213 protein-coding genes, 2 tRNA genes and 1 pseudogene (1 of these 216 only partly in view) are annotated in these 203,559 nt (G+C 64.3%); 128 read left to right on the top strand and 88 right to left on the bottom strand.

What is annotated here, in order from left to right; all coding sequences use genetic code 11:
• Positions 1-446: 446 nt before the first annotated feature.
• A complete protein-coding gene (locus tag JQ604_RS11450; RefSeq protein WP_212356902.1) occupies positions 447-1,319 on the top strand; it encodes a DMT family transporter in 873 nt (290 codons plus the stop codon).
• Between the two features lie 2 nt (positions 1,320-1,321).
• Here JQ604_RS11450 and JQ604_RS11445 read toward each other — a convergent pair whose 3' ends face one another.
• Entirely contained in the window at positions 1,322-2,788 is a 1,467-nt protein-coding gene (locus tag JQ604_RS11445; RefSeq protein ID WP_212356885.1) for a cryptochrome/photolyase family protein, read from the bottom strand.
• A 111-nt stretch (positions 2,789-2,899) separates the two neighbouring features.
• On the opposite strand from JQ604_RS11445, the gene JQ604_RS11440 reads away from it, so the two are divergent.
• On the top strand, positions 2,900-4,636 hold the full coding sequence (locus JQ604_RS11440; RefSeq protein ID WP_212356882.1) for a methyl-accepting chemotaxis protein: 1,737 nt from the start codon (positions 2,900-2,902) through the stop codon (positions 4,634-4,636).
• A 76-nt stretch (positions 4,637-4,712) separates the two neighbouring features.
• A complete protein-coding gene (locus JQ604_RS11435) occupies positions 4,713-5,114 on the top strand; it encodes a DUF2177 family protein (RefSeq protein ID WP_212356879.1) in 402 nt (133 codons plus the stop codon).
• A 2-nt stretch (positions 5,115-5,116) separates the two neighbouring features.
• Here the strand turns inward: JQ604_RS11435 and JQ604_RS11430 are convergent, their stop codons facing one another.
• Complete coding sequence (locus JQ604_RS11430) at positions 5,117-5,776, bottom strand: peroxiredoxin (protein ID WP_212356876.1); 660 nt, start codon at positions 5,774-5,776, stop codon at positions 5,117-5,119.
• Between the two features lie 390 nt (positions 5,777-6,166).
• Here JQ604_RS11430 and JQ604_RS11425 point away from each other — a divergent pair, with 390 nt between their 5' ends.
• Complete coding sequence (locus JQ604_RS11425) at positions 6,167-6,748, top strand: hypothetical protein (RefSeq protein WP_212356873.1); 582 nt, start codon at positions 6,167-6,169, stop codon at positions 6,746-6,748.
• Positions 6,749-6,789: 41 nt separating this feature from the next.
• Here JQ604_RS11425 and JQ604_RS11420 read toward each other — a convergent pair whose 3' ends face one another.
• The 5 genes from JQ604_RS11420 to JQ604_RS11400 form a co-directional block, all read right to left on the bottom strand.
• Positions 6,790-8,622: an alkaline phosphatase family protein gene (locus tag JQ604_RS11420; RefSeq protein WP_212356870.1), complete on the bottom strand. Its 1,833-nt coding sequence runs from the start codon at positions 8,620-8,622 to the stop codon at positions 6,790-6,792.
• A gap of 136 nt (positions 8,623-8,758) precedes the next feature.
• Complete coding sequence (locus tag JQ604_RS11415) at positions 8,759-11,983, bottom strand: efflux RND transporter permease subunit (RefSeq protein WP_212356867.1); 3,225 nt, start codon at positions 11,981-11,983, stop codon at positions 8,759-8,761.
• Entirely contained in the window at positions 11,976-13,199 is a 1,224-nt protein-coding gene (locus JQ604_RS11410) for an efflux RND transporter periplasmic adaptor subunit (RefSeq protein ID WP_212356865.1), read from the bottom strand. Before JQ604_RS11410 ends, JQ604_RS11415 begins: the two co-directional genes overlap by 8 nt.
• Before the next feature lie 117 nt (positions 13,200-13,316).
• Entirely contained in the window at positions 13,317-13,682 is a 366-nt protein-coding gene (locus JQ604_RS11405; RefSeq protein WP_212356862.1) for a hypothetical protein, read from the bottom strand.
• A gap of 76 nt (positions 13,683-13,758) precedes the next feature.
• A complete protein-coding gene (locus tag JQ604_RS11400; protein WP_212356859.1) occupies positions 13,759-13,986 on the bottom strand; it encodes a hypothetical protein in 228 nt (75 codons plus the stop codon).
• 200 nt (positions 13,987-14,186) lie between these two features.
• On the opposite strand from JQ604_RS11400, the gene JQ604_RS11395 reads away from it, so the two are divergent.
• The 4 genes from JQ604_RS11395 to JQ604_RS11380 all read left to right on the top strand — a co-directional run bounded on the left by JQ604_RS11395 (position 14,187) and on the right by JQ604_RS11380 (position 18,280).
• Positions 14,187-14,441, top strand: a complete 255-nt coding sequence (locus JQ604_RS11395) for a DUF2798 domain-containing protein (protein WP_212356856.1) — start codon at positions 14,187-14,189, stop codon at positions 14,439-14,441.
• A gap of 114 nt (positions 14,442-14,555) precedes the next feature.
• The gene (locus JQ604_RS11390; protein WP_212356853.1) at positions 14,556-15,095 is read left to right on the top strand and encodes a hypothetical protein; all 540 of its coding nucleotides are present in this window, start codon (positions 14,556-14,558) and stop codon (positions 15,093-15,095) included.
• Between the two features lie 92 nt (positions 15,096-15,187).
• Positions 15,188-17,902 (top strand): bifunctional diguanylate cyclase/phosphodiesterase, encoded by a 2,715-nt coding sequence (locus tag JQ604_RS11385; protein WP_212356850.1) that lies wholly within the window; start codon positions 15,188-15,190, stop codon positions 17,900-17,902.
• Between the two features lie 81 nt (positions 17,903-17,983).
• The gene (locus tag JQ604_RS11380; protein ID WP_212356847.1) at positions 17,984-18,280 is read left to right on the top strand and encodes a septal ring lytic transglycosylase RlpA family protein; all 297 of its coding nucleotides are present in this window, start codon (positions 17,984-17,986) and stop codon (positions 18,278-18,280) included.
• 16 nt (positions 18,281-18,296) lie between these two features.
• Here JQ604_RS11380 and JQ604_RS11375 read toward each other — a convergent pair whose 3' ends face one another.
• Both JQ604_RS11375 and JQ604_RS11370 read right to left on the bottom strand, forming a co-directional pair.
• The gene (locus tag JQ604_RS11375) at positions 18,297-20,756 is read right to left on the bottom strand and encodes a PAS domain-containing protein (RefSeq protein ID WP_212356844.1); all 2,460 of its coding nucleotides are present in this window, start codon (positions 20,754-20,756) and stop codon (positions 18,297-18,299) included.
• Between the two features lie 111 nt (positions 20,757-20,867).
• Complete coding sequence (locus tag JQ604_RS11370; protein ID WP_212356842.1) at positions 20,868-21,629, bottom strand: thermonuclease family protein; 762 nt, start codon at positions 21,627-21,629, stop codon at positions 20,868-20,870.
• Between the two features lie 161 nt (positions 21,630-21,790).
• Between JQ604_RS11370 and JQ604_RS41850 the strand changes: the two genes are divergently transcribed.
• The 5 genes from JQ604_RS41850 to JQ604_RS11350 all read left to right on the top strand — a co-directional run bounded on the left by JQ604_RS41850 (position 21,791) and on the right by JQ604_RS11350 (position 25,622).
• Complete coding sequence (locus JQ604_RS41850; protein WP_283817977.1) at positions 21,791-21,916, top strand: hypothetical protein; 126 nt, start codon at positions 21,791-21,793, stop codon at positions 21,914-21,916.
• 56 nt (positions 21,917-21,972) lie between these two features.
• Entirely contained in the window at positions 21,973-22,182 is a 210-nt protein-coding gene (locus JQ604_RS11365) for a hypothetical protein (protein ID WP_212356840.1), read from the top strand.
• Between the two features lie 147 nt (positions 22,183-22,329).
• On the top strand, positions 22,330-24,345 hold the full coding sequence (locus JQ604_RS11360; RefSeq protein ID WP_212356837.1) for an acetyl-CoA carboxylase biotin carboxylase subunit: 2,016 nt from the start codon (positions 22,330-22,332) through the stop codon (positions 24,343-24,345).
• Between the two features lie 114 nt (positions 24,346-24,459).
• Entirely contained in the window at positions 24,460-25,326 is an 867-nt protein-coding gene (locus tag JQ604_RS11355) for an isocitrate lyase/PEP mutase family protein (protein WP_212356835.1), read from the top strand.
• On the top strand, positions 25,323-25,622 hold the full coding sequence (locus JQ604_RS11350) for an acylphosphatase (RefSeq protein WP_212356832.1): 300 nt from the start codon (positions 25,323-25,325) through the stop codon (positions 25,620-25,622). The genes JQ604_RS11355 and JQ604_RS11350 overlap by 4 nt, the downstream gene beginning before the upstream one ends.
• 1 nt (position 25,623) lies before the next feature.
• On the opposite strand, the gene JQ604_RS11345 is transcribed toward JQ604_RS11350, so the two are convergent.
• Positions 25,624-26,439 carry a class I SAM-dependent methyltransferase gene (locus tag JQ604_RS11345; protein ID WP_212356830.1) on the bottom strand — a complete coding sequence of 272 codons (816 nt, stop codon included), beginning with the start codon at positions 26,437-26,439 and terminating at the stop codon, positions 25,624-25,626.
• Positions 26,440-26,612: 173 nt separating this feature from the next.
• Here JQ604_RS11345 and JQ604_RS11340 point away from each other — a divergent pair, with 173 nt between their 5' ends.
• The 3 genes and pseudogenes from JQ604_RS11340 to JQ604_RS11330 all read left to right on the top strand — a co-directional run bounded on the left by JQ604_RS11340 (position 26,613) and on the right by JQ604_RS11330 (position 29,291).
• Complete coding sequence (locus JQ604_RS11340; RefSeq protein WP_212356827.1) at positions 26,613-27,170, top strand: GbsR/MarR family transcriptional regulator; 558 nt, start codon at positions 26,613-26,615, stop codon at positions 27,168-27,170.
• A gap of 24 nt (positions 27,171-27,194) precedes the next feature.
• Positions 27,195-27,857 (top strand): DUF4166 domain-containing protein, encoded by a 663-nt coding sequence (locus JQ604_RS11335; protein ID WP_212356824.1) that lies wholly within the window; start codon positions 27,195-27,197, stop codon positions 27,855-27,857.
• Positions 27,854-29,291, top strand: a pseudogene (locus tag JQ604_RS11330) (TIGR01777 family oxidoreductase). The gene JQ604_RS11335 and the pseudogene JQ604_RS11330 overlap by 4 nt, the downstream one beginning before the upstream one ends.
• A 451-nt stretch (positions 29,292-29,742) precedes the next feature.
• Here the strand turns inward: JQ604_RS11330 and JQ604_RS11325 are convergent.
• Positions 29,743-30,600 (bottom strand): LysR family transcriptional regulator, encoded by an 858-nt coding sequence (locus JQ604_RS11325; protein ID WP_212356973.1) that lies wholly within the window; start codon positions 30,598-30,600, stop codon positions 29,743-29,745.
• A 110-nt stretch (positions 30,601-30,710) separates the two neighbouring features.
• Between JQ604_RS11325 and JQ604_RS11320 the strand changes: the two genes are divergently transcribed.
• Positions 30,711-31,139, top strand: a complete 429-nt coding sequence (locus JQ604_RS11320) for a tautomerase family protein (RefSeq protein WP_212356821.1) — start codon at positions 30,711-30,713, stop codon at positions 31,137-31,139.
• Between the two features lie 5 nt (positions 31,140-31,144).
• Here JQ604_RS11320 and JQ604_RS11315 read toward each other — a convergent pair whose 3' ends face one another.
• Positions 31,145-31,501, bottom strand: a complete 357-nt coding sequence (locus JQ604_RS11315) for a hypothetical protein (protein WP_212356818.1) — start codon at positions 31,499-31,501, stop codon at positions 31,145-31,147.
• A 76-nt stretch (positions 31,502-31,577) separates the two neighbouring features.
• Positions 31,578-32,312, bottom strand: coding sequence for a lipoyl(octanoyl) transferase LipB (gene lipB, locus JQ604_RS11310; protein WP_212356815.1), 735 nt, complete (start codon positions 32,310-32,312; stop codon positions 31,578-31,580).
• 60 nt (positions 32,313-32,372) lie between these two features.
• On the opposite strand from lipB, the gene JQ604_RS11305 reads away from it, so the two are divergent.
• From JQ604_RS11305 to JQ604_RS11295, 3 genes are all read left to right on the top strand, one after another.
• On the top strand, positions 32,373-32,615 hold the full coding sequence (locus tag JQ604_RS11305; protein ID WP_212356812.1) for a FliM/FliN family flagellar motor switch protein: 243 nt from the start codon (positions 32,373-32,375) through the stop codon (positions 32,613-32,615).
• Positions 32,616-32,713: 98 nt separating this feature from the next.
• Positions 32,714-32,798, top strand: a tRNA-Leu gene (locus JQ604_RS11300).
• 219 nt (positions 32,799-33,017) lie between these two features.
• Positions 33,018-33,392 (top strand): hypothetical protein, encoded by a 375-nt coding sequence (locus JQ604_RS11295; RefSeq protein ID WP_212356809.1) that lies wholly within the window; start codon positions 33,018-33,020, stop codon positions 33,390-33,392.
• Here JQ604_RS11295 and JQ604_RS11290 read toward each other — a convergent pair.
• Positions 33,389-34,669, bottom strand: a complete 1,281-nt coding sequence (locus tag JQ604_RS11290; RefSeq protein WP_212356806.1) for a polysaccharide deacetylase family protein — start codon at positions 34,667-34,669, stop codon at positions 33,389-33,391. The two genes, JQ604_RS11295 and JQ604_RS11290, sit on opposite strands and share 4 nt — an antisense overlap.
• Positions 34,670-34,762: 93 nt before the next feature.
• Positions 34,763-35,566 carry a polysaccharide deacetylase family protein gene (locus tag JQ604_RS11285; RefSeq protein WP_212356803.1) on the bottom strand — a complete coding sequence of 268 codons (804 nt, stop codon included), beginning with the start codon at positions 35,564-35,566 and terminating at the stop codon, positions 34,763-34,765.
• Positions 35,567-35,644: 78 nt separating this feature from the next.
• Here JQ604_RS11285 and mgtE point away from each other — a divergent pair, with 78 nt between their 5' ends.
• The 3 genes from mgtE (at position 35,645) to JQ604_RS11270 (ending at position 38,220) form a co-directional block, all read left to right on the top strand.
• Positions 35,645-37,066, top strand: a complete 1,422-nt coding sequence (mgtE, locus tag JQ604_RS11280; protein ID WP_212356800.1) for a magnesium transporter — start codon at positions 35,645-35,647, stop codon at positions 37,064-37,066.
• A gap of 154 nt (positions 37,067-37,220) precedes the next feature.
• Positions 37,221-37,535, top strand: coding sequence for a helix-turn-helix domain-containing protein (locus JQ604_RS11275; RefSeq protein WP_212356970.1), 315 nt, complete (start codon positions 37,221-37,223; stop codon positions 37,533-37,535).
• Positions 37,536-38,016: 481 nt separating this feature from the next.
• Positions 38,017-38,220 carry a hypothetical protein gene (locus JQ604_RS11270; protein WP_212356797.1) on the top strand — a complete coding sequence of 68 codons (204 nt, stop codon included), beginning with the start codon at positions 38,017-38,019 and terminating at the stop codon, positions 38,218-38,220.
• 119 nt (positions 38,221-38,339) lie between these two features.
• Here the strand turns inward: JQ604_RS11270 and JQ604_RS11265 are convergent, their stop codons facing one another.
• Positions 38,340-38,576 carry a hypothetical protein gene (locus JQ604_RS11265; protein WP_212356793.1) on the bottom strand — a complete coding sequence of 79 codons (237 nt, stop codon included), beginning with the start codon at positions 38,574-38,576 and terminating at the stop codon, positions 38,340-38,342.
• A gap of 211 nt (positions 38,577-38,787) precedes the next feature.
• Between JQ604_RS11265 and JQ604_RS11260 the strand changes: the two genes are divergently transcribed.
• Positions 38,788-40,164: a tetratricopeptide repeat protein gene (locus tag JQ604_RS11260; RefSeq protein ID WP_249158184.1), complete on the top strand. Its 1,377-nt coding sequence runs from the start codon at positions 38,788-38,790 to the stop codon at positions 40,162-40,164.
• 21 nt (positions 40,165-40,185) lie between these two features.
• On the opposite strand, the gene JQ604_RS11255 is transcribed toward JQ604_RS11260, so the two are convergent.
• The 3 genes from JQ604_RS11255 to JQ604_RS11245 form a co-directional block, all read right to left on the bottom strand.
• Positions 40,186-40,500 (bottom strand): hypothetical protein, encoded by a 315-nt coding sequence (locus JQ604_RS11255; RefSeq protein ID WP_212356788.1) that lies wholly within the window; start codon positions 40,498-40,500, stop codon positions 40,186-40,188.
• A 128-nt stretch (positions 40,501-40,628) separates the two neighbouring features.
• Positions 40,629-41,024, bottom strand: coding sequence for a HigA family addiction module antitoxin (locus tag JQ604_RS11250; RefSeq protein ID WP_433996243.1), 396 nt, complete (start codon positions 41,022-41,024; stop codon positions 40,629-40,631).
• A gap of 25 nt (positions 41,025-41,049) precedes the next feature.
• Complete coding sequence (locus JQ604_RS11245; protein ID WP_212356785.1) at positions 41,050-41,286, bottom strand: hypothetical protein; 237 nt, start codon at positions 41,284-41,286, stop codon at positions 41,050-41,052.
• Positions 41,287-41,391: 105 nt separating this feature from the next.
• Here JQ604_RS11245 and JQ604_RS11240 point away from each other — a divergent pair, with 105 nt between their 5' ends.
• Positions 41,392-42,210: an aldo/keto reductase gene (locus JQ604_RS11240; RefSeq protein ID WP_212356782.1), complete on the top strand. Its 819-nt coding sequence runs from the start codon at positions 41,392-41,394 to the stop codon at positions 42,208-42,210.
• Between the two features lie 19 nt (positions 42,211-42,229).
• Here JQ604_RS11240 and JQ604_RS11235 read toward each other — a convergent pair whose 3' ends face one another.
• Positions 42,230-42,940: a DUF599 domain-containing protein gene (locus JQ604_RS11235; RefSeq protein ID WP_212356779.1), complete on the bottom strand. Its 711-nt coding sequence runs from the start codon at positions 42,938-42,940 to the stop codon at positions 42,230-42,232.
• Between the two features lie 125 nt (positions 42,941-43,065).
• Between JQ604_RS11235 and JQ604_RS11230 the strand changes: the two genes are divergently transcribed.
• From JQ604_RS11230 to JQ604_RS11210, 5 genes are all read left to right on the top strand, one after another.
• Positions 43,066-43,713, top strand: a complete 648-nt coding sequence (locus JQ604_RS11230; RefSeq protein ID WP_212356776.1) for a glutathione S-transferase family protein — start codon at positions 43,066-43,068, stop codon at positions 43,711-43,713.
• The gene (locus JQ604_RS11225) at positions 43,656-44,195 is read left to right on the top strand and encodes a YidB family protein (RefSeq protein ID WP_433996238.1); all 540 of its coding nucleotides are present in this window, start codon (positions 43,656-43,658) and stop codon (positions 44,193-44,195) included. The genes JQ604_RS11230 and JQ604_RS11225 overlap by 58 nt, the downstream gene beginning before the upstream one ends.
• A 239-nt stretch (positions 44,196-44,434) precedes the next feature.
• Positions 44,435-44,638, top strand: coding sequence for a hypothetical protein (locus tag JQ604_RS11220; protein WP_212356952.1), 204 nt, complete (start codon positions 44,435-44,437; stop codon positions 44,636-44,638).
• Positions 44,639-44,783: 145 nt separating this feature from the next.
• A complete protein-coding gene (locus JQ604_RS11215) occupies positions 44,784-45,761 on the top strand; it encodes a hypothetical protein (RefSeq protein WP_212356770.1) in 978 nt (325 codons plus the stop codon).
• Between the two features lie 111 nt (positions 45,762-45,872).
• A complete protein-coding gene (locus JQ604_RS11210; RefSeq protein WP_212356767.1) occupies positions 45,873-46,313 on the top strand; it encodes a DUF1489 family protein in 441 nt (146 codons plus the stop codon).
• A 79-nt stretch (positions 46,314-46,392) separates the two neighbouring features.
• Here JQ604_RS11210 and JQ604_RS11205 read toward each other — a convergent pair whose 3' ends face one another.
• Together JQ604_RS11205 and panC are read right to left on the bottom strand one after the other, a co-directional pair.
• On the bottom strand, positions 46,393-47,154 hold the full coding sequence (locus JQ604_RS11205) for a hypothetical protein (RefSeq protein ID WP_212356764.1): 762 nt from the start codon (positions 47,152-47,154) through the stop codon (positions 46,393-46,395).
• A gap of 58 nt (positions 47,155-47,212) precedes the next feature.
• A complete protein-coding gene (panC, locus tag JQ604_RS11200) occupies positions 47,213-48,064 on the bottom strand; it encodes a pantoate--beta-alanine ligase (RefSeq protein WP_212356761.1) in 852 nt (283 codons plus the stop codon).
• Positions 48,065-48,316: 252 nt separating this feature from the next.
• Here panC and JQ604_RS11195 point away from each other — a divergent pair, with 252 nt between their 5' ends.
• From JQ604_RS11195 to JQ604_RS11170, 6 genes are all read left to right on the top strand, one after another.
• Positions 48,317-49,240, top strand: coding sequence for a division plane positioning ATPase MipZ (locus tag JQ604_RS11195; RefSeq protein WP_212356744.1), 924 nt, complete (start codon positions 48,317-48,319; stop codon positions 49,238-49,240).
• 114 nt (positions 49,241-49,354) lie between these two features.
• Positions 49,355-49,735 carry a type II toxin-antitoxin system RelE/ParE family toxin gene (locus tag JQ604_RS11190; RefSeq protein WP_212356742.1) on the top strand — a complete coding sequence of 127 codons (381 nt, stop codon included), beginning with the start codon at positions 49,355-49,357 and terminating at the stop codon, positions 49,733-49,735.
• Positions 49,719-50,057, top strand: a complete 339-nt coding sequence (locus tag JQ604_RS11185) for a helix-turn-helix domain-containing protein (RefSeq protein WP_212356739.1) — start codon at positions 49,719-49,721, stop codon at positions 50,055-50,057. The genes JQ604_RS11190 and JQ604_RS11185 overlap by 17 nt, the downstream gene beginning before the upstream one ends.
• 457 nt (positions 50,058-50,514) lie before the next feature.
• Positions 50,515-51,435, top strand: coding sequence for an alpha/beta fold hydrolase (locus tag JQ604_RS11180; RefSeq protein ID WP_212356736.1), 921 nt, complete (start codon positions 50,515-50,517; stop codon positions 51,433-51,435).
• Positions 51,436-51,541: 106 nt separating this feature from the next.
• The gene (locus JQ604_RS11175; RefSeq protein WP_212356733.1) at positions 51,542-52,270 is read left to right on the top strand and encodes a VWA domain-containing protein; all 729 of its coding nucleotides are present in this window, start codon (positions 51,542-51,544) and stop codon (positions 52,268-52,270) included.
• Between the two features lie 62 nt (positions 52,271-52,332).
• The gene (locus JQ604_RS11170; RefSeq protein WP_212356730.1) at positions 52,333-53,055 is read left to right on the top strand and encodes a DnaJ domain-containing protein; all 723 of its coding nucleotides are present in this window, start codon (positions 52,333-52,335) and stop codon (positions 53,053-53,055) included.
• A gap of 278 nt (positions 53,056-53,333) precedes the next feature.
• On the opposite strand, the gene JQ604_RS11165 is transcribed toward JQ604_RS11170, so the two are convergent.
• Positions 53,334-55,127, bottom strand: coding sequence for a serine hydrolase (locus tag JQ604_RS11165; protein WP_212356727.1), 1,794 nt, complete (start codon positions 55,125-55,127; stop codon positions 53,334-53,336).
• Between the two features lie 411 nt (positions 55,128-55,538).
• Between JQ604_RS11165 and JQ604_RS11160 the strand changes: the two genes are divergently transcribed.
• Positions 55,539-55,874: a phasin family protein gene (locus JQ604_RS11160; protein ID WP_212356724.1), complete on the top strand. Its 336-nt coding sequence runs from the start codon at positions 55,539-55,541 to the stop codon at positions 55,872-55,874.
• A gap of 85 nt (positions 55,875-55,959) precedes the next feature.
• On the opposite strand, the gene JQ604_RS11155 is transcribed toward JQ604_RS11160, so the two are convergent.
• Positions 55,960-57,357, bottom strand: coding sequence for a TadE/TadG family type IV pilus assembly protein (locus JQ604_RS11155; RefSeq protein ID WP_212356721.1), 1,398 nt, complete (start codon positions 57,355-57,357; stop codon positions 55,960-55,962).
• A gap of 499 nt (positions 57,358-57,856) precedes the next feature.
• On the opposite strand from JQ604_RS11155, the gene clpS reads away from it, so the two are divergent.
• The 3 genes from clpS to JQ604_RS11140 all read left to right on the top strand — a co-directional run bounded on the left by clpS (position 57,857) and on the right by JQ604_RS11140 (position 61,631).
• Entirely contained in the window at positions 57,857-58,192 is a 336-nt protein-coding gene (gene clpS / locus JQ604_RS11150; RefSeq protein WP_212356718.1) for an ATP-dependent Clp protease adapter ClpS, read from the top strand.
• A 411-nt stretch (positions 58,193-58,603) separates the two neighbouring features.
• Entirely contained in the window at positions 58,604-61,009 is a 2,406-nt protein-coding gene (gene clpA / locus JQ604_RS11145; protein WP_212356715.1) for an ATP-dependent Clp protease ATP-binding subunit ClpA, read from the top strand.
• A gap of 205 nt (positions 61,010-61,214) precedes the next feature.
• Positions 61,215-61,631 (top strand): DUF1330 domain-containing protein, encoded by a 417-nt coding sequence (locus tag JQ604_RS11140; protein WP_212356712.1) that lies wholly within the window; start codon positions 61,215-61,217, stop codon positions 61,629-61,631.
• 22 nt (positions 61,632-61,653) lie between these two features.
• On the opposite strand, the gene JQ604_RS11135 is transcribed toward JQ604_RS11140, so the two are convergent.
• Both JQ604_RS11135 and JQ604_RS11130 read right to left on the bottom strand, forming a co-directional pair.
• On the bottom strand, positions 61,654-62,538 hold the full coding sequence (locus tag JQ604_RS11135; RefSeq protein ID WP_212356709.1) for a LysR family transcriptional regulator: 885 nt from the start codon (positions 62,536-62,538) through the stop codon (positions 61,654-61,656).
• A 90-nt stretch (positions 62,539-62,628) separates the two neighbouring features.
• Positions 62,629-64,050: an MFS transporter gene (locus JQ604_RS11130; protein ID WP_212356706.1), complete on the bottom strand. Its 1,422-nt coding sequence runs from the start codon at positions 64,048-64,050 to the stop codon at positions 62,629-62,631.
• Positions 64,051-64,253: 203 nt separating this feature from the next.
• Here JQ604_RS11130 and JQ604_RS11125 point away from each other — a divergent pair, with 203 nt between their 5' ends.
• The 3 genes from JQ604_RS11125 (at position 64,254) to JQ604_RS11115 (ending at position 67,123) form a co-directional block, all read left to right on the top strand.
• Entirely contained in the window at positions 64,254-65,861 is a 1,608-nt protein-coding gene (locus JQ604_RS11125) for a sensor domain-containing diguanylate cyclase (RefSeq protein WP_249158182.1), read from the top strand.
• 6 nt (positions 65,862-65,867) lie between these two features.
• Complete coding sequence (locus JQ604_RS11120; RefSeq protein WP_212356703.1) at positions 65,868-66,614, top strand: hypothetical protein; 747 nt, start codon at positions 65,868-65,870, stop codon at positions 66,612-66,614.
• Between the two features lie 245 nt (positions 66,615-66,859).
• On the top strand, positions 66,860-67,123 hold the full coding sequence (locus tag JQ604_RS11115; RefSeq protein WP_212356700.1) for a hypothetical protein: 264 nt from the start codon (positions 66,860-66,862) through the stop codon (positions 67,121-67,123).
• A 77-nt stretch (positions 67,124-67,200) separates the two neighbouring features.
• Here JQ604_RS11115 and JQ604_RS11110 read toward each other — a convergent pair whose 3' ends face one another.
• Both JQ604_RS11110 and JQ604_RS11105 read right to left on the bottom strand, forming a co-directional pair.
• Complete coding sequence (locus JQ604_RS11110) at positions 67,201-67,554, bottom strand: PilZ domain-containing protein (RefSeq protein ID WP_212356697.1); 354 nt, start codon at positions 67,552-67,554, stop codon at positions 67,201-67,203.
• 293 nt (positions 67,555-67,847) lie between these two features.
• Positions 67,848-68,804: a helix-turn-helix domain-containing protein gene (locus tag JQ604_RS11105; RefSeq protein ID WP_212356681.1), complete on the bottom strand. Its 957-nt coding sequence runs from the start codon at positions 68,802-68,804 to the stop codon at positions 67,848-67,850.
• 217 nt (positions 68,805-69,021) lie between these two features.
• On the opposite strand from JQ604_RS11105, the gene JQ604_RS11100 reads away from it, so the two are divergent.
• Both JQ604_RS11100 and JQ604_RS11095 read left to right on the top strand, forming a co-directional pair.
• Positions 69,022-70,035 carry a carbon-nitrogen hydrolase family protein gene (locus tag JQ604_RS11100; protein ID WP_212356678.1) on the top strand — a complete coding sequence of 338 codons (1,014 nt, stop codon included), beginning with the start codon at positions 69,022-69,024 and terminating at the stop codon, positions 70,033-70,035.
• Between the two features lie 30 nt (positions 70,036-70,065).
• Positions 70,066-71,097 (top strand): phenylacetaldoxime dehydratase family protein, encoded by a 1,032-nt coding sequence (locus JQ604_RS11095; RefSeq protein ID WP_212356675.1) that lies wholly within the window; start codon positions 70,066-70,068, stop codon positions 71,095-71,097.
• A 204-nt stretch (positions 71,098-71,301) separates the two neighbouring features.
• On the opposite strand, the gene JQ604_RS11090 is transcribed toward JQ604_RS11095, so the two are convergent.
• The 6 genes from JQ604_RS11090 to JQ604_RS11065 all read right to left on the bottom strand — a co-directional run bounded on the left by JQ604_RS11090 (position 71,302) and on the right by JQ604_RS11065 (position 75,607).
• Positions 71,302-72,324: a hypothetical protein gene (locus tag JQ604_RS11090; RefSeq protein WP_212356672.1), complete on the bottom strand. Its 1,023-nt coding sequence runs from the start codon at positions 72,322-72,324 to the stop codon at positions 71,302-71,304.
• A gap of 55 nt (positions 72,325-72,379) precedes the next feature.
• Positions 72,380-72,700: a nucleotidyltransferase family protein gene (locus JQ604_RS11085; protein ID WP_212356668.1), complete on the bottom strand. Its 321-nt coding sequence runs from the start codon at positions 72,698-72,700 to the stop codon at positions 72,380-72,382.
• Entirely contained in the window at positions 72,697-73,434 is a 738-nt protein-coding gene (locus JQ604_RS11080) for a hypothetical protein (RefSeq protein WP_212356666.1), read from the bottom strand. The genes JQ604_RS11085 and JQ604_RS11080 overlap by 4 nt, the downstream gene beginning before the upstream one ends.
• Before the next feature lie 121 nt (positions 73,435-73,555).
• Entirely contained in the window at positions 73,556-73,963 is a 408-nt protein-coding gene (locus JQ604_RS11075) for a hypothetical protein (RefSeq protein WP_249158181.1), read from the bottom strand.
• A gap of 53 nt (positions 73,964-74,016) precedes the next feature.
• Positions 74,017-74,415, bottom strand: a complete 399-nt coding sequence (locus JQ604_RS11070; protein WP_212356663.1) for a hypothetical protein — start codon at positions 74,413-74,415, stop codon at positions 74,017-74,019.
• A gap of 256 nt (positions 74,416-74,671) precedes the next feature.
• The gene (locus JQ604_RS11065; RefSeq protein ID WP_212356660.1) at positions 74,672-75,607 is read right to left on the bottom strand and encodes a glycine/sarcosine/betaine reductase selenoprotein B family protein; all 936 of its coding nucleotides are present in this window, start codon (positions 75,605-75,607) and stop codon (positions 74,672-74,674) included.
• 120 nt (positions 75,608-75,727) lie between these two features.
• Here JQ604_RS11065 and JQ604_RS11060 point away from each other — a divergent pair, with 120 nt between their 5' ends.
• The 4 genes from JQ604_RS11060 (at position 75,728) to tsaA (ending at position 78,466) form a co-directional block, all read left to right on the top strand.
• On the top strand, positions 75,728-76,654 hold the full coding sequence (locus JQ604_RS11060) for a lytic transglycosylase domain-containing protein (RefSeq protein WP_249158180.1): 927 nt from the start codon (positions 75,728-75,730) through the stop codon (positions 76,652-76,654).
• A gap of 177 nt (positions 76,655-76,831) precedes the next feature.
• Positions 76,832-77,569, top strand: a complete 738-nt coding sequence (locus JQ604_RS11055) for an AzlC family ABC transporter permease (protein ID WP_212356654.1) — start codon at positions 76,832-76,834, stop codon at positions 77,567-77,569.
• Positions 77,566-77,910, top strand: a complete 345-nt coding sequence (locus JQ604_RS11050) for an AzlD domain-containing protein (protein WP_212356651.1) — start codon at positions 77,566-77,568, stop codon at positions 77,908-77,910. Before JQ604_RS11055 ends, JQ604_RS11050 begins: the two co-directional genes overlap by 4 nt.
• A 64-nt stretch (positions 77,911-77,974) precedes the next feature.
• A complete protein-coding gene (gene tsaA, locus JQ604_RS11045; protein WP_212356649.1) occupies positions 77,975-78,466 on the top strand; it encodes a tRNA (N6-threonylcarbamoyladenosine(37)-N6)-methyltransferase TrmO in 492 nt (163 codons plus the stop codon).
• A 100-nt stretch (positions 78,467-78,566) separates the two neighbouring features.
• On the opposite strand, the gene JQ604_RS11040 is transcribed toward tsaA, so the two are convergent.
• From JQ604_RS11040 to JQ604_RS11025, 4 genes are all read right to left on the bottom strand, one after another.
• Positions 78,567-78,992 (bottom strand): HIT domain-containing protein, encoded by a 426-nt coding sequence (locus tag JQ604_RS11040; protein ID WP_212356647.1) that lies wholly within the window; start codon positions 78,990-78,992, stop codon positions 78,567-78,569.
• Positions 78,993-79,037: 45 nt separating this feature from the next.
• A complete protein-coding gene (locus JQ604_RS11035) occupies positions 79,038-80,285 on the bottom strand; it encodes a GNAT family N-acetyltransferase (protein WP_212356633.1) in 1,248 nt (415 codons plus the stop codon).
• Between the two features lie 103 nt (positions 80,286-80,388).
• Positions 80,389-81,141: a glycerophosphodiester phosphodiesterase gene (locus JQ604_RS11030; RefSeq protein ID WP_212356630.1), complete on the bottom strand. Its 753-nt coding sequence runs from the start codon at positions 81,139-81,141 to the stop codon at positions 80,389-80,391.
• A gap of 5 nt (positions 81,142-81,146) precedes the next feature.
• Positions 81,147-81,614 (bottom strand): RidA family protein, encoded by a 468-nt coding sequence (locus JQ604_RS11025; RefSeq protein ID WP_212356627.1) that lies wholly within the window; start codon positions 81,612-81,614, stop codon positions 81,147-81,149.
• A 415-nt stretch (positions 81,615-82,029) separates the two neighbouring features.
• On the opposite strand from JQ604_RS11025, the gene JQ604_RS11020 reads away from it, so the two are divergent.
• From JQ604_RS11020 to JQ604_RS10990, 6 genes are all read left to right on the top strand, one after another.
• Positions 82,030-82,896 (top strand): cell envelope integrity EipB family protein, encoded by an 867-nt coding sequence (locus tag JQ604_RS11020; protein ID WP_212356624.1) that lies wholly within the window; start codon positions 82,030-82,032, stop codon positions 82,894-82,896.
• Between the two features lie 275 nt (positions 82,897-83,171).
• Complete coding sequence (locus JQ604_RS11015; RefSeq protein ID WP_212356621.1) at positions 83,172-83,573, top strand: RidA family protein; 402 nt, start codon at positions 83,172-83,174, stop codon at positions 83,571-83,573.
• Between the two features lie 112 nt (positions 83,574-83,685).
• Positions 83,686-84,069: a hypothetical protein gene (locus JQ604_RS11010; protein WP_212356618.1), complete on the top strand. Its 384-nt coding sequence runs from the start codon at positions 83,686-83,688 to the stop codon at positions 84,067-84,069.
• Positions 84,070-84,099: 30 nt separating this feature from the next.
• On the top strand, positions 84,100-84,399 hold the full coding sequence (locus JQ604_RS42135) for a DUF3027 domain-containing protein (RefSeq protein WP_212356615.1): 300 nt from the start codon (positions 84,100-84,102) through the stop codon (positions 84,397-84,399).
• Between the two features lie 347 nt (positions 84,400-84,746).
• Positions 84,747-84,938 carry a type II toxin-antitoxin system RelE/ParE family toxin gene (locus JQ604_RS10995; protein ID WP_212356612.1) on the top strand — a complete coding sequence of 64 codons (192 nt, stop codon included), beginning with the start codon at positions 84,747-84,749 and terminating at the stop codon, positions 84,936-84,938.
• Positions 84,935-85,276 (top strand): helix-turn-helix domain-containing protein, encoded by a 342-nt coding sequence (locus tag JQ604_RS10990; protein WP_212356609.1) that lies wholly within the window; start codon positions 84,935-84,937, stop codon positions 85,274-85,276. The genes JQ604_RS10995 and JQ604_RS10990 overlap by 4 nt, the downstream gene beginning before the upstream one ends.
• Positions 85,277-85,340: 64 nt before the next feature.
• Here the strand turns inward: JQ604_RS10990 and JQ604_RS10985 are convergent, their stop codons facing one another.
• From JQ604_RS10985 to JQ604_RS10960, 6 genes are all read right to left on the bottom strand, one after another.
• Positions 85,341-86,222 carry an AraC family transcriptional regulator gene (locus tag JQ604_RS10985; RefSeq protein ID WP_212356606.1) on the bottom strand — a complete coding sequence of 294 codons (882 nt, stop codon included), beginning with the start codon at positions 86,220-86,222 and terminating at the stop codon, positions 85,341-85,343.
• Between the two features lie 130 nt (positions 86,223-86,352).
• Positions 86,353-86,781 (bottom strand): NlpC/P60 family protein, encoded by a 429-nt coding sequence (locus JQ604_RS10980; protein ID WP_212356604.1) that lies wholly within the window; start codon positions 86,779-86,781, stop codon positions 86,353-86,355.
• A 480-nt stretch (positions 86,782-87,261) separates the two neighbouring features.
• The gene (locus JQ604_RS10975; RefSeq protein ID WP_212356601.1) at positions 87,262-88,215 is read right to left on the bottom strand and encodes a hypothetical protein; all 954 of its coding nucleotides are present in this window, start codon (positions 88,213-88,215) and stop codon (positions 87,262-87,264) included.
• A gap of 598 nt (positions 88,216-88,813) precedes the next feature.
• A complete protein-coding gene (locus tag JQ604_RS10970; protein WP_212356598.1) occupies positions 88,814-89,098 on the bottom strand; it encodes a hypothetical protein in 285 nt (94 codons plus the stop codon).
• Positions 89,099-89,112: 14 nt separating this feature from the next.
• Positions 89,113-90,429: a DNA polymerase IV gene (locus JQ604_RS10965; RefSeq protein ID WP_212356595.1), complete on the bottom strand. Its 1,317-nt coding sequence runs from the start codon at positions 90,427-90,429 to the stop codon at positions 89,113-89,115.
• Positions 90,408-90,707 (bottom strand): DUF3572 domain-containing protein, encoded by a 300-nt coding sequence (locus JQ604_RS10960; RefSeq protein WP_212356593.1) that lies wholly within the window; start codon positions 90,705-90,707, stop codon positions 90,408-90,410. The genes JQ604_RS10965 and JQ604_RS10960 overlap by 22 nt, the downstream gene beginning before the upstream one ends.
• Positions 90,708-90,936: 229 nt before the next feature.
• Between JQ604_RS10960 and JQ604_RS10955 the strand changes: the two genes are divergently transcribed.
• Positions 90,937-91,302, top strand: a complete 366-nt coding sequence (locus JQ604_RS10955) for a response regulator (RefSeq protein ID WP_027538546.1) — start codon at positions 90,937-90,939, stop codon at positions 91,300-91,302.
• 14 nt (positions 91,303-91,316) lie between these two features.
• Positions 91,317-92,690: a PleD family two-component system response regulator gene (locus JQ604_RS10950; protein ID WP_212356590.1), complete on the top strand. Its 1,374-nt coding sequence runs from the start codon at positions 91,317-91,319 to the stop codon at positions 92,688-92,690.
• On the opposite strand, the gene JQ604_RS10945 is transcribed toward JQ604_RS10950, so the two are convergent.
• Together JQ604_RS10945 and JQ604_RS10940 are read right to left on the bottom strand one after the other, a co-directional pair.
• A complete protein-coding gene (locus JQ604_RS10945; protein WP_249158179.1) occupies positions 92,687-93,892 on the bottom strand; it encodes a serine hydrolase domain-containing protein in 1,206 nt (401 codons plus the stop codon). The two genes, JQ604_RS10950 and JQ604_RS10945, sit on opposite strands and share 4 nt — an antisense overlap.
• 103 nt (positions 93,893-93,995) lie before the next feature.
• Positions 93,996-94,562, bottom strand: a complete 567-nt coding sequence (locus JQ604_RS10940; RefSeq protein ID WP_212356587.1) for a TetR/AcrR family transcriptional regulator — start codon at positions 94,560-94,562, stop codon at positions 93,996-93,998.
• Positions 94,563-94,695: 133 nt separating this feature from the next.
• Here JQ604_RS10940 and JQ604_RS10935 point away from each other — a divergent pair, with 133 nt between their 5' ends.
• Positions 94,696-95,928: an MFS transporter gene (locus JQ604_RS10935; protein ID WP_212356584.1), complete on the top strand. Its 1,233-nt coding sequence runs from the start codon at positions 94,696-94,698 to the stop codon at positions 95,926-95,928.
• A gap of 53 nt (positions 95,929-95,981) precedes the next feature.
• On the opposite strand, the gene rpmG is transcribed toward JQ604_RS10935, so the two are convergent.
• Positions 95,982-96,149 carry a 50S ribosomal protein L33 gene (rpmG, locus tag JQ604_RS10930; RefSeq protein WP_018271988.1) on the bottom strand — a complete coding sequence of 56 codons (168 nt, stop codon included), beginning with the start codon at positions 96,147-96,149 and terminating at the stop codon, positions 95,982-95,984.
• Positions 96,150-96,363: 214 nt separating this feature from the next.
• Here rpmG and JQ604_RS10925 point away from each other — a divergent pair, with 214 nt between their 5' ends.
• On the top strand, positions 96,364-96,912 hold the full coding sequence (locus tag JQ604_RS10925; protein ID WP_212356582.1) for a hypothetical protein: 549 nt from the start codon (positions 96,364-96,366) through the stop codon (positions 96,910-96,912).
• Positions 96,913-96,932: 20 nt separating this feature from the next.
• Here JQ604_RS10925 and JQ604_RS10920 read toward each other — a convergent pair whose 3' ends face one another.
• The 5 genes from JQ604_RS10920 to topA all read right to left on the bottom strand — a co-directional run bounded on the left by JQ604_RS10920 (position 96,933) and on the right by topA (position 104,668).
• Complete coding sequence (locus JQ604_RS10920) at positions 96,933-98,258, bottom strand: LLM class flavin-dependent oxidoreductase (RefSeq protein ID WP_212356579.1); 1,326 nt, start codon at positions 98,256-98,258, stop codon at positions 96,933-96,935.
• 122 nt (positions 98,259-98,380) lie between these two features.
• Positions 98,381-99,121 carry an NUDIX hydrolase gene (locus tag JQ604_RS10915; protein ID WP_212356576.1) on the bottom strand — a complete coding sequence of 247 codons (741 nt, stop codon included), beginning with the start codon at positions 99,119-99,121 and terminating at the stop codon, positions 98,381-98,383.
• Between the two features lie 34 nt (positions 99,122-99,155).
• Positions 99,156-99,599: a DUF983 domain-containing protein gene (locus tag JQ604_RS10910; protein ID WP_212356573.1), complete on the bottom strand. Its 444-nt coding sequence runs from the start codon at positions 99,597-99,599 to the stop codon at positions 99,156-99,158.
• Positions 99,587-101,920, bottom strand: coding sequence for a ribonuclease R (gene rnr / locus JQ604_RS10905; protein ID WP_212356570.1), 2,334 nt, complete (start codon positions 101,918-101,920; stop codon positions 99,587-99,589). Before rnr ends, JQ604_RS10910 begins: the two co-directional genes overlap by 13 nt.
• A complete protein-coding gene (gene topA / locus JQ604_RS10900; RefSeq protein WP_212356567.1) occupies positions 101,921-104,668 on the bottom strand; it encodes a type I DNA topoisomerase in 2,748 nt (915 codons plus the stop codon).
• Positions 104,669-104,892: 224 nt separating this feature from the next.
• Between topA and JQ604_RS10895 the strand changes: the two genes are divergently transcribed.
• Positions 104,893-105,132, top strand: a complete 240-nt coding sequence (locus JQ604_RS10895; RefSeq protein WP_212356979.1) for a hypothetical protein — start codon at positions 104,893-104,895, stop codon at positions 105,130-105,132.
• Between the two features lie 752 nt (positions 105,133-105,884).
• Here the strand turns inward: JQ604_RS10895 and JQ604_RS10890 are convergent.
• The gene (locus tag JQ604_RS10890; RefSeq protein WP_212356564.1) at positions 105,885-106,352 is read right to left on the bottom strand and encodes a winged helix-turn-helix transcriptional regulator; all 468 of its coding nucleotides are present in this window, start codon (positions 106,350-106,352) and stop codon (positions 105,885-105,887) included.
• Between the two features lie 106 nt (positions 106,353-106,458).
• Between JQ604_RS10890 and JQ604_RS10885 the strand changes: the two genes are divergently transcribed.
• Together JQ604_RS10885 and JQ604_RS10880 are read left to right on the top strand one after the other, a co-directional pair.
• Positions 106,459-107,232, top strand: a complete 774-nt coding sequence (locus JQ604_RS10885; protein ID WP_212356561.1) for an SDR family NAD(P)-dependent oxidoreductase — start codon at positions 106,459-106,461, stop codon at positions 107,230-107,232.
• Positions 107,233-107,451: 219 nt separating this feature from the next.
• Positions 107,452-107,610, top strand: a complete 159-nt coding sequence (locus tag JQ604_RS10880; protein ID WP_212356558.1) for a hypothetical protein — start codon at positions 107,452-107,454, stop codon at positions 107,608-107,610.
• Between the two features lie 197 nt (positions 107,611-107,807).
• Here the strand turns inward: JQ604_RS10880 and JQ604_RS10875 are convergent, their stop codons facing one another.
• Positions 107,808-108,416 (bottom strand): FMN-dependent NADH-azoreductase, encoded by a 609-nt coding sequence (locus JQ604_RS10875; RefSeq protein WP_212356555.1) that lies wholly within the window; start codon positions 108,414-108,416, stop codon positions 107,808-107,810.
• A 99-nt stretch (positions 108,417-108,515) separates the two neighbouring features.
• Between JQ604_RS10875 and JQ604_RS10870 the strand changes: the two genes are divergently transcribed.
• Positions 108,516-108,935 (top strand): winged helix-turn-helix transcriptional regulator, encoded by a 420-nt coding sequence (locus JQ604_RS10870; RefSeq protein ID WP_212356552.1) that lies wholly within the window; start codon positions 108,516-108,518, stop codon positions 108,933-108,935.
• Between the two features lie 115 nt (positions 108,936-109,050).
• Here JQ604_RS10870 and dprA read toward each other — a convergent pair whose 3' ends face one another.
• Entirely contained in the window at positions 109,051-110,160 is a 1,110-nt protein-coding gene (gene dprA, locus JQ604_RS10865) for a DNA-processing protein DprA (RefSeq protein ID WP_212356549.1), read from the bottom strand.
• A 107-nt stretch (positions 110,161-110,267) separates the two neighbouring features.
• On the opposite strand from dprA, the gene JQ604_RS10860 reads away from it, so the two are divergent.
• Entirely contained in the window at positions 110,268-111,503 is a 1,236-nt protein-coding gene (locus JQ604_RS10860; RefSeq protein WP_212356546.1) for an amidase, read from the top strand.
• A 3-nt stretch (positions 111,504-111,506) separates the two neighbouring features.
• On the opposite strand, the gene plsY is transcribed toward JQ604_RS10860, so the two are convergent.
• From plsY to JQ604_RS10845, 3 genes are all read right to left on the bottom strand, one after another.
• Entirely contained in the window at positions 111,507-112,100 is a 594-nt protein-coding gene (gene plsY, locus JQ604_RS10855; protein WP_212356543.1) for a glycerol-3-phosphate 1-O-acyltransferase PlsY, read from the bottom strand.
• 83 nt (positions 112,101-112,183) lie between these two features.
• Entirely contained in the window at positions 112,184-113,485 is a 1,302-nt protein-coding gene (locus JQ604_RS10850) for a dihydroorotase (protein WP_212356541.1), read from the bottom strand.
• A gap of 5 nt (positions 113,486-113,490) precedes the next feature.
• Positions 113,491-114,444, bottom strand: a complete 954-nt coding sequence (locus tag JQ604_RS10845) for an aspartate carbamoyltransferase catalytic subunit (protein ID WP_212356538.1) — start codon at positions 114,442-114,444, stop codon at positions 113,491-113,493.
• 166 nt (positions 114,445-114,610) lie between these two features.
• Here JQ604_RS10845 and JQ604_RS10840 point away from each other — a divergent pair, with 166 nt between their 5' ends.
• The 4 genes from JQ604_RS10840 to JQ604_RS10825 all read left to right on the top strand — a co-directional run bounded on the left by JQ604_RS10840 (position 114,611) and on the right by JQ604_RS10825 (position 118,640).
• Positions 114,611-115,354: a M15 family metallopeptidase gene (locus tag JQ604_RS10840; RefSeq protein WP_433996242.1), complete on the top strand. Its 744-nt coding sequence runs from the start codon at positions 114,611-114,613 to the stop codon at positions 115,352-115,354.
• 21 nt (positions 115,355-115,375) lie between these two features.
• A complete protein-coding gene (locus JQ604_RS10835) occupies positions 115,376-117,019 on the top strand; it encodes an acyl-CoA dehydrogenase family protein (protein WP_212356532.1) in 1,644 nt (547 codons plus the stop codon).
• Between the two features lie 88 nt (positions 117,020-117,107).
• Positions 117,108-117,875: a CPBP family intramembrane glutamic endopeptidase gene (locus JQ604_RS10830; RefSeq protein WP_212356529.1), complete on the top strand. Its 768-nt coding sequence runs from the start codon at positions 117,108-117,110 to the stop codon at positions 117,873-117,875.
• 42 nt (positions 117,876-117,917) lie between these two features.
• On the top strand, positions 117,918-118,640 hold the full coding sequence (locus tag JQ604_RS10825; protein ID WP_212356526.1) for a hypothetical protein: 723 nt from the start codon (positions 117,918-117,920) through the stop codon (positions 118,638-118,640).
• A 3-nt stretch (positions 118,641-118,643) separates the two neighbouring features.
• On the opposite strand, the gene JQ604_RS10820 is transcribed toward JQ604_RS10825, so the two are convergent.
• From JQ604_RS10820 to JQ604_RS10810, 3 genes are all read right to left on the bottom strand, one after another.
• Positions 118,644-119,570 carry an AEC family transporter gene (locus JQ604_RS10820; protein WP_212356523.1) on the bottom strand — a complete coding sequence of 309 codons (927 nt, stop codon included), beginning with the start codon at positions 119,568-119,570 and terminating at the stop codon, positions 118,644-118,646.
• Positions 119,571-119,572: 2 nt separating this feature from the next.
• Positions 119,573-120,055 (bottom strand): Holliday junction resolvase RuvX, encoded by a 483-nt coding sequence (gene ruvX, locus JQ604_RS10815; RefSeq protein WP_212356520.1) that lies wholly within the window; start codon positions 120,053-120,055, stop codon positions 119,573-119,575.
• A 72-nt stretch (positions 120,056-120,127) separates the two neighbouring features.
• A complete protein-coding gene (locus JQ604_RS10810) occupies positions 120,128-121,018 on the bottom strand; it encodes a LysR family transcriptional regulator (protein ID WP_212356517.1) in 891 nt (296 codons plus the stop codon).
• 104 nt (positions 121,019-121,122) lie between these two features.
• On the opposite strand from JQ604_RS10810, the gene JQ604_RS10805 reads away from it, so the two are divergent.
• The 10 genes from JQ604_RS10805 (at position 121,123) to JQ604_RS10760 (ending at position 131,032) form a co-directional block, all read left to right on the top strand.
• A complete protein-coding gene (locus JQ604_RS10805; RefSeq protein ID WP_212356514.1) occupies positions 121,123-122,103 on the top strand; it encodes an NAD(P)H-dependent flavin oxidoreductase in 981 nt (326 codons plus the stop codon).
• A gap of 29 nt (positions 122,104-122,132) precedes the next feature.
• Positions 122,133-123,212 (top strand): NAD(P)H-dependent flavin oxidoreductase, encoded by a 1,080-nt coding sequence (locus tag JQ604_RS10800; protein WP_212356511.1) that lies wholly within the window; start codon positions 122,133-122,135, stop codon positions 123,210-123,212.
• A gap of 344 nt (positions 123,213-123,556) precedes the next feature.
• Positions 123,557-123,844, top strand: coding sequence for an Asp-tRNA(Asn)/Glu-tRNA(Gln) amidotransferase subunit GatC (gene gatC / locus JQ604_RS10795; RefSeq protein WP_212356508.1), 288 nt, complete (start codon positions 123,557-123,559; stop codon positions 123,842-123,844).
• Between the two features lie 25 nt (positions 123,845-123,869).
• The gene (locus JQ604_RS10790; protein WP_212356505.1) at positions 123,870-124,109 is read left to right on the top strand and encodes a hypothetical protein; all 240 of its coding nucleotides are present in this window, start codon (positions 123,870-123,872) and stop codon (positions 124,107-124,109) included.
• The gene (gene gatA, locus JQ604_RS10785; protein ID WP_212356502.1) at positions 124,106-125,581 is read left to right on the top strand and encodes an Asp-tRNA(Asn)/Glu-tRNA(Gln) amidotransferase subunit GatA; all 1,476 of its coding nucleotides are present in this window, start codon (positions 124,106-124,108) and stop codon (positions 125,579-125,581) included. Before JQ604_RS10790 ends, gatA begins: the two co-directional genes overlap by 4 nt.
• Before the next feature lie 3 nt (positions 125,582-125,584).
• Positions 125,585-125,863 carry a hypothetical protein gene (locus tag JQ604_RS10780; protein WP_212356451.1) on the top strand — a complete coding sequence of 93 codons (279 nt, stop codon included), beginning with the start codon at positions 125,585-125,587 and terminating at the stop codon, positions 125,861-125,863.
• A gap of 147 nt (positions 125,864-126,010) precedes the next feature.
• Positions 126,011-127,363 (top strand): patatin-like phospholipase family protein, encoded by a 1,353-nt coding sequence (locus JQ604_RS10775; protein ID WP_212356940.1) that lies wholly within the window; start codon positions 126,011-126,013, stop codon positions 127,361-127,363.
• A 91-nt stretch (positions 127,364-127,454) separates the two neighbouring features.
• Positions 127,455-128,939, top strand: a complete 1,485-nt coding sequence (gene gatB / locus JQ604_RS10770; RefSeq protein WP_212356448.1) for an Asp-tRNA(Asn)/Glu-tRNA(Gln) amidotransferase subunit GatB — start codon at positions 127,455-127,457, stop codon at positions 128,937-128,939.
• A 1,478-nt stretch (positions 128,940-130,417) separates the two neighbouring features.
• Positions 130,418-130,684: a hypothetical protein gene (locus tag JQ604_RS10765; RefSeq protein WP_212356445.1), complete on the top strand. Its 267-nt coding sequence runs from the start codon at positions 130,418-130,420 to the stop codon at positions 130,682-130,684.
• A 111-nt stretch (positions 130,685-130,795) separates the two neighbouring features.
• Complete coding sequence (locus JQ604_RS10760) at positions 130,796-131,032, top strand: hypothetical protein (RefSeq protein ID WP_212356442.1); 237 nt, start codon at positions 130,796-130,798, stop codon at positions 131,030-131,032.
• A gap of 31 nt (positions 131,033-131,063) precedes the next feature.
• Here the strand turns inward: JQ604_RS10760 and JQ604_RS10755 are convergent, their stop codons facing one another.
• The 3 genes from JQ604_RS10755 to JQ604_RS10745 are packed head-to-tail and all read right to left on the bottom strand — an operon-like array spanning position 131,064 to position 131,673.
• Entirely contained in the window at positions 131,064-131,234 is a 171-nt protein-coding gene (locus JQ604_RS10755) for a hypothetical protein (RefSeq protein ID WP_212356439.1), read from the bottom strand.
• Between the two features lie 36 nt (positions 131,235-131,270).
• The gene (locus tag JQ604_RS10750; RefSeq protein WP_212356436.1) at positions 131,271-131,450 is read right to left on the bottom strand and encodes a hypothetical protein; all 180 of its coding nucleotides are present in this window, start codon (positions 131,448-131,450) and stop codon (positions 131,271-131,273) included.
• 34 nt (positions 131,451-131,484) lie between these two features.
• The gene (locus JQ604_RS10745) at positions 131,485-131,673 is read right to left on the bottom strand and encodes a hypothetical protein (RefSeq protein WP_212356433.1); all 189 of its coding nucleotides are present in this window, start codon (positions 131,671-131,673) and stop codon (positions 131,485-131,487) included.
• 246 nt (positions 131,674-131,919) lie between these two features.
• Between JQ604_RS10745 and JQ604_RS10740 the strand changes: the two genes are divergently transcribed.
• Positions 131,920-132,333 (top strand): hypothetical protein, encoded by a 414-nt coding sequence (locus JQ604_RS10740; protein ID WP_212356431.1) that lies wholly within the window; start codon positions 131,920-131,922, stop codon positions 132,331-132,333.
• A gap of 93 nt (positions 132,334-132,426) precedes the next feature.
• The gene (locus JQ604_RS41845; RefSeq protein ID WP_283817976.1) at positions 132,427-132,552 is read left to right on the top strand and encodes a hypothetical protein; all 126 of its coding nucleotides are present in this window, start codon (positions 132,427-132,429) and stop codon (positions 132,550-132,552) included.
• Positions 132,553-132,766: 214 nt separating this feature from the next.
• Here the strand turns inward: JQ604_RS41845 and JQ604_RS10735 are convergent.
• Together JQ604_RS10735 and JQ604_RS10730 are read right to left on the bottom strand one after the other, a co-directional pair.
• A tRNA-Ser gene (locus JQ604_RS10735) sits at positions 132,767-132,860 on the bottom strand.
• A gap of 296 nt (positions 132,861-133,156) precedes the next feature.
• The gene (locus tag JQ604_RS10730; RefSeq protein ID WP_212356428.1) at positions 133,157-135,361 is read right to left on the bottom strand and encodes a lytic transglycosylase domain-containing protein; all 2,205 of its coding nucleotides are present in this window, start codon (positions 135,359-135,361) and stop codon (positions 133,157-133,159) included.
• A gap of 294 nt (positions 135,362-135,655) precedes the next feature.
• On the opposite strand from JQ604_RS10730, the gene dapA reads away from it, so the two are divergent.
• The 4 genes from dapA to JQ604_RS10710 all read left to right on the top strand — a co-directional run bounded on the left by dapA (position 135,656) and on the right by JQ604_RS10710 (position 138,187).
• Complete coding sequence (dapA, locus tag JQ604_RS10725) at positions 135,656-136,546, top strand: 4-hydroxy-tetrahydrodipicolinate synthase (protein WP_212356425.1); 891 nt, start codon at positions 135,656-135,658, stop codon at positions 136,544-136,546.
• Between the two features lie 48 nt (positions 136,547-136,594).
• The gene (mscL, locus tag JQ604_RS10720; protein ID WP_212356422.1) at positions 136,595-137,008 is read left to right on the top strand and encodes a large conductance mechanosensitive channel protein MscL; all 414 of its coding nucleotides are present in this window, start codon (positions 136,595-136,597) and stop codon (positions 137,006-137,008) included.
• Between the two features lies 1 nt (position 137,009).
• Positions 137,010-137,483: an SsrA-binding protein SmpB gene (gene smpB / locus JQ604_RS10715; protein ID WP_212356419.1), complete on the top strand. Its 474-nt coding sequence runs from the start codon at positions 137,010-137,012 to the stop codon at positions 137,481-137,483.
• A 122-nt stretch (positions 137,484-137,605) separates the two neighbouring features.
• Positions 137,606-138,187 carry a peroxiredoxin gene (locus JQ604_RS10710; RefSeq protein WP_212356416.1) on the top strand — a complete coding sequence of 194 codons (582 nt, stop codon included), beginning with the start codon at positions 137,606-137,608 and terminating at the stop codon, positions 138,185-138,187.
• On the opposite strand, the gene JQ604_RS10705 is transcribed toward JQ604_RS10710, so the two are convergent.
• Together JQ604_RS10705 and JQ604_RS10700 are read right to left on the bottom strand one after the other, a co-directional pair.
• The gene (locus JQ604_RS10705; protein ID WP_212356412.1) at positions 138,184-138,843 is read right to left on the bottom strand and encodes a uracil-DNA glycosylase; all 660 of its coding nucleotides are present in this window, start codon (positions 138,841-138,843) and stop codon (positions 138,184-138,186) included. The genes JQ604_RS10710 and JQ604_RS10705 overlap by 4 nt on opposite strands.
• Positions 138,824-139,462, bottom strand: coding sequence for an NYN domain-containing protein (locus JQ604_RS10700; protein ID WP_212356409.1), 639 nt, complete (start codon positions 139,460-139,462; stop codon positions 138,824-138,826). The genes JQ604_RS10705 and JQ604_RS10700 overlap by 20 nt, the downstream gene beginning before the upstream one ends.
• 357 nt (positions 139,463-139,819) lie before the next feature.
• Here JQ604_RS10700 and rpoZ point away from each other — a divergent pair, with 357 nt between their 5' ends.
• The 8 genes from rpoZ to JQ604_RS10660 all read left to right on the top strand — a co-directional run bounded on the left by rpoZ (position 139,820) and on the right by JQ604_RS10660 (position 147,121).
• Complete coding sequence (gene rpoZ / locus JQ604_RS10695) at positions 139,820-140,212, top strand: DNA-directed RNA polymerase subunit omega (RefSeq protein WP_212356407.1); 393 nt, start codon at positions 139,820-139,822, stop codon at positions 140,210-140,212.
• A gap of 223 nt (positions 140,213-140,435) precedes the next feature.
• Entirely contained in the window at positions 140,436-142,724 is a 2,289-nt protein-coding gene (locus JQ604_RS10690; RefSeq protein WP_212356404.1) for a RelA/SpoT family protein, read from the top strand.
• A 26-nt stretch (positions 142,725-142,750) separates the two neighbouring features.
• The gene (locus tag JQ604_RS10685) at positions 142,751-143,524 is read left to right on the top strand and encodes a pyridoxine 5'-phosphate synthase (protein WP_212356401.1); all 774 of its coding nucleotides are present in this window, start codon (positions 142,751-142,753) and stop codon (positions 143,522-143,524) included.
• The gene (gene acpS, locus JQ604_RS10680) at positions 143,521-143,937 is read left to right on the top strand and encodes a holo-ACP synthase (protein ID WP_212356398.1); all 417 of its coding nucleotides are present in this window, start codon (positions 143,521-143,523) and stop codon (positions 143,935-143,937) included. Before JQ604_RS10685 ends, acpS begins: the two co-directional genes overlap by 4 nt.
• Before the next feature lie 289 nt (positions 143,938-144,226).
• Positions 144,227-144,985, top strand: a complete 759-nt coding sequence (gene lepB, locus JQ604_RS10675; protein ID WP_212356395.1) for a signal peptidase I — start codon at positions 144,227-144,229, stop codon at positions 144,983-144,985.
• Positions 144,982-145,803 carry a ribonuclease III gene (rnc, locus tag JQ604_RS10670; protein WP_212356937.1) on the top strand — a complete coding sequence of 274 codons (822 nt, stop codon included), beginning with the start codon at positions 144,982-144,984 and terminating at the stop codon, positions 145,801-145,803. The genes lepB and rnc overlap by 4 nt, the downstream gene beginning before the upstream one ends.
• Positions 145,796-146,719 (top strand): GTPase Era, encoded by a 924-nt coding sequence (gene era, locus JQ604_RS10665; RefSeq protein ID WP_212356393.1) that lies wholly within the window; start codon positions 145,796-145,798, stop codon positions 146,717-146,719. Before rnc ends, era begins: the two co-directional genes overlap by 8 nt.
• A gap of 18 nt (positions 146,720-146,737) precedes the next feature.
• The gene (locus JQ604_RS10660; RefSeq protein WP_212356390.1) at positions 146,738-147,121 is read left to right on the top strand and encodes a hypothetical protein; all 384 of its coding nucleotides are present in this window, start codon (positions 146,738-146,740) and stop codon (positions 147,119-147,121) included.
• Between the two features lie 13 nt (positions 147,122-147,134).
• On the opposite strand, the gene JQ604_RS10655 is transcribed toward JQ604_RS10660, so the two are convergent.
• Complete coding sequence (locus JQ604_RS10655; protein WP_212356387.1) at positions 147,135-147,440, bottom strand: hypothetical protein; 306 nt, start codon at positions 147,438-147,440, stop codon at positions 147,135-147,137.
• Positions 147,441-147,499: 59 nt separating this feature from the next.
• Here JQ604_RS10655 and recO point away from each other — a divergent pair, with 59 nt between their 5' ends.
• The 4 genes from recO (at position 147,500) to JQ604_RS10635 (ending at position 153,799) form a co-directional block, all read left to right on the top strand.
• On the top strand, positions 147,500-148,252 hold the full coding sequence (gene recO, locus JQ604_RS10650) for a DNA repair protein RecO (protein ID WP_212356384.1): 753 nt from the start codon (positions 147,500-147,502) through the stop codon (positions 148,250-148,252).
• Between the two features lie 129 nt (positions 148,253-148,381).
• Entirely contained in the window at positions 148,382-150,637 is a 2,256-nt protein-coding gene (gene parC, locus JQ604_RS10645; protein ID WP_212356381.1) for a DNA topoisomerase IV subunit A, read from the top strand.
• Between the two features lie 147 nt (positions 150,638-150,784).
• On the top strand, positions 150,785-152,773 hold the full coding sequence (locus tag JQ604_RS10640) for a pyrroloquinoline quinone-dependent dehydrogenase (RefSeq protein WP_212356378.1): 1,989 nt from the start codon (positions 150,785-150,787) through the stop codon (positions 152,771-152,773).
• A gap of 57 nt (positions 152,774-152,830) precedes the next feature.
• The gene (locus JQ604_RS10635) at positions 152,831-153,799 is read left to right on the top strand and encodes a cation diffusion facilitator family transporter (RefSeq protein ID WP_212356375.1); all 969 of its coding nucleotides are present in this window, start codon (positions 152,831-152,833) and stop codon (positions 153,797-153,799) included.
• A 6-nt stretch (positions 153,800-153,805) separates the two neighbouring features.
• Here the strand turns inward: JQ604_RS10635 and chrA are convergent, their stop codons facing one another.
• On the bottom strand, positions 153,806-155,182 hold the full coding sequence (gene chrA / locus JQ604_RS10630; protein WP_212356372.1) for a chromate efflux transporter: 1,377 nt from the start codon (positions 155,180-155,182) through the stop codon (positions 153,806-153,808).
• 11 nt (positions 155,183-155,193) lie between these two features.
• The gene (locus tag JQ604_RS10625; protein WP_212356369.1) at positions 155,194-156,012 is read right to left on the bottom strand and encodes a chromate resistance protein ChrB domain-containing protein; all 819 of its coding nucleotides are present in this window, start codon (positions 156,010-156,012) and stop codon (positions 155,194-155,196) included.
• A gap of 274 nt (positions 156,013-156,286) precedes the next feature.
• Here JQ604_RS10625 and JQ604_RS10620 point away from each other — a divergent pair, with 274 nt between their 5' ends.
• On the top strand, positions 156,287-157,513 hold the full coding sequence (locus tag JQ604_RS10620; protein ID WP_212356355.1) for an MFS transporter: 1,227 nt from the start codon (positions 156,287-156,289) through the stop codon (positions 157,511-157,513).
• A gap of 3 nt (positions 157,514-157,516) precedes the next feature.
• Here JQ604_RS10620 and JQ604_RS10615 read toward each other — a convergent pair whose 3' ends face one another.
• Positions 157,517-158,404 carry a DUF1259 domain-containing protein gene (locus JQ604_RS10615; protein WP_212356352.1) on the bottom strand — a complete coding sequence of 296 codons (888 nt, stop codon included), beginning with the start codon at positions 158,402-158,404 and terminating at the stop codon, positions 157,517-157,519.
• A gap of 319 nt (positions 158,405-158,723) precedes the next feature.
• On the opposite strand from JQ604_RS10615, the gene dmeF reads away from it, so the two are divergent.
• A complete protein-coding gene (dmeF, locus tag JQ604_RS10610; RefSeq protein ID WP_212356350.1) occupies positions 158,724-159,701 on the top strand; it encodes a CDF family Co(II)/Ni(II) efflux transporter DmeF in 978 nt (325 codons plus the stop codon).
• 19 nt (positions 159,702-159,720) lie between these two features.
• Here the strand turns inward: dmeF and JQ604_RS10605 are convergent, their stop codons facing one another.
• Complete coding sequence (locus tag JQ604_RS10605; RefSeq protein ID WP_212356335.1) at positions 159,721-160,524, bottom strand: helix-turn-helix domain-containing protein; 804 nt, start codon at positions 160,522-160,524, stop codon at positions 159,721-159,723.
• 81 nt (positions 160,525-160,605) lie between these two features.
• Between JQ604_RS10605 and JQ604_RS10600 the strand changes: the two genes are divergently transcribed.
• Complete coding sequence (locus JQ604_RS10600) at positions 160,606-161,475, top strand: DMT family transporter (protein WP_212356332.1); 870 nt, start codon at positions 160,606-160,608, stop codon at positions 161,473-161,475.
• A gap of 3 nt (positions 161,476-161,478) precedes the next feature.
• On the opposite strand, the gene JQ604_RS10595 is transcribed toward JQ604_RS10600, so the two are convergent.
• Complete coding sequence (locus JQ604_RS10595; RefSeq protein ID WP_212356329.1) at positions 161,479-161,664, bottom strand: hypothetical protein; 186 nt, start codon at positions 161,662-161,664, stop codon at positions 161,479-161,481.
• A gap of 51 nt (positions 161,665-161,715) precedes the next feature.
• Positions 161,716-162,876, bottom strand: a complete 1,161-nt coding sequence (locus tag JQ604_RS10590; RefSeq protein ID WP_212356326.1) for an MFS transporter — start codon at positions 162,874-162,876, stop codon at positions 161,716-161,718.
• 135 nt (positions 162,877-163,011) lie between these two features.
• Here JQ604_RS10590 and JQ604_RS10585 point away from each other — a divergent pair, with 135 nt between their 5' ends.
• Positions 163,012-164,271 (top strand): adenylate/guanylate cyclase domain-containing protein, encoded by a 1,260-nt coding sequence (locus JQ604_RS10585; protein ID WP_212356323.1) that lies wholly within the window; start codon positions 163,012-163,014, stop codon positions 164,269-164,271.
• Here the strand turns inward: JQ604_RS10585 and JQ604_RS10580 are convergent.
• Positions 164,268-165,506 carry an MFS transporter gene (locus JQ604_RS10580; protein WP_212356320.1) on the bottom strand — a complete coding sequence of 413 codons (1,239 nt, stop codon included), beginning with the start codon at positions 165,504-165,506 and terminating at the stop codon, positions 164,268-164,270. The two genes, JQ604_RS10585 and JQ604_RS10580, sit on opposite strands and share 4 nt — an antisense overlap.
• Before the next feature lie 548 nt (positions 165,507-166,054).
• Here JQ604_RS10580 and JQ604_RS10575 point away from each other — a divergent pair.
• The 4 genes from JQ604_RS10575 to JQ604_RS10560 all read left to right on the top strand — a co-directional run bounded on the left by JQ604_RS10575 (position 166,055) and on the right by JQ604_RS10560 (position 172,216).
• The gene (locus JQ604_RS10575) at positions 166,055-167,698 is read left to right on the top strand and encodes a hypothetical protein (protein WP_212356317.1); all 1,644 of its coding nucleotides are present in this window, start codon (positions 166,055-166,057) and stop codon (positions 167,696-167,698) included.
• A gap of 59 nt (positions 167,699-167,757) precedes the next feature.
• Entirely contained in the window at positions 167,758-169,959 is a 2,202-nt protein-coding gene (locus JQ604_RS10570; RefSeq protein WP_212356314.1) for an AAA family ATPase, read from the top strand.
• Complete coding sequence (locus JQ604_RS10565) at positions 169,940-170,740, top strand: hypothetical protein (RefSeq protein ID WP_212356311.1); 801 nt, start codon at positions 169,940-169,942, stop codon at positions 170,738-170,740. Before JQ604_RS10570 ends, JQ604_RS10565 begins: the two co-directional genes overlap by 20 nt.
• 99 nt (positions 170,741-170,839) lie before the next feature.
• Positions 170,840-172,216: an Nramp family divalent metal transporter gene (locus tag JQ604_RS10560; protein WP_212356308.1), complete on the top strand. Its 1,377-nt coding sequence runs from the start codon at positions 170,840-170,842 to the stop codon at positions 172,214-172,216.
• 8 nt (positions 172,217-172,224) lie between these two features.
• Here JQ604_RS10560 and JQ604_RS10555 read toward each other — a convergent pair whose 3' ends face one another.
• The 3 genes from JQ604_RS10555 to hemB all read right to left on the bottom strand — a co-directional run bounded on the left by JQ604_RS10555 (position 172,225) and on the right by hemB (position 174,855).
• On the bottom strand, positions 172,225-173,001 hold the full coding sequence (locus tag JQ604_RS10555; protein WP_212356305.1) for an arginyltransferase: 777 nt from the start codon (positions 172,999-173,001) through the stop codon (positions 172,225-172,227).
• 128 nt (positions 173,002-173,129) lie between these two features.
• The gene (locus JQ604_RS10550; RefSeq protein WP_212356303.1) at positions 173,130-173,678 is read right to left on the bottom strand and encodes an RDD family protein; all 549 of its coding nucleotides are present in this window, start codon (positions 173,676-173,678) and stop codon (positions 173,130-173,132) included.
• Positions 173,679-173,793: 115 nt separating this feature from the next.
• On the bottom strand, positions 173,794-174,855 hold the full coding sequence (gene hemB / locus JQ604_RS10545) for a porphobilinogen synthase (RefSeq protein ID WP_212356300.1): 1,062 nt from the start codon (positions 174,853-174,855) through the stop codon (positions 173,794-173,796).
• Positions 174,856-175,032: 177 nt separating this feature from the next.
• On the opposite strand from hemB, the gene JQ604_RS10540 reads away from it, so the two are divergent.
• From JQ604_RS10540 to JQ604_RS10520, 5 genes are all read left to right on the top strand, one after another.
• Positions 175,033-175,494: a DUF6163 family protein gene (locus tag JQ604_RS10540; protein ID WP_212356297.1), complete on the top strand. Its 462-nt coding sequence runs from the start codon at positions 175,033-175,035 to the stop codon at positions 175,492-175,494.
• Positions 175,495-176,123: 629 nt separating this feature from the next.
• On the top strand, positions 176,124-176,639 hold the full coding sequence (gene ldtR, locus JQ604_RS10535) for a transcriptional regulator LdtR (RefSeq protein WP_212356294.1): 516 nt from the start codon (positions 176,124-176,126) through the stop codon (positions 176,637-176,639).
• A gap of 196 nt (positions 176,640-176,835) precedes the next feature.
• Positions 176,836-177,066 (top strand): hypothetical protein, encoded by a 231-nt coding sequence (locus JQ604_RS10530; RefSeq protein WP_212356291.1) that lies wholly within the window; start codon positions 176,836-176,838, stop codon positions 177,064-177,066.
• 36 nt (positions 177,067-177,102) lie between these two features.
• Positions 177,103-177,324, top strand: coding sequence for a hypothetical protein (locus JQ604_RS10525; RefSeq protein ID WP_212356288.1), 222 nt, complete (start codon positions 177,103-177,105; stop codon positions 177,322-177,324).
• Positions 177,325-178,454: 1,130 nt separating this feature from the next.
• Complete coding sequence (locus tag JQ604_RS10520; RefSeq protein WP_249158195.1) at positions 178,455-179,261, top strand: ion transporter; 807 nt, start codon at positions 178,455-178,457, stop codon at positions 179,259-179,261.
• A gap of 42 nt (positions 179,262-179,303) precedes the next feature.
• Here the strand turns inward: JQ604_RS10520 and JQ604_RS10515 are convergent, their stop codons facing one another.
• Positions 179,304-180,572: a hypothetical protein gene (locus JQ604_RS10515; RefSeq protein WP_212356285.1), complete on the bottom strand. Its 1,269-nt coding sequence runs from the start codon at positions 180,570-180,572 to the stop codon at positions 179,304-179,306.
• A 398-nt stretch (positions 180,573-180,970) separates the two neighbouring features.
• On the opposite strand from JQ604_RS10515, the gene JQ604_RS10510 reads away from it, so the two are divergent.
• The 3 genes from JQ604_RS10510 to JQ604_RS10500 all read left to right on the top strand — a co-directional run bounded on the left by JQ604_RS10510 (position 180,971) and on the right by JQ604_RS10500 (position 183,459).
• Positions 180,971-181,327 carry a hypothetical protein gene (locus JQ604_RS10510; protein WP_212356282.1) on the top strand — a complete coding sequence of 119 codons (357 nt, stop codon included), beginning with the start codon at positions 180,971-180,973 and terminating at the stop codon, positions 181,325-181,327.
• A 57-nt stretch (positions 181,328-181,384) separates the two neighbouring features.
• The gene (locus tag JQ604_RS10505; protein WP_349631088.1) at positions 181,385-181,669 is read left to right on the top strand and encodes a ribbon-helix-helix domain-containing protein; all 285 of its coding nucleotides are present in this window, start codon (positions 181,385-181,387) and stop codon (positions 181,667-181,669) included.
• A gap of 236 nt (positions 181,670-181,905) precedes the next feature.
• Positions 181,906-183,459: an anti-phage dCTP deaminase gene (locus JQ604_RS10500; protein ID WP_212356279.1), complete on the top strand. Its 1,554-nt coding sequence runs from the start codon at positions 181,906-181,908 to the stop codon at positions 183,457-183,459.
• Positions 183,460-183,672: 213 nt separating this feature from the next.
• Here the strand turns inward: JQ604_RS10500 and socB are convergent, their stop codons facing one another.
• Both socB and socA read right to left on the bottom strand, forming a co-directional pair.
• Positions 183,673-184,383 carry a type VI toxin-antitoxin system SocB family DNA replication inhibitor toxin gene (socB, locus tag JQ604_RS10495; protein ID WP_212356276.1) on the bottom strand — a complete coding sequence of 237 codons (711 nt, stop codon included), beginning with the start codon at positions 184,381-184,383 and terminating at the stop codon, positions 183,673-183,675.
• Positions 184,355-184,909, bottom strand: a complete 555-nt coding sequence (gene socA / locus JQ604_RS10490) for a type VI toxin-antitoxin system SocA family antitoxin (protein ID WP_212356273.1) — start codon at positions 184,907-184,909, stop codon at positions 184,355-184,357. Before socA ends, socB begins: the two co-directional genes overlap by 29 nt.
• Positions 184,910-185,197: 288 nt before the next feature.
• Between socA and glyA the strand changes: the two genes are divergently transcribed.
• The 8 genes from glyA (at position 185,198) to JQ604_RS10450 (ending at position 193,335) form a co-directional block, all read left to right on the top strand.
• Positions 185,198-186,499 (top strand): serine hydroxymethyltransferase, encoded by a 1,302-nt coding sequence (gene glyA / locus JQ604_RS10485; RefSeq protein ID WP_212356270.1) that lies wholly within the window; start codon positions 185,198-185,200, stop codon positions 186,497-186,499.
• An 83-nt stretch (positions 186,500-186,582) separates the two neighbouring features.
• Positions 186,583-187,065, top strand: coding sequence for a transcriptional regulator NrdR (gene nrdR / locus JQ604_RS10480; protein WP_212356267.1), 483 nt, complete (start codon positions 186,583-186,585; stop codon positions 187,063-187,065).
• Positions 187,062-188,213 carry a bifunctional diaminohydroxyphosphoribosylaminopyrimidine deaminase/5-amino-6-(5-phosphoribosylamino)uracil reductase RibD gene (gene ribD, locus JQ604_RS10475; protein WP_212356264.1) on the top strand — a complete coding sequence of 384 codons (1,152 nt, stop codon included), beginning with the start codon at positions 187,062-187,064 and terminating at the stop codon, positions 188,211-188,213. The genes nrdR and ribD overlap by 4 nt, the downstream gene beginning before the upstream one ends.
• Positions 188,213-188,821 carry a riboflavin synthase gene (locus JQ604_RS10470; protein WP_212356261.1) on the top strand — a complete coding sequence of 203 codons (609 nt, stop codon included), beginning with the start codon at positions 188,213-188,215 and terminating at the stop codon, positions 188,819-188,821. The genes ribD and JQ604_RS10470 overlap by 1 nt, the downstream gene beginning before the upstream one ends.
• A gap of 97 nt (positions 188,822-188,918) precedes the next feature.
• Complete coding sequence (gene ribH / locus JQ604_RS10465; protein ID WP_212356258.1) at positions 188,919-189,410, top strand: 6,7-dimethyl-8-ribityllumazine synthase; 492 nt, start codon at positions 188,919-188,921, stop codon at positions 189,408-189,410.
• A 2-nt stretch (positions 189,411-189,412) separates the two neighbouring features.
• Entirely contained in the window at positions 189,413-189,907 is a 495-nt protein-coding gene (gene nusB / locus JQ604_RS10460) for a transcription antitermination factor NusB (RefSeq protein ID WP_212356255.1), read from the top strand.
• 98 nt (positions 189,908-190,005) lie between these two features.
• Positions 190,006-190,998 (top strand): thiamine-phosphate kinase, encoded by a 993-nt coding sequence (gene thiL, locus JQ604_RS10455; protein WP_212356252.1) that lies wholly within the window; start codon positions 190,006-190,008, stop codon positions 190,996-190,998.
• Between the two features lie 216 nt (positions 190,999-191,214).
• Complete coding sequence (locus JQ604_RS10450; protein WP_212356249.1) at positions 191,215-193,335, top strand: sodium-translocating pyrophosphatase; 2,121 nt, start codon at positions 191,215-191,217, stop codon at positions 193,333-193,335.
• 121 nt (positions 193,336-193,456) lie between these two features.
• On the opposite strand, the gene JQ604_RS10445 is transcribed toward JQ604_RS10450, so the two are convergent.
• The gene (locus JQ604_RS10445) at positions 193,457-193,876 is read right to left on the bottom strand and encodes a carboxymuconolactone decarboxylase family protein (protein WP_433996237.1); all 420 of its coding nucleotides are present in this window, start codon (positions 193,874-193,876) and stop codon (positions 193,457-193,459) included.
• On the bottom strand, positions 193,812-194,240 hold the full coding sequence (locus tag JQ604_RS10440) for a MerR family transcriptional regulator (RefSeq protein ID WP_212356245.1): 429 nt from the start codon (positions 194,238-194,240) through the stop codon (positions 193,812-193,814). The genes JQ604_RS10445 and JQ604_RS10440 overlap by 65 nt, the downstream gene beginning before the upstream one ends.
• Positions 194,241-194,469: 229 nt before the next feature.
• On the opposite strand from JQ604_RS10440, the gene JQ604_RS10435 reads away from it, so the two are divergent.
• Together JQ604_RS10435 and JQ604_RS10430 are read left to right on the top strand one after the other, a co-directional pair.
• Positions 194,470-196,017 (top strand): peroxidase family protein, encoded by a 1,548-nt coding sequence (locus tag JQ604_RS10435; protein WP_212356242.1) that lies wholly within the window; start codon positions 194,470-194,472, stop codon positions 196,015-196,017.
• A 155-nt stretch (positions 196,018-196,172) separates the two neighbouring features.
• Positions 196,173-196,328, top strand: a complete 156-nt coding sequence (locus JQ604_RS10430) for a hypothetical protein (RefSeq protein ID WP_212356239.1) — start codon at positions 196,173-196,175, stop codon at positions 196,326-196,328.
• 50 nt (positions 196,329-196,378) lie between these two features.
• Here JQ604_RS10430 and JQ604_RS10425 read toward each other — a convergent pair whose 3' ends face one another.
• From JQ604_RS10425 to JQ604_RS10410, 4 genes are all read right to left on the bottom strand, one after another.
• Positions 196,379-196,870 (bottom strand): hypothetical protein, encoded by a 492-nt coding sequence (locus JQ604_RS10425; protein ID WP_212356236.1) that lies wholly within the window; start codon positions 196,868-196,870, stop codon positions 196,379-196,381.
• 93 nt (positions 196,871-196,963) lie between these two features.
• Positions 196,964-197,971: a Bug family tripartite tricarboxylate transporter substrate binding protein gene (locus tag JQ604_RS10420; RefSeq protein WP_212356233.1), complete on the bottom strand. Its 1,008-nt coding sequence runs from the start codon at positions 197,969-197,971 to the stop codon at positions 196,964-196,966.
• A gap of 307 nt (positions 197,972-198,278) precedes the next feature.
• Positions 198,279-198,479: a hypothetical protein gene (locus tag JQ604_RS10415; protein WP_212356230.1), complete on the bottom strand. Its 201-nt coding sequence runs from the start codon at positions 198,477-198,479 to the stop codon at positions 198,279-198,281.
• Positions 198,480-198,604: 125 nt separating this feature from the next.
• Positions 198,605-199,078, bottom strand: a complete 474-nt coding sequence (locus tag JQ604_RS10410; RefSeq protein WP_349631087.1) for an outer membrane protein assembly factor BamE — start codon at positions 199,076-199,078, stop codon at positions 198,605-198,607.
• 131 nt (positions 199,079-199,209) lie between these two features.
• Between JQ604_RS10410 and JQ604_RS10405 the strand changes: the two genes are divergently transcribed.
• From JQ604_RS10405 to JQ604_RS10380, 6 genes are all read left to right on the top strand, one after another.
• Positions 199,210-199,761: a ubiquinol-cytochrome C chaperone family protein gene (locus JQ604_RS10405; protein WP_212356224.1), complete on the top strand. Its 552-nt coding sequence runs from the start codon at positions 199,210-199,212 to the stop codon at positions 199,759-199,761.
• Entirely contained in the window at positions 199,758-200,369 is a 612-nt protein-coding gene (locus JQ604_RS10400) for a YceD family protein (protein ID WP_212356221.1), read from the top strand. Before JQ604_RS10405 ends, JQ604_RS10400 begins: the two co-directional genes overlap by 4 nt.
• Before the next feature lie 307 nt (positions 200,370-200,676).
• Positions 200,677-201,738, top strand: a complete 1,062-nt coding sequence (gene plsX / locus JQ604_RS10395; RefSeq protein ID WP_212356218.1) for a phosphate acyltransferase PlsX — start codon at positions 200,677-200,679, stop codon at positions 201,736-201,738.
• Positions 201,735-202,712, top strand: coding sequence for a beta-ketoacyl-ACP synthase III (locus tag JQ604_RS10390; protein ID WP_212356215.1), 978 nt, complete (start codon positions 201,735-201,737; stop codon positions 202,710-202,712). Before plsX ends, JQ604_RS10390 begins: the two co-directional genes overlap by 4 nt.
• A gap of 131 nt (positions 202,713-202,843) precedes the next feature.
• Positions 202,844-203,179, top strand: a complete 336-nt coding sequence (locus tag JQ604_RS10385) for an integration host factor subunit alpha (RefSeq protein ID WP_212356212.1) — start codon at positions 202,844-202,846, stop codon at positions 203,177-203,179.
• Between the two features lie 101 nt (positions 203,180-203,280).
• Positions 203,281-203,559, top strand: partial view of a MerR family transcriptional regulator gene (locus JQ604_RS10380; protein ID WP_212356211.1) — the 5' portion only. The gene runs 363 nt beyond the window's last position; only the first 279 of its 642 coding nucleotides appear in the window; the start codon lies at positions 203,281-203,283; its stop codon lies beyond the right edge, outside the window.

The following is a 203,559-nucleotide window of genomic DNA, read 5'->3' as shown; positions in this document are numbered from 1 at the left end:
AGAGTCTCACCAGGGCGAGCACGTATAAGCCGTAAAGCCATCGCGCAGGGAAGGCCGGATGCCTCCGCCAAACCTGTATGCTCGTGCGCGCACTTCTTCTGTGCACATGGCGCGCGAGACCGCGGGTGCGGCGTGCACCCGGTCTTCCCTGCGCCCTCGCTATCGAGAGAGGGCGGAACGAGATGGACAACTCGGGCAAATCATGCCGCGAGAATGCGAAGCTGTGTCGAGTGCCGTAGGGTGGGCAAAGCGACCCCGTCACGCCGTAGCTCAGCGAGCGAAGGCGGAAGCGTGCCCACCATCACGAGCACGCCGGAAATGGTGGGCACGTCGCTGCGCTCCTTTGCCCACCCTACGGCACTGCACTATTTCGTCGGGCACCATTCGCAACGCTCATCAACTTCACCATTGCCCGCCGCCGCATCTTCAGGCAATGCATTCCCGCAATGAACAAGAGCTTCGAGGAAACGGCCGCACGCCTGGCGCCGGCGATATTTGTCGTGCTGTGGAGCACGGGATTCATCGGGACCAAATACGTCATCAACAACGCCGAGCCGCTGACCTATCTGTCGATCCGGATGGCGATCGTGGTCGTCGTGATGACGGTGATCGCGGCGATTGCGCGGCCGCGCTGGCCGGATGCGAGCGGCGTGTTCCACAGTGCGGTGGCCGGCATCCTCGTGCACGGCATCTATCTCGGCGGCACCGCGATTGCGATCGCGCATTCGATTCCGGCCGGGCTGTCGGCGCTGATCCCCGGCCTGCAGCCGATCCTGACCTCGACCATCGCCAACCGCTGGCTCGGCGAGCGCGTCACGCCGCTGCAATGGGGCGGGCTGGTGCTGGGCTTGGCCGGCGTCGCGCTGATCCTGCACGACCGGCCGATGACGGGGCAGGCGGGCTGGGGCTGGTTCGCCTCGGTGATCTCGCTGATCAGCATCACGCTCGGCACGCTCTATCAGCGCCGCTACTGCAACGCGATCGACTGGCGCGCCGGCAACGTCGTGCAGTACATCGCGGTGACGATCTTCTTCGGGATCGGCGCCTGGCTGTTCGAGACCAATGTCGTGCACTGGACCACCGAGTTCGTGCTGGCGCTGACCTGGCTGGTGTTCGCGCTGTCGATCGGCTCGATCGGGCTGTTGTACTGGCTGATCCGCCATCATGCCGCAACGTCAGTGGCGAGCCTGTTCTATCTGGTGCCCGCGGTGACCGCCCTGATGGCGTACGTTCTGTTCGGCGAGCGGCTAGATCCCGTCGCAATCGCGGGCATGGGGGCCTGTGCGGCGGCGGTGTTCCTGGTCAATCGCAGGACCTGAGCTCAATCCTTGCCGCGGATTTTGGCGTAGGCGGCGAGCGCACGCTCGCGGCCAACCTTGTGGTCGATGATCGGCTCCGGATAGGTCTTGCCGAGCGTGATATTCGCGCCGGCCAGTTCGATCGGCGTCGCAGTCCAGGGCTGGTGGATGAGATCGTTGGGCAGATCAGCCAATTCCGGCACCCAGCGGCGGATGTAGACGCCGTCGGGGTCGAACTTCTCGCCCTGCAAGATCGGGTTGAAGACGCGGAAATAGGGTGCAGCATCCGCGCCCGAGCCTGCCACCCACTGCCAGTTCGCCGGATTGCTGCCGGCATCGGCATCGACAAGCGTATCCCAGAACCATTGCTCGCCTTGCCGCCAGTCGATCAGCAGATGCTTCACCAGGAAGGAGGCGACCACCATGCGCACGCGGTTATGCATCACGCCGGTGTGCCAGAGCTGGCGCATGCCGGCGTCGACAATGGGATAGCCGGTCAGCCCGCGCTGCCAGGCCTTCAACGCCTTCGTGTCGCGCTTCCACGGAAACCCGTCAAAACTCTCCTGCAGGTTTCGGCCGGCCATGTCAGGCACGTCGAACAGCAGATGTCGGCAGAACTCGCGCCAACCGAGCTCGCTCAGGAACTTGTCGATGTCGGCGGTGAGGCGAGGGTGCTCGGCCGCGGCAAATCGCGCGGCATGCCAGATCTGCCGCGGGCTGATCTCACCGAAGCGCAGATGCGGCGACAGGCGCGAGGTGCCGTCGCGGTCGGGCCGGTCGCGGTCGTCGGTGTAGCCATGCACGCCCTTGCCAAGGAACGCTTTCAGCCGCGCCTGCGCAGAAGCTTCGCCCGGCGTCCAGCTCTCGCGCAGCCCGCCGGCCCAGTCCGGCCGCGTCGGTTCGAGTTTCCAGTCATCGAGCGCATCGCTTGCGACCTCGGGGCGAGCCGTGAGCTTCCGCGGCGCCGGCAGTGGTTTTGGCGGATCGCCAAATCCCTGCACCCGGCGCCAGAACGGCGTGAAGACGCGCAGTCCGCGGTTCTCCTTGTTGCGGATCGCCTTGGGCTCGACGAGCAGGTCGCCCGCGAAAATTTGCGAGTCGATGCCGTCATTTGCAAGCGCCGCTTGAATCTCCGCCTCAACGGCTTGATGCGGCGTATGCGCGATTGTGTTCCAGAACACGGCGCGGGCGTCAGTTTCGCGCGCCATCGCCGCGATGACGTCGGCTGCCGCGCCTTCCCGCAACACCAGCGGCACGCCACGGGCCTCGAGACTCCTGGCCAGCGCGCGCAGCGACTGCGCCAGCCACCAGCGCGCCGCGCCGCCGAGGGACCGCGCGGCCGGCGCCTTCAGCGCGCGGCTCTCTTCATCCAGAACGTAAAGGCAGATCACCGGCGCGCCGCGCGCGGCGGCTTCATGGAGCGCGGGATGATCCGACAGCCGCAGATCGTCGCGAAACCAGACGATGATCGGCTGCACACCACGCTCCATCCAAAACCCCTCGTTAACGTCTCGGTAACTTCCGGGTTCCCGGACCCCACTACCATTAAGCCGATCGTAAACAAAACCCATCAAATGTTGGGCTTTCAGGGGATTGATCTTATGGCCGCGTCGTCGATTGGGAAGTACCTGCCTTCGCTGAAGCTCAAGCTCGGCACGAAAGCTGTGGTCAGCGCGGTCTTCCTGATCGCGGTCAATACCGCACTGGTGATCGGCGCCGCCTATTGGTCGCTGTCCGAGGAATTCGCCGATCGCGCGCGCCGTGACGTCGAGGTCAATCTGCGCACCCTGGCGCTGGCGTTCGGCGAGAGTTTTGGCGAGGCCAGGATCACGCTGAAGGACGGTGCCGTCGTCCGCGCCGAAGCCCCGAAGATGCCCGAATTCAAGGACCATGCGATCGTCGACCGCGCGGTGTCCTATGTCGGCGGCAATGCGACCCTGTTCGTCTATGACGATGCCTCCGGCCAGTTCGTCCGCCGCTCCACCAATGTGAAGAAGCAGGACGGCGAGCGCGCCGTCGGTACCCAGCTCGCGGCCGATCATCCCGGGCAAGCACCGCTGCGGCGGGGCGAGGCCTATAAGGGGCCGGCCAATCTGTTCGGCAAGTCGTTCATGACGGCCTATTATCCCGTCGTCGGGCCGGCCGGAAAGGTGATCGGCGTGCTCTATGTCGGCATTCCGATGGAGCAGCTCGACGCGATGCTGGCGGAAGCGCTGCGCAACATGCTGATCGCGGCCGGCGTTGCCGTGCTGCTGGTGCTGATGCTGACCATGCTGCTGGTGCGTCGGGTGACGAAGCCGCTGAGCTCGGTGACGAAATCGCTGACCGCGATCGCCGAAGGCAACAACGACGTCGTGATCGATTGCGACCACCGCGCCGACGAGATCGGCGAGATCGCGCGCACCGTCGCGGTGTTCAAGAACAACTCGCTGGAGCGCCGCAAGATGCGCGACGAGCAGACGGCAGCTGCGGTCGCGGCCACCGAGCAGCGCAAGGTCGAGCTGCGTCGCTTCGTCGACGCGTTCCAGTCGGGCGTCGGCGGCATCCTCGACAAGGTGCTCACTTCGTCCAGCGAGTTCGAGCGCGTGGCAAGCCAGCTCACCGACGCGGCGCGGACCACCGCCGGCCTGTCGCAGGAATCCGCCAATGCCTCGGAGATCGCCTCCGACCACGTGCGCACGGCGGCGGCCGCCTCCGACGAGCTCTCGAACTCGATCGCCGAGATCACCCGCCGGGTGCAGGAGTCGAACGGCATCGCGGCCGACGCCGTCAAGCAGGCCAACGCGACCGACGCACGCATCACCGAATTGTCGGAGGCGGGCGCCCGGATCGGGGACGTTGTCAAGCTGATCACCTCGATCGCCGAGCAGACGAATTTGCTGGCGCTGAACGCCACGATCGAGGCGGCGCGCGCTGGCGACGCGGGCCGCGGCTTTGCGGTGGTGGCGCAGGAGGTCAAGAGCCTCGCCGGCCAGACCGCGAAGGCGACCGAGGAGATTTCCAGCCAGATCGCGCAGATGCAGACCGCAACCGAAGAGTCGGTCGGCGCCATCAAGGCGATCGGCCAGACCATCGAGCGCATCAGCGACATCGCGACCTCGATCTCGGCCGCCGTCGAGCAGCAGCGCGGCGCGACCGCCAACATCGCCCAGAGCGTGCGGGCTGCTGCCAGCGGCACCGCCGACGTCGCCGCCAATGTCCGCAATGCAGCCCAGGGCGCCAACGAGACCGGCGAGACCTCGAGCCGGATGTTCGCCTCGGCCCAGGCGCTGTCCAAGGAAAGCCTGCACCTGAAGGGCGAGGTGCAGAAATTCCTCGACGGGGTGCGGGCGGCCTGAGCACTGCGGACCGTGAAACCCGCCGGCCAGTCGGACGTAACTATGACGTCCGCAGCCTGCGGGGACGGAGATATCCGTGAATCGATACGCCGTGCTCTATCTGGCGACGCTGCTGGTGCTGGTGCCGCTGGACTTCCTGTTCCTCGGCATCGTCGCCAAGGACTTCTTCACATCGCAAGTCGGCAACATGCTGGGCGAGATCAAGCTCGCGCCGGCGATCCTGTTCTATCTGCTCTATGTCGCGGGAACGGTGATCTTCGTCAGCGGCGGGCAGGGCGCAAGCTGGCCGTCGACGCTGCTCTATGGCGCGCTGTTCGGGCTGTTTTGCTACGCGACCTTCGACCTGACGTCGCTGTCGCTCTTGAGGCACTGGACCTGGCCGGTCGCGATTGTCGACGTCGGCTGGGGCGCGGCGGTCACGGCGGTCTCATCGACCGCCGCGCTGTTGATTGCCGACTGGCTGGTGCCGCGGACTTGAACTTACTTCGGCTGCGGTACGATGCGGATGTAGGGCTTCGGCGCCTTCCACCCCTGCGGGTAAATCGTCTTGGCCTCGTCGTCGCTGACCGAGCCCGCGATGATGACGTCCTCGCCGTGCTTCCAGTCGGCCGGCGTCGCGACGCGATGCTTGGCCGTCATCTGCAGCGAGTCGATCGAGCGCAGGATCTCCTGGAAGTTACGGCCGGTGGTCATCGGATAGACCATGACGAGCTTGATTTTCTTGTCAGGCCCGATGACGAACACGTTGCGGACCGTCTGGTTGTCGGCAGGCGTACGGGTCAGGGGATCGCCGGAGGTCGAGGCCGGCAGCATGTCGTAGAGCTTGGAGACGTTGTAGTCGGTGTCGCCGATCATCGGGTAGTTCGGCGCGGCACCCTGGGTCTCCTTGATGTCCTCGGCCCATTTGGCGTGGCGGTCGACCGGGTCCACCGAGAGGCCCATCAGCTTGACGCCGCGCTTGTCGAATTCCGGCTTCAGGCGGGCCAGCGCGCCGAGTTCGGTGGTGCAGACCGGGGTGAAGTCCTTGGGGTGCGAGAACAGCATCGCCCAGCTGTTGCCGATCCAGTCGTGGAATTTGATTTTGCCCTCGGTGGTCTGGGCTTCGAAATCGGGGGCGGTGGTGCCGATGGGGAGTGCCATGGTTCTACCTCATGTCGTTGAAGTTGCTGATGAATTTATGTTCGAGGTGATACGAAGAGTATAAGGCGCGGCGGGGCGTAAGTGAACCCGGTTCCGCAAAAGGTGAAATCCTTCTCCCTGAGTGGGAACTTCTAGCATTTTCCTTCGATCCATGCCCCTGCGGCGAAATAACAACGCGAGACGAAAAGCTTGGATTTGCCCAGATATTGCCTGATATCGCCGCCATCACGCCGGCCCCGGGTGCTATACGACCGAACCATGACAGGGGTCATAGCGACCAAACAGCAACCATCTCGAAATGTTGGGAAACGGGTTTCGAATCCTTAACCACTCGTTTACGCCCGCATGGAAAAGCTGGTCATCAAAGATAGGGAATTGAGAAGTCTCATTATGTCTGCCCCAAGTACCAAGGCCGCTGAATTGACCAGCGGCGCATTGCAACCGTCCTGCCGCAAGACCGCCGCCCACGCACTAACCATCGTCCGCGACGGCGTCATCACCGGCGAAGGCCCGACCACCAAGGGCCGTATCCATTTCTCCCGCGCCCTCGATGCCGATGACGCCGCCTGGTGCGCGCGCATCCTGACCGCGTCCGCGGTCGAGCATCAGCCCGTCAGCCGGGCCGAGGCCGAGGCGCTGTTCGAGATCAACGAGGCAGCCGCCGAGCGGACCGATGACGGCCGCTTCGACGATCTGCTCGCCAAGGCGATCGCCCATCATGCCGCCTCCGAGTCCGGCCTGCCGGTGCCGCCGCGCACGGTCGCACTCGCGCCCGACACCGATATCGAGAGCTGGGCGCCGAAGAAGGCGACCAACATCGACACCAAGGTTCTGGAGTGGATCGCCGGCCAGATGCAGGGCAAGCGCCGCAGCAATCGCGCGCTGACCGCGATGGTCGCAACCCTGGTTGGCGCCACCGCGCTGCCGCTCGCAGCCCAGCTGCCGAGCGTGCTCGACATCGGGATCATCTAAGCGATCATCCCGATCGAGTTGAATTCAGCGAGCGGCGGGGATCACTTCCTCGCCGTTTTCTGTTCGCCCTCGAGCCCCAGCGTCCGCCCCGGGAATCCCGCGACGTCGAAGTAGCGGGTCGAGAGCACGCGCTGGAATTTCAGCACGGTGCGCAGGCCGTTGGCTGCAGGCTTCGAGGTGATGGTGCCGTCGGCCATCTTCGGCACGATACCGTTCGGCAGCGCCTCCGACATCACCCGCCCGATCAGGCCGCCATTGTTGGGCGCGCGCAGGCCGAGCAGCTTGGCGGCGGTCATGCCGACGTCGGCATTGCTGACGGGAAGCGCGTCGACATGGCCGGCCTTGAAGTCCGGGCCGATCGCGGCGGTGAAGTTGAAGGTGTCGCCGCGGCTGAAGCTGCCATGCATGCCCTGGCCCTGGCGCAGGATGGTGTCGGCGACCTGCACCGAGCAGTTAGTCGGGATCTCGCAGCCGCTCGACCAGGAGCGGAAGTTGACCACGATCGCCGGGTGAGGTGTCACCGCCTTGCCCTTCAGGTTGAGCGCCGACATCGGCAGCGTACCGGGGAAGCGGCCGAGCTTGTCGTCGACGAACAGGCCGCTGACATAGTCCTGCTCGATCAGCGCCTTGATGACGCGGTCGGCGAGCTTTTTGTTGTCCTTGCCGGGCAGATAGATCAGGTCCGAGCCGCCATTGGTCGCGATCACGATTTCGGGCTTGGTCGGATCCTGGCCGAGCACGCCGTTGCCGGCCTTCGGATGCGCGTTGTCGGCGACCTTGGCGTTTTTGTCGTTGGGATCGTAGAGCGGCAGGTTCAGCGCCTTCGCGAGATCGATCGCGAGGAAGCCCATCGGCAGGAAATCCTTCGGCGTGTCGTCATAGGAAATTTTCGCCGAGGGGCTCGTCTTGCTCTCCTTCGAGATCGTCGAGAAGCCGTGGTCCGAGGAGATCATGATGTTGGTGTCGGCGGCGAGGCCGAGCTCGTCGAGCGCCTTGCGCAGCTGGGCGAGATTGTTGTCGGCATTCTTGATGCCGGCCATCGAGGTCGGGCCGTTGATGCCGGGCGTGATGGTGTTGAGGCTGTCGCCGGTGTTGTGCTGGCTGCCGTCGGGATCGCGCGACCAGAACACCAGCACGAACGGCTTGTTGCGCGCCTTGAACATCGGCAGCACGACCTTGGTGGCGACGTCGGCCATGTAGGCCTGCTGCGCAACATTCGCGCTGGTCGTGCCCGGGGTCTTGGCGTCGCCGGCCTTGGAATTCTCGCCGCGCGGCGGCGTCGCTACCGGCAGACCCGCCTTGGTCAGCGCGTCCTTCATCTCGTCGGAGAGCGGCACGCCGGTCTTGCCGCCGGTGGAATCGTCGATCACGATCGTGGTCTTGCCGCGATCGGTGTGGTCGAACAGCAAGGTCGGGCCGAGCTTGCCGATGGCGGCCGTGCTGAAACCCTGGCCGCGCGCCATCTTCAGCAGCGTCTCCTCGTTGAGATAGTCGCCGTTGAAATGGTCATCGATGTCGGCGAGCACCGCGTCGTTCTCGATGAAGGGCACGACGGTGTCGCCAGCGGGCACCGAGCTGTAACCGGTGTAGATCGTGTTGGAGAAGGTGCCGGTGTCGCCGAGATAATGGCCGGTCGACAGTGCGGAGCCGTTCGCCATCGTGAAGGTCGGGAACAGCGAGTGCGAGTTCTTGAAGTTGACGCCCTTGTCGCGGACCTCGGCCATCGCGGGCGCGGTCTGCGGCGTCACGATGCCGCCGCGCAGGCCGTCGGGGACGAACAGGATGAGGTTGCGCGGCTTGGCGTTCTGCGCCGAGGCGGCGCCTGCGGATAGCGCGATCAGGCTGGCGGACAGCAGTGAGAGTGCACGGCGCATGTTGTTGTTTCCCCATCGAGAGCAGATCGCGGCGGTCGCCGCCGCCTTCGTTTAGTTTTGCCACATGACAGAAATGTTACAACGGGGGCACGGCTGAATAACAGCCGCGATTTTGCCTGTGGAGCGCCGCTCGGCGTCATTCGGCCGGCTGAACGGCAACACTCCCGCTCCGTGCACCGCTTCGCGCATGACCATATCGCGCATAGAGCGCAGGCAGAACCGCGAGCGTCAGCAGGGTTGCGCTGATCAGGCCGCCGATCACGACGGTGGCCAGCGGCTTCTGCACCTCGGCGCCGGTGCCGGTCGCAAACGCCATCGGCACGAAGCCGAGCGAGGCCACCAGCGCGGTCATGACAACGGGGCGGAAGCGGGTGAGGGCGCCTTGCTCGATCGCGGCCGCGAGCGGCAGGCCTTGCGCGCGCAGCTGACGAATGAAGCTCAGCATCACCAGTCCGTTCAGCACGGCGACCCCCGATAGCGCGATGAAGCCGACCGCAGCCGAGATCGAGAACGGCATGCCGCGTAGCCAGAGCGCGGCAACGCCGCCGGTGAGCGCCAGCGGCACCGCGCTGAACACCAGCAGCGCGTCGCGCGCCGAGCCCATCGCCGCAAGCAGCAGCAGGAAGATCATCGCAAAGCAGGCCGGCACGACGAGACCAAGCCGCTGCCGCGCTGCTGCGAGATTCTCGGACTGGCCGCCCCAGGTCATCCAGTAGCCGGGTGGCAGTTTCACGTTTTGCGCGACCCGGGCCTGCGCCTCCTCGACAACCGAGCCGAGATCACGGCCGCGGACATTGGCCGTGACCACGATGCGGCGTTTGCCGTTCTCGCGGCTGATCTGGTTCGGCCCCTCCGTGAACGAGAATTGCGCGACACGGTTGAGCGGCAGGCTCTGCACCGGCGCCGTCGGCATCGCCTTCGGCAGCGCGACCGGCAAATTACTGAGCGCCTCGAGGTCGGAGCGAACGCTCTCGGGCAGCCGGACCACGATGTCAAAGCTGCGATCGCCCTCGAACACCACGCCGGCCTCCTGGCCGCCGACCGCGGCGCCGATCACGTCCTGCACCGCGGAGACGCTGAGGCCGCGCCGCGCGATGGCGGCCTTGTCGACCTTGATCTCGAGCACGGGAAGCCCGCCGGCCTGTTCCACCTTGACGTCGGTTGCGCCGTGAACCGCGCGCAGGCTCGCCGCCACCTCATTGGCGGCCTTCAGCATCGGCGCAAACTCATCGCCGAAGATCTTCACCGCGATATCGCCGCGGACGCCGGCCAGCAGCTCGTTGAAGCGCATCTGGATCGGCTGGGTGAACTCATAGACATTGCCGGGTAGCCGGCCGACGGCTTTCGATATGTCCTCGATCAGCTGGTCCTTGGTCAGCGATGGATCGGGCCATTGCTCGCGGGGCTTGAGGATGATGAAGGTGTCGGAGGCATTCGGCGGCATCGGATCGCTCGCGACTTCTGCCGTGCCGGTCTTGGAGAACACGAACGACACCTGCGGAAAGCGGCTCACGGTTTTCTCGACCGACAGCTGCATCGTCTGCGACTGCGACAACGCCGTGCTCGGAATCCGCAGCGCATGCATCGCGATGTTTTTCTCGTCGAGCGAGGGGATGAACTCCTGGCCAAGACGGGCGAAGCCGAACAGCGCGGCCGCGAACAGCACGACGGCGATGGCGATCACCGGTATCGGCGTCACAATCGAGCGGCGCAGCAGCGGCCGATAGATGCGCTTCAGGCCCGCGACCAGGCGGTTTTCCTTCTCCTGCACGCGGCCGGTGATGGCGAGCGCGATCAAGGCCGGCACCAGTGTCAGCGACAGCACGAAGGCCGCGGCGAGCGCCAGGATGACCGTGAGGGCCATGGGCTCGAACATCTTGCCTTCGACGCCGGTGAAGGTGAGGAGCGGCACGTAGACGAGCAGGATGATGGCCTGGCCGTAGAGGCTTGGCTGCACCATCTCGACGGCGGACGCGCGGACCGTCGCGAGCCGTTCGTCGCGGGTGAGGATGCGCCCGAGCGCCTGCTGCTTTTCAGCGAGATGTCGCAGGCTGTTCTCGGTGACGATGACCGCGCCGTCGACGATCAGGCCGAAATCCAGCGCGCCGAGGCTCATCAGATTGGCGCTGATGCGGCCCTGCCACATGCCGATCGCAGTCATCAGCATTGCGAGCGGGATCACGAGGGCGGTGATTAGCGCCGCGCGGAAATTGCCGAGCAGCAGGAATAGCACCGCGATGACGAGCAGCGCGCCTTCGCTCAGATTGCGCGTCACGGTACCGATGGTGGCGTCGACCAGCTGGGTGCGATCGAGCAAGGTCTTGACCTCGACGCCCGGCGGCAGCGACGGCGCGATGGCGCGCAGCTTGGCGTCGACCGCCGCCGATACCGACCGGCTGTTGGCGCCGATCAGCATCAACGCGGTTCCGACCACGACCTCACGTCCGTTCTCGCTGGCGCTACCGGTTCGTGTCTCGCCGCCGATCGAGAGCGTGGCGAGATCGCGGATGCGGACGGGAACGCCGCCGCGGGTGGTGACGACGACGGCGCCCAGCTCGTCGATATTCTCCAGCCGGCCGCCGGAGCGCACCACAAAGCCTTCGCCGTTGCGCTCGATGTAGCGCGCGCCGCGGCTGACATTGTTGCCCTCGATCGCCTTGGCGACGTCGGCGAAGGTCAGCCCGAGCGCGATCAGCTTCGCCGCGTCGGGATGCACCTGGTACTGCTTGAGGTAGCCGCCGATCGAATCGACGCCGGCGACGCCAGCCACCATCTTGATCTGCGGCTTGATGATCCAGTCCTGCACGGTGCGCAGGTACGCGTCCTTCTCGACGTCACTGCGCAGCACCTGGCCGTCGGCGGTCAGGAAGCGGCCATCGCTCTGCAGGCCGGGCGCGCCGTCGGTCGGTGCCTTCTCGCCGGAATAGTGCACGGTCCACATGTAGATTTCGCCGAGCCCCGTGGAGGTCGGGCCGATCCGCGGCTCGATGCCCTGCGGCAGGCGGGCGCGGACCTCGGTCAGGCGCTCGCCGATCTGCTGACGTGCGAAATAGATATCGGTGGATTCGCTGAACACGGCCGTGATCTGCGAAAAGCCGTTGCGCGACAGCGAGCGGGTGCTCTCGAGCCCGGGCGCTCCGGCCAGCGCCGTTTCGATCGGAAAGGTGATCTGCTTCTCGATCTCGGCCGGCGACAGCGCGGGCGCCGTGGTGTTGATCTGCACCTGCTTGTTGGTGATGTCGGGCACGGCGTCGATCGGCAGCCGGGTCAGCGCGAAGCCGCCGAGCAGCATCAGGATCGCAGCGAGCGTGACGACGACCCAGCGGTGCCGGATCGAGAAGTCGATGATCCGCTCAATCATGGTCGTGCTCCGCTTCACCCTTCTCCAGTTCGGCCTTCAGCACAAAGCTGTTGTCGATGGCGATGGTCTCCCCGGGTGACAGGCCATTTACGATCTCGATGTCGTCGTCATCCTCGCGGCCGGTACGGACGGACCGGGCCTCAAAACCGTCGGTATTGCGGACGAAGACGGTCGGCGTGCCCTTGATGGTCTGCAGGGCCTTCTTGGAGATCATCACGTTCGACGGTGCGCCGCCGAGCGGGACTTCCGCGGTGATGAAGGTGCCGGGCTTCCAGCGGTGATCCTTGTTGGGCAAGGTCGCGATGACGCGGGCGTTGCGGGTCTCGCGGTCGAGCAGGGGGCTGACGAAGATCACGTCAGCGCTGGCCTCGTCATCGCTGCCGATGGCGCGGATCTTCACCGGTACGCCTTCGCGCACCGCTGCGATGTCTTCCGGTGACACCGCGAGATCGACCCAGATGTCGTCGAGATTGACGATGACGAACAGCTCGCTCTCCTGGCCCTCGCGGCCGATCAACCCGCCGAGATCGACGCGCCGCTCGGAAATGCGGCCCGAGATCGGTGCGCGCAGCGATTGCTTTCGCAGGCTTTCCGCCGGCTGGTTCGGCAGGTCGGTGATCTCGCTTTCGGAGAGGCCAAGCGCGAACAGTTTTTGCCGCGCGCCATCGAGCTTGATCTGGGCGTCGTTGGCGGTGAGGCGGGTGCGCAGGAACTCGTTCTCCGAGACGGTGCGGCTTTCGACCAAAATCTTCTGCCTGTTGTAGAGTGTCTGCTGCAGGTCATTGGTCAGGCGCGCGGCGAGGTATTCGCTCTTGGCGTCGGCGACCTCGCGGCTCTCGATCACGGCGACGACCTCGCCCTTCTCGACGCTGTCGCCGAGGCGCTTGCGCAACTCGGCAACGGTGGCGAGCACGCGGACTGACACGCGGCCGATATGGTCGGCATCGGGGATCAGCGAGCCCGGGGCCAGGAAGTGGCGCTTCAGCAATCCACCGCTCACCGGCGACAGCGTGATGCCGGCCTCCCTGATCTGGTCGTCCGCAAGCTCGATATGGCCGGGACCATGATGCTTGTCCGGCGCTTTGGCATCGCCGCTTGCGGCGGTGTCTTGGGCGGCCGTGGGGAACACGACAGGCCACCGCAGCCATCCGGCCGACGCGGTGACGAGCCCAATGCCGGCAGCCACGCCGGCGCAGAACAGCACGATACGTTTCATATGCGCCTCTCCACGGCGCGGCCGAATCGTGCCGGCGCCGTTGCAACATCGATGTGCGGGAACGATCTCGCGGCGGCGCTCTGCGGGCCGCGAGATATGATCAGTCAAACGACCGGATCAGGCGCGAGGTGGTTTGAAAGGAGAGAGCAGGTCGGCGGAGGCCGGCGCGCGCACGCTGACGATGCGATAGGCGTGCGCACCGTAGTCGATCCCAAGCACGGCGTCCTGCGTGGCGACCGATGCGACATGGGTCAGGCAGTGATCGCCGTGCGGCGAGGGCGGATGGGCCGGCGACTTGCCGCTGGCATCACCGCTCGACTGGGCGACCGAGAACGCCGGGCCGCCATCATCGGTGTCGAAGGCCCAGCCGTGGAAGAACGACAACACCAGCGCCAGCGAGATCAAGCCCGCGAACACGCTGCGCCAGCGGCGCGACGGGGTCGTGCGCGAAACAGAATCAATTTTGGCGGGCGAGGTGTCCATCTGCCCTCATTTAGCGCCGGCCTCGCTGCGCTTCAAGCGCCGAGGCCGCGTCATCGCACCGCTGAATAGTATAACGTTACGCCCCGATCGCGTGACGCCGCAGCAGCCAGCGCCGCGCGGCAACGACGGCCCAGATCGCTTCGACCAGTCCGAACGGCCACGCGCCCTGCAGGAAGCCATAGATCGAGCCGAGCCCGCAGGCGACGGCGAACGCCAGGATGAACCAATGGCTGCGCTCCTCGGCGGCATAGCAGACCAGCATCAGGGTCACGGCGAACAGTCCGAACAGTGTCAGTGCATCCATCGGTCTTCTGCGGTCTGGAACGATTGTAAACCGTGTGGCCCGATCGTGCTTGCGAGCGGACGCGCCGGCCCCTATGGGTAGCGCGCCGCTATTCAGCGCCGTAAGCGTCTCACGTCAAGCAACGCATCACCCGTATGATCGGGCGACTGCGGATATTTCAAATGACGTGATTGACCGATCGAACTTCGCAAAGTGAAACCATGATTGCAGTTCGCAAACTGCCGGCGCGCTATGCGCCGGTCGTGATGCCGCTTGTCCTGTCGGTGCTGATGACTTTTGTCGTCTCGATGATCTCGACCTTGAGGAGCCTTGGTCCGACGCAAGCGTTCCTCGCCACCTGGCCGGGCGCCTGGGCCTTGTCGTGGCTCGTCGCGTTTCCGACGCTGCTGACGGTGTTGCCGCTGGTCCGCCGGATCGTCGCGCTTGTCGTGACATCCGCACCATCAGCCAGATGAGCAATGTGCCGGCAACGGTCGTCGTGGCCGTTGCCGGTACCCGCGTAAGAGAACATTTAAATCCTCCATCGTAACATCACGGGGATCGATCACTCCTTTAACCGCCGGTTAACCATGCGGCTTTTGCCATTCGAGGATCCCGAGCGGACCTGGCGCAACATCAAGGCTCAGTGGAAGAAGGACGCTGAAGGCGTCGGCGAGGACTTTGCCACCGTTGGCGGCATCGCCATTTTTGATGCGCTGACCACGAAGGACGGCGACAGCCAGGGCCTCTACTACCTCGCCGACGGCGAGCGGGTGCATGCGGTCTGCCAGGCCCGGCGGCTGCTGATGAGCAAATATCCGACGCCGGCGCTGCGCGTCCGTTTCGTCAACGTATCGCCGATTTATGACCTTGGCCTCGCAAGCACGAGCGACTACGCCCAGATCATGGTCGCGCTGTTCTCGGGCGTGGTGTGGTTGTCCAGAGATTCGCTGTCGGCAAGCCACATCCGCTTTTTCCTGAAGAGCCCGGGCGACTCGCAGTTCTTCGCCGCGCTCCAGGTCGACTCGCCGCTGTCGCCATTCGCGAAGTTCACGGTCGAGGGCGCCCTGATCGAATGCAGCCTGAAAGAGCCGAACGACGCCGCGGCTGCCGAGATGGCAACTGCCTGATTCCGGCAGGCACTTAACGCTTCAATAACCGACTTTCCTAACCGCCCCTTGGGTTGTGTTCCCGTAGAACAACTGCCTGCAGGGGCAGGGAAATGTCAATTCGCTCAACCGACAGCGCAAGCCCGGACCACCGGTGGCTGCCGAACTTCGGTGCGCTACGCAGGATCAGGCTGGGCGCGATCCAGTGGCTGGTCCTGAGCGCCGGATTGCTGGTGCTCGCGATCATGCTGGGCACCGGCTACCTCGCACTGCAGTTTCGCGAGCGTGCGCTGGAGGTGACCGAGCGCGAGCTGAACAACACGGCGCTGCTGCTGTCGCGCCACTTCGATCAGCAACTTTCCGATCTGCAGCACGTCCATGAGGACGTCGTCGCCCACATGCAGGCCGGGAACATCGAGACCGCCGAGCAGTTCGAGCGGACGATGTCGCTCTTGACCGCGCACGAAATGCTGCGCACGCGGCTTGCGGCATTGCCTCATGTCGGCTCGCTCAACATCTTCAATGCCAAGGGCTGGCTGATCAACTCGTCGGAGATGTGGCCGGTCACCGACATCAACATTGCCGACCGTCGCTACTTCAAGGAGTTCACCTCGGGAAAGCCGACGCCTGACGTCATTGTCGAGCCGGCCATCAGCCGGGTGACCGGCAAGTGGACCACGATCTTCGCGCGCAAGATCGTCAACAGCTCCGGCGAGATCATCGGCTTTGCCAGCCGCGGGGTCGAAGCCAGCCATTTCGAGGATTTCGTCGCCTCGCTGGCGCTGAGCAGCGAGACCACGATCTCGATGATCCATTGGGACGGCACCATCATCGCGCGCTATCCCGCCGATCCCGGCGTCCTCGGCCGCAACATCGCCAGGCAGCCGCTGTTTCAGCGTGTCCTGAGCCTCGGCGGAAATACGTCGGGCCGCTTCATCAGCAGCGTGGAGGACGAGGAGAATGTCGGCGCCGTCAAGTCGCTGTCGCATTATCCGATCCTGATCCTGGCGACGACCAAGGCCTCCAGCGCGCTCGACGACTGGCGGTCGCAGACCCGGCTGCAGTTCTTCGCCGCCGTGCTCGCGATCGTCGTCGTTGTCGTCACGATCTTCCTGATCGTGCGCCAGCTCAAACGCCAGCACGACGCCGCCCAGCACAAGCTGTCGGAGAAGAGCCGGCATCTCGACACCGCGATCAACACCATGACCCAGGGGCTGCTGCTGTTCGACGCCTCGGCCCGGCTCGTCATCTGCAACCAGCAATATATCGACCTGTTCGGCGTTTCGCCCGACGTGGTGAAGCCCGGCTGCCACTTGCGTGACGTGATCCTGCACCGGCAGGCGATCGGATCTTTCGTCGGCGACGTTGATGAATATTGTGCGCGCTTCACCAACCGCGACACCGATCAGGTTCAGGACACGGTGGTCACCGTTCCCGACGGCCGCAGCATCCGCCTGATCTACAAGCGTTCGTCCGACGGCGGCTGGGCAACCACGCTGGAGGACGTTACCGAAGGCCGGCGCGTGCAGGCGCGGATCGAGCATCTGGCGCATTTCGACGCGCTGACCAATTTGCCGAACCGGACGCTGTTCCAGCGCCACGCCGAAGGCATGCTGCTGCAAGCCGAGAGCAGCCAGTTCGCGATCCTCTATATCGACATCGACGAGTTCAAGCGCATCAACGACTCGCTCGGCCATCTGATCGGCGATGAATTCCTCAAAGGTGTCGCGGAGAAGCTGCGCGCCTCGGTCGGCGCTGACGATTTCATCGCCCGCCTCGGCGGCGATGAATTCGCCATCGTCCAGCACAACATCGCCTCCGATGCCGATGTCAGCGATCTCGTTGGCCGGCTCTACCAGGCGCTGCGCACGCCGTTCGATTGCCACGGCCACCGGCTGTCGAGCGACGCCAGCATCGGCATCGCGGTGGCGCCGCGCCACGGCTCCGACCTGCTCGCCCTGCTCAAGAGTGCGGATCTTGCGATGTATGCCGCCAAGGCCGCCGGCCGGCGGACCTATCGCTTCTTCGATCCGGCGATGGAGAAGCAGGCCAATCTGCGCCGCGAGCTGGAAGCCGACATGCGTGTCGCGCTGGTCGATGATGGATTCGAGCTGCACTACCAGCCGCTGGTCGATTTGCGCAGCGACGAGGTGACCGGCTGCGAGGCGCTGCTGCGCTGGCGGCATCCGGTGCGCGGCATGATCTCGCCTGCCGAGTTCATCCCCGTCGCCGAGGAGACCGGCCTGATCGAGGAGATCGGGCAGTGGGTGCTGCGCACCGCCTGCACCGAGGCTGCGACCTGGCCTGCGCATGTGCGCGTGGCCGTCAACGTCTCGCCGGTGCAGTTCAGGTCGGAAACGCTGTCGCTGAAGGTCGCGGCCGCGCTCGCCGCGAGCGGGCTCGATCCGCGCCGGCTCGAGCTCGAGATCACCGAGGCGGTGCTGATCGCCGACGACGATGCGGCGCTGGTGGCGCTCAACCAGCTGCGCGCGCTCGGCGTCCACATCGCGCTCGACGATTTCGGCACCGGCTATTCCTCGCTGCAATATCTGCAGCGCTTCCCGTTCGACAAGATCAAGATCGACCGCTCCTTCGTCAAGGAGGTCGCGCGCAACTCGTCGTCGGCCTCGATCATCCGCGCCGTCGTCTCGATCGCCGCCGACCGCAACATGATCACGACCGCCGAGGGCGTCGAGACCGAGCAGCAGCGCGACACCGTGCAGCTGCTCGGCTGCACCCAGATGCAGGGCTACCTGTTCAGCAAGCCGGTGCCGGCAAGAGACCTCGCCGCGCTGCTTGCCGCCGACGCCGTCGAGAACGCAGCCTGAAATCTCCCGTCAACATCGCCTGAACCGGGAACCGAATCGCCGGAACCGCGTTCCCTTGCGGGGCTGACCGGCAGGCGATCCATGAAAACGATTGCGGCTTCAGCCGTTCTGCTGCTGTTTGCCTCCTCCGCGGCAAGCGCAGAGAGCGGGATTGCGTCCTATTACCGGGGCATCGGCAAGAGCGGAGAACTGACCTGTGCGCATCGCAGCAGGCCATTCGGCAGCATGATCCGGGTGTCCTATGGCGGGCGCTCGATCCAGTGCCGCGTCAATGATCGCGGTCCTTTCGTGCGCGGGCGGATCATCGATATCTCGACCAAGGCGGCGCGGGCGCTCGGCATCCTGCAGATGGGCGTCGCGCATGTGATGATCGAGTAGATCGGAAGGAAGCTGGTCAGGCGCGCGTGGAGGTCTCGGTGATCGCCTTCCGCAGCGTGCGCGACAGCGCCTCGACCGAGTAGGGTTTCTGGATCAGCTCGAAGCCGCTATGGGCGCTTTCGGCGAGCACGTTGCTGTAGCCGCTGGTCAGCACCACGGGCAGGCCGGGGTAGCGGTCGCGGATGATGCCGGCGAGCTCGACGCCGTTCATGCCGGGCATGATCACGTCGGAGAACACGAGGTCGGCGGAGAATTCGTCCTGCGACAGGATCGCCAGTGCCGCATTGGCATTGGCTGCGCGCTTGACGGAATAGCCGAGATCCTCGAGCAGCTCGGTGGAGAAGCGCCCGACGTCGTCATTGTCCTCGACGACGAGGACGCGGTAGCCGCGGCCGATGCTGGCCTGTTCACTGCCTGCAGCCGCAATGATCTTCTCATCGCTCGGCCGCGTCGCCTGCGGCAGATAAATGGTGAATCTGGCGCCCGCACCGGGCGTGCTCACGACATCGATGTCGCCGTCCGACTGCTTGGCGAAGCCGAAGGCCTGGCTGAGGCCGAGGCCGGTGCCCTTGCCGACCTCCTTGGTCGTGAAGAACGGCTCGAAGATCGCGTCGATATGGTGCGGTGAGATACCGCTGCCGGTGTCTTCGATCGACACCGCAACGAAATCGCCGCTGCGTGGCGGCTGGGCGCGCAGGGCAGGGATCGCCTGCACCTTGCTGACGCTTATCGTGAGGTGCCCCTCGCTGTTCATTGCGTCACGCGCATTGACGGCGAGGTTGATCAGCGCGGTCTCGAACTGGCCGATGTCCGCGATCGCAAAACAGTCCGCATCGTAGATCCTGACCTCGATGGTGATGCGGCCGCCGACCAGGGGGCGGATCAGTTGCGCGACGCTGTCGACCTGGGCACCGACATTGAAGACTTCCGGCTTCAGTGGTTGCCGGCGCGCGAAGGCCAGCAACTGCGCCGTCAGCTTCGAGGCGCGCTCCACGGTCTCTGCGATCGCGTCGATGTAGCGGCGGCGACGCTCGTCCGGCAGGTCGCGGCGGCGCAGGAAGTCGGTCGCCGAGCGGATGATGGTGAGCAGATTGTTGAAGTCGTGCGCGACGCCGCCGGTCAGCTGGCCGACCGCTTCCATCTTCTGCGCCTGGCGCAGCGCCTCTTCGCCTTTGCGCCGTTCGGTGATGTCGACGGCCTCCGGCACCGCGCCGACGATGGCGCCGTCGCGATCATGCAGCGGCCGCATCCCGAAATCGAAATGGCGGTCGCCGATCGGCAGCCGCACCGCGATCTCGGTCCGGAATTCCTCGCCGCGCATCACCGCGGTGAAGGCGTCCTTGACGGTTTGTGCCACGCCCTCGGTGGTGGCGAACCAGGGCGTGTCCCAGAACGGCTTGCCGGCCACATCGCTTGCGTCGGCGCGAATCCCTGCCAGTGCGGTCTTGTTGGCATAGAGCAGGTCGCCATGCTGGTTGAGCAGCCCCTGATACTGGTGACTGGTCTCCAGAATGGCGCGCATCTGGGCTTCACGCGATTCAAGCTGTGCGGTGCGCTCCTGAATCCGGTGCTCGAGCGTCTCGTTGAGCTTCCTGAGTTCGATCTCCGCTTCCTTGGCGGCGGTGATGTCGTGGGCGACGCCGATGAAGCCGATATGCTTGCCGTTCGGGTCCCAGCGCGGCTGCGACTCCGAGCGCAGCCAGCGCCAGTCGCCCCTGGCGTCGCGGTAGCGCGCCTCCAGCACGAACGGCTTTAGCGAGAGCTCGCCGGTGATCTGCTCCTGCAGCACCCGCGGCAGATCGTCGGGATGCAGCGCCTTGCGCCAGTCGAACACGATCGCCTGCTCGAACGGCAGGCCGAGGAAATCCAGATAGGCCTGGTTGGCGAAGGAGCGGGTGCGGTCGAGCTTGGTCACCCAGATCGGCACCGGCGCGCTGTCGGCGATCAGGCGAAAGCGCTCCTCGCTCTCGCGCAACGTCTCCTGCGCCAGCATCTGGTCGGTGACGTCGAGATCGGCGCCGACCAGCCGCAGCGCGCGACCGCTTTTTTCGCGCTCGATCTTGGCGACGACGCGGATCCAGCGGTGCTCGCCGTCATCGGGGCGGATGATCCGGTAGACCGCGGTGTAGTCCTCGCGATCGCTCTTCAGCACCTCGAACAGATGCCTGATGGTGCGCTGGCGATCCTCGGGGTGGATGCGTGCGATCCAGTCCTCATAGGCTTCATTGGCGGCCTCCGATGGAAGCCCATGGACCAGCAGATATTCGGGAGAGCGACGGTTTTTGACGCCGTCGCGGAAGTCGATCTCGAGGCCGCCGACCTTGGCGATGCGCTGGATCCGCGCCAGCTCCGCCTCGCGCTCTTGCAGCGCGCGATGGGCCCGGTCGCGCTCGCGGGCGATCTCTTCCAGATGCTGCCGCAGCCGTTCGGCGGCCTCAGCCTCGGGGAGTGCATCGGAGGGATCGGGAGGACTCATTCGCGCCGGCAACCTCTGAGATGCAGTCTCACATATCACGAGGCTGCTTTGCCAGCGCGATTTGCCGGCTCATGTCGCCGCTTGCTTGGCCTTGGGTTACTTGGCCTTCGGTTACTTTGCCTTGGGCGGGCGACAATTATAGGCCCTGCGGAACCCGGCGGCCTGCGCGTCGTCCTCCGAGCAGAACCAGCGGTCCGGATTACCGAGGCCCGGATAGCTGCGGCACGCCTGCAGGTGATAGATGCCGAGGTTGCCGGTGACGCGGGCGCGCACAGCATATTTGCCCTTGATGTTGCAGCCGGCGGGCATCGCGATGTCCTGCGGGAAGAGCGCTTCACGGATCTGCTTGTCGCGATCGGCGGGGCAGGCGCCGCCGAGCAGGGCGCCATCCGACTTGCCGACGCGGAACTCGCGCGGCGCGACGAAGCAGCCTTTCCACAGCCCCAGACGATTGTCCTTTGCCGCGGCTTCGTCCGGCTTGAAGCGTCCGGTTGCGGAGGCCTCGACATTCAGCGCAAAGCCCTGACGCACCAGCAACTGGCTGAGGCTGGTCGGATCGCCCTCGATCTTGCAGACACCGAGACGGCGCTTCTTGGTGGTCGGGTCGACGCCGATGTCGTCACAGCGCACCTGCTTGCCGCCGATCAGCTTGGCGAGCTGATCGCGCGCCTCGACGCCGCAGGTCCAGGGGTCGGCATGCTCGTCGATGCACAGCTGGTCGAACGCCGGTGCGTCGATGCCGTCGAGCCGGTAAGTGACATTGCCGAGCTGGAGCGTGTTGCCGTCGCGGACGACGGCATTGGCGGCGTAGCCTTCGCCGGTGGAGAGAATTGCCAGCAGCAGCGTTGCAACGAGGGAAATTCCAAACCGCATTGTCTCACTTTAAATCGTTTTGAGCAGGCGCACGCTCTTCTATCACAGGCCTGTGTCGACAAACCAAGCGATGTCGCGTTGCGAACGTGCGGCAGATCACATCTGACGGGATGAACGGGGCGTAGAAAAGGCCAGGCATTGCAATTGAAGGATGCAAGCGCATGGCCGAACTCGTCATCGATATCATCTTTGAAGCCATCACCGACTGGCTGCTGTTCCTCGGCCGGCCGTTCCGTCGCAAGAAAAAGACGGCTGACGAGGGCGATCTCCGTCAAACAGCGGATTGACGAAACCAGAACGAAATAAGAACATAGGGCCTCCAAGGGAATCCCGGAACGATCTCATGTCCTCATCTGCCAAACCCCAAACCGAGGACAACGACGGCCTGGAAGCCGCGGTCGATCAGGCGATTGCGGCCTGCGGCGGGGATTTGCGCGCCACCGTCCGCGCGCTGATCGTGGCCAATGAGTATCTGGAGAACGAGGTCAGCGAGCTGATGAAGGCGGTATCGCACGCCTACACACGGGGGCGCTTCCAGACCTATACGGGCTGACGACCTGCTCGGGCTACCGCCAAGGGCGGGGGTAGGATCAAATTAGACCAGTTGCCTCCGAGGCGTTTTGCTGTACCACGGAGGGGTTGCCCGCGCCCCACTGCGCGGGGAGGATCCTGCCCAAAGTCAAAAGCCAGCAAGAAGAGCATGTTCAAACGAATCCTGATCGCCAATCGCGGCGAGATCGCCTGCCGGGTCATCAAGACTGCGCGCCGCATGGGGATCGAGACGGTTGCCGTCTATTCCGAGGCCGACCGCGACGCGCTGCATGTCGAGATGGCCGATGAGGCCGTGCTGATCGGCCCGCCGGCCGCGGCCGAGAGCTACCTTCTGATCGACAGGATCGTCGAGGCCTGCCGCAAGACCGGGGCGCAGGCCGTGCATCCCGGCTACGGCTTCCTGTCCGAGCGCGAGGCGTTTCCGCGCGCGCTGGAGGCGGCAGGCATCGTCTTCATCGGCCCGAACCCCGGCGCGATCGCCGCGATGGGCGACAAGATCGAGTCCAAGAAAGCCGCCGCAAAGGCCAAGGTGTCGACCGTACCCGGCCATCTCGGTGTGATCGAGGACGACCGCCACGCCGTGCAGATCGCCGACGAGATCGGCTATCCCGTCATGATCAAGGCGTCCGCCGGCGGCGGCGGCAAGGGCATGCGCATTGCGCATTCGAAGGCCGAGGTCGCCGAAGGCTTCAATCTCGCCAAGGCCGAGGCCAAATCCTCGTTCGGCGACGACCGCGTCTTCATCGAAAAATTCATCGTCGATCCCCGCCACATCGAAATCCAGGTGTTAGGGGACAAGCACGGCAACGTGATCTATCTCGGCGAGCGCGAATGCTCGATCCAGCGCCGCAACCAGAAGGTCATCGAGGAGGCGCCGTCGCCGCTGCTCGACGAGACCACCCGCCGCAAGATGGGCGAGCAGGCGGTCGCGCTGGCCAAGGCCGTGAATTATGATTCCGCCGGTACCGTCGAGTTCGTCGCCGGCCAGGACAAGAGCTTCTACTTCCTGGAGATGAACACCCGCCTGCAGGTCGAGCATCCCGTCACCGAACTGATCACCGGCATCGACCTCGTCGAGCAGATGATCCGCGTCGCGGCGGGCGAGAAGCTCAGCCTCGCGCAGAAGGACGTGACCCTGACCGGCTGGGCGGTGGAATCGCGCGTCTATGCCGAAGACCCGTTCCGCAACTTCCTGCCCTCGATCGGACGCCTCGTGAAGTACCGTCCGCCGTCGGAAGCGAGCCATGACGGCGTCACCATCCGCAACGACACCGGCGTGCAGGAGGGCGGCGAGATATCGATCCATTACGATCCGATGATCGCCAAGCTCGTCACCCACGCCCCGTCACGGGCCGCCGCGATCGAGGCGCAGGCCACCGCGCTCGACGCCTTTTATGTCGACGGCATCCGCCACAACATTCCGTTCCTGTCGGCGCTGATGAATCATCCGCGCTGGCGCGAAGGCCGGCTGTCGACCGGCTTCATCGCGGAAGAATTCCCGAAGGGCTTTTCGGCACGCGCGCCGGAAGGCGAGATCGCGCGGCGGCTCGCTGCCGTCGGCGCTGCCATCGACCACGTGCTCGGCGAGCGCAAGCGGCAGATTTCCGGCCAAATGGGCGGCCGTATCGTGCAGCGCGAGCGCCGCCGCGCGGTGTGGCTCGATCGCGAGGAGATCGCGCTCGATGTCGCCCGCGAGTCCGACGCCATCGCGGTGCGCTTCATCGGCAGCGACGGGCTGCCGGGCAATCCGCACAACATCGTCTCCAACTGGGCGCCGGGCGAACCGGTCTGGCAGGGCACCATCGACGGCCAGTTCGTCGCGCTGCAGGTGCGCGCCATCAACAACGGCTTCCGCCTCGCGCATCAGGGCTTTGAGGTTCCGGTCTACGTCTTCACCGAGACCGAGGCTGCCTCGGCGCGGCTGATGCCGGTGACCTCGGCCGCCGATACCGGCAAGAAGCTGTTGTGCCCGATGCCCGGCCTCGTGGTCTCGATCGAGGTGAGCGAAGGGCAGGAGGTCAAGGCCGGCGAGACGCTGGCCGTGGTCGAGGCCATGAAGATGCAGAACGTGCTGCGCGCCGAGCGCGACGGCACCGTGAAGAAGGTCCACGCCGCCGCCGGCGCCACGCTCGCGGTCGATGCGTTGATCCTGGAGTTCGCATAGACGCAACCCCTTCGTTGCGAGGAGCGTCTGCGACGAAGCAATCCATACTTTCCTTGCGGTACGATGGATTGCTTCGCTTTGCTCGCAATGACGGCGGATAGAACAGAGGGCACCATGGCTTTCCGTCAGCGCCGAGAGAAACTACGCGCCATCCTCACCGGCTCCGGCTGCATCCGCCCGGGTTCCGTCTACGACGCGACCTCGATCCGCATTGCCGAAGACCTCGGCTTCGAGCTCGGCATGTTCGGCGGCTCGGTCGCCTCATTGGCCGTGCTGGGCGATCCCGACATCGCGCTGATCACGCTGACCGAACTCGCCGAGCAGATGCGGCGGATGTCACGTGCAGCACACCTGCCGGTGCTGGTCGATGCCGATCACGGCTATGGCAACGCGCTCAACGTCCGCCGTACCGTGCAGGAGCTGGAGGCGGCAGGCGCCGCCGGTCTCACCATCGAGGACACGCTGCTGCCGCAGGCGTTCGGCGAGTCCAAGACGCAACTCATCTCGCTCGAGGAGGGGGTCGGCAAGATGAAGGCTGCGCTCGACGGCCGCAGCGATCCGTCGCTGGTCATCATCGGCCGTACCGGCGCGGTCTCGATCACCAATCTCGAGGACGCGATCGTTCGCGCCAGGGCCTATGAGGCGACCGGCGTCGACGCGTTGTTCTTCACCGGCATCAAGTCGCGCCATGAACTCGAGGCGATCTCTGCTGCCACGACATTGCCGATCGTGCTCGGCGGTGCGCCCGAGGAGATGACGGGGCTGGATTATCTGATCAGCCAACGCGTCCGCATCGCGCTGCAGGGCCACGCGCCGTTCGCGGCCGCAACGCAAGCCGTCTACGAGACGCTGAAGGCGCTGCGCGAGGGGACCTCGCCGAAGAACCTCAAGGGGATCGCGTCGGCCGAGTTGACCAGCCGCGCGATGCGCGAGGCCGAGACCAAGCAGCGCAGCGGCGATTTCCTGGGGCTGAAGACGTGAGCGGCGTGATTCGCCACGTCACGATCAGCGGCCGGGTGCAGGGCGTCGGCTATCGTGCCTGGGTGGAATCCGAGGCGACCGCGCGCCGTCTCGAAGGCTGGGTGCGCAACCGCCGCGACGCCAGCGTCGAGGCGGTGTTTTCCGGCCCCGAGGACGTCGTCGCCGAGATGATCGCAACCTGCCGGCGCGGACCGTCATCGGCGCGCGTCGACAGCGTGCAGGAGAGCGCAGGCACGCCTGACCTGCTGAAGCTGCGCGGAGCAGGCGAGCGCTTCGCGTTCCTGCCGACGGTCTGACCTAACCGACCGCCGAGATCACCAGCGCCTGAATTTTCCCGTCGATCGGGCCGTTGCCGAAGCGGCGTGCCAACGCTTCGGTCACACGCTGCGTTACAGCGTCGAGACCCGGCTCGCCCCGCGCCTCGATCTCGCCGCGCATCGGCGTGCCCTGGCAATAGGCGGTGGCGGCATCCTGCGCCGAGGGCGAGGGGCTGCGAAGCGTGAGCGTCTCGATGGCAATGTCGCGAAAACCAGCGGCCGTCAGGTCGGCGCTGATACGCTGGGGATCGTGATAGCCGTGCGGCGTCCGCGCCATGAATTCGGGCGGGTCGGCCGGGAACATCTGCCGCAGCGTCTGCTGCATGACGTCAGCGAACTCGTTGTCGGCGATCTTGTCCCATGCGTTGAACAAAAACCGTCCGCCAGGCCTGAGCACACGGCGCGCTTCCGCATAGCATTTGACGCGGTCCGGAAAAAACATCACGCCGAACTGGCAGGCGACGATATCGAAGCTCGCATCGCCAAAGGGCAGGGACAGCGCGTCGGCCTGCTGCCACGTGATGTTCGTCTTGCCTGCAAGATGTGTCCTGGCCTGCGCCAGCATCGGTTCGTTGAGGTCGGTCGCGGTGATGCGGGTCTCGGGCAATTCGGCAGCCAGGACCGTCGTGACGGCGCCGGTGCCGGCCGCGATCTCCAAGAGGTCGCGCGGCCGGTGGCCCTTGATGCGCTGCGCGAGGTCGCGGGCGTAGGGCGCAAAGATCATCGGCACCATCAGCCGGTCATAGATCTGCGGGACCGAGCCGGCGAATACCTTGTCGGAAGAGGGGGCCGTCATGAAGGCTCCTTTGGGGAATGCGGGTGGCCGATCGAGGCCGTCACTGTCAGCGCCGTCCTCAAATTATGAACCAGCGATCCGCCCGGGCCAACGCCTCAAATCTGGCAGGGGAGGCCCCAATTCCGGGGTGCCGGGCGCTTGACTTCCGCTCCGTAATATCTGATATTTCTGTTATGACAGAAATAACCGCCAAGAAGAAACTTCCCGCCGCCGTCGAGCGCTTCATCCTGCATTGGGGCGACATGGGCGACGAATGGGGGGTGAACCGCTCGGTCAGCCAGATCCACGGGCTGCTCTATCTGGCGGAAGCGCCGATGACGGCCGAGGACATCGCCGACACGCTCGGCATGGCCCGCTCCAACGTCTCCAACTCGATCAAGGAGCTGCTGTCCTGGGGACTGATCCGGCGGGTGCCGATCCTCGGCGACCGTCGCGATCATTTCGAGGCTGAGACCGACATCTGGGAGGTCGCGGCCAGGATCGCGGCCGGCCGCAAGGAGCGCGAGATCGATCCGGCGGTTGCGGCGCTGCGTGCCTGTGTTTCCGACGCGGCCGATGATCCGACCATCAGCACGGTCGCGAGCAAGCGGCTGAAGGAGATGCTGGCGTTCACCGAACTGGTCGACCGCTGGTACGTGCAGATGCTGAACGTGCCGCGGCCGCGGCTCGTCGCGCTGATCAAGCTCGGCGAAAAGATCGTGAGTTTTCTGCCGATGGGCAAAGCCAAATAGGATCGGCGTAACGGGAGTAAAGCGATGACGTCAGCCAGGATAGCCAGCCTCAAGACATCCGCTCCCGACGCAAAACTGCTCGACGATCACAGATTCCGCGCGCTGCTCTGCGACGAGGATTGGGGCCGCCTGCCGGTGGCGATCTGGCGGCGTTTTTCAAAGCGCTTCGAGGACGGCAACACCGTCGTCTATGTCGGCGAGGTCGACGAGGCCGAATTCAGCCCGATCGGCTGGTGGCTCGCGCAGTCCGCACGCCTGATCGGTGGCCCGCTGCCGACCGGGCGTGAGACCGGCGTGCCGATGGTCGTCACGGTCACCGAGGATGCCGCCAGCGGCGGCCAGGTCTGGACCCGCATCTGCGCGCGCCGCGACGGCTTTCCACAGGTCATTCATTCCGCCAAACGCTTCGACGGTCCGACCGGGCTTGAGGAGTATGTCGGTTTCGGCGTCAGCATGGCCTTGCGCATCGCGGTCGAGCACGAGGCGCTGGTGTTTCACAGTGTCAGCTATTCGTTGCAGCTCGGCCGGCTGCGCCTGCCGCTGCCGGAATGGCTCACGCCCGGCGATCTCACCGTCACCCATTCCGATCTCGGCGGCGGCACGTTCCGCTTCACGCTCGAGATCGTCCACCCGCGTTTTGGCCGGCTGATCCGTCAGTCGGCCGTGTTCAGGGAGGCCACATCATGACGCCGCTGCTTTGGACCCTCATCGCCATCCAGATCGCGATGGGCGTGTTCGACACCTTCTATCACCACGAATTCACCGAGCGGCTGGCCTGGCGTCCCTCGCAGCGTTACGAGCTGAAGCTGCACGGCCTGCGCAACATGCTCTATGCGCTGCTGTTCCTGGTGCTCGGCTGGCTCGAGGTGCACGGCATCTTCGCGATGGCGATCATCGCCGTGCTCGTCGTCGAGGTCGTCATCACGCTGATGGACTTTGTCGAGGAGGACATGAGCCGCAAGCTGCCGCCGAGCGAGCGCATCAACCATACGCTGCTCGCGATCAATTATGGTGCGATCCTGATCCTGCTGGTGCCGGTCTTGATCGACTGGGCGATGCTGCCGACCGGCGTGACGTCGGCCTATATCGAATGGCTCAGCCCGATCGCCGCAGCATCCGCAGTTGGCGCCGCGCTGTGCGGCGCGCGCGATTTTGCCGCTGCGGCGCGCCTCGGCCGCATAACGTCGACGCCTGCCGAGAAGCTGGTCGACAAGCTGCCGCCGCGGCAGACGGTGCTGGTTACCGGCGCCACCGGCTTCATCGGCAGCCGCCTGGTCGCGAGCCTCACGGCATCAGGCCATCAGGCGATCACGCTGGTCCGCAATCCGGCGAAGGCCGAGATGCTGCCGCCGCCGATCATGCTGATCACCAGCCTCGATCAGCTGCCTGCCGACATCAGGATCGACGCCATCGTCAATCTGGCGGGCGAGCCGATCGGCAACGGCCTGTGGACCGAAGCCAAGCGCCGCGAGATTTTGGCCTCGCGCATCAATATGACGGCCGATGTGATCAAGCTGATCACTCGCCTCGAGCGCAAGCCGGCGGTGCTGGTCAGTGGCTCTGCGATCGGCTGGTACGGGCTGTGGCAGGACCAGGTGCTGACGGAGTCCGCGAAATCGCACGCCTGCTTCAGCCATGAGCTCTGCGAAGCCCTGGGAGGCCGCGGCGAAGCCCGCGGCCGACCACGGCGTGCGCGTCGCCTATTTGCGCATCGGCCTCGTGATCGGCACCGATGGCGGCTTCATCACGCGGATGCTGACGCCGTTCGAGTTCGGCCTCGGCGGTCCGCTCGGCTCGGGCAAGCAGTGGATGTCATGGATCGAGCGCGACGACCTCGTGCGCCTGATCGCGCACGTCATCGCGAAGCCCGAACTCACTGGCCCCATCAACGCCACCGCGCCGATCCCGGTGACCAATACGACATTCACGGCGGAGCTGAGCCGTCGCCTGCATCGCCCCGCGATCTTCCGCATCCCGGCGGCGCTGCTGCGCACAGTCGGCGGGGATTTCGCGGAAGAGCTTTTGCTCGGCGGCCAGCGCGTGCTGCCGAACAAGGCGCTGAGCAACGGCTTCGTGTTCCGTCACGAGACGCTACGCAGCGCGTTCGAGGCGATTTTGTGAGGAGTGGGGGATGGCAGGTCTTCGTGCGATCGGCGGATGGCTCGCTGGATGCATGGTCGCAACGGCCGTCATTCTAGTATCGCCCATCCTTGGGGCAGCAGGCTCATCTAGTCTTCACTGGGGCGGCGTTGTGGCTGGCGGTCTTTTGATCCTGGTGATGGGGCCAATCTTGGTTTTCCCCGTCGTCTTCGCAATGTCGGCGATCCCCGCGCTGACGACCATTTGGTTGGCGGAGCTGTTGCGGACGCATTCGATTTTGTTTTTCGTTGGTGCCGGTGCGGCGACGGGAGCGCTGTGCATCAGTGCGTTCGCGGGACCCGATCGAGCTTGGGCTTCAGGTGTTGGTTGGATCTACGTCATAACTGGGGTCGCGGCGGGCGCGACGTATTGGGCCGTCGCGGGACGCTATGGCAGTCGCGCTTCTCAGTTCCGAGACGGGCAGCCCTAATGCCTACGCACCAACGGCAACACTGCGAAACGTCGCCGCCAGTATTCGTAGCGCCGCGAGCTTAGCGGGATCGCTGACCTTCGAGTGCAGCATCACCTTTGACGGTCCGAGCTTCGGCAGCTTGTGCGCCGCTCCGATGTCGATCAATCCCGGCGGCGCAATGCGGCGGGCGAGGGGCGCGACAGCAAGTCCTGCCAGCGCGGCGGCGGCCACCGCTGTGACGCCGCCACCGACAAAACTTTCGCTCCAGGCGATGCCGGCCTTGTCGAGCGCGCGCACCGCGATGGCGCGGACACCGCAGGGTGGGGCCAGTGTCGCGAGCGGCAGGGCATCGCCGCGCGGCCAGACGAAGCGTTTTGTCGCAAACCAGCCGAATTCGTCCTCGGCCAGTTTCTCGCCGCCGCGGCGGCTGCCTTCCTGGCGGACGATCACGGCGTCGAGCTCGCCGGCATCATAGGCGTCGAGCATCTCGCGCGAGAAGCCGATGGTGACTGACAGCGCGAGCTGCGCAGCCATCGCATGCAGCCGCTCCAGCAGCGGCACCAACTCGGGGCCGGCGGCGTGGTCGCTGATCCCGAGCGTGAGCTGTTGCTTGGCCGGCTTCTCGCCCGACAGCGCGCGGTCATGCGCTTCGATCAGCGCGCGGGCGTGCTGCAGGAAGGCCGAACCGTCAGCCGTCAGTCGCACCGCGCGCGGCGACCGCTCGACCAGCCGCTTGCCGAGCACGGTCTCGAGCCGCTGCAGCTTCATGCTCACAGCGGCCTGCGTGGTGCCGAGCGCCTCGGCGGCGCGGGTGAAGCCCTGCAGCTCGGCGACCAGCAGGAAGGCCTGCACCGTATCGATATCGAGCGTCGTCATGATCAATGATCGTTATCATTGTTATCGATAGAGATAAGATACCAAGATGGTGGGAGAAGGTCTAGATATCTCGGCAAGGCTCATTGAGCCCTTCAAGATCAAGGAGAACGATCATGCCCCTCATCACCGTCACCTATTCCAGCGTCCGCAAACGGCCGTCGCTGAAGGCCGAGATCGCGTCCGCGGTCAGCGAACTCACCGCGCGGATCCTGCGCAAGGATCCCAAGGTCACCGCCGTCATCGTCAAGGCCGTCGATGCGGCCGACTGGTTCGCCGGCGGCAAGTCGCTGGCCGAGCAGAGTCTCGCGAGCTTCTGGCTCGACGTCCATGTCAGCGAGGGCACCAACACGAAGGACGAGAAGGCCGCCTATCTCGCCGCGCTGTTCACGCGGATGGGCGAATTGCTCGGGCCGCTGCACCATGAGAGCTATGCCCATGTCGACGAGGTCAGGGGCGACGCCTATGGATTTGGCGGCCTGACCCAGGAGCGGCGCTACATCGCAGGCCAGCTCGAGGCCGCGCCGCAACGGGCGGCAGCTTGAGGCGGTTACGCTTCAATGTTGGGCCATAGTCCTTCGGTCTGCATGCGTGCCTTGAAGGCCTGCAGAGTACGGGGTCGAAAGTCTTCGTACTCTGCCGGGAGGTTCTGCGGCGGCAATCGACCTTGGATCCATTCATCGATGACGGGTGCGATCACGGCAAGGTCGTGCCGAGAGATCGATTGTATCGCTATGATCAAGTGGTTGCTCAATCCATACGCCTTGATGGCCAGCTTGTGGCCTTCGGAGCCGGGCATTCGCTTCGCAGACCAAAACATCAGTTGCTGGACGACATTGATCTCGTCGTAGGTCTTGAACCGAACCTCGCCGCGCTTGCGCAGGCTCGCAACGATCACGCCGGCCACACAGAGAATTCCAACGATGGTCACGACTGCAGACAAGATATGACGGCTCGGTGCTGGAGGACGGGCGGGCCGGACCTCAAACGATGACGTGCGGAACCGGGTGGAGAGCCTCTGTCGCGCCGAATACCTCGGTGAACGCCTGCCGAAGCGCGATGTCGACGTCGGCGAGCGTGACGGGCAGGCCGAGATCGACCAGCGAGGTCACACCATAGCGCGGGTCGACCACGCCGCAGGGGACGATGGACTGGAAGTGGGAGAGGTCCAGTTCGACATTGATGGCGATACCGTGGAACGAGACCCAGCGCCGCAGCCGGACGCCGATCGCGGCGATCTTGTCCTCGAAATCCGGCCCCTTGTCGGGGCGTTTGACCCAGACGCCGACGCGGTCCTCGCGGCGCTCACCGCGGACGTTGAAGGCGGAGAGCGTCCGGATGATCCATTCCTCGAGCGAGGCGACATAGGCGCGCACGTCGGGCCGTCGCCGTTTCAGGTCCAGCATCACATAGGCCACCCGCTGGCCGGGGCCGTGATAGGTGACTTGGCCGCCGCGGCCGGTCTGGAAGGTCGGGAATCGTGGATCGAGCAGGTCGGCCGGCTTGCCGCTGGTCCCGGAGGTGTAGAGTGGCGGGTGCTCCAGCAGCCAGACCAGCTCGGGCGCGGTACCAGCCGCGATCCCGGCCACCCGGCGGTCCATCTCGGTGAGGGAATCGGGGTAGGGCACAGGACGGTCGGAAATCCGCCATTCCACCGCGCGGTCGCCATTGGGGCGGGCAAAAGTCGTCAAATCAAGGTCTTGGCGGTCATTAATCATTGGCTAACCATAACGTGGTCAGGTGCATCCATCATCTAGTTCCAGTTCGGCGGTTCAGAAGTGGCCACCCTCGATAAAGTCAGCGTCGATCTCATGGTGGTGCTGGGCACCACGACCATGCCTATCCACCAGGTCATGCGGCTGTCCCGCGGCGCCATCATCGAACTGGATGCCACCGAGGCCGACGAGGTCAAGATCCTCGCCAACAACCTGCCGATCGCCAGCGGGGTCGTCCTGGTCGACCGCAACCGGATTGCGGTCGAGGTCAAGCAGATGCTGCCGAAATTACCGGGCGTTCGGTAGTTAATTCCGTCGTTTATCTCCTTGTCCCTGCATCCCTGATTTGTTACATGGCGCCGTCGATCCGGTGGCGCCCTCAGAGGTTCCACCCGGAATCCCAAGCGCTCGTGGCGGAATTGGTAGACGCGCTGCCTTGAGGTGGCAGTGAGTAAAATCGTGGGGGTTCGAGTCCCTCCGAGCGCACCAGGAAATCATACGGTTTTGGCCTCCCGACCGCGTCCGGGACGACATTGCATGGCGCGCCCCTAGTGCTGCCGGCGATTTTCGGGACGTTGGAACCGGTCGGTACCCTCTGTAATACCATTCGCGTATTCTTCGCAGATAGATGGCTTGCTGGCCGGGCGCACCCGGCCGGACGAGGCTGATTCTGTGGATTGCGCATCCAAGCTTCGCGCGGAGCACCTGATGACGTTTCTGAGCTACGCCTACCGCATCGTCTCGAACTTCGTGTTCCTGGGGCTGGTCTATTTCAGCCTGAACTTCCTGGAGAAATACGAGCAGCGGGCGATCGTGGCGATTCTGGTGCTGGTCTATGCGGCGATGCATGCGGCCTCGGCGCTGCGCTCGTTCTATTTCTTCCAGCGCATCGAGCGGCTGGAAGGCGAGACGCGGCGGCTCGCGGGAGTAGCGGCGGAGGGACCGAACGCGTCAGCTTCGCGCAAGCAGATCGTCGGCGAGGTCACCGAGCTCCGCCACGCCGGCGAGATCAAGGCCTATATCGATCTGCTGTTTCTTGCGCTGGTGATTCTGCTCTGCATTGCGAAGATCGTCACGAACTAGCGCTTCTTCAAATTTGCGATCCGCAGCGGGCGTCCGGTCTTTTTGCCTGCGTCGGCATGTTTCGTGCCCTTGGCTGCGTGTGGCGGCTGGTGCACCGCGTGCCGGGCACCTGCAGCGCCTGCGACGGGCTTCGCCCGCGCCGACACCGCAAGATTGGCGCGCGGCGGCCGTGAGCGCGACGCCAGCAGCGTCAACTGCCGTCCCTCGGGAATCCTGAACACGCTGGTTGCCGGAATCGGCAGCGTCGCAACCGAACCGGCTTGCGCGAGCCGCACCTGCGGCCATGCGGTGCGCTGCGGCGCCGCCACGCGCGCCTGCACGGCGTGCGCGATCAGCTCGGCGTCGCGCCAATCCATCTCGGCGAGCACGGGAGCGGGCAGCGTCTTGCTCGTGGTGAAGACGAAGTTCGGCACCGGCGGCCAGCGCGTGATCGCGACATTCTCGGTCGGCGGATGCATGAACCATTGCTGCGGCTCGGTCGGAGTCGCCGGAAGCTCCGGCGTCGCCGGCACCACATGCACGATGCGATAGCCGCGCGCCTTCAACTCGTTGAGGATCCGCGGCAGCGCCGCGACCGTTCGCGGCTGGATGTCGTGCAGCAGCAGGATGCCCTTGCGCTTGGCCTCGATGCGCTGGATCGCGAGGTCGTAGACCCGTTGCGGCGAGACATGGCGCCAGTCGTCGGCCGGGAAATCCGCGCTCCAGACTTGCAGTCCCTGCGAGGCCGCATAGTCCTCCGGAATCTGCGCGCGCAGCAGGCCGGGGATCCGGAAGAACGGCGCAAGCTTGCTTTTGTCACCGTTGAGCGCCGCGAGCGTCGAGGCGATGCCGCCATCGATCTCGGCCTGCGCCTTCTCGGCCGACATCCGGTCGAAGGTCAGGGGATGGTTCTGGCTGTGCGTGCCCACCGTATGGCCGGCATTGACGTATTTGCGCACGCCTTCCGGATTGGCATTGGCCTGACGGCCGACGATGAAGAAGGTCGCCTTGACGCACTGGCTCGCCAGAATCTGCAGCACCTGGTTGCTGTATTTCGGCAGCGGGCCGTCGTCGAAGGTGAGCACCACCTCGTGATCGGCCAGCGGAAGCGTCTCGCGATATTGCATCGTGCCGATACGCGGATGCGCCTTCGGATCGACCACCAGCGTCCGCGAGGTGCCGAGCGCGTTGGGATTGCCGGGGCAGTCGGCGGCCTGCGCGCAGGCGCTGCCCAGCACAGCAAGGCAAAGCACGGTCAGGGACCGCCTGCGGACACCCACCAAAACGCTAGCGATCATAGAACCCCGGCATTCCAAACGAGCTATCAAATCCATAACCCCGGCGCCATGAACGCCGCATGAATCGTCTGTAATCGGTCCGCAGCTCCGGGTTCAACGGGTCCGGTCGGAAGCGGTCTTGGCGCCCACTGGCACGATATGCACAACGCGAAAATTGTGTTCACGCAAATATCGCAAAAAGGCCGGCAGCATCGCCGCCGTCTGCGCCTTGGGGTCGTGTAGCAAAATTATCCCCTTGCGGGCAATCTCGAGCCGTTCCGTGAGCAATTTCAGCTCCTGCTCCGGCGTCATCTTGTTCCAGTCGCTGGCCCAGAAATCGGCGCCAAACACCGCGATTCCGCGCTTTTCCAGCCGTTCCAGCAGCTGCGGCGTCGAATCGAAATAGGGGAAGCGGAAAAACGGCGTGCTCGGGGTCGTGTTGGCGGCGCCGTGCAGGGCGGTCTCGACCGCCGCGATCCCGCGGTCGATGTCGGCCTCGGCCTTCTCCGGGCTCAAATATTTGAGATTGGGATGCACCCAGGTGTGATGGGCGATGGTGTGGCCGAGGCTCGCCATCTTGCGCACCAGCTCGGGGTGCTCGGAGGCCGAGCGGCCAATGAGAAAGAATGTCGCGCGCACGCATTCGGCCGACAGCGCCGCGAGCACCTTTTGGTCGGTGGCCGGCCAAGGGCCGTCATCGAAGGTCAGCACGACCTCGTGATCCTCCAGCGGCAGCGTCTGCGGAAAGCTCTTGGTGCCGACGCGCGGTGTCTTGGCGGGATCAACCACCAGCACCCGCGAGGTGCCGAGCGCATTCTTGTTCTGACAGTCTGCAGCCTGTGCGCGCGCGATCCCGACCAGGCTCGCAGCAATGAGCGCGATCGCGCTGATGATCTGGCGTTTGGACATATTTCTCATTGCGCTCTGCAGGGACGATTGGGTATTGCCCCCTAATCAGACCAGTTCTCCCATCCTGTCAAACCGGCGAGGCGCGGCATGGCCGAGGATATCGACGTTGCCCGACCCGCTGCGACCGATCTGCTCGATCGCATTCCGATGCGGAACGAGGAGGGCGAGCTCCGTCACGAATTCGTCGAGGAGATCGCCAACGCCATTCATGAGGCGGATCGGCCGCTGCTCTGCGAGGTCGTGGCCGAGCTGCATGAGGCCGACCTCGGCGATCTCATCGCGGCGCTTGCGCCCGACGACCGCGTCACGCTGGTCGAGATCACCGGCACCGATTTCGACTTCTCGGCGCTGAACGAGGTCGACGAGACCGTCCGCGAGGAGATCCTCGAAGAACTCGAACCCGAGACCGTCGCCGAGGGCGTCCGCGAGCTCGAATCCGACGACGCCGTCGAGCTGCTGGAAAGCCTCGACGAGGCGGATCAGGAGGAGATCCTCGAAAAGCTGCCGGCGGCCGAGCGCGAGGAGATCGAGCGCAGCCTGCTGTATCCGGAGAATTCCGCCGGCCGCCGCATGCAGACCGAGTTCATCGCGGTGCCACCGGATTGGACGGTCGGCCAGGCGATCGACTACATGCGCGACACACCCGATCTGCCTGATCGATTCTACGAGATCTACGTCGTCAATGGCGACAGGCACTGGCAGGGCGCGGTGCCGCTCGACGTGCTCCTGCGCACGCGCCGCCCGGTGCCGATCACCGACCTCGTCGACGAGGACCGCCGCCGCGTCTCCGTGCTGGAGGACCAGGAAGAGGTCGCGCGGATGTTCGGCAAGTACAACCTTGTCGCGGCGCCGGTGGTCGACACCACGGACCGGCTGGTCGGCGTCATCACCATCGACGACGTCGTCGACGTCATCGAGGAGGAGGCCGACGAGGACCTGAAGGCACTCGGCGGCGTCACCAGCGACGAAGAATTGTCTGATACCGTCTGGACCATTGCGCGCGGCCGCTTCAACTGGCTGCTGGTCAATCTCGCCACCGCCTTCCTCGCGTCCTCCGTGCTCGGCCTGTTCGAGGGGCAGCTCGAGAAGATGGTCGCGCTCGCGGTGCTGGCGCCGATCGTGGCGAGCCAGGGCGGCAATGCTGCGACCCAGACCATGACGGTCGCGGTGCGCGCGCTCGCCACCCGCGAGCTCGGCTCCTTCAACGCCATGCGCGTGGTGCTGCGCGAGGCGATGGTCGGCCTCGTCAACGGCCTTGCCTTTGCGATCATCACCGGCATTGCCGCGGTGGCCTGGTTCAAGATTCCCGGCCTCGGCGTCGTGATCGGCCTCGCCATCATCTGCAACCTGGTCGCCGGCGCGCTCGGCGGCATTCTGATCCCGATCGTGCTCGATCGGGTGAGGGCGGACCCTGCGGTGGCCTCCGGAACTTTTGTCACGACGGTGACCGACGTGGTCGGGTTCTTCTCGTTCCTGGGGATCGCGACCCTGTGGTTTGGGCTCAAATAGCATAGCGTTTTCAAGCGAAAGCCTGTCCCGCACTTGATGCGGGATGGCGCCCGGTTCGCGTGAAGAAAACGCGTCAGACCAAGGGGCATTTATCGTTAATCGAGTCTTAACGGGCTTGCCCGATGATGCCGCCATTCCCAACCAGGGGCACATCATGCAGCGCTTGCGGCTCAAGGCAGACGGACGGATCGTCGAATTGCGCGACGGGCAGGAGTTTCCGCTGGCGCCGAAGCTGCCGGCTGAAACCGCCTCGGTCGCCTCACAGCCCGCGGTCCGCGACCTGCGCCGCCGTGCCCAGCTGACCCAGCTCGAATTCGCCGCCAAGCTCGGCGTGCCCGTCGAGACCATCCGCAACTGGGAGCAGGGAAAACGTGCCCCGCGCGGTCCGGCCCGCGCACTGCTCGCGGTGATCGCGCACGCGCCGGAAACGGTGTTCGCCGCGCTGTCGAGCGAGCCGACGGCGGCTTGAGGCGACGCGACACGCTCACAACCGTCGCGCTGGTGAAGGCCAGGGGGCGCATGACCACCGATCGCGGCCCCAGCGTCGCGTAACAACCGACACTCGGCGTAACAGGCCCCGGCCTTCGCCAGGACGACGAAATGTGGTGCGCCGTCAAACACGGACGAGACCACGGCCGGAGCTGAGAACTTTCGGCCGTGGTCCTGTCGATCCGTGAGCGCGGGGCTGCGCGCTGACAACATCGAGCGCGCAAGTTAGACGATCAAGCTGACACAGACCTGAAAACTCGAAAACAACCCCATGCACAGTAGCCGGCATTGGAATCTTTATTTCGTATTTGCGAAAATTGTTTGACGCGTCGGGCATTGTCCGCGCGTTTGCGCGGCGACCTGCGGCTTCGTGACCTCCGGCACGGTGATGCGATCTCCGCCCGTGCGAGGGTCTGCCGCAGATGAGCACGTCGCTCATCATTTCAAACGTGGAGAGAACAATGACCAACAATTTCAGCTTCCAGGCCGATCGTCGCGCCGTCGGAAGCCACGCGCTGAAGACCCTCGAAGACGCCGCGCTCGCTGTCATCAGCGGCGGCGGCGACACCGACAAGAGCTGGCGCAACGATTATCATTTCTGCGCGAACGGATCGGCCGGTGGCGGTCGCCCGGGCCTGTATCCGCTCTACATCAAGTGCAAATGATCCGCGCGATCAGCCCGGCTGATTGACATGCGTGCAAGCTCCCGGCGCAGGATTGCGCGGGAGCTTGTATTGCTTTAGCGCGCTGGCAAGACTTCCAATTGATTCCGGTGACGCGAGCCTCAATGACGCGTGACGTCCGGCCGTCGCGGGCTCCTTCCGGGCGGCGAGCTCTTGCGGCGTCGCGCGCGCTCCGCGGCCAGCTTGGCCATCTCATGCCTGAGGCTGAGCTCGATCCAGCGGGCATCCTGGGCAATCGCCTCGAACTCGTCCTTGACCCGGGCGGCCTTTGCGAGCGAGCGAAGCTCCCTGGTCTCCTTGACGGTGAGGCCGGCGAGAGGCGCGGGTTTTGGTTTCATGGCCAATGATGTCATCCCCCGGATGAATTACGTCAGATCAATAGTTCGGGGCTGCAATAAGCTTCAAGAATCGGCGCGCATTAAGCTTGATACGCGCGACGGGAGTTAAATCTGGAACAGCCGAGAATGGCGCATTGTTACTCCCGATTGAACCATCCGTGGAGTCCGTACGACTGCGGTAAGACCAATCCGCATGTCCGGGGCATCCCCAATGGCCAAATCGCGCCTGATTGCTGCATCGCTTTGCCTGTCCTCCTGCCTCTCGCTCGGCCTGCTCGGGCCGGCGCGCGCGACCGCAGAGGCGCCGGCGGCGGAGCAGGCGGTCCTCGGCTGCAACCGGCCGGCGGCGGCACCCGACGATGTGATCGCGAGCTGCTCGGCGCTGCTGGCGTCGGGCGCGCTGGACGGCCATGCGCGCGCCGTGGCGCTGTGGCGACGGGGCTATGCCTATCATCGCAAGGGCGACGACGTTCATGCGGTGGCCGACTACAGCGAGCGGCTGAAGGCCGAGCCTGACGACGCCGGCACGCTGCTCAATCGCGGCGATGCGCTGCGTAACCTGAAGGAGAACAGCCGGGCCATCGCCGATTACAGCGAGGCGATCCGCCTGGCGCCCGACAATGCCGGCGGCTGGCAGGGCCGCGGCTTCATGCGGATGGTCACCCAGGATTTCGACGGCGCGATCAAGGATTTCAGCGAGGCGATCCGGCTGTCGCCGAAGGTCGGCGCGGTCTATCTCAACCGCGGGGCGGTGCTGAGCCTGACGAGCCAGTATGCCCGCGCGCTGGCCGACGAGGACATGGCGATCCGCCTCGAACCGAACCATCCGATCGGCTACGTTAATCGCGGCCAGACCCTGAAGAACCTCGGCAACGCCGTCGCCGCGCAGGCCTCGGTCGACAAGGCGCTGCAGCTCGCGCCCGGCTTTGCGCCGGCGCTCGACGTGCAGAAGAAAATCAGCGGTGGCAAGAAGGCAAAGCCTGTGGCCGAGCCGTCGCGCGAGGTGGCCCAGCGCAGCTACCAGCGCTGCTCATTCCCCGTCACCGATCTCGGTCCGGGCACCGAGGAAATCAAGCGGGTGATCGAGGCCTGCACCGTGCTGATCAATTCGAGCGGCGGCAACGCCGAGAACCGCGCGCTGGTGCATCTGCAGCGCGGCAGCATGTACCGGAGGCTCGGCAAGTTCGAGCTCGCGCTGGTCGATTTCAGCGAGTCGCTGCGCTATGACCCGAACTCCGCGCTGGCCTACACCGGCATGGGCAATGCCTATCGCGGCCTGAAGCTGCTCGACCTCGCGCTCGCCCAGCATGGCGAGGCGATCCGCATCGACGGCAGCGATGCGAGTTCGTACAACAATCGCGGCAATGTCTGGCAGGATCTGAAGGACCACGCCAAGGCGATCGCCGACTACGACACCTCGATTAGGATCAATCCGAACTACGCCACCGCCTATTACAACCGCGGTAATTCGAAGCTCGAGCTCGGCGACAAGGATGGCGCGGCTTCCGACTTCCGCGCGGCGATCAAGCTCAACCCGGCGATGAAGCAGGCGACCGAGATGCTGCAGAGCATGGCGGCGAAGTTGTAGGGTGAGTTTGGCTGATGCGGGCTACGACGCTTCTACGATCCGAATGCAGACGGCAACGTCCTCTCCTGTCCGTGCAAGCCTCCGAACGCGCGTGTCGTCCACCGAGGACGAAACATCTCGAACGAACTTCATCACTTCGGGATCGAGCTTGGCGGTATTGACGATTTCGATGACGTAAGGGGGCTCAAGGGCATTGATGCCGCCTGCGACCATCGAGTCGATGAAAGCTGCCGCCGTTGTACCGTGCCAGCCCGGCGCTCCGATCGCCGCCTTGAGCGCCGAGGTAAAGTCGCTCATCGTGCTCCAGCCACTGGCGTCGAGCTTTATGGTTCGCATGATCTCACCGGAGCAATGCGGTTCGCCGGGACGACTTAGTGAGCCAAACAGACGTAGAGAGACTGCGCGTCCGGCGTAGTCGTGAGGCTCAACCGCAGGCGGGAAGAGACGCTATTCGCTGCAACAGGTCAAGCCACTGCCGGCGACGGGTCGCCGCGTTTGCCCTTGAAGCGGGCCACGCGAATTTCGCCGGCGCGCTTGCGCGTTTGCGCGATGTCGAAACTGTTTTGCATCCGCATCAACGTGTCCATCGAGACGCCAAAGGCCTTCTCGAGCCGAAGCGCCATCTCGGGAGAAAGATCGGCGCGTTGGTTCAGCAATGCCGACAGGGCAGGCCGGGTGACGCCCAGCACCTTGGCGGCTTCGGTGACCGACAAATCAAGGGGATCGATGATCTCGCTTTTGACGAAGCCACCCGGATGAGCCGGATTTTTCATGCGAAGGCCGTGCGTGGTCATGCCTAATCCTAGCGAGCGTTGCCTGGACGAGCGATAGCGACATCCGGGAACGGTCGTCCCGCATATCGCTATCGCTGATGCGGGCTACAGTCTACCGCCTGCCGCTGCGCTTACGCCGCATGGCGTTGGGGTCGGCCTTCAGCACCTCGACGGCTCGGGCTCTGGCGGCCTTCAGGTAGAGCTCGATCCAGCGATCGTCCAGCCTGCCGGCGGTGAACTCCCCGTAGCCACGAATGATGGCCGGGTCACCCAGGCGCTTGAATTCCTCTTGCTCGGCTTTCGAGAGAGCCGACAAGTCGATCCAGTCGTTTGAATATTCGGAGCCCATGCACCGGAGATGTGACAGGGCACGTCACCGGGAACAATAGCCCAAACAGGCTACAACTTACTCCCTTGAGTTGGCATCGCCGCGTCATGCGCGCATAATGGGCGCATGAACGTCATCAACGGCAACGGCGCCAAAATTCCCGCCATCGGGCTCGGCACGTGGGAACTGCGCGGGCGCGCCTGCGCGCGGATCGTCGAGCAGGCGCTGCGGCTCGGGTATCGCCACATCGATACCGCGCAGGCCTATGACAATGAGCGCGAGGTCGGCGAGGGCCTGCGCGCGTCGGGCGTGAAGCGGGACGAGGTGTTCGTCACCACCAAGATCTGGACCACGCATTTTGCGCCGAATGATCTCGAACGGTCGGCCAAGGAGAGCCTGGCGAAGCTGCGGTTGACCGAGGTCGATCTGCTGCTGCTGCACTGGCCCAATCCGCAGGTGCCTTTGTCGGAGACGCTGGGCGCGCTGGCGCACGTCAAGCAGCAGGGGCTCGCCCGCAATATCGGCGTGTCGAATTTCACGGTGGCGCTGATCGAGGAGGCGGTGGCGGCGTGCCCGGAACCGCTCGCCTGCGACCAGGTCGAGTATCATCCCTATCTCGACCAGGCCAAGGTGATCGAGGCCTGCGCGCGCCACGGCATGGCGCTGGTGGCCTACAGCCCGATCGCCAAGGGCCGGATCAAGGGCGACCGGGCGCTGGCCCGGATCGGCGACCGCTACCGCAAGACAGCGGCGCAGGTTTGCCTGCGCTGGCTGGTGCAACAGAATGTCTCGGCGATCCCGCGCACCTCCCGGCTCGAACGTCTGCAGGAGAATTTGAACATCTTCGATTTCGAGCTGTCCGAGGAGGACATGCGCGAGATTTCAGCGATGGGCAGCGCCAGCGGACGGCTGACCGATTTCGGCTTCGCGCCGAAATGGGATTGATAAGTCGACCGCGCGGACGTCACGCTGCGGGATCCTGCTTCCTGACCGCGGTGGCCGGCGCCATCGCCTTCCAGGCGTTGGAGGCGAACTGCCGCCGCCAGGTCACGATCACGACAGCGCCTGTCGTGACGAACAGCACCCAGGGACTGACGAACCAGCCGAGATAGCCGAGCGCGAAGAAGAACGCGCGCTGGCCGCGGTTGAAATGGCGGGCGGCGGCTTCGAACAGCCGCGTGGTGCGCATCACATGCGCTTCCGCCTCCACCGTGTCGCGCTGGCTCGCCGGCGGCATCGCGCCGAACAGGATCGCGACATAGTTGAACAGGCGATAGGCCCAGGCGAATTTGAAGAAGGTGTAGATGAAGATCAGGATCAGCCCGACGCATTTCACCTCCCACAGCGCGGGCGAGGGGCTGAGATTGACCGGCAGCGCGCCGAGCACGGCGAGCGCGTCATTGGTGGCGCGGAGCAGCGCCAGCGCGCCGCCGATCGCGATCAGGCTGGTGGAGGCGAAGAACGCGGTGCCGTTCTGCAGGGACGCCATGATCTGCATGTCGACCATCCGCGCCTCGCGCGCCAGCAGGTTGCGCACCCAGATCTCGCGATAGACATGCATGCGCGCCGACAGGCTGTCGCGGGCGTAGGCGGTGTGCTCCAGCGTAATGGCGTAGACCCACCACTCGATCACGAAGAAGCCGACTGCTGCGATATCGACCCAATAGCCCGTCATCGTCCTGATCCCTTGCGATGCCGCCGCGCTGCGTGATGCGCAGCGACGGCTATTGCGGTGATGTACAGGTTGAATGTGTGCAATGCACTATGGCAAACTGCACGCACAACAGGATTCCCCGCAAAATGTTGAAGCTCGTTATCGGCAACAAGAACTATTCGTCATGGTCGATGCGGCCGTGGCTCGTGCTGCGCGCCAACGATATCCCGTTCGAGGAGATCTTCGTCCCGCTCTACACGGATCAGGCCGACAAGGACCGGCTGCTCAGCCACAGCAAATCCGGCAAGGTGCCGGCGCTGATCGACGGCGACGTCACGGTGTGGGACTCGCTCGCGATCGTCGAATATCTCGCGGAGACGCACGCGGACAAGAACATCTGGCCGACCGAGCGCGCTGCGCGCGCGCATGCGCGGGCGATCTCGGCCGAGATGCATTCCGGCTTCATGGCGCTGCGTGGCGAATGCGGCATGAATTTGCACCGGCCGATCCGCGCCGTGACGCTGTCCGACGATGCGAAGGCCAATGTCGCGCGCATCCAGGACATCTGGGCCGATTGCCATCAACGCTATGGCGGACCGTTCCTGTTTGGCCAGTTCAGCGGGGCGGACGCGATGTTCGCTCCCGTCGTGCATCGCTTCCGCACCTATGCGATCCCGGTCCGCGCGGAAGCGCAGCACTATTATGACGCGATGCTTGCGCAGCCGGCGTTCCAGCAATGGACGCGCGAGGGCTTGGCGGAGACGCTGGTGATCGAGAAGTTCGAGACCGTCTGAGCGCAGGCCGTCCGAAGCGAAGGTCACGGCAACGTCAGACGGCGGCGCTTGACGGGCCGCGGCCAAAGGCGTCTCAATCCGCCGTCCGCAATGTCGCGCGCGAGGGATTTGTCATGGGCATTCTCGATGAACTGGGCAACTCGCCCGCGCTGAAGGGCATGCTCAGCCAGCTCGGATCCGCCGTGATCCCGGTGGTGCTCAGCGAGGTGCTCGGCAATGGCAGCCAGGGCGGCCTGTCGGCAATCGTCGCCAAGCTGGAGCAGGCCGGCCTTGGCGACCAGGTCAAATCCTGGATTGGTACGGGGCAGAACCTGCCGATCACGGCCGATCAGCTGCAGCAGGTGCTCGGCAGCGATACCGTCCGCCAGCTTGCCGCGAAGTTCAATATTCCGGTCGACGAGCTCGCCAAGGTGCTGGCCCAGCAACTGCCGGCCGCGGTCGACCACGCCAGCCCCGACGGCAAGTTGCCCCATACCGCCTGATCGGGCGCCTTCTGATACCGGCAACTTTGGAACCCCGCTTTCGGGCAGGGCAGGCGGACGATTTGCGCAAGGCGCGTTAATATCCGTCTATCGTATTGAAACACATAGAAAAATATCGATTCAGCGTTGCCTTAATCCTGCTGGATTTCAGGGGGGCCGGTGTGCTAGGTTGCCGCAGGGTTTTCAATAAGTTGGCTGCCGCTACCGGGACCGTAGAGCGTGGCCGACCTCCTAAAAAGATGGAGAGGGCGTTGAAGCATAAGTACAACGTGGGTGAGGTCGTCTACTTCACCGCGAGCAACGTGGCCCGTCCGGCGGCCAGTGGCACGTATCAGGTGATCCGCCTGCTTCCGACCGATGGCGACGACTGCCAGTATCGCATCAAGAGCTCGACCGAAGCTTTCGAACGGGTGGCCAAGGAAAGTCAGCTGGCGCTGTCCTGATACCGTTGCGCGCAATCGGACGGCTGTTTCGCCTCCGTCGCCGTCAAAAGGCCCTGTTCGCAGACGCATTCTGCCGGAAGTTGGACGCCGGGATGGCGGCGTCCAGCATCTCCTGTTGTATTATGCTGCGTGAGGGACACCGCGCATGAATTGGGCTTGGGCTTCTTCGCTGGATCAACTCTGGCGCGCGCCGACCTTCCCGATGTGGCTGACGATGGCCGCGGCGGGATTCTTCGGAATTGTCGTTCTGGTCACGCTGTTGCGGGCGGAGAAATCCGTCGCCAACGGCGCGCTGGCCGTGATCACGTTGCTATCGATTGCAGTCGCGGTGGCCTCGACCGTTCGCGGCTTCGGCCCCAGCAGTGGGCAGGGGGGCGCCAGCGACATCCATGCGGTCCAGTCCGGCGGACCGGCGCTGCCGGCGCTTGCCTGTATCGACGATCTCGCAGGGGATGCGGTGCTGTCGGCCTGCGAGAAGACGCTGTTCGGCACGGCGGACTCGGCGGCCGCCGCCGTCGCTTACGCCGCGGCGCAGATTTCCCGCCTGACCTCGTTCGGCGATGTCGCGACCGCCGACCGCAATGCGACCACCGAGGTGCAGTCGCTGCGCCGCGCGGTCGAGCGCGATCGCTACGGGCTGATGGCCTATGCGCTGACGGCGCGGGATCATTGCACGCCGACGAGCTGTGCGGCGTTCCGCTCGCTCAGTGACAGCAGGCAGATCGCCTCCAACATGAACGACCACGTCTATGAGAGCCTGGTCACCCGCTACGCGGCGTCGTGGAACGCGCCGGCGATGGCGCAGGCGCCGGCCGCAGGTCTGGTCGCGGCGTTGCCGTCCTCAATGCCGACGGGCCGGCCGACCAATGCCGAATTCCCCAGCGCGAACTCAACGCCGCCGGTCAGCATCATGTCGGCGGAACCGCCGGCCTCCGCGGCCACCCGGCCGCCGGCCGCCGCACCTGCCGCGCGTCCGGCCACGCCGCCGGCAGCAGCGGCGCCGACCGTTGCCGCAGCGAAGCGCCCGCCGGCACCGAAGCGGCCGCCGGTGCAGATCGCACCTCCCGCCGCGCCAGCTGCCGCCAGCGCGCCGCCGGCTGCGGCGAGCGACGACAACAACTAACCTCTATCAATCCGCGCGCAGACGCGCTTTGCGTTCTGCGCGCGGGATAATCGGTTGACGGCTCCGGCTCTGGCCTTTTCAACAGGTCCGCCTGCGGCTAAATCGCAGGGCATGCCGTTACATCTCATCAAACTTGCCGTCGGCTGCGAGTCCGTCAAGGAACTCAAGGGCTGGGTTGCCGAACGGATGGCGACCGCCAGGAAGAAGGGGCTGCCGCTCCGCCACGTCCACGTCACGCGGATGACGCCGAAGCGCGACGAGGAGATCCTCGCCGGTGGCTCGCTCTACTGGGTGATCAAGGGCGAGATCGCCGCGCGCGAGAAGATCATCGCCCTCGAGCCGTTCCGCGACAAGGATGGCATCGGCCGCTGCCGCATCGTGATGCAGCCGAAGGTGATCGCGGTGTCGCCGCGCCCGATGCGCCCGTTCCAGGGCTGGCGCTATTTGACCGCAGACTCCGCGCCCGCCGATCTGACCAAATCCAGCGCCGCCAACATCGCCGCGATGCCGGAGCCGATGCGGCGGGAGCTGCGGGATCTGGGGTTGCTGTAGCGATATACCTGACAGGTATGACGCACGCCTTATCCATGAGGCACACGTGCCTGCTAAGTGTATAATTCTCCCAGCGAGGCTAGATCGGCGGCGTCACGAGATGCAGCCGCGCCCAGTCGGAAGGCGGCAGCTCGACGTAATTGTGGTCCGCGGAGCTCTGTTCCATGATGTCGATCAGTGTTTCGTCGACGCCCATGTCGTGCAGGTACATCCGGAACTGCTTGCTGTAGAGCGCGGTGAGGCCGACGCGGCGTTCCTCGGAGACGTTCGGCGCCAGACGGTTGCGGATCGACATGCCGGTCACCACCACATGGCTGTCCGCCGGCAGGCTGCGATGCACGCCGCCCGCCAGCATCAGCACACAGGCGAAGTCACAGACCACTCCCGACACCTCTTCCCTGGCATCGAGCGGCCCGCCGGGGCGCTTGAGCGCAAAGCACTCGGCCTCGGATTTTCCCTTGCAGGCCTCGACCTCGGTGATCCCGGCCCTCGCGTCGATGCCGCGATCGCGCAGGATCCGGCCAAGGCTGGCCGCGACGTTGAAGCTGGACTGGCCTCTGGCGTTGATCACCACAGGAAGCTTCCGCCCCGCCTGCCGGTCGAGAATGTTGATCAGCCGCTTGAAGGTGTCGAACTGCACGGTGCCTTCGGCGGCGATCCAGTCCGAGCAGCCGGGTCCGCAGGCATCCGCCGGCCCGTGGGCGACATAGAAGATCATCGCATCCGCAGCCGACCCGATGCCGCCGATCGCAGGCCGCTCCGGCGCTTGTGCCTGCGCATGGCCGGCCGCCGCCAGCATCAACAGCCCGCCGAGAACAACGCGTCCCAATCGACCGCCCATCGCACCTCTCCGCCGATACCGCGATCATTCACAAGCGGTGCATTGATGCAAGCGCAACCTAGACGGCGATATTGTCGATCAGCCGCGTGGTGCCGAGCCTTGCGGCGACCAATATCCGCATCGGGCCGTCCTTCAGCGCGGCGATCGGCTGCAGCGTCTCGGCGTGGCGGACATCGAGATAGTCGAGGTCGAAGCCGGCCTGCTTGATGATCGTCTCGCCGGCGGCGATCGCGCTGCGGACGTCGGCGCCCTCGCGGAGGCGGCGGGCGCTCTCCTTCATGGCCCGGTGCAGCTCGGGCGCCACCTTGCGCTCGTCCGCCGACAAATAGACGTTGCGCGAGGACATCGCGAGCCCATCGCGCTCGCGCACCGTGCGCGAGCCGATCACCTTGACGCCGAGATCGAGATCGCGGGCCATCTGCGTCACCACCCGCAACTGCTGGAAGTCCTTCTCGCCGAAGATCGCAACATCGGGGCGGACCTGCGTGAACAGCTTTGCCACCACGGTCGCGACCCCGCCGAAGAAATGCGGCCGGAAGCGATCCTCCAGCCCGACCGTCGCCGGCCCTTCCGGGACGATCTTCGTGGCAAAGCCGTCCGGATACATCGCCTTCAGCTCGGGATACCAGATCAGCTCGACACCTTCGGCGGTGAGCTTTTCGACGTCGGCCTTCCAGGTGCGGGGATAGGAGCCGAAATCTTCCGTCGGAGCGAATTGCGTCGGGTTGACGAAGATCGAGACGACGACTTTCCGGGCACGGCGCCGGGCGATGCGGACCAGCGACACATGGCCGTCATGGAGCGCTCCCATGGTTGGCACCAGCGCAACCGTGGCTTTCCGGGCGCGCAAGCCGTCAACGGCGCGACGCAGGGCAGGGACGGTGCGGACGACCATGGGGGTGCGGGGCATCGGGGATCCTTCGGGGGAGTGGCGGGAGTTTGCCTGGTGATGCAGTGCTGCCGGCGTGGGCAGCGCGAACCGTTAATTGCTTAACGGCCGCAGACATGCGGGTGAAGTTTGGCGGGATGTTGCCGAACGGTGCGCGTTTTCCTCGCAGCGATTCATGATTAAGGCGGACGCCTATCGATTTCGTCGTCGCGTGATGCAATTCACTTGACCGAAGCCTTGCGCGATTTGAAGATATTGGTGGGGGTTTGAATCATGTTGGTGCAGGCTAGTCAGGGTCAATCCGGCTCTGCACATGTTGTCGTGCTGGGCAACGAGAAGGGCGGTTCGGGCAAGTCCACCACCGCCCTGCACATTGCTGTCGCGCTTTTGAAGGCCGGCCAGCGTGTCGCCTCCATCGACCTCGACTGCCGCCAGCAAAGCTTCACCCGCTACATCGCCAACCGCCGCGCCTGGGCGCGCCGCACCGGGATCGATCTCGAGCTCCCCGTCCACACCTGCATCAAATACGGCGAGACGATGCAGATCGCGGACAATGAGAACGCCGAGTTCCAGCAGTTCATGGAAGCGGTCGCCGCCGTCGAGCGCACCTTCGACTTCATCGTGATCGATACCCCGGGCTCCGACAGCTATCTGATGCGGCTGGCGCACTCGATGGCCGACACGTTGGTGACGCCGATCAACGACAGCTTCCTCGACTTCGACGTGCTCGGCACCGTCGATCCCGCGACCTATGCGGTCACGGGCGAAAGCCACTACTCTGAGATGGTGCGCGAAGCCAGGCGCAAGCGCCGCCAGCTCGACGGCGCCAGCACCGACTGGATCGTGGTGCGCAACCGCCTCTCGATGCTCGGCTCGCGCAACAAGCAGCTGGTCGCCGACGGGCTGAAGCAGCTGTCGCTGCGGCTCGGCTTCCGTTCGGTCGACGGCTTTGCCGAGCGCGTGGTCTACCGCGAATTCTTCCCGCGCGGCCTGACCGCGCTCGACGACATCGACGAGGCCACCCTCGGGACCCGGCCGAGCATGGGCCACGTCACCGCGCGCGAGGAGGTGACGAGCCTCCTGCGCCAGCTCAAGCTGCCGCTCGACGAGCGCGGCCGCCGCCGCGCCGCCAACCGCGCCGAGTGGTTCAACCAGGTCGACAAGCCGCTCGAAGTCCACGACATCCTCGGCAGCTAAGGCGCGACGAGCCGGCTATTCCAGCCAATACCCCCCTGCGTCTCAGTTCAAATTTCTCGATCGGTTCTTGAAGGTCGTAGTTCATAGAACTATAGTTCGAGGTGCGGGTGATGCTTGCGGATATATAAACTCAAAAAGGTCGCTCAATTCGCGAAACGCGAGCGGATCACCGACGGGAACCTGATCGAGGCGATTGCTCGGGCCATGCGCGGTCTCGTGGACGCCGAATTGGGCTCCGGTCTGATCAAGCAACGGGTTGCTCGCGAGGGACAGGGCAAGAGTGGTGGCTACCGCATGTTGATCGCGCTTCGTTCGAGCCAACGCGCAATCTTCCTGTTCGGCTTTGCAAAGAACGATTTGGGCAACATCGATCCGACTCAACTGAGAACGCTACGTGAAGCAGCTGGCATGTGGCTGGAGGCCGACGAGCAGAAGATCGCGGGTGCGGTCGAGGCAGGACTTTTGATCGAGGTACACGATGGCAAAAAAGACTAAGACGAATACGCGCCTGACTAAGGAACTGCTGCAAATGGCGGAGGGGATGCATGAGGTCGGAATCATGGACGATGCCGCCTATGAAAAAATCACCATGCGTCACCTCGGCGGTCCCGAACGGGCGACTGCGAAGGCTGTCACTCCAAAGCAAATCCGTGCCATGCGGGAAAAGGCAAACCTCAGTCAGGCGGTCTTTGCGCACTATCTCAACTTGACCGTTGGGTATGTGTCGCAGCTTGAGCGCGGCGCCAAGCGGCCGAGCGGCCCTGCATTGGTGCTGCTCGATGTGATCCGCCGAAAGGGTATCGAGGCAATCTTGTGATGAACTGCAAGAGGTTCACCCGGGCAGGGGGGCCTTACCACACTACCGGCGAGCGAGCCCCAGCCCGCTGATTACGGGCATGCGAGTTGCCCCCAACAAAGAACCGCCGCCTAGCGCGATCAGGTCCCCGGTCGGAATTCCGTAATCTTGCGGTGATTTTGGCCATATCACCGCCAAGATGCGGGAACAATTCGGGGGTGAACAGGGTTTTCCCTCGACTTTTAATTGATCACCGAACCGAAGCTTGAGCGGTCGCGTCGTAAGCTCAGGAAGGTCGATTTTTCCGGAACTTAGGAGGATCTGCCCAAGGTCTAGGTGCAACGCACAATGATCAGGCTGCGAAATCACAACATTTAGACTTCCTGTCACGCAACCGTGACATATATGCTGAACAAGGCGACCGAAGAGTCTCCGGCCAAGAATAATGCCCTTGCAGGTGGGCACCCTTGAGGACGTCATGAAGCGTGGAATTACCGTTCTGCTCTCGCTCTCCGTGGTGTTCACGGTCGCGTACGTTACCGCGAGCAAGTGGGCGATCCGTCATGAGACGATCACGTTCAAGGATCCGTCGCGCGACAACCGTCCGGTCGCAGTCGACGTCGCCGTGCGCTTCGACAAGGAGCTGCAGGCCAATGCCGGCATGATCACGCTGCCGGTTGCGATCCTCAATCACGGCAACACCGTCAAGTTCACCGAATACTCATTCCTCGCGAACGTGTTCGCGGCGCGCGGCTATCTTGCCGTCAGCATCCAGCACGACCTGCCGACCGATGCGCCGATGGTGACCAAGGTTGGTGAGCTCTATGTCGGCCGCCTGCCGCAGATTCAGCGCGGCATCACCAACATCAAATTCGCCATCGAGGAGATGAAGAAGGTCCAGCCGAACGCCGACTACAGCAAGGTGACCATGGTCGGGCATTCGATGGGCGGCGACATCTCGATGTATTTCGCCAAGCAGTATCCGGACGAGATCAAGAAGGTCGTGACGCTCGACAATCTGCGCGTGCCCTTCATGACCGACGGCAAGTTCAAGATCCTGTCGTTCCGCTCAAAGGACACGCAGTTCAAGCCTGATCCGGGCGTCGTGCCTGACGACGAGCAGTGCGAGAAGGCCGGCATCACGGTGGTGAACACCGGCTTCCAGCACAACGACATGCGCGACACCGGTCCGGACGAGGCCAAGAACTCGATCCAGGCCATGCTCGATAAATTCCTGGCCGACACCGACAGCGATGTCGCGCCGGTCGACACGCGTGCCGCGCCGCCGAAGGTCCTCGAGCCCGGCCCGGTCTCGCTCTACGTTCCGGTCGAGAAGACCAAGGCCAAGGACAAGAGCGTCAAGAAGACCGAGAAGGATCCGTCGGCGATCACCAACTGACGCCGCGCCGCCGGCTCGCAGGCTGGCGATGGTCGCATTGACCGCTCCACATTGACCGGCCCACGATGACGGCCCACATAGAGCTTGCTGCAGGGAGCAAGCGCTGATGGCCGGCGAACCCACCAAGTCGAAATCTGCCGACGACAGGCTGCCCGAAGCGCAGCAATCCAGCGCCGACGACATTGCGGCCTTTGTCGCCAGGGCGCATCAGATGTCGCCGCATCGCGAGGGCGCGCGCGGCCGCCTTGTGTTCGCGCTCGACGCCACCATGAGCCGGCAGCCGACCTGGGACATGGCGTGCAAGCTGCAGGCCGACATGTTTCGCGAGGCGGGTGCGATCGGCAGCCTCGACATCCGCCTGGTCTACTATCGCGGCTTCAACGAGTGCCGCGCGACGGGATGGATTTCCGACAGCGCGGAGCTGGCCAGGCTGATGAGCAAGATCGATTGCCGCGGCGGCGACACCCAGATCGGCAAGGTGCTGTCCGAGGCGCGCCGCGAGGCGGTCGCCTCCGGCGTGCGCGCCGTCGTGTTCGTCGGCGACGCGATGGAAGAGAAGGTCGACGAGCTCTGCGCCAAGGCCGGCGAGCTCGGCATGCTCAAGGTGCCCGTGTTCATGTTCCAGGAGGGCGGCGACGCCACAGCCGAGCAGGCGTTCCGCGAGATCGCGCGCCTGACCGGCGGCGCCTGGTGCAAGTTCGATCCGGGCGCCGCCGCACAGCTCCGCGACCTCCTGCGCGCGGCGGCGGCCTATGCCGCCGGCGGCCGCGAGGCGCTGCTGAAGCTGTCCAGGAGCGCGAGCGGCGCGGCCAGGCTGATCGGCCAGATGAAGTGATCGTCGTGACGCGGTGAGGCGAAGGGCTCGCATGCTTTTCGCGCGCGGCCTATATTGCCGGCATGCCTACCCTGATCGCCGGCATCGTCGCCGTTATCGTTCTCTACTCGCTGCTGCAGATGTTTCGTGCGGCCAACCCGGCCGTGCTCGCGCGCACCATCAAGATCGTGGGCGGCGTGATCTCGCTGGCGGTGGCGGCCTTCACCGGCATCAGGGGCGAGCTTGCGGTTGCGATCCCGCTCGGGATTTTCGGCGCCGGGCTGCTCGGCTGGTCGCCGTTCGGCAGCACGGGCTTTCCCAATCTCGGCGGCATCTTCGGCGGCAGCCAGCGCACGCAGGGACAGAGCTCGCGGGTGCGCTCGCAATATCTCGATATGAGCCTGGATCACAATAGCGGCCAGTTGCGCGGCCAGATCGTCGACGGCCCGCAGGCGGGCCGCATGCTCGACGAGTTCGACCTGCCGCAGCTGCTGGCGATGGCACCGAGCTTCGATGCCGAGAGCGTGGCGTTACTTGAAAGCTATCTGGACCGCCGGTTTCCCGCGTGGCGTCACAACCAGCAGGGCAACGGGACAGGGGGGCACCGTCGCCCGGCGACGGGGAGCAAAATGACGGACGAGGAGGCCTATCAGATCCTTGGCCTGCAGCCGGGGGCGTCGCGCGACGACATCAGTCGGGCCCACCGCGCCCTCATGAAGAAACTGCATCCCGACCAGGGGGGGTCGACGTACCTCGCTGCCCGTGTAAACGAGGCCAAGGATACTCTGCTTCGCACGCATCTCTAAACTCCGGCAACGCTACCTGACGCCACAAGCCGAGAGCTGCTGCTGTCATTCTCCGAGTGATGCCCCGATCCGTCTTCTGCGGATCATGTACGGTCGCCAGCCGTTGTCCGGCGTGGTCGATCCTTCATTCTCCAAAACTTAACCGTAAATTCTTGACGAGAAGTTTGCGCGGGTTCCGCACACGGCAATCCCTGCATCACGTTCTTGAGTGTGTGCCGAAAGCAACAAGGCCGGCGCTTGCGGCGCCGGCCTTGTGATTTCAACGATAAGGCGTTGGATCAGTTACGAACCGTGATGCAGGAGATGTCGGCGCGCTTCAGCGCTTTGCAGGCAGCTTCCGCCTGATCGCGCTCGAGACCGGCGAAGCGGGCGCGGAACAGCGTGCGATTGTCCTTGGCGACGACCGTCTCGGTGAACGGATCGGCCTTGCTGAGCAGGCCGCGGGCGGAGGAGCGGGCGAGATCGATGCGCTGCTTGGCTTCGCTCTCGCTCTCGAGCGCGCCGACCTGGATGATCCAGCCGGAATGCGAGGCGGCCGCGGCGGGCTTCTGCTGGACCGGCTCGGGGCGCGGCGTGGTTTCAAGCGAGGCGACCGCGCGCGGGGTCGGAGCAGGGGCCGCGGGGACGCTGTTGGCCGGCAGCACGCCGAGGATGCCGTTGCCGGTGCCGAAATTGGCCGGCTGCGGCGGCATCTCGGGGCGGCTGGTCTCGGTGGCCTTGGCGACCACGGCGCTCGAGGTTTCGGCGATCTCGGCGCGCGGTGCGATCGTGCTGGTGATCGCGGGCTGGGCGGGACCTGCGGCGGCGAGCTTGATCGCGCCGGCCTTGACCTGAACAGTCTTCACCTTGACCGGCTTCATCGGCTCGGCGGAGCCGGGGATCGCCGCGATCGGCTGGGTCTGGATCACGCCCGATGTCAGCGGGGCGGGCTCGGGTTTTGCCTGCGCTTCGACCTTGGCGGGCGGTGGCGGCAGGGCGGCGGCAGCAGCGGCCATCAGCGAGGCCCTGGCGGCCGGACGCGGCGGCGCGGCCTGCATCGCGGCGGCGCTGGGCTCGGAGGCGGCGGCCATGCTGACCTGCGGGGCCTCGGCAGCGCGCGGCGCCTCGGCTTCGGCGACGGCGACCGAGGCTTCAGCCGAATTGCGTTCGGTGATGGCCGCGACGGTGCGGGTGGTGGCGCCCTTCTCGAGATTTTCGGCGAGCAGATTGCGCATGATGGCGTCGCGCGAGCCGCCGCTGCGGCCGCCCAGCACCACGCCGACCAGATGGCGGTTGCCGCGGCGCATCGAGGTCACGAGGTTGAAGCCGGAGGCGCGGGTGTAGCCGGTCTTGATGCCGTCCACGCCCTCGACATTGCCGAGCAAATGATTGTGGTTGCGGATCGACTGGCCACGCCAGTTGAACGTCGAGGTCGCGAAATAGCGATAGTAGCGCGGGAAGCGCTCCTGGATGGCGCGGCCAAGCGTGGCCTGGTCGCGCGCGGTCGTGACCTGCTCGTCGTTGGGAAGGCCGTTGGCGTTGCGGTAAACCGTCTTGGACATGCCGAGCGCGCGCGCCTTGCGCGTCATCATCGCCGCGAAGTCGTCCTCGTCGCCGGCGATCGCTTCGGCGATCACCACGGCGGCGTCGTTGGCGGAGCGGGTGACGAGACCCTTGATCGCGTCCTCGACGCGAATGGTCTGGCCGGCACGCAGGTTCAGCTTGGTTGGATCCTGATCGGCGGCGTGTTGCGACACCGGCATCTCGGTGTCGAGCTTCATCTTGCCGGACTCCAGGCGCTCGAACAGCAGATAGAGCGTCATGATCTTGGTAAGCGAGGCGGGATGTCTGATACCGTCGGGGCTGGTTGCCTGCAGCACCGCGCCGGAATTGCCGTCGACGATGATCGAGGCGAATTGCGGGCTGTAGCTTTCCCGCGCCGGTTGGCTGTGATGCGCCCGGGCGTAGTGGCGATGCCGATAGCGCCGCGCTTCCGCGCTGTCGCTAGTGATCAGTATTGCCGTGGTGAAGGTAATGAGCCCGAGAACGCCAACTCGCAACGCGCGCGAGGAAGCCAAGGTTGTGCGAAGCATTTACTTCCCCGTCCCAATTTCTATCTTGATCACTGGCTCGTGAGGCAAAATTGTGCCCACTCCCCGCCGATCATTGCCTGCGCAACCATGCCGATCCCTGTTCGACCAGGGGCCCCGGTGGCCGTGGCAGTCGCTGTTCTAGCTAAGTTGCTGTTCACAAACAGATTTCGGTCTGTCTGTCGGAAGGCGAACAAGTCCGGGAATCAGGTTAGGCGCGCCGAGTTTCCAAAAGATTAAGCAACCGTTGCGTAGTCCCCCGGGGTTTACGGCAAATGTCCGTAAAATCTGGCATTTGTGCGACGCACAATTGTCCTTGACTTTATTGTGCAGTGCACTATGTTCGCCTTTGTCAGGGGGCCGGGAGCTTCCCGGCGTTGGGAATCGCATTTCAAGTCTGGGAAAGGACTCCACATGATCAAGTTTGAAGACATTCAGGGTTACGGCAAAGAGCACATCGAGAGCGTTCAGGCTTCGGCCAGCAACCTGCAGAGCGGCGTGCAGGCGATCGCCACCGCCTATGGCGAGTACGCCAAGAAGTCCTTCGAGGACTCCAAGTCGTTCGTCGAGAAGCTGTCCGGCGTGAAGTCGCTCGACAAGGCGCTCGAGGCGCAGACCGAGTACGTGCGCTCGGCCTACGAGACCTTCGTCGCGGAATCGCAGAAGATCGCCGGCCTCTACACCGATTGCGCCAAGCAGACCTTCAAGCCCTTCGAAGGCCTGGTCTCCAAGTTCACCCCGGCTCAGTAAGCCCCAGGGGTTGCTCAGATACGAAAAGCCCGGCCATTTGGCCGGGCTTTTTTGTTGTCGCGGTGAGGGGGCTTTGTCCTGCGCCTTACCTGTAGACGCGCAGCTTTGCCAGCGAGGTGCCGATCGCGGTGAACACGGTCAGCGTCTGGCTCGCGGTCGTGACCAGGTAGAACTTGTCCGAGCCGCTGGCGCAATACTGCAGGACAGCGGAGGTCGGATCGGCACTGGTGCCGGTCCCGGTGTTGACCTGCACGGTATAGATCGTGACGCCCTGCGCCTTGATGTTGTCGCACAGGATCCTCTGGCGAGCGTCGATCTGGCCGTTGAACTGGGTCCGGCCGTCGCCATAGGCGGGCCAGCGATCCTCGGTGTTCAGACCGTCCGACAGCAGGATGATCGCCTTTTTGTAGGTGTAGTTGCCCGTGTCTTCCGCCGGCGCGTTCAGCGGCGCGGTCTGCTGCAGGGACTGCCAGGCCCAGGCGAGGCCGATCGGCTGGTTGGTGCCGCCGGTCGGCTGCATCGCGTTGATCGTGGTCTTGAGCGAGGTCCAGTCGTAGCTGAGCGGAACGATCTGCTGCAGCATCGGGCTGTTGCCGGGTTTGCAGTAGGTCTCGCTGTTCTCGTAATACTCTTCGGCCGGGAACAAGGTCGCGACCGTGGTCTGCGTCGGCGCGGTGTTCTGGGTGTCATAGGGCTGGGTGCGGTCGGTGACGCAGCCGGTCCAGGTGCTGTGAGCGTTGGGCGTCCAGGTCCGTTGTGTGCAACGGTTGTAGCTGTCCCTCTGGGTGCAGACGTTGCTGCCGTTGGCGGCGTCCCAATCGGTCCAGTCGATCCAGGTGGCGTTGTAATTGCTGGCGCCGACGTTGACGTCCTTGGCGAAGGGAATGACGGAAATGTAGACGTCGCCGGGATTTTTGGCGAGCGCGCTAAGCTGGTCGACCAGGCTGGAGGCCGCGGTTCGCAAGGCTCCGATCTTGCCGTCCGAAGCCATTGAGCCCGTGTTGTCGAGGGCCATCGCCACGCGCATCCGCACATTGCCCCAGGCCGCGGTCGAACTGGTGCCGAAGCCGAGATTGGGGAAGCCGGCGACCCGCATGAAGTCGGTCTTGATCGAGCCCGCCCCGTTGACCAGGACGGTCGAGCCGTTGCCGGCATTCTGCGTATAGCTCGCGGTGACCGTCACCGATTTGGCCTCGGTGCTCGTATAGAGCGCGGTGAAATAGGCCGTCGCCTTGGCCTGGATCTGCGAGGTCGTGATGGTGCCGTCGGTGAGGTCCTTGGCGACCATCAGCGCCGTTGAATCGAGCGCTGCCTGCATCGAGGAGCGGGCGTTGTTGGCGCGCGAATAGTCGATCGCGGCGCCAACGAAGCTGATGATCGGGAGCAATGCGAGCGCGAAAATGATCGCGATATTACCTTCGCGGGCCTCGGCAAAACGACCGGCGGCCGGCCGAACGCGACTGAAAATGGCTTGACCAAGCATGACGCTACTCACCGCTATTGGTTGTAGCGCCATCTCCCCGCGCGCGACTAAACAGACAATGAATCGTTCCGCAGAAACGTGGTGAAACGCCCGGCAATAGATGAAAATGCGGGCAAAAGCGGCCGCTATCCTCAATGCTCGTTAAAGGGGAATGCCGGATTCTTTGTCAAAATCGGCGGAAACGATTAACCTTGCCGGGGTCCCCGGCCCACAGAATCGGGCCGGATCGGGTGTGTATGGACCGTGCTTCCGCGCTTGCGGCAGGCCGCCGTCGGGCCCATATTCGGCAAGCCGACCCGGCCGCCGGGGCGGACCGGGAGTGGCAAATTCGGAAGACGCGTTGCTTTGAGGTTCCGCGAAAGCGCCTGCGGCGATCGCGAAACGAGATTGACGCACCATCCGGTTTCCCCCGGGGAGTTCGAACGCCTGAACCATGCCGCACGCCACGTCCACAGACCTTTCGTCCCTTCCGGCCGCCCAGGCCCGTTCCGCGCTCCGCATGAGCGCCGACGAACCGCGCAACGGCGGGGGGGCCGGTAGCCCCTCGACGTCGGTCATCACCAAGGTCAAGCCGAAGACCAAGCGGCCGAACCTGTACCGTGTGCTGATCCTGAACGACGACTACACGCCGATGGAATTCGTCGTCCACGTGCTGGAGAAGTTTTTCCAGAAGGACGCCGAAGCCGCCACCAAGATCATGCTCCACGTGCACCATCACGGCATCGGGGAGTGCGGCGTGTTCACCTACGAGATCGCCGAGACCAAGGTGACGCAGGTGATGGACTTCGCACGCAAGCACCAGCACCCGTTGCAATGCGTGATGGAGAAGAAATAGCTGCTTGTTCTCCGAGCATGATCCGGAAAAGGGTGAAGCGGTTTTCCCTCGCGACAAACGCCGAAGGCGTTTGCGCAGAGATCATGCTCAAACAAGGAGCCGAAGCGCGATCCCATCGCGCTTCAGTCGGCCCGCCGGAGTTCGGAACGGGTCTTGCATTGAATTCGTTGTGACGTTTCGAGCGGTGCCCCCGTGTGATTGCGGGGATGCGCTTGCGCGACATTGCCCCTGCGACAATGTGCTGTGGCGTTGTGTGCGACTCGTTTGTGCCTGAATTTAGAGGAAAACTAGCCGTTCGGAACCGCTCTTCCACTGCGAGGCGGCGTAACTATATCACCGGCAACGACAAAGGTTGTTGTTGCCTGACCCGGTAATGGCGATCATGATGGCCGGGGGCCATAGAGGACGCGAATGCCAACTTTTTCCCAAAGCCTTGAACAATCCCTGCATCGTGCATTGGCGATCGCAAACGAGCGCCACCATCAATACGCGACGCTCGAGCATCTCCTTTTGTCGCTGATCGATGACTCGGATGCGGCTGCGGTGATGCGGGCATGCAGTGTCGATCTCGACAAGCTGCGCACGAGCCTCGTCAACTATCTCGAGACCGAATTCGAAAACCTCGTCACCGACGGCGCCGACGACGCCAAGCCGACCGCCGGCTTCCAGCGCGTGATCCAGCGCGCGGTGATCCATGTGCAGTCGTCCGGGCGCGAGGAAGTCACCGGCGCCAACGTGCTGATCGCGATCTTCGCCGAGCGCGAAAGCCACGCCGCGTATTTCCTGCAGGAGCAGGACATGACGCGCTACGACGCGGTCAACTACATCAGTCACGGCATCGCCAAGCGGCCCGGCGTCTCCGAGGCACGCCCCGTGCGCGGCGTTGACGAGGAGACCGAGGCCAAGGGCAACGAGGACGCCAAGAAGAAGGGCGAGGCGCTCGAGACCTATTGCGTCAACCTCAACAAGAAGGCCCGTGACGGCAAGATCGATCCGGTGATCGGCCGCAACGCCGAGATCAACCGCGCGATCCAGGTGCTGTGCCGCCGCCAGAAGAACAACCCGCTGTTCGTCGGCGATGCCGGCGTCGGCAAGACCGCGATCGCCGAAGGCCTCGCCAAGCGCATCGTCGACTCGGAAGTGCCGGAAGTGCTGGCAGCTGCGACCGTGTTCTCGCTCGACATGGGCACGCTGCTCGCCGGCACCCGCTACCGCGGCGATTTCGAGGAGCGGTTGAAGCAGGTGCTGAAGGAGCTGGAGGCGCACCCCAACGCCATCCTGTTCATCGACGAGATCCACACCGTGATCGGGGCAGGGGCCACCTCCGGCGGGGCGATGGACGCCTCCAACCTGCTGAAGCCGGCGCTTGCCGCGGGCAACATCCGCTGCATGGGCTCGACCACCTACAAGGAATACCGTCAGCACTTCGAGAAGGACCGCGCGCTGGTGCGGCGCTTCCAGAAGATCGACATCAACGAGCCGACGGTGGAAGACGCCATCGCGATCCTCAAGGGCCTCAAGCCCTATTTCGAGGACTACCATCGGCTGAAATACACCAATGAGGCGATCGAGGCTGCGGTGCAGCTGTCCTCGCGCTACATCCACGACCGCAAGCTGCCCGACAAGGCGATCGACGTGATCGACGAGTCCGGCGCGGCGCAGATGCTGGTCGCCGAGAACAAGCGCAAGAAGACGATCGGCATCAAGGAGATCGAGACCACGATCGCGACCATGGCGCGGATCCCGCCCAAGAGCGTGTCGAAGGACGACGCCGAGGTGCTCAAGCATCTCGAGCAGACCCTGAAGCGCGTGGTGTTCGGCCAGGACAAGGCGATCGAGTCGCTGTCGGCCTCGATCAAGCTGGCGCGCGCGGGCTTGCGCGAACCGGAGAAGCCGATCGGCTGCTACCTGTTCTCAGGGCCCACCGGCGTCGGCAAGACCGAAGTCGCCAAGCAACTGGCGGCCTCGCTCGGCGTCGAGCTGCTGCGCTTCGACATGTCCGAGTACATGGAGCGGCACACCGTGTCGCGCCTGATCGGCGCGCCTCCCGGCTATGTCGGCTTCGACCAGGGCGGCCTGCTCACCGATGGCGTGGACCAGCATCCGCATTGCGTGGTGCTGCTCGACGAAATCGAGAAGGCGCATCCGGATCTCTACAACGTGCTGCTGCAGATCATGGATCATGGTCGTCTGACAGATCATAACGGCAAGCAGGTCAACTTCCGCAACGTGATCCTGATCATGACCACGAATGCGGGCGCCGCCGATCTGGCGCGCCAGGCCTTCGGCTTCACGCGCAGCAAGCGGGAAGGCGACGACCACGAGGCGATCAACCGGCAGTTCGCGCCGGAATTCCGCAACCGTCTGGATGCGATCGTCTCCTTCGCGCACCTCAATGCCGACGTGATCGGCATGGTGGTCGAGAAATTCGTGCTGCAGCTCGAAGCTCAACTCGCCGACCGCGACGTCACGATCGAGCTGTCCGAGCCCGCCAAGGGCTGGCTGATCGAGCATGGCTATGACGAGCAGATGGGCGCCCGCCCGATGGCGCGCATCATCCAGGAGCACATCAAGAAGCCGCTGGCGGACGAGGTGCTGTTCGGCCAGCTCAAGGGCGGCGGCCATGTCCGTGTCGTGCTCGTCAAGGACGAGACGACGCAGAAGGACAAGATCGGCTTCGAGTTCGTCGAAGGCCCGGTTACGCCGAAGCCGGAGAAGCTGCCGAGCGCCCGCAAGCGCAAGCCGCCGAAGTCCGGTGGCAACGATGGCGGCGGCGGCTCCAAGGGCCCCGCGCGCGGACCGCTGGTGAAGGTCTGAGCGCGAACGTGATTGAGTTGAAGAAGGCCGGCTGCAAAGCCGGCCTTTTTGCTGGTGGTGTGTGCGGCTGTCCGTATCAGTTCAGACCTGACCAATCCTTCATCGGAAGGGCCGATGGGAGCTATCGAATCTTCCCGCTTCCGACCGCATTGTCAGCCAACTAAATTTTCGCGACGAGAACACCTCGTCGTGGAGGGTGGAGGCCATGTACAGATGCGTCGGTTTATTGCGTGCAGGTGCGCTGGTTTCGCTTGGGGCCGCTTTGAACGCCTGGCCGTTGGGCATCAGCAGGTCCATCGCCCAGGAGGAGAACCGTCCCGCCCTTGTCGTCGTCGAGCGAACCGCAACGACGGGCGAGGAGTCCATTCAGGAGCAATACGCGAAATTGGCTCGCGAGATTCTCCCCAAATACGGCGCACGGTATCTCGCCCGCAGCCAGCGCAATACGCTGCTTGAGGGCGATGGCCAAGTTCCCTGCTGCATCGCCATTCTGCAATTCCCCACCGTGGAGGCGGTACGCCGCTGGTATGACTCTCCCGAGAACCAGTCGGCCGCGAAGATTCGCCAGCGCGGTGCAAAGTTTCGGATCATCGCAATCGAGGGCCTGCCGGATCAAAGATAGCATGGCCATTGCGACCGGCCAGCTAAGTCGCCAGGCTGTGGCGCGCCACTTCGAGGAAGTGGCGAAGGGCTGGCGGCGGTAAACGCTGCTGCCGCCACCGCATCGAAACCGGCATTTCCTGCTGCGCCGGCCAAGGCAACGCAACAAGCTTGCCGGCCGCGAGCGCTTCCCGCGCGGTCGAGGCCGGCAATAGCGCGCAGCCGCCACCTTGTTCGACGATATTTCGCATTGCCGCAATGCTTGCAAATTCGGCGACGATGCGAGGACACTTGTGCTTGGCAAATGCCTTCTCGAACGCAGCGCGAACCGGGCATCCCGTGATGGTCACAAGAAAATCCTCTCGCGCAAGCTCATCGAGCGTGACCGAGCGCTGACCAGAGAGACGATGATTCGGCGGTCCGACGAGCACGATCCGCTCTGTGGTGACGTTTTCGCTCCGCAGGCCCGTCTCTTCAGGCGAGATGCCGAAGGTGAAGTACACATCGAGCAATCCCGCTTTGAGACCGCCATACAAATCGGTCGTCTTTCCTGCACGGAGCGTGACACGAACATCCGGAAAGTCGGTGCAGTATTTCAGAAGGAGCGCGGGAAGGCGCTCCGTGCATAGGCTTTCGACGCCGCCGACCACGACACCGCCAATAACCTCGCGCGCTTCATCCAGCGCCGCACCGCGTGCCTCGTCGCTCAGGGCCATAATTGCACCGGCGTATTCGAGAAGCCGTGTTCCCGCGGGCGTTAATGCCCACTTGCGCCTCGAACGATCAAACAAGACGGTGCCGATGTCGCTTTCAAGCGACTGAATCTGTTCGGTTACGCTGGATTGGGAAAGATGCAATTTCTCGCCAGCGCGAGTCAGATTGAGCGTGCTCGCGACGGCGAGAAAGGTTCGGAGATGCTTCAACTGCATTTGTCCGCCTCCACTTGAAATCGACCGTCTTGGAAATATGGTTTGACCGCCGGCGGATACCACCATCGCACGCCAAAGTTCCAACAAGGGCTAATCCCCCCGCAGGCGCTGCTCCTCCTTCACCCGCACCTGCTCAGCACCGCGCGCGCCGGCGTCCGACAGCCGCAGCATGCTCAGCATCGCGCCGCATAGCGCAAAGCCTGTGCCGACGAGGAGTGCGATCCGCGTGCCTTCCTGCGGATAGCGGCCGAGGAACAGCGCCACCAGCGCGGCGCCCGTGGTCTGGCCGAGCAGCCGCGCGGTGCCGAGCATGCCGCTTGCGCCGCCGGCGCGCTCGCGCGGGGCGGCGGCGATCATGGTGCGGTTGTTCGGCGTCTGGAACAGACCGAAGCCGCAGCCTGCGAGCGCCATCCGCCAGATGATGTCGAACGGCGTCGGCGCCGCCGGCAGGAAGGCGAGCGTGCCGAGCCCGCAGGCGAACAGGGTGAGGCCGATGCCGCCGAGCAGGCCGACCGGATAACGCTCGACCAGGCGGCCGGCGAGCGGTGCCGCGAAAGCCAGCGCGATCGGCCATGGCGTGATCAACAGCCCCATATGCACCGCCGAATAGCCGAACCGGCTCTGCAGGTAGAATGGGATCGCGGTGAAGGCCAGCATCTGGCCGCAGAACGAGGCGATCGAGGTCGCGATCGACAGCGCGAACACCGGGATGCGCAACAGGTCGACCGGCAGCAGCGGCGAGGCCATGTGGGTTTCGCGATAGATCAGCAGCGCGCCGGCGATGATGGACACGCCGAACTCGATCAGCCAGATCATCGCCGCCTCGCCATGCCCAACGCTGTCGATCGCGGCGATGCCGACGCCGAAGGTGATCGCGGACAGTCCCGCGCTCTGCCAGTCGAACGAATGGCTGGCGGGCGTGGTGTGGGGCAGGCTGCGCAGGCCCAGCGCCAGCGTCACCGCGCCGAGCGGGATGTTGATCGCAAACAGCCAGGGCCAGCTGCCGACCGCGAGGATCCCGGCGGCCAGCGTCGGGCCGACCGCGGCGGAGAAGGCAACGACCAGCGCATTGAGGCCGATGCCGCGGCCGAGCAGGGCGCGCGGATAGGTGAAGCGGACCAGCGCCGAATTGACGCTCATGATGCCGGCCGCGCCAAAGCCCTGGATGATGCGCGCGATCGTCAGGAGCGGCAGCGTGTTCGCGACCGCGCAGAACGCGGATGCGACCGTGAACAGCACGAGCCCAACCAGGTAGACGCGGCGGTAGCCTATGATCTCGCCGAGCGAGGCCAGCGGCAGCAGCGAGATCGTGATGGCGAGCTGATAGCCGTTGACGATCCAGATCGAGAACGCCGGACTGGCATTGAGGTCGGCCGCGATCGTCGGCAACGCGACATTGGCGATGGCGCTGTCGACGACGGCCATCAGGATACCCAGCGCAATCGTCAGGATCGCCTGGTTACGCTGGGGTTGCGGCAGGCCGTCGGCATGCTCGATCGGTGCGGGCGACATCAGGGGAGCGAGCTCGATTGGAGCCGGGATCAGTCCCGGATTAGGAAATTGCGCGAGCGCCTGCAAGACGCGCCAGGCGCCATTAACGTTCCATTAGCATTGCGGGCAGACCGCCCCCCGTACGGCTCCGGTTGGACGGTTTCGGTTAAGTCCGTCTCCACGATCTGGTTGCATGTTACCAGCGGACTCCTCAGGATACCGCCATGTCCGAACTGAAACCGATGCCCCGCGGCCGCACCTTCCTGGCGGGCAAGGTCATCTCCAATTACGGCCAGTCGTCGATCGATTGCATCGTCCGCCGCATCTCCGATGTCGGGGCTGAAATCGAAGTCGAGAGCGCGCTGGGCGTTCCCGAGCGGTTTCATTTGCTGATTGCGGGCGAGGGCGAGCCGCAGCCGTGCCGGCGCATCTGGCAGTCGGAGAAGCAGCTCGGTCTGAGCTTCGAGCTCGCTGAGGCGGCCAGGGAGGACGCGGCGAGGGAGGCCGCCGGCGAGGCCAAGGGGGCCGATCAGGTCGTGCGCGGCCAGCTGCTGGCGCTGCGCGCCGCGCTCGACGTCATCGACATCGGCATCCTGCTGCTCGACGCCGACCTGAAGGCGCAATTCATCAACCGCGCGTTCCGCCGCATGTGGGCGCTGCCCGATGCGGTCGCCGACCGCAACCCGGCCTTCGTGGCGCTGATGTATCACGGCCGCGACACCGGGGCCTACCAGGTCGCGCCTGAGGATCTCGACGATTACGTTGCCGACCGTGTCCGCCAGGTGAAGGCCGGCGATATCGCGCCACGCGACCTGCGCCGCACCAATGGCGAGGTGATCCGGGTGCAGTGCGCGTGCCTGCCGAACGGCGGGCGCATGATCAGCTATGCCTATGTCACAGATATCGTCCGTCATGCCGACGAGCTGGAAATGCTGCGCGGCGCGCTCGATCATGTCAGCGAAGGCGTCGTCATGCTGGACCGCGATCTCAATGCGCGATTCCTCAACAAGCGGATGCGACGATTCTGGGGCGTCACCGACGAGCAGGCCACGCGCCGCCCGTCCTACGAGTCCCTGATCAGGAATTCGGTGCGCACCGGCGCCAGCGGCCAGACGCCGGAGGAACGGGAGGCGCTCCTGGCCGGTCGCGTCGCCGCCGTGCGCGATGGCGACGAGACGCCGCGGGACCTGCAAACCACCGACGGCCGCCATATCCGCGCGCATTGTGCGCCGCTGAAAGACGGCGGCCGGATGCTGACCTATTGCGACGTCACCGATCTCGTGCGCAACGCGCAGCAGATGGAAGAGCTCGCGACCACCGACGCGATGACCGGGCTCGCCAACCGCCGGCATTTCTGGACGCTGGCTGCGGCGGAATGGAGCCGGTTCCAGCGCTACTACCGGCCGCTCTCGGTGCTGATGATCGATGTCGATCATTTCAAGGCGGTCAACGACCGCTATGGGCACGCGGTCGGCGACGACGCGCTGGTTGCCGTCGCCAATGCCTGCCGCGCCGGCAAGCGCAGCTCCGACATCGTCGGCCGGCTCGGCGGCGAGGAGTTTGCGATGCTGCTGCCCGAGACCGATCTCTATCAGGCCAGGATCGTGGCCGAGCGGGTGCGCAGCACCATTGCCGCGTGTGCGTTGAAGGCGGGCGATGTCGATTTCAACATCACCGCCAGCATCGGCTTTGCCGCGGCGACGCCGAGCATGTCGGGCTTCGAGGCGCTGCTGCACGCCGCCGATCAGGCGCTGTATCAGGCCAAGACGGGCGGCCGCAACCGCACGGTGGCGTGGTCGCCGCCGCCGCCGGCCAGGCTCGCCGCGGAATAGGCGTCGGTGACTGTTCACAGACTATACGGCGAACTCGCCGCTTCGCTGGTGCGCGGGCTCGTGAATTGCTGTGAGCTGGGCGCCGCGCCCGTCCGCGCGGGAGCTGATCTGGGTGGCCAGGGCAGCCAGTCTGCCTTCGAAGGTGCCTGCCTCGTGCTCTGGAAGTTGGGGCTGGCTACGCTTGAGGACAAACTGCTGATCGATGGCGACCAGGTTGTGGAGTTCATCTCGGATCGATCACAGGCCGGCCACGCCGATTTGCCGCCCGTCGACGATGTTCTGGCCGCATGGCTGTTGTTATTTGCCAGCCAGTGGGATCATGCCTCGGCAAAGCGGCTTCCTTTTGTCCCGCATGACGGGATCAGGCCGGTGATGTCGGCGCTTGCCAGGCTCGGTTACGCCGAGCCGCTCGGCCATGCCTTCATCTGGACGGACAGGATCGGCCCTGCGATGCAGATGTGCGGCCTCTGGGACCAGAACAATTTGTCGCATGAAGAGCTCGACGAACGGGACGTCGATCTGGAGATGCGTGCGGCCTATGCGTCGATACCCGAGGATGTCAGGCAGGCGGCGCTGAGAGATGATCGCATCGCCGTGGCCAGCGCCTTGGCCGAGCGTTGGATCGACGGTGCGTGGTTGCCCGATTCTGCCGATGGAGTGCCATGGTGGCGTCTCGGCGACGTCGGGGCTCAGGCCAAGCGATTGGTGGAGCTGGTCGCCGCTGACGCCCGGCCGATGCGCGATGTCAACTAAAGCGCGATGAGATTGAGTTGAATCATCATCGCGCTTTAGCTCTTTGTTTGCGCATGATCTTTTCGGAAAACCGCTTCACACTTTTCCGGATCATGCTTTAGGCGGTGGCACCGGGGAGTAATCCGTTAGAGTAAGGCCGACGGGATGCCGATGGGTTAATCTCGACCGACGAGCCGCGACCCGGCATGCAACACGCATGTTGGCTCCGCAGCATGGACACCCCTCGACCGACAGAGAGGCACACCATGGCGCATCCTCCGACTGAACAGAAACCCTTGCCCGAAGGGCCTCAACAGCTTGCGGCAGCACCGCAATCAACCCAGCGGCTTCTCGTCCCGCGCCGCATCGATGTCTTCAAGGACGACAAGACGCCGGACATCTTCCTCAAGATGGAGGTCAACGACACCCTTACCGTCGTCGTCCCGATCGGGCCACGGTTGGCTGCGGGGCTGATCGAAGGGATTGATCGGGCGCTCCGCGCAGTGCCGCCGCCATCCAGAGTGCAATAGCGATATTGCAGCATCGGAGCCGGTCGCGCCGGCGGGCTGGCTGATCGTCTCCGATTGAGGCCAGGTCCGCGCTGGCGTCAGCGTTGGCCGATCAGTTCCTCGATCCGGCGCTGCAGCTGGCGCTTCTTGATCTCGCTGCGGCGCAGCCGTTCGTCGAGGTCGCTGACATGGTTGTCTGACGTCATGATGCGGAAGGCGAGGCCGACCTTGTTGGCCTGCCGCCAGATCAGCCGCGCCAGGAAGGCACGACCCTTGCGCGCGATCTTGAGCGTCATCTGCTCGGGTAATTTGGCAGTGGAGTCGAATTCGACGCAGGCGCCACGCTCATTGATGTTGCGCACCACGCAGTCCATCGTCGAGCCGCGATCGTTGATCTCGGCAACGCCGCCATAAAGCACCTTGTCGCGCGCGCCCTGGCGACGATCCTGCATCGAACTTCCTCCCGATGAACGGTGCGGACTGTATCCGGGTGCGCGACGAAAAGAAGGCGGCACGCGGCGGTTGTTGCCGTTAACGTAAATCCTTCTCAGCCGCGATCTGCGGGAATTCGCCACAATTTCCGCGCCGGAAACGATAGGAGGTCTGACCTTCACCTCTCCCTTGGGAGAGGTCGGCGCGAAGCGCCGGGTGAGGGGTAAGGTCTCTCATTGGAGCAGCGGCCCCTCACCCGATTTGCTGCGCAAATCGACCTCTCCCCGTCGGGGAGAGGTGACAACCACCCGCGTCAGTTCGGCAGCTTGCTTTGCCGGAAATCCCGCGGTGACAGCCCAAAATGCTCGCGGAACACGCGGCCGAAATGCGAGAGGTCGTTAAAACCCCAGGCAAAGGCGATCTCGCCGATATGGCGATGGGCGTGTGCGGGCGAGGCGAGGTCGCGCCGGCAGTGTTCCAGCCGCTGCGCCAGCACGAAGCGCTGGAACGAGGTGCCTTCGTCCGCAAACAGGCTGTTGACGTAGCGCGGCGAGATCCCGAGCGCGGCAGCCGTTTCCGCCAGCCCGAGCTCGGGATGGGGCAGATGTGCCAGCACATGCGCCTTCAGCCGGTAGAGCAGGGCCGAGCGATGGGTCGAGGCCGGCAGCGCGTTCGGGCCGAGCCGCTCGTTCATCGCCATCGCCACCAGATCGACCGCCTGGTCGGAGAGGCGGATCGCGCTGTCGGCGTCGAGCCGGTCGGCGACGTCGGCAAGGCCTGCAATGAACTGGAAGGCGAGCCGCTCCACCGGCCGCTCCGGCGAGAACGACGTTGCGGTGAGGTGGTGGGTGCCGGCGAAGCGCCGGTGCAGCATCTCGCGCGGGATCTGGAAGATGGTCTGGGTGAAGGCGTCGTTGAATCGCAGCTCATAGGGCCGCGTCGTGTCGTAGAACGCGAACTCACCTTCCTGGATCACGGTCTCGCGGCCGTCCTGCAGCACGGCGCCTGAGCCCCTGCGGCCCAGCGCGACCAGGATGAAATCCTCCGACGCACGCGAGATCCGCGACGGCGTGCGGAAGACGCGCTGCCGCTCTGAGGTGACTTCCGAGCATTTCACCGCGCCGAGCTGCGCGCTGGTGATTGCGCCATGGAAGGCGCCGCCGAGGTCGGACTTGCAGTCGAGCTGCACGAAGACATCGCAGACGATGTCCTGCCAGAGCGCGAGGCGCCGGTGGGTCGGCGCCTGATCGGTGGTGAACAGGGCCTGCATCATGTCCTCCTGTCACGGTTCAAAACGCTGGCCATCCCGACCAAAAGCAAGCTCCGTACCGGGCCGCACGGCCACCCCGGCTGTGCCCGGGCAGTCGACTTTTCCTTCCGTCCCGGTCGAACGGCGCTTCGGCATTCGGGTCAGCATGATGTCAGAGGCCGAGGGGGCCGATCAAGTGCGAACCGGCGCGTTCCGCGGCCGGGCGAGGGAGGACATCATGGGCATTCAGCATCCAAAATATAAGGTCGCCGTGGTTCAGGCAGCACCGGCCTGGCTCGATCTCGATGCGTCGATCGCCAAATCGATTGCACTGATCGAAGAGGCGGCCGCCAACGGCGCCAAGCTGATCGCCTTCCCGGAGGCGTTCATCCCCGGCTATCCCTGGTACATCTGGCTGGACTCGCCGGCCTGGGCGATCGGTCGTGGCTTCGTGCAGCGCTATTTCGACAATTCGCTGGCCTATGACAGCCCGCAGGCCGAGAAGCTGCGGCTCGCGGTGAAGAAGGCCGGCCTCACCGCTGTGCTCGGCCTGTCCGAGCGGGAGGGCGGCAGCCTCTATCTGGCGCAGTGGCTGATTGGTCCGGACGGCGAGACCATCGCAAAACGGCGCAAGCTGCGTCCGACCCATGCCGAGCGCACCGTCTATGGCGAGGGGGACGGCAGCGATCTGGCGGTGCATGACCGCCCCGGCATCGGCCGGCTCGGTGCGCTGTGCTGCTGGGAGCATCTGCAGCCGCTGTCGAAATACGCGATGTATGCCCAGAACGAGCAGGTCCATATTGCGGCCTGGCCGAGCTTCTCGCTGTACGACCCCTTCGCGCCGGCGCTCGGCTGGGAGGTCAACAACGCAGCTTCCCGCGTCTATGCCGTCGAAGGCTCGTGCTTCGTGCTGGCGCCGTGCGCGACGGTGTCGAAGGCGATGATCGACGAGCTCTGCGACCGCGACGACAAGCATGGCTTGCTGCATGTCGGCGGCGGACACGCCGCGATCTACGGTCCGGACGGTTCTTCGATCGCGGAGAAATTGCCGCCCGAGCAGGAAGGACTGCTCTACGCCGATATCGATCTCGGCGCGATCGGGATTGCGAAAAATGCCGCCGATCCGGCCGGGCACTATTCGCGGCCCGACGTGACGCGGCTCTTGCTGAACAAGAAGCCGTCGAAGCGGGTCGAGCATTTTGCGCTGCCGGTCGACAATGTCGAGCCGGAGATCGACGCGGCCGCAAGCTGACACATCAGCAAATTTGATCCGGAGGCTGCCATGGAATCCGCCATTCCATCTCATCTGCAGACCGCGCGTTCGCGCCACCGCCGCGTGCCCGACGATTATGCGCCGCCATATCCGTCCTTCGTCGCGCGGCACAAGCCCGCGGTGAAGCGTGTGATCATGGCCTATTTCGGCGTCCAGGTTCGCGGCGCTGCCACGCCGGCAGTGGCTGCGGCGCTGGCCGAGATCGCCGCACGCTTTGCGGCCGACAACGGTCCCACGCATTGGGATCGCGCCGAATATGTCGATCAGGCCGGCTTCACCAACGTCGTCTCGGTCGCTTATTGGGACGATGCCGCGCGCTTCGACGCCTGGTTCTCGTCCGCGCGCGAGGGCTGGACCGGCGGGCAGGGGAGCGGCGTCGGCCGCTTCATCGAGGTGCTGCGCCCGCATGTCGAGCGCTACGAGACGCTGTTCTCATCGCCCGACCGTGCCGAAGGCGTCGCTGTTCTCGCCGACGCCATGAGCGGGGAAGTGCAGGAGCACGCCTATTGGGGCGGCATGCGCGACCGCATCCCGCTGTCGCAGACCGACGCGATGGCACCGGGCGGCGAGCCGCGCGCGATCCGAGAGGGCGGGCGCATCCGAATTGTCGCGCATGACAATCTCTGCCTGATCCGCTCCGGCCAGGACTGGAGCGACACCGAAGCGTCCGAGCGCAGGATGTATCTCGACGATGTCGAGCCGGTGCTGCGCGAGGGCATGGACTTCCTGCGCGACGACGGCTTGGCCGTCGGCTGCTACGCCAACCGCTACATGCGCGTGGTCGATGCGACTGGGAAGCCGAACGAAAAATCCTACGGCCAGAGCTGGTGGAAGAGCCTTGCCGCCCTCGAGCGCTGGGCGGAGTCGCATCCGACGCATGTGAAGATTTTCGGTGCGGCGATGAAGTATCTGTCGACGCTCGGGCCGAGCGCGAAGCTCAGGCTGTATCACGAGGTGACGGTAGCTGCGGCGGACGAGCAGTTCTTTGAGTACAGAGACTGTCATCCGAAGACCGGGATGCTCGCCGGCGTCAGCTTGTAGTTCGGTCGCGCGGCGAGTTTGGCTGCACCCTCTCCCCCTGTGGCGCGGGAAGACGCCGGGCATCGGCTGCAAGTTGCCGACGTAACGGTTGACCAGGCGGAAGAGCGCGAGGATGGCGGCTTGGTCAACGCCTTCCGCCTTATCGCACGGCTCACGCATCCAGGCATCGTGCTATTCGTGGGACCGCCACCAAATCGGGCTTTCCTATACGGCTATCACTGGCCTGCCGTCCTGCGCATTCAAGGCAAGCTGAAGATTACGCTTCGTTAGCATCAGCCTTCCGTCTGTCGAAAAACCTTCTTTGACGATATCGGTGTAGGAAGCAGCATGAATAATATCCTCGCCTTCGCTAAACAGAACGAACGATATATAGGGCTCGCCGTTTTCGTGGATCATCAGTCGATGAATATTTTGCCAGCCGTCGCGCTGCAAATTTCCGGTGAGCGCGCGACGAACGCCGTTGGTCAGAATATCGACGAGTTCGAGACCATACTGCGTTTGGGCAGAAAACGTAACGTCCTTGAGCAGTAGCTTTAGCGAAGTGCCTGCTTCGCCCTTCTCGTCCACAGAATTGAACTTTTCGTAGAACGTGTAATCGACGTTAAAGCCCTCGGGCAGCATCCAGGCCGGCCGTCTCTTTGACATACTCGCAAGCGCGCCTTGCGCGTAGTGCGCCCACCACTCCTCCCATCTGGTGACCTTGGTCGGCTCTTTCCCGTCAACAATCCACGAAAATGAGCCAAGCTCATATGGCTTCCTTTGCGCGAAGAACGTCGTTGCCCGACTGATAACTCGGTGCAGCACATTGAATGTCGTGAGCGCTTGCAGAAAAAGATTTAGCGGGGCTTGCAAGATATATTCGCTGGCCGCTTGGACCTCTGGACGAACGTCCTCTCTAAAATTAGCTACCTTGGCCAGCATTTCCTCGCCGAGCTTCCGCTTATAATCGCGGACAGCAGCTTCTTGATGCAAACCGAGATCGAGCGCCGTAATCTCAAACAGTGCTTCATTGCGCATTAGAAGCGTAACGACTTTGTCTACCTGCTTTTCGCTAAGGAGCCTTCCTTTCACTTCTCCGTTTTCTTTCGGTAACCCGTCCCGAAATTTCGCATACTTCTTTTCGATCTTGCCCATCATCACGTCTGGGATCACCAACGCCCCAACAACGCTGACGGAATTGGCCTGAAACCCGCTAAATGTTCCGCTCTCGTCGATGAAAATGCGCATGTTATCTCCGCACGTCTCTCGGTTTTGGACCCCGAGAAGGTATGGCCAGCAGGCTTTATGCTCCTCGCCTCCAAAGGCAGATGCCATCGATGCGGGGATCGAATCTGCCTGGCAAGTCGTCGCGGAAACCAACCAAGCTGACGTCGCTTTGCACAATATTCCGGAGCTGAGCTTTCCAGTGATCTCCTTCGCAGACGAAGTCAGCGAAGGCCCAGTCATGATCCTTTATCTTTGGTCGTAGTTCTACTGCGAAGTCATGATCGCTGTCTGCGCGCGCCGTGCGTCTTGCTCGACTGCCGAACAGCCAAAGCGCGGCTACAGCATCAGTGTGCGCGGCCCATTCTGCCAACCGGCGGGCTATTTCGTCATCAATCATGAAGCGCTTTTTAATGAAGAAACGTTGCCCTCCCAAAGCGCGCCATGGATCGCTGCTTCCAGCGATTTCATGAGGGGCTCGCCTTCTTTCGCCAGAGCGTCGCGCGCGACCGTCAACCTCGGTATTACGTGTTCAGAACTGTTGATCTCGTGCTCGACGAGTGCCTTCCAGATGAGGTCGGATATCTTGTCAAATTTTTCCTTCATGTCGCTCGGCATGAATATTCCATTTTTTAGCACATAAACGTGTTGCTCCCTACACGCCGCGCGTGCCTCACTGGCTCGGTGAAAGAATACAGCTTTGATGTAGTAGTCGGCCTTTTTCGCCGTGGCCTTGATCTCGTCACGCTGCCACTTCGCGAGGAAGCTACCTTCAAGGAATTCATCAAGTTGGGGCCCGGTCATCCGGTCTAGGTCAGGATACTGCTGAAGGGCAGTAATGAGCGCCGAGACTTGGTTCTTGCATTCGACCAACAAAGCCCACGCGGTTGGTACCACCTCGAATTCACGTTGGTGTAACTTCGTGGTTCGATCAAACAAGGAGTTGATTTTGAAACGCAGGTTCTCCATTTCGACTTGCTGGGCATGTTTGAATTGTTCGAGCCTCTGATTGAACTTAGAGGTCAACCATTTATCCGCCAAGTAACGCAATGGTCCAAGGATTAGAGCAGCGGCTCCGCCGCCTGCGAGCACGGCAACTCCAACCGCTTTCAATAGAACGTCCAACAGGTCCATTTGCTTACGAAACCCCGCAATGCGCCCCACGAATCACGAGCGATTACGGTAGAACAATGCAGGGTAGCAATGCGAGCGCCGGGACGCTTGTCCCGACTAATTACAGGGACTGAGCCCGCCGCTAGTGCAAACAAGCTCTTAGTCCGACGCAACGACTACATGCACCCGCACTCTGGGATGGTGCCAGTACCGAGCCGGAGGGGTCGATTGACTGCCGGGCATTGATCACGTGTAGATCCTTCTGCACCGTGAACAGCCCAATCGGCGTACCGTCAGTATTCAGCTCTATAAAGACGTGAGCGCCCATTCGGTCGGCGAAGGCAAGGGCTCTGTTTCCGGCGCCAGGCGAGATGCCGATCCGCGCGTATTGACCGTCGCTCTGATTGGTGTCGGGCGAGGTGGTGATGAAGATCTTTTCGCTGAAGCCATCGATTTTGCACTTCATCACATCGGCGCGCAAAAGACTGGGGGCAAGCGTTTGAGCGCCGGTAAAGCAAATAACTAGCGTTAGAAGAACTGCATGCTTCATTTAGTTTGGTCCGACATTGAGGTTGGAAGCGTTTTGCGGCAACCCAACTAGGTTCAGTCTTCCATGAACTGCCGGATTAGGGAGCGGAACTCCTGCTCCGATTTGCAGGGCGAGTTCTGCACGTCGCAGTTGAGGGGGCCAAAGCTGCCGTAGACCTTGTTGTCGTTCACATCGACTAGCGTGAGCAGTTTGTAGGACTTGCTCGCGCCCGCGTCCTTCATGGTCATCGTGTTTTCTTCGAGCATGAAGCAACGGTTCAGCCGGACGTTATAATGGTTCTCGAACTGTTCGAGCCCTTTCCGCTCACCGACCGGGAAATCTTTCTCGAATATCTGCTCAGCCCGTTTACCGCACCGCTCTTGCAGTTCGTAGATTTCCTTGCGATTTTGCGCCTGCGCCGAATTGGCCATCGCCCATGTAGCGATGACAACGAGAGAAATAAATCGCCCCATATAGCCCCCGGCCCGCTATTTGAGCATATCGTTATAGTGGTCATCCAAATTGCATACAACCAAATCAGGGCTTTTGGATATTCAAAGACGCTGCGTTAGACGTGGGTTCGACGAAGCCTGTTTGCCTCGGATGCCTGGCGCCATATCGCCGGGGTGCGCCAGGGACACCAGAAGGACAGCTCTTACAGCTTTCATCGAAAAATCAATTGGTTAGATAGATCCCCCCTCTCCCACAAGGGGAGAAGGGAGGCGGGCGCTAAGCCACGCGCTCGCGCAGACCTTTGGCAATCTCCTTCTGCGCATCGAACTCGCGGCGCAGGCGCGTCAGCTCCTCCGGGCTGAGCGCGTCGGCGTTGGAGTAGTCGCGCTTCCAGGAATGATCCTCGCTCCAGCGCAGCGGTGACTGCACCGTGGTCTGCGGCCCCACTGCGGATTCCAGCACGCGCAGCGCAAGCTCCAGCGTGAGCGCCTGTGACGCCACATCATGCGGCTTGCCGGCGGAATTTCCGAGCGGGAAGTCGGAGAACAGCAAGCGCGGCACGGCGGCGTGCTCGGCGATGTCCTTGGCGCAGCCCATCACGACGGTGGAGATGCCGTTCGCTTCGAGATGCCGCGCGACCAGGCTGACAGTCTGGTGGCAGACCGGGCAGTTCGGCACCAGCACCGCGGCATCGACACCGTCGGCGCGGCAGCGCGCCAAAATCTCCGGCGCGTCGGTGTCGATGGTGACGCGGTGGCTGCGGTTGGTCGGCGCGCCGAAGAAGCGGGGGCCAAGGCTGCCGATCCGGCCCTCCTGTTCCAGCCGCTTCAACTGCGCGAGGGGAAACCAGGTGCCGCTGTCTCTTGCAGACGTGTGCACGCGGTCGTAGGCGATGTGGGAGATGCGCACATCATGCGGCTGCGACGTGTCGCCGTCATAGACCGCATAGAATTTTGCGCCGCCATTGTATTTCGCGCCGGGGCCCTGGTCGCCCTTGGCGGGATCGAAGGGGGCGGCGGTGGTGATCAGCGCGACGCGCGCATCGCTGAGCGGCTTTGCCAAGGGCTGAAAAGGTGCAGAGGTATAATGCGCCCAGCGATAGGGCGTGGTGTAGCCGATCGCCGCGTAGTAATCGCGGGTGCGCTTCATGTAGCCGATCGGCGCGTCGTCGTCGGGCGCGAAACCGAGCTGGTCGTCGGAAGGTGCGGCCATTTTGCGCTCCCATTTGCGCGGCATGTTTCATGGTATAGCTAGACGAGGGGTTTTCGGTGTCAAGCGCGGCGGCGCGGAGACGGAACTGCAATGCGGACAGGCCTCTGCGCCGGAGTGGGGATGCTCGCGCTGCTGACCGCCTCGGTCCATGCCGAGGATGCGCCGCCTGATATGACCGGCATCGCCCGGCCGAGCGTCGAGGAGCTCTGGATCTCGCAAGCAAAGCCCGCCGATCAGGAACGCGAGAGCGACACGCGCGAGGCGATGTGCCTGATGATCGAGTCGGCGGCGCGCGCCAACGATCTGCCGCTCGAATTCTTCGCCCGCGTGATCTGGCAGGAGAGCCGCTTCCAGGCCGACGCGGTCGGGCCGGTGACGCGCAACGGCCAGCGCGCGCAGGGCATCGCGCAGTTCATGCCGGGGACAGCGAATGAGCGCGGGCTGCTCGATCCCTTTAATCCCGTGCAGGCGCTGCCGAAGTCCGCTGAATTCCTGAGCGAGCTGCGCAGCCAGTTCGGCAATCTCGGGCTTGCCGCCGCGGCTTACAATGCCGGCCCGAAGCGGATCCAGGATTGGCTCGCCGGCTCAGGATACATGCCGGCGGAAACGCGCAACTATGTCTACGCGATCACCGGCTCCAGCGTCGACGATTGGGCCCGCGCGGGCAACAGCGGCAAGATGCCGGCGCGGGCGCCGACGACGAGCTGCCGCGAGCTGATGGCGCTCTTGAAGCGCGCGCCGAATCCGTTCGTCACCGAGCTCGAGCAGCACATCACGCTGTCGGCGGCGAAAGTCTGGGGCGTGCAGCTCGCCGCCGGCTTCAGCCGCGACAAGGCACTCGCGATGTATGCCCGTGCCATGAAGCGGCTCTCGGCCGTGATCGGTGACCAGGACCCGAGCCTCCTGAGCTCGCGCCTGCGCACCCGCGGCAGCGCGACCTTCTACCAGGTCCGCATCGGCGCCGACTCGCGCCCCGAGGCCGACGGACTATGCGGCCGCATCCGCAAAGCCGGCGGCGCGTGCTTCGTGCTCAAGAACCGGGCGTGATCGCGTAGCCCGGATGGAGCGCAGCGAAATCCGGGACAGCCTATCCGCGGACGCACTTCCCCGGATTACGCTTCGCTCCATCCGGGCTACGAAGCGAAGCGCATAGCCGCCATTCGCTTGACCCCGCATCCCACGAGCCCTAATCCGCGCATATTGCTTAAACCTCCCGGGCTGCCCGTGGCGCTTCCTCCGCTCGATTCTCCGCAATGGCATCATTCGTTCCGCGCCTTCCTGTGGGGTGCGCGGTCGATTACGGCGACGGTGCTGACGCTGGTGCTATTTGCGACCTATCTCGGCATCGGCGCGCTGGCGCATGATTCCGGCTTCTCGCTTCTGTGGACGCTGGTGAGCACGGCGTTCGTCTGGGCCGGGCCGGCGCAGATCATCGTGATCACGACGCTCGGCTCGGGCGCGACCATCCTGCAATCGGCGATCGCGGTCACCGTGAGTGCGATCCGGCTGTTTCCGATGGTGGTGTCCGTGCTGCCGATGATGCGGACGGAGCAGACAAAACGGCGGCATCTCATCCTGGTCGCGCATCTCACCGCGGTGACGCTGTGGGTCGAATGCTTTCGCTTTCTGCCGCAGGTGCCGCGCGAGCGGCGGATCGCCTTCATCCACGGCCTTGGCTGCGGCCTCGTCTGCGTCTGCCTGATCGCCAACACGATCGGCTACGCGCTGGCGGCCAATCTCTCGCAGCTGCTCGGCGCCGGCATCCTGATGTTGACGCCGCTGGCGTTCCTGTTCTCCACCGCGCGCAATTGCCGCGAGCTTGCCGACGTCATCGCGCTGGTGCTCGGGCTGTTGCTGTTTCCTGTCGCCTCGCTGCTCAACAGCGGCGTCGATATCCTGGTCAGCGGCGTCGTTGCCGGCACCATCGCTTATGGCGTGCATCGGGCGAGGGCGGGCGCATGAGCAGCTTCATCGGCGATTGGCATGCGCTGCTGGTCCTGCTCGTCGCGGGCGTGCTCCCGAACCAGATCTGGCGCATGCTCGGCCTGTGGTTCGGCGGCGGCATCGACGAAGGCTCCGAGCTCCTGGTCTGGGTGAGGGCGGTTGCGACCGCGATCCTCGCCGGCGTCATCGCGCAGATCGTGGTGCAGCCGCCGAGCGCGCTCGCGAGCGTGCCGGACTGGCTGCGTTATGGCGCCGTGGTCGCGGGCTTCGCCGTGTTCCTGCTGTCACGCAAGTCGATCTTTGCCGGCGTGATCGCCGGTGAAATCGTGCTGTTATCAGGCAAATACTGGCTCGGCTGATTGCGGCCTTGGTGCAATCGGGTACTGTCGGCGTTCAGACATTGGACATTCCTGGACTCAAGACATGGTACGTGAAATGGAATTGCGGCAAGGCGAGGTTGCGGTGGATGCGCCGGCCGCGCGCGATGCAGGGCTCGTCTTCATCGGCCGGATCCGCACGCCCTGGACCTCGCGGCTGGAGACGCCGCGGCAGGGGCGGCATGACGGCCCGGTGTGCCGGCTGGAAATTTTCGAGCCCTGGGTCGCCGCGATCAAGGGCGTCGATTTCTACAGCAATCTCGAAGTGCTGTACTGGCTGCACGCCTCGCGCCGCGACATCGTGCTGCAGAGCCCGAAGAACAACGGCAACACCCGCGGCACCTTCTCGCTGCGCTCACCGGTGCGGCCGAACCCGATCGGCACCTCGATCGTGAAGCTGGTCGGCGTCGAGGGCAACGTGATCCTGGTCCGCGGGCTCGACTGCCTCGACGAGACGCCGCTGCTCGACGTCAAGCCGGATCGTTGCGAGTTCACGCCGCTGGCCCCGCCGCAGCCGGGGGATTTCGAGACAGAGTAGGGCATGTAGCCCGGATGGAGCGCAGCGAAATCCGGGGCAGACTATCCGAGGATAGACTTTCCCGGATTGCGCTGCGCTCCATCCGGGCTACGAAGATTTCCTACCCCAACGCCGCGATCAACTTCGTCGCGTTGTCCTCGAGCACCTTCACCTCTTCCTTCCGGCTTGCGGGCGGCAGCAGCGCGACGCCGTCCTTGCGCGGCATCACGTGCATGTGGAGGTGGAACACGACCTGGCCGCCGGCGGGCTCGTTGAACTGCTGCACGGTGATGCCGTCGGCGTTGAACGCCGTCATCGCGGCGGCTGCGATCTTGTGGGCGGCGCGCGCGACATGGGCGTAGTCGTCCGCCGTGATGTCGAGGATGTTGCGGGCAGGGGCCTTCGGGATCACCAGCGTATGGCCCGGCGAGCGCGGCATGATGTCGAGGAAGGCGAGCACGTGCTCGTTCTCATAGACCTTGTGGCTCGGGAATTCGCCGCGCAGGATTTTAGCGAAGGGGTTGTTGCTGTCGTAAGCGGCGGGCATGGCGGCGGCTCCTCGGATCAAGTTTCTGATTTGGTAGCAGAAAGCTCAAGCTTCGTCGCCGCTCTTGCGGAACGGACCGGCCTCGGCAAGCTCGCGGCCGACCTCGGCGACATAGGCGCGCTCGCGCTTGAGGTAATCGGCGATCGCACGGCGCAGGCCGGGATCGGCGATGAAATGCGCGGAATACGTCGTCTGCGGCAGATATCCGCGCGCCAGCTTGTGCTCGCCCTGCGCGCCGGCTTCCACCACCTGCAAGCCGCGCTGGATCGCAAAATCGATTGCCTGATAGTAGCAGACCTCGAAATGCAGGAAATTGTGGTGCTCGACGGCACCCCAGTTGCGGCCGAATAGCGTGTCCGAGCCGATGAAGTTGATGGCGCCCGCGATCCAGCGCCCGTTGCGCCTGGCCATGACAAGCAGCACGTCGCGGCTCATGCTCTCGCCGATCAGCGAGAAGAATTTTCGGGTGAGGTACGGCCGGCCCCATTTGCGCGAGCCGGTCTCCATGTAGAAATCGAAGAACGCATCCCACGCATCCTCGGTGATGTCAGGGCCGGTCAGCCAGTGGATGGTGATGCCGGCCGCCACCGCCTCGCGCCGCTCGCGCTTGATCGCCTTGCGGTGGCGCGAGTTCAGCGAGCCAAGGAAATCGTCGAACGTCTTGAAGCCGGCATTGTGCCAGTGGAACTGCTGGTCGGTCCGCTGCAGGAAGCCGTGCTCGCCGAGGAACTTTGCCTCACCCTCGCGGGCAAAGGTGACGTGCACGGAGGAGGCCTCGGTCGCGTTGCAGAGCGCGCGCAGGCCGGCCGCCAGCGCCGACCCGATCTGGTCGCGGTCGACGCCGTCGCGGATCAACAGGCGCGGACCGGTGGCGGGCGTGAAGGGCACGGAAACCTGCAGCTTCGGATAGTAGCTGCCGCCGGCGCGGTGATAGGCCTCGGCCCAGCCGCGGTCGAACACGTACTCGCCCTGCGAATGCGATTTCAGATAACAGGGCACGACGCCGACGATCCTGTCGTCGAGCTTGGCGATCAGATGCCGCGGCCCCCAGCCGGTGCGCGCGCAGGCCGAACCGGAGGCCTCGGCGGCCGCGAAAAACGCATGGGACACGAACGGGTTATAGGCCGGTTTTGAAGCCGTCCGACAATCAGCTGCCGGCACGGATGAAGCCAGTGTATCCAGAGTCTCAAGACTGTCCGGATCGGGGCGCGGATTGGCGCAGGCATCCCAGTCCGCGGCCGGGATGTCCTTGATGTCTGGAACAGCTTCGAGAGTGATTTCGGAAGACGCCATCGAGAGTCGCGACCGGTCCCTTGCGAGCAGCCACCGCGCATGGCGACCGACCCCTTCCAAGATCGTGCATCGCAGCGACGACTTCAAGGCCGCAAGGGACATGTCAGGTTCCCGGAACAAACCCCTCAAAAATCATCTGATCGGCGTATTGGGCCGCCCGCTCGCGCTGCTCCGGCGTGCGCACGGTCCAGGTCAGGAGCGAGCAGCCAAAGACGTTGCGGGCGATCCAGGGGGCCGGCGACGGCAGCTGGTTGACCCAGTAGGCCACGAAATGCGGCTCGGTGCGAAAGCCGTGGCGCAGATAGAGCATGCTGTCGCGCTGCGCCGGCGTCAGGCGGTCCCAATGGCCGTCGTCATAGCTGCGCTGGGCGACGATGCCGCGGGTCAAATTTGGCATGAACTCGCGCAGCGCCACCACCTGGTCGGGGTCGAAGGACATCCCGACCACAGGCCCGGAATAGCCGGCGAGCACGTCAGCCATCCGGCGGACCAGCTTGCGGTCGCCGCCAAATTGGCTCTTCACCTCGATGACCAGCGGCACCCGGCCGGCTGTGAGGTCGCAGAGGTCGCCGAGCGTCATCATCTGCTCACCCGTCGCCTTGAACTTCACGGCCTTCAGCTCGGCCGCGGTCTTGGTCAAGAGCGCGCCGGAGCCTTCGGTGAGGCGGCCGAGCGCATCGTCGTGATGCACCATCGCCTCGCCGTCGGAGGTGAGCTGGATATCGCATTCGATCGCGAAATTGCCGGCGACCGCGGCGTGCGCTGCGGCCGGCATGTTCTCCATCACGCCGCGCGCGGCGTCATGCAGGCCGCGATGGGCGACCGGCCGCGCCGTCAACCAGTCAGGGGCACGCATCGACGTCAGGCGACCTCGAACACGCCTTCGACCTCGACCGCGGCATCCGCCGGCAGCGAGGCGACGCCGACGGTGGTGCGGGCGTGGCGGCCCTTGTCGCCGAAGGCCAAAACCATCAGGTCGGAGGCGCCGTTCATCACCTTCGGCCCGTCGAGGAAGTCGGGCGCCGAATTGATGAAGCCGCCGAGCCGGACCACGCGCACCACCTTGTCGAGGTCGCCGAGCGCGGCCTTGATCTGCGCCAGCACGTTGATCGCGCAGCCGCGTGCGGCCGCGGTGCCTTGCTCGACGGTGACGCCGGCGCCGCACTTGCCCTTGGCGATCAGCTTGCCCTCGGCGTTGAAGCAGATCTGGCCGGAGACGAACAGCAGATTTCCGGTGCGGACGAAGCCGACATAGTTTGCGACCGGGGAGGCGGGTTCGGGGAGAGTGATGCCCTGTGCCGCCAGCTTCTGTTCGACCGTACCCGCCATTGTTTTTGTCCCCGGTTGGAATTGAGTGCAGCCTGCAACGCGCTGAGGCCGCGCTTTGTTTCGCGCATCGCCTTAACAGTTGCAAGCGAGCGGACGGGGTACGGGTGGACAGAGGATTCACTGCGTCTCCGGTGATGGGGGCACCGGCGCTGGACTCCCTCTCCCGCTTGCGGGGGAGGGTGGGGTGGGGGTGTCTCCACATCGGGATTCCCAATGCGGAGACACCCCCACCCGCCAGGCTCTTCGAGCCCGTCGGCCTCCCCCGCAAGCGGGAGAGGCGAAGAGAAGCCAGCGGATGGCGATAAATCCCCGCATTCCCGGGACGATCCGTCCAATTTTTGTGAAATTTGCCCCAGTTGCGGCGCAATAGACCGGTCTCTATTGTGGCGAATCGTAGCTCGTTTAGGGAAAAAACATGGTCCTGCCGCTCCGCAATGCCTCCCGTGCCCTGGTGCTGAGTTTTGCCGCCGCCGCGGGATCGGGCTTCGCCGGCGCACCAGCCTTTGCTGCGGCGAGCGGACCGTTCCTGTCGCATCAGGCGCTCTACGATCTCAGCCTGCTGAAGTCGCGCGGCAACAACGCGATCAACAATGCGCGCGGCCGCATCCTCTACAATTTCTCCGGCAGCAGCTGCGAGGGCTACACATCCGAATTCCGCCAGGTCTCCGAGCTCGACTCCGGCGAGGGCAAGACGACGCTGTCCGACCTGCGCTCGACGTCGTGGGAGGACGGCGCGGGAAAAAGCTATCGCTTCAAGATCGACACCCGCATGAATGACACGGATTCCTCGCCGGTCGATGGCATCGCCGAGCGGGTCGGCAACCACATCACCGTGAAGCTGAAGGAGCCGGTGAAGAAGACCTTCGATCTCGACGGCAGCATCGTGTTTCCGACCGAGCAGATCCAGCACATCATCGCCGCCGCCCGCGCCGGCAAATCGGTGCTGGAGCTGACCGTCTATGACGGCTCCGACAATGGCGAGAAGGTCTACAACACGCTGTCGGTGATCGGTCAGCCGATCCCCGGCGACCGCGCAGCCTCGTCGCCCGATCCGTCGACCACCAACGACGTGATGAAAACGATGACCCGCTGGCCGGTAACCGTCAGCTATTACGACCGCGACGCGCGCGCCAGGGACGGCGAGCAGACGCCGGTCTACGCGATGTCGTTCGAGCTCTACGAAAACGGTGTCTCCCGCGCGCTCGTGCTCGATTACAACGATTTCGTGATCTCGGGCGCGATGGGCAAGTTCGACGTCAAGGACAGCAAGCCCTGCAAGTAGCTGCGAGGCGAGTGCTCGGTTCACCTCTCCCGGAGGGAGAGGTCGAATTGCGAAGCAATTCGGGTGAGGGCGTCAGGTCTATCGTGAGACCGTAACCCCTCACCCGGCGCTACGCGCCGACCTCTCCCAAGGGAGAGGTGAACTTCCGATGCGGCTCCAGCTCAATCTCATCACGCTCTGGCGCCGCGCCATTCGCTCGGAGCAATGTACGGCTGGCCGAGACCGCCGGACCCGGATAGGCTTCCCTGAACAACAACACGTCAGGGAGGCGTACCATGCCCAAGCTCAATCATCTCCGCCCCAGCGGCCTGCATCACAACCCGGCTTATTCCCACGTCGTCGTCGCCCAGGGCGCCCGCACGATCTATATCTCGGGACAGGTCTCGACCGACGAGGAGGGCCGGGTGGTCGGCCCCGGCGACATCGCCGCGCAGACGACGCAGGTGATGACCAACCTCGGCCTTGCGCTCAAATCCGCCGGCGCGAGCTATTCCAACATCGTCAAGATCACGACCTTCGTCGTCGACTACAAGCCGGAGCTCCGCCCGATCATCGGCAAGGCCCGCTCGGCGTTTTTCGAAGGCATGGAGCCGCCGGCCAGCACGCTGGTCGGCGTGACCGCGCTCGCCGCGCCGGAGTGGATGATCGAGATCGAGGCGGTGGCGGTGGTGGATTGATCCATAATCGCGCCTAAATTGAACTGATATACTCAAAGAAGCAATCGCGCGTTGCGACAACTCGCCTCGCACCCGTAGGGGGCGATGCGAGCGCGGATATCGTGAGGGGTACATGAGAGCCGTCGGTCACGCCGTCGCTGTATTTTGTTTCATCGCGACGGGATTTATTGCGGGGGTTTCCAAAGCCGAAGAGCCGGCGATGGACGAGGCAAAGCTTAAAGCCGTTCAAATTGCGCGAGCCTACGTGGCAACCCGTTTTCCTGACTTCGATCTCGCAGGAAGGGCGCCGCTGATCAGAAGCGCGATCGCGGCGGATTACAGGGCAGATTTCAGTGGTAGGCCCGTAGCAGAGTTCGCTTGGCCGCCAAGCGTCGGAAGCACGCACGAGACTTGGACGGTGGAGTACCCGTTGCCGGAGGGATGGCTCGGCGGCGGGCCGGTGGTGATCATTGACAAGAGAAAGCTCACGGTCTTGCACGCCTATAGTACTCAATGAGGCGAGAGGCCAAACTGTTCCAAGATTGCCATGAAACACAAAGCACTAAGCAGCGAGCATTTTTTGAACTGTCATGTGCGATGGGAGAAGTTTCGCAATCGTGACCTTACTCGCGGCGAGCAGACTTCGAAATGGAATGAGACTCAATGTGAGTCTTGCGCGTACTATGTTCCACTCGTAGGCAAATTCAGTGAAGACTATGGCGCTTGTACCAATGGAATTTCGCCGTTTGACGGGAGGATCATGTTCGAGCACGACGGATGTGGCGAACATTCCTTGAGCGACCATTTCCTTCAATTTTCGATATCATACAAGAATGGCGACCCATAGACCGAATACGCCCGCGTAATCGGCTCCATTACGTGACAGTCATTACGGTGCACTTTATTTGCGTTGCTGAAGCCCGCCGCGGTCGTCCCGGAAGTCTCATGGCCGCGATTGATGGCGCAGTTGTCGTAGTCGCTAGGGGATTTTGCCCGCTCACTGCTGACAGGACGCTGTCAGCAGCGCTTCGGTACCAAGCGCCGAACGCAGCAAGGACACCTGCTCAAGGAGATCAAATATGAAATTCGCGTCCACGCGCCTGATCGCGCGTGATATCAAGGCCGTGGTTGGGTTTTACGAAAAGCTGACCGACCGAGCATTTCGGTGACAGCACATTTAATTAATAGAACCCATTGCAACGAGGTCGCCCTGCAAGGGCCGTCTACACTGTGCGTTTTGCCGGCGTGATCTATATCCTTCATGCCTTCCAAAAGAAGTCCAGGAAGGGCATTCCGAAGAACGAAATCGATTTGATCCAATCGCGCCTGCGTGATGCGGAGCACCACTACAAGGAGCGAATGGGAAAAGGAGAGCGCAAGCCATGACGAAGCGCAAGATTGAGGCTCATGAAGGCAGCGGCAACGTGTTCGCCGACCTCGGCTTGAAGGATGCCGACGGATTGGCCGTCAAGGCCGATATCCTGATCGAGCTGCGCAGGCTCATCAAGGAGCGTGGTTTGACACAAGTGAAGGCGGCGAAGATCGTCGGAGTTTCACAACCCGACCTGTCGCGTCTTCTTCGTGGTGGCGGCTTCGGCGACTACTCGACCGAGCGACTGTTGAAGATGCTGACCGCATTCGACCGCGACATTGAGATCGTGGTGCGGCCGCATCGCAAAGCCGGCAAACGCGCGCGCATCAGGCTCACGGTCGCTGCCGCTTGATGTGCGACCGACCTGCCTGTCCGGTTACCGCGGTCGAATGGGACAGGGCCGCCGTCAGACATCGCTATTTCAACGGCAGAAACACCTCCGCCACCGTTTCGTGCTCAGCCACCTCCGGGAAGAAGCTCAGCCGCTGGCAATAGATCGGGAAGTCACGGGCTTCCTCGCCGCTGGCCGGAAGCCAGTCGCGATAGAGGTAGAGGGCGGCGGGTTCCAGATTGTCGGTGTAGCCGACGACGCGTAGCACCGCGCAGCGGCCGCCTGGGATTTCGCCGGCCTTGACCTGCTCGCCGTTAGCCTCGATCGGCTGGTCGGTCCCGACGCAAAGGTCGATGCAATAATCAGCCTGCTGCGCAGGGCGCCCCTCGGAATGCCAGACGTTGAACGTCGGACTTGTCCTGGGGGGCAGGTTAGCTGCCTTGCGCCACGCGATGAAGCGCTGGATGGTGGCGCCGAGCGTCGCCGGGTCGCCCCGGTGCTCCATGATCGCCACCGGCGTTGGGGGCACATCGCGGATCGTCACGTCGTCAATGGTAAAAGTCTTCTGCATCAGCTTGCTCCTCGCGTTGTCGAGAGGTCCGAAGGCCGCGAGCCACGGCTTCCAGTCGGGAGACTTCCGGAACGATGACGGTGATTGCCCAAAGCGCTGCCGAAAAGCGCGGGCGAAGGCATCCGGTGCATCGTAACCGGCATCCATCGCTATGTCCGTGACGCTTTGGGCGTCCATGTAAGCCAGCCGGTGCGAAGCGCGCTTCATACGGGCAAGCTGGATATAGCGATGCACGGACAGCCCGAAGGTCGCCGTAAACTGCCGGTGGAAATGAAATTTTGAGAAGGCCGCGATGCGGCTCACCGTTTCCAGGTCCAGATCCCTGTCGAGATGCCGGTCGATATGGTCCAGCACCCGCTGCATCCGGGCATGGTAGTCTTGCAGCGCCGCCTTCATCGTTCCGTTCTCCGTGGCAGCGCCAGCTAAGCGCAGTTGAGACGCGACACGCTCGACTGATCTTGCGGTCTTGTCGGGATTTGCGGACGTTGCCCATAGCTGGCCGGAACGGAAGCCCTTGCACTATGGATCAACGCCAATTGTTCGAAGCCGCTTCGCGCCGATGAAGGTTCGATACTCGGCAAGCGCGAGGAATCGCGCCAACGGCCAGATCACCGGTTCCGACTGCTTTTTTGCTCAGGTGAATGGCATGGTCCCCGCCGAGGTATAGCGCGATATGCGCTCCCCAGGGATTCTGAGTCCGATTGAAAAGCAAAAGGTCGAGTGGCCTCAACTCGTCTGACACCAAACAGGTCTCGTTGCTATCCTCCCACAGGTCGCTCGATCGGAATGGAAATATTTCAAATCCGAAATGCCTGAGCAGGGCGTACGCGAAATTCTGGCAGTTGGGGCTGTCGGAAATGCTGGGCAGCGTCGGCGTGTCCGGATCGTGGTTTGGGTCGTACCGAATTCGCCAGAACTGCTCCGGGATCATGTCCGCCGAGATGCTCTTCATCATCTTGAACCTTCTGCGGCGAGGCCCCGCTCGCCGCCGTCGCCCGTGGAGGGCACGAACATGGCAGTGCCGGCGCCTGGATGATTCTTGGGACGCCGAAACGGTCTCCGTCAGTCTACCTCCAAAGGATGAGGAGGTGTTACTCCACTCGCTTCCTTCACAGGATGTGCCCAAACTGCGAGTCTGGGAGACGGCTGCAGGTTTTGCGGGATGCCTTATGGATTCCTCGAAACCATGCGCAGGTTCGCCGGGCACGACCCCACGGCCAAACGCGACACGATGGGGATGCGGTCATCGGCGAGACGAGATCGGAAGGCGCGGCGGATGTACCCGAGTCTGATGATCCTGAAGGGCCCCGACGTGTCACGGCGTCGGGGCTCTTTGGTCAGTGGCCATCCTGACCGCCCGGTCCATCTGACCTGGTTGCATGAACTGGCCGATAGACCCCAGCGATCAAATGCATCGCGTTTCGGTGACACTGCACTATTGCAATGGGGCGTTCCGCAAGTCTCTCGACGGTGATTCAAGCGCGCCATAAGCGCCGAGACTGCCGAGCAGGTTCGCGAAGTATTGGTTCGGATCAACCGAGAAGTCGGACGGCAGGATGCCGTAGTTGCGAAGATCTCGGTCGACCTTGTCCCAGCCGGCCGACGCAGCCAGATCGAACGCCTGGAGACCTTTTTCAATGCGCTCGGCGGTGTCGGAGAAACTGGAAAAGACGAGGGGCGTGGGACGCGGAAGGTAAGCGAAGGAAATCCGCGGCCTCAGGGCCATCGCTTTAATGGCGGGCCAATCGAACTCGGCAAACGCCTTTTCGACGGCAGGTCCGACAATGGTCGCCTGCTCCCACAAAAAGAACGCCTCGAACAGCGAGCGGCGCTCGCGATCGGACAAGGTTCGTCCCGCGCGGCGCGCTGCGTGGCACCGTGCCATCTGGCTCAGGAGATCAGAGGGGATCAGTCGTTCTGCTGCGGGCAGGAGAGAATCTGAGCTGCTGAGATGGTAGATGAAATATGTTTCGACACAGACGCGCCGATTGATGTCGCGGAAGTCGTTGGCGAACCTGGTGAGACGCTGCATCAATTCCCGACGACGGCGCTGGTTGCCCGCAGCGGCATGGGCCCATGCGAGGATCGAGCCCACGCGCATTCCGGATCGGAAGTAACCGCTCGCCCAAAGCGCTCCATGCGCTGCGAGCAACGGAAAGCAATGATTGGCTTCGGAGTGCTGGTACAGATGATGGTAGACGCTCGCGCGCTGAGCGAGGTCGCCGAGTCCTCCTGCCAGCGAGGTGGCTTCCTGTCGCAGTGCTGCGACCGCATTTTCGATGTCCGTCGAGGCGCAATTCATGGTTGCGAATAATGGAGGCGTCCCGTTATCGCGCGATGAAGGAGGCGGTCTTGCTTGGAGCGTGGTGAAGGCTCTGTAAACGCTCAAGGACTCCTGGACACCAAATATCCATTCAGGTAAATAAATACCGTCGATCCCGATTGTTGATCTGCTCGTGTGGGTCGACCGTTGAATATTCCGCTTTACACGAACTTCCGAATATGCTAACAATGGCCCGTCTCACCCACCGAGGGGCGTTGCGCAATGTCACGAACGCGGGTCGAGACGCGGTGGACGCCGAACGTGCGATAGATGTGCGCATGCGAGGCGTACGGTGAAGTCGTGTGGGCCTGCCGCCCCGATGTTGGTGGCAAGTCAGCGAAAGGTCCAAAGCCGATCGCGGATGATGGTGGCACAAAAGCAGAGTCTCACCAGGGCGAGCACGTATAAGCCGTAAAGCCATCGCGCAGGGAAGGCCGGCGTGCCTCCGCTGCTCTGTATGCCCGTGTGCGCAACTTCCTACCCATTGCGCACGGGACCTCGGGTGCAGCGTGCACCCGGCTTTCCCTGCGCCCTCTTTCAGGAAAGAGGGCGGAACGAGAGGAAAAACTCGGACAAATCACGTCGCGAGAATGCGAAGATGCGTCCTCATATTCGTTGTCACCTTGACTGGGCTGTTTGATAAGTGAATCGGCCGTGTACTGCGTCATTGCGAAGAATGCAGCGCCGACGCGACCTTACGAGCTATTCCAGCAGCGCTCGGACGCACGAGGCAGCCCGCAAATACTCCCAAGATGGCAGCACCGGCGAGCCAATGATCCCATTGGGGCTCAGCATGCCCCATGGCTTTGAGAAGCACCCTGTATGTGATCAAAAACAGCACCGCGGCAAAGACAAATCGTCGCCAAAACTCCCGGACCAACGAGAAAAGCATTCCGAACACAAATCCAACCAGCATGGCCGGCCAATAGGTCGTCAACCACTCTACCATGGCGTCCTTCGCGGCTAGTCCTCTTCAGGCTTCTCCGGCCCATCAAACGCAATCCCCCGGATCACCGCGGCATTGCCGAATTTCTTGCGCAAACTATCCATCGCGCGCTCGGCGTGTGCCGAGCGGCGATCGAGCATGTCGGCATCGTTGGCTTGCGAGCCCGGCCGCAGCGCGCTGACGCCGGCGCCCATCAGGCGGAAGGCGGTGCCGTCGATCTCCTTGGTCAGCATCTCGCGGGTCACGGCAAAGATCTTCGCGGCGAGCTGCGTCGGCGTCTGGATCGATTGCGAGCGGGTGCGCTGGCGGAAGTCGGCGGTCTTCAGCTTCAGCGTGATGGTGCAGCCGGACAGCTCGCTGGTCTTCAGCCGCGCCGAGGTCTTCTCGCATAGACGCCACAGGATTTTTTCCAGCGTCGCGAAATCGCGGACATCCGTCTCGAACGTGGTCTCGCTGGAAATCGTCTTGGCGCCGCGATCGGGCACGACGAGGCGATCGTCGATGCCGCGCGCCAGCCGCCACAGCCGGCGGCCTTCGCCGGCAAACTGCTTCATCAAATCGGTCTCGTCGGCGCGCTGCAGATCGGCGATCAGGCGGAAGCCGCGCTGCACCAGCTTCTCCTGCGTCGCGGGGCCGACGCCGTAGATGAAGCCGACCGGCTTGTCGGCCAGCATCTCGCGGGCTTCCTCCTGGTCGAGCGCGGCAAAGCCGCGGGGCTTGTCGAGGTCGGAGGCGATCTTGGCCAGGAACTTGTTGCAGGAGAGGCCGACCGAGACGGTGATGCCGATGTCGCGCTCGACGTCGCGCGCGAACTTCGCGAGCACCTTGGCCGGGATCATGCCGTGGACGCGCTGGGTGCCGGCAAGATCGAGGAAGGCTTCATCAATGGACAATGGCTCGACCAGCGGAGTCAGCGCCTGCATCGCGTGCCGCACCTCGCGGCCGACCCGGACGTACTTCGCCATGTCGGGTCCGATCACGACCGCATTCGGGCAGAGGTCCAACGCCCTGAACATCGGCATCGCCGAGCGCACGCCATAGGTGCGGGCGATGTAGCAGGCGGCCGAGACCACGCCGCGCTTGCCGCCGCCGATGATCACGGGCTTGTCGGCGATCTCCGGATTGTCGCGCTTCTCGACGGTGGCATAGAACGCGTCGCAGTCGATATGGGCCAAGGTCAGCGCGGGCAGGGTGCGGTGACGCACCAGCCGCGGCGAGCCGCAGTGGCTGCAACGTTTGACCTTGATGTCGAGATTGCCAAGGCAATCCCGGCAGAAACAGAGGGGGCCGTCGAAAGCTGCCGCTGCCGTGGTCACGGCACGTCGCGCTCCCATTTCGGGTCACGCAGGACCTGGTGGGCGGCGGCGATGTTGGTCGGGTGCAGCTCGGAGACCTTGGCAAACGCCTGCACGGTGGCGTCGTCCCGCATCACAAAATCGAGTACGCTGGCCAGGAACTCGGGGTTCGATGCGGCATTGCGCAGCGTCTCCGGACCGATTCCCGACTCAGCCAGGAAAAGGCCCAGCCGCTCGGGCTCGCCGGCGATGAAGCTCAGTGCCTGAATCGCAACGATTTCAGCGACTTCCCGGGGGTTGTGAACAGGCTTTTTCAAAGGGCCAATTTGCCTTTCCGTTAACTTATGGTCTCTATTGAGAAGCCCATCATGCCCGAGTCTTGGAAGCGTGTTCAAGCAAACGCAAACCACGCTTCGGAAAGTGGACCTCGGGTTTAACGGGTTAGAGCGAATCTGGCGCTAGTTTGATTTCACATGTCGACGCGCCCCAAGCGTGGTGCCGGATGCACCGTCGCCGGGCCCGTCTCCTGGATTAGGGAGGGACGGGATGGCCAAAACCGTCCTGATCGTGGAGGACAACGAGCTCAATATGAAGCTCTTTCGCGATCTGTTGGAAGCGCACGGCTATCAGACCTCCGGCACCAGCAACGGTTTCGAGGCGCTCGACCTCGTCCGCAAGCTGCGGCCCGATCTGATCCTGATGGACATCCAGCTACCGCAGGTCTCCGGCCTCGAAGTCACGCGCTGGATCAAGGACGATCCGGAGCTGCGAGCGATCCCCGTGGTGGCCGTGACGGCCTTTGCCATGAAGGGCGACGAAGAACGCATCCGCGAGGGCGGCTGTGAAGCCTATTTGTCCAAGCCGATCTCGGTCGGCAAATTCATTGAGACTGTCCGACGCTTTATCGGATAGGGGAGTACCGTTTCATGTCCGCGCGCATTCTCGTCGTCGATGACGTTCCGGCGAACGTCAAGCTTCTGGAAGCCCGCCTGTCGGCCGAATATTTCGACGTGCTGACCGCATCCAATGGGGCCGAAGCGCTCGAGATCTGCTCCCGCGCGGAATGCGACATCATCCTGCTCGACGTCATGATGCCCGACATGGACGGGTTTGAGGTCTGCCGCCGGCTGAAGTCGAATCCGGCGACGCATTTCATTCCGGTCGTGATCGTCACCGCGCTGGACAGCCCGTCCGATCGGGTGCGCGGCCTGGAGGCCGGCGCCGACGATTTCCTGACAAAACCAGTCTCCGACGTCGTGCTGATCGCGCGGGTGCGCTCGCTGACCCGGCTGAAGATGATGACCGATGAGCTGCGCATGCGCGCCATCACCTCGCTCGAGATCGGCATGCAGGCGCCCGAGCGCAGCGCCATCGCCGACAAGGGCATGGGCGGCCGCATCCTGCTGGTCGACGACCGTCCGGCGTCCTACGAGAAGCTTGGGCCGATCCTGTCGGCCGAACACACCGTTGATGTCGAGACCAATCCGTCGGAGGCGCTGTTCCATGCCGCCGAGGGCAATTACGATCTGCTGATCGTCTCGCTCAGCCTCGACAATTACGACGGCTTGCGGCTGTGCAGCCAGGCCCGCTCGCTGGAGCGCACCCGCCAGGTGCCGATCCTCGCCATCTCCGATGCCGACAACAACGCGCGGCTGATGCGCGGGCTCGAGATCGGCGTCAACGATTACCTCTTGCGCCCGGTCGACAAGAACGAGCTCTTGGCGCGCGCCCGCACCCAGATCCGCCGCCGCCGCTACACCGACCATCTGCGCGACAATGTGCAGAACTCGATCGAGATGGCGATCACGGACGCGCTGACGGGTCTGCACAATCGCCGTTACATGGAGAGCCATCTGGCGACGCTCGCTGAGCAGGCCTCGCTGCGCGGCAAGCCGCTCGCGCTGATGATCCTCGACATCGACTTCTTCAAGTCGATCAACGACACCTACGGCCACGACGCCGGCGACGACGTGTTGCGCGAATTCGCGGTGCGGATCCGCAAGTCGATCCGCGGCATTGATCTCGCCTGCCGCTATGGCGGCGAGGAGTTCGTGATCGTGATGCCCGAAACAGATCTCCACGTCGCCGGCATGGTGGCCGAGCGGTTGCGGCGCTCGATCGCGGGCGAGACCTTTGCGATCGACAAGGGCTCCAAGCGGATCGAGGTCACGATCTCGATCGGGCTGACGACCTTGGAGCGCAAGGGCGAGCCGGTCGGCGACGTGCTCAAGCGCGCCGACACTGCGCTCTATCGCGCCAAGCACGACGGCCGCAACCGCGTGGTCTCCGCCGCGGCTTAGGAGCCGCGCTTGATGGCATCGTAAGCCATCCGTTTGAACTCGAACGAGAACGGATGGGTGAACGCCATCTGCCGCTGTGCCATCATCACGCCGGCCATGTTGTGCCGTGGCGAGATCCACCATTGCGTGCCCGCGACGCCACCCCAATAGAGCTCACCGGCTGCATCGGGATGGTCGACCGCCGACGGCGTCTGGATGATGCCGCCGGCGAGGCCATGCACCTTGCCGGGCTGCTCGCCGAGCAGCGCGAAGCGGATCCATTGTCCCGCCGGCAGCTGGTTGGTCATCATCTGCGTGATCGTCTCGGGCTTCAGCAGCATCTTGCCGCCAGGCAAGAGGCTGCGGATCAGCGCGACCATGTCGGGCATGGTCGACACCAGCCCGCCACCGCCGTTGAGCCGCGCGATGGGCTTGAGATAGGCGCCGGGGAAGGGCGCGTTGTCGGTGCGGGTGAGGCCCGGCTTCATCGGCTCCATCAGATCGGCGCCGGCGTAGTAGGCGACCAGCCGCTTGTGATCCTTTTCCGGCACGACAAAGCCGGTATCGACCATGCCGAGCGGATCGAAGATGCGCGCCTTGATGAAATTGTCGAAGCGCTGGCCGCTGACCACTTCCACCAGCCGCGCGACGACGTCGATCGCGAGCGAATACTCCCACGATGTGCCCGGCTGATAGATCAGCGGCAGGTCGGCCAGCACGTCGACCATCTGTGCCAGCGTCGTATTCGGATTGTGCACGCCGCGCTCGTTGAGCGCCTTGAAGATCATCGTGCCCGGATCGAAGAAGCCATAGCTCAGGCCGGAGCTGTGGCTCAGCAGCTGACGGATGGTGATCGAGCTCTTCGCCAGATCGGTCTCGTCGAGTGACGTGGCGCCCGGCCGCAGCACCTTCCGATTACCGAGCTGCGGGATGAATTTTTCGATTGCGTCATCGAGCCCGAGCTTGCCTTCCTCGAACAGCAGCAGCGCGGCGCAGGAGGTGACGAGCTTGGTGTTGGAGAAAATCCGGAAGATGTGATCCGGCCGCAGCTCGACCTGCGCCTCCTTGTCGGCCCAGCCGACGCAGCTGACATCGACGAGCTCGCGGCCGACCATGACGGCGGAGGAGATGCCCGACAGCAGATTGTTGTCGATGTAACGCTGCATGGCCGCGCGCGCCGGCGCGAAATCGTAGCCGGTGCGGGTCACTTTCAGATCTTCCATGGTCGCTCCCTCGTCGCATCGCTGGCCGGCAATCTCGTGTGACGGAATATGCGCGGCGCTGTCGATGCTACCAACCAAACGGCGCGCGTGGACGCAACCGGAATCAGGCGGGCAGCTTCACCCCGGCATTTTGCAGCAGCACCCGCGCGGCTTCCTTGGCGGCCCGCGCCATCGCCGGATCGTGGCGCACCAGGTCTTGCGCGATCGAGCCATCGACCAAAAGCGCAAGCTGTGTCGCCAGCGCATCCGCGTCGGCGACGCCGAGCTGGGTCAGCAGGTCGCGAAACCAGAGCCGGCGGCTTTCCTTGAATTTCACCGCGGTTTTGCGCACCGACGGGTCCTCGACGCCGATCTCGGCGACGGCGTTCACGAACGGACAGCCGCGAAAATCCTTCGATGCAAACCGCCGCTCCAGCGAATCGAAGGTGCCGAGGATCTGCTCGGCCGGCGGCTTGTCGGAGGGGCGGGGCTGCACGAAGCGCCGCTCCAGATAGGCCGCGATCAGCGCGTCCTTGGACGGAAAATGATTGTACAGGGTGCGCTTGCTGATGCCGATCTCGGCCGCGATGGTGTCGACGCCGATGGCACGAATGCCCTGCAGGTAGAACAGTTTGTCGGCGGTCTCGAGGATCCGCTCTTTCATGGTCTGTTTGGGAGGCGGGGATGCCATGCGTCGGCCGAGATGCTCTTTGCTTGACAGCTGCACCCCTGTATAGCCTAAGTACACAGGTCTGTGTAACTAAAGAAAATGGGAATCGCAGGCGAAAGCCATCGCGCGGCGCCCCCAAGGGAGAACAAGAACAATGCCCCTTTTGCAGGTGCTGCGTCCCACGCTTCCCATCCTGATCGGCGCCTCCATCATGCTCACGCTGAGCATGGGGCTGCGGCAGAGCCTCGGCATCTTCCTGCAGCCGCTGACGCACGACATCCGCATCTCCGTGTCCGACTTCACGCTGGCGCTCGCCGTGCAAAACCTCGCCTGGGGCTTTCTGCAGCCGATGGCCGGCGCGATGACGGTGCGCTACGGCTTCCGCCCGATCATGATCGTCGGCTCGCTGATGTACATCGCGGGCCTTGTGCTGATGACGACCGCGCACGGGCTGGTCAGCGTCATGATCGGTGGCGGTGAGCTGATCGGCACCTCGCTCGCCTGCACGGCGGCGGCCATCTCGATGTCGGTGGCCGCACGCGCGGTGCCGGAGACGGTGCGCTCCACCGTGCTCGGCATGGTCTCCGCCGCGGGCTCGCTCGGCGCGCTGCTGTCGGCGCCAATCGGCCAGATGCTCAATGAAGGCTTTGGCTGGCGCGTCGGGCTCGCCGGCTTCGTGGTGCTCTCGGTCTTCATGATCCCGGCCGCCTGGTACGCCGGCCGCGTCGATCAGATCCCGCTGCCGAAGCCGTCCGGCGACGACATCGGCAACGCGACCGCTGCGACTGCGGCGAAGACTGCGTTCAGCAACGCATCCTTCGTCGTGATGACCTGCGCCTACATGGTCTGCGGCATGCAGCTCGTCTTCCTCACCACGCATCTGCCGTCGTATCTTGCGATCTGCGGTCTCGATCCGATGCTGAGCGCGCAGACGCTCGGCATGATCGGCGGTTTCAACGTGCTCGGCTCGCTGTTCTTCGGCTGGGCCGGCCAGCGCTGGAACAAGCTCGCGCTGCTCGGCGGCATCTACATCTTCCGCTCGATCGCGCTCGCCTGGTACTTCATGCTGCCGGCAACGCCGTTCTCGACGCTGCTGTTCGGCGCCATCATGGGCTTCCTGTGGATGGGTGTCGGTCCGCTGGTTGCAGGCGCCGTCGCCGAGATGTTCGGCCTGCGCTGGCAGGCGATGATCCAGGGGCTTGCCTTCATGAGCCACCAGATCGGCAGCTTCCTCGGCGCGTACGGAGGCGGGGTGCTGTACGACACGCTCGGCTCCTACACCATGGCCTGGCGCATCGGTGTTGCGCTCGGTCTCGCCGGTGGCATTGTCCAGGTCGCGTTCGCGCTGATCAGGCCGGCGCAGCCGCCGATCCTGAAGACCGCGTAGAAACGCAAAACGGGGCCGCGAAGGCCCCGTTTGAAAATCCGCGAGAAGCGATCTTACTTGATCTTGGCTTCCTTGAACTCGACGTGCTTGCGCGCGACCGGGTCGTACTTCTTCTTGACCAGCTTGTCGGTCATGGTGCGCGAGTTCTTCTTGGCGACGTAGTAGAAGCCGGTGTCGGCCGTCGACACGAGCTTGACCTTGATGGTGACCGCCTTGGCCATGTGCAAAACCTCGAAAATCAGGGGGTATCGGGAGCCGGCCAAATCGGCCCGCGTTTGGCCGGGAAACTAGCCACAAACGGCCGGAAGTCAAGGTTTTCCCGGCCGAAACGGCCCTGATTCCGGGAAATTTTGCCCCGAAATGGGCGATTCCCGTCGAACCCAGTTGATATCTGCGCCGACCATAGCCTGTTCCCATTTTGAGCCTGAGGACAGGATGACGGTTGCAATCACCCATGACGACCAGCGGCTTCGCGTCGAGTGGCTGAAGGAATGGTATTTCCGCCTGTTCGCTTTGCCCTTCCTCGCAGGCAGCAGCTACTTCCTTTACTACATCGGCATCGTGCTGAAGGGCGACCTGACGGGCACGCGTTACTGGAGCGAGGACTGGGCGGGGCTGCTGATCCTGGCCGGCTTCGCGCTTTTGATCGGCGTGCCCGGACTGATCCTGGCAACGTTCCGCTATTTCATTGACGTCGATCCGACCTCTGCGCGTCTGTTCGTCATCAAGCAATTCGGCCCGCTGAGGTTTCGCAACGAGCGTCCGCTCGGCGAGTTCAAGTTCATCAGCGTCACCGATCACAGCGACTCCGATGGCAACTACACCGCCTATCACGTGGCTCTCTGCGGCGGCCGCGGTACCAAGCCGGTCATGGTGTCGTCCTTCGACACGCGTGCCGAGGCGAAGACGTTCGCGCGCAAGCTCGGGTCCGAGCTGAAGCTCGGCGACAGGGATTATGTCGGCACCGAACCGGACGCGCACTGATCGCAATCGCGCGTCCCCGCTCAGCTCTCGAAAAACCGGTTCTTCGGCCGCGGCAGGCCGAGATTGTCGCGCAGCGTCTTGCCCTCATACTCGGTGCGGAAGATTCCGCGCCGCTGCAGCTCCGGCACCACCTTGTCGACGAAGTCGAACAGGCCTTCCGGCAGATAGGGAAACATGATGTTGAAGCCGTCGCTGCCGCGGCTGGTCAGCCAGTCCTCCATCTGATCGGCGATGGTCTGCGGCGTGCCGACAAAGGCGAGGCCGCCATAGCCGCCGACGCGGGCCGCGAGCTGGCGTACCGTGAGCTTGTCACGCGCGGCAACGTCGACGATGCGCTGACGGCCACTTTTGCTGGCATTGGTTTCCGGGATCGGCGGCAATTGCCCGTCGGGATCGAAGCCGGATGCGTCGGTGCCGAGCACGACCGAGAGTGATGCAATCGCGCTGTCGTAATGCACGCGGCTGTCGAGCAGGGCGCGCTTCTCCTTGGCTTCCTCGACGCTGTCACCGACCACGACGAACGCGCCGGGCAGGATCTTCAGATGCTCGGGATCGCGGCCGATTGTCTCCATGCGGCCCTTGATGTCGGCATAGAGCTTCTGTCCGTCAGCGAGGCTACCGCCGCCGGTGAACACGGCCTCCGCCGTTTCAGCTGCGAGCTGCCTGCCATCTTCGGACGCACCGGCCTGCACGATGACAGGCCAGCCCTGCACGGGCCGGGCGATGTTGAGCGGGCCGCGCACCGAGAGATATTTGCCCTTGTGATCGAGCACATGCATCTTCGAGGGCTCGAAGAACAGGCCGGACTCGACGTCGCGCACGAAGGCGTCGTCGGCGAAGGAATCCCAGAGGCCGGTGACGACGTCATAGAACTCGCGGGCCCGCTTGTAGCGCTCGGCATGCTCCATGTGATCGTCGAGGCCGAAATTCAGCGCGGCGTCGGGGTTGGACGTGGTGACGATATTCCAGCCCGCACGGCCGCCGGAGATGTGGTCGAGCGAGGCGAAGCGGCGGGCGACGTGATAGGGCTCGTCGAAAGTGGTCGAACCGGTGGCGATCAGGCCGATATTGTTGGTGACTGCTGACAAGGCCGACAACAACGTGAACGGCTCGAACGACGTCACGGTGTGGCTGCGCTTCAGCGCATTGACGGGCATGTTCAGCACGGCGAGGTGATCGGCCATGAAGAAGGCGTCGAACTTGCCGGCCTCGAGCTTTCGGATCAGCTGCTTGATATGGTCGAAGTTGAAATTGGCGTCGGGCCAGGCCCCGGGGTAGCGCCAGGCGCCGGTGTGGATGGAGATCGGCCGCATGAACGCGCCCAGCTTGAGTTGACGCTTCGCCATTTGCCCCGTTCCGTGATCGTTGTCGTTAGCGGAACAGATAGGCACCACACGCGGCGGCGCCACTGGGAAAGTTATTTTGTTTTTGGGCGGGTACTCAAAACGCCGTCATTCCAGCAAGGCGCCTAGGCGCCCAAAATATCCTTCTGCATCTTGCCGCCGTAGAAATGGAAGAACGGCACCGGCGCGTCGTGGCGCAATGGGCCGGTGGCGAGGCGTCGGTCGAGCTCGGCGAGCACGTTCTTGGTCATGGCATGCGCATCCGCCAGCGGCTCGGAGCCGATCTCGACCCAGACGAGATCGACCAGCTCGGCATCGGCATGCACCACGCCCTCGACGCGGTGGGCGATCGAGGAAGCGTCGGCGGTGAAGAATCGGGTGTCGAAGCGGCGGACGCGGCCGGGCGGGGTGATCGCGCGCGCGATCAAGAACAGGCTCGACGGATCGGGCAGCAGGCCGGCATTGGCGAATGGCGCCCAGGGCCCTTCGAGCTTGCCGGATTTGTCGACCTTGCGGCCGAGGCAGAGACCGGTCTCCTCGCAGGCTTCGCGGATCGCGGCATTGGCGAGCGCACGCGCGCGGCCGGGCGTGATCTTCGGCGCGCCCTTGAGCAGGTTGGCTTCGAGCTCGGGCGTGATGGGAGCAGCCACCGGCACGCGATTGTCGGCCTTGTCGACGCGGCCGCCGGGAAAGACGTATTTGCCCGGCATGAACACCACCTTGTCGTGGCGCTTGCCGACCAGCACTTTCGGTTTGGCACCGGAGCGATCGATCAGAATCAGCGTCGCCGCATCTTTCGGACGAAAATACGGATGGTGATCGGCTTCTTTTTCCCCTTGGTGGACGCGGGCGGCAGCTTCAGTCATCTCTTCCCCGTTTCGTTCCTTGCGTCCGGTTTAGCTAGACCGGGGGGATGTCGCTAGGGGGATTCTCGTCGAAGCCATGCATACGTAGGGCCCACTGGAAGCCTACCACGGCGCCTTTGATCGGCTGCAGCAGCACCAGCGACAGGATCAGCGTGAGCGGCAGATAGATCGCCATCTGCAGCGCGATCGGCGGCGAATAGGCGGTCTCGATCGCCAGCGCCAGCGGAACCACGATGTGCCCGACCACGACGATCACGAGATAGGCGGGCAGGTCGTCGGCGCGGTGCGGCGTGAAATCGAGGCCGCAGGCGGAGCAGGTGTTATCGACCTTGAGGAAGGCGCGAAACAGCCTGCCTTCACCGCAGCGCGGGCAGCGGCAGTGAAAACCGCGCTTCATCGCACTCCAGAGATTGCGCTTCTCGAGTTCGACGGCCGTCTCGCGGCTCCAGACCACCGTCGGCTCAGTCACTTTGTCCATGACTTGCCTCGCTTCGATTTGCCGGACTTCTGCTTGGCCGGCTTGCGGTCCTTCTTTGTCTTGCGCTCTTTCCGCTCCTTGTGCGGCTTTGGGCTGCGACCGATGCGTGCTGCACCGTCGCGTTTTCTGCCACGCGGAATGACCTGACCGTCCGACAATAGCTCAAAGCGCAACGCGCCGGCCACCGGTGCGGCCTCGACCAGCTTCACGTCGACGACATCGCCGAGCCGGTACATGGTTCCGCTGCGCGAGCCGATCAGCGCATGGCGCGTCTCATCATAGTTGAAGTATTCGGTGCCGATAGTACGGATCGGAACCAGGCCATCGGCGCCGGTATCGTCGAGCTTCACGAACAGCCCGGCGCGGGTGACGCCGGAGATGCGGCCCTGGAACGAGGCGCCGACGCGATCGGCGAGGTGATGCGCGATTAGCCGGTCCGTTGTCTCGCGCTCAGCCTTCATGGCGCGGCGTTCGGTGGCCGAGATCTGCGCGGAGATTTCGCTCAGCGTCTCGACCGTCTCATCCTGCGGCAGCGCGCCTTCGCCCAGGCCGAGCGCGCGGATCAGCGCGCGATGCACGATCAGGTCCGCATAGCGGCGGATCGGCGAGGTGAAGTGCGCATAGCGGCGCAGGTTGAGGCCGAAGTGACCGTAATTCTCGGAGGAGTACTCGGCCTGTGCCTGCGAGCGCAGCACGACCTCGTTGACCAGCGGCTCGTAATCCTCGCCCGCGACCTGCGCCAGCACGCGGTTGAACAGCGATGGCCGCAGCGCGCCTGATTTGGTGAAGGGCAGATCGAGCGTCTTCAAGAATTCCTGGAGGTTGTGCACCTTCTCCTGGGTCGGCTCGTCATGCACGCGATAGATCAGCGGCAGACCCTTTTTCTCCAGCGTCTCGGCGGCCGCGACGTTGGCGAGGATCATGAACTCCTCGATCAGCCGGTGCGCGTCGAGCCTATCAGGGATGATCACGCGATCGACGGTGCCGTCGGGCTTCAGCAGGATCTTGCGCTCGGGCAGATCGAGATCGAGCGGATCGCGCTCGTCGCGCGCGAGTTTTGCCAACCTGTAAGCGGTCCATAGCGGCTTGAGGATTGGATCGAGCAGGGGCCCCGTGGTGTCATCCGGCTTGCCGTCGATCGCGGCCTGCGCCTGCGCATAAGCGAGCTTGGCGGCCGAGCGCATCAGCACGCGATGGAAGCTGTGCGAGCGCTTGCGGCCGTCGGCGCCGATCACCATGCGCACCGCGAGCGCGCCGCGCGGCTCGCCCGGCACCAGCGAGCAGAGATTGTTGGAGATGCGCTCCGGCAGCATCGGCACGACGCGGTCGGGGAAATAGACCGAGTTGCCGCGCAGCAGCGCGTCGCGGTCGAGCGCCGAGCCCGGCCGCACATAGAAGGCGACATCGGCGATCGCGACGTGGACGATATAGCCGCCGGCATTGTTCGGATCGGGATCCGGCTCCGCGTGCACGGCGTCATCGTGATCCTTGGCGTCGGGCGGATCGATCGTGACCAGCGGCACGTCGCGCCAGTCCTCGCGGCCCTGCAAGGTCGCAGGCTTCGCGTCCTCGGACTCGCGGATGGCTGACGGCGAGAACACCTGCGGGATGTCGTGGGCGTGGATTGCGATCAGGCTGATCGCCTTCTCGCTCGACAGCGAGCCGAGCCGCTCCTTCACCTTGCCCGAGGCGAGGCCGTAGCCACGGCTGCGCACGAGGTCGACGGCGACGAGGTCGCCGTCCTCGGCGCCGCCGGTGTCGTCCTTGCCGATATGTAGCTCGCGGCCGACCTGCTTCTTGTCGACGGGGATCAGCCGCCCGCCGCCGGCGGGGTGCGGGCGGAAAATGCCGAGGATGCGGGTGCGCGCGTGATCGATCACCTTGATGACGCGGCCGCGATAGGGCGTGCCGTCGGTCTCGTCGGTCTTCTCGATGCGGAGCAGGGCGCGATCGCCGACACCTGCGGCGGTGCCGGGTTTCGGCCGCCGCGGCGTCTCGATCCGGATCTTCGGCGCGGTGCCGTTCTCTTCGGTGTCCCACTCGGTGGGCGAGGCGATCAGTTCGCCGTCGCTGTCGCGGCCGGTGATGTCGGCGAGCACGGTCGGCGGCAGCTCGGCCGGCTGATGGATCTTGCGCCGGCGCTTGGCGATCGTGCCGTCATCGGCGAGCTCGCGGAGCATCCGCTTCAGCTCGATGCGGTCGGCGTTCTTCAGGCCGAACTCGCGGGCGATCTCGCGGGTGCCGACCTTGCCTGGATTGGCGCGGATGAAGGCGACGATGGCGTCCCGGGCCGGAAAGCCATGGTCGTGTTTGCGTTTCACTTACCCTCGTGCCTTGCCGGCGCTTTTCTTCGCGGGCGCCCCGTTCTCGGCCGCTGGCTTCGCAGCTGAGGTTTTCGAGGCCGATGCCACCGGTGCGCGCGCCTTGCTGGCGGCATCCGCCTTCGGCTTGGCGGCGGCCTTCGCCGGAGCCTTCTTGGCGGGCTTCGCCTCGGCGTCGCCTTCTGATTTGGCCGCCTTCGTAGCCTTCTTCGGCGCGGCCTTCTTCTTGGCCTTGCCGCCGCCCTTGGCTGCGCGCTCGTCGATCAGCGCGATGGCTTCGGCGAGCGTGACCTCGTCAGGCGCCTTGTCGCTCGGGATCGTGGCGTTGACGCCGCCCGCGGTGACGTAGTGACCATAGCGGCCGTTCTTCATGGCGACTGCGCCAAGCGAGGGATGATCGCCGAGCTGCTTGCCGGGATCGGAGCCGAAGCGGCGTCCGCTCGGACCCTTTGCGACCTTCTCGGCGATCAGCGTCACCGCGCGATTGAGGCCGATATCGAACACCTCGTCGCCGGCTTCCAGGCTGGCGTAGGTCTTCTCATGCTTCACGAACGGGCCGAAGCGGCCGATGCCGGCCGTGATCGGCTCCCCGGTCTCCGGATGCCGGCCGATCTCGCGCGGCAGCGACAGCAGCTTCAGCGCCAACTCGAGATCGACATCGCCGGGCGAGGTGCCCTTGGGGATGCCGGCGCGTTTCGGCTTCTCGCCTTCCTCGTAATCCTTCTGCTCGCCGAGCTGGATGTAGGGGCCGAACCGGCCGGCCTTCACCGCAACGTCGCGATCGGTCTCGGGATCCTTGCCGAGGACGCGGTCGGCACTCTCGGCGCTGTCGGCCGCGAGCGGACGGGTGTAGCGGCACTCCGGATAGTTCGAGCAGCCGACGAAGGCGCCGAACTTGCCGGCCTTCAGATTGAGCCGGCCGGTGCCGCAGGTCGGGCACTGCCTGATATCGCCGCCGTCCGCGCGCGGTGGATAAATGTGCGGGCCGAGCATGTCGTCGAGCGCATCGAGCACCTCGGCAACGCGCAGATCCTTGATGTCGTTGACCGCGCCGTTGAAGCCGCGCCAGAAATCCTGCAGCACCTGCTGCCAGGCGATCTCGTTGTTGGAGATACGGTCGAGCTGCTCTTCGAGCGCGGCGGTGAAGTCATATTCGACGTAGCGGGCGAAGAAGTTTTCGAGGAACGCGACCACGACGCGGCCTTTGTCCTCGCCATGCAGGCGCTTCTTCTCCAGCTTGACGTAGCCGCGGTCCTTCAAGACCTGCAGGATCGAGGCGTAGGTCGAGGGGCGGCCGATGCCGAGCTCTTCCATCCGCTTCACCAGCGACGCTTCCGAGAAGCGCGGCGGCGGCTCGGTGAAATGCTGGGTGACGGCAAGGCTCTGGCGCTTGACCGCTTCGCCTTCGTTCATGGCGGGCAGGCGGCGTGAATCCTCATCCTCCTCGTCGTCATGGCCTTCCTGGTACAGCGCGAGGAAGCCGTCGAACTTGATGACCTGGCCGGAGGCACGCAGTTCCAGCACGCGCGAGCCGGCGCGGGCCTCGATGTCGACCGTGGTGCGTTCGAGCTCGGCGGATTCCATCTGGCTGGCGATGGTGCGCTTCCAGATCAGCTCATAGAGACGGGCCTGATCGGCATCGAGCCGGCGGCCGATGTTCGACGGACGACGGGAGAGGTCGGTCGGGCGGATCGCTTCGTGGGCTTCCTGCGCGTTCTTGGCCTTGGTCTGGTACTGGCGCGGGGCGTCCGGCACATAGGCGTTGCCGTAATCCTCGCCGATCACCTTGCGCGCCTGGGTGATGGCGGAGGGGTCGATCTGCACGCCGTCGGTTCGCATATAAGTAATGAGACCGGTGGTCTCGCCGCCGATGTCGATGCCTTCATAAAGACGCTGCGCGATGCGCATGGTGTGTGCCGGCGCAAAGCCGAGCTTGCGGCTGGCTTCCTGCTGCAGGGTCGAGGTGGTGAAGGGCGCTTGCGGATTGCGCCGCGCGGGTTTTGCTTCCACCGACTTGACGGTGAAGTTTGCGGCCTCGATCGCCTTCTTGAAGTCTTCGGCTTCGGCGCCGGTGCCGATGTCGAGGCGGGCGAGCTTCTTGCCGTCGGCGCCGACCAGGCGGGCTTCAAACGTGTCGCCGCGCACGGTCGTCATGGTGGCGACCAGCGACCAGTATTCCCTGGGTACGAACTTCTCGATCTCGAGCTCGCGGTCGCAGACCAGCCGCAACGCGACCGATTGCACGCGGCCGGCGGAGCGGGCGCCGGGCAGCTTGCGCCACAGCACGGGCGAGAGGGTGAAGCCGACCAGATAGTCCAGCGCGCGGCGCGCCATATAGGCATCGACCAGCGCACCGTCGATCTCGCGCGGCGCCTTCATCGCGTCGGTGACGGCCTGCTTGGTGATGGCGTTGAACACCACGCGCTCGATCTTCTGATCCTTCAGCGCGCGCTTCTCCTTCATCACTTCAAGCACGTGCCAGGAGATGGCCTCACCCTCGCGATCAGGGTCGGTTGCGAGAATCAGGCGGTCGGCGCCCTTGAGCGCTTTCGCGATGTCGTTGAGCCGGCTGGCGGCCTTCGGATCGACCTCCCAGATCATCTGGAAATTGGCTTCCGGATCGACCGAACCGTTCTTCGCCGGGAGGTCGCGAACATGGCCGAACGACGCCAGGACCTCATAGGAGGAGCCCAGATATTTGTTGATCGTCTTGGCCTTGGCTGGCGACTCAACGATGACGATATTCATGTCATTCCAATAGCTTACGGGAAAACCTTGAGGCGGGTTCCGCTAGACTCGCGGCCCGCCGTTTCGCGGCGAACATGGGTGCTGGGGACCCCGCTGTCAAATCGCCAGATATTGATTGATGTTCCGTGGGTTAGCGGGACGTATCCGGAAAGTAGCAAAAGTCGTCCTATGGTTGTGGGCAAAATGGGGGTATCGCTAGCGTCATCGGGGATTTGGGTACGGTTTTGAGCAGGACAGGAGGCGGCCGGAAACGTCGGGGATCCGGCCGCAAACAAGCATCGAAGGACGAGCCGCATGCGGAGGTCATTCCGGATGAGGCACTGGCGCTGATCGCGGCGGCCGTGAGCAAGTTCGGCCGGCTCGCGCAGCACCATGGCTTCGACGTGCTCGACCATCTGATGGCGATGGCGCGGCTGGAGGCCGACGAGCTGATGCGGCTGCGCAGCCGCAGGAAGTTGTCGTGAGGTAGTTCACGGCGCTCCATCCCCATCGTCGTCCACCGAGTTTAGTTGTGGAAGGGATGGTGGCCACAGCATCGCGCGACAACTCACATTTGGGGTAATGGGTCCTGGCTTTCGCCAGGACGACGAGTGTGTGGTGCGCGCAGCTTCAATAGCTCGCAGCTTCTCGTTCTCGCGACATGATTTGTCCGAGTCTTGTCTGTTGTTTCGCGCTCTCTTGATGAAGAGGGCGCAGGGAAAGCCGGGCGCACGCTGCACCCGCGGTCTCGCGCGCAATGAGTAGAAGAGTGCGCGCACGAGCATACAGGTCCAGCGGAGGCACTCCGGCTTTCCCTGCGCGATGGGTTACGGCTTATACGTGCTCGCCCTGGGGAGACTCTGCGTTTGTGTCCCCATCGTCCGCGACAGGCGTTAGCCTGTTCGCGTGCTTACCACCAGCATCGGGGCGGCAGGCCCACACGACTTCGCCGTCCGCCTTGCGCACACACGTCTCTGCACGCTCGGCGTCCACCGCATCTCCCCCACGTTCGTGACGTTTCGCGAAGCGCCCCTCAACGGGTGAGATGGGGGCATTAGATCATTGATTTGGGGCGGAGTCAAATGATATTCGTCGAATCGGAATAAAATTTCCGCTAATCGTAGGGCGGATTAGCCCAACGGGTCCGCGCAAAGCGCGGCCCGATGACAGGCTCCGGCGTAATCCGCCAACTCGTGTCGCGGCAAAGGACGGCGGATTACGCTAGCGCTAATCCGCCCTACGCCACGACACGCCGTCGGGGCTTCGGCCGTGGCTTCATCATCGTGTCGGCGGCGCTCAGCAACCGGCCGTCCTGCGAATACAGCGCGAGCTTCCTCACCGGCTTGCCCTTGTCGCGGTCGACCAGGATGGTGCCGATCTCCTCCGGGTGCTCGTCGAATTCCTCGCTCCATTGCCGGAGCGCGACCATGATCGGGAACAGGCCGCGGCCCTTCGGCGTCAGCACATAGTCCTGATAGGCGCTGCCGTCGGCGGCGGGGACCGTGGTCAGGATCCCGCGCTCGACCAGGGTGCGCAGCCGCGTGGTCAGGATGTTCTTCGCAAGTCCGAGGCTCGCCTGGAATTCGCCGAAGCGGCGGCGGCCGAGCATGGCGTCGCGGATGATCAGGAGCGACCACCAGTCGCCGAACACGTCGAGCGCGCGGGCAATCGGGCATTCATCGCCGGCCAGGCTGGTTCGTTTCATCGCGATCTCCGGTGTGCGTCATCACGCGCTTGTGTGGTTGCAATATTAAACCAGATGGCTTACGTGGGCAACGAAGTTTAATAATGCAACCACCTAGGAGTCGGACATGAGACTGGCAGGCAAGACGGCACTGATCACCGGCGGCAACAGCGGCATCGGACTGGCGACGGCCAAACTGTTCGTCGCGGAGGGCGCGAAAGTCGTCATCACCGGGCGCAACAGGGAGACGCTGGCGGCGGCCGCGAAGGAACTGGGGCCCAATGCGCTGGCCGTCGTGGCCGATGCCACCGACGTCGCGGCGCTGGAAGCAGCGGTGAAGCAGGGCGCGGAAAAGTTCGGCAAGTTCGACGTCGTGTTCGCGAATGCCGGCATTCCCGGTCAGACCCCGGTGGGTGGCACCACGCTATCCGCTTTCGAAAGCGTGATCCGCACCAATCTCACCGGCGTGTTCTTCACGGTGCAGGCGGCCGCGGCGCATCTCAATGACGGCGCGTCGATCATCCTCAATGGCTCTGTGATCTCCGTGCTCGGCAATCCCGGCTACTCGGCCTATGCGGCGAGCAAGGCCGGCGTGCGCGCGATGGCGCGGGTGATGGCCTCCGAGCTGTCGCCGCGCAACGTCCGCGTCAATGTGGTGGCGCCGGGCGCGGTGCGGACGCCGATCTGGGGCGCTGCGACCGCAACGCCGGAGGCGGAGAAGGTGTTCGAGAAACGGATCGGCGCGGTCACGCCGCTCGGCCGCATCGGCGAGCCCGACCACATCTCGAAGACTGTGCTGTTCCTGGCCTCTGACGACTCCGCCCATGTGCAGGGCCAGGAGCTGTTCGTCGACGGCGGCGCCACTGCGTCGCCTGCGGGCGCACCGATCTTTCGCGGCTGATTTGATTTGAATTGTCGCTGACGTGATCGGGAACTGTGAAGCGCAATTCCGAAAGATCACATTCAAACAACGGCCGACGTGATCTGGGTCACGTCGGCCGTTTCAATTGTCTGCTACCGTGCAGAAAGCTGCCCGACCCGTTGAACCTTCGTCGGGCTGCCAAGACATCAGAATGAGGGCAGGGGAATTTTCATCATCGATTTCACCTGGAGTGCAGCAATGCCCAAAGCCGCTCGCATCCCGACCTCGGTTCCGGTCTCGTCCGAAGCCGAGCAATCAGATACCGGTCAATTTGTTTCAGTCGCGTTGTTTTCAGGAATTGGTCTTTTGATCTCGCTGGTTGCCGTGATCCTCGGGATCAACGGCGCCTGGTTCTAATTCTATTCCAGCATAACTGTCCCAACCCTCATCCTGAGGAGCCCGCGAAGCGGGCGTCTCGAAGGATGCAGGCCACGAACGGGGCCTCATGGTTCGAGACGCGCTACGCGCTCCTCACCATGAGGGGGAAGACCTGTCGCTCTCCAAGAAGCGCCCGCCGCCGCTGTTGCCGCGACGGCAGGCATCATCCGATCCGATCAGGCTGCGTTGAGCGCGCTGGCCGCCTGCAGCGCGCCGGCGACGGCTTTCTCGCGATGCTCGGGGCCGACCTGGACGCCGTCGGCCGGGATGAATTCGAGCTTCGTCACGCCGATGAAGCTGAACACCGCCCGCAGATACGTCTCGAGATGCTCGAACGACGCCGTCGGCATGTTGGCGCCGTAGAAGCCGCCGCGCGAGACCGCGATGATGACGCGCTTGTCACCGGCGAGGCCCTGCGGGCCGTTCGGGCCGTAGCTGAAGGTCTTGCCGCGCACGGCGATGCGGTCGATCCAGGCCTTGAGCTGGGAGGGGACGGAGAAATTGTACATGGGGGCGCCGATCACGACGGTGTCGGCTGCGAGAAATTCCTCCAGCACGGTCTCGCCGAGCGCGAGGTCGCCCTGCAGCGCGGCTTCGGCCGGCGCGCCTTGCGCGACCGCGAGGTGGGAACCCGAGAGATGGGCGAGCGGGGTCGTGGTGAGGTCGCGATAGGTCACGTCAGTCCCGGGATTGGCCTGGCGCAGCCGGTCGACGATGGCGGCGGAAACCTGGCGGCTGACCGAGTGGGGGCCGAGGACGGAGGAGTCGACATGCAGCAGTTTCATGGTTGGTGTCACCCTTGGTATGGATTTGTAACTGGCGCTATATGAGTGACCACCCTAAATAGGCGCAAGAACGCACATTTTTGAAACCCGAGCACATCCATGAGACCCGAGCACATCGATGTAACCGCCCCGGAGGTGACCGCCCCGCCGCGGCGCCCGAGTCCCGATCACAGCGACTGCCGCGCCGTCGCTTCCGTGCTGGCGCGGGTCGGCGACAAATGGAGCGTGTTCGTGATCATGATGCTGATCGACGGACCGAAGCGCTTCAACGAACTGAAGCGGATGATCTCAGGCATCTCGCAGCGAATGCTGACGCTGACATTGCGCGGGCTGGAGCGCGATGGCCTCGTCACCCGCACCATCTTCCCGACCATCCCGCCGCGGGTCGACTATGAGCTGACCGATCTCGGTCGCGGGTTGGCGGAGCCGGTGAAGGCGCTCGGCAATTGGGCGTTTACGCATCTGCCGGCGATCGAAGGGGCACGGAAGCAGTTCGATAAACGGAATGGCGCGGATTGAGCGCTCAGCTTTCACCCCGTCATTGCGAGCGAAGCGAAGCAATCCATTGTCACCGCCTATGTTGAAGCATGGATTGCTTCGTCGCGGGCGCTCCTCGCAATGACGGGGAGAGAGCTTAGACCAACGACACCAGCCCGCCGCCGTGGCGCTCGAGGCGGCCGGCGAGTTCGAGCTCCAGCAACACGGCGCGGGCGACGGCCGGTGAGACGTCGGCCATCCGGATCAAATCGTCGAGGCTGATCGGGCTCGGCCCGAGCAGGTCGATGATGCGGGCGCGGTCGGAGGCGTCGGTCGCAAAATCCAGCGGCTCGTCGTCCTCGTGCGCGCCGAGCATGAGCGGGCGCTCCATGATCGGCTGGACCGCGTTGATGATGTCGGCGGCCTCGGTCACCAGCGTCGCGCCCTGCTTGATCAAATCGTTGGTGCCGGCGGCGCGCGGATCGATCGGCGAGCCCGGCACGGCAAACACCTCGCGGCCCTGTTCATTGGCCATCCGCGCCGTGATCAGCGAGCCCGAGCGATGCGCTGCCTCGACGATCACGACGCCGAGGGCCGCGCCCGAGACCAGGCGGTTGCGGCGTGGAAAGTCGCGCGCGCGGGCGGTGTGGCCGAGCGGCATTTCCGTGATCCCTGCACCATGTTCGAGCAGGGCGGCGAGCAGATCCGCATGCTCCGGCGGATAGATCCGGTCATGGCCTCCGGCGAGCACGGCAACCGTGCCGCTTGCGACCGTGGCGCGATGTGCCGCGCCGTCGATGCCGCGGGCAAGGCCCGAGATCACGACGAAGCCGGCCTCGCCGAGATCGCGGGCCAGCATCCCTGCAAATTTCAATCCGGCGCCGGAAGCGTTGCGCGAGCCGACGATCGCGATCATCGGCCGCGCCAGCGTCGCCAATGCGCCGCGCACGCCGAGCAGCGGCGGAGCATCGTCGATGGTGGCAAGCCGTGGCGGGTAGTGCGCCTCGTCGGGCGTGACGAGGCTGATGCCGGCGTTGGCATTGGCGGCGAGTTCGGCGCGTGCGTCGGCTTCGCTGCAGATCCCTCCCGCGCCGGTCGCGCCGCCCCGGCGCGCGAGATCGGGCAGCCGTTCCAGCGCGGTGGCGGCATCGCCGAAATGGCGCAGCAACGAGATGAAGGTGCGCGGCCCGACATTGTCGGAGCGGATCAGCCGCAGGCGGTTGAGCCGTTCGGTGTCGGAGATGCTGTGGGGCGTTCGGTCATGCATGCGTCGGCAGCTTCGCCCAACCGCAGATTGCAATCAACTGGTCTGTCGGCTTGCCGCGCGGTGCCGGTCTGCCTACAAAGGTCAAAACAACAAGAGGATGTGCGCTGATGATCTCACTGTCCGACCTTCAACAGCGCATCGCTGCGGGCGCATTGTCGCCGGATGCCGCCATCGCCCAATCGCTCGCCGCAATCGCGGCGCAGGACAAGACCATCGGCGCCTTCGTCTGCGATGACGCGCAGGCGCGCGCGCAGGACGCGGGGCCGCTGCGCGGCATTGCGGTCGGCATCAAGGACATCATCGATACCGCCGATTTCCCGACCGAGATGGGCGCGCAGATCTATCGCGGCCACCAGCCGCGCGCCGATGCGCCCGTGGTGATGGCGCTGAAGCGGGCGGGTGCGACCATCATCGGCAAGACCACGACGACGGCGTTTGCTTCCAATGATCCGACTGCGACGATCAATCCGCACAATCACGCGCATACGCCGGGCGGCTCATCATCGGGCTCGGCGGCGGCGGTCGCGGCCGGGATGATCCCGCTGGCGCTGGGCACGCAGACCGGCGGCTCGGTGATCCGCCCGGCCTCCTTCTGCGGCGTCGCCGCGATCAAGCCGAGCTACCGCCTGCTGCCGACGGTCGGGGTGAAATGCTTCTCCTGGACGCTTGACACGGTCGGGCTGTTCGGCGCCGGCGTGCGCGACGTTGCCTGCGGGCTTTCGGCGATGACCAATCGGCCGGAATTGCTGGTGCCGGGAAGTCTCGCAGCCCCGCGCGTCGGCGTGGTGACGCAGGCGTTTGCCGACGCGCCGGATGCGTCGAGCGCGGCGGCGCTGCAGACGGCGTCGCGGGCGGCGGAGCAGGCGGGCGCGTCGGTGCGCGAGCTGGCGATGCCCGAGATCGTCGCCGAAGCGTGGCGGATCCACACCGTCGTGCAGGAATTCGAGGCGCACCAATCCCTCGCCTGGGAGTATCGCGACAATTACGAGGCGATGCCACCGCTGCTGCGCGGCCGGCTCGACGAGAGCAAGGGTTTTACGCCCGCCGACTATGACGCGGCGATGGACGTCACGTTGCGCGCACGCCAGGCGCTATCAGCCGTGTTCGACGAGGTCGACGTGATCGTGACGCTCTCTGCTCCGGGGACAGCGCCCGAGGGCTTATCGTCGACCGGCGATGCCCGCTACAACCGGCTGTGGACCTTGATGGGCGTACCCTGCGTCAACGTGCCGACGCTGATCGACGGCGGGTTGCCGGTCGGCGTCACCGTGATCGCAAAATTCGGCGCGGACGCGCAGGCGCTGGCCGCGGGCGCGTTCGTCGAGGATGCGTTGAAGCGTTGATCGCTACTTCTTCTCGCCGATCTTGCCTTCGGTGCCGGCCTGCAGCCGCTTGATGTTCTCGCTGTGCTTCCAGAACAGAAGCAGCGTCAGCACGACGAACAGCGAGGCCAGCGCCGGGTGGCTGAACCACCACAGGAACAGCGGCGTCACGAAGGCTGCGATCAAAGCCGACAGTGACGAGTAGCGGGTGGTGAAGGCGGTGGCGAGCCAGATCGCGCAGAAGATCAGTGCGGCTGGCCAGAACAGGCCGAGCAGCACGCCGATATAGGTCGCAACGCCCTTGCCGCCCTTGAATTTGAGCCAGACCGGGAAGAGGTGTCCGAGGAACGCGCCGAGCGCGGCCAGCATCGCCGCATTCGGTCCGCCGAAATAGCCCGCGATGACAACGGCCACCGTACCCTTGAGCATGTCGCCGATCAGTGTCGCCGCGGCGAGGCCCTTGCGGCCGGTGCGCAGCACATTGGTGGCGCCGATATTGCCGGAGCCGATCGAGCGCAGATCCTCGGTGCCGGCGAGTTTTGTCAGGATCATGCCGAACGGGATCGAGCCGCAGAGATAGCCGATCAGGAGTGCGACGATCAGGAAGGCGTCACCCATTGCGATGGCTCCGGCGCGACTCAGAGTCTTTCATTGGCGCGTTTTCTTGACGCGAACCGGTGCCCACTTCGCTTGAAAACGCGCTAGACGTGCTCATAGACCGTCCGTCCGCCGACAATAGTCCTGACCACGCGGCCGGAGAAGCGGGCCTCGTCGAACGGCGTGTTCTTGCACAGCGATTTGAGGTCGTCGCGGTCGAGCACCCAGGGAACGTCGGTGTCGATCACGATCACATCCGCCGGAGCGCCGGCGCGCAGCGTGCCGCCGGGCAGCCCCAGCAGTTCCGCCGGCCGGGTCGACATCGCGCGGATCAGGGTCTTGAGTTCCATCTCGCCATTGTGGATCAGCCGCAGCGCCGCCGGCAGGATGGTTTGCAAGCCGACCGCGCCGAAGGCGGCCTCGGCGAACGGCAGGCGCTTGACCTCGACGTCCTGCGGATTGTGGTCGCTCATCACGACGTCGATCAGCCCCGAGGCGAGGGCAGCCACCAGCGCCTGGCGATCCTGCTCGGTGCGCAGCGGCGGCGCGAGCTTCAGGAAGGTGCGGTACGGGCCGATGTCGTTCTCGTTGAGGGTCACGTGGTTGATCGAGACCGAGGCCGAGACGTTGAGACCGGCGTCGCGGGCGCGCCTGAGGATCTCCAGCGACTCGATCGAGGACAGGGAGGCGGCGTGGTAGCGGCCGCCGGTCAGCGCCGCGAGGCGCATGTCACGCTCCAGCATGATCGACTCGGCGGCGGCCGGAATGCCGCCGAGGCCGAGCCTTGTCGCGAACTCGCCCTCGTTCATCACGCCTTCGCCGACCAGGTTCGGGTCCTCGGTGTGATGCACGATCAGCGCGTCGAAATCGCGGGCGTAGGTGAGTGCGCGCCGCATCACCTGCGCATTGGTGACGCTGCGGTCGGCATCGGTGAAGGCGACGGCGCCGGCGGCCTTGAGCAGGCCGATCTCGGTCATCTCCTGGCCCTGCATGCCCTTGGTCAGCGCCGCCATCGGGTGGATGTTGACGATCGCGGTGTCGCGGGCGCGGCGCATCACGAAGTCGACGGTCGCGGAGTTATCGATGACGGGCGACGTATCGGGCTGGCAGATGATGGTGGTGATGCCGCCGGCGGCGGCGGCCTGGCTCGCGGACGCAAAGGTCTCGCGGTGGCTGGCGCCGGGCTCGCCGACGAAGGCGCGCATGTCGATCAGGCCGGGGGCCACGATCTTGCCGGCGCAGTTGACGATGTCGGTCCCCTCCGGGACGCCGGCGGCGCCGATGCCGCGCTTGGCGTCGCGGATCACGCCGTCGGCGATCAGGACGTCACCGGGGCCGTCGAAATCGCGCGAGGGGTCGATGACGCGGGCATTCGCGAGCAGGATAGGGCGGCGGTCGGTCAGCATGGCTCTCACGCGTTTGGCAGGTTGCGGGCGAGTGCTTCCAGCACCGCCATGCGTACTGCCACTCCCATTTCCACCTGTTCGCGGATCAGCGACTGCGCGCCATCGGCCACGAAGGTGTCGATCTCGACGCCGCGGTTCATCGGGCCCGGATGCATCACCAGCGCGTCGGGCTTGGCGTAGCCGAGCTTCTTCTGGTCGAGGCCGAAATAGTGAAAGTATTCGGCCGTCGACGGCACGAAGGAGCCGTTCATGCGCTCGCGCTGCAGCCGCAGCATCATCACGATGTCGGCGCCGTTCAAGCCTTCGCGCATGTCGCGCGCGACCTCGACGCCCATCCGCTCGATGCCGCGCGGCAACAGCGTGGAGGGGGCCACGACGCGGACGCGGGCGCCCATGGTGTTGAGCAGCAGGATGTTGGAGCGCGCCACGCGCGAATGCAGCACGTCGCCGCAGATCGCGATCACGAGGCCCTCGAGCCGGCCCTTGTTGCGGCGAATGGTCAGCGCATCGAGCAGCGCCTGGGTCGGATGCTCGTGGGCGCCGTCGCCGGCATTGATCACGGATCCGTCAACCTTGCGCGCCAAAAGCTCGACCGCGCCTGAGGCGTGGTGGCGTACCACCAGGATGTCCGGATGCATCGCGTTCAGCGTCACCGCGGTGTCCATCAAGGTCTCGCCCTTGCGGGTCGACATCGAGGATACCGACATGTTCATGACGTCGGCGCCAAGCCGTTTTCCGGCGATCTCGAACGAGGACTGGGTCCGCGTCGAGGCCTCGAAGAACAGATTGACCTGGGTGCGGCCGCGAAGCGAGGCGCGCTTCTTGTCGACCTGGCGGTTGAGCTCGACATATTCCTCGGAAAGGTCAAGCAGGCCGGTGATGTCGGCAGCGGAAAGTCCCTCGATTCCCAGCAGATGCCGGTGCCCGAGGACGAAGGTCGATTTCAATGATGGGGTCATTAAAGCCATGGCTATAGGCGGGGACGGCCCACGGGGCAAGCGCCAATAGGCCGCTTGTGAGTTATCCCCCGGTCTGTCAGGACGCATGGCGCGCGGTGCCGTAGTCTCGCGGCCCGGAATGTGTCGGGAAAAGCTTGTGATGCGGAATTTGAAGCGCCTTGTCACAATGGCGTTAGCGGGGCTGGGCCTTGTGCTCGCGGCTCTATCGGCGCGCGCCCAATCGCTGCCCGGGGACTTCGTGTTCCTGCGCGACATCGACCCGACCATCATCCAGGACATCCGCTATGCCGGGCCGAACAATTTCATGGGCCGGCCGCTCGCCGGCTATGGCGCGGCCGAGTGTGTGGTGAAGCGGCAGGTGGGGCTGCGGCTCAAGGCGGTCCAGCAGGAACTTTTGCGGCAGAAGCTGTCGCTGAAAATGCTCGATTGCTACCGGCCGGCCCGCGCGGTCGCCGACATGGTGGCCTGGTCCAAAAACGGGACGGAGACGCCGGCCGAGCGGCGCTACAATCCGGCCTTCTCGAAGACCGATCTGTTCCGCCTCGGCTACATCGCCGACCGTTCCCAGCACTCCACCGGCGGGGCGCTCGACCTGACGCTGGTCGATCTTGCCGCCGACAATTCCGCCAGGTTCGACCCGACGAAGGATTATGCCGACTGCACGGCGCCTGCCGCGGCGCGGGCGCCCGAAGGCAGCGTCGACATGGGCACCGGCTATGATTGTTCCGACGCCAAGGGCCATACCGCGGCGGCGACGATCACGCCGGCGCAGCGGCGCTGGCGGACCCTGCTGGTGACGGCGATGTCGAAGCAGGGATTTGTGAACTATTCGAAGGAATGGTGGCACTTTTCGCTGCCGGGGGTGGGCACGCAGGCCTATGATTTTCCGATCACAACGCGCCGCAATTGATTCCTGACCCGGACCATCGCCATGACGCAGGACTCGTTTGCAACCCACGACGTCTTCAACCAGTCGCCGCCGTTCGAGGACGTCGATCTCTTCGCCTGTGACGCGCCGCTGGTGGCGGCGGTCGCGGCCAATGGCGGCGCCGGCGCGCAGGCGGAACTGTCGGATTTCGGCAAGCATTGGGGCTCCACCGCGATGGCCGCGCGCGGCCGTTTCGCCAATGAGAATACGCCAAAGCTGCGGACCTTCGATGCGCGCGGCGTCAGGCGCGACGAGGTCGAGTTTCATCCGGCCTATCACGAGCTGATGGCGCACAGCGCGCATGCCGGCGTGCACAATTCAACCTGGAGTGCGGACGGCAGACCTGCCGGCGGCGCCGCCGAGGTGGTGCGCGCGGCAAAATTCTATATGGCCGCGCAGGTCGAGACCGGGCATCTCTGCCCGATCACGATGACGCGTGCCGCAGTCGCGGCGCTGGCCTCGCAGCCGGATATTCTGGCGAAGACGATGCCTGTCATCGCCGCGCGAGCCTATGATCCGAGCTTTGCGCCGTGGTGGCGGAAGCGCGGCATGACGCTCGGCATGGGCATGACCGAGAAGCAGGGCGGCACCGACGTCCGCTCCAACATGACGCGGGCCGAGCGCGACGGCAGCGCCTACCGGATCACCGGGCACAAATGGTTCATGTCGGCGCCGATGTGCGACGCGTTCCTGGTGCTGGCGCAGGCGGAGGGCGGCCTGAGCTGCTTCTTCATGCCGCGCTTTGTTTCCGACGGCTCGGTGAATGTCATCCATTTCCAGCGGCTGAAGGACAAGCTCGGCAACCGCTCCAACGCGTCCTCCGAGGTCGAATTTCACGGCGCCCATGCCGAGCTGATCGGCGACGAGGGCAAGGGCATCCGCACCATCATCCAGATGGTGCAACTGACGCGGCAGGACTGCGCCATCGCTTCCGCTGGACTGATGCGCTCGGGGCTGGCGCACGCGCTGCATCACGCCCGTCATCGCAGCGTGTTCCAGAAGCATCTGGCCGATCAGCCGCTGATGCAGGCGGTGCTGTCGGACATGGCGTTGCATGTCGAGGCGTCGATCGCGCTGGTGATGCGGCTGTGCCGCGCCTTCGACCGTGCGCCGCTGGATGCCGCGGAGGCCGCCTATATGCGGCTGCTGACGCCGGCGATCAAATACTGGATATGCAAGAGCGCGCCGGCCTTCCTCTATGAGGCGATGGAATGCCTTGGCGGCAATGGCTATGTCGAGGAGGGCATCCTGGCGCGCCATTACCGGGAGGCGCCGGTCAATGCGATCTGGGAGGGCTCCGGCAACGTGATGTGCCTCGACGTGCTGCGCGCGCTTGGCCGCGAGGCGGACGCTGCGCTCGCGGTGCTGCAAGCGCTCGCGGGCGAGACGCAGGGGCTGCCGGGTGCGGCAGAAGCGGTGGCCTTCATCGGAAAGTCGTTCCGCCGTCCGGACAGCGAGCGCATTGCGCGGCTTGCGGTCGAGAAACTGGCGCTGCTGGCCGCCGCCGCGGCACTCAATGCCATCGCACCGAAACATGCCGAACTGTTCGCGGCGACGCGGCTTGCCGCCACCCATGGTGCCATGTACGGCGCAGTGGAGTTTTCCAATCACGACGTCAGCGCGCTGCTCGCGCGGGCGCTGCCTTAGAGCATGATCCGGACCCGGAGGGCCGCGTTGGCGCAAAGTGTGAAGCGGCTTTCCGAAAAGATCATGCACAAAGAATAAGGGATATCGAATGGACGCTCTCACGCCCGATCTGCCGCCTGCTGCCATCGACTCCGTGCGCCCGCCGCGGGTCTGGAAGTTCTGGGGCACGTCGCTCTGGGGCCTGTTCGTATTCGCAGGCATGTTCATCGGCCAGATTGCGGTGATCGGATTTTTCATGCTGCGGCACGGTTCGCTCGACATGACGGATGCGATCCGCGTCGTCGGCGGGGGACTGACGATCTCGCTCTCGGTGATCATGGGCCTGCCGACCGTGATGCTGGCGCTGTGGATTGCGATCCGGCCGACGCGGATCTCTTTCGCCGATTATCTCGGCCTGCACTGGACCTCCTGGACAAACGTCATCATCGGCATCATCGCACTGGTGGTGCTGGTCGGCGGCTGGGACCTGGTCTCGCGAGGCCTCGGCCGCGAGGTGACGCCGGGCTTCATGGGCGAGGTGCTGAAATCGGCGCGGGCCGACGGCGCGCTGTGGCTGCTTGCGATTGCCTTCAGCGTTGCCGCGCCGATCTCGGAAGAACTCTTAGCGCGCGGCTTCCTTTATCGCGGCTGGTCGGAATCGTTCCTGCGCCCGGCCGGCGCGATCGTGCTGTCCTCGATCGCCTGGACCTCGCTGCACCTGCAATATGACTGGTTCTTCTTCTGCGAGATTTTCTCGATCGGCTTGCTGTTCGGCTATATCCGCTACCGCACCGGCTCGACCTGGCTGACGATCCTGCTGCACGGGCTGAATAATTTTGCCGCGACGGTGCAGACGTTCTGGCTGGCGGGGCAGTGAGGTTTGGCGGGGTCCGCAACGTCAGACGCATGCGATGTGCATATGCGGACCTATCGCAAGCATCTTCATCGCCTGAACCGCACTTTAGCGGAGCAATATATTTGCGAGCACAGTCACTATCTGTCGACGGCCCTCGAAGAGTTGGCCAAAGCCGTTCCTGTAGCCCTTGCCATTGCGCAGCTTCACGATTCGATCCGTCGTTCGCCCGCGAGAAAGTTCTGGCCCGTCATCCGCGAAACGAAGGGCACACTCTTCATTCGATCAACCGATATCGGCCGGGAGTGCCCCCGGCCATGGCGGCGAACAAAGAGCGGCAACATGCGCTATGAACTGCCAGGATACCTGCTTTTCTCGCCGTGGCCCCCAAATTTCCGCCGCAGGGTGAGCGGCGGCATGCGCTGGCTTCAGCAATTGACGGATCAGACCCAAATCCTGACTTGCGTGAACGATGGTCGGTACACAATCCTTGCTTCGGCCATTTGGCACGCAACGCTCGGTTCGAAGCAATTCGTTCCAATGATCAAAGCGTTTCAAGGGCTTGTGATGGCGGACAGCGTAGCGGCTCTGGACAGATGGTCCGATGAGCAACAACGTGGTTCAAAGATCGCGGTGCGGATTTCGCCGGGCACGCTCGTCTATAGCGACGGTCAAGATCGTTGCGAAATCGTAGTCCCCGATGCGCTGAGCGCGCCGCTCTCGGTCCCGTCGGTGCCTAAGCCTTTCGAACAGCTTTGGGTTCAGGCTGGAGACCGAGCTTATCTGTAGGGGCTACGGTCCAATTAGCGCAATCGCGATCGGCATCGTGATCGCCGCCAGGATCGTCTGCAGCGTGATGATCTGAGCGAGCAGGGGAGCGTCGCCGCCCATCTGGCGGGCGAGCACATAGGCCGACGGGGAAGCCGGCACCGCGGCGCAGGCGGTGACGATCGCGAGGTTCGAGCCGGTCAAGCCGAACACCAGCGCGAGCGCGACCGCGAGCGCCGGCATCAGGATCAGCTTCAGTGCCAGCGCGACGGATGCGGCCAGACTCGGGCGGAACATGCCTTCGAGATGCAGCCCGGCGCCGGTGACGAGCAGGCCGATCGCGAGCGAGGACTGGCTCAGCGCATTCGCCACGTCATGCCAGAGCTTCGGCAGCGGGATATGCGCGACGTTGACGACGAGGCCGATGACGCAGGCCCAGATCAGCGGGTTCTTCACCACGGTCATCGAGATGGCGCCGGCGGATTGCTTTTCCGGTGCGGCGTAGTGGGCGAGCACCGCGACGCTGAAAACGTTGACCAGCGGAATGATTGCGACCATCGCCACCGACGCCAGCGCCAGTCCGGTATCGCCATAGAGATTGGCCGACACCGAGAGCGCCACATAGGTCTGCCAGCGCGTCGCGCCCTGGAAGATCGAGGTGAAGGCCGGGCCGTCGACGCCGGCGCGGCCGAGTGCGGGGCGCAGCGCCAGGCAGAGCAGCGACATTGCCAGCGCCGAGACGAACAGAGCGCCGCCGACGCCGGCGACCGGCACCTTTGTCAGATCGGCCTTCACCAGGGTCTGGATCAACAGCGCCGGGAACAGCACGTAGTAGGTCAACCGCTCCAGCCCGTGCCATTGCGTGTCCAGCCGCATCAGCGTTCGCTTCAGGATGAAACCGAACACGATCAGCAGGAACACCGGCAGCAGCGCCGCGATCACCACCGCCATGGTCAGCGGTCTCCGCGCAGCTTTGCCAGCCGGTCGAGCGCGCCCTGCAGGATGAAGATCGCGGCGTGCTCGTCGATCACCTCGGCGCGGCGGGCGCGGCTGACGTCCATGCCGATCAGTTCGCGCTCGACGGCGGCGGTCGACAGACGCTCGTCCCACAGTCCGATCGCAAGCGGGGTGACGTTGGCGAGATTGCGAGCAAAGGCGCGGGTCGACTGCGCGCGAGGGCCTTCGCTGCCGTCCATGTTGATGGGCAGCCCGAGCACGAAGCCGACGACACTGCGTTCGCTTGCAATGGCGAGCAGCCGCGCGGCGTCGGTCTTGAACTGCTTGCGCTGGATGGTCTCGACGCCGGTGGCGAGCCGGCGGTCCGGATCGGAGACGGCAACGCCGATGGTCTTGGTGCCGAGATCAAGCCCGATCAGCGCGCCGCGTTCGGGCCAGTGCGGGGCAGCGTCGATCAAGGGAAGGATGGGGGCGGGCATGGTCTGCGCTTAGCACGCCGTGCACTCCACAAGCAAAGCACTTGCGTCACACTCCCAAGGGAGAGGTGAAGATCACGCCGCGGCCGATGTGCCGCGCTCGTCCAGGCACGACACAAAGCCCTGCAGCGCACTGTATCGATGGGCGCTGCGGCGCTGGATGAACAGCGTGTCCACGCGGGCGTGCTGCGGGCTCAGCTTGTGGATGTTGACATTGCGCTGCACGTGATCGCGTTCGACGACTGCGCGCGGCAGCATCGTCACGCCCATGTCGGCGGCGACGCAGCCGATCATGCCGTCGAGCGTGCCGAGCTCGAAGCGCGCAGCCGAGGGCCAGCCGAATTCGGTGAAGACCTGCTCCAGCCGCTGCCGGTATGTGCAGCCGGTGCGGAACACCAGCGCGGTCGGGCCGGACTCCGGGATGCCCGCGCGTAGCGCAGCGAGTGTCCTCCAGCGCTGCGAGGTGACGAGCACGAGTTCCTCGCTGAAGGCCGTGGTCGCAACCAACTCGGCGTGCTCGATCGGTCCAGCGACGAAGGCGCCATCGAGCGAACCATCGAGCACGGCGCTGACGAGATCGGCGGTCGGCGAGGTCCGCAAGCTGAGGCGCACAGCCGGAAAGCGGCGTTGGAATTCGGCGAGCAGCGTCGGCAGCCGCACCGCGGCGGTGGTCTCCATCGAGCCGATCGAGAGCGGGCCCTTCGGCTCGCCATCGTCGCGTGCGGCGAGCACGGCCTCGCGCGACAGCGCGGACATTCGCTCGGCATAGGGCAGCAGCCGGCGGCCGGCACCGGTCAGGGTCATGCCGCGGCTGTGGCGCTCGAACAGCGCGGTGCCGATCTCGGCCTCCAGCGCCTTGATGCGCTGGGTGACGTTGGACTGCACGGTGTTGAGCTCGTCGGCAGCGCGGGTGATGCCGCCGAGCCGGGCGACCGTCGAGAAGGTGAGGAGATCGGTCAATTCCATCGCCGGCTCCGTTTCCTATATGAGATCGCTACGTTCTCTAGTATTCATTATTCGAGAATGGTAGTTCGTTCTAGGCTTGCTGTCCAGAACCGGAGGGCAAGGACATGCCGATCGCGACACCGCTGACGAGTCTGCTGGGTATCCGTCATCCGATCCTGCTGGCGCCGATGGATATGCTCGCAGGTGCGCGATTGACGATGGCGGTCAGCGACGCCGGTGGCTTCGGCATTCTCGGCGGCGGTTATGGCGACCGCGGCTGGCTGGAGCAGGAAACTGCGAAGCTCAGATCGTTCAGGTCGCCGTTCGGCATCGGCTTCATCACCTGGAGCCTCGCCAGGCGCGCGGATCTGCTCGACATCGCGCTGGCCGCGCGTCCGCGCGCGATCATGCTGTCGTTCGGCGATCCCGCGCCGTTTGCGCCGATCAGGGATGCCGGCGCGCGATTGATCTGCCAGGTGCAGAGCGAGGATATGGCGAAGCAGGCGCTCGATGCCGGCGCCGACATCCTGATCGCGCAAGGCACCGAGGCTGGCGGACACGGCGCCTCGCGCACGACGATCGATATCGTGCCTGCGATCGTCGATCTCGCCGCCGGACGGGTTCCGGTAGTGGCGGCCGGCGGCATCGCCGACGGACGCGGGTTAGCTGCGATGATGATGCTTGGCGCATCCGGCGTGCTGCTCGGCACGCGCTTCTATGCAAGCGTGGAGGCCGATGGGGCTGAGGAAGCGAAGCGGCGGATCTGCGCAGCGAAAAGCGGTGAAACGGTGCGTGGCATCCTCTTCGACCTGTCGCGAAACAATGTCTGGCCGGCGCCGTATACCGGACGCTGCCTGGTCAACGATCACGCGCGGCGCTGGATGGGGCGAGAGGTCGAGCTGCTGCAACAGGTCAATGCGGTCGCGGCCGACTATGCGGCGGCGAAGGCGGCGGGCAATTTCGATGTCGCCGCCGTCATCGCCGGCGAGGCGGTCGGGCTGATCCATGATATTCCACCGGCTGCGGAGATCGTCGAGCGGATCGTGACCGAGGCGGATCAGATCTTGCTGGGCCGGCGCAACTCGGCAATCGCAGCACAGGCGTAAGCGCGTACCAACCTCTGAGGATAACAACCATGTGGCCTGACCGTCGATTGATCGACCTCTTCAAGTCCGAATTCCCGATCGTGCTGGCGCCGATGGCCGGCGTGATGGATGCGCAGCTGGCGATTGCGGTGGGAGAGGGCGGCGGCGTCGCGTCGCTGCCGTGTGCGATGATCTCCGCGGAGAAGGCGCGCGAGCAGGTCCAGGTCGTCCGGCAGCGCGTCAAGTCATCAATCAATCTGAACTTCTTCACCCACACGCCTGTCGATGCCGATCCGGCGCGCGAGGCGGTCTGGCGCAAGCGGCTCGCGCCTTACTTCCGCGAGCTCGGGCTCGATCCGGATGCGCCGATCAATGCCGCCAACCGCGCGCCGTTCGATGCCGCGTTCTGTGCGGTGGTCGAGGAGCTGAAGCCGGAGATCGTCAGCTTCCATTTCGGGCTGCCGGAGCCAAAACTGTTGCAGCGGGTGAAGGCTGCAGGCGCCATCGTGATGTCGTCGGCGACGACGGTGCGGGAGGCGATCTGGCTGGAGGAGAACGGTGCGGACGTCATCATCGCGCAAGGCGCGGAAGCCGGCGGTCATCGCGGCATGTTCCTGACCGATGTGATCGCCGAACAGCCCGGCACCTTCGCGCTGGTGCCGCAGGTGGTCGATGCGGTGAAGGTGCCGGTCATCGCGGCGGGCGGCATCGCCGATGGACGCGGGATTGCGGCAGCGTTCGCGCTGGGCGCCGCCGGCGTGCAGATCGGCACGGCCTATTTGCGCTGTCCGGAGTCCACGGTTGGTCCCGCCGCGCGCGTCGCGCTGGCGCAGGCCAAGGACGATACGACAGTTATCACCAACGTCATGACCGGGCGGCCGGCGCGTGGCGTGCCCAACCGGGTGATGCGTGAGATCGGACCGATCGCGGCCGAGGCGCCGTCATTCCCGCACGCGGCAACGGCGCTCGGACCGCTGAAGACCGCGGCCGAGAAGCAGGGCAAGGTCGATTTCACCAATCTGTGGGCGGGGCAGGCGGTACGGATGGGTCGCGAGATGCCCGCGGCGGAGCTGACCCGGGCGCTGGCCGGCGCCGCGCTGGCGCGCTTCAGCGCGCTGGCGGGCGGCTAGACGGCTTGCTGCTCGCTTCAGGCGAGGCAGGCCAGATAGACGATGGCGACGCCGAGTGCGGCGCCGATGGACCAGATGGCAGGGTCCCAGCCTTCCCGCTCGCGGGAGGTTTCGAGGGTGGACATGACGCGCTCCGAATTCTTTTGATTGGCAACGAGTAAGCGCCGCCAATGTTTCCGGACGACTGCGTCGAGGGCCGAAAATGGTTTCGTTGCGGGGGTCTGCCGCCCAAAATGCCGGGCGGTGGCCCGGTTTTAGGGCCCGGATACCGGCCGGGCCGCGGTTGCGGTGCAAAACCGGCGTCTGCTATACGGGCTGAATTCTCACGCCCGAGGCCCTATATAATGTCCGTCGACGCCACGACCGTCCGCCGCATCGCGCATCTGGCGCGGATTGCGGTCAGCGACACTGAGGTTCCCCATCTGCAGGGCGAGCTGAATGCGATGCTGGCCTTTGTCGAGCAGCTGTCGGAGGTCAATGTCGAGGGTGTCGAGCCGATGACCTCGGTGACGCCGATGGAGATGAAGAAGCGCCTCGACGTCGTCAACGACGGCGAGATCGCCGACGACATCGTCGCCAATGCGCCCGATACCGCGGACCATTTCTTCATGGTGCCGAAAGTCGTCGAGTAACTCTTTATTCTGGGACGAATGTCCGATGTGTCTGCTCTGCGACGATGAGAAGGCCTACAAGGCCTATATGGACTTCCTCGACGCGATGGAGCGGAAGGGCAAGGCTGCCGATCCCAATGAGGCGATCGATGCCGTGCTCGACCAGCTCGAAGCGCTCGATGCCGAACGCGCCAAAGCGAACAAGGCCAATAAGTTTCCTTTGCAAGACGACCCCGCCAACGACAAGACCCTGTCTCCGTTCTTCTGCAGCCCGATCAATAAATGACTGATTTGACATCTCTGACGATCGCCGAGGCCCGTGCGGGCCTGGCGAGCAAGTCCTTCACCGCCACTGAGCTGACCGACGCGCATCTTGCCGCGATGGAGGCTGCGCGCCTGCTCAATGCCTACATCCTGGAGACGCCGGACCGCGCGCGCGAGATGGCGAAGGCGGCCGATGCCAGGATCGCCAAGGGCGAGGGCGGGCCGCTCGCCGGCATTCCGCTTGGCATCAAGGATCTGTTTGCGACCCGCGATATCCGCACCACGGCGTGCTCGAAGATTCTCGGCGATTTCAAGCCGCCGTATGAATCGACCATCACCTCGCAGCTCTGGCGCGACGGTGCGGTGCTGCTCGGCAAGCTCAACAATGACGAGTTCGCGATGGGCTCGTCGAACGAGACCTCGTGCTTCGGCCCCGTCGTCAATCCGTGGCGGCGCGAGGGCAGCAACACGCATCTGGTGCCGGGCGGCTCGTCCGGCGGTTCGGCCTCAGCCGTGGCCGCCTCGCTGTGCATGGGCGCGACCGCGACCGACACCGGCGGCTCGATCCGCCAGCCGGCAGCGTTCACCGCGACCGTCGGCATCAAGCCGACCTATGGCCGCTGCTCGCGCTGGGGCATCGTGGCGTTCGCGTCCTCGCTCGACCAGGCCGGCCCGATCGCGCGCACGGTGCGCGATAGCGCGATCCTGATGCGCTCGATGGCCGGTCATGATCCCAAGGATACGACCTCGGTCGACATCGCCGTGCCCGACTATGAGGCCTCGATCGGCAAGTCGGTGAAGGGCATGCGGATCGGCATCCCCAAGGAGTACCGGCTCGACGGCATGCCCGCCGAGATCGAAAAACTCTGGAAGGACGGCGCGGACTGGCTGAAGGCGGCCGGTGCCGAACTCGTCGAGGTCTCGCTGCCGCACACCAAATACGCGCTGCCGGCCTATTACATCGTGGCGCCGGCGGAAGCGTCCTCCAACCTCGCGCGCTACGACGGCGTGCGCTATGGCCTGCGCGAGGGAGGCCGGAACATCATCGACATGTATGAGAGCACCCGTGCCGCAGGCTTTGGCGCCGAGGTGCGCCGCCGCGTCATGATCGGCACCTATGTGCTGTCGGCAGGTTATTATGATGCCTACTATCTCCGTGCGCAGAAGGTGCGGACGCTGATCAAGAAGGACTTCGAGGACTGCTTCGCCAAGGGCGTCAACGCGATCCTCACCCCCGCGACGCCGTCGGCGGCGTTCGGCGTCGGCGAGAAGGGCGGCGCTGATCCGGTCGAGATGTATCTCAACGACATCTTCACGGTGACCGTGAACATGGCCGGCCTGCCGGGCATTGCGGTGCCGTCAGGGATGGACGCGCAGGGCCTGCCGCTCGGCCTGCAGCTGATCGGCCGCCCGTTCGACGAGGAGACGCTGTTCTCGCTCGGCGAAGTGATCGAGCAGGCGGCCGGTCGCTTCACTCCGTCCAAATGGTGGTGAGTGATGGCGGAGTTCCGCGCCAGTCTCGCTGAGGCCGCGCCGGACACAACGCTGTCGCCACAGCTCCGCGCGCTGTGGTGGGCCGCCAAGGGCGATTGGGATCAGGCGCACAAGATCGTCCAGGACGAGGACGATGCGAACTCCGCCTGGGTGCACGCCTATCTGCATCGCGTCGAAGGCGACCTCGGCAATGCCGGGTACTGGTATCGCCGCGCCGGCCAGCCGGTCGCAAAGGATACGCTCGAGGCCGAGTGGGAGCGGATCGTCAGCGCGCTGCTGTGAACGCGGCAACACTGCGACAATTAACCGTGATGGTTCCGCCATCTCGCCGCCTGAATTGCCCGCGATAGCCTTGTCGGGAACCGGGGGCGGGGGCCAGCGGCAGAGTACGTTGTGCGTGTGGGTTTGAGGGCGTGGCTGTCGGTCATCATGACGGCCGTGGTCGCGGCGGGACTTTCGGGATGCGCGACCTATAATCTTCCCGGCAATGCGCCGCTTTCCGACGCGCTGGCCGAGGCGACATCCCGCGACATTCCGACTTACGACGATGATGTGCTGCTGGCGCTCTCGTTCTCCGGCGGCGGCACGCGCGCGGCGGCGTTCTCCTTCGGCGTGCTGAAGGAGCTCGATCGGGCGCATGCCGCTTCTGGGCAGGGCAAGTCGCTGCTCGACCGTGTCGACTTCGTCTCCGGCGTGTCGGGCGGATCGATCACCGCGGCCTATTTCGGCCTGAAGAAGCGCGCCGCGCTCGATGACTTCCGCGAGCGCTTCCTGTTGCGCAATGCCGAGGAGGCGCTGAAGACCCAGCTGTCGCCAGGCAATATCGGCCGCGCGCTCGGCGGCGGCATCAACGACCATCAGTTCACCGACTGGCTCGACCGCAATTTGTTCGACGGCGCGCGCTTCGACATGCTGCCCGAGAGCCGGCGGCCGCGGGTCTGGATCAACGCCTCCGACATCTACAACCGCACGCCGTTCGTGTTCGGCAAGACCGCGTTCGACGCGCTGTGCAGCGACATCCGCTCGTACCGCGTTGCCGAAGCCGTTGCGGCCTCCGCCGCGGTGCCGCTGGCGTTTGCGCCGATCGTGCTGGAGACCTATCCCGGCGGTTGCAACACTCCGCTGCCGCCCTGGCTCGATCGCGTGCGGCGCGATCCGAATGCGCAGCCGCTGCTGCGCTCGTTTGCGGAGGCGCAGGCGCGCTACCGCGACGGCTCGATGAAGTATGTGAAGCTGCTCGATGGCGGCCTCGTCGACAATTACGGTCTGTCCGGCCTCAGCATCGGCTTGCTGGCGGCGCAGCGTCCGTATGAACCGCTCACCGAGCGGCAGGCGGTGAAGCTGCGCCGTGTGCTGTTCCTGGTCGTCGATGCCGGCCGCGGCATCTCCGGCGACTTCGTGCAGACGCTGGAGGGACCGAACGGCGTCGAGCTGGTGTCGGCCGCCGCCGATACCGCGATCGATGCCAGCGTGCGCTCGAGCTACGCGGCCTTCTCGGCGCTGGCGGAAGACTGGAACGGCAAGCTGAAGCGCTGGCGCTGCGGCCTGTCGGCGGCCGAGCGCGCCCGGCTCGGCGTCTCCGGCGCCTGGAGCTGCGGCGATGTCACCTTCTACGTCGAGCGGCTCAGCTTCGATCAGCTCGGCGCCGCGCGCGCCGGCGAATTGAACGCGATCCCGACCCGGTTCTCGCTGCCGGCCGAGCAGGTCGACCTCCTGATCTCGGGCGGGGGCGATGCCTTGCGGCTCAGCAAGGCCTATCAGTCGTTCCGGCGCGGGCTTTGAGGCACTTGGTGCCCTGATCTCCGGCTTGACTGGGAGGAGCGGTTGCGCGAAGCCCAAGGTCTCCCAGATATCAATGCGGATACCGAGAGCCATGAACGCACCTGCCGCTCCCCATAAACTGATCAAAGGCGCAACCGGCGACTGGGAAGTCGTGATCGGCATGGAGATCCACGCCCAGGTCACCTCCAATTCAAAGCTGTTCTCGGGCGCCTCGACTGCGTTCGGTGGTGAGCCGAACACCCATGTCTCCCTCGTCGATGCCGCAATGCCGGGCATGCTGCCCGTGATCAACGAGGAGTGCGTCCGCCAGGCGGTGCGCACCGGGCTCGGGCTGAACGCCAAGATCAATTTGCGTTCGGTGTTCGACCGCAAGAACTATTTCTATCCGGACCTGCCGCAGGGCTACCAGATCAGCCAGTACAAGTCGCCGATCGTCGGCGAGGGCGAGGTGCTGGTCGAGCTCGACGGCGGCCGCAGCGTCACGGTCGGGATCGAGCGGCTGCATCTGGAGCAGGACGCCGGCAAGCTGCTGCACGATCAGTCACCGACCATGACCCAAGTCGACCTCAACCGCTCCGGCGTCGCGCTGATGGAGATCGTCTCCAAGCCCGACATCCGCGATGCCGAGCAGGCCAAGGCCTATGTCAGCAAGCTGCGTTCCATCCTGCGCTATCTCGGTACCTGCGACGGCGACATGGAGAAGGGCAACCTGCGCGCCGACGTCAACGTGTCCGTACGCAAGCCGGGCGGGCCGCTCGGCACGCGCTGCGAGATCAAGAACATGAACTCGGTCAACTTCATCGGCCAGGCGATCGAGTACGAGGCGCGGCGCCAGATCGAGATCATCGAGGAGGGCGGCGCGATCGACCAGGAGACGCGGCTGTACGATCCGAACAAGGGCGAGACGCGCTCGATGCGCTCCAAGGAGGAGGCGCACGACTATCGTTACTTCCCCGATCCGGATCTCTTGCCGCTCGAGTTCAGCCAGGCCTTCGTCGACGATCTCAAGGCGCATCTGCCGGAGCTGCCGGACGAAAAGAAGTCCCGTTTTATTACGGGACTCGGTCTGTCGCCCTATGACGCGAGCGTTCTGGTCGCCGAGCGCGAGAGCGCGGACTTCTACGAGACGGTGCTGTCAGGTCTCGCCGACAGAGCGCGCGACGGCAAGCTCGCCGCCAACTGGGTGATCAACGAGCTGTTCGGTCGGCTGAACAAGGAAGGTCACGACATCACATCCTCGCCGGTGTCGGCAGCGCAGCTTGCCGCGATCGTCGACCTGATCGGCGAGGGAACGATTTCCGGCAAGATCGCCAAGGACTTGTTCGAGATCGTCTGGCAGGAAGGCGGCGATCCGCGCGCGCTCGTCGAAGCGCGTGGCATGAAGCAGGTCACCGATCTCGGCGCGATCGAGAAGGTGGTCGACGCCATCATCGCCGCCAATCCGGACAAGGCAGCAGCGGTGAAGGACAAGCCGCAGTCGCTCGGCTGGTTCGTCGGCCAGGTGATGAAGTCGTCGGGCGGCAAGGCGAACCCGCAAGCCGTCAACGACCTCCTGAAGTCCAAGCTCGGCATCTGAACGCACGCGAGAGACGATCGTTGCATCGTCTCTCCAACATGTCCTGACGTTCATGTTGACGCGCATCGCGCGTCACCGGCACCGCTCCGACACCGTCACGACGTCCATCGCGCCCGAATCGCCGGTTGCGCGATTCGGTGCCAAAATCCGGTTTTGGCCAGCGCGGATGCGACCAAAGCGGCTTACCCACGAAAATTTTTTCGTTGCCAAAAATCCCGACTCAGCGTCGGCGGCGCGCCGCTTTCCGGCAATCGCGTCGACTCACGCGCGTCGTGCTCGCACATCGCGCGGCAAAACCGGAATGCAGGAATCACCTTGAATAAAGGCATTTCCTGCGATGTTGACAAATGCCGATGTCGGCGGCGTCGGCACTTTTCGCATCGTCGCGCAAACGTGTCGGCGTTTGCTTCGGCGAGGTGCGCTGCATTTGCGGCCATCGCTGCGTCAACACTTCCTTAAGCGAGACGCTGTTTTTTTTGCCGTGTTGGTGTATTCGGGATGTCGTGCATCTCGATCCCGAGTGCACGCGACGAAGTAGAGCCATCTCACACACACTGGAGGGCAACATGGCTAAGAAGGCAAAGAAGGCGAAGAAGGCGAAGAGCGCAGTGAAGAAGACTGCGAAGAAGACCCGCAAGGTCGCCAAGAAGAAGAAGTAACCCTCTCGCCTTTGAGAGGATTGCCGGCGGCTTGATGCCGGCACGTCACGCGGGCCTTCGGACGATCTGCTGAGAGGCAGCTGCCCCGGAAAGCCCAAGTCGACGAAAGAGGGTGTCGGCGAGACATCAGGTCAAACGGCTGGATCGACTTTCGGAACGAGCTTGCTCTTCCAAACCGGTCCGGCAGAAGAAACGAGAGGTTTCTTCGTTCGGTGCGGATCCGGCTTTGGCTCCGCAGTTTCACCGGCGCAAATGCCTTAAGTGAAATCTGGTCCTGACGTGTTCGCCGACGCCCTCGTCCCCGCGCCCCGCGGTGGTTGGACGACATTCATTCCCCCCACAATCTGATCCGGAATGCTTGCAGGCCGACCGGCCTCGCTTTCCCATGACGTGGCGTCCGACGATCGGGCTGCCAGGGCAGGCGAAGCGCGCTTGTCCGTGGTGCGACGTGCCGCGTCCACCCCCCGATGCCGACCATCCGCGCCTCCCGCGGCCCAGGCGTTTGTCGGCAATGGTTATCGTTGTCCGAAAACGCGAGGGTAAACCGATCTTCACGAATGACCAGAAGTGCCTGTGCCGCAGGGCTTTCTGCGATTCCCGGAACCGCGCGCCGCGCGCCGATTTACATCCCGTTCATCGCGATACTTAAATCGCTCTTCAAATTTGATGGGTCATGATCATCCCAACAAGCCGGCCAACGGCGAGGCGCATGATCGCCAAAAAATTGGCGATCAGCGCGAGGGGACAAGGCGATATCAACAGTGGACGGGGGCCGCGCTCGGGGGAGGGCGGTCAACAATAAAAAGGGGAGTTGCGACAATGTTTCAGGGGTTCATCGATCAGGACGCGGCCATTCCGGTTGCCGCCACCGCCATCCAGGACGTGCTGTTCGAGCGCGGTCTGTATTGGGCCAGCGGCCGCTCCGGCGTCGTCAATCTGGTCGCCGCGCACAAATGGTTCAACCTCGCTGCCCTAAAGGGCCGGGCTGACGCGATCGCGATGCGTCGCGAGGTCGCCGAGCAGATGTCTGAGATCGAGATCTCCGCCGCCCAGCGCGAAGCCCGCGCCTGGATGATCACGCACTAAGATCCGACGGGCGGCATATCGTTGCCGCCGATTTGAACGGGCGTAACACGGTTCCAGCTTGTGGCGCCGTGGCCCTCGCATCACATCAACCGGACAACCGGAACAGATGCGATGCGTCTCGCCTTGAGCCTCGGTTTATTGGTCATGCTGTGGAGCGTCGTAGCTGACGCCGCCACGGTGCATCATCCGCGCGGGCGTCAACACGTCATCGCGCGTTCCGCTCAAGAGCCGTTCTCCCGTCCCGACGACGCCGTGGTGCCGCCGGGCTGGTACAAGTTTCCGGGCCACAAGCCGATCCCTCCCGAGGAGAACAGGAATCTCGACCCGTCCAACCGCGGTGGCGCTTGAGCTTTGCGGAGAGGATTTGCCGCGTGGCGGTTCAGCAAACGTAGCGCGGGTTCACCTTGCCCTGCAGGGGAAAGTAGTTCTTGAAGAGCCACTCCCATCCCGCCCGTTCGGCAGGCGAGATGAACCGCGCGCCGCCGGACACGGTGTCCATGTCGGCGGCCGTCAGCTCGCGCGCACCGGCATCGGCTATGCAGTTGCTCATTCCCCGATCTGATCGCGTCATCCTGCACTCCCTGGGTTAGCGGGGCGGGAAGCCGAGGCCGGTCTTCGGCACAAGCGGCTTGTGGAGGTCGTTGATCAGCTTCGCGCCGAGGTCGGCCATGTACTTCTCATAGGCCTTGATCACGATGTCCATCATGGAGCCGCCGCTGGTCTGGTCGAGCTGCTCGATCGAAAGCTCACGCGTATCGTTGGTCATGGGTCTCTCCTGAACTGGCTGAGGGGTCGGATTGTCAGTGGTAAGTGAAGGGAGCCGGCCTTGCGAACACGTCCCTCATCGTCCAGCCGCCGACCGGATACGCCGCCAGCCGGAGCTGGGGTGAAAGGGCGTCTTCGAGCGCGCCGCCGACGACGATGTCGAGCTGCGCCATGTCGATCTGCTCAAGCGACAGGTTGTCGCGACCTGATGTCTTCCTGGTCATTGCCATCTCCCGCGTCTGAAGGAGGGGACCATCCCCTCGCGATCCGTGGCGACAGCTTTAGGACGAGGGGAGCGGCGGCGCGGTGATGGAGATCACACAGCAAGTCCGTGTCGCCGGCGGCATCGCAACGATCGGGAGCAACCGACCGGCCGAAACAAGCGGCGAGGCGGGGACCGGAGCTTGTCAATCTGACCTAAAGCCTGACATATCAATCCAGGCCCGACAGATTCACGCTGTGCGATTTCAATGATCAGGATTCTTTTGCAGATTGTCGGAGGCGTCTGCATCGTCGCCGTCTTCTTCTTCGGGACGCTGTACTACCTGAATTCAAGCGATGCGACATCGCGCGACGCAACGCGGGTCGCGAACGTCAGGCTGCTGAAGAGCGCGCTGGATCGTTATCGCGTGGCGAAGGGGCGGTATCCAGCTCCGTTTCCCGACAACCCGGTCGAAGACTTGAAGCCGGCGCTGGTCGATGGCGGCTTGCTGAAATCCCTGCCCGCCGACCCATCCGACCGTGTCATGAGGTACAGCGTCGGTGGCGGGACTGAGGGGAAGCGCTACGCCTTGAAGGTCCCGCTGGAAACCGGGGACTGCGTAACGGGAATAGGATTCGAGCAGAGCGGCTGGTACGCGCCCGCGCCGCCATGCCCGTTCTGAGCTTCGTCCTTCGTGCGCCGGCGTTGCCAGTTGCAGATGATCTGACCACGTGAAAGGCGCTGACAGGTCCGCTCGTCACTGAAGAGGATGGTGTTGCCAGCGGTCACCGAGCTCGTGCCGTCGCTGTACAACGTGGTGCTTCCGCTCCGCACCGAGCTGCTATCGTCGGAGCTGATCACGGTATCGTCGCTCCAGATCACGCGACTTCCGGAGCGGTGACCCGATAGGCCATCACCGCACTGGATCGAATGCCTCGACGTGAAGCAATTCCGCAATCGATCCTGAGCAGGAGCTTGTGCGGCTGGACGGAGGTGGGCTGTCGCAAAATGCAGACTGCTCGCATGACAACCCCCCGGTTGTCGGGCGATCGTATCGGCTCGCAGGAGAAGGTTAAAAGCGGCTTCGCGCGCGTGAGGCGGCGCATCGCGCCATATGGCGGAGACGGAGGGATTCGAACCCTCGATAGGCCTTTACAAGCCTATAACGGTTTAGCAAACCGCCGCCTTCAGCCACTCGGCCACGTCTCCAATGAGGCCGATATGCCCGACACGGCGGCGCGCCGCAAGCGGCCAATTCAGGTTACGCCAAGGTCATTTAGCGGCGGCTCGGTCCGCTGCGCGCTTTGAGAGGCGGGGCCGTGCCGGCGATGAGGTGCCGAGTCATTATAATCGGCACCCATCCTGGCAGCCTGGAGGGCCTTCTGATGGGGGCGATCCGGCCCTTGTGGCCACCTAAAATGGTGTTGTAGCAAAGACTTACGCCGATTTTTGCACCTTATTGTGCAGTTTTTGCCAGGATCGGTTGAAGGCCGCGGCCGTTGCGGTCACTCGACGCTGGCGCCACGGCGTAGGTCGGCCTCGATCTGCAGCCGGGTGCCGCCGCCGAAGCGGGCGCGGTAGACCTGCAGGTTCTCCATGATCCGCTGCACGTAGTTCCGCGTCTCCGAGAAGGGAATCAGCTCGACCCAGTCGACCGCATCGACCTTGGGGTCGCGCGGATCGCCGTAGCGATCGATCCACTTCTTCACGCTGCCGCGACCGGCATTGTAGGCGGCAAAGGTCAGGATGTAGGAGCCGCGATAATCCTCCAGCAGGCCGCCGAGCTCGGCGGCGCCCAGCATCGCGTTGTAGACCGGATCGGTCTTCATCCGGTTGAGGTCGAAGCCGATGCCGGCGCGCTTGCAGACGTAACGTCCGGCGTCCGGCGTCACCTGCATCAGGCCATAGGCCTGCGCCGGCGAGACCACGGCCGGATTGAACGCGCTTTCCTGGCGCGCGATCGCATAGACGATGCTCGGCTCGACCTCGGGGCCGACCTGGCGGAACGACGGGATGCCGTTGACGGGATAGGCGTAGTGATCGAACGGCAGGCCGCGATTGAGCGCGGACTTGCCCATCAGCAGCATGCCGCGCGCATCGCTGTAGCGCTGGGTCAGCTCGCCGAGGCCGGCCAGCGCTTCGGGATCGCCGTTGTCGCCGAGGTCGCCGAAGATCGGGATCGCAAGGTCGCGCTCGTCGAGTTCGTAAAGCAGCGCGACGGCGCGCACGATCTCGAGCCGCTCGGCGCCGCGGCCGCGCGGTGCGCCGTTCAATTCGATCTGCGGCAGGCCGAGTTTTGCGCGCGCGAGTTGGCCATAGTAGCTGGTCGACTGCTCGGCGGCACGCGTGTACGCGGCACGGGCCTCCTGGCCGCGGCCGGCGGCTTCCGCGGCGCGGCCCTGCCAGTAGCCGGCGCGCGCCAGCGCCGTCGGGTTGGCGCTGCCGACACCGATGCGCGCGAAGTGCTGCGCGGCGACCGCGGGATCGTTGAGGAAGCGTAGCGCGATCCAGCCGGCAGTGAATTCCTGCTCGGTCTTGTAGATGTCGCGGGCGGGCAGCGCCGCATCGCGCGCGATCAGATAGGCGGTGCGGAATTCGTTGGTGTCGATCATCTTGCGCGCCAGCAGGCGCCGCTCGATCCACCATTCGTCGACGTTGCCGAGCCGCGCCGGATCCTTCGGCGCGCCGAGCACCAGCTGTGCGGCCTCGGTGAATTTCTCCTCGCGGCGCAGCAGCTGGATCCTGGCGAAGAGGAAGCCGGTATCGCCGCGCAGTTCGCTCGGCACCGCCTCGATCAACGCGCGCAGATTGCCGCCCTTGCGGTTGGCGGCGACGCGCGCTTTCGCCAGCGCCACGTAACCGGAGCCGAGCCGTTTGGCTTCGCGCATGCCGGCGGCCTCGTTGTCGGTGCCGTACAGCATGGTGTCGAAGCGCGCCTTGTGGTCGCCGCCGGTGAGGAAGGAGCCAAAGGTGTCGAGCACGGTGCTTTCCGTGTCCTCGCTCATGGGATCGCCGCGCCAGGCCTCGCGCACCAGCCGCTCGGCATTGGCGCGGTCGCCGCGCGCGATCATCGCCTTGGCGAGCGCGAGGCGGCCCTTCGCCGAGATCGGCGATTCATTCTCGAACCACGCCCACACCGCGGCGTCCTCGCGGTGATCGTCCCACAGCGCGGCCTCGAGACGGCGGCGCATGAAGGTCTGCGACGGCCAACTCGGATTGGCCGAGATGAAGGCGCGGTAGCGCTCGACGGAGGCGCCATTGTCCTCGGCGCGCAGGATCAGCCATTCGGCGAGCTTGCGTGCGACGGGATCCGAAATCGAGGCTTCGGCCTGGGTGGCGTCGCCGGCCTTGCGCTTGCGCAACAGCGCGATGACGCTTTCCAGCGCTTCCTTGTCCTCTTGCGAGGTGGAGGCGGTTGCAGCTACCGCGGCCGGTGTCACCGGCTTGCGAACGGCGGGTGCGACATGTTTGCGCGTCGCAGGCACCAGCGCCGGCGCGGTGGGCGCAACGGCTGCGGTGGTTTCCGGCGCGCGCGCCGTCGCCACTGGGGCGGCCGTCTTTGGAACCGTGTGGCGGGAGATCGGTCGCGGCTTCGGCAAGGGAACTGTGGCCCAGGCCTCGACGCTCAGCGCCGACAGGCCGACTGTCAGCACAAGACCTGTTGCGATGGCGGTCGATCGCAAGGCGGCTGCGCGGGCGGAACGGGTCACGGCGGTCCTCTGCGGCGTCGAATCATCTGATCGCTCGGGCGAACAGGTTCTTAATTGATGGAATATGTGGACAAAATGCTAAAAAGCGTCGCTGGCCGCCGGTTTGCCGCAACACCGCGGCAAAATCGCGGCTGGGACAGGCGATCCGCGGGCCTTTCGCCGCCCGGTCAGACCCGGTATGAATGGCCTTTCGCGGCGTTTTCCTGCGGGGCGGGGGCCTCTTTCGCGAGCGGAAACGCAAGTTCAGACGAGATCGTCAGTCAGCCGTAAGCCTAGAGCGTTTGGAGGAAGTCCATGGCAGCCAAGACAAAATTCCGGGGGTCCTTCACCGCCTTGGTCACCCCCTTCAAAAATGGCTCGGTGGATGAGGCCGCCTTCCGGAGCCTGGTGAACTGGCAGATCGCCGAGGGGACCCACGGCCTGGTACCGGTCGGCACCACCGGCGAAAGCCCGACCTTGAGCCACGACGAGCACAAGAAAGTCGTCGAATGGTGCATCGAGGAGGTGAAGGGCCGCGTGCCCGTGATCGCCGGCGCCGGCTCCAACTCGACCAAGGAAGCGATCGAGCTCGCCGAGCACGCCGAGAAGGCCGGTGCGAATGCGGTGCTGGTGGTGACGCCCTACTACAACAAGCCGACGCAAGAGGGCATGTACCAGCACTTCAAGGCGATCAACGACGCGATCGGCATTCCGATCATCATCTACAACATCCCGCCGCGCTCGGTGATCGACATGTCGGTCGACACCATGAAGCGGCTGTGGGAGCTGAAGAACATCGCCGGCGTCAAGGACGCCACCGCCAGCATGGTGCGGGTGTCGCAGCAGCGCGCGGCGATGGGCGAGGACTTCAACCAGCTGTCGGGCGAGGACGCCACCATCATCGGCTACATGGCGCATGGCGGTCATGGCTGCATCTCCGTGACCTCGAACGTCGCGCCGCGCCTGTGCTCGGAGTTCCACATTGCCTGGCAGAAGGGGGACACCAAGGCTGCGCTCGCGATCCATGACAAGCTGATGCCGCTGCACAACAACCTGTTCATCGAGAGCAATCCGGCGCCGGTGAAGTATGCGATGTCGCTGCTCGGCAAGCTGGATGAGAAGCTGCGCCTGCCGATGGTGCCGGTCGCCGAGTCCACGCGCGCCGCGGTCCGCAGCGCCATGGTGCATGCCGGTCTGATCAACTGAGGCGGCGCTCGGAATTTCATCGCCACAGGTAATCAAGGGGGGACAACGATGCTCAAGGAATTCCGCGATTTCGCCATGAAGGGCAATGTGATCGACCTCGCGGTCGGCATTGTCATCGGTGCGGCTTTCACCGGCATCGTCAATTCGTTGGTCAACGACATCATCATGCCGATCATCGGCATGCTGGGCGGCCTCGACTTCAACAACTACTTCATCGCGCTTGCCAAGAGCGTGACCGCGACCAATCTCGCCGATGCAAAGAAGCAGGGCGCGGTGCTGGCTTACGGCAGCTTCCTCACGCTGGTTGTGAACTTCATCATCGTCGCCTTCGTGTTGTTTATGGTCATTCGCACGATGAACCAGCTGAAGCGCAAGGAAGAGGCCAAGCCGGCCGAGCCGCCGAAGCCGTCGGCGGAGGTCGTGCTGCTGACCGAGATCCGCGATCTCCTCAAGAAGAGCTAAAGTGGCTGACAAGAACGAACGTCCGATCAAGGTCGTCGCCGAGAACCGCAAGGCCCGCTTCAACTATGCGATCGAGGACACGATCGAGGCCGGCATTTCGCTGACCGGCACCGAGGTGAAGTCGATCCGCTCGGGCAAGAGCACGATCGCGGAGTCCTACGCGGACTCCAAGAACGGCGAGATTTGGCTGATCAACGCCAATATCCCGGAATATCTGCAGGCCAACCGCTTCAACCACGAGCCGAAGCGGCCGCGCAAGCTGCTGCTGCACAAGCGGCAGATCAGCAAGCTGCTCGGCGCGGTCGACCGCGAGGGCATGACGCTCATTCCGCTCAAGCTGTACTTCAACGAGAAAGGTCGTGCGAAGCTGCTGCTCGCGGTCGCCAAGGGCAAGAAGCTGCACGACAAGCGCGAGAGCGAGAAGAAGCGCGATTGGGGCCGCGAGAAGGGCCGTCTGCTGCGGGCGCGGGGCTAAGAAATTGTAGGATGGGTGGAGCGGAGCGATACCCATCATCTCACCACGCGGTGCAAAGGTGATGGGGATCGCTCCGCTCCACCCATCCTACAGCAGTGTTCGCAGCCCTCACGGAGCACGACATGGCTCAACCGAATCTCACTGACGTCGACTGGAGCAAGATCCCGGCGCCCACAGACGATGGCGGCGCGGCGCACCTGAAGGGCTTGACGCTCCCGTCGGTCACGCTGCGCGCGACCGACGATACGTCAGTGACGCTGTCGGCGTTGCAAGGACGGACCGTGGTGTTCGCCTATCCGCGGACCGGCGAGCCCGGCAAGATCGCCCTGGTCGATGATTGGGACATGATCCCCGGCGCCCGGGGCTGCACGCCGCAGACCTGCGCGTTCCGCGACCTCTTCGCCGAGTTGAAGGCGGCCGGCGCGGCCCAGGTGTTCGGCCTGTCGACGCAGAGCAACGCCTACCAGACCGAGATAGCCTCGCGGCTGCATCTGCCGTTCCCGGTCCTGTCGGATGAGCGCCTGCAACTCACGCGTGCGTTGAATTTGCCGACGATGGAGGTTGCCGGGCTGACGCTGATCAAGCGAATGGCGCTGATCATCGACGACGCCCAGATCGCGCATGTGTTCTATCCGGTGTTTCCGCCGGACCGGAATGCAGCCGATGTGCTCGATTGGCTGAAGCTTCATCCACAGAAAAGCTAATCGAGATCCTTCCGCACGTCCGCGAATACGTTTCGGAACATGTCTGTCGTCAGCACGCCTGTGTTCGTATTGTAGCGCGAGCAATGATAGCTGTCGTAGAGCTTGAGGTGACCCGCCATATGCACGGCACCGTGCGCAAAGGGGGCGGCGGCGAGACGAATGCCGAGCGCCCGCAACGCTGATTCGTGGGCGATGCGGCCGAGCAGCACGATGGCGCGCAGCTTCGGCATCGTCGTGATCGTCGCGGTGAGGAATTGCCGGCAGGTGTTGATCTCGACCGGCAGCGGCTTGTTCTGCGGCGGCACGCAGCGCACCGCGTTGCTGATGCGGCTGTCGACAAGCTTCAAGCCGTCGTCAGGCCGCGCCTGATAGACGCCTTTCGCAAATCCATATTCGAGCAGGGTCGCATAGAGCAGGTCGCCGGCGTAGTCACCGGTGAAGGGACGGCCGGTGCGATTGGCGCCTTGCATTCCCGGCGCGAGCCCGACGATCAGGAGGCGCGCGTTGGGATCGCCGAACGACTCGACGGGTGAATTGAACCAGTCGGGATGCCTTGTGCGTGCTTCGGAGCGGAATTCGGCGAGCCGCGGACAGAGCGGGCAGTTGCGGTCAGGTCCGGCTGAAAGCGCGACGAGACTACTCGTCGAATTCGTCATCAGCTCCCCGGGGCGCCATGGTGGTCGCGCGCTGCAGGAATTGCGGAGCGTGATGACGCGCCTCGCGCTCGCGCGGGGCGGGGCGCTCGGACGGATCGCGACCGAGCTTGGACTGCAGTTCTACAAGGTCTGTGAAGACGTCGGCCTGACGGCGCAGCTCGTCGGCGATCATCGGCGGCTGGCTGGCGATCGTCGAGATCACGGTGACGCGGACGCCGCGGCGCTGCACGGCCTCGACCAGCGAGCGGAAGTCGCCGTCGCCGGAGAACAGGATCATCTGGTCGATATGCTCGGCGAGCTCCATCGCGTCGACGGCGAGCTCGATGTCCATGTTGCCCTTGACCTTGCGGCGGCCGCTGGCGTCGATGAATTCCTTGGTCGCCTTGGTGACGACGGTGTAGCCGTTGTAGTCGAGCCAGTCGATCAGCGGACGTATCGACGAATACTCCTGATCCTCGATGATCGCGGTGTAATAGAATGCGCGGAGAAGGGTGCCCCGGCCCTGAAATTCCTTAAGCAGTCGTTTGTAATCGATGTCGAAACCGAGCGTCTTGGCGGTGGCGTAAAGATTGGCCCCATCGATGAAGAGCGCAATCTTGTTGGAGACAGGTGACGACATCAAAGTGTTCTCACGTAGTTGTTAGCGTTTTTAGCGCAGCGGCGACCGACCGCGCGCAATTTGCGTTGCTGCCTAAAGCTCGGTGAATCTTCCCCACGACAATCACCACCGCAATTATGGTGAGGCGAGGGCAAAAAGCCTAGAGTTTTGACATTCAATGAAGAGATTTACTTGTCTGGCGCGGCAACCCGAGCCAATGCCGCCAGACGCTCCGACCATCCTGGTCCCGACAGATTGAGTTATCAGAGCCGAAACGGAAGGCAAATCACAAATTTTGCCTTGCGAAACGGCCCCTGTCCCTATAACTAACCCTGATAACCCACATATTCGGTCCCATTACCCACGGAGCGACTGCAAATGGCTCGCGTCACCGTCGAAGACTGCATTGATAAGGTCGACAATCGCTTCGACCTCGTGCTGCTGGCTGCCCATCGCGCCCGCATGATCTCGTCCGGCTCACAACTTACGGTAGATCGCGATAACGACAAGAATCCGGTCGTTTCCTTGCGGGAGATTGCCGATCAGACGATCTCGCCCGAAGACCTCAAGGAGGAACTCGTGCACTCCCTGCAGAAGTTCGTCGAGGTCGACGAGCCCGAGCCGGACACTGTGCCGCTGATCGGATCGGCCGGCGCCAGCGTCGATGCCGACGACACCGAGGTCGCGGTCGAGCGCATGACCGAGGAAGAGCTGCTGAAGGGCCTCGAGGGCCTGGCGCCGCCGGAAGAGCAGCCCGAGGAAGACGAGTAACCCTGAGCGGGTTCCTGCTGCCATCGCCGAGAAAATCAAAAAGGCCCGGACCTCGCTCCGGGCCTTTGCTTTTGTTGACAATTTTGCGGTTACGATGCGTCTTAGAGAAGACGCGTGAATTTGACCGCGGCATGCGCTCAGATGGGGTGCAGCTCTTGGCAAAAGCGCACTAGATTTGAAGTGAGGGCGGGCTTCCCGGCCCGCCGGAAGAGGCGAATTCAGAATGCCGTATCGGCGCCGCAGTTTCAGCCAGATGCAGGCCGCGACCGAGTCCATCGCGGTGGCGCCGGCATCGCCTGCGGTGGAGCGGCCGCCGAAATCCCGCGCCCGGATGATGCGGCAATATGACCTTGTCGAGCGGGTCCGCTCCTATAACCCCGACACCAACGAAGACCTGCTGAACCGCGCCTATGTCTACGCCATGAAGGCGCACGGCACCCAGACCCGCGCCTCCGGCGACCCCTATTTCTCGCATCCGCTCGAGGTCGCGGCGATCCTGACCAACCTCAAGCTTGACGACGCCACCATCGTGGCGGCGCTGCTGCACGACACGATCGAGGACACCGAGGCGACGCGGGCGGAGATCGACCACGTCTTCGGCCACGAGATCGGCGCGCTGGTCGAGGGCCTGACCAAGCTGAAGCGGCTCGAGCTGGTCTCGCGCGAGGCCAAGCAGGCCGAGAACCTGCGCAAGCTCCTGCTGGCGATCGCCGACGACGTCCGCGTGCTCCTGATCAAGCTCGCCGACCGCCTGCACAACATGCGGACCATGGAGTTCATGCCGCCGGCCTCGCGCCGCCGCATCGCCGACGAGACGCTGGACATCTACGCGCCGCTGGCGGGGCGCATGGGCATGCAGGAGATGCGCGAGGAGCTGGAGGATCTGTCCTTCAACGTGCTCGATCCCGAGGCCTATGCGGTGGTGCAGCAGCGGCTCGATGCGCTCGCTGAGCGCAACCGCAACCTGATCGGCGAGATCGAAACCCAGCTGTCGAAGAACCTGGCCAAGAACGGCATCACCGCGCGGGTGTTCGGCCGCCGCAAGGCGCCGTTTTCGATCTGGACCAAGATGGAGCGCAAATCGGTCGGCTTCGAGCAGCTGTCCGACATCTACGGCTTCCGCGTCATCCTCGACGATATCGGCGCCTGCTACCGGGCGCTCGGCGTGGTGCATACCACCTGGCCGGTCGTGCCCGGCCGCTTCAAGGACTACATCTCGACGCCGAAGCAGAACGATTATCGCTCGATCCACACCACCGTGATCGGCCCCGGCAAGCAGCGCGTCGAGCTGCAGATCCGCACCGAGGACATGAACCAGATCGCCGAGTTCGGCATCGCCGCGCACGCCATCTACAAGGAAGGCACGGGCTCGCCGAACGAGCGGCTGAAGCACGAATCCAACGCCTTCGCCTGGCTGCGCCATACCATCGGCATCCTGTCCGAGAGCGCCAATCCGGAAGAGTTTCTGGAGCACACCAAGCTCGAGCTGTTCCACGACCAGGTGTTCTGCTTCACCCCGAAGGGCAAGCTGATCGCGCTGCCGCGCAAGGCCAATGTGATCGACTTCGCCTATGCGGTGCATACCGGCGTCGGCAACAGCGCGGTCGGCTGCAAGATCAACGGCAAGTTCGCGCCGCTGTCCTCGGAGCTGCAGAATGGCGACGAGGTCGAGGTGCTGACCTCGAAGGCCCAGTCGGCGCCGCCGTCGGCCTGGGAGGCGCTCGCGGTCACCGGCAAGGCGCGCGCCGCGATCCGCCGTGCCACCCGCGACGCGGTGCGCGACCAGTATGCCGGGCTCGGCCGGCGCATCGTCGACCGCCTGTTTGCCCGTGCCAAGATCGAATATGCCGACGACAAGCTGAACGGCGCGCTGCCGCGGCTGGCGAGGACCTCGATCGAAGAGGTGATGGCTTCGGTCGGACGCGGCGAATTGAAGGCCTCCGACGTCGCGCGCGCGATGTATCCGGACTACAAGGAAGAGCGGCTGGTGCGCTACGGCGCCAAGAAGGCGGCCGCCGCCAAGCTGAAGACCCAGCCGCCGCATCCGGCGCGCGCGGCCTCCGTAATCCCGGTGCGCGGCATCAATTCCGACCTGCCGGTCAAGTTCGCGCCGAACGGCGGCGCCGTGCCGGGCGACCGCATCGTCGGCATCGTCACGCCGGGCGAGGGGATCACGATCTACCCGATCCAGTCGCCGGCGCTGAAGGATTTCGAGGAAGAGCCGGAGCGCTGGCTCGACGTGCGCTGGGATATCGACGAGACCATGCCGCAGCGCTTCCCGGCGCGGGTGCTGGTGCACAATGTCAACGAGCCCGGCAGCCTCGCGCAGATTGCGACCGTGATCGCCGAGCATGACGGCAATATCGACAACATCCACATGTCGCGCCAGTCGCCCGACTTCACCGAGCTGACGATCGATCTCGAGGTCTATGACCTCAAGCACTTGAGCGCTATCATCGCTCAGTTGCGCGCCAAGGCCGTCGTGGCGAAGGTCGAGCGCGTCAACGGGTGATATCAGTCAATCGTCGCGAGTCCGAAATGTCCAAAGCTCCGCCGCTGCGCCTTGGCGTCAATGTCGATCACATCGCAACGCTGCGCAACGCCCGCGGCGGCGCGCGGCCCGATCCGGTGCGCGCGGCGCTCGCCGCGATCGAAGCCGGCGCTGACGGCATCACCGCGCATTTGCGCGAGGACCGCCGCCACATCCGCGACACCGACATGGCGCGGCTGAAGGCGGAGATTTCAAAGCCGCTGAATTTCGAGATGGCGGCGACCGACGACATGCTGCGGATCTCGCTCGCGACCAGGCCGCATGCGGTGTGCCTGGTGCCGGAGCGGCGCCAGGAATTGACCACCGAGGGCGGGCTCGACGTGGTCGGCCAGCACAATGCGCTGGCGCCCTATATCGCGCGGCTGAACGATGCCGGCATCCGCGTCTCGCTGTTCATCGCCGCCGATCCGCGCCAGATCGAGATGGCGGCCAAACTGAAGGCGCCGGTGATCGAGATCCACACCGGCGGCTGGTGCGACGCCGTGGTCGACGGCCACAAGGACAAGGCCGAGGCGGAGTGGACGCGCATCGTCGAGGGCGCGAAGCTCGCGCAGGCCGCCGGCCTTGAGGTCCACGCCGGCCACGGGCTCGACTACGACACCGCCGAGACCATCTCGGCGCTGCCGGAGATCCGCGAGCTCAACATCGGCTACTTCATGGTCGGCGAGGCGCTGTTCGTCGGTCTGCCCGCCACCGTGCGTGACATGCGCGCGGCGATGGAGCGCGGGCGCAAGCGCCTGGAAGGCGGCACGCCCGCATGATCATCGGCATCGGCTCCGACCTGATCGACATCACCCGCATCGCCAAGGTGATCGAGCGCCACGGCGAGCGTTTCCTCGAGCGCATCTTTACCGATGCCGAGCGGGCCAAGGCGATGCGCCGCGCCAACAACGAGAAGATGGTGGTCGCGACCTACGCCAAGCGCTTTGCCGCCAAGGAGGCCTGTTCCAAGGCACTTGGCACCGGGATCCGGCGCGGGGTCTGGTGGAAGGATATGGGGGTGGTGAACCTGCCGGGCGGACGGCCGACCATGCAATTGACCGGCGGGGCGCTGGCGCGACTCAAGGAGCTGACGCCCGAGGGGATGGAGGCGCGGATCGACCTCTCGATTACGGACGATTGGCCGCTGGCGCAGGCCTTCGTCATAATTTCGGCGGTCGCCCCGGGCAAATGAGCGGGCTGCCGGCCGGGGTGCGTCCAGGATTCAAGGAAAAACTAAAAATCATTGGTTTTTCAATGAATTATGAAGTTTTGACACGGCCATTGATTGCGCGCCCCCCAACAACCGTCTAAAACGCCGCAGGATTTGACATCGAGCGAGACGCGAATTCGGGCTTTCCGCCGGAATTTGCCCTCAACATCAGAATCAAGGCCATTTTCTTGACGCGAGGGGCAGGCGCTTCGCGTGAGGAAAACCTTCTGCCACCGGCCGGGCCGACCGGCCTGTTGGAATTGGGAAAGCGATGAGCGTGACAACCGGGACCAAAACTGAAAGCGGCTTTGGCGAAACCATCCGCGTCGTGATCCACGCTCTCCTGATCGCGCTCGTCATCCGAACCTTCCTGTTCCAGCCCTTCAACATCCCGTCGGGATCCATGAAGGCGACGCTGCTGGTCGGCGACTATTTGTTCGTCTCGAAATATTCCTACGGATACAGCCACTATTCGATCCCGCTGTCGCCGCCGCTGTTCTCGGGCCGCATCTTCGGCTCGGAGCCGAACCGCGGCGATATCCTGGTGTTCCGCCTGCCCAAGGACGACTCCACCGACTACATCAAGCGCGTGATCGGCCTGCCGGGCGACCGCATCCAGATGAAGGAGGGGCTGCTCTACATCAACGACGTGCCGGTCAAGCGCGAGCGCCTGAGCGACTTCATCGGCGAGGATCCCTGCGGCTCGGACGCAACCGCGCGCGTCAAGCGCTGGAAGGAGACGCTGCCGAACGGCGTCACCTACGAGACGCTGGATTGCGTCGACAACGGGTTCTACGACAACACCAACGTCTACACCGTGCCGGCCGGCCATTTCTTCATGATGGGCGACAACCGCGACAATTCGACCGATAGCCGGGTGCTGTCGCAGGTCGGCTACGTGCCGTTCGAGAACATCGTCGGCCGCGCCCAGATGATCTTCTTCTCGATCGCCGAAGGCGAGCATGCGTGGATGTTCTGGCGCTGGCCCACCGCCGTGCGGTGGAATCGCATATTCTCCATCGTGCGATGAACGAGGATACGCCCGCCATCAAGGACCAGCCGACATCCGGCGAGCCGAGCCACACGCCTGACGCCGGCGGCGGTGCCGCGCCGAGGAAACGGCGCAGCAAGGCCACCAAGACGGCGGAGCAGAAGGCTGCGGTCGCCGCCACCGAGGCGCGGATCGGCTACACCTTCTCCGACCAGGCGTTGCTGGCGACCGCCTTCACCCATGTGTCGGCGCTGAAGGCTGCGGGCCGCAACCGCGCCGACAGCTACCAGCGGCTGGAATTCCTCGGCGACCACGTGCTCGGATTGATCGTCTCGGACATGCTGTTTCGTGCGTTTCCGAAGGCCGATGAGGGCGAGCTTTCCAAGCGGCTGGCCGACCTCGTGCGCAAGGAAAGCTGCGCCGACGTCGCCAAATCGCTCGGGCTCGCCGACGACATCAAGCTTGGTGCGGTGAAGGCGGTCGACGGCGCGCGCTTGCGCAAATCGGTGCTCGGCGACGTCTGCGAGGCCGTGATCGGCGCGATCTGGCTCGACGGCGGCCATGATGCCGTCAGGCAATTCGTCGAGCGCAACTGGACCGAGCGGATGCGCAAGCCGCGCCGGCCGCTGCGCGATCCCAAGACGGTGCTGCAGGAATGGGCGCAGGGCAAGGGCTTGCCGACGCCGGTCTATCGCGAGATCGAGCGCACCGGCCCGCATCACGATCCGCAATTCCGCGTCGCCGTCGACCTGCCGGGACTGGCATCGGCCGAAGGGCTCGGCGGCAACAAGCGCGACGCCGAGAAGGCGGCCGCCTCCGTGATGATCGAGCGCGAAGGCGTCGGCACCAATGACTGAAGAGACAAAAGCGCAGGCAGCCGCAACGCGCTGCGGCTTCGTGGCCCTGATCGGCGCGCCCAATGTCGGCAAATCGACGCTGACCAACGCGCTGGTCGGCTCGAAGGTGACCATCGTCTCGCGCAAGGTACAGACCACGCGCGCGCTGATCCGCGGCATCGTGATCGAAGGCCAGTCGCAGATCATCCTGGTCGATACCCCCGGCATCTTCGCGCCGAAGCGGCGGCTCGACCGCGCCATGGTGTCGACCGCCTGGAGCGGCGCGCATGATGCCGATCTGGTCTGCGTGCTGCTCGACGCCAAATCCGGCCTCGACGAGGAGGCCAACGCGATCCTGACCAGGCTCGAAAGCGTCGCGCATCCAAAGATCCTGGTGCTGAACAAGGTCGACCTCGTGCAGCGCGAGAAGCTGCTGGCGCTGGCGCAGGCCGCCAACGAGAGGATCCGGTTCGAGCACACGTTCATGATCGCCGCCTTGTCGGGCGATGGTGTCGCGGACCTGCGTGAGACGTTGGCGAAGATGGTGCCGGACGGGCCGTTCCACTATCCCGAGGACCAGATGTCGGATGCCCCGATGCGGCATCTGGCGGCCGAGATCACCCGCGAGAAGATCTACAGCCATCTGCATCAGGAACTGCCGTACCAGTCGACGGTCGAGACCGACAGCTGGACCGACCGCAAGGACAAGTCGATCCGCATCGAGCAGACGATCTATGTCGAGCGCGAAAGCCAGCGCAAGATCGTGCTCGGCAAGGGGGGCGCCACCATCAAATCGATCGGCGCGCAGGCGCGGGTCGAGATATCAGAGATCATGGGTGTGCCCGTGCATCTGTTCCTGTTCGTCAAGGTCCGTGAGAACTGGGGCGACGACCCTGATCGCTACCGGGAAATGGGCCTCGAATTTCCCAAAGAGTGACAGGTGGCGGCAGCTCCCATGATAGTTCCCAGGAATGTCCTGTGGTTTGAGGTGCTGCAATACGCGTCGTTGCTGCTTGACGCGGTGTCGAGCGCGTTCAGCGACCGCTCGCCAGGGGAGACGGTGGCTGAACAGGGGGCGGCCGCGCCGCCGCCACTGGTCGTGGCAGGCTTCCTCCTGCTGGTCGTCTACTTCGTCTTCCTCGCCGCGCGGCGCCGCAAGAACTGGCCGCGCTGGGTCCTGCTCGTCGTGCTGGTGCTGTCAGCGCTCGGCCTGACGCAGGATATCGCCATGAAAGGCCTCGAGCTCTTCAACGGCGTTCAGATCATCTCCCACGCGCTGGCGGCACTCGGGCTCTATTGCTCCTTCACCGGTGACGCACGCGGCTGGTTCAACGCGTGATCTGCTGCGCGGTTCACGCGCGATAGGCTTGTAACGCGACGACCGCGCTGGCGATGATGACCCAGACGATGAAGCCAATGATGACGCCGAGCGCGGGCGACAGGACGGTTTTCCCCTGAGGTGAGCGCGTAACCCGCGGAATGCCGGTCCAGCCGATCTTGCTGCCCGTTGCCGGGAATTCGACGGTCACCTTGCCGAGGGTTGTCGCGTACACGACCGCGACGGCGGTGAAAAAGCAGACGGCCGGGAGCGTTTTCATCACAATCAAGAACGCCAGTTCGACAACTCCGATCATGAGGTCGACGATCACGCTCGCCATTGTGCTTCCCGGTCGTCTCGAAACTTCTTTGTCGGATCGGATCGCGCTATACTTAGCACATGGAATGGACCGATGAAGGCATCGTGCTGGGCGTGCGGCGGCATGGCGAATCCTCCGCCATCGTCGAACTGCTGACGCGGGAGCACGGCCGCCATCTCGGCCTGGTGCGCGGCGGCGCCGGCTCGCGGATGCGGCCGCTGCTGCAGCCAGGCAACAGCGTCACCGCGGTGTGGCGGGCCCGGCTCGACGAGCATCTCGGCATGTACACGCTGGAGGGCACACGGCTGCGCGCGGCGACGTTGCTCGGTGCCTCGCATGCGGTCTATGGCGTGACGCATCTGGCAGCGATGGCGCGGCTGTTGCCGGAGCGCGATCCCCACGAAGACATCTACGAGATGTTGCAGGGAACACTCGACGATTTTGATGACGCGGGCGTCGCCGCCATTCATCTGATACGGTTTGAGCTGGCGATGCTGACCGAGCTCGGCTTCGGCCTCGATCTGGAGAATTGCGCGGCGACCGGCGCAACCACCGACCTGATCTACGTCTCGCCGAAATCCGGCGGTGCGGTGTCGCGCGCGGCGGGTGAGCCCTGGCGCGACCGCCTGCTGCGGTTGCCGTCTTTCCTTCGCGAAGGCGAGGCGGGTGCCAATGGCTGGTCGGACCAGGATCTGCGCGACGGCTTCCAGCTGACCGGTACCTTCCTGCTCCGCCACGTGCTGGAGCCGCGCGGGCAGGGCCATTCGGATGCCCGAGACGGCTTTATCAACGCCGTAATCCGGCAACGGGCGCGGGCGGTTTCGCAAGGCTGATTCGTGCCCTAGATTCTTGTTTTGACGCGTTTTCTTCCCGCGAACCGGGGCCCATTTCGCGCGGAAACGCTCTAGATTCCCGCTGATTCGCGTCTTGCCCGATTCACCGCAAAAGTTTAACGCCTCCCCATGGGAAAACGACAGCTACCGCCGGAAGACCCGGCCGAAATCCATGATGTGCCGCTGCGGGATGCGCTGGAAGAGCGCTATCTTGCCTACGCGCTCTCGACCATCATGCACCGTGCGCTGCCGGATGCGCGCGACGGTTTGAAGCCGGTTCACCGGCGCATCCTGTACGGGATGGACTCGTTCAACCTCAATCCCGGCGTCACGCCGAAGAAGTCGGCCAAGATCGTCGGCGAGGTGATGGGCTCGTACCATCCCCATGGCGACCAGGCGATCTATGACGCCATGGTGCGTCTGGCGCAGGACTTTTCGTCGCGCTATCCGCTGGTCGATGGCCAGGGCAATTTCGGCAACATCGACGGCGATAATCCGGCGGCCATGCGCTACACCGAGGCGCGGCTCACCGCCGTGGCGCGGCTGTTGCTTGATGGCATCGACGAGGACGCGGTCGAACTCAAGCCGACTTACGACAATAGCGGCAAGGAGCCCGTCGTGCTGCCCGGCGGCTTCCCGAACCTGCTCGCCAACGGCGCGCAGGGCATCGCGGTCGGCATGGCGACCTCGATCCCGCCGCACAATGCCGCCGAGCTGTGCGATGCCGCGCTGCACCTGATCGAGAAGCCCGACGCCAAATCGAAGGCGCTGCTGCGCTGGGTGAAGGGACCGGATTTCCCGACCGGCGGCATCGTAATCGATTCCAAGGAAGCGATCGTCGAGGCCTACACCACCGGCCGCGGCTCGTTCCGCACCCGTGCGCGCTGGTCGGTGGAAGAGGGCGCCCGCGGCAGCTGGGTCGTCGTCGTCACGGAGATTCCGTGGCTGGTGCAGAAGTCGCGCCTGGTCGAGAAGATCGCCGAGCTGCTGGACCAGAAGAAGCTGCCGCTGGTCGGCGACGTCCGCGATGAATCTGCGGAAGACGTTCGCCTGATCATCGAGCCAAAGTCGCGCACGGTTGATCCGGCGCTGATGATGGAATCGCTGTTTCGCCTGAGCGAGCTGGAAAGCAAGATCTCGTTGAACCTCAACGTGCTGGTCAAGGGCCGCATTCCCAAGGTGATCGGGCTCGCCGAGTGCTTGCGCGAATGGCTCGACCATCTGCGCGACGTGTTGATCCGCCGCTCCGAGCATCGCAAGGGCAAGATCGAGCATCGCCTCGAAGTGCTCGGCGGCTTGCTGATCGCCTATCTGAACATCGACAAGGTGATCAAGATCATCCGCACCGAGGACGAGCCGAAGCCGGTGCTGATCCAGACCTTCAAGCTGACCGACCTGCAGGCGGACTCCATCCTGAACATGCGGCTGCGCAATCTGCGCAAGCTCGAGGAGATGGAGATCCGTACCGAGGACAAGGACCTGCGCAAGGAGCTGAAGGGCCTCGAAGGCCTGCTCGCCTCTGACAAGCAGCAGTGGGACAAGGTCGCCGAGCAGGTGACCAAGGTCCGCGAGATGTTCGGTCCCAAGACGCCGCTCGGCAAGCGCCGCACGACGTTTGCGGATGCGCCCGAGCACGATCTTGCAGCGATGGAAGAGGCCCTGGTCGAGCGCGAGCCGGTGACGGTCGTGATCTCGGAGAAGGGCTGGGTGCGCACGCTGAAGGGCCATGTCGAGGATCTCTCCGGGCTTGCCTTCAAAACCGACGACAAGCTCGATCACGCCTTCTTCGCCGAAACCACGTCGAAGCTGCTGCTGTTTGCCACCAACGGCAAGTTCTACTCGCTCGATGTTGCCAAGCTCCCGGGTGGTCGCGGCCATGGCGAGGCGATCCGCATGTTCATCGACCTCGAGCCGGACGCCGCGATCGTCGCGCTGTTCGTCAACAAGGGCGAGCGCAAATTCCTGATCGCGAGCAGCGAGGGCCAGGGTTTCGTCGTCAAGGAAGAGGACTGCGTCGGCACCACCCGCAAGGGCCGGCAGGTGCTCAATGTCGAGATGCCGAACGAGGCCTGCGCGATCACGACCGTGTTGGGCGACACCGTCGCCGTGATCGGCAGCAACCACAAGATGGTGCTGTTCGGTCTCGACCAGGTGCCGGAGATGGCGCGCGGCCGCGGCGTTCGCTTGCAGAAATATTCCGGCGGCAGGCTGTCCGACGTCGCGGTGTTCGACGCCAAGGCGGGCTTGACCTGGAAGGACTCCGCCGGCCGCGAGCACAGCATGACCATGAAGGAGTTGGCCGACTGGCGCGGCAACCGCGCCGATGCCGGCCGTCTCGCCCACGGCCTGCCGAAGTCGAACAAGTTCAACCGCGGGGTGGAGTGACCCGTAGGGCGGGTTAGGCGAAGCCGTAACCCGCCATCTTCACGACGAGATGCGGCGGATTACGCCTTCGGCTAATCCGCCCTACGCAATCCCGTTTGACTGTCATCCTCCGCAGGTAGAAGCTTCCCCGAAGCAGGGGAGGCGGCGATGACGGGTCGAACCTTCGGTTTCTGGCTAGCTGCTTTGGTTCTGGCTGCGCCAGCTGCACTCCACGCCCAATCCATTCCCGGCGCACTTCCTGAATCCACCAAGGCGCTGTCGGAGGGAGAATGGCCGGCTTATGCCGGCACCTATGCCGCCGCGCGCTATTCGCCGCTGACGCAGATCAACCGCGACAATGCCAAGAGCCTGCACATCGCCTGGCGCTGGAAGTCGCCGGACATGGCGATCAAGGCGGCGGATCCGAGCGTCGGGCCCTCGACGTCCAATCAGTCGACGCCGCTGATGGTCGGCGGCACGCTCTACACCTCGACCTCGCTGTCGGAAGTCGCGGCCATCGACGCTGCGACCGGCCAGACCAAATGGGTCTACGATCCCGAGATCTACAAGAACGGTCTCGGCCTTCCGCCGAACCTCGGATGGGTGCATCGTGGCGTCGCCTATTGGCGGAGTGGCGACGACGAGCGCATCATCATCCTCACCGCATTCGGCCACATGATCGCGGTCGATGCCAAGACCGGCAAGCCGGTGGAAGGCTTCGGCAAGAACGGCCGCGTCGATCTGACCGAGGGGCTGCGCCGCCCAGTCGATCGCGACTACTACACGATGACCTCGCCGCCGGTGATCGTCCGCGGTGTCATCGTGGTCGGCTCAACCGTGTTCGACTGGTGGGGCAAGCGGCCGTCGCCGCCCGGCGACGTCAGGGGCTTTGATGCCGCAAGCGGTCGCCTGTTGTGGGCCTTCCACACCGTGCCGCAAGGCGAGGAGCCGGGCGCGGAGACCTGGCAGAATGAGTCCTGGAAGGAGGTGGGCAACACCAATGTCTGGGCGCCGATGAGCGCGGACGAGGAGCTCGGTTACGTCTATCTGCCGGTGAGCACGCCGACCAACGATTACTATGGTGGCGATCGTCCGGGGGACGGGCTGTTCGGGGAAAGCCTGGTCTGTCTTGATGCTGCGACCGGCAAGAAAGTCTGGCACTACCAGCTCGTCCATCACGGGCTCTGGGATTACGATCCGCCGGCCGCGCCGAACCTGATCGACATCACCGTCGGCGGCAAGACCATCAAAGCCGTTGTGCAGGTGACCAAGCAGGCCTTCGCCTTCGTGTTCGATCGCGTCACCGGCGCGCCGGTGTGGCCGATCGAGGAACGGCCTGTGCCGGCGTCGAATGTGCCGGGCGAGCGCGCCTCGAAGATGCAGCCGGTTCCGAGCAAGCCCGCCGCCTTCGACCTGCAGGGCGCAACCGACGACAATCTGATTGACCTGACGCCGGAGATCCACAAGGAGGCGATCACCATCGCCTCGGCCTTTGACCGCGGCGGGTTGTTCACGCCGCCGACGCAGCGCGGCATGATTCAGGTGCCCGGCAATGCCGGCGGCGCCAGCTGGTCGGGCGCGGCGGTCGACCCTGACACCAATACGCTCTATGTCGGCACGCAGCGGCTGCCGACGCTGATCACGATCCAAAAGCCCGAGGCCAGCTGGCAGGGCACCTATGACTTCATCGGCATGCCCAGCTATCTGGCGGGCCCGCGCGGATTGCCGCTGCTGAAGCCGCCATTCGGCAGCATGGTTGCGATCGACATGAACAGCGGCGATCAGCGCTGGCGGATTCCGATCGGCCGCAGCAGCGCGATGGGATCTATCCAGAAGCTCGGCATCACCGAGCAGCTTGGGTTGCCGTTCCGCAGCTGGGCGCTGCTGACCAAGACCGTGATGATCGTGGTGCAGATGGGATATTACAGCCCGCCGCGCTTCGTGCCCGGGCTCAATCTGCCGATCCGCGACCTGCACAATCTCGATCCGCATCTGTGGGTCTACGACAAGGCGACCGGCGAGATGCTGGCCGAGCTTGAGTTGCCCGCCAACGCCGCCGGCGCGCCGATGACCTATCTGGCCGGCGGCAAGCAGTACATCGTGTTCCCGGTCGGCGGCGGCCCGCTGGTGGAGGAGCTGATCGCGGTGTCGCTCTGAATAGTATTACGCGGTTGCTGTAATAGTATTCGAAAATCCGCGCGCTATAACGGCGCCATGGCGCACGACCATCATCACCACGATCACGGCCATGGGAATCATTCGCATGATCATTCCCACGGCCACTCCCATGGCCATGCCGGACACAGTCACGCGCCCACGAGCTTTGGCGCGGCATTTGCGATTGGGGCGTCGCTGAACGCGGCGTTCGTCGTGGCCGAGCTGGTGTTCGGCTATGCCGCCAATTCGCTGGCGCTGGTCTCGGATGCCGTCCACAATCTCTCCGACGTGATCGCGCTGCTGCTGGCCTGGGGCGGCGCCTGGCTCGCGGGCCGGCGGCCGACCGAGACGCACACCTACGGCTATCGCCGCGCGTCGATCCTCGCCGCGCTGGTCAACGCCGGCCTGTTGCTGATCGCCGTCGGCGGCATCGCGGTGGAGGCGATCAACCGCCTGCGCGCGCCGGCCGAGGTGGCGAGCTGGACCGTGGTCTGGGTCGCCGCGCTCGGTATCATGATCAATGGCGGCACGGCGCTGATGTTCATGCGCGGCCGGCACGGCGATCTCAATGTCCGCGGCGCCTATCTCCACATGGCCGCCGATGCCGGCGTCTCGCTCGGCGTGGTCGTTGCCGCGCTCCTGATCATGGCCACCGGCTGGCAATGGCTCGATCCCGCGATCAGCCTCGTCATTGCCGCCGTCGTGCTGGTCAGCGGCTGGGAGCTGGCGCGCGACAGCGTCAACCTCGCGCTCGACGCGGTGCCGCGCGGCATCGAGCTGCGCGCGGTGCGGGATTATCTGGCCTCGCTCGATGGGGTCACCGAGGTGCACGATCTCCACGTCTGGGCGATGAGCACCAGCGAGACCGCGCTGACCGCGCATCTGGTACGACCGGACGGGCATGACGATGCGTTCCTGCATCACGTTTGCGAGGAGCTGTCGCACCGGTTCAGGATTCATCATTCGACCCTGCAGGTCGAGATCAGCAGCGAAACGTGCCGGCTGGCACCGGCGGAGATGGTGTGAGTTCGCCTAGATCAATCCTACCATCCGCGCAGCGATGCCGGCGAGGCACGATCCCGCCAGCACCCAGAGCATCCCGACATTGAAACGGAAGATCGCGGTCGCCGCCGCGATCGACAGGATCAACGCGGGGATATCGACGCTGCTCGGAACCGGCATGTCGAACGACAATCCGAGCGAATGCACCGGCATGGTCTGGCGGAACAGGGTGTGCAGCGCGAACCAGATCGACAGGTTCAGGATCACGCCGACCACCGCCGCGGTGATCGCGGTCAGCGCGCCGGCCAGCCCCTTGTTGCCGCGCAAGGTCTCGATGAACGGACCTCCCAGGAAAATCCAGAGGAAGCAGGGCGTGAACGTCACCCAGGTCGCGAGCAGGCCACCGAGCGTGCCGGCGAGCATTGGCGACAGCCCGTTGGGATCCCGGAACGCCGCCATGAAGCCCACGAACTGCAGCACCATGATCAGCGGGCCCGGCGTGGTCTCGGCCATCCCGAGGCCATCCAGCATCTCGCGCGGCTGCACCCAGTGATAATGCTCGACGGCTTGCTGGGCGACGTAGGCCAGCACCGCATAGGCTCCGCCGAACGTGACCAGCGCCATCTTGGAGAAGAACAGCGCGATCTGGCTGAACACATTGGCCTCTCCGAGCCCGATCAGCAGCGCTGCGACCGGCACCAGCCACAGCGATAGCCAGAACGCGCCGACGCGGAGCGCACGCGGCAGGCTGGGGCGGACGTGCTCCGGTAGTTCGTCGCCGAACAGGCTGTCGACGGCGGCCTTCTTGCCACTTCCGCCATGCTCGGTCGCAGCAAACTCCGGCCGACCGCTGCGCGCGCCGAGATAGCCGATCACGCCGGCGGCGATGATGATGATCGGGAAGGGCACGCCGAAAAAGAAGATCGCGACGAAGGCGATGCCGGCGAGCGCGATCATGATATTGTTGCGCAGCGCGCGTTTGCCGACGCGCACCACGGCCTGGATCACGATCGCGAGCACGGCTGCCTTCAGCCCGAAGAACAGCGCCTCGACGAAGCCGACATTGCCGTAGGCCGCGTAGATGTAGCTCAGGCCCATGATGGCGATGATGCCGGGCAGGATGAACAGGCCGCCGGCCATGATGCCGCCGGCGGTCCGGTGCAGCAGCCAGCCGATATAGGTCGCGAGCTGCTGCGCCTCCGGGCCCGGCAGCAGCATGCAGTAGTTCAGCGCATGCAGGAAGCGATGCTCGGAGATCCAGTGCTTCTCCTCCACCAGGATGCGGTGCATCACCGCGATCTGGCCCGCGGGTCCGCCGAAGGAAAGGCAGGCGACGCGGAGCCAGACCCGGAAGGCCTCACCAAGGCTGATGCGGTGGCCGGCATCGTCGCCGGCCACCTCGGTCATGCTCGCGTCCATTACGATTTCGCCTTGTTGGTCGGCCAGTTGTGGGTCTCGCCGGAGGCGTCGCGGCACCAGCGATAGAAAGCATCATAGAGCAGCATGCCGGCCTCGAGCTGCGCAAGGTCGTCGTCATGGATCCGCGACAGCCCGAGCGAGGCGGCGAGCAGGCCCGGCGCTTCCGGCGACAGATCGAGCCGTGCGGTGTCGGCGGCGCGCACCATGGTGGCGAGCCGCAGCAGCGGCGGCGTCGCCAGGCCAAATTCCTCGATCATGACATCGAAGGTGCAGAGCTCGCCGCGGTGGCTCCAGAACGTGTTCTCGATGTCGAAGGGAGCTGCGTTGAAGCGCTCGCCGACGGCGACAACCTCGGACGGAGCCACGAACAGGAACACGGCGCCCGGATCGACGAAGCGACGGATCAGCCAGGGGCAGGCGATGCGGTCGATCTTCGGCCGTGCCCGCGTCACCCAGACCGTGCGCCCCTTGGCGTCGCGCGGCGGCAGCTTTGACGCGTTCACCAGCGGCAGCCTGGCCTCTTTCCAGCCTTCAAAGCCGCCTTCGAGCGTCTCCGCGGCGACATTGGCATGCCGCAACCAGGCCGCAGTGCCCTGGGCGAGTTTGGCGCCGCGCAGGCAGACGACGATGGCCGAGTCTCCGGAAAAATTGCCGCTCCAGTCGCCGGCATCCTGATGGCTGCGTCTGATTGCGCCGGGAATCAGCCGCTGGTCGGCGGCGAAATCCTCGTCGGTCCGAACGTCGATCAGGGTCGGCATGTTCGCCGTCCCGATCAATTTGGAAAGCTTGTCGGCAGATATCGTGGTGTAGGATGACATGTTTGCGTCCTCGCAAAGCGAAACAGGACGCGATTCTTGGGCATGGCGCCTCGTGGGGAGATCGCTCAATCCCCATGCGGGCATTACAGCCAAAGCCGCGCGGGCTGTCAATCAGGGCAGACAAATTTCGCCGCAGCGCGCGCGGCGCTTGCGCAAGCCGTTGTTCCGACTTAGCGTTGACGACATCGGGGAAATGCAGACTCCCCGTCAGACGGCTCCGTCCAAGCTCTGCGCAGACCTCGCTTCTCGCGAGGAAGCGCGCATGGACGTCAGGATGACGAGCATCTCAACGCAAACAACGACTTCATCGGGCGCGTCCCTGATCGGCTTGCTGTATGCCGCGCGGGCGCTGCGCGGCTTCGGTGACGGATTTGCCATCATCATCCTGCCGGCCTACATGACGGCGCTCGGCTATGACGCCGTCGCGGTCGGAATCGTCGCCACGGCATCGCTGCTCGGAACGGCGGCGCTCACGCTGCTGATCGGCTGGATCGCGCCGCGCTTCGACCTGCGCATGCTGCTGCTGTTCGGGGCCGGGCTGATGATCGCGACGGGAATCGCGTTTCCCAATGTCGAGCATCTCACGCTGATCGCGCTGGTCGGCTTCATCGGCACCGTCAATCCCTCCGGCGGCGATCTCGGCGTCGCCGTGCCGCTCGAGCATGCCGTGCTGGCGCGGACCGCGTCGGATGCGCGACGCACGCAGGTGTTCGCGCGCTACAGCCTGATCGGCGCGCTCTGCGCGGCTGCGGGCTCGCTCGCCGCGTCATTGCCCGACATCATGGTCTCGGCGGGGGCAACCCAGCTCGGCGCCTTCCGCGCGATGTTCTATGCCTATGCCGCGCTCGGGATGATCTGCGCGCTGCTCTACCGGCAGGTGCCGCATGCGCATGCCGAGGCGAGGGCAGGGCAGGTCGCGCTTGGTCCGAGCAAGCGCACGGTCTACAAGCTCGCGGCGCTGTTCAGCGTCGACGCCTTTGCCGGTGGCTTTGTCGCGCAGTCGCTGCTGGTGCTCTGGTTGTTCCAGCGTTTCGACCTGTCGCTGTCGGCGGCGGGCCTGTTCTTCTTCTGGTCGAGCACGCTGAGCGCGTTCTCTTATCCCGTTGCCGCTTGGATCGCAAAGCGCATCGGGCTCGTCAACACCATGGTGTTCACGCATATCCCGTCCAGCATCTTCCTGATCCTGGCGGCGCTGTCGCCGAACCTCTATCTCGCGCTCGGCCTGCTGCTGCTGCGCGCGGCGCTGTCGCAGATGGATGTGCCGACCCGCACCTCCTATGTGATGGCCGTGGTGACGCCGCCGGAGCGGCCGGCCGCGGCTGGTGTCACCGCCGTGCCGCGCAGCCTCGCATCCGCGATCAGCCCGGCGATCGCGGGCGTGCTGCTGACGACGGCTTTTCCCGGTCTGCCGCTGATCATCTGCGGGGCGCTCAAGATCGGCTACGACCTCGCGCTGCTGGTCTCGTTCCGTCACATCAAGCCGCCGGAGGAGGCAGGCTGATTTCTAGTGTTGCGCGACCGCGGTCTTGTCGAGCGCGGCGCGAACACCCTTCGCAAGCTTCACCGCGTCGTTATTGGCCCAGAAATGGACGAAGAACATCCGCGGCTCCTCGTCGAGCATGTGGCTGTGGATCGCGGTGACCTCGATGTCGCCGGCGCGCAGCGCCCGGATCAGCGGATTGACCTCGTTGCCGGTCACGAGGAAATCGCCGGTGATCGCCGCCTTGCCGTTCCCGGTCGGCTGGAAGTTGATCGCATTGGCGCCGCCCATCGCCGTGGTGATCGGCATGCCGCCGTCCTTGACCGGATCGCGGCGCGGGATGCCGAACTGGTAGACCCCGCCGGTCTCCTTCCCCTGGGCGCCCATCGCGGCGTCGATCCCGGCGGTGTCGAGGTCGAGCTTCGGCGGGGCCGCAGCCGTCGTCGCCGGCGGCTCGAACGGCGTCTTGCTGCCCGAGGTGAGCGCCGCGCGGATCGCCGATGCCAGCTTCTCGGGATCGCCGTGTCCGCCGACATGCATGTAGAAGGTCGCGGGCGAGGCGCGGAGAATGTGGTTGTGGATCGCCGTGATCTCCAGACCGGAATCGAGCAGCTTGGTCATGACAGGCGTGATCTCGTTGTCCAGCAGCACGAGATCGCCCATCACCATGGCCTCGCCATGCATCGGCGCGAAGGCGACCCAACCGCCGAGTGCCAGCGCCGGCTTGATGGTCACGCCATCCAGGGTGACGTGGAGGTCGGAGCGGGGCAGGCCGTAGCGGCGAACCTCGCCGCTCACCGTGGCGGTCTTGCCGAGTGCGGCATCGACCTTGCTCCAGTCGATGTCGGCGGCACGGGCCGCCGTAACACTGGATACGATACCGATCGCAAGCGCCGTGAGGATCTGCTTCATGATGTGCTCCTTCGGTAGGCCCCAAAATGTCAGTCGTGCGACAGGAATCCCGGCGCACGGCAGCGTGCAGCCAGGTTCGTCGGATCGATGGTGTGGAATTGATTTGGACATGCGCGCGCCCTCGTCAAAACGGGACGCGATACTTCGGCATGTCGCCTCATGAGGGGATCGCAGCACCCCCAATGGGTGGGGAATAGACCAAAAGCGTCCTCGGATTGTCAACGCGGCCACGCGATTTTGCGTCATGGAACCGCTTCGAGTTCGCGACGAAAACCTCTATATTCCCAGCAGATTCCTTCATGTTCCCAAGAGACGTCTGATGCACTCACATTCAATTGACCAGTGGACCCACGAGCACGTCTTCCTCGGCGCCACGCATGGTCGCAACGAGCGACGGACCTGGATCGTGGTCGCGCTGACCTCGGTCATGATGGTCGGCGAGATCGTCGCCGGCTGGCTGTCGGGATCGATGGCGCTGCTGGCCGACGGCTGGCACATGGCGACGCATGCGGCGGCGCTGGGGATCGCCGGGCTTGCCTATCTCTTCGCGCGGCAGCAGGCGCGCAATGCGCGCTTCTCGTTCGGCACCGGCAAGTTCGGCGATCTCGCCGCGTTCTCGTCCGCGATCATTCTGGCGATGATCGCGCTGCAGGTCGCCTGGGAGAGCTTTGACCGGCTGCTGCATCCGGTGCCGATCGCCTACAGCGAAGCGATCGCGATCGCGGCCCTTGGCCTCGTGGTCAATCTCGCCAGCGCCTGGCTGCTGCATGACGATCACGATCATGGTCATCATCACCATCATCACGGTCACGACCATCACCACGATGATCATGAACACCATCATGATCACCACCATCACCACGACAACAATCTGCGCGCGGCCTATGTCCACGTGCTGGCGGATGCGGCAACCTCGATCCTGGCGATCGGTGCGCTCTTGGTCGCGATGTATGCGCAATGGGTGTGGGCCGATCCGCTGGTCGGCATCGTCGGCAGCGTGGTGATCGCAAGCTGGGCCTTTGGCCTGATCCGCGCGTCCGGCGCAGTGCTGCTCGACGTCAGCGCCGACGACAAGCTCGAAGCCACGATCCGCGAGCGGATCGAGACCAAGGGCGACCGCGTCACCGACCTGCATCTGTGGCAGGTGGGACCGGGGCATCGCGCGGCGGTCATCTCGGTCATCTCCGATCACCCGCTGCCGCCGGCGACCTACAAGCGCCGGCTCGGCGGTTTGCGTGGCGTCAGCCACATCACGGTCGAGGTCGAGACCTGTCCGCACCACGATCACGCGCACTGACGGTGCGCCAGGCTGAAAGTCAGTGTCCGCGCTCGGCCCAGGCGCGGAACGTCCGAGTGGTCTCTTGATCCAGCGGGAAGAAGCTCTCGATCCGCAATTCCTGCGTTGTGATGTCCTGTGGAATGCCCAGCGTCGCAATGGTGGTGAACAGCTCCAGGCGAACATCGCCCTTGCGGAATCGCATCGGGAGAACGGGGCCGGGCGGTGACATCGAGGGTGGGGCGCTGATCGCTGCCGCGACGCCGTCATAGGCCAGCAGGCGCTTCAGCAAGTCGGCGGTTGCGGCGGTGCCGTCGGCCGCGGCATCGGCCTCGACGCTGCGGATGAAATAGCCGGCGACCTCGGACCAGTTCGTGAGATACGGCCGCAGCACGTTGGGGGCGACCAGCGCATCGGCGAGATTGACCGGTGTGCCTGGCGCCAGCGGCCCGACCAGGAATTCGACCAGGCGAACGGCCCCCGAATTGGCCAGCAGCAAATTCCAGTGCCGATCGACCGCGACCGCCGGATACGGCTCTTGCTGCGCCAGCATGAAATCCAGCGCATGACGGATCTGGGTGAACTCAGGGGCCGCGAGATCGGTTTGCCGCCAGACCGGCGCGAAGCCCGCGGCGACAAGCAGCGCATTCTGTTGACGCAGCGGGACGTCGAGCGCCACCGCAAGCTTGATGACCATGTCGCGGCTCGGCGCCGCGCGTCCGAGCTCGAGGAAGCTGAGGTGACGTTGCGAAATGCCGGCGCGCCCCGCCAGCTCGAGTTGCGAGTGACCCTTGCGCTGCCGCCACCCGCGGAGGCTGGCTGCGAAATCGGGCTGCTGCGACATGAATACCTGCCAGGTAGTTGCGGAAACGATGCTGACGCGCAAGATGCCACAACGGCAGTCGAAACGCATTGGGGACGGACATTGACCGAGTGGATCGGCGTCGCGCTGGCATTGGTCTCCAGCAGTCTCGGCGGCACGGCCGCTGCGATCACACGCTATCTCGCGGGCAATACCGATCCGATCACGCTTGCGATCCTGCGCTGGGCGATCGGCTTTCTCTGCGTGCTGCCGGCGGCGCTGGTCTTGAAGGTGCGGTGGCCGCAGCGTGCCGACTGGCTCGGCGTTGCTGCGCTCGGCTTCGCCTTCTTCGGCGTGTTCTTCGTGCTCTACAACATCGCGATGAGCTACACGACCGCGGCGCGCGCGAGCCTTGCGCTGGCGACGCTGCCGCTCTCGACCATGGTCGTCGGCGCCGTGCTCGGCATCGAGCCGCTGACGATGCGCAAATCCGTCGGCGTCTGCATCGCGGTGTTCGGCGTCGCGGCAGCGCTGGCGTCAGGACTGTCGTCGGCGCCTGTTGGGGCCTGGCGCGGCGAACTGATCATGATGTGTGCCGTGCTCTGCATGGCCTTCTACAATGTCTGGTCGCGCCCGTTCATCCGCCGCTCCAGCGCGCTCGGCTTTCTCACCGTGGGCATGGGCACCGGCGCGGCCGCACTGGTCATCGTCGGGCTCTTCACCGGCAGTGTGGTGACGCTGAGCCGGTTCGGCGCGTCGCAATGGATGGCAGGCGTCTATCTCGGCGTGGCCGGCGGCGCGCTCGCCTTCATCCTCTGGGTGCTGGCGCTGGAGCGGGCGACGCCGACCCGCGTCGCCAACACCATGACGATCAACCCGGTCGCCGCGGGCCTGCTCGCCACCCAATTGGTCGGCGAGCCCATCACCGCAAATCTGGTGCTTGGCCTGGTCGCGGTGTTCGCCGGGATCTGGATCGCGACGTCGGGGAAATGACCGCTAGCTGCGCGGGACGGATGGCGTGGTCACCGGTGCCGGCGCCGGCGTCTGCTTCGGCTTGAGCGTGCCGGCGAGGAACGACAGGCCGAACACGAGCAGCACCGCGACGAGGTACACCGCATAGGCCTGCGGCGGCTTCATCGCCCATCGTATCCAGCTTTGCGGCTTGTTGGGATCGTTGCTCATGCGTCGCTTGCGCGCGAAATGATCGGTCAAGGGAAGAGCCAATCGTGTCCATCATTTGGTTTCGACCCGCCTGCCATCCAGCAGGAACAGCGCGCCAAGCGCGAGCAGGCTGAGCGCTGACGAGACGATCAGCACGCGGCTGCCGATGACTTCGAGCAAAAAGCCGAACGCGAGCGGCGCAGCCGCCTGCGCCATCCGTGCGGGCGCACCGATGATGCCGAGGCGATAGGCATAGTTCTGCGGGCCGAAGATCGCGAGCGGCAGCGTGCCGCGCGAGATCGTCAGAATGCCGTTGCCGGCGCCGTGGAAGACCGCAAACAGGCTTGCCGCGCCGCCGCCCATCACCGCCACGATGGCGGCGCCGATCGGGTGGGTGAGGCAGGCGAGCCGCGTCGAGAGCAGGGGATGATAGCGGCTGAGCAGCGATGCCTCGACGATGCGGGCTGCGACCTGCGCCGGCCCGATCAGCGCACCGGCGGCAATCGCTGCGACCGGCGTGGCGCCGGCCGCTTCCAGGATGCGCGGGAAATGCGCCGCCATCGCACCTGTCACGGTCCACGCGGTCGCAAACGTGAAGGCGAGCAGGATCATCGGCCGGTCGAGCGGGATGTGCGGCTTCACCGCGTGGGCGACCGCCACCTTCGCGCCGGCGACCGGCGGCAGCATCAGCCAGTTGATCGGCAGGCCGATCAGGAGATTGGCGGCGGCCCAGGCAAAGCAGGTGTCGCGCCAGCCGATATGGGCAAGCCCGAGCGCCGTCAGTGGCCAGCCGACTGTGGAAGCAAAGCCCGCGATCAGCGTAATGCCCGTGATCGGCCGCCGCGCGGCCTCGCCATAGAGCCTTCCGAGCGCGCCGAACGCGGCGTCGTAGAGGCCATAGCCCATGCCGATGCCGAGCAGCAGCCATGCGGCGGCGAGGACGGGGATCGAGTGGGTGAAGCCGAGCAGGATAAGGCCGCCGGCGATCGTCAGATTCGAGATCGACAGAACCGAGCGGCCGCCGACCAGATCAATCTGCCGGCCGATCCGCGGGCCGAGCAGGGCCGATATCACCAGCGCCGCGGAGAATGCTGCAAAAATCCAGTTCGAGGAGATGCCGAGATCCCTCGCGATGGGATCGGCGAGGATGGCCGGCAGGTAGTAGCTGGAAGCCCAGGCCAGCGTCTGTGTGGTGCCGAGCGCCAGGATGATCGGAAGTTGCCGGGCGCTCATGGCGCGGATCAAATCCTCTTGCCGGCAGGCGCCGGTCTTGCATTGTTGCCCCGGCATTTGCATCTGTCACGGAACCAGCGTCAAGCGCGCGCTTGGCGGCTTCCTCCCGCACCAATTGACCGGCATAATCGCCCCATGGAACTGACGCCCCGTCTGCGCCTGATGAACTGGCTGGTCCGCCAGGGTCTGTCTGGCCTGCCCGAGAATGATCTGTTGCGCGGCTTCTGCGAGCGCTGCCGCGCCGAGGGCCTGCATGTGTCGCGGGCCATGGTCTTCATCGATACGCTGCACCCGATCTTCGAGGGCCGCGGCTTTCGCTGGAACGATGCCGAGACCAACGAGAGCACCGCGTTCGAATATGGTTCGACCAGCGAGGGCGAGGCGGCTGACGCCTGGCGGCGCTCGATCTTCTATCACATGCTCGAAAACGGCCATCAGGAGTTCCGGCTCGAGCTCGGCCAGGGCGACTCCAACAATTTCAAGTTCACCGGCGATCTCGCCGACAGCGGTCACAAGCATCTCGTCGCCCATATCCAGCAGTTCGGCGAAGCCGGCACGATGGGGCAGATGGACTGCGTCTATTCCTATTGGGTGACGCGGCATGACGACGGTTTTGGCGAGCAGGGGCTGGAGGCGCTGCGCGACCTCGTGCCGGTGCTGGGCCTTGCGGTGAAATCCGCCGCCCAGGCCGAGATCGCGCGGACCTTGGGCCGCGTCTATCTCGGCCGCGAGACATCGGAAAGGGTGATGCGCGGCCATATCAACCGCGGCGTCACCGAGAAGATCAAGGCCGTGCTGTGGTATTCCGACGTGCGCGGCTCGACCGCGATCAGCGAGCGCATCGGCCCGGACGAGATCATCCCGTTCCTCAATGATTACGCGCAGGCTTCGATCGACGCAGTCCATGACGCCGGCGGCGAGGTGCTGAAGCTGATCGGCGATGGCGTGCTTGCGATGTTCACGGATGAGAACGTGGCGAGAGCCAAGCGCGCCGCGCTGCGCGCCGAGCATCAGTTCCGGGACAACATCAGCAAGCTCAACGCGCGCCGGGCCTCCGAGGGGCGGCCGACCACGACGGCCTATGTCGGCCTGCATGTCGGCGAGGTCCTGTACGGCAATATCGGCAGCGAGGACCGGCTGGATTTCACCGTGGTCGGCCCCGCTGTCAACGAGGTCAGCCGCATCGCCTCGATGTGCAGCTCGGTCGACCGGGAGTTGCTGACCTCAACCGCCTTCCGCACCGGCCTCGATGCCGCCGGCCGCAACTATCTCGTTTCCACGGGCCGCTTCGTCCTGCGCGGCATCAGCCAGGCGCAGGACCTCTACACGCTCGATCCGGCGGTTGCCGCCGACGAGGTGGTGGGCGGCAAGTATGAACGGTATCTGACGAGCTAGCACGCCGGTTCGCCGACCATGTCGGGCTGCCGCGCCAGCGAGACCGCCGGCGACATCAGGATCACCATGGCCTGCGCGGCGAAGATCGCCGCGGCGAGATAGAGGCAAACCTCGGCGCTGTAGAGACCGCCGACGACGGCGCCGAGCGCGGAGCCGAGCGGGCGGGCGCCGTAGCTCATGATGTTGATGGCGGAGACCCGGCCGAGCAGCGAGGGCGGTGTCACCGATTGGCGCAGCGTCGTGGTCGAGATCACCCACAGGATCGGGCCGACGCCGAGCAGGAAGTAGCTGAGGCCGGCGAGCAGCGGCGTCGGAATCCATGTGGTCAGCGCCATCACTGCTGCGGCGACGAAGCCGGTGACGGGACCAAGCCCGATCACGGTGCCGAACGCCAGCCGGCGCATCACGCGTGTCGCAAACAGCGCGCCGACCACCATGCCGACGCCATACATCGCCAGGGTCCCGCCGACGCCAGTCGCGCTCAAGCCGAGATGCCGCACGGCATAGGGCACGAACACGGCGAGCAGCAGGAACGAGGCGGTATTGAAGATGAACTGGGTGACGAACACCGGCCGCAAAAGCGGGTGATGGAACACGAAGGCTGCGCCTTCCCGGATATCCTGCAACGGATGACGCTGCGGGGCGGGCTGCCGCGCCGGCTCATAGATGCCGGCGAGCAGCACGACGGCGATCGCGGACAGGGCGGCCGCGACGCCGAACGCCGGCGCAGCGCCGACCCAGCCGACCAGCACGCCGCCGAGCGCAGGGCCACTGGCGAAGGCGACAGTGCGCGCCAGCTCGATCCGCGCATTCGCTGCGGGCAGTTGTTGCGATGTCACCAGCGATGGCACCAATGCCGGCGCGGCGACGCTGTAGGCGACCGTACCGCACACCGCGACGAAGCCAAGCAGGGCGAGCAGCGGCAAGGTCATCGCGCCAATCCAGAGCAGCAGCAGGATCGCCGCCAGCGCCACAGCCCGCAGCGCCTCGGCGCCTGCCATCGCCCAGCGCCGCGAGACGCGGTCGGCGAGCAGGCCGGCGGGAATCGCGAACAGGATGAAGGGGAGAGTCAGCGCGGTCTGCAGCAGGCCGGTCTGGCCCTCGCCGACGCCGAGCAGCAGCACGGCGACGATCGGCGCCGCCGCGAGTGCGATCTGCTCGGCCGATTGCGCGGCGAGGTTGGACCAGGCCAGGCGGTTGAAGGTCGCGGGCAGGCGTGGCGTGTGGGTGGACATGGCAGGAGTTCCGTGAACGTTGGCTGACCAGGAGCTTCTGCCGTCGGACCGGTCAATCCCACCCGCTTTCCGACAAAACGGCGGGCAATCCCAACAGCTTTGACGAAATTCATCGAAACTGTGAGTTTTCCGGCCGGCCGGGCTGGGCGGTTCGTTAACGGCATTTCTCCGCCAAAAGACGGTCTCCCGGCCGATCACGGGGTCGCACGTTCGATCAAGCAAAGGTGTCGAACATCGTTCGAACCTCCGCGCCGGACGGTCATACCAATGAGCGGACCGGCAGGTCTGCTCCGCCCGCCCCACAAAGCGGTTCCTCGGCCTGCCGTATCGTCCCTCGGCTGGGAGCTGAAAGTGCCTCCATTTTTTGTTTGGGTTAACGGCCAAATCAACCACCGCTGTGGTTGTGCGACAAGGACGTCGCATCTAGCTTTCTGGCCGGACCCGGCTCTTGTGTTGGCCGCTGAGAGATGAGCTTTCGCGCCGCGGCTTGAACGCCTGCGTCGCCATACGCGGTTCCGCCCGGAACTGCCTGATCAGGAGACGACCTCATGTCTACCTCTGCATCGCCGAAGCCTGCGGAATCGACCGCGGTTAACGAGGCCCTCAAGGCGCGCCTCGCGCCGAAGCAGGCGCCGCAGGCCGCGCCCGTCGATATCACCGCAAATCCGGTGGCCAAGATCGTCTTCAATCCGGAAGCCTCGCCGGAGGAGCGCAGCCGACAGGTCGGCGCACTTCTCTCGCCGGAACTCGCCGAGGAGTGCAAGACCTCGGTCAAGCAGCTCGAGTCCTACAAGGAATATCTCGCCCAGCAGCGCACGCTGATGCAGCGCAAGCTGATCGAGCTGTCGTCGACCACGGTCTTTGCCAAGATGAAGCAGACCTTCGGTGACATGAACAAGGGCGTGCTGGATTTCCGCGAGATGATCCGGCCCTTAGTCGACAATCTGGATGCGCTCTACACGCTGCGCACGGCCGGGGACAACGTCGTGCTCGATACCTTTGCGGAGATCGAGGAGGATCGCAAACGCGAGGCCGACTGGGACAAGCGTACCGCCGAGGTCGACGCCGAAACGCGCCAGATCGTCTCCGACCGGGAAAAGCTCGAGCGCGACATCGCCCAGCTGAAGACGCAGACCGGCATCTTCGGTGGCATCAAGAAGTCCGCCCAGGCGGAGATCGCCGCCAAGGAGCTTGTGATCGCCAAGCGGATGGAAGACTTGAAAGCCTGCCGCGACAAGGCGACTGCAATTCTCTCGGAGAAGGCCGAGCACGACGCCAAGCAGGGCAAGTTCAAGGCCGAGAAGGAACAGGTCCGCAAGATGCTCGACATCTCCGGTCCCGAGCATGTCAAGCGCGTCGAGGGCATCATCAAGGCCGCGCTCAACTACATCGACAAGTCGCAGGTCACGGTCTCCGAGCTGCGCGACGAACTCGAAGGCATCGAGGGGCAGGCCGACAAGCTTGTCAAGATCAACTCGCAGATGATCACGGTGGTCGCGATCCTCGACAAGGGTATCGACCTCGCCACGGCCGAGAACAAGGCCAAGGTGCAGGCGCTGTCGACCGCCAAGGAAGGCGAGGACACGCTTGCCCGCCTCGAGCGCGAGCGCAAGAAGAACGATTTTGAGCGCCACGTCACCACTCTCCTGGACAGCGGGCGGAGCACCAAGAAGACCGTTGCCGATCTCGAAAAGGATGCGGTCGACGCCAACACGTTCCACGACGCGCTCGGCAAGCAGAACGTCAATCTGCGCGAACTGTCCAGCGACGGCATCGCCAGCGTCGCCACCAGCCTCAACACCACGATCCAGGCGCTCAACAACTCGGCCCTCAACGAGGCCTCGGAGAGCGTGCGCGATTCGATGCGGGCGATGAACGCGGTGACCGACGACGTCGCCAACAAGGAGGTCATCCGCCAGGCGCTGCAAGTCGACGAGGCCTCCAAGCGGATCATGGAGAAGGTGGAGTCGATGTCGAGCATCGCCGAATCGCTGCAGGCCGCCAACAAGCTGCGCGAAGACGGGCTCTCCACCATCCAGAGCCGGCTTGGCGAGCTCAGCGACGTCACCGCCACCGTGCGCGCCCGGTTGCAGGAGAGCATCGGCATGGACGCCAAGGAGCCCGGAGCTTCCGCCGCAACCGCTGCGTCCAAGCCGGTCGACGACAAGGAAATCACGTTCGGCCAGATCTGAGCCGAACGTGATCGTCCACCGTCTTTAAAGCCCGACCGCCAAAACCACGGAAATCCGCAATGGCCGACAACTTCCTGATCACCGGCAGCGAGATGATCGCCGACCGGAAGAACTTCAAGCTGGTGGGCTGCGCGGGGAAGTTCGAGGAACTGTGCACCATCCTGACACGGATGGAGGCCAACAGCGTCATCGTCTCCGGTCCGAGCGGCGTCGGCATCACCACGCTGGCGCTGGCGCTGCAGGCCCGCAAGGCGGATCCCGACGCACCGTTCGACATCGTCAACAAGCGGCTGTTCTGGCTCGATACCGACGGGCTGTTCGGCCTCGGCGACAACGATGCGATCGTCAAGCAGTTCAAGAGTATCTTCGCGATCCTGAACCGCACCCCCGACAGCGTCCTGATCGTGGAGGATACGCTCGACCTGATCGATGCGCTGCGCAACAGCGGGCTGATGCACATCGTCAATGCGCTGACGGCAATGGTGAAGGCGAAGAAGACGCAGGTTTTCCTCGAGGTGCGCGAGGCCGACCTCACGCAGGTGCTCAAATGCCACTCGGATTTCCGCGACCACTTTACGCTGATGGATCTGACCGAGCCGGCCGGCGCCGAGCTCGAGGAGATTGCGCTGCACGGGGCCAAGGACCTCGAGGAGAGCTATGGGGTCCGGATCGATCCAGCGGCGGTCAAGGTCGCCATCGAGATGTCGAGCAAGTATCGCTCGCTCGACACCGGCCTGACCGCGGCGCAGCCCGCGCGCACCCGCACGCTGCTCGACCGCGGCATGGCGCGTTATCTGCTGCGGGCGCATTCGACGCCGCCGATGCTTGCCGAACTGGAGGCGGAGCTGGCGCGCGTCATGGCCGACGCGCCGTCTGCCGCGAACGACGAAAAAGCCGCGACCTTGCGCGCCGCCATCACCCGCCACAAGGCCGAGTTCGCCGAGTACCAGGTCAAGATCAAGAGCTACTATGCGGCGCAGCGCGAGGGCGAAAAGTCGATCGCGCATATGGAGACCCAGCTGCGCGATCTCGAACAGGAGGAGAAGAAGCGCCACCTCGACGATCCCGCCGGGAAGGCTTCCGCCGGCGATGCGGACTTCGACCTGATCGCCAGGGCATCCGGCTACGCAACGCCGGAGATCCTCAAGCTCCGCGGCGACATCGCGCGGACCCAGGCGGCCGTCGACGAGAACCGGGTGAAATACAAGGCCGTCACCAAGGCGATCAACGACCGGCTGCTCTTCACCGCTGACATGGTGATTGACGAATTCGCCCTCATTTCCGGCATTGACGCCTCCAAGCTGAAGCAGAACGACGCCGTCAAGCTGCTCAACCTCCACGGCTCGCTGCAGCGGCGCGTGTTCGGCCAGGAGGCGGCGCTCGAGCACGTCGATCGCGCGGTCAAGGTGTGGCGGCGCGGACGGCGCACCGACAAACCGCTGCCGTTCCTGTTCTGCGGCGCCAGCGGCGTCGGCAAGACCGAGGTCGCCAAGGGGCTGGCCGAAGCACTGTTCGATACCGACAAGGCGCTGAACCGCTACGACATGGGCGAGTTCATGGAGAAGAACGACGTCACCAAGCTGATCGGCGCGCCCCCTGGCTACGATGGCTTCGCAGCGGGCGGCGAGATGACCAACTCGGTTCGCGCCAATCCCTATCAGGTGATGCTGTGGGACGAGATCGAGAAGGCGCACCCCGACATCTTCAACATCTGCCTCAACATCCTCGACGACGGACGTTGCCGCGACAATCTGGGCCGCAAGGTCGAGTTCGGCGACGTGGTGATGCCGATGACCACCAACATCGGCGCCGATCATGCGCTGCGGGTCGGCACCGGGCCCGGCGATCTGACCGAGGCGGAGGCCTACGAGCTCACGATCGCCGACCTGAAGAAGGCATTCCGCACCGAATTCCTGAACCGCTTCGAGGGGCGCGAGAACATCATCCTGTTCCGCAAGCTCAACATGGATACGATCGAGAAGATCGTGTTCCGCGAAATCTCGCGCATCAACGCCTTCTACGCGCAGCAGGGGATCGAGGTGCGCTTCCCCGAGGCGCAATTGCGCGAGTTCTGCGACAAGACCTATACGCCCGAGATCGGCGCGCGCGGGCTGCCGGGCCGCATCAAGCGGGTCGAGGCCATGATCGTCGAGAAGTTGATGGCGGACGCCGCCTTCGGCGGTAAGCTCGACATCGGCTTCGATCCCACGGGCCGCAATTTCACGTCGAACTGGATTCCAGATGACCGAAAAGCCGCGTGATGACACCGGTGCGTTGCTGGACGGCATCGACAAGACGCTGTCCGACTTCAAGGCCAAGACCTACCAGGCCAAGAAGGCCTACGATCAGTCCGACGTTGGGCGCGCGCAGCGGGAACTGACCGCGCTTGGGCGGTTCTGGTCGCAGTTCGTGCGCTCCTGCGGCTGGATCTACGCGACGTTGATCGCCCCGGTCACCTGGCGGATCTACCGCTTCGTGCGCTGGGCATTCGCCGGCTACCGCAAGCTTTGGGCGCGTTGCGTTTATGCCAAGGACGCCTATGGCGATCCGGTGTTCAGCAAGGCGCGCGGCGGGATGATGATCATCGCGACGATCGCGACCTGCTACCTCATTTATGGTGTCGCCACGGTCGCCGTCACCTTGCCGTGGTACCTCGCGACCGTGCGGCATAACGAGCAGCTCTACCTTTCAAACTCGCAGAACATCACCACAGCTCATATCGAGCAGGAGGTTCACGAGGTCTACGGTTGCGAGACCTTGCCCTGCACGGAACAGAACACCGTGACCTTCCGGGTGCGCGCGACCTGGTTCAACGAGGTCTGGAGCGTGCTCCATCACGGCTCGCTGTTCTATCCCGGCTATGTCGCCGCGGCTGTCAGCCCGGTGCTGAACCGCTGCGTCATCACCTCCTACGGCATCCGCAGGAAGTTCCTGGTGCGGGCTTGGGAACTCTATCCCGACCTCGTGCAGGTCGAATGCATGCCCACCGACGCCAGTGAGCGCGACAGCGAGAAGAAGATCGACAACCGGGACTATCGCTAGATCAGTAGGGGAGCTTTGGCGGGCGGTATCACGTTCTTGATACCTAGATGCAGTTGCAAATGAGTTGCAATAAGGCGCAGGATCAGCCATCTTGATGGTATGGATGCACGCTCGCCTGAAATGCCGCCCGTCTCGTTGTCCAATGCCCTGCCGGGCGCCGCCGGCTGGCGGCTCGATGCCGGTCACAAGCTCAGCCTCCCTGAGGTGAATTCCACGGTCGCGGTGCCCGTCGGCGGGCTGTGGTGGCGGCGGCTGCTGGCGTTCGCCGGACCGGGCTATCTGGTCTCCGTCGGCTACATGGACCCCGGCAACTGGGCGACCGACCTCGCGGGCGGCTCCAAGTTTGGCTACACGCTGCTCTCGGTCATCCTGCTGTCCAACCTGATGGCGATCCTGCTGCAGGCGCTGGCTGCCCGGCTCGGGATCGTCACCGACCGCGACCTCGCGCAGGCCTGCCGCGCGACCTATTCGCCGGCGGTCAATTTCGTGCTGTGGCTGGCCTGCGAGGCGGCCATCATCGCCTGCGATCTCGCCGAGGTGATCGGCACCGCGATCGCGCTGAAGCTGCTGTTCGGCATTCCCCTGATCGGCGGCGCGCTGCTGGCGGCGCTGGATGCCTTCCTGCTGCTGCTCCTGATGAACCGCGGCTTCCGCTTCCTCGAGGCCTTCGTGATCGCGCTCTTGATCGTGATCGCGGTCTGCTTCGTGGTGCAGATCGCAGCCGCTGCGCCCCCGGTCGCCGCGATCCTCGGCGGCTTCGTGCCGTCGAGCCAGATCTTCACCAATTCGGAGATGCTCTACATCGCGATCGGCATCATCGGCGCCACCGTGATGCCGCATAACCTCTATCTGCACTCCTCGATCGTGCAGACCCGCGCCTATCCGCGTACCGAGGAAGGCCGTCGCGACGCGATCAAATGGGCGACGACGGACTCCACCATCGCGCTGATGCTCGCGCTGTTCATCAACGCCGCGATCCTGGTGGTGGCGGCCGCGACCTTCCACAAGAGTGGGCACGCCGACGTCGCCGAGATCGGCCAGGCCTTCGAGCTGCTGTCGCCGCTGCTCGGCCTCGGCATTGCCTCGACGCTGTTCGCCGTCGCGCTGCTCGCCTCCGGCCTCAACTCCACGGTGACGGCCACGCTCGCCGGCCAGATCGTGATGCAGGGCTTTCTCGACCTTCGCCTGCCGAACTGGGCGCAGCGGCTGCTGACCCGCGGCATCGCCATCGTCCCGGTGATCATCGTCACCGCGCTCTATGGCGAGCGGGGGACGGCGGATCTCCTGGTGTTCAGCCAGGTCGTGCTGTCGATGCAGCTGCCGTTTGCGGTGATCCCGCTGGTGCGCTTCGTCTCCGACAAGCGCAAGATGGGGACGTTTGCGATCTCCCTGCCGGTCGCGGCGGTCGCCTGGCTCGTCGCCGGCGTGATCGTGATCCTGAATTTGAAGCTGCTCTACGACACGATCTTCGGCTGAGCCGTGGATCAGTCCTGCGGCTCGGAGATATCGTCGCCGGCGGCGTCGATGCGGAGCCAGCCGGATGGCGCCAGCCGCTGCTGCGGCAGGAAGCGGCCCTTGTAGTCCATCTTCTTCGAGCCCTCGATCCAGTAGCCGAGATAGACGTAAGGCAGGCCCTGCCGGCGGGCGCGGGCGATGTGGTCGAGGATCATGAAGGTACCGAGCGACCGGCTTTCCTGCGCCGGGTCGAAGAACGAATAGACCATCGACAGCCCGTCGCTCAGCACATCCGTCAGCGCCACCGCCACCAGTTCGTCGCCGCGGCCGGTAATGGCGCTGTCGGCATTGCGCTTGCGGTACTCGATGATCCGGGTCTCGACATGTGAGTCCTCGACCATCATGGCGTAGTCGAGCACCGTCATGTCGGCCATGCCGCCGTTGCGGTGGCGGCGGTCGAGATAGGCGCGGAACACCGAATATTGCTCCGACGTCGGCACCGCGCTGCGCTGCTCGCCGATCAGGTCGGCGTTGCGGGCGAGAACCTTGCGGAAATTGCGCGAGCTGCGGAATTCGTTGGCGACCACCCGGACCGAGACACAGGCCCGGCACTGGTCGCAGGCCGGGCGGTAGGCGATCGACTGGCTGCGGCGGAAGCCGCCATGGGTCAGCAAGTCATTGAGATCGCCGGCCTTGTCGCCGACCAGATGCGTGAACACCTTGCGCTCGTGCCGACCCGGCAGATAGGGGCAGGGCGAGGGCGCCGTCAGGTAAAACTGGGGAGTGTCACGCGAATGCTGGGTCACGTCGGGTCGTCGGGCCTCCAGGGAGCCGGGGCGATAAGAGTCAGCTCAGCATCGCGCCCCATAATGTAACGGTCAATTGGTTTAGGCGAACCTAAAACGCTGTGACCACCTCACAGTTTCGAGGGGCCCTAATAGGCCCGTGCCGCTGGCGTGACTTCTGATAGCACCGACCTGTTGATGACTACGGTTCCCAGGATGATGTCGTGCAGCAACCGGCGGCGGCCGCTGAACAGGCCGACCAGCAGCACCAGCGGGGTCAGGAACGAGCAGGAGGCCCAGAACAGCACCGCATGGGTGGCGCCGAGCACGAAGTAGCCGGGCGCGCCATACCAGGTGCGCAGCTCCAGATCCATCATCCGCATGCCAATAGTCGCCGAATGCGGTCCGCCAATCGACGAGCCGTAATAGACGATGGCCCAGATGATCGAGGCAGGGGTTAGCAGCCCGAACAACGCCCACCCCCAAAAGAAGGTGACCAGTCCGAACAAGAAAATGAAGATCACCGCCAGGATCACCGGTACCGAGAGCACGACGAGGTCGATCAGGAACGCGAACACGCGCCGCGTCAGCACCCCGCGAAACAGGTCCGGCTGCGTCATCGGATCGAACGCATGCGGCGGAACGCCGCCGTCATTGCGCCAGGCGCCACCGGACTGGCCGGAACCACTGTAAGACATGCTCAACCCTCCGCTGTCTGTCCCGCGCAGGACATGGGAGCCGGCAAGCCGGCTGCCAAGCCCGCGCAGGGATCAGCAAGCGGAAATATTCCGGCGATTCGGCGGCTGGATCGCGTCAGCTCTCGGCCCTGATCCTCTCCGCCGCCTTCGGCGCGAAGTAGGTCAGGATGCCATCGGCGCCGGCGCGCTTGAAGCCGATCAGGCTCTCCATCATCGCGCGCTCGCCGTCGATCCAGCCATTGGCGCCGGCGCCTGCGATCATCGCGTATTCGCCGGACACCTGGTAGACGAAGGTCGGCACCGCGAAATGGTCCTTCACGCGGCGGACGATGTCGAGATAGGGCATGCCCGGCTTGACCATCACCATGTCGGCGCCCTCGGCCAGATCGAGCTCGACCTCGCGCAGCGCCTCGTCGGAATTGGCGCTGTCCATCTGGTAGGTGCGCTTGTCGCCGGTCAGCGTCTTTGCAGATCCAATGGCGTCGCGGAACGGGCCGTAGAAGGCGGACGCGTATTTCGCCGCATAGGCCATGATCTGCACGTCGACAAAGCCATTGTCGTCGAGCGCCTCGCGGATCGCCCCGACACGGCCGTCCATCATGTCCGACGGCGCGATCACATCGCAGCCGGCTTCCGCCTGGGTCAGCGCCTGCTTGATCAGGACCGCGACCGTCTCGTCATTGAGGATCTTGCCGTCTTCGAGCAGCCCGTCATGGCCGTGGCTGGTGAAGGGATCGAGCGCCACGTCGCAGAGCACGCCGATGTCGGGAAACTCCTTCTTGATCGCACGGACCGACTGGCAGACCAGATTATCGGGATTGAGCGCTTCCGATCCGTTCTCGTCACGCAAGGACGGCTCGGTGAAGGGGAACAGCGCGAGGCAGGGGATGTTGAGTTTCGCCGCGCGCTCGGCGTCGCGCACGATCTGGTCGACGGTGAGCCGCTCGACGCCGGGCATCGAGGCAACAGGCGTGCGGGTGTTGGTGCCGTCGACCACGAACATCGGCCAGATCAGGTCATTCGTCGTCAGCACGTTCTCGCGCACCAGCCGCCGCGCCCATTCGGTCTTGCGGTTGCGGCGCGGGCGGACCGTGAGGTCCAGCGACGGGGGGTTAAGGGCGGTCTGCCGCTTCGGCGCGTCGCGCATCTCGATCGGGCGGCCGAATTTGATCGCCATGTGGGTCTCCTTAGGAGGCAGGCTGATTTGGACCTGATATAATTCTAACTTCTAGCACCTGACAGGGGGGCCGTCTCGCGCCCCTGATTTGCCACTTCGGCAATTGATTTTGGGCCCCCGGCGGGCCAAGACTGCCCGCCATGACCATGGTTTCCATGCCCGACCGCCGCGATTCGCATGTCTGACACCTCCGCGCGCGACCAGGCCCGCGACGGCGCCATCTCGATCGGCGGCATCTCGTCCGACCGGATCGAGCCGGACGAGAATGCGTGGACGCGGCGCCTCGTCCTGTTCCTGCGGATCATGGCCTTCGTCTCGATCGCCAAGGGTCTCTATCACTGGGCCCAGGTCACCGGCTTCGTCGGCGGCGAGGAGGAGGCGTTCGAGAACCAGTCGATGGCCTGGCAGTCGGCCACGATCTATTTCGCCGTGATCGAGCTCGTCGCCGCGGTCGGGCTCTGGCTCGCCACGCCCTGGGGCGCGGTGGTGTGGCTGACTACCGTGGTGTCGATGGCGGTCATCGAGCTGATGTTTCCGGGCATCTATGGCGGCAGCCTCACGGTGGTCGGCTTCGAGGCCGTGATGCTGGCGGCGTATCTGGCACTCGCCTGGATGGCGGCGCGCGAACGGCCGCCGTAGTGCGTGCGGTAACGCTGTTACAAACTGCAATCTGATATCCCCGACAAACTCATTTCATTGCGCAGACTGAGAAGACAGGATTTTCCCGTCTGTTAATCCAGCGCCACAAAGTTCGCTGCGCCATGGTCCCCCATCGAGCGTACGCATTCTTTGGGTGCCGCCGTCGGGGCCGATTACTGGTTCTCGGCACATTCGCTAGTCGGCTTTGCGCTGGCCGGCGGCGGGACCAGTTTCGCGGAGCAGGGTGCCTGAGCGGCGCCGCGTGCACACTCCGCACGTCTCGCCGATAAAATTCTTCAAAAATTTTCTGATAACCCTTTGGTCACCGTAAAGGGTTCCCTCAGACGTATTACGTACGCGTTTCGAATTCAAACGAAGCTGTTTTGGAATGCGACAGGTCGCCTCCGGAAGGCGCAGACGAAGCGTGAACAGCGGGCTCTCACCGTCAATGAAAAGTTGCGAAAAGCCCTTGATCCATGGGCTTAATCCGCGATTCACTGTCTTAAATTCATGATCTCTTTATTCTCTTATTTAAGCTGATCTTCAAACGGCCCCCTTAAGTTGAAGCTATCAGGCGGGACACAAGTTTCGTCGAAATAAGTCGACAAAAACGACAACAGGGGAATGTCATGATGAAAGCCGCGAACACGGCGGTGCAGACCGCTGACCGCTCTGCCGGCGAAGCTCCGGTGCAGCCGCTCTATCTCGAAGCCCTGACTTTGGTGGAGCGGCTGCATCGCCGGCTCCTCGACGTGATCAAGGACGAGTTCGATCGTCGTGGCCGCGCCGATATCAACTCCGTGCAGGCGCTGCTGCTCTACAACATCGGCGACAAGGAATTGACCGCTGGCGAGCTGCGCACCCGCGGCTACTATCTCGGCTCCAACGTCTCCTACAATCTGAAGAAGCTCGTCGAGCTCGGCTTCCTCGATCATCAGCGCTCGCGCGTCGATCGCCGCTCGGTCCGCATCCGCTTGACCGCGCAGGGCCAGGAAGTCCGCAAGATCGTCGACGCGCTCTATCAGAAGCACGTCAAGACGGTCGAGCAGGTCGGCGGCATCTCGAACGAGGAGTTCGCCAGCCTCAACAAGTCGCTGCACCGCCTCGAGCGGTTCTGGACCGACCAGATCCTGTATCGCCTCTGAGCCCATCCTCTTCTCGCCTCCTTGCCTTCAGGCCAAGCCGGCCACGGAAGAAGACCGGCAGCCACCTCCAACAAGCGCATCGGCCGTGCCCGGCCGGTGCGTTTTGTCGTTTTGCAGGTGCGAAAAAAGTTTCGCGCGCGGGAACCAAACGGCCTCTGTAGCGCTTAACCCGTCAGCCAAAGGAGAAGGCAGACACATGCTGGTCGAGCGTGATTTGCGAGTGAGGGATCTCGAAGTGGTCGGCGAGGCCTATGCCATCGCTGCCAATTTCCTGCGCAAATCCGGCGCGCTTCCCGACAGCTTCATGACCAACGAGCGCCTGCTCGGCATCATCGTGAAGCTGTTCCAGCACGGCGAAAACAACAAGATTCGGCTTGCCAACAAGGCGATTGCCAGGTTCGAGGCCGAGACCCTCGTCCTTGCCTGAGAAATCCCTCGCGTGAATGAAACCCCGGAGACGTCAATGGAAGCCGCGATCGATCGCATCATGCAGACCTATGATCTGCTGCTCAATCGCACGACCGCCGCCAGCGAAGAGGCGCGCGCGAAGGTGACCGAGTATGTGCGGACCCTGCATGAGGCCGGCGAGAAGGATATGCATCGGTTGACGGTGTGCGGCCTGACGTATCTGCGGCAGCTCGACGGCACGACGGATCATGTGAAGGCCGGGTATACGGGGCTGTAGGCTCTCCATCATTGCGAAAGTCTTGTAGGGTGGGCGAAGGCGCTCTTGCGCCGTGCCCACCATTTCCGGCGTGCTCGTGATGGTGGGCACGCTTCCGCCTTCGCCAAGGCTTCGGCGGACAAGTCGCTTTGCCCACCCTACGGCAGCGTGCTACCCCATCGTCGTCCTGACGAAAGTCAGGACCCATAACCACCGAATTTGGTTGTGAACGGAATCGTGGCCACAGCGTCGTGCAATAACTTGCATTTGGGGTAATGGGTCCTGGCGTTCGCCAGGACGACGGCGAGGTTGGTTCGAAATTCAAATATCAAACAGCCACTCGGTGTCATCACCCGCGCATGCGGGTGATCCAGTATTCCAGGGACGTTAACGCGTGAGCTGAGAGGCCGCGGCGTACTGGATCGCCCACATTCGCGGGCGACGACAGTGAATATGAGGATATAGGTTCGCATTCTCGCGACATGTTTTGTCCGAGTTTTACTCTTCGTTTTGCCCTCTCTTGAGATAGAGGGCGCAGGGAAGACCGGGTGCACGCTGCACCCGCGGTCCCGTGCGCAATGGGGAGAAAGTGGCGCACACGGGCATACAAATGCAGCGGAGGCACGCCGGCCTTCCCTGCGCGATGGCTTTACGGCTTATACGTGCTCGCCCTGGTGAGACTCTGCTTTTGTGCCACCATCGTCCGCGATCGGCTTTGGGCCTCTCACGGGCTTACCACCAACATCGGGGCGGCAGGCCCACACGACTTCGCCGTACACCTTGCGCGCGCATGTCCATCGCACGCTCGGCGTCCACCGCATCCCAGCCCGCGTTCGTGACATTGCGCAACGCCCCTCAGTGGGTAGGATGAGCAATTATTAGCATAATCGGAAGTTCGCGTAAAGAGGAATATTTTTCACGTCTGGGATGGACTTTGCCGAGGAACCATGAAGCAAAATTGATTTGCCCGTCGGGCAAGGAATTTTGTCCGCACGCGGCGTTGAATGCCGTGCGCATGCGGCCTTGATCTACATCAAACCAGAACGCCCATTCCTGGAGCCTACAGGAAGGGCAGCCCGGATCACTGCCACGCCGGCCTGATCGATCGGGATAACCTTTGAGAGCCTGGGGAGGCGACCCCCGTGTCAACTCTGGGAGTGCAGGCCGAGGGCATCCCGCCAACGCTGCTCTCCCGATTTCGACTTGCACTCCGTCATCTCTACGGCGGGCGCAGCGCGAATTCGCGTCGCTTTCTGTACGCGCTCCTGGTCTTCGACCTGACCTCGCTGCTGTTCATCGTCACGACGTCCTTCCTGCCGCGCAACGATCTGGTGCGGGTTCTCGACGTCAGTTTTGGCATCATCTTTCTGCTCGAGTTGATCCTGCGCCTGGCGGCAAGCCGCCGCGTCGGCCGCGAACTGCTGCGTATGACGACCTGGACGGATATGGCCGCGATCATCTCGCTGCTGGCGGCGGCAGCGAGCGAATTTGCCGGCTTCCTGCGCGTGCTCCGCACCTTCCGGCTGTTGCGCACGTTTCGGGTGGTGCAATTCCTTCGTGAGGACAGCGCCTTCTTCCGCCGCAACGAGGAATTGCTGATCGCCGTCACCAACCTGTCGGTCTTCATCTTCGTGATGACGGGCGTGGTCTACGAGACCCAGCGCGGCGTGAATCCCGGCATCAAGAACTATGCGGATGCGCTCTATTTCACGATCACCGCGCTCACGACCACCGGCTTTGGCGACATCACCTTGCCGGGAACTCCCGGACGCATGATCACGGTGGTGATCATGATCTTCGGCGTCACGCTGTTTCTGAACCTGGCGAAGGTGTTGTTCACTCCGAGCAAGGTGCGGTTCAGCTGCCCGTCCTGCGGCCTGCTTCGGCACGACATCGATGCGGTGCACTGCAAGGCGTGCGGCACCGTGTTGAACATTCCTGACGAAGGGGCGGTGTAGGGGGAAGGTCTTAAAAGTTGCGACAACGGCTCGCGTCGCGCTTCAGAACTGGATGAACATCACCTTCCAGCCTTCATATTTTTCGGTTTGAAGCGGATAGGGTTGGCAGTCGAACGTCGCCTGCAGAAGGTTCTGTCCGATTTCGGGTGTGGGACTCGAAACGATCCGCGAGCCGGGCGCGACGGAGCCATCGCGGTTGAGGTGCAGCTCCAGCCCGCTCATGCCGCTGCCGTTCGTCTTCAGGCAGGCCTTGATCTTCGTCGCCAGGTCCAGAATTTCCTGATGGCTCGGACTGAGCGGGCCGTTGGTGTTCACCGTCAGAACCTTGAGCTCCTTCGCATCATTTTCGGATGGCACGATCGCAGCTGAGGCAACGTCGACCCGCTGCGACAGCTCGACTTCGAGGGAATCCCAATTCTTGTAGGAGATAGGCATCACATACGGCTGACAGGCCTCGATTGCTGCGTTGGCCGCGCGTTGCATGCCCGGGTCGCTCTTGTTGTCGGCGAACGGGATGACCTTGGTCACCTTGCCGTCCTTGTCGATCGCAACGCGATAGCGAAGCGTCCCTTTGAAGTCCTTGTCTGGCCGCCAGCATTTGGAGAGCGAGTCCCTAACGCGATCCACACTTTCGAGAAAGGCGCGCCGTGTCGCCGCCGCGGCAGCCGGGTCTTTCGGCACCATGTAGCCGACAATGTATTTCGGAATCGGTGAGCTACCTTGCTGCTGTGCAGGAGAGGTCTTACCCGCCGCACCGGCAGGACGATTGAGTAATTCGGCAATCCTCTCCACGCCGAAGGTTCGGTCCTTCGCCGGCGGCGGTTTCTTCTCGATCTTGGGAGATTGCGTCGAAGCGGTGGCGGCTGATGCCGGCGCGGCCTGCGGCTGCAGCTTCAGCTTCTCGTTCTGCTCGTTCATCGCCGTGATGGCCTGCTGGCCGTCATGGCCTTTCTCGACCACGAGCTGGGCGTGCTGATCGTCGCCGTAGATCAGCGGAAGCGTGATCCAGTCCCAGTCCTTGCGGTTGAACGACGTTGCTTCGGTGAGCACGTCCCGCGCGACGCCGATCAGGAAAACGCCGTCGCTGATCTTCTGCACGGCGCGGCCGAAGGGAATTCCGATTGAGGTCTCGGTCTGGCGCATGCGAAGCTCTTGAATCTCGCGTACACCTTTGCCACCGGCGAAATCTGCGGGGACAAAGAACGAGACCTGGACGGTCTGGCCGAGCAGGCCGCTACCCGTGTCGTTCTGGAAGACCAGGCTGACCTTCATCCGCCGCTCGGGAATCGCCACATCCGCGCGCGCCACCATCTCCGGCGAGCCGTCGGCGCGCTTGATGGTGTCGTTGCTCCAATGCACGGAGCCGCCGAACCGCGCGGGCTCCTTCCGATCCTTGTTCACCTCCTCGAGATGAACGCGGCCGGGACCACTCGGCGCGAGGCCGGCGAGAGCAGGGGCTGCGGCAGCGAATAGCAGGAAGCAAAGGGCGAAAGGTCTGAACATCGGGCACCGGGCCGAAAACGAGCGGGAGGATGGCTCAGCCCGGTGCCAGAAACAATCTGCAATTGCAGGGTCGCGAGGCGCCCTGGGTTTGAGGTAAACGTGGCGCCGTATCGTTAACGCCATGATCTTGGCCAGGCGCTAGCGAAGTATCCTGAGGGTTGAGCAGCCGATCGAGGCAGCGCGTCGCCTCAAACGGAGCGTTGCCGATGGTCCGACCTACCGGTCTTGCGGTCGCCCTGATGGGCTTTTGTCTGTTCTTACAGTGCGCACTGTCGCGTGCCGACGAAGCGCCTGCCACCGATCAGGCACCGCTGGCCGCACGCCAATGCGTCGACATGAACGGCCGCGAGTTCGCCTGGTCCTGGAGCAACGTGCCGTTTGCCAGCTCCTGCACGGGTGCGCCACCCAGGGAGGCGTCCGTTCGGGAGACGGAAGCCTGCCGCGCCGCGTGCAGCGACCGCTTCGGCGCCTGCTCGGCGGGCTTGCTGGACAAGGCAAAGGTCGACGCCTGCTTCGATGGCATGGAGAGCTGCCAGGCGGCGTGCGCGACAGGTAAGAATTAGCGCCGGTTGGCATTGGTAGTATAAAGTAGTAATATTTGCCCCTCGGAGGAGGCGGCTGTGGCGAGCAAGGTCGAAAAACTAAGCGTGGCGTTGACGGGGGAGCAGGTGTCGTCGCTCAAGGCTGCCGTGGATGCCGGCGAGTACGCCACCACGAGCGAGATTGTGCGAGAGGCCGTGCGGGACTGGCAGCTCAAGCGTGAGTTGCGCCAGGACGAAATCAAGCGCCTTCGCCAGCTCTGGGACGAGGGTGTTGCCAGTGGCTCTGCCGGCGTTCTTGACATGAAGGCGCTGCGCAAGGAGGCGCGCGCTCGGTTGGCCAGGAAGTCTTCCAAGAAAGCTTGAGCGTACTGCCGACCAAACTGATCTGGCCAAATCAGGCATGCGAGGATTGCTCGAACTCTACGTGCCCGTCGAGCAAGGAATTTTGTCCGCCAGCTAGTATTGCTCGCGGGGGTCTGGTCCTTTAGTCCTTTGCTTGTTTCAACACGCGTTCGGGCCGTCGGTAATGATACCGACTTGTTTTTCATACGATTTTCCTGTCAGGTTGTCCTCCACATTGCGTTTCAACCAGGAATACTATGCCAATTCAGAAGCGACAGACTGCATTGTTTTCAGTCGACACAGATGTCGATCTGCTCGACGTAGATGACCGCAAGACGGATGAACTTGTCATCGGATTCGTCGGACCAATCGGCTCCGGAATCTCGTATTGCGCGAGCATATTTAGTGAAAAGCTCAAGTCTCAGTTTGGATATGAAGGGAGAACTTTAAAGGTCAGCGCAATCATTAATCAAAGCGCGAAGGTATTGGGCGAAGAAGCGGTAGAATCAAATGACGGTCGTCGTACCGAAAGACTCCAACACTTCGGAACTAAGCTGCGTCAGACTTTTGGAAACACCTACCTCATCGAGAAGATCGTTGCTCAAATAAATTTAGATCGTGGCGCTCGAGAAGGCGATTTGCCAAAACCGCGCCGGCATTTCACGATTGTCGACTCAATCAAGCATCCTGATGAAGTGAAGCGATTGCGAGAGGTGTACGGTGAGACCTTCTGGTTGATCGGCATCTTTGCGCCGGACGAGGTCCGTCGTAGCCGCTTAGTTATGGAGGGGCACAATGAAAACTATATCGTTGAGATATTTAGGCGTGACGAAGATGAAGGAGTGAGGTCCGGCCAGCGTGTTAGAGATGCAATGTTCTTGGGCGACTTTTTCATCCGGAACGATGGCGACAACGACAAGAATTTGAGCCGAACTGTTGATCGCTTCTTGGACGTTATTTTTGCGATCGGAGTCCAAACGCCGACGAAAGACGAAAGCGCGATGTACGCTGCAACATCCGCCGCGGCAGAATCAGCGTGCCTTTCTCGACAAGTCGGGGCCGTTATCGCTAATGCCGAAGGCGACATCATTGGCATGGGTAACAACGATGTCCCGAAGTTTGGTGGCGGTCTTTACTCCCGGGAGGACGGCGATGACGATCATCGTTGCTTCCAATGGCGAGGAAAGATTTGCCATAACGATTCAAGAAAGGAGGAGATACTTTCGCGTATTGCTGTCGCCCTCGGAGAAGCTGGAATTTTTGATTCTAAGAGCGGAGCGGTGGATGCAAAGAAACAGGCTCGCGCAATTAATGTTCTTCATAATTCCGATGTGAAGAACTTGATTGAATTCTCTCGTGCGGTTCACGCGGAAATGGAGGCGATCATTTCCGTGGCAAGGAACGGTAAAGCCGGCCTGATTGGAGGAACGTTGTATTCAACTACCTTCCCGTGTCACAGCTGTGCGAGGCATATTGTTGCTGCCGGCATTCGGCGGGTGATCTACATTGAACCGTACACGAAGAGCTTGGCGCTTAATCTTCACGAGGATACAATTTCAATAAGCGAGGCCGATCTCGGTAAGAAAGTGGTCTTTCTGCAATATGAGGGCGTGGCGCCCAGAAACATGATCCGTCTATTCAAGGATCGCGGCGCTCGAAAGAAAGAAGGTAGGTTGTTGTTAACGAATCGTCACGAAGCTAAGCCTGTATCGCTTGCGCCACTCGATGGCTTCGAGGCTCGTGAGAGATTAGTGGTTGCCAGACTTATGAAGATTGAGGCTGGAAAGACATCGGGAGAGAAGAATGCCTGAACGACGAGATGATCGTCAGTTGCGTTTGTCACTTCCTGCACAAACGAAATCTGAACCTTCCATAAGCAACGCTCAAATTAGCAAGGGAAGCGTCGCCGATTTAGGCGCTGTCCGTACGCAGAGACACGGGACAACTGTCTTGGAACGTGTAATCCGCGAGGGATTCACGAAGCCAACAAAAAATAGCGAACTCTAATTCGACGCAGCAAAACGTCAAATCAATGGACCAGCCCCGCCGCTGGCACGACGTTTTGCAGTCCGCTCAAACAAGATTTCCGACCACATATCGTAGGTTTCCTGGATCATCTCGTTCAGTTCGTCGAAGGTGTAAAGTTCTTCGCCTTCACTGGAAAAAATTCTGAGCTCGCGCGGCTGATCTTTTGCCGAACTAAACTGAAATATGCGTAGGTCCAAGCCCGCGTAATCGGGATCCCGCACACGGATGTTTTCATGCATCATCGAAAAGACAAACCGCCTGCCACGCGCAGTTAGCCTTTTTCCTCGTCGAGGGTCAAAGAACGGAATGAACGATCGGTCTTGAAACGTGACCACTAAGTCCAACCAATATCGCAGCGGATCAGCAATCGAGGTCGAGACCGTTCCGAATGGCCTGTGCCGAGAAAAGCAACTCTGCTGCTGGGCATGTGCATAAAGTGCGGCAGAGACCGCAAGATTGTTCTCAAACTCTACGGTACTCCGACTCTCGTGAAGTACGCGACTATGGACTTGAGCCCACGGTGTAGGGCTGGAGGGAGGAAGCAGATCGTATTGGGTGTTCAGAATGTCAGGGACTGCAAGCCGTGCGGGAAGGTAGGAATACGGAGACCATCCTTCCTTCTGCTGCAGCAGTGCGCGTCGCTTCTCGTCTCGTGGCATCGGCGCGATGCGCGCGAGATCAGTTTCCGGCAATGGGCGAATCTTCATCAGGCTCTCCGTGCCGCGGTGCGGCCGAAACTGTCACCTTGTGAAATTTAAATCGATCGCGAATCACATTGTCAGGTATCCGGAGACCCAGAGCAACGGATGTTTTCGATTTGTTCACAATGTAGTGCCACGGCGCATTGGGGGCATGGGTGATGTCGACCAAGCGACCCGGGGTGATCGTGCCGTATAGCGCAAGTATCTTTCGAACGTGTCTCATAGCGTCAGGAGCGTCGGCGATCGTTGGCAGACGTAGCTCGCCAGTAACGGGGTCTTCGCTCATCGCGCGATCTTTGATCGGTCTTCCTTCAGAAGACCGAAACGATCGATAAACAATGGGATGCACTGGCCCGTACTTCCACGCTTCGAAAAAGCCGCTAACGAGTGGAGTGCCCGTCTCAATGAGAAAGGTGGCGTGGGCAAAGTAGAGCAACTTCTGCAACGCAAGATTGGACAGACGCTGGCCGTTTCCATCGGCTACGTCGAGCATTAGGTTTGCTATCGCCCTAGGATCAAATGGGGCAGACATCGGACAAACTCGGGCGAATCGTAGTTTCGTTTAGCGTATTAACCTTTGAGCTTGCCGGTCGAGCAGAAACAGCAATTTTTCCAAGTTAGATAGGTTTGGCTGGGTGCTGCTATCGCCCCCTCCCAAATCCCCGCCATCCCCACCATATCTGGCATAATTGGCACCCCGGGACCGCAACGGCTTGGCCATTCCGGGGCGATGTGATATCGCTCTGCGACCAGCTTCGACCGCCACTCGTGACCGCCCGCATTCCGGCTAAAGGCTTGCGGCGGTGGAGATATTTCGCCGATGACCTCTTCGACCAAGACCGCTTCTGCGCCCGACTCCTTCTTCACGGCTGGACTTGCCGAGGCCGATCCGGAGATCGCAGCCGCGATCAAGGGTGAGCTCGGCCGGCAGCGCCATGAGATCGAGCTGATCGCCTCCGAGAACATCGTCAGCCGGGCCGTGCTGGAGGCCCAGGGCTCGGTGATGACCAACAAGTATGCGGAAGGGTATCCGGGCGCGCGCTACTATGGCGGTTGCGAATGGGTCGACGTCGCCGAGAAGCTGGCGATCGAGCGTGCCAAGAAGCTGTTCGGCGCCGGCTTCGCCAACGTGCAGCCGAACTCGGGCAGCCAGATGAACCAGGCGGTGTTCCTGGCGCTGCTGCAGCCTGGCGACACCTTCATGGGCCTCGACCTCGCCGCCGGCGGCCATCTCACCCATGGCTCGCCTGTCAACATGTCCGGCAAGTGGTTCAAGGCCGCGCACTACACCGTGCGCCGCGAGGACCAGATCATCGACATGGACGAGGTCGCGAAGCAGGCCGAGCAGGTCAAGCCGAAGCTGATCATCGCCGGCGGCTCGGCCTATTCGCGCGCCTGGGACTTCAAGCGCTTCCGCGAGATCGGCGACAGCGTCGGCGCGTATCTCTTGGTCGACATGGCGCATTTCGCCGGCCTCGTCGCCGGCGGCGTGCATGCCTCGCCGGTGCCTTACGCGCACGTCACCACCACCACGACGCACAAGTCGCTGCGCGGCCCGCGCGGCGGCCTGATCCTCACCAACGACGAGACGCTGGCCAAGAAGCTGAACTCGGCGATCTTCCCGGGCCTGCAGGGCGGCCCGCTGATGCATGTGATCGCCGCCAAGGCGGTCGCGTTCGGCGAGGCGCTGCGTCCGGACTTCAAGATCTACGCCAAGAACGTGGTCGAGAATGCCAAGGCGCTCGCCGAGACGCTGCGCGGCCATGGCCTCGACATCGTGTCCGGCGGCACCGACAACCATCTGATGCTGGTCGACCTCCGCCCGAAGGGCCTGAAGGGCAACGTCTCCGAGAAGGCGCTGGTGCGCGCCGCGATCACCTGCAACAAGAACGGCATCCCCTACGATCCCGAAAAGCCGTTCGTGACCTCGGGCCTGCGCCTCGGCACGCCGGCCGCGACCACGCGCGGCTTCGGCGTCGCCGAGTTCAAGCAGGTCGGCGGCATGATCGCGGAAGTGCTGAACGCCCTGGCGCAGTCGGCCGACGGCCAGGCGCCGCTGGTGGAAGCCGCGATCAAGGAGCGCGTGAAGGCGCTGACGGATCGTTTCCCGATCTATCAGTAAGCACGCGCATGATCCGGAAAAGTGGGTACCGGTTTTCCGACAAGATCATGCGCAAACAAAAGACCTCTTAGGAATCTCGTTGGATGCGTTGTCCGAGCTGCAACAGTCTTGATACGCAGGTGAAGGACTCGCGTCCGACCGAGGATTCCGCCGTGATCCGCAGGCGGCGCGTGTGCATCGCCTGCAATTTCCGCTTCACCACCTTCGAGCGCGTGCAGCTGCGCGAGCTCACCGTGATCAAGCGCAACGGACGGCGCGTGCCGTTCGACCGCGACAAGCTGGTGCGCTCGCTGCAGATCTCCCTGCGCAAGCGTCCGGTGGAGTCCGAGCGGGTGGAGAAGATGGTCTCGACCATCGTGCGCGAGCTCGAAAGCGGCGGCGAGGCGGAAATCTCCTCGGAGGCGATCGGCGAGATAGTGATGGAGCATCTGCGCCAGCTCGACGACGTCGCCTATGTCCGCTTCGCCTCGGTCTATCGCAATTTCCGCGAGGCCAAGGATTTCGAGGCGGTGCTGGACGAGCTGACCGGCGAAGAGGATCCGCGGGTCGCGACGTTGCGCAAATGATCTTCCGCATTCTGGAAGACCAGTACGCCGAGAAAATCAAACAGGCAAAAGCCGCCGACCAGCGATTCATGGAGCTGGCGCTCGCGCTCGGCCGCCGCGGGCTGGGGCGGACCTGGCCCAATCCGGCCGTCGGCGCCGTCGTGGTCAAGGACGGCGTGATCGTCGGCCGAGGCTGGACGCAGGCCGGGGGGAGGCCGCATGCCGAGGTCGAGGCGCTGCGCCGGGCGGGGCAGGCGGCGCGCGGCGCAACGCTCTATGTCACGCTGGAGCCGTGCTCGCATTTCGGCCGCTCGCCGCCTTGCGCGGACGCGGTGATCGCGGCCGGCATTGCGCGCGTGGTGTCGGCGATCGAGGATCCCAATCCGGAAGTGGGCGGGCAGGGGCATGCGCGGTTGCGCGCAGCTGACATCACCGTCGATCTCGGGCTCGGTGCTGCGGACGCCGCGCGTGACCATGCCGGGCATTTCCGCCGCATCACAGACAAGCGTCCGCATGTGATCCTCAAGCTTGCGGTGTCCGCGGACGACAAGATTGGCGCGGCCGGCCACAAGCCGGTGGCGATATCAGGTGAAGCGGCGCGGACGCGGGTGCATCTGCTGCGCGCGCAATGCGACGCGATTTTGGTCGGGATCGGCACGGTGCTCGCTGACGATCCGATGCTGACCTGCCGCCTGCCGGGCATGGCAGCGCGCTCGCCGGTGCGGGTCGTGCTGGACCGCGCGTTGCGGCTGCCGGGCGCCAGCCGGATGGTGCATTCGGCGCGCGAGACGCCGCTCTGGGTGATGACCTCGGATTTCGCCGAGGCACCTGCTGCGATGGCGCTCGGCGCCGCCGGGGCGCAGGTGATGCGCGTGCAGCCGTCGGCCAATCCGCCGGGGCTCGATCTGCCTGATGTGCTGCATACGCTCGCGGAGAAGGGGATTTCGCGGCTGATGGTCGAGGGCGGGGCGCGCGTGGCAGAATCTTTCATCGCGGCGGGCCTGGTCGATGAAATCTGGCTGTTGCGTGGGCGGGATACGATCGGCGCCGATGGCGTTCCTGCGCTCGGCGCATTGCCGCTGGCCGCAATCACGCAGTCGCAGGCCTTCAGGCTTCGTGCTAGCGAGAGCCTCGCCAAGGACAGTTTGACGATTTACGAGCGCGCCTGATGTTTACCGGAATAGTCACCGATGTCGGTGAGATCACAGCCCTGACGCCGGTGGCGCAGGGGCAATTGCATCGGATGCGGATCGGCTGCCGCTACGACCAGACGACCATCGCCGATGGCGCCTCGATCGCCTGCAACGGGGTCTGCCTCACCGTGGTCGCCTCCGGCGTCGAGGGTGACAGGACCTGGTTCGATGTCGATGCCGCGGCCGAAACGCTCGGCATGACCACGGCCAAGCATTGGGCGAAGGGAACGCGGCTCAACCTCGAGCGCGCGCTGAAGATCGGCGACGAGCTCGGCGGCCATATCGTGGCTGGTCATGCCGACGGCGTCGCCACCATCGTCAAGCGCGACGATCTGCCCGACATGGCGCGCTTCGAGCTGAGGACCACGCGGGAGCTGGCGCGGTTCATCGCGACCAAGGGTTCGATCACGCTGGACGGTGTGTCGCTGACTGTGAATACGGTCGACGATGTCACGTTTTCGGTGCTGATCATCCCGCATACTCTGAGTGTGACGACGCTGGGCGGCTGGAAGGCCGGCAGCGAGGTCAATATCGAAGTGGACCTGATGGCCCGCTATGCGGCCAGGCTGTCGGAAATGAAGTAGCAGCGCCCTTGGCTTTGCCTGCTGGCGCGAGTACATACGCGCACCGTTGACATCCAGCGTTATTGATAAATGTCAACGATATGAAATGGATACAGAGATGGCTGACGCACGGCGTGCACCCCTGAAGGACCAGACCGACATTTCCGGCGCGCGCGTGCTGATCGTCGAGGCGCGGTTCTATGACGACATCCAGGATGCGCTGCTGGAAGGCGCGGTGACCGAGATCAAGGCGGCCGGTGCGACCCATGAGGTGATCACGGTGCCCGGCGCACTGGAGATCCCGGCGGCGATCGCGATCGCGATCGATGCCGCCGCCGAGAAGGGCAAGCCGTATGACGCGGCGATCGCGCTCGGCTGCGTGGTGCGCGGCGATACCATCCATTTCGAGATCGTCTCGCAGGAATCCTCGCGCGGCCTGATGGACCTTGCCATCGCGCGCAAATTCCCGCTCGGCAACGGCATCCTCACCGTCAACACCGAGGCGCAGGCGTGGGCGCGGGCCCGCGCCAGCGAACTCAACAAGGGCGGCGATGCCGCGCGCGCGGCGCTCGCGATGCTGCGCATCAAGCGCCGGCTGGCAAAGGCTTGATCATGGCTGACAGCAAGAAGCCGGCGAAAGGTCCCGACAAGAAAGCCAACCGGCGCGGTGCCGCGCGGCTCGCGGCCGTCCAGGCGCTCTACCAGATGGACATCGGCGGCGCCGGGATCAACGACATCTTCGCCGAGTTCGAGAGCCACTGGCTCGGCAACGAGGTCGAGGGCGACAAGTACCTGCCGGCCGAAGCCGCGTTCTTCCGCGACGTGGTGTCGGGCGTGGTGCGCGACCAGGCCAAGCTCGATCCGCTGATCGACGACGCCCTGCAGAAGGGCTGGCCGCTGAAGCGCATCGACGCGATCCTGCGCGCGGTGCTGCGCGCCGGCTCCTATGAGCTGGAGCACCGCAAGGACGTGCCGGGCCGCGTCGTCGTCTCCGAATATGTCGACGTCGCGCACGCCTTCGTCGAGAAGGACGAGACCGGCATGGTCAACGCCGTGCTCGACCAGATCGCCCGCCAGTTCCGCGCCGACGAGTTCGTGCGGGGATAACTGCCTATTCCGGTGTCATCACCCGCGAATGCGGGTGATCCAGTACGCCGCGGCGGTTATGATAACGGGCGATGACAGCTGAGGGTGCGGCGCGCTTCATGACCAATCGTCAAGACAAGCACTCCGGCGAAGACTCCCTCATCGCGCGCTATTTCAAGCCGCTCGCGACCGATCCCGGCGCGTTCAAGCTCGACGATGATGCCGCGGCGCTGATGCCCACCGGCGACGACATCGTCGTCACCACCGACGCCATCGTCGAGGGCGTGCACTTCCTGCCCGACGATCCCCCGGACACGCTGGCGCGCAAGGCGCTGCGGGTGAACCTCTCCGACATCGCGGCCAAGGGCGCGGTGCCGGCCGGCTTTGTGCTGACGCTGGCGCTGCGCGCGGTAGAGGAGGGCTGGCTGAAGCCGTTCGCGCAGGCGCTCGGCGAGGATGCGGCGCGCTATCGCTGTCCGCTGCTCGGCGGCGACACCGTGTCGACGCCGGGGCCGCTGATGATCTCGATCACCGCGTTCGGACGCGTGCCGCCCGGCAAGATGGTGCATCGCTCCGGCGCTAGGGCCGGCGATCAGGTGGTGGTGACAGGCACGATCGGTGACGCCGCGCTCGGCCTCGACGTGCTCAAGGGCGGGGCGGCGGCATCGCTCGGCGCCGGCGACCGTGACGCGTTGGCCATGCGGTATCGGGTGCCGCAGCCGCGCAATGCGATTGCGACCGTCGTGCGCGACCACGCCAGCGCAGCGATGGACGTCTCCGACGGGCTCGCCGGCGACCTGACGAAGCTCTGCGCGGCCTCCGGCGTCTCCGCCATCATCAATGTGCCGAAGATCCCGCTGTCGCAGGCTGCCTCCGCGCTGCTGGCGCGCAAGGCGATCGGCATCGAGACCCTGATCGCGGGCGGCGACGACTATGAGCTGCTGTGCACCGTCCCCGGCGATCGCGTCGCGCCTTTCATCCAGGCTGCCCGCCGCCTGGGCGTCGAGGCGACCGCGATCGGGGGAATCATCGCAGGCCACGCGCCGCCGAGTTTTCTCGATGCCCAGGGCAGGGAACTGGTGCTGAAACGGCTGTCCTACAGCCATTTCTAGGATTTGGGCCGAAACCTTCGACTTTCCTTCTAAATACCTGCCGAAATCGGTCTTTGCGGCCTTTGGTGGCGTTGCACAGGGATGGCGATTTTGGCAAGGTCGCGCCCGATTTGAGGCGGCCCTTTTTGGGGAGGGTCGATCTCTTCGAATAAGCGCCTGCCGCTCTGCGGAAAATAACGGCGCGGGGGTACATCAAGGATCTGAGGCAAAATTCACATGACAGCTCTATGGGTGATTGTGCTCTGCGGGGCGCTTTCGATTGTCTACGCGATCTGGGCTACTTCGTCGGTTCTGAACGCGGATGCGGGCAACGCGCGGATGCAGGAAATTGCAGCCGCGGTGGCCGAAGGCGCGCAGGCCTATCTGCGCCGGCAGTACACCACGATCGGCATGGTCGGCGTCGTGATCTTCATTCTGCTGGCCTTCTTCCTCGGCATGCCGGTGGCGGTTGGCTTCCTGATCGGCGCGGTGCTGTCGGGTGCGGCCGGCTTCATCGGCATGAACGTCTCGGTGCGCGCCAACGTCCGCACCGCGCAGGCGGCGACCACCTCGCTCGCCGGCGGCCTCGAGCTCGCCTTCAAGGCGGGTGCGATCACCGGTCTGCTGGTCGCAGGCCTCGCGCTGCTCGGCGTCACCATCTACTTCATGATCCTGGTCAAGTTCATGGGCCTGGCGGCCGACAGCCGCACCGTGATCGACGCGATGGTCGCGCTCGGCTTCGGCGCCTCGCTGATCTCGATCTTCGCCCGTCTCGGCGGCGGCATCTTCACCAAGGGTGCTGACGTCGGCGGCGACCTCGTCGGCAAGGTCGAGGCCGGCATCCCCGAGGACGATCCGCGGAATCCTGCCACCATCGCCGACAACGTCGGTGACAACGTCGGCGACTGCGCCGGCATGGCGGCCGACCTGTTCGAGACCTATGCGGTGACCGCGGTTGCCACCATGGTGCTGGCCGCGATCTTCTTCGCCAAGACGCCGATCCTGGAGAACATGATGATCCTGCCGCTCGCGATCGGCGGCATCTGCATCATCACCTCGATCATCGGCACGTTCTTCGTCAAACTCGGCGCCAGCCAGTCCATCATGGGCGCGCTGTACAAGGGCCTGATCGCCACCGGCGTGCTGTCGCTGTTCGGCGTCGCCGCCGCCATCAACTGGCTGGTCGGTTTCGGCAAGCTCGCCGGCGTCGAGTACACCGGCATGGCGCTGTTCGAGTGCGGCGTGGTCGGCCTCGTCGTTACCGGCCTGATCATCTGGATCACCGAATACTACACCGGCACCGACTATCGCCCGGTGAAGTCGATTGCCTCGGCCTCGGTCACCGGTCACGGCACCAACGTGATCCAGGGCCTCGCGGTCTCGATGGAAGCAACCGCGATGCCCGCGATTGTGATCATCGCCGGCATCCTCGTCACCTACAGCCTGGCCGGCCTGTTCGGCATCGCGATCGCGACCGCCACCATGCTGGCGCTGGCCGGCATGATCGTCGCGCTCGACGCCTTCGGTCCGGTGACCGACAACGCCGGCGGCATCGCCGAAATGGCCGGCTTGCCGAAGGAAGTGCGCAAGTCGACCGACGCGCTCGACGCGGTCGGCAACACCACCAAGGCGGTGACCAAGGGCTACGCGATCGGCTCCGCCGGTCTCGGCGCGCTGGTGCTGTTTGCGGCCTATAACCAGGACCTCAAATTCTTCATCGCCGACTCCGCCAACCACGCCTACTTCAAGGGCGTCAATCCGGACTTCTCGCTCAACAACCCCTACGTGGTTGTGGGCCTCCTGTTCGGCGGCCTGCTGCCGTATCTGTTCGGCGCGATGGGCATGACGGCCGTTGGCCGTGCGGCCGGCGCGATCGTCGAGGAGGTGCGTCGCCAGTTCCGCGAGAAGCCGGGCATCATGCAGGGCACCGACAAGCCGGATTACGGCAAGGCGGTCGACCTGCTGACCCGCGCGGCGATCAAGGAAATGATCATCCCCTCGCTGCTGCCGGTGCTGTCTCCGATCGTGGTCTACTTCCTGATCTACGCGATCGCGGGCGGCGGTGCGGCCGGCAAGTCGGCGGCATTCTCCGCGGTCGGCGCCATGCTGCTCGGCGTGATCGTCACCGGTCTCTTCGTCGCGATCTCGATGACCTCGGGCGGCGGCGCCTGGGACAACGCCAAGAAGTACATCGAGGACGGCCACTACGGCGGCAAGGGCAGTGATGCCCACAAGTCCGCGGTGACCGGCGACACCGTCGGCGATCCCTACAAGGACACGGCGGGCCCGGCGGTGAACCCGATGATCAAGATCACCAACATCGTGGCGCTGCTCTTGCTCGCGATCCTCGCGCACTGAGCAGTCTAGCATTCACAGTGAAAGCCCCGCGGCCTCGCCGCGGGGTTCTTCTTTTGGCGGGTCGTCTGCTGCGCGGGCGCCGCCGCTCTGCGTCGGCCGCGCGACTGCAGCGCCCGAAGGCTCATGTCTTGGCTGCCGGTCCATGCCCAGCCACCTGTGCGAACACCTCCTTCGCGGCAAACAGTCCGTTGAGCGCGGCCGGGAACCCGGCATAGACGGCCATCTGGATCAGGATCTCAACGATCTCGTCGCGGGTGAGCCCGACATTCAGACCGGCCTCGATATGGACCTTGAGTTGAGGCGCGGCGTTTCCCATGGCAGCAAGCGCTGCAATCGTCGCGATTTCGCGCGAACGCAGGTCGAGTCCCGGCCGTGAATAGATGTCGCCAAATGGAAACTCAAAGATGTAGGTGGCGAAGTCGGGGGCAATATCGGCGAGCGCGGCCACGACCTTGTGGCCGGCCTGTCCATCGATTTCACCGAGCGCGCGGTGACCGCGCTCCAACCGGCTTTCGCCGGCGCTGGGGAAGTGCTGCATCATAGTCTTTCATCCTCTGTTCCACTTCGGCATAACCGCCGATCTTGGTGTCGAGGACGAGGAGACAAGCGTTCAGTTCGTCGACACGGGTACGCACGCGTTCGCGATGCCGTTCCAGCAGTGCGCGCCGCGCGGGCTCCGTGTCGCTGCCTCGCTCGCGAAGCTCCGCGTATTGGAGCATTTCCCGGATCGGCATGCCGGTCGTCTTCAAACGACCGAGAAACTCGATCCAGAGCAGGATCGAGGCATCGTAATCGCGTCGGCTGGATCGGTCCCTGTCCGCGTAGGGCAACAGCCCAATCCGCTCGTAGTAGCGGATCGTATGGGTTGTCAGCCCCGAACGCCTTGCCAGTTCGCCGATCTTCATGCCCGCGTGTCTCTCGTCACGACGCACGGGAAGTTACGAGTTCGAGCGCACTCTAAGTCAAGAGACATTCCGCAGCCCACCTCCACGTTTGATGCGTCCCAGCGCTGTCGATATGTCGCAGCAGTCGATATGCCGCGGCCAACTGTGAAATCAATTACAGATTGTGTCTCCGATAAAATTTACCTCCGGGCGTGATCAGCGTGGATCACTTCGCCCCATGGAGGTAAGCATGACGCAAGTTGCGAATACCAACCCAAGGCACGGCAGAGCAGGGCGCCACCCGACCAAAGCCGGTCTCAGGCCCTTCAAGGACAATGCCGACCCCGGCCTGTTCGGCCGCATGTTCGATCTGCCGGCGCTCAACGTCGCCGACGACAAGCTGCGCAAGCTCGCAGACGCGATGCGCGACGCCCAGCCCAACAGCCCGGGCGGCGACAATCCCAACATTCCCTCCGGCTTCACCTATCTCGGCCAGTTCGTCGATCACGACATTACGCTCGACCTGACCTCGATCGCGGAGAAGCAGGAGGATCCGCACGCCACGCAGAACTTCCGCACGCCGCGGCTCGACCTCGACAGCATCTATGGGCTCGGCCCCGACGGCAGCCCGCAGCTCTACGCGCGCGATCCCGGCAATCCCACCCAGCCCGGCGCGAAATTCCTGCTCGGCAAGACCGCGGCGACGCCGCGGGCGGCGGGTGATTTCCCCAACGACCTGCCGCGCAATTCGCAAGGGCGGGCGCTGATCGGCGATCACCGCAATGACGAGAACCTGCTGGTCGCGCAGACCCACCTCGCATTCCTCAAGTTCCACAACAAGGTGGTGGATCGGCTCAGTGCCGGCCCCACTCCGCCGCCCACCGACAAGCTGTTCTCGGAAGCGCGCAAGCAGGTCACCTGGCACTATCAATGGATGGTGCTGCACGACTTCGTCGAGCGCCTCACCGAGACCGGCATCGTCAAGAAGATCCTGCATGAAGGGCGGAAGTTCTATCGCTTCCAGAAGGTGCCCTACATGCCGGTCGAGTTCTCGGCCGCCGCCTATCGGCTCGGCCACAGCATGGTGCGCGAGTTCTACAGTCACAACCATGTCTTCACGCCGGGCGGATTCACCTCGGCGTCGCTGAAGCTCGAATTCGCGTTCTCCGGCCTGTCCGGCCTGATCATGGGGCAGGACGCGGCCACCTTGCCGTCACTGCCCGGCCTGCCGCCGAATGTCGCGACGCTGCCGACCGACTGGATCATCGACTGGAGCCGCTTCTACGAGTTCGATCCGCCGGTGGCGCCGACGCCGCTGTTCCTGTTCAACCATTCGCGCAAGATCGATCCGCTGCTCGTCGCGCAGCTGCATGATCTGCCGGGCGGCGGCGGCAGCCTGCCGGACCGCAACCTCAGGCGCGGCGTGCATCTCGGCCTGCCGTCGGGGCAGGACGTGGCGCGCGTGATGGGCATCACCGCACTGACGCCGGCGGAGATCGGGACCGGGCCTGACGGCGCGGTGGCCGCGGCCGAGGGTTTGGATCAGAAGACGCCGCTCTGGTACTACATCCTGAAAGAGGCGCAGGTGAAGAGCGGCGGGCTGCGGCTTGGCCCGGTCGGCGCGCGCATCGTGGCCGAAGTCTTCATCGGCCTTGTCGCCGGCGACACCCAGTCGTTCCTCAGCGATCCCAGCTGGAAGCCGACCCTGCCGGCGAAGACGCCGGGCACCTTCCTGATGAGCGACTTGCTGCGCTTCGTCGGCGACATCAGCCCGATCGATGGGGTGACGACGGGGTAGGGCGTCACGGAGATCACTGACCATCGTTGCGCAGTTGTTGCTTGCGCACCGAGCGAAACTCGTCAAATGGAGAGCCCCGCGGTGCGAGCCGCGGGGTTTTTGCCTGGCATCGACCTCGTTTGCTCCGCATCCGAGAACCAGCACGGAGATCGATCATGTCGCTTTCATCCGCCCGGAATTATGCTCTCCGCGCTTCCAAGTCGCAGGACCAGAAGGAGGCCGCCGAGTTGTTGTCCAAGGCCATCCTCGAGCTGGCTTTGGCGATCGAAGCCACCGATGCCAAGCTCAAGAAGATCAACAAGTCGTCCTGAAGCGCGATGAGATCAGGCTGAATCGTCATCGCATCGGGCGACGTCGTCGATCAGCTCTGTCCAATCTTGCGCAGGCCGATGGTTTTGCCCGTGGCGGTGCGAACAGACATCATCATCGCGCCGCGAGAGGTGACATCGTCCGGAAATTTGAACGAGAAGCCACATTTCCCGGTTGCGAAACCGGCCTTGAGCACATCCCCCCGAGAGGCGTCCGCCGTGACGGAGGCAAGATGCGTCGCGTCCAGCAAGATGTCGAGGACGACGGGGGTCTCCGGAATGTCCTTGTAGTAGATCCAACCGGAAACCCGCTGGTCGGTGAAGACGTCGACGTGGCACATCAGGTTCGACCGCTTGAGCCGTTCCGCGAGCGCCCGATCGAGAATGTCGATGTCCTGCTGGATGGACTTCCGCGTCACCGTGTAGGCAGGCTGCTTCGCAAGCTGGTCGAGCAGTCGCACACGGTGTTCTTTTTGCTGCTCCAGCGCGGTGTAATTCCGCATCTTGACGTAGAGGGCGACAACCGCCTCAAACCCTTCAGCCATAGCCCCCAGTCCCCGATTATTTCTTCAAATTATCGGTTGAGGGTAGCAATGGCTGGTACCTTCTGTCCACCGGTCGCGCCCTTGAATGGAGGCTTACTTCACCTCCATCTGCAGCCCTTCCTTCTCGATGATCGCGGCGAACTTCTTGGTCTCCGCGTCCACGAACTCGGAAAACTGCTGCGGTGTACCGTAGTCGGCGCGGGCGCCCATGCCGGCGACGTTCTTCTTGACGTCGTCGCGCTCGAGCATCGCCTTCACTTGCTTGTTGAGCTCGTCGAGAACGGGCGCCGGCGCGGTCTTCGGCAGGAACACGCCGAACCAGGAGGAGACGTCGAACTTGGCGAGCTCGGCTGCGCTCTCGCGCATGGTCGGCAGGTTGGGCGCGGAATCGCTGCGCTCTTGTGTGGTGACGCAGAGGCCGTTGAGCTTGCCGTCCTGCACCTGCGGCAGGGAGGGATAGAGGTTGTCGAACAGGATCTGGATGTCGCCGGCAAGGCCGGCCTGCAATGCGGGGCCGGCGCCGCGGAACGGCACATGGGTCATCTTCAATCCGGTGAGCTGCAGGAACCAGGCGCCGGTGAGGTGAGGGCTCTGCCCGGTGCCGGACGAGCCGTAGGTGAGCTTGTCCGGGTTCTTCTTCAGATAGTCGATCAGCTCGGGGATCGACTTGATGCCGGTCGCCGGATGCGCCGAGACGATGTTGGGAATCCGGATCATGTTGCTGACCGGCTGCAGCTGATCCGCCTTGTAGGTGAGATTCCTGAAGATGCTGTAGGCGATCGCGTTCGGCCCCGGGTTGCCAATCAGGATGGTGTGGCCGTCGCCCTTGGCGCGCACGACTTCCGACGTGCCGATGGTGCCGCCGGCGCCCGAACGATTTTCGACCACCACCGACTGGCCCCAGATCGGCTGCAGATGCGCCGCGAGCAGGCGTCCCATCACGTCGGTCGAGCCGCCGGCGGCGGCCGGCACGATGAGCCGCACCGTCTCGGTCGGCCGCCAGTCGCCGGCGCCGAGGCTGGCGCGCGGCACGATCGCAGCAGCCGTGATGCCGGCTGCGCCTGCCAATACCGTGCGGCGGGAAAATCGTTTGCTTGTCATGTGCTTACTCCCCAGCTCAAGCCTTCTTTTGCAGGCGAGCGTAGGGGAGCGCTTGCCCCTCGGGCAAGCGGCGACTTGGCGCAGCGCGTCAGCCGTTCGTCTACGTTCCCCAGATGCTGCGCAGCGTGCCGCGCTTGGCGGCGCGGTGCGCTGCTGTTCCGGGTCTATCGGGGAGGTCGGTCCCCGTTCAGCACTGCGGCACGTCCCGCCGCAGTGTGCCCGGGACGCGAGAGCGCCGCACGATGAGGGCGCACGCATCGCTGACGCGCGAGTTCTGACCCGCTGCGTCGGCCTGCACCCGGTGCGCTTACCCTTGCCCTTGGGTCAATTGCTGCAAGATCTGTTGAAACATTTGGGCCGGGTCGCTTTGACCGCCCGATGCGCCTTCGCCATTGCTGGCGGGCCGCACTGTGTATGCCGCCAAAGGGAGACTCAACAAGCCACCAGACACCGCATCGAGCTCGCGCTCACCCAGAACGTCGCTCGTCGCATTGATTGCATCAGTCATCGCATGCCTCCTTGAGTCGGCGCGATCATCCGACGCCGATGCGACCACATTTGGCATCACCGCTCTCGTCGGTATGTGACGGTGATCACACAAAGTGCCTGATGTGGAAGCGTTTGCGGCGATGCCTAGTTGAAGCTGAGCAGCTTGAACAGCGGCGTCAGGTAGGACATCTCCTGACCCGAGGTCGGCGTGGTGCGGCTGATGAAGTCGAAGATCTTGCCGTCCTGCAGGCCGTAATTGGCCAGACGCCGCACCTGCCGGTTCTTGTCGAAATAGATCGCGATCACGCGCTGGTCGACGACCTTCTGGTTCATGAAGGCGATCGGGCGCTCGGAGCGCTGTGAGATGTAATAGAACACCTCGCCGTCCAGCGTCGCGACGGTGGAGGGCGTGCCCATCACGATCAGCACCTGGTCCTGGCTGGCGCCGATCGGAATCTGCTCCAGCGCGCCCTGCGGCAGGATGTAGCCCTTCTGGAATTGCTCGCCGGTGCAGGCGCCGAGCACGGCGCAGGTCAGCGCAATCACCGCGGCGGCGCGGAAGCGCGAAACGAAGCCGCGTGTGGCCACGCGAGGCTGTCTTTGGATAGATAAGGTCATTGGCGGAACTAATCCGTCCCCTTGCATCGCGCGAGGCGTTGACGTACCGGGCAGCTCAATCGATTGCAATACAGGTGAGCCGCCGCAAGGCGACCCAACAAGGGCCCCCCGGCTCGCGCGCGGAACCCAGCATGCTTTGGCCGTTCAATCACTTCAGGAAACCCCGGATAGCCCCGAGCGGCACCATTGAGACCATCTATGGCATGATCGTGACGCAGGCACGAGAACCGTTGTTTTACCGAGGCTTGGCCGTCCCGGACACGGTTAACGGCCGATTCGACCTGCTTCTGATGCATCTGTGGCTGGTGCTGCGGCGGCTGAGAACAGTTGAGGCCGGTTCGGACCTATCGCAGGCGCTATTCGATCATTTCTGCACCGACATGGACGACAATCTGCGCGAGATGGGTGTCGGCGACCAGACGGTGCCGAAGCGGATGAAGGCGTTCGGCGAGGCCTTCTATGGCCGCACCGCGGCTTACGACCTGGCGCTGACCGACAGCGACGAGGCGCTGGCGCAGGCCTTCTCGAAGAACATCCTCCATGGCGAGCACATCGAAGCGGCGCGCAAGCTTGCGGCCTATGCCAAGCGAGTGATGGGCGAGCTCGACCGCGTCGATGCCGCGGCGCTGCTGAGTGGGGCGTGGGCGTTTCCGTCACCTGATGTCGCGGGAGCAGTGGCATGAGCAAGGGCACGCATGACCGCCCCGAGCAGGCCCGCGATCCCTGGCGCGTGCTGATCAATGTGGGGCAAATCCCGGAGACCGGGCTGCATCGCGAGATAGAGGCCGACGCCGGTATCCGCCAGGCGATGGCTGAGGTCGCCGAACTCCGCGAGGTGCTCTCCGCCCGCGCCTCTTTCGACGTCGTGCCGCGGCGGGACGGGCGGGTCACCGTCACCGGGCGGGTGCGCGCGCGGATCGGCCAGACCTGCGTGGTGACGCTCGATCCGATCGAGAGCGAGGTCGACGAGGAGGTCGATCTGGTGTTCGCGCCGCCGGAGCAGATTCCAGAGATGGCCGATCTCGTCGACGATGCCGAGGAGGGCGACGAGAACACGCCGGATCCGCCGGAGCCGATCGAGGGTGGCTTCATCGATCTCGGCCGGGTCGCCACCGACGCACTGTTTCTCGGCATCGATCCCTATCCGCGCAAGCCGGATGCCGTGTTCGAGCAGGCCGTCGAGGCGCCCGACCCGGAGGATCATCCTTTTGCCGCCCTCAAAGTGCTGCAGCAGAAGCCGAGCAAGCGGAGGCCCAAGGGGAAGTCTGTTGGCAAGCCGAAAGCCGATTAAGAAGATCCTGGGGTGGATGAACGGCTTGGCGTCACGCCTGAATTGGGTGGGGCGGCGGTCGAAGATGTTGATTTAAGCCATTGAAACATATGGTTTTGTTTCTAGATTTGGCTGTAAGTCGCCTTTACTACGATCGTTGGCGGCAATGACGGCCAAGAGAGTTGTGTCGGAGCAAGGACACGGTATTGTCGCGGCCCGGCCGGGGCGCCTGTTTGCGCTTCGCCGCGCGCCGTTGAAAGCGGCGGCGTTCAAAGCGCGGCCCAGAGCAGATGACGGGCCGCAAGAGATGCAGGTTTCCGGGACGTTCATGCCTCAAAAGGTTCGAATCGCGCTTGACGCCATGGGTGGCGATGACGGCGCATCGGTCGTCATTCCGGGCGCTGCGATCTCGTTGAGCCGTCACTCCAACAGCGAATTCCTGATATTCGGCGACCAGGCCAAGATCGAGCCGGAGCTTGCGAAGCATCCGGCGCTGCAGAAAGTCTCGAAGATCATCCATACCGACGTTGCCGTCAGCGGCGACGACAAGCCGAGCCAGGCGCTGCGGCGCGGCCGCAAGACCTCCTCGATGTGGTTGGCGATCGACGCCGTGAAGAAAGGCGAGGCCGATGTAGCGGTCTCCGCCGGCAACACCGGCGCGCTGATGGCGATGGGGCGTCTCAATCTGCGGACGCTGCCGGGCATCGACCGTCCTGCGCTGGCGGCGGTGTGGCCGACCTTGCGCGGCGATTCGGTCGTGCTCGACCTCGGCGCCTCGATCGGCGGTGACGCCCAGCATCTGGTTGCGCTGGCGGTGATGGGCAGCGCAATGGCGAGCGTTCTGTTCAACCTGCCACGGCCGACCGTCGGTCTCCTCAACATCGGGGAGGAGGAGGTCAAGGGCCACGAGGAGATTCGCGAGGCGGCGGAACTGCTGCGCGCGATGAACTCGCCGCAGCTCCACTATATCGGCTTCGTCGAGGGCAACGGCATCGGCGAGGGCCGAGCCGACGTGATCGTTTCGGAGGGCTTCACCGGCAACGTTGCGCTGAAGGCCGCCGAGGGAACCGCGCGCCAGATGTTCGCCTTCCTGCGCGAGGCCATCACCTCGAGCTGGCTCGCCCGCATCGGCTATCTCTTTGCCCGCGGCGCGTTCCGGAAGCTGCGCGACAAGCTCGATCCCAACAAATCGAACGGCGCCGTGCTGCTCGGCCTGAAGGGCGTCGTGGTCAAGAGCCACGGCGGCACCAACGCGGAAGGCTTTGCCTACGCGGTCGATGTTGGCTATGACATGGCCCGCAACGATCTCCTCACCAAGATCAATCAGATGCTACATCGCGACGGCAGCGCACTGGTGCAGGCGCCGACCGCGCAGGAGGCTGTCTCGTGACTGCGATACGATCGGTCGTGCTCGGCTGCAGCTCCTATCTGCCGGAGCGTGTGGTGACCAATGCTGAACTGGCGGCCCGCATCGACACGTCGGACGAGTGGATCGTGCAGCGCACGGGCATTCGCGAGCGTCACATCGCCGATGACGACGAGTTCACCTCGCATCTGGCGATCAAGGCGGCGCGCGCAGCGCTGGCGCATGCCAGGCTCGATCCGCAGGCGATCGACCTGATCGTGCTGGCGACCTCGACGCCCGACAACACGTTCCCGGCGACCGCGGTCGCGGTCCAGCACGGGCTCGGCATCAACCACGGCGCGGCGTTCGACCTGCAGGCGGTCTGCTCCGGCTTCGTGTTCGCGCTCGCCACCGCCGACAATTTCCTGCGCACCGGCGCCTACAAGCGCGCGCTGGTGATCGGCGCCGAGACCTTCTCGCGCATCCTCGACTGGAACGACCGCGGCACCTGCGTGCTGTTCGGTGACGGCGCCGGCGCTATCGTCCTCGAAGCGCAGACGCAGCCCGGCAAGACCTCCGACAGCGGCGTGCTGACCACGCATCTGCGCTCGGACGGCCGCCACAAGGCAAAGCTGTTCGTCGACGGCGGTCCCGGCTCGACCAGGACGGTCGGCCACCTGCGGATGGAAGGCAAAGAGGTCTTCAAGCACGCGGTCGGCATGATCACCGACGTGATCGTCGACGCCTTCAATGCCACCGGCATCACCGCCGAGGACATCGACTGGTTCATCCCGCACCAGGCCAACAAGCGAATCATCGACGCGTCCGCGCACAAGCTGCATATTGCGCCGCAGAAGGTGGTGCTGACCGTCGACAAGCACGGCAATACCTCCGCCGCCTCGATCCCGCTGGCGCTGTCGGTCGCCGTGAAGGACGGACGGGTGAAGAAGGGCGATTTGCTGCTGCTGGAAGCGATGGGCGGCGGCTTCACCTGGGGCTCGGCGCTCGTGCGCTGGTAAACGAGTCGATTAAAAGTACAGGTAGTTAGCCGATTTCTTTCATGCGACTGCATGATGGTCGCTGTTGACCATTTGGCGCTAAGCTTTTAATTTCAGTCAACAAATTGTTCGCCGAGAGTGCGGGGCAGGCGATGACCATTGGAACCGGAAAAACAGTCACACGAGTCGATCTGTGCGAGGCGGTCTACCAGAAGGTAGGCCTGTCGCGGACGGAGTCGTCGGCTTTCGTCGAGCTCGTGCTGAAGGAGATCACGGATTGCCTGGAAAAAGGCGAGACGGTGAAGCTGTCGTCCTTCGGCTCCTTCATGGTGCGCAAGAAGGGTCAGCGGATCGGACGCAATCCGAAGACCGGCACCGAGGTGCCGATCTCGCCGCGGCGGGTCATGGTGTTCAAGCCGTCGGCGATCCTGAAGCAGCGGATCAACGGTCATACGCCGACCAACGGCGAGGCCGCCAAGGACGACTGACCCATTCGATCGTGGGATGCGATTCCTGCGAATCGCATCATGATCTAATGTCGTGATGATCCCGGTTCTGGCGGATCATGCATTGAAAGAGGAGCGGGCGTTTGGACAAGGCGCCGGATGCGTTCCGTACCATCAGCGAAGTCGCTGAAGAGCTCGACATTCCCCAGCATGTGCTGAGGTTCTGGGAGACCCGCTTCGCCCAGATCAAGCCGATGAAGCGCAGCGGCGGCCGCCGCTACTACCGCCCCGACGACGTCGACCTGTTGAAGGGCATCCGCCGGCTGCTGTACGGCGAGGGCTACACCATCCGCGGCGTGCAGCGGATCCTGAAAGAACACGGCATCAAGTCGGTGCAGAACATCGCGGAGGAGAACTCGGCG

It is taken from the genome of Bradyrhizobium jicamae, assembly GCF_018130695.1.
GTDB classification, from domain to species: domain Bacteria; phylum Pseudomonadota; class Alphaproteobacteria; order Rhizobiales; family Xanthobacteraceae; genus Bradyrhizobium; species Bradyrhizobium jicamae_B.
The sequence above is the reverse complement of the archived record's forward strand: the minus strand, read 5'-3'. Positions and strand labels throughout refer to the sequence as shown.

What these genes read in the sequence shown, in the direction of transcription:
- JQ604_RS11450 (WP_212356902.1), top strand. Translation starts at nt 447, where the DNA reads ATGAACAAGAGCTTCGAGGAAACGGCCGCACGCCTGGCGCCGGCGATA.
- JQ604_RS11445 (WP_212356885.1), bottom strand. Translation starts at nt 2,788, where the DNA reads ATGGAGCGTGGTGTGCAGCCGATCATCGTCTGGTTTCGCGACGATCTG.
- JQ604_RS11440 (WP_212356882.1), top strand. Translation starts at nt 2,900, where the DNA reads ATGGCCGCGTCGTCGATTGGGAAGTACCTGCCTTCGCTGAAGCTCAAG.
- JQ604_RS11430 (WP_212356876.1), bottom strand. Translation starts at nt 5,776, where the DNA reads ATGGCACTCCCCATCGGCACCACCGCCCCCGATTTCGAAGCCCAGACC.
- JQ604_RS11425 (WP_212356873.1), top strand. Translation starts at nt 6,167, where the DNA reads ATGTCTGCCCCAAGTACCAAGGCCGCTGAATTGACCAGCGGCGCATTG.
- JQ604_RS11420 (WP_212356870.1), bottom strand. Translation starts at nt 8,622, where the DNA reads ATGCGCCGTGCACTCTCACTGCTGTCCGCCAGCCTGATCGCGCTATCC.
- JQ604_RS11415 (WP_212356867.1), bottom strand. Translation starts at nt 11,983, where the DNA reads ATGATTGAGCGGATCATCGACTTCTCGATCCGGCACCGCTGGGTCGTC.
- JQ604_RS11410 (WP_212356865.1), bottom strand. Translation starts at nt 13,199, where the DNA reads ATGAAACGTATCGTGCTGTTCTGCGCCGGCGTGGCTGCCGGCATTGGG.
- JQ604_RS11405 (WP_212356862.1), bottom strand. Translation starts at nt 13,682, where the DNA reads ATGGACACCTCGCCCGCCAAAATTGATTCTGTTTCGCGCACGACCCCG.
- JQ604_RS11400 (WP_212356859.1), bottom strand. Translation starts at nt 13,986, where the DNA reads ATGGATGCACTGACACTGTTCGGACTGTTCGCCGTGACCCTGATGCTG.
- JQ604_RS11395 (WP_212356856.1), top strand. Translation starts at nt 14,187, where the DNA reads ATGATTGCAGTTCGCAAACTGCCGGCGCGCTATGCGCCGGTCGTGATG.
- JQ604_RS11390 (WP_212356853.1), top strand. Translation starts at nt 14,556, where the DNA reads ATGCGGCTTTTGCCATTCGAGGATCCCGAGCGGACCTGGCGCAACATC.
- JQ604_RS11385 (WP_212356850.1), top strand. Translation starts at nt 15,188, where the DNA reads ATGTCAATTCGCTCAACCGACAGCGCAAGCCCGGACCACCGGTGGCTG.
- JQ604_RS11380 (WP_212356847.1), top strand. Translation starts at nt 17,984, where the DNA reads ATGAAAACGATTGCGGCTTCAGCCGTTCTGCTGCTGTTTGCCTCCTCC.
- JQ604_RS11375 (WP_212356844.1), bottom strand. Translation starts at nt 20,756, where the DNA reads ATGAGTCCTCCCGATCCCTCCGATGCACTCCCCGAGGCTGAGGCCGCC.
- JQ604_RS11370 (WP_212356842.1), bottom strand. Translation starts at nt 21,629, where the DNA reads ATGCGGTTTGGAATTTCCCTCGTTGCAACGCTGCTGCTGGCAATTCTC.
- JQ604_RS41850 (WP_283817977.1), top strand. Translation starts at nt 21,791, where the DNA reads ATGGCCGAACTCGTCATCGATATCATCTTTGAAGCCATCACCGACTGG.
- JQ604_RS11365 (WP_212356840.1), top strand. Translation starts at nt 21,973, where the DNA reads ATGTCCTCATCTGCCAAACCCCAAACCGAGGACAACGACGGCCTGGAA.
- JQ604_RS11360 (WP_212356837.1), top strand. Translation starts at nt 22,330, where the DNA reads ATGTTCAAACGAATCCTGATCGCCAATCGCGGCGAGATCGCCTGCCGG.
- JQ604_RS11355 (WP_212356835.1), top strand. Translation starts at nt 24,460, where the DNA reads ATGGCTTTCCGTCAGCGCCGAGAGAAACTACGCGCCATCCTCACCGGC.
- JQ604_RS11345 (WP_212356830.1), bottom strand. Translation starts at nt 26,439, where the DNA reads ATGACGGCCCCCTCTTCCGACAAGGTATTCGCCGGCTCGGTCCCGCAG.
- JQ604_RS11340 (WP_212356827.1), top strand. Translation starts at nt 26,613, where the DNA reads ATGACAGAAATAACCGCCAAGAAGAAACTTCCCGCCGCCGTCGAGCGC.
- JQ604_RS11335 (WP_212356824.1), top strand. Translation starts at nt 27,195, where the DNA reads ATGACGTCAGCCAGGATAGCCAGCCTCAAGACATCCGCTCCCGACGCA.
- JQ604_RS11320 (WP_212356821.1), top strand. Translation starts at nt 30,711, where the DNA reads ATGCCCCTCATCACCGTCACCTATTCCAGCGTCCGCAAACGGCCGTCG.
- lipB (WP_212356815.1), bottom strand. Translation starts at nt 32,312, where the DNA reads ATGATTAATGACCGCCAAGACCTTGATTTGACGACTTTTGCCCGCCCC.
- JQ604_RS11295 (WP_212356809.1), top strand. Translation starts at nt 33,018, where the DNA reads ATGACGTTTCTGAGCTACGCCTACCGCATCGTCTCGAACTTCGTGTTC.
- JQ604_RS11290 (WP_212356806.1), bottom strand. Translation starts at nt 34,669, where the DNA reads ATGATCGCTAGCGTTTTGGTGGGTGTCCGCAGGCGGTCCCTGACCGTG.
- JQ604_RS11285 (WP_212356803.1), bottom strand. Translation starts at nt 35,566, where the DNA reads ATGAGAAATATGTCCAAACGCCAGATCATCAGCGCGATCGCGCTCATT.
- mgtE (WP_212356800.1), top strand. Translation starts at nt 35,645, where the DNA reads ATGGCCGAGGATATCGACGTTGCCCGACCCGCTGCGACCGATCTGCTC.
- JQ604_RS11275 (WP_212356970.1), top strand. Translation starts at nt 37,221, where the DNA reads ATGCAGCGCTTGCGGCTCAAGGCAGACGGACGGATCGTCGAATTGCGC.
- JQ604_RS11270 (WP_212356797.1), top strand. Translation starts at nt 38,017, where the DNA reads ATGACCAACAATTTCAGCTTCCAGGCCGATCGTCGCGCCGTCGGAAGC.
- JQ604_RS11265 (WP_212356793.1), bottom strand. Translation starts at nt 38,576, where the DNA reads ATGAAACCAAAACCCGCGCCTCTCGCCGGCCTCACCGTCAAGGAGACC.
- JQ604_RS11260 (WP_249158184.1), top strand. Translation starts at nt 38,788, where the DNA reads ATGGCCAAATCGCGCCTGATTGCTGCATCGCTTTGCCTGTCCTCCTGC.
- JQ604_RS11255 (WP_212356788.1), bottom strand. Translation starts at nt 40,500, where the DNA reads ATGCGAACCATAAAGCTCGACGCCAGTGGCTGGAGCACGATGAGCGAC.
- JQ604_RS11245 (WP_212356785.1), bottom strand. Translation starts at nt 41,286, where the DNA reads ATGGGCTCCGAATATTCAAACGACTGGATCGACTTGTCGGCTCTCTCG.
- JQ604_RS11240 (WP_212356782.1), top strand. Translation starts at nt 41,392, where the DNA reads ATGAACGTCATCAACGGCAACGGCGCCAAAATTCCCGCCATCGGGCTC.
- JQ604_RS11235 (WP_212356779.1), bottom strand. Translation starts at nt 42,940, where the DNA reads ATGACGGGCTATTGGGTCGATATCGCAGCAGTCGGCTTCTTCGTGATC.
- JQ604_RS11230 (WP_212356776.1), top strand. Translation starts at nt 43,066, where the DNA reads ATGTTGAAGCTCGTTATCGGCAACAAGAACTATTCGTCATGGTCGATG.
- JQ604_RS11225 (WP_433996238.1), top strand. Translation starts at nt 43,656, where the DNA reads ATGGACGCGCGAGGGCTTGGCGGAGACGCTGGTGATCGAGAAGTTCGA.
- JQ604_RS11220 (WP_212356952.1), top strand. Translation starts at nt 44,435, where the DNA reads ATGGAGAGGGCGTTGAAGCATAAGTACAACGTGGGTGAGGTCGTCTAC.
- JQ604_RS11215 (WP_212356770.1), top strand. Translation starts at nt 44,784, where the DNA reads ATGAATTGGGCTTGGGCTTCTTCGCTGGATCAACTCTGGCGCGCGCCG.
- JQ604_RS11210 (WP_212356767.1), top strand. Translation starts at nt 45,873, where the DNA reads ATGCCGTTACATCTCATCAAACTTGCCGTCGGCTGCGAGTCCGTCAAG.
- JQ604_RS11205 (WP_212356764.1), bottom strand. Translation starts at nt 47,154, where the DNA reads ATGGGCGGTCGATTGGGACGCGTTGTTCTCGGCGGGCTGTTGATGCTG.
- panC (WP_212356761.1), bottom strand. Translation starts at nt 48,064, where the DNA reads ATGCCCCGCACCCCCATGGTCGTCCGCACCGTCCCTGCCCTGCGTCGC.
- JQ604_RS11195 (WP_212356744.1), top strand. Translation starts at nt 48,317, where the DNA reads ATGTTGGTGCAGGCTAGTCAGGGTCAATCCGGCTCTGCACATGTTGTC.
- JQ604_RS11185 (WP_212356739.1), top strand. Translation starts at nt 49,719, where the DNA reads ATGGCAAAAAAGACTAAGACGAATACGCGCCTGACTAAGGAACTGCTG.
- JQ604_RS11180 (WP_212356736.1), top strand. Translation starts at nt 50,515, where the DNA reads ATGAAGCGTGGAATTACCGTTCTGCTCTCGCTCTCCGTGGTGTTCACG.
- JQ604_RS11175 (WP_212356733.1), top strand. Translation starts at nt 51,542, where the DNA reads ATGGCCGGCGAACCCACCAAGTCGAAATCTGCCGACGACAGGCTGCCC.
- JQ604_RS11170 (WP_212356730.1), top strand. Translation starts at nt 52,333, where the DNA reads ATGCCTACCCTGATCGCCGGCATCGTCGCCGTTATCGTTCTCTACTCG.
- JQ604_RS11165 (WP_212356727.1), bottom strand. Translation starts at nt 55,127, where the DNA reads ATGCTTCGCACAACCTTGGCTTCCTCGCGCGCGTTGCGAGTTGGCGTT.
- JQ604_RS11160 (WP_212356724.1), top strand. Translation starts at nt 55,539, where the DNA reads ATGATCAAGTTTGAAGACATTCAGGGTTACGGCAAAGAGCACATCGAG.
- JQ604_RS11155 (WP_212356721.1), bottom strand. Translation starts at nt 57,357, where the DNA reads ATGCTTGGTCAAGCCATTTTCAGTCGCGTTCGGCCGGCCGCCGGTCGT.
- clpS (WP_212356718.1), top strand. Translation starts at nt 57,857, where the DNA reads ATGAGCGCCGACGAACCGCGCAACGGCGGGGGGGCCGGTAGCCCCTCG.
- clpA (WP_212356715.1), top strand. Translation starts at nt 58,604, where the DNA reads ATGCCAACTTTTTCCCAAAGCCTTGAACAATCCCTGCATCGTGCATTG.
- JQ604_RS11140 (WP_212356712.1), top strand. Translation starts at nt 61,215, where the DNA reads ATGTACAGATGCGTCGGTTTATTGCGTGCAGGTGCGCTGGTTTCGCTT.
- JQ604_RS11135 (WP_212356709.1), bottom strand. Translation starts at nt 62,538, where the DNA reads ATGCAGTTGAAGCATCTCCGAACCTTTCTCGCCGTCGCGAGCACGCTC.
- JQ604_RS11130 (WP_212356706.1), bottom strand. Translation starts at nt 64,050, where the DNA reads ATGTCGCCCGCACCGATCGAGCATGCCGACGGCCTGCCGCAACCCCAG.
- JQ604_RS11125 (WP_249158182.1), top strand. Translation starts at nt 64,254, where the DNA reads ATGTCCGAACTGAAACCGATGCCCCGCGGCCGCACCTTCCTGGCGGGC.
- JQ604_RS11115 (WP_212356700.1), top strand. Translation starts at nt 66,860, where the DNA reads ATGGCGCATCCTCCGACTGAACAGAAACCCTTGCCCGAAGGGCCTCAA.
- JQ604_RS11110 (WP_212356697.1), bottom strand. Translation starts at nt 67,554, where the DNA reads ATGCAGGATCGTCGCCAGGGCGCGCGCGACAAGGTGCTTTATGGCGGC.
- JQ604_RS11105 (WP_212356681.1), bottom strand. Translation starts at nt 68,804, where the DNA reads ATGCAGGCCCTGTTCACCACCGATCAGGCGCCGACCCACCGGCGCCTC.
- JQ604_RS11100 (WP_212356678.1), top strand. Translation starts at nt 69,022, where the DNA reads ATGGGCATTCAGCATCCAAAATATAAGGTCGCCGTGGTTCAGGCAGCA.
- JQ604_RS11095 (WP_212356675.1), top strand. Translation starts at nt 70,066, where the DNA reads ATGGAATCCGCCATTCCATCTCATCTGCAGACCGCGCGTTCGCGCCAC.
- JQ604_RS11090 (WP_212356672.1), bottom strand. Translation starts at nt 72,324, where the DNA reads ATGCGCATTTTCATCGACGAGAGCGGAACATTTAGCGGGTTTCAGGCC.
- JQ604_RS11085 (WP_212356668.1), bottom strand. Translation starts at nt 72,700, where the DNA reads ATGATTGATGACGAAATAGCCCGCCGGTTGGCAGAATGGGCCGCGCAC.
- JQ604_RS11080 (WP_212356666.1), bottom strand. Translation starts at nt 73,434, where the DNA reads ATGGACCTGTTGGACGTTCTATTGAAAGCGGTTGGAGTTGCCGTGCTC.
- JQ604_RS11075 (WP_249158181.1), bottom strand. Translation starts at nt 73,963, where the DNA reads ATGAAGCATGCAGTTCTTCTAACGCTAGTTATTTGCTTTACCGGCGCT.
- JQ604_RS11070 (WP_212356663.1), bottom strand. Translation starts at nt 74,415, where the DNA reads ATGGGGCGATTTATTTCTCTCGTTGTCATCGCTACATGGGCGATGGCC.
- JQ604_RS11065 (WP_212356660.1), bottom strand. Translation starts at nt 75,607, where the DNA reads ATGGCCGCACCTTCCGACGACCAGCTCGGTTTCGCGCCCGACGACGAC.
- JQ604_RS11060 (WP_249158180.1), top strand. Translation starts at nt 75,728, where the DNA reads ATGCTCGCGCTGCTGACCGCCTCGGTCCATGCCGAGGATGCGCCGCCT.
- JQ604_RS11050 (WP_212356651.1), top strand. Translation starts at nt 77,566, where the DNA reads ATGAGCAGCTTCATCGGCGATTGGCATGCGCTGCTGGTCCTGCTCGTC.
- tsaA (WP_212356649.1), top strand. Translation starts at nt 77,975, where the DNA reads ATGGTACGTGAAATGGAATTGCGGCAAGGCGAGGTTGCGGTGGATGCG.
- JQ604_RS11040 (WP_212356647.1), bottom strand. Translation starts at nt 78,992, where the DNA reads ATGCCCGCCGCTTACGACAGCAACAACCCCTTCGCTAAAATCCTGCGC.
- JQ604_RS11035 (WP_212356633.1), bottom strand. Translation starts at nt 80,285, where the DNA reads ATGGCGTCTTCCGAAATCACTCTCGAAGCTGTTCCAGACATCAAGGAC.
- JQ604_RS11030 (WP_212356630.1), bottom strand. Translation starts at nt 81,141, where the DNA reads ATGCGTGCCCCTGACTGGTTGACGGCGCGGCCGGTCGCCCATCGCGGC.
- JQ604_RS11025 (WP_212356627.1), bottom strand. Translation starts at nt 81,614, where the DNA reads ATGGCGGGTACGGTCGAACAGAAGCTGGCGGCACAGGGCATCACTCTC.
- JQ604_RS11020 (WP_212356624.1), top strand. Translation starts at nt 82,030, where the DNA reads ATGGTCCTGCCGCTCCGCAATGCCTCCCGTGCCCTGGTGCTGAGTTTT.
- JQ604_RS11015 (WP_212356621.1), top strand. Translation starts at nt 83,172, where the DNA reads ATGCCCAAGCTCAATCATCTCCGCCCCAGCGGCCTGCATCACAACCCG.
- JQ604_RS11010 (WP_212356618.1), top strand. Translation starts at nt 83,686, where the DNA reads ATGAGAGCCGTCGGTCACGCCGTCGCTGTATTTTGTTTCATCGCGACG.
- JQ604_RS42135 (WP_212356615.1), top strand. Translation starts at nt 84,100, where the DNA reads ATGAAACACAAAGCACTAAGCAGCGAGCATTTTTTGAACTGTCATGTG.
- JQ604_RS10990 (WP_212356609.1), top strand. Translation starts at nt 84,935, where the DNA reads ATGACGAAGCGCAAGATTGAGGCTCATGAAGGCAGCGGCAACGTGTTC.
- JQ604_RS10985 (WP_212356606.1), bottom strand. Translation starts at nt 86,222, where the DNA reads ATGAAGGCGGCGCTGCAAGACTACCATGCCCGGATGCAGCGGGTGCTG.
- JQ604_RS10980 (WP_212356604.1), bottom strand. Translation starts at nt 86,781, where the DNA reads ATGATGAAGAGCATCTCGGCGGACATGATCCCGGAGCAGTTCTGGCGA.
- JQ604_RS10970 (WP_212356598.1), bottom strand. Translation starts at nt 89,098, where the DNA reads ATGGTAGAGTGGTTGACGACCTATTGGCCGGCCATGCTGGTTGGATTT.
- JQ604_RS10965 (WP_212356595.1), bottom strand. Translation starts at nt 90,429, where the DNA reads ATGGGAGCGCGACGTGCCGTGACCACGGCAGCGGCAGCTTTCGACGGC.
- JQ604_RS10955 (WP_027538546.1), top strand. Translation starts at nt 90,937, where the DNA reads ATGGCCAAAACCGTCCTGATCGTGGAGGACAACGAGCTCAATATGAAG.
- JQ604_RS10950 (WP_212356590.1), top strand. Translation starts at nt 91,317, where the DNA reads ATGTCCGCGCGCATTCTCGTCGTCGATGACGTTCCGGCGAACGTCAAG.
- JQ604_RS10945 (WP_249158179.1), bottom strand. Translation starts at nt 93,892, where the DNA reads ATGGAAGATCTGAAAGTGACCCGCACCGGCTACGATTTCGCGCCGGCG.
- JQ604_RS10940 (WP_212356587.1), bottom strand. Translation starts at nt 94,562, where the DNA reads ATGGCATCCCCGCCTCCCAAACAGACCATGAAAGAGCGGATCCTCGAG.
- JQ604_RS10935 (WP_212356584.1), top strand. Translation starts at nt 94,696, where the DNA reads ATGCCCCTTTTGCAGGTGCTGCGTCCCACGCTTCCCATCCTGATCGGC.
- rpmG (WP_018271988.1), bottom strand. Translation starts at nt 96,149, where the DNA reads ATGGCCAAGGCGGTCACCATCAAGGTCAAGCTCGTGTCGACGGCCGAC.
- JQ604_RS10925 (WP_212356582.1), top strand. Translation starts at nt 96,364, where the DNA reads ATGACGGTTGCAATCACCCATGACGACCAGCGGCTTCGCGTCGAGTGG.
- JQ604_RS10920 (WP_212356579.1), bottom strand. Translation starts at nt 98,258, where the DNA reads ATGGCGAAGCGTCAACTCAAGCTGGGCGCGTTCATGCGGCCGATCTCC.
- JQ604_RS10915 (WP_212356576.1), bottom strand. Translation starts at nt 99,121, where the DNA reads ATGACTGAAGCTGCCGCCCGCGTCCACCAAGGGGAAAAAGAAGCCGAT.
- JQ604_RS10910 (WP_212356573.1), bottom strand. Translation starts at nt 99,599, where the DNA reads ATGGACAAAGTGACTGAGCCGACGGTGGTCTGGAGCCGCGAGACGGCC.
- topA (WP_212356567.1), bottom strand. Translation starts at nt 104,668, where the DNA reads ATGAATATCGTCATCGTTGAGTCGCCAGCCAAGGCCAAGACGATCAAC.
- JQ604_RS10890 (WP_212356564.1), bottom strand. Translation starts at nt 106,352, where the DNA reads ATGAAACGAACCAGCCTGGCCGGCGATGAATGCCCGATTGCCCGCGCG.
- JQ604_RS10885 (WP_212356561.1), top strand. Translation starts at nt 106,459, where the DNA reads ATGAGACTGGCAGGCAAGACGGCACTGATCACCGGCGGCAACAGCGGC.
- JQ604_RS10880 (WP_212356558.1), top strand. Translation starts at nt 107,452, where the DNA reads ATGCCCAAAGCCGCTCGCATCCCGACCTCGGTTCCGGTCTCGTCCGAA.
- JQ604_RS10875 (WP_212356555.1), bottom strand. Translation starts at nt 108,416, where the DNA reads ATGAAACTGCTGCATGTCGACTCCTCCGTCCTCGGCCCCCACTCGGTC.
- JQ604_RS10870 (WP_212356552.1), top strand. Translation starts at nt 108,516, where the DNA reads ATGAGACCCGAGCACATCGATGTAACCGCCCCGGAGGTGACCGCCCCG.
- dprA (WP_212356549.1), bottom strand. Translation starts at nt 110,160, where the DNA reads ATGCATGACCGAACGCCCCACAGCATCTCCGACACCGAACGGCTCAAC.
- JQ604_RS10860 (WP_212356546.1), top strand. Translation starts at nt 110,268, where the DNA reads ATGATCTCACTGTCCGACCTTCAACAGCGCATCGCTGCGGGCGCATTG.
- plsY (WP_212356543.1), bottom strand. Translation starts at nt 112,100, where the DNA reads ATGGGTGACGCCTTCCTGATCGTCGCACTCCTGATCGGCTATCTCTGC.
- JQ604_RS10850 (WP_212356541.1), bottom strand. Translation starts at nt 113,485, where the DNA reads ATGCTGACCGACCGCCGCCCTATCCTGCTCGCGAATGCCCGCGTCATC.
- JQ604_RS10845 (WP_212356538.1), bottom strand. Translation starts at nt 114,444, where the DNA reads ATGACCCCATCATTGAAATCGACCTTCGTCCTCGGGCACCGGCATCTG.
- JQ604_RS10840 (WP_433996242.1), top strand. Translation starts at nt 114,611, where the DNA reads ATGGCGTTAGCGGGGCTGGGCCTTGTGCTCGCGGCTCTATCGGCGCGC.
- JQ604_RS10835 (WP_212356532.1), top strand. Translation starts at nt 115,376, where the DNA reads ATGACGCAGGACTCGTTTGCAACCCACGACGTCTTCAACCAGTCGCCG.
- JQ604_RS10830 (WP_212356529.1), top strand. Translation starts at nt 117,108, where the DNA reads ATGGACGCTCTCACGCCCGATCTGCCGCCTGCTGCCATCGACTCCGTG.
- JQ604_RS10825 (WP_212356526.1), top strand. Translation starts at nt 117,918, where the DNA reads ATGCGGACCTATCGCAAGCATCTTCATCGCCTGAACCGCACTTTAGCG.
- JQ604_RS10820 (WP_212356523.1), bottom strand. Translation starts at nt 119,570, where the DNA reads ATGGCGGTGGTGATCGCGGCGCTGCTGCCGGTGTTCCTGCTGATCGTG.
- ruvX (WP_212356520.1), bottom strand. Translation starts at nt 120,055, where the DNA reads ATGCCCGCCCCCATCCTTCCCTTGATCGACGCTGCCCCGCACTGGCCC.
- JQ604_RS10810 (WP_212356517.1), bottom strand. Translation starts at nt 121,018, where the DNA reads ATGGAATTGACCGATCTCCTCACCTTCTCGACGGTCGCCCGGCTCGGC.
- JQ604_RS10805 (WP_212356514.1), top strand. Translation starts at nt 121,123, where the DNA reads ATGCCGATCGCGACACCGCTGACGAGTCTGCTGGGTATCCGTCATCCG.
- JQ604_RS10800 (WP_212356511.1), top strand. Translation starts at nt 122,133, where the DNA reads ATGTGGCCTGACCGTCGATTGATCGACCTCTTCAAGTCCGAATTCCCG.
- gatC (WP_212356508.1), top strand. Translation starts at nt 123,557, where the DNA reads ATGTCCGTCGACGCCACGACCGTCCGCCGCATCGCGCATCTGGCGCGG.
- JQ604_RS10790 (WP_212356505.1), top strand. Translation starts at nt 123,870, where the DNA reads ATGTGTCTGCTCTGCGACGATGAGAAGGCCTACAAGGCCTATATGGAC.
- gatA (WP_212356502.1), top strand. Translation starts at nt 124,106, where the DNA reads ATGACTGATTTGACATCTCTGACGATCGCCGAGGCCCGTGCGGGCCTG.
- JQ604_RS10780 (WP_212356451.1), top strand. Translation starts at nt 125,585, where the DNA reads ATGGCGGAGTTCCGCGCCAGTCTCGCTGAGGCCGCGCCGGACACAACG.
- JQ604_RS10775 (WP_212356940.1), top strand. Translation starts at nt 126,011, where the DNA reads ATGACGGCCGTGGTCGCGGCGGGACTTTCGGGATGCGCGACCTATAAT.
- gatB (WP_212356448.1), top strand. Translation starts at nt 127,455, where the DNA reads ATGAACGCACCTGCCGCTCCCCATAAACTGATCAAAGGCGCAACCGGC.
- JQ604_RS10765 (WP_212356445.1), top strand. Translation starts at nt 130,418, where the DNA reads ATGTTTCAGGGGTTCATCGATCAGGACGCGGCCATTCCGGTTGCCGCC.
- JQ604_RS10760 (WP_212356442.1), top strand. Translation starts at nt 130,796, where the DNA reads ATGCGTCTCGCCTTGAGCCTCGGTTTATTGGTCATGCTGTGGAGCGTC.
- JQ604_RS10755 (WP_212356439.1), bottom strand. Translation starts at nt 131,234, where the DNA reads ATGAGCAACTGCATAGCCGATGCCGGTGCGCGCGAGCTGACGGCCGCC.
- JQ604_RS10750 (WP_212356436.1), bottom strand. Translation starts at nt 131,450, where the DNA reads ATGACCAACGATACGCGTGAGCTTTCGATCGAGCAGCTCGACCAGACC.
- JQ604_RS10745 (WP_212356433.1), bottom strand. Translation starts at nt 131,673, where the DNA reads ATGACCAGGAAGACATCAGGTCGCGACAACCTGTCGCTTGAGCAGATC.
- JQ604_RS10740 (WP_212356431.1), top strand. Translation starts at nt 131,920, where the DNA reads ATGATCAGGATTCTTTTGCAGATTGTCGGAGGCGTCTGCATCGTCGCC.
- dapA (WP_212356425.1), top strand. Translation starts at nt 135,656, where the DNA reads ATGGCAGCCAAGACAAAATTCCGGGGGTCCTTCACCGCCTTGGTCACC.
- mscL (WP_212356422.1), top strand. Translation starts at nt 136,595, where the DNA reads ATGCTCAAGGAATTCCGCGATTTCGCCATGAAGGGCAATGTGATCGAC.
- JQ604_RS10710 (WP_212356416.1), top strand. Translation starts at nt 137,606, where the DNA reads ATGGCTCAACCGAATCTCACTGACGTCGACTGGAGCAAGATCCCGGCG.
- JQ604_RS10705 (WP_212356412.1), bottom strand. Translation starts at nt 138,843, where the DNA reads ATGACGAATTCGACGAGTAGTCTCGTCGCGCTTTCAGCCGGACCTGAC.
- JQ604_RS10700 (WP_212356409.1), bottom strand. Translation starts at nt 139,462, where the DNA reads ATGTCGTCACCTGTCTCCAACAAGATTGCGCTCTTCATCGATGGGGCC.
- rpoZ (WP_212356407.1), top strand. Translation starts at nt 139,820, where the DNA reads ATGGCTCGCGTCACCGTCGAAGACTGCATTGATAAGGTCGACAATCGC.
- JQ604_RS10690 (WP_212356404.1), top strand. Translation starts at nt 140,436, where the DNA reads ATGCCGTATCGGCGCCGCAGTTTCAGCCAGATGCAGGCCGCGACCGAG.
- JQ604_RS10685 (WP_212356401.1), top strand. Translation starts at nt 142,751, where the DNA reads ATGTCCAAAGCTCCGCCGCTGCGCCTTGGCGTCAATGTCGATCACATC.
- acpS (WP_212356398.1), top strand. Translation starts at nt 143,521, where the DNA reads ATGATCATCGGCATCGGCTCCGACCTGATCGACATCACCCGCATCGCC.
- lepB (WP_212356395.1), top strand. Translation starts at nt 144,227, where the DNA reads ATGAGCGTGACAACCGGGACCAAAACTGAAAGCGGCTTTGGCGAAACC.
- rnc (WP_212356937.1), top strand. Translation starts at nt 144,982, where the DNA reads ATGAACGAGGATACGCCCGCCATCAAGGACCAGCCGACATCCGGCGAG.
- era (WP_212356393.1), top strand. Translation starts at nt 145,796, where the DNA reads ATGACTGAAGAGACAAAAGCGCAGGCAGCCGCAACGCGCTGCGGCTTC.
- JQ604_RS10660 (WP_212356390.1), top strand. Translation starts at nt 146,738, where the DNA reads ATGATAGTTCCCAGGAATGTCCTGTGGTTTGAGGTGCTGCAATACGCG.
- JQ604_RS10655 (WP_212356387.1), bottom strand. Translation starts at nt 147,440, where the DNA reads ATGGCGAGCGTGATCGTCGACCTCATGATCGGAGTTGTCGAACTGGCG.
- recO (WP_212356384.1), top strand. Translation starts at nt 147,500, where the DNA reads ATGGAATGGACCGATGAAGGCATCGTGCTGGGCGTGCGGCGGCATGGC.
- parC (WP_212356381.1), top strand. Translation starts at nt 148,382, where the DNA reads ATGGGAAAACGACAGCTACCGCCGGAAGACCCGGCCGAAATCCATGAT.
- JQ604_RS10640 (WP_212356378.1), top strand. Translation starts at nt 150,785, where the DNA reads ATGACGGGTCGAACCTTCGGTTTCTGGCTAGCTGCTTTGGTTCTGGCT.
- JQ604_RS10635 (WP_212356375.1), top strand. Translation starts at nt 152,831, where the DNA reads ATGGCGCACGACCATCATCACCACGATCACGGCCATGGGAATCATTCG.
- chrA (WP_212356372.1), bottom strand. Translation starts at nt 155,182, where the DNA reads ATGACCGAGGTGGCCGGCGACGATGCCGGCCACCGCATCAGCCTTGGT.
- JQ604_RS10625 (WP_212356369.1), bottom strand. Translation starts at nt 156,012, where the DNA reads ATGTCATCCTACACCACGATATCTGCCGACAAGCTTTCCAAATTGATC.
- JQ604_RS10620 (WP_212356355.1), top strand. Translation starts at nt 156,287, where the DNA reads ATGACGAGCATCTCAACGCAAACAACGACTTCATCGGGCGCGTCCCTG.
- JQ604_RS10615 (WP_212356352.1), bottom strand. Translation starts at nt 158,404, where the DNA reads ATGAAGCAGATCCTCACGGCGCTTGCGATCGGTATCGTATCCAGTGTT.
- dmeF (WP_212356350.1), top strand. Translation starts at nt 158,724, where the DNA reads ATGCACTCACATTCAATTGACCAGTGGACCCACGAGCACGTCTTCCTC.
- JQ604_RS10605 (WP_212356335.1), bottom strand. Translation starts at nt 160,524, where the DNA reads ATGTCGCAGCAGCCCGATTTCGCAGCCAGCCTCCGCGGGTGGCGGCAG.
- JQ604_RS10595 (WP_212356329.1), bottom strand. Translation starts at nt 161,664, where the DNA reads ATGAGCAACGATCCCAACAAGCCGCAAAGCTGGATACGATGGGCGATG.
- JQ604_RS10590 (WP_212356326.1), bottom strand. Translation starts at nt 162,876, where the DNA reads ATGAGCGCCCGGCAACTTCCGATCATCCTGGCGCTCGGCACCACACAG.
- JQ604_RS10585 (WP_212356323.1), top strand. Translation starts at nt 163,012, where the DNA reads ATGGAACTGACGCCCCGTCTGCGCCTGATGAACTGGCTGGTCCGCCAG.
- JQ604_RS10580 (WP_212356320.1), bottom strand. Translation starts at nt 165,506, where the DNA reads ATGTCCACCCACACGCCACGCCTGCCCGCGACCTTCAACCGCCTGGCC.
- JQ604_RS10575 (WP_212356317.1), top strand. Translation starts at nt 166,055, where the DNA reads ATGTCTACCTCTGCATCGCCGAAGCCTGCGGAATCGACCGCGGTTAAC.
- JQ604_RS10570 (WP_212356314.1), top strand. Translation starts at nt 167,758, where the DNA reads ATGGCCGACAACTTCCTGATCACCGGCAGCGAGATGATCGCCGACCGG.
- JQ604_RS10565 (WP_212356311.1), top strand. Translation starts at nt 169,940, where the DNA reads ATGACCGAAAAGCCGCGTGATGACACCGGTGCGTTGCTGGACGGCATC.
- JQ604_RS10560 (WP_212356308.1), top strand. Translation starts at nt 170,840, where the DNA reads ATGGATGCACGCTCGCCTGAAATGCCGCCCGTCTCGTTGTCCAATGCC.
- JQ604_RS10550 (WP_212356303.1), bottom strand. Translation starts at nt 173,678, where the DNA reads ATGTCTTACAGTGGTTCCGGCCAGTCCGGTGGCGCCTGGCGCAATGAC.
- hemB (WP_212356300.1), bottom strand. Translation starts at nt 174,855, where the DNA reads ATGGCGATCAAATTCGGCCGCCCGATCGAGATGCGCGACGCGCCGAAG.
- JQ604_RS10540 (WP_212356297.1), top strand. Translation starts at nt 175,033, where the DNA reads ATGTCTGACACCTCCGCGCGCGACCAGGCCCGCGACGGCGCCATCTCG.
- ldtR (WP_212356294.1), top strand. Translation starts at nt 176,124, where the DNA reads ATGATGAAAGCCGCGAACACGGCGGTGCAGACCGCTGACCGCTCTGCC.
- JQ604_RS10530 (WP_212356291.1), top strand. Translation starts at nt 176,836, where the DNA reads ATGCTGGTCGAGCGTGATTTGCGAGTGAGGGATCTCGAAGTGGTCGGC.
- JQ604_RS10525 (WP_212356288.1), top strand. Translation starts at nt 177,103, where the DNA reads ATGGAAGCCGCGATCGATCGCATCATGCAGACCTATGATCTGCTGCTC.
- JQ604_RS10515 (WP_212356285.1), bottom strand. Translation starts at nt 180,572, where the DNA reads ATGGTGGCGCGCGCGGATGTGGCGATTCCCGAGCGGCGGATGAAGGTC.
- JQ604_RS10510 (WP_212356282.1), top strand. Translation starts at nt 180,971, where the DNA reads ATGGTCCGACCTACCGGTCTTGCGGTCGCCCTGATGGGCTTTTGTCTG.
- JQ604_RS10500 (WP_212356279.1), top strand. Translation starts at nt 181,906, where the DNA reads ATGCCAATTCAGAAGCGACAGACTGCATTGTTTTCAGTCGACACAGAT.
- socB (WP_212356276.1), bottom strand. Translation starts at nt 184,383, where the DNA reads ATGAAGATTCGCCCATTGCCGGAAACTGATCTCGCGCGCATCGCGCCG.
- socA (WP_212356273.1), bottom strand. Translation starts at nt 184,909, where the DNA reads ATGTCTGCCCCATTTGATCCTAGGGCGATAGCAAACCTAATGCTCGAC.
- glyA (WP_212356270.1), top strand. Translation starts at nt 185,198, where the DNA reads ATGACCTCTTCGACCAAGACCGCTTCTGCGCCCGACTCCTTCTTCACG.
- nrdR (WP_212356267.1), top strand. Translation starts at nt 186,583, where the DNA reads ATGCGTTGTCCGAGCTGCAACAGTCTTGATACGCAGGTGAAGGACTCG.
- ribD (WP_212356264.1), top strand. Translation starts at nt 187,062, where the DNA reads ATGATCTTCCGCATTCTGGAAGACCAGTACGCCGAGAAAATCAAACAG.
- JQ604_RS10470 (WP_212356261.1), top strand. Translation starts at nt 188,213, where the DNA reads ATGTTTACCGGAATAGTCACCGATGTCGGTGAGATCACAGCCCTGACG.
- ribH (WP_212356258.1), top strand. Translation starts at nt 188,919, where the DNA reads ATGGCTGACGCACGGCGTGCACCCCTGAAGGACCAGACCGACATTTCC.
- nusB (WP_212356255.1), top strand. Translation starts at nt 189,413, where the DNA reads ATGGCTGACAGCAAGAAGCCGGCGAAAGGTCCCGACAAGAAAGCCAAC.
- thiL (WP_212356252.1), top strand. Translation starts at nt 190,006, where the DNA reads ATGACCAATCGTCAAGACAAGCACTCCGGCGAAGACTCCCTCATCGCG.
- JQ604_RS10450 (WP_212356249.1), top strand. Translation starts at nt 191,215, where the DNA reads ATGACAGCTCTATGGGTGATTGTGCTCTGCGGGGCGCTTTCGATTGTC.
- JQ604_RS10445 (WP_433996237.1), bottom strand. Translation starts at nt 193,876, where the DNA reads ATGATGCAGCACTTCCCCAGCGCCGGCGAAAGCCGGTTGGAGCGCGGT.
- JQ604_RS10440 (WP_212356245.1), bottom strand. Translation starts at nt 194,240, where the DNA reads ATGAAGATCGGCGAACTGGCAAGGCGTTCGGGGCTGACAACCCATACG.
- JQ604_RS10435 (WP_212356242.1), top strand. Translation starts at nt 194,470, where the DNA reads ATGACGCAAGTTGCGAATACCAACCCAAGGCACGGCAGAGCAGGGCGC.
- JQ604_RS10430 (WP_212356239.1), top strand. Translation starts at nt 196,173, where the DNA reads ATGTCGCTTTCATCCGCCCGGAATTATGCTCTCCGCGCTTCCAAGTCG.
- JQ604_RS10425 (WP_212356236.1), bottom strand. Translation starts at nt 196,870, where the DNA reads ATGGCTGAAGGGTTTGAGGCGGTTGTCGCCCTCTACGTCAAGATGCGG.
- JQ604_RS10420 (WP_212356233.1), bottom strand. Translation starts at nt 197,971, where the DNA reads ATGACAAGCAAACGATTTTCCCGCCGCACGGTATTGGCAGGCGCAGCC.
- JQ604_RS10415 (WP_212356230.1), bottom strand. Translation starts at nt 198,479, where the DNA reads ATGACTGATGCAATCAATGCGACGAGCGACGTTCTGGGTGAGCGCGAG.
- JQ604_RS10410 (WP_349631087.1), bottom strand. Translation starts at nt 199,078, where the DNA reads ATGACCTTATCTATCCAAAGACAGCCTCGCGTGGCCACACGCGGCTTC.
- JQ604_RS10405 (WP_212356224.1), top strand. Translation starts at nt 199,210, where the DNA reads ATGCTTTGGCCGTTCAATCACTTCAGGAAACCCCGGATAGCCCCGAGC.
- JQ604_RS10400 (WP_212356221.1), top strand. Translation starts at nt 199,758, where the DNA reads ATGAGCAAGGGCACGCATGACCGCCCCGAGCAGGCCCGCGATCCCTGG.
- plsX (WP_212356218.1), top strand. Translation starts at nt 200,677, where the DNA reads ATGCCTCAAAAGGTTCGAATCGCGCTTGACGCCATGGGTGGCGATGAC.
- JQ604_RS10385 (WP_212356212.1), top strand. Translation starts at nt 202,844, where the DNA reads ATGACCATTGGAACCGGAAAAACAGTCACACGAGTCGATCTGTGCGAG.